This window comes from Chryseobacterium sp. SIMBA_029 (assembly GCF_046535275.1).
GTDB lineage: Bacteria > Bacteroidota > Bacteroidia > Flavobacteriales > Weeksellaceae > Chryseobacterium.
The window spans coordinates 288,358-460,392 of the sequence record NZ_JAWRXA010000004.1 but is presented as its reverse complement, the minus strand read 5'-3'; the positions used below and the strand labels follow the sequence as shown (position 1 = coordinate 460,392).

Sequence of the window (172,035 nt, the reverse complement as noted above, 5' to 3'; positions counted from 1 at the left end):
CAGGTCTTTTCAAATAGCCACGAGATAAGCCAGCTCCAGATACATATAATTTGCCACTAACCCCAACTGGTACTACCCTCAAATCCTCATCCAGAATATAAACCCGAGTATTAGATATAGGACGCCCGATAGGGATCGTTAAGTAATCATCACGATCTTTCAGTTTGAAAATACTTGTACATACAGAATATTCTGTCGGCCCATAAGCATTGTAATAGTTTATTCCAAGTCCAACTATTTCTTTCGCTTTGACAGGATTTGCAGATTCTCCCGCTGTAATAATTGTCTTTAGATTCTTAAAATCTCCACCTGATAATAATTCCAGATAACTTGGTGGAAAAGTAACAATAGTAGATTGTGTTTTTTCCAAAAATAAAATAAACTGATCTTTATCTTTTTGCTCTTCTTCTCTAGGAATGCATAAGGTTGCGCCAGAGTACAAACTCATCATGATTTCAGAAATGGAAGCATCAAATGCAACAGAAGCAAACCACACGATATTGTCTTCCGAAGTAACTCCAAATGCCCTTATTTGGTCTAAAGACATATTGATATTACTATGATGTTCAACCAAAACGCCTTTTGGTTGACCTGTAGATCCAGATGTATAAATCAAATAAGCAATATCATTGGGATGTATTGTTATATTAAGATTATATATTTGCTCTAATTGAACTTCGTCAGATTCTAAAGAAACATACGGCTGATGAATAGCTAATGCTTGAATACTATTTTTTTTGCTTAACAATAATTTCGCATCACTATCTTCTAAGATATAATCAATTCTATCTTTAGGGTAATTAATATCAATTGGTAAATAAATGCACCCTAATTTTTTAATTGCTAACAAAGAAATCAATAGGTCTTCTGATTTAGGCAATAGAGTTGCAATAACATGCCCATGCCCTATCAAATGATTATTCTTTATATAATGAGCAACTTGATTTACTTTCTCATTAAGTTGTTTATAAGTTAGTTTTCTATTTTCAAAAACAACTGCTATGTTATTAGGTGTATTTTCTACCTGTTCTTCAAATAGTTGAACTATAGTTTTTTCTTTTGGATACTCAAAAGAAGTATTATTAAACTCTAAAAGTAATTGATGACGCTCTTTATTATCAATAAGAGAATACTCTTTACTATGCTTATTGAGGAGGTCTTTATAATTCAAAAGTATATCTATGAAATTTTTTAATAGACTTTCAATAACATAATTATGATAATTTTCATTATAAAAAACCGTGAAAATTATATTGTCTTCTAACTCTTCATATAATAAAGACAGGTCATCTATTAAAGTTTCTGTTTTTTGACAAAATTGAATTGAAAATTCAGAAAAAGATTCTAAATTAAATTTTGAAGAATTGTGATCTTTATGAGAAAAAACTTCCTTAACTTCAGAAGCAGTGTTCTCTAAAAGCTCTTTAAACATTGTTGTACCTATCTCAATCTCCAACAACAAAAAATCTTCCAAGCCAATTAAATGGGATGGATATATTTTAATTACATTGTGATAATTTTCAAAATATTTATTAAGTAGGAAAGAAAAAACTGAAGAAACTATTGAAAATTTTGATAAAGGATTATTTCTTGAAATATTTATAAAATTTTCTAATCTTTCTTTTGAAATTTCTTTTTTGATACTTTTAATATCTCCCTTTGAAAAAACAGCTTTTTCCTTGTGTTTAATCTTGTTTTGCCAAAAAATATTGGATAAAATTTGAATATCAGTCATTATATTAAATGATAAGAATGTATTTCAGCTAAAAGACTCTGTTGTAATGAATCTATTCTTACACAGATCTTCTGCTTATTATCTACTTTTATAATTTCACAATCATAGTTCTCGAAAGGCCCAGAGGTTATTTTCCTTTTCTCTCCTATCTTTAAATCTTGAGTATTTTTAATTTCAACTTCTGAGAACTCATTAAGAAATATCTTAACTCTATTAATTTCTTCATCAGGAACCCTGACTAACCCACCATTAAACTTAATAAATAAAACAACACCTTCTATTGTTAGGGCTTTTAAATAATCTTTTATTGTGTTCAAATAAACAAAAATATAAGAGGTGAAAAGTGGTTTTTCTATGTTCTTTTTACGATCACTCCATTGTGAGAATATTTTATTAAGTGGCAGATAAACTTTAAAGTTTTGTTCTGCTAATTTTTGTGAGGTTTTTTTCTCGTAACGAGATTTGGTATAAATTACATACCATCCTTTAATGAAACTCCTATACATAATTCGTTTATTATACGGCTTCGCCCCTTCAGTCACATTTAATCGTGCTAAATCTACATTAAAAAAGGAATATTTAAACCAATGAAATCTTATATAGAAAGTGACATAAGTATAAATGTCTAATAAGAAATAATTTGTTTTTTACCCTGGTGTTTGTTGCTAAGGTAATACAAAAAAATATATCTAATCAAATTCGTTTGAATAAATTTATATTAATATTTCATAAAGTATTGATTTATAAAAAGAAAAAAATCACATATTAATAAGTGATTTGTTCAATAACACCTTATAATGATAAAAATCACACATTTTTAGGGCAAAACATTTAAGTATTTTTGCATTTTAAACCATCAAATATAATAGTGAAATGCATTTTAAAAATATAAATATTATAAAATACAAGATCAATACGTAAGAAAAAACTTTTCATAATGCTTTCTTAGAAAAGATATATTGAAATTTAAATTATGTGCCATAATCCTTTTATTTAAAATCCTTCTGGGTTAGTGGCATAATTTTATGCTTATATTAGTCCAGAACTGTGCCAGTTTTTGACGGAAAAACAAGATTATACAAAATCAGTAAATCTTCAAAAAATTAAGTACATATAACTGATTCTGCTCTAACTATCAAAAATAATGAAGAATGTTACTGTTTACTCCTAAATACAAAATTGATATGCTTCACGAAAAACAATCAGTATATTTGTATAAGACACTTTCTTAAAATGCTGACAGACAAATTCGGAAGAACAATAAATTACCTAAGACTGGCTGTTGTAGACCGGTGTAATCTCCGCTGTACCTACTGTATGCCGGAAAACGGTCTTACGTGGATTAAACAGAAAGAATTAATGACTGATGAAGAAATGCTCAGAATATGTTCTGTTTTTGCAGAATTGGGGGTCGATAAAATCAGAATAACGGGCGGAGAACCTTTTGTAAGAAAAAATATCATTGATCTTATCGGCAACTTATCCCGTTTGGAAGGGATTACTGACCTCAGTTTAACGACCAACGGGCTTCTTACTGAGCAGTATATTCCACAACTCAAAGAGTTTGGCGTAAAATCTGTCAATCTCAGCCTTGATACTTTGGATGAAGAACGCTTTTTTAAAATTACCCGCAGAAAAAGCTTTAATACCGTAATGAAAACACTGGAAGCATTATTGGAACATGACATCAAAGTAAAAGTCAACACTGTGGTAATGGAACATCAAAATATTGAAGATATCATTCCGCTGATATTTCTCACTAAACAACTTCCGATTGATGTACGCTTCATCGAAGAAATGCCTTTTAATGGAAATGACGGTGATATTTCACTAAAATGGAGCTACCCTCAAATCTATAAACACATCAGTGAACATTTTCCTCAAATAGAAAAAACAGCAGATCCTAAAAGTTCCACGTCATATAACTATAGAATTCATGGATTTATGGGTAATATAGGGATTATTGCAGCGTACACCCGTTCATTTTGCGGAGACTGCAACAGGATACGGATTACTCCTTCAGGCGTACTCAGAAGTTGTCTGTATGAAGGCACAGGAATTAATTTGAAAGATGAAATGCGTTCCGGGAAAACAGATGAAGAACTCAAAAACAGTATTATCAACTGTATACAAAACAAATCCAAAGACGGATGGGAAGCTCAAAAACTGAGTTTAACCGAGTCACAAATTCATCAATCAATGGCTACAATAGGAGGATAAAATGGAAATGATCACCGTACAACAGGCAGAAGATATCATCATGTCTCAATATCAGGATTTTGGTAATGAACCAATTTCTTATGAGGCTGCATTGGGAAGAGTGCTGGCAGAAGACCTTTTTGCAGACCGGGATTTACCACCTTTTGACAGGCCTACTGTAGATGGTATTGCGATCAGATATGCTGCTTATGAGAAAGGGATTTGTTCTTTTGCTATTAAAGCCGTCCAATCTGCTGGTGAACCCTCCTTATCTATAGATTCAGAAAATGAATGTATCGAAATCATGACCGGAGCGGCATTGGACCCTTCGGTAGATGCGGTTATCCGGTATGAAGACATCTCAATAGAAAACGGCATCGCCAGCGTCAATATTGATATTAAAAAAGGCCAGAACATTCATCTGAAGGCAAGAGATAAAAAAATGGGAGACATTCTGATCAAAGCTAACCAGATCATTACTCCTGCCATTATCGGTATTGCTTCATCTATTGGAAAAACCGTTTTATCCGTAAAAAAACTTCCAAAAATTGTCATTATTTCTACAGGAGACGAAATGGTAAGCGCAGAATCTGTTCCTACTCCATTTCAGCTAAGACGTTCTAACGGAATCACCATTCAGGCTGTATTGGAAAAATATAAAATTCATGCAGATATTCTTCACCTGAACGATGATTATGAAGACATAAAAAAAGAAATTTCCCGTTGTATAAATGAATACGACGTACTTCTTATGAGTGGCGGAGTTTCTATGGGAAAATTTGATTATTTACCCAAAGTATGTGAAGAACTGGGAATTAAGAAACTTTTTCATAAGATAAAACAAAGGCCGGGAAAACCTTTCTGGTTTGGTAAAAGCCAGCATCAGAAACTTGTTTTTGCCTTTCCCGGAAATCCAGTCTCTGTATTTATGTGTTTACACCGGTATTTTATTCCCTGGCTGGAAAAATCACTGGAAATTCCTGAATCCGGATTCCGGTTTGCTGTTTTACAGAATGATATTGATTTTCCTTTTCCGCTTCAGTATTTTGCACAGGTAAAACTCAGTGTAAATTCATCCGGGCAGCTAACTGCAGAATCAGTTGACACTAACGGGTCCGGTGATTTTTCACATCTTGCTGACACCCATGCTTTTATAGAACTGCCTATGGAACAGGCTCGTTTCAGAAAAGGAGAAGTGTATACCATATGGAAATATAATTTTTAAAGAATTTATGAAAGATTTTTCTCATCTCAATAAAAAACTGGAACCTACCATTGTTAATGTAAGCGGAAAAGCTGTTACCCATCGTAAAGCTATCGCTAAAGCAACCGTAGAACTTCCCGAAAATATTTTACAAAAGCTAAAAGAAGGTGATTTTAAAACCCCAAAAGGATCTGTTTTTCAAACCGCTATTATTGCGGGAATAATGGCTGCAAAAAAAACGGGCGAACTCATTCCGCTTTGTCATCCGATAGGTCTTGAAAACTGTGAAATAGATATTGAACTGACCGACAGCCATGAAATTGAAATTTACTGCACGGCAGAAGTGGAGGCTAAAACAGGAATTGAAATGGAAGCGCTTACTGGCGCTTCTATAGCAGCATTAACTATTTATGACATGTGTAAAGCCATGAGCCATGACATTATCATTAAAGAAATTAAATTAATCGAAAAATCCGGTGGAAAAAATGATTTCAGAAGAGCATAACAGCATTCCTTCCATTAACGGTTTGGTACTGGCGGGCGGGAAAAGCAGAAGAATGGGAACGGCAAAAGACCTGCTTCATTGGCATGGAAAAGAACAGCGCTATTTTGCAGCAGATCTGCTCGCTTCATTTTGTGATGAAGTTTTTATTTCTTGCCGACAGGATCAGCTGGAAGACTTCGATGAAGAATACAATGCACTTACTGACACCTTTCTGAATATGGGCCCTTTTGGAGGGATTCTTTCCGCGCTGCGCTCTCAGAGGAATAAAGCATGGCTGGTTGTTGCCTGTGATATGCCTTTACTGGATGAAAAATCATTGCAGATTTTATTAGAATCACGAGATCCTGAAAAAGTGGCGACTACCTACAAAAGCCCTTTTGATGGTCTACCTGAACCTTTAATTACGATCTGGGAACCCAAAAGCTATCCTCTTCTGCTGAATTTTTTAGGAATAGGAAATACCTGCCCCAGAAAGGTTTTAATCAATAGTGACACCCTTATTTTAGAACCGCATAATCCTGATGCTTTAATGAATGTGAATACTCCTGAAGAGGCTGAAAAAGCTCATAAATTTTTGAAAAAACAATAAAAAATGCCATTAATGCACGAATTCATTTACTGAAGACTTTCGTGAGCCCGTGGCAATAAAAAGAAACAAGTATGAGTGACCCGTTTGAACGCTATCAATGCCAGATGGTTTTACCGGAGTTTGGTATTTCTTCCCAGGAATTACTTCAAAATGCCAGAGTTCTGATTGTTGGTATGGGAGGTCTCGGCTGCCCTTCAGCGCAGTATCTTGCCTCTTCCGGCATAGGTACGATTGGTATTGCCGATGATGATATTGTTTCTCTAAGCAATCTGCACCGGCAGATTTTGTATACTCCGGATGACGTTGGATTGTTTAAAGTAGATGTTGCTGCTAAAAAATTAGAGCAACAAAATCCTTCTGTTTCGGTTCAGCCTTATCGTTTGAGGCTTTCTTCTTCTAATGTAATGGATTTGATTTCAGAATTTGATCTGATTATTGAAGGAACGGATAATTTTGAAACGAAATGTTTACTGAATGATGCCTGTGTTTTGGCTGGAAAACCTTTAATCTACGGGGCTATTTATCAGTATGAAGGTCAGGTAAGTGTTTGGAATATGTTACAGAAAGATGGTTCGTATTCAACGAATTACCGTGATGTATTTCCTAATGTTGAAGAATCACAGGTTCCCAACTGCAGAGAAGGTGGAGTGATCCCTACCCTTGCCGGAATCGTCGGTTGTATGCAGGCCAATGAAGCCATCAAATATGTAACCGGTTCTGAAGATATTTTAGCCGGAAAATTATGGATGATGAATGTGATGAGCGGCAGAACTCAAATTATCAAGCTAAGAAAAACCTCAGCTCCAATTACAGAGCTGCAACAAACTATTCCTTTAATAACCTTTGAATATTTTAAAGAAAATCGGGAAAATTTTAAAATTATAGATGTACGAACAGCACAGGAACATCAGGACTTTAATATAGGCGGGGACAATATCCCCGTGGAAAATCTACATGATCATTTTCAGATTATTTCTGCTGTATCCCAACCTATTGTAGTCTATTGCCAGTCCGGAAAACGCAGTGCAGAAGCTGCCAGAAAAATTAAAAAAACCTTTCCGGAAAAAGAAGTATTTTCCCTGAAAGGCGGTATCGGAAAACTCCATCCATAATCAGTCTATAATATTTTGAATAGGTTTTTGTGAAGTAGTAATCTGCTCTCCGGCCAGTTCATGGATGGTTTCATCAATCATATGACACATACTGTTCAATGCCAAATCATTCGCTTCTGTACCAAACGGATCTTCAATTTCATCTGCGATGGCTTCAAAGGCCACGAATGTATAGGCTACAAATATCACAATAAACGGCATGAACCAATCCAGCGTATCAACTAATCCAAAAGGCAGCAGCGCACAGTAAATATAAACTGTACGATGTAATAAAACCCGGTAACTGTAAGGAATGGGAGTAGAAACAATTCTTTCACATCCGCCTACTATATCTGCAAGTTTATCTAAATTTTCATCAAAACGGGCCTGCTGTATGGTGTCAATTTCACCTTCGTCTTTTGCTTTCTGAACCCATTCTGCCATCAATCGCATAAGGACAATAGGTTTATATTTTGCTTTCATGACCAGTTCCAACTTCTCTTCATCCAGTCTTTGCTTTAAATCATCATAAGGATCTGTTTTCCTAAGCTGATGTTTCAGGGCAAATATAAAAGAGCTAAGCATCTGAATAAATTCAGGAACGGAAGAGTCATTTTTTATACTTTTCAAAGTCAGTGCCTGACGTGTCAGTGATCTTGCAACGTTCAGTAATGCACCCCATAATTTTCGTCCTTCCCAGAATCTGTCATAACTTACATTATTACGGAATCCTAAAAATAAAGCCAGCACAAAACCAAACAACGTTAATGGTGCCGGATTAAGCGGAATTTTAAACGAAAAAATAATCCCATGAAGATAGGCTACTCCCAAAGATAATACAAAAAGTAATATAAGGCGTGGTAACAGCCGTGGTAATACAGATCCATGCCAGACAAAAAGCATTTTGAACCAGTGTTCTTTTTTTCTTATAATCATATGATTTCTATAATCGTGTCTGGAAATTAATCTTTAACGTGTCCTATTATTAGTGATTCTACCTGGTAAGAGCTGCGGGCAGGCTTTTTCTCGCCCTCCGCAATAATACGAAGCGGACCTTTTTTCTCCAATAATGGTTTGCCGTCTACCGTATCTGCGATAATGACATTTTTATCTGCAACAGAAGCGTCAAGCTCTGCCAATGAAAATAAAACCCGGTATCCGTCTGTACACTTTACAAGCAGATATTTTGAAAAATTTTCTCCATGAAGTTCTTTCCCTGAAGGTACTCCGGCTTTTGCAAGAATATCTGAAACAGCTACCCCCATATACGTATGCACATTTCCTTCTTTATCTTTTAATGATGCTTCTTTTCTGGGCATTTTTGAAAGATCTGATAAAGAAAGTTCCAATGGTTGCTGCACTTCACCACCGACCTTTAATTTATATGAAGACTGGGCAAAAGCAATCCCTGAAGCTAAAAATAAGGTTAATAAAAATATTTTTTTCATGTATTGTTTTCTAAATTATAGACGTTGAACAGCTCCTTTATAGAGCATTTCGTCCACTTTTTTGTACACTTCCGGATCATGTTTTTTTATTTTGATCTTCACATATTTGGAAGCCGGCATATTGCTGTCTTTCACTACATTATTCACTGATACCAATACATTGGTTTCCGGGAAATAAGTGACTGTATTTTTTTCCGGGATCTTATAGGAAACAATAATAAACAGAGGGGCTACTCTTTCTATCCCGTCATCATAATTATAAAGATCTACTTTATCTCCGGCTTTAAATCCAGCTTTATCAATATCTTTTTGGTTCATAAAGACTACACGGCGCTCATTCTTAACACCCCGATACCGGTCATCTAATCCGTAAATCGTGGTATTAAACTGGTCATGGGTACGGGTGGTAGCCATCATATATTCATCATCGGCCAGCTTATTATCCGGTATTTCTGTTAATGTAAATGGAGCACGCCCTCCCAGTTCCTTAGAGAAATATTGTTTATCCCGTGCAGCATTGGGAAGATAGAAACCTCCTTTTTGACGAACACGAACATTATAATTTTCAAACCCCGGAATACATTGCTCAATGTCATCCCGTACTGCATCATAACTATCATGGTAACGCTGCCAGTTGATCACAGATCTTTCACCTAAAGTAGCCATTGCCATGCGGCAAACGATTTGGGTTTCATTCACCAGATTATCTGATAAGGCATCCAGCATTCCTTTTGAATCCTGCACCACTCCCATGGAGTTTTCTGTGGTTACAATTTGTATTTCACCATTCACGATATCTTTATCGCTTCGTCCGTAGGTTGGCAGGATAAGTGCTTCCTTTCCATGGACAAGGTGTCCTCTATTCAATTTGGTGGAAACTGATACCAATAAATTCAGTTTTCGTAATGCGTGTGCTGTATAGGTCGTATCCGGCGTTGCTGACACGAAGTTACCTCCCATACAAAACATCACTTTTATTTTTTCTTCATGAATCGCTTTGATAGCTCTTACGACATCATAACCATGTTTTCTTGGCACTTTAAACCCATAGAATTTTTCGAGACGGTCAAGCTGTTCGTCTGTGGGTTTTTCATCAATCATCATAGTTCTGTTTCCTTGTACATTGCTATGACCACGGACTGGGCAAACGCCTGATCCGGGTTTTCCTATACTTCCCTTTAGTAAGAGTATATTGAGAATTTCACGGATCATATCTACACCATTCGGTTGTTGGGTAAGTCCCATTCCCCAGCTCACAATGATTCTTTTTCTGGAAGCTATCATTTCTGCTGCCTTATAAAGATCTTCTTTAGCAACTCCTGAAAGCGTGGCCAATTCGTCCAGGTTATAATGATCAAACTGTTTCAGGAAATCAGTATATCCTACCGTTTTTTCTTTAATAAACTGATCATCGAATACTGTACCCGGGTTTTTCCTTTCTAATTCAATTAATATGAGTTCAAGGGCTTTCAGCAATGCCATATCACCATTAATCTTTACGGGCAGATAAAGGTCTGCAAGCTGGACGCCTCGTTTAAGGATATCTTTAACACTTTGTGGATTAACAAAACCCATCAAACCGGCTTCCGGCAGCGGATTAACAGCAATTATTTTAGCTCCGTTTGCTTTTCCTTTGGCCAGGGCGCTCATCATTCTCGGAGCATTGGTCCCGGGGTTTTGTCCTATGATTATAATAAGCTCGGCTTCGTAAAAGTCTTCCAGGGTTACCGTTCCTTTACCAATCCCAATCGTTGGACGCAATGCAGATCCTGAGGTCTCATGGCACATATTGGAACAATCGGGCATATTATTGGTTCCAAACTCTTTTGCAAATAACTGATACACGAATGATGCTTCGTTACTCGTTCGTCCGGAGGTATAAAAAGCTGCTTCGTCCGGAGATTCCAGAGCATTGAGATGTTCTGCTATTTTTTTGAAGGCATGATCCCAGCTGATCGGCTGATAATGGGTGGCTCCTTCCGGTAAATACATTGGATCTGTAAGCCTTCCCATTTTACCAATCTGATAATCATCTAATTTAGCAAGATCATAGACCGAGTTTTGTTTAAAAAATTCAGGGGTAACTTTTTTAGTGGTTGCTTCTTCTGCCAGTGCCTTTGCTCCATTTTCGCAATATTCACCCAGTACTGAACGTTCATCATCAGGATCCGGCCATGCACAGCTGGGACAATCGAAACCTCCCATCTGATTCATTTTAAATAAAGCCCGTATTCCCCTGACAGGCGTTTTTTCTTCTAATAAATCACTAAAAGCAGCCATCACAGCAGGAATTCCTGCAGCTGATGTTTCAACATGGGTAAGCTTCAGATCAAGTAATTCATAAGGGTTTTCGGCACTGGGTTCGTTATTTATTTCTTCTTCTATTTTATTTTTATCAATTTCTTCCATGATCCTGATATTTTGAGATGATTAACATTTAAGACTGGGATTCGGGTAGTTGTCACTTTGATCCTCCAGCGTATTATCAATACACACAAAATCCTTTTCTACAAGCAGTTTTACCTCCCCCGTTTGTCCGTCAAAGCCTACTCTGTCTGTTGACACAAACTCATCAACCATTCGCTTAGGCATTTTCATCACCATTCTATTTTCAATAAATTCGGCAGACAATACTTCATCATCCGTTCTTTCTATTACGTAAATAAACGGTCTCTCCACAAACTGGGTAAAGCTGGAAACTATTCCATTTTCTCCTAATTCTGCAACTTCTGACTGCGTCAGACGAAATCTTATTGAGTTATCTTTTATTCTTATTTTCATCTGTTTATTCTTTTGACATGTATGCAGATTACTCTTGGATAATCTCAAGGCTACTGCTTTTATGATATATATTAAAACGGTTATCTCTTAAAAAACCTAATAAGGTAATATCAAACTCTTTTGCTAAATCTATCGCAAGACTGGATGGAGCTCCGATTGCTGCAACTATAGAAATGCCGGTCATTGCTGCCTTCTGAATCAGTTCAAAACTGGCTCTGCCGCTTAAGACCAGGATTTTATGCTGAAGTGGAAGCATATGGGTGAACAAAGCATGTCCAATAAGTTTGTCCAATGCATTATGCCTTCCGACATCTTCCCGTAAAGCAAGCAGATTCCCTTCTAAATCAAAAATACCCGAGGCATGTATTCCCCCTGTTGCACTGAAGTTATTTTGAAAAGACTGTAGTTTTTCGGGCAATTGATACAAGGTGTCAAGCGTTATTTTCTGATGATCTTTTTTAAGATTTTGAAAAGAACTCACCGTTCGTATTGATTCAATAGAGCCTTTTCCACACACGCCACAACTGGAAGTCGTATAAAAATTTCTGTCGGCTTTCATTAATTGAGGAATGCAACCGTCTGCAAGTTCAACAATCACAATATTTTCGCGGTTCCTGGAACATTCTGCCTGAGAATGACTTACATTTTTGATTTGTTCACCGCTGGTAATAATACCTTCCGTAAATAGAAAACCCACGGCAAGTTCACTATCATTACCTGGTGTTCGCATCGTCACAGATATATTTTTGCTTTCTTTCCGGTCTTCAGCATGATAGGAAACCCTTATTTCCAAAGGCTCTTCTACAGAAATATCATCAGCATAGGGAAAACTGTTGTTGTCCTTAACTTTGATAATCTCAATCTTCTGTACTGATTTATTTTCCGATGTATTGGCTTTTATCTCCATAAAGGACTTGTAGAGTAAATATACGAAATTTTATTTTTCAAAATTATGGATGGGCAGAAACCCATTCATCCCCATCTTCAAAAACTTCTTTTTTCCAGATGGGAACTTTCTGTTTTACGGTATCAATAATATAACGGCAGGCATCAAAAACAGCATCTCTATGTCCGTCACTTACAATAATGATCACTGCAGCATCACCAGGGTATAACATTCCGGTACGGTGATGAACCACTACATTCCGCACGGAAAATAAAGAAATAGCTTTTTCCACTATTTTTTGTATTTCTTTTATTGCCATAGATTGGTAGCATTCGTATTCAAGACGGATAACAGGTTTATCTTTGGTCTTGTTACGAACCGTTCCTATAAATGTTGCAATACCTCCGCTGCCCAGATCCTGGGCTATTTCAAGACAGTGAACAATAGAAAGCGGATCTTCTGTTATTTTTATATCAATCATACCTTTATCCTCCACTTACAGGAGGAATTATTGCTATTTCGTTTGTACTGGTTATCACCTGATCTTCTTCTGCATATTCTTCATCAATGGCAATAAAATAAGAATTCAGCTTTTTAAGCCCCGGAAAATCTTCTTCCAGGATATTCTTTAATTGTCTTACATTCAATCCTTCATCTACCTCGATTTCTTTTTCTGGGGTTCCGAAAATATCTTTCGTTATTCCGAAAGCTAATATTTTTAGTTTCATTGTTAATTTTTTCACCTGGATTTACCAGTATTTTATTAGAATATTTATCCCCGCCACCAAAACAAGAACTGCTGTCACTCTTTTGATGATTAAAGGATTCCATTTCAGAGACATTCTGGAGCCTATCTGCCCACCCATAAATACAGCCAAGCATAAACTCAGGATTCTGAAATAATCTATATCCACAGATAATTTCGACACCTGTCCAAAAATGCCTGATATTGAATTCACCAGTATAAATACACTGGAAGTTGCTGCAATTTTCCGGGGTGTATCCCATTTAAGCAGATTAAGTAATGGGGAGAGAAAAATTCCGCCGCCAATTCCTACCAATCCGGATAAAAATCCTATCCCTCCACCCAGAAAACTATTTCTAAGGATTGCAGGTTTGGAAGCTTCTACCGAATTTTCTTCTTTCTTCACGTCTGTTTTTACCCATAATAGTACAGCAGCGATCACTAAAGTGATTCCTAAAATCAAAAAGAAAGTTTCCTGACTGATTTTTAATATGGCTCCTAAATATGCCATAGGTACGCTGACAAGGGTAATGGGGAGTATTTTTTTCCAGTCAACCTGTTTGTTTTTAATATAAATATAAACACCACCTACTACCACGATAACGTTACAGATTAATGCTGTTATACGTATCTCCTGATATGGAAGACTGTACATCGCCAAAACAGCCAGATAGCTGGACCCGCCGCCAAATCCTACAGAGGAATACACGAAAGCGATGATCAAAAAAAATAAAAAAATTTCCCAGTGCCCCATAACATTTCACCAATTATTTCTACTACAATAATACTGATTTTAGTATTTATTCTATGTAAATCCCCCAAAAGTAAATGCAGTAATTTTTGAAAAAATGTCGAAAAACAAAGATCGGCAAGATCAAATTTAAAATTTCTGACTTCAATCATCTGTTATACCAGCAGTATCAATATTCTAAGGTCTATTTTCAGGAAATGGTAAATATCCCGAATAAACATTTTTAAGATAATTTCACTTCAATTGACGAAAATTTATTAATTTCGGATAGAACTAAACCTAAATATTATGAAAAATTTAAAAAAAATCGAAAGACAGGAAATGAAAGCAATTAGCGGTGGTATTAACTGTCCGGGTGGTCAACTCTGTTTAATCAGCGGGAAATGGCAATGCATGCCGTATGACGGATGTGGTGGTGGAAATCAGCCTTAATTTTTAAGTTTACCTAAATTATTTGATTATGAAAAATTGTAAGAAAATTTCAAGAGATCAGTTGAAAAATATCAATGGCGGAGCATTAACCTGCTCTGAAACATGCTGCCCGCCTCCAGGGAAAAAAAGATGCCCCTGGGTGGTTTGTGTAGCACCTTGTGATATATTAAGTTAGGAACTAAAAGTTATCAATTCTGATATCTATAGTGAAGATATTCATTACTTAATAAGTGAATTAGTTGATGAAAACTTTCATAACTAATTAGTTCGTGTATGTACAAAATAATACACATCATTCAGGAATAAAAAAGCCTTAGAATCTTTGATTCTAAGGCTTTTTTATTCATAATCAGTAGTAATTATTCTACGAGTATTTGTCATATCGACCATATTACTATTTGATATTATTTTAACGTTAGTAACATCAGTAAACAATATTTTTTAATTTACGACTGTAGAATTTAGCAGTAATTTATTAGACATTTTGTCTGCCTAGCATTCTGCCCATGCTCCCATCTTTGTTTAGCGTGTAAGCTACGCTATATTGCTCTCCCAAAACTATCATTTCTAAACGGGCACATCTAAAAAGCCTACCTCCTAAGCTCACACAATAACGCCTGGAAATTAAATCGTTGGTTTTGTATCCGGTATCAATTTTAAATATTTCGGTTACAATGCCCGAAACAACAACTTTTTCCCTGCTTACTAAAGATTTAGAAATAAGATACAAATTGGGTGTAAAAGGAAGCGCATTAAAGATAATAACCAGCATAAAGACACTAAAACTCCCTGCTATGAAGTAAAACACAGCAAGAATAATCAAATCGAACAAGACTATTCCAAGAGTAGGTTTTAGCAATTTAAATGTATTTTTTCTCAGATAAGTTATATCGCTGGCCTCTAAAGGCAAGTGTATCTCTTTGTTGTGCTCTAATTTTGGATAGTCGATCGTAAACAGCAATTGAATTTCTGGCAGGCAGTTAATAACCACTTCTTGATCGGGATAAAATTCAAGTGCATTGGTATCATACTTCTGTATATAAAGACCTACACCTAAAAATGCTTTGAGCGCATAACTTTCTGCATCAACCTGATACACAAGGATCCTGCTTTCGGACCGTACATTGATCAATTTTCCGACTACGACCAACTTCTGATTGTCTTTAATGATTTTAAAAGCCTTCTGCATGATAACTAATTTTTCTCTGGCATATAAAAAAGGAAGTGCTAATGTGGTTAAAACCAGAAAAGAAGTCATAAGCAGAAATACCGTTTCTTTATACTCAACTGCCCGTACCGAGCAAAGAAAAAATAGTATAGATAAAAATGGGGTCAGTAAAAGAACCAGTCCAACCAGATTAATTGTAAAAATCTTTCTTACAACTGTTTTTTCTTCCGTAGTTAATATGACCTTTTTAATTTCCATCCATTGTCAATTTATTGTTGTTCTTATTTACTGAATTAGTGGTTAGTTGTCTTTTCTTTTTTTAAATGAGTTATTGTATTAACTCTCATAGGATTATAGAGATAATCTACAACAGTTCCTTCAATGGGTTTGTCAGCCTCCTCTAAATAATCCAGCACATTTCCATTAGGATCAGCCTTGTTTAATTTAGCTGTACCGATCAGTTTACCTTCAGCATCATAACTTTTCACGATTTTATCCTTAAAATAAGTTTCCTTTCTAATCCCTTTAATATCTCCGTCAAAAATAATTTCAACCGTTAGCTTTTCTCTTACAGTCTTTAAAGCGGTATCATAATCTGGTGATCCTTCAGTATCCCCTTTATAATAAAACATAAGAGCATGAACCTCCTTATTATTAAGATAAACGGCTTTCCCTTTTACTTTTCCATTTTCGTCAAAAGAATTAACCTCTCCATTGATGATTCCATTTTTGAGTACTGCCGATTCTATCAGCTGTCCATTTTCAGCATAGAACTTAGCCACACCATCAAATTTCTTTTCAGTCTTAGAAGTAGATAGAGCCTCAAAATAGAGTTTTCCGGATTTATAATAATCTTTAAATAAATACTTGCTTCCGCTAGGCTCGGGTGGCAGTGTATAGTACACCATCTCTTTTTTGGAAACAGGCTGCCAGTTTTTATCAAAATAAATAATATCAGTCTGATTATTAGGAAAGCTCCCTACATAAAAAAGCTTAAAAATGATTAAAAAAGGAATTACAGGCATAATGATATATATTAAAATTAAGGGCTGGATTTCACTCAAAAACCAGTTCTGATCAAATGAAAATTACGGATTCGTTGACTGGTTTATATTCCGGTTTTTTAAAAAATTTGCCCGGGACCTTAATAAGAAAATAATTAGGCTTCCCAGCCAAAAAGCATAGCCAATGCCAGGAAACATTCTTATTATATCCAATGAACCTCCCCCACCTCCTACAACTCCCATGTTTGCCTGAAAAGCGTGTGCGTTCACCATAAAAATCAAAGCTAGAAATACGGCGATAGAAATAAATATCAAAGACAATGTAAGATTTCTTCTCTTAAACCATGATAATAAAAGAAAAACATTTGCCCACCAACTAATACCGTCCCAGCTAAAAGCCTCACTCCAACCCAATAAAAGGTACCAAATTCCAGCATCATTAAAACTGATACTCCCTTCATTGTATACAGGAATAGGAACAGGCAGCAACAAGCTGATAATAAAACAAGCTATTCCGATATACTTCAAATCTTTATCCTTTGTTTGAAGATTCATGTTGCTATTTATATTCCAGTACATCTTCAATTAAAAAAGCATTTCCGGAAGGAACTACTCTAATCTCTCTCTTATAATCAATCTTAGCATCTGTATCTGTAATTATTGTTTCAAACAGATAAGAATTTCCAATTTTTTTCTTGAAAATACAACGGGTCACTTCTATAAACCCGTACTCACCGTTCGAGACCAGATAACCTGTACCAATACCTGCATATTCACAGTTAAAATCTTTAGCCCATTTCTTCTTAAACTCTTTCAAGGTCATTCTCCAATCCATTCCCACCTCTATGGCATCATTCTTATAGGCCATATATTTGTCAGTATAAATTTCTTTATGCTTACCCTCGGCTTCTTCATTGGTATTTTCTGCAAGGCCATTGGCCTTATTGAGTGTACTGGCAACAACATGAATGATCCAGTTTTTCGCTTTTTCAATATCTTTAGATTCTTTTACGGCATTTTGCTCAACGGCCGACTTATTACCTGTGTTCTTTTTCTGTGCATGAGCCTCAGTAACTGTTCCCAGTGTCATAATCACAGCTGTTATTAAAAATCTATTCATCTTTTTAAATTTAGTAGTATTTCTATTGTAATTCAATTACCAATTCTCACGTAGGTTCCGTGTAAAGTTATATCAGAACCATTAAATCCGCAGTTACTTAAATAATCCTTAAACATTTTAATCCTTTTAAAGCCTACCAATAAAGGTATTTTTTATCTCTAAGACGTGTTGTCTGGGGAGCTATCTGATTTAATATTTATTTAGATTAAAAAAAGTACTCTTATCACCAAACTTAACTTGAAGTATCTGATATTCTCTTTTTTGGACTTTATAGATTCCTGTTAGCCAAACATATTTTAAAATGTCAGTACTTTCCGGACTGGTGCTTCTGGTGGATGATAAAGAAAGATGAAGAGTATCATTGGTCGTTTTATATTCTGAAACAATATCATAATAAGAATAATTTGACGGCGGCTGAGTAACTATTAAGATCAGGTCACGCCTGAAATCAGTAGCCGCAATACTATCTTTATTACGCTTTTTATCATATGAAATATTATCTATTTTGTCCAACTCAGCTTTATCATGTACAAGGAAAAAACTTGTATTATCATAAACGGGCGGCAATTTATTGACTGCTAATGAATCTGAATTTAAGAGTACTTCTGCACTGTCCGCATGATTTTCCTGAGCTGAGTTGATACTTGAATTATTATAAGATTTCATGAAAGTTGAACCCAGACTTTCTGTATATGGTGGAATATCACTGATCATTGTAAAAAATAACGGAACCGTTTTTTCTTCCACCTTACTTTCCATTTTTTTATTACAACCCATCAATAATAGTATAGTAGTTAAGATCTTATAATACTTGTTTATTTTCATATTTATTCCAATTTGTGTTTATGAATTTGTGTTGCGAATAAGCCTACTGCTGTTATAAGAAAACCGATAGAAATCAGGAAAAAAATCAACAATAAAAAGAATTTATTAGGTACTTTCAATGAATTCTTTCTTTTAAACAACTGAGGATTTGTGAAGCCTGTTAAGCCTAAAAAAAAGAATGCTGTACTCAATAGTAAAGTAATCATTATACAAGGTCCGGTGAAGTCCAAATTCATTTGTCTTTTATTATTTATTCTTTTAAAAAGCTGATCGGGAAAGATCTATTCTTCTATTGCCAAACCTGCTAATATTGCTTTAATAGCATACTTATCTGCCAGGAGCTTATCTCTGAAGTCTTCGTGATTCTTATAGATTTTATGTAGGTTTAGAAAAGCTTCGCTATAATTCAGGTGAGCAGCTTCCTCGAAACGCTTAATAGCAAGTGGTATATTAATTTCCATTTCTGTTCCGGATTCTGCGTAGACGCCTAATTGCCAGACGGCATAACCCTGATCATCATCAATGGCTGCTTTTAACAGATAAGGTAATGCTTTATCTGTATAATCAAATAATAGTAACCCAGTTAGTTCTTGATTTGAATAAATATAGGTTTGCAAATCTGCCTTATTGGCTTCCTCGATACTATTTCCATTAAAAGTATAAACCATATCATCTTTTAAACAATAAGCATCGTTTCCTCTTAAGATCATTCTATCGGAACTTTTAATTCGCTCATAGTCTCGTACCGCTGCTTTTTGTTACCCCAATACCGCTGATTGACTTTGGAATTAACTGGCTGAGTGGTTTGTTTTGGGCAGACCTAAAATTTCTTTTTTATAAATTCATTAAAATAAGGCAGACAGATTTCATTTTTTCATTCGTTTCTCATTTTGCTTCTGAAGCAGTAGCTACTTCTGAAAGGCCAGTAGGTCGGTACATATAATTTACCGGAGTACTATTTCCTTCTTCAGAATAGAATCCCGGTTCTCCTATACCCTTTATGATTCCGTCTTTTATACTTTTAAAATCAATCCGCCTTTCCGCGAGACCACCCCCTCTATTAAATGAATATTTATATTCAAGAATACCACCATTATTGATAAAAATAGCATAGTATGCATTCCAACCACCCTGTCGTCCTTCTATAGAAAAGGGCCTAATAGCATCATCCAAATGATCATCATTCAAATCACCAATCAGAATCGGATTTTCCCAATCAAAAATAGTCCCGTCTAGCTTATCCTGGTAATTAAAATTCAATTCTTTACTGAACTTGGCCGTTTTTATTGTTTTATTAAAAGCAACCAATACTAGCTTATAATCAATAATAGGCACTTCCTTATTTTCTAAAAGAGTATCCTTCTGTTTTTTTATAACAGTGCGATTGGTATGAACGGTATCGGTGATTTTCTTATTTTGCTGACTTGTCTTTTCATTGGGACTGCAGCTTAAAATAGTTACAGCCAATAGTAATGAAAAGTATACTTTTTTTAAGTGCATATACTAAAGGTTTAATAAAGCGTTTTGTTTAGTACCCTATTCTATAATTATTTTTTTTGATCTTCCTGATTCAGTTCTTCCTGAATTTCCACCATAGCTTTGGTCCGGGCAGATTTTAAGCTTCCTTTTTTTTCGCCTTCATCCCAGGTTTTAAAAGCTTTTTCTTTTAATCCCAATACATAATAATAGCTTCCTAGTACCGTGTATCCTTCAGGTTCTCCAAGCTCTATTATTCTCTCAGATAATAAGATTAATTCCGGATGTGCTTTTAATTTTTTTGAAGGAATTTTTCCGGGATCGCTCAGAAGGTCTGGTGTATATTCCATCATCTTCAACCCAAAAAGGTTCATGCAGGCTTTAGCTAAGCCTTTTTGACACAGTTTCTCATTAATTTCATTGGTTTTGCCAGACACCAAAGCATCAAAATCAAGACCGGATTTAGATGACTTTTTTGTCTTGTCATAATATTCTGCTAAAAGTTCAGCCTTCTTCTTCGCATCTATGGGATTGAGCCTGTTATTAATAGATGTACTATCTTTTCTAGGACTCCATACTCCTTTCTCTACCCAATTTGAAATACCGATGAGTTTGTCTTTTTTAATTTTGAAAATAAATATGCTTTTATCCGGATAAATAATCAGGCTGTCATTTCTTGTGAAAAAATCACCATAATCCATATCCGCTATTAAAACTTTTCCATTCCCATCAAAGCTAAAGCTAAAGCTGCTATAAAGGGTTTTGTCATTATCTGCTCCGTAATATCCATGAAGAGCATTGTCTGCCCCTTGTGCTGATAAAACACAACCGTATACCATTAATAACAATCGAAATAATTTGTTTTTCTTCATCGGTAAAATATCATATTTTGCATTTTTTGATAGCAGTACAAAGAACTGTTTTAATTAGGGGTTTCGGCTTGACAAAAATCAAGAACTTACAATATGCTTGTTTCTTAATTTCAATGGTATTTTTCTTTTTCAGAAGAAACATGAAGTTTTAGTTATTTTAATAAATTAAATACTGCTAATCAATACTTAATACAAAAGTATGTAAAACTACTATTTCAGAAAATCCCTGCTTCCAGCTAATTTATGTAATTATAATTCCCAGATAAAGATGGACTGTGATCGAAATAAATCAGCATTGAAATATGCCTACATCAAATACATTTTTGAAAATTTTAATAATTTCTTGGATAAAAGAAAAGACATTGATTTTCAAATGTTTGTTAAAGTTAAGTTTGGTGCTTAGTTTTTTTATAAGTTTACTCTACCAAATTTCAACAGATCTGTAACCGATAATATTATGTCCATGAACAAAACCAATAAAAAATTAATTTTAAGATTAGCTTTTCTTGTTGTTCCTTTTGGCATCTTGACTATGGTACTGCATGATGGGCAGTCTGGCGGACAGACTGGTGGCGGAGCCTATGATTTGTCAGGCCTTGTTTACGGTTTAGTACTTTTTGCCTGTATTGCCGTATGGATGCTGTGGATGCTTATCGCTTGTTTGCTCAGCAAAACACCGCTCGACCGAAAGATGTATCTTAAACTGCTTCTAATCGGAATTGTGGCGCTTGTTGCCGCTTATTTTGTTACCCCGCAAATGTTTTAGAAATTATTACCACATCAGGCAATTGTCCCCTATTAATTGGAGAAAGCGATAACCGAGTTAAGATTTATTAACTTTAATTATTTAATTATAATTACTATTATGAGAAAAACATCAATCACACTACTCTTACTGTCCATATTATTTTTTTCCTGCCAACAGCAAAAAAAGGATGAGGATGTTGCTGTAAAAGATGAGGATATAAAAAGTCCCGAAGAAATGGTAAAACCATTTTTCGCTGATAACTATCCCCTTACAGACAATATGTTTGGAAAAGCAACTTCGAACAGACCAGTCATCACAGCCCACTTACGTTCTGAAAATACTGCATGGTTTACCAATGACAGCATCAAGCAGTCATTAATGTTTATTTTGTTTTCTGATAATTCAAGAATCCTTACAGCGTGTTTTGACAATGACAATATTCCTGGTGAAGTATTCTCAAAAATGGATTTCAACGACAATAATAATTACACCGCAAGTGAAGAAAACCGCCTGCTTTACTACAAGGAGTTTTTTAAAAGTGCGAAAAAAATCGACAAAAAATATTTTACCTCAAACATGGGATTTCAAATAGGTGATGCAAAAGAGAAAGCTATTAACAAGTATGGTAAGCCGGACAGCATAAAAATAGTAGAAGGTTTTGAGAAATATTACTGGAATCCCGCAGGTGCACAAATTACCCGGCAAAATGTCCCTGAAAAGAATTTATTACTGATCGATGAAAAGAAGCAATTCATTACCATGTATTTTAAAAACAATAAGTTAGCAACGATGATTCTCGATAATACGCCAAGGTCTGAACAATAATTTTTATAATCTACGCTTTAAGGATCGTCGTCATCATTTTAAAAAGTTTTTATCTGAACCTTAACCACAATATTATACTCCCATCTCAAACAAACTTACAGTCGCATTATTATAATGTGCCGGAAGCCCTGCGGTATCTTTGAGTTTTGATAATCCCAAAAAATCAAAACCACATTTTGTATAATAAGAGATTAGTCCTGGATTATCTCCAACCGTATCAAGACGAATAAACTTTTTGCCGTTGGTTAATGCATATTGTTTACCCCATTCCACTATTTTTTGAACGAGATTCTGTCCTCTGAAATCAGGATTTGTTGCTATACGGTGAATGTAAACTGCGGGATCACTGTTTCGTTCCCCCCAAATTTTTGGGTCGCTAAATGTGGTTGCCCAAACGCAGGCAATCTGATCATTGATAACAATTTTCCACTGACGGCTTTCTGCTATTTCCGTTTCAACAAGTCTTCTTTCAAATTCAGGCCAATGAACAGTAAATCTTGTTTTCTGAAAATCAGTCGCAATTTTATATAACCTGAATATTTCTTCTATATCGTTAAGTGTGCTATTTTGTATTTCCATCATTTTAGTATTTAATTATAGCTAAGTAGTCTCAAATTATAACATCAGTATTATTATTCTGTAAAGATGCGTTCTCATTCCGTGCCTCTGTTCGCTAAAACAGCATCTATCTCTACTGCTGAGATTCCGTATTTCGCCATTTTCGAGCGGTGGCCTTCTGAACCTAAATATTTAAGAAGTTGCTCATTTACCTTTTGCTTAAGTTGTTGATTATCCTTGCTAAATGAAAAGGCGCCAACAGAAACGTCATTCTCACCTTTGCTCTTAAGAGGAACTGCGTGCAATCCTGGGTTCACTTCGACGATAGCATTATTTCCAACTGCTGTAGCTGCGAATGCATCAATTTTTCCTGATAGCAATGCGGTTATTAACTCATCTTGATTTTTAAACATTGTGATTTGGTTGTCGATAACACCTGCTGATTTTGCCTTATCAAATTGAACTTGGCCGGGAATAAGCCCTAATTTGGCATCAATTCTCATTGCGACAGCTTCATAACTTACCAGTTTTTTAGGGTTTCCATGCTTTACAACCAGCCCATCGCCCAATGCCCATACAGGAACGCTAAAATCAACTTCTTTCGCCCGTTCAGCAGTTATAAAAATTGGTACATTGATATCCCATCTCCCTGTCTGCACACCAGGTATTAGCGCTTCAAAAGTTGTAAGATGATATTCGATAGATGATATACCAATTTCCCAAGTACTGTATCAAGCAACTCAATATCTGCGCCTTTTACTGTCCCATCTTTTTCTCTCCAGTAAAAAGGTGGTTCATTTATATAGGCGACATATATTTTTTTGTTCTTGTCTAAAATGTGGGATTGGAAATCTTTTGCATCCATAACTTTAAAGTTTGTAAGTTAAATGAGATTACAAAATTATGGATTGAATTAATACTGCAACAGATACAGATTACATATATTTTAAGGTAACAGATAGATTAATCATAAATTAACTTTGAAATTTAAAAAGTTTGCATAAAGTAATAAGCTCGTTGTCTGCTGCTCTTCCCAAAGCCCTGAATAGCTGCTATGGACATAATTTGTATAATTTCCTTTTGATGGATTTTATTTTAAAATGAAAAGTTTAAAAATGGGGAAAGGTCTGTTACTGCAGCTCGCTTCCGGCAGCCCGCCGTTACGCTAAATTTCCGTTTGAAGAAATCGGAAGATACCGCTTCAAGACGGTTTATCAACAAGGGACCGTTTACACAATAACCTGATTATTAACCTGTTATTCTCGGTCAATCCAGTCGGTAATCTGATCGCGAAATACAATTTCAATGATTTCTTATTTTTTTTAAAATTAAGTCTATTTATCCTTTGTACTTCATTATCCACTTATATAGTGTGCTTTTAGGTATTCCATATTCATCGATAATCTGTTTTCTAGTTTTTTCACCAGATTCTACCAATTCTACGATAAACATTATGATACCTATATTGTAAATGTTTTTTCTAAATACCGGAATTGCGGACGATTTTTTTTTATCCTTTACATATTCGGTACATGCAATAGAAGCATATAATATCAAATGCTCCGAATAAATTCTAAAAAAATCATATTCCAGGAGTTTACTCAATTGGAGGAGGATTTCCGAATTCAAAATCTTGGATTGATAAATCTCATCAACTTGTGCTTCAGAACGATTGAGAAAATTACACATTTGAGATTTATTTATTTTTTGTTCTAATACTCTTTGATATATTAATGATCCTATATGGATATCCTTTAGATCAATCGAAGCCATTATTTAATACTTTTCTTTTTTGAATATTACTTTGAACACTATATTGATAATTCATCCAGTGGGTACATTTTAAATGCCTAAAAATATAATCGAACTAGCTCAGAGAAATTAAAATCCAGAAGGTTTAGGAATACTTTGAGAACTTCCATTTGCCCCGTTAAGATCAATATTTATATCAGTAATATTTTGTTTTGTAATTAATCTTTTATAGACCATAATATAAAACATCAGAGTGAAGTTATTGTATGTTGTTGAAGGGTTAGTGTTGTTTGTGTAATCAATCAAAGTACTATTTGCGAAGATGGCTTTAATATGCCAAGTACCATTATTTTTATACATCCTTATATCCGGTGACCCCTGCTTCGAATCATTTGCTCCCTGAGTACCTACATAGTCTAATGTTACATAATTATCTCCATTAGCAAGACTGAATGAGTAATTATGGATAACAGCAAGAAAATTATTGGCGTCTATCTTTGTATCATAATCTGTAATTCCTGACTTTGGAACTCCTGTCAGTATCAATTTCATATAATTAAAAAGAGCGCTATTGCCTATGCTAGGATCATAAAGTTGCAAAGACGTATTAGACACATTGTCGGAAGTAACCAAAAAATGGCCTCCCGTAGTTGTGGGCTCTCCCGGATTTCTTAGATACAAAGAATTAGTGTATGTTTTTCCATTTACATCCAGTTTCTCCACTGGATTACTGGTATTAATACCTACATTTCCGCTTTGAGCAACAAATACTGTAAGGAATGAAAAGGAAAGAAATATTGTAAAAAATTTAGTTTTCATCAGTTTATATTTTATTTATTGAAGTCCCGCAGGTGTAGTAGTAGAAACACCTTTATAAGAAGATGCAGAAGATACAGATCCTGCATAATTTCCCCAATCTTTCACTAATACCTTTTCATAAACTACTAACGACAGATTCCATGTTCCGTTTTGGGAAGAAGTCGTTCCTCCACCTTTAAAATCAAGATTTATTGCATGATAAGTATTTGAACCTACTGTAACTTTGGTAACTTCATTATAGTAAGCACCATATGACCCATCTGAATTTCGATTTAAAGCAGCTCCACTGAACACAGCACCTACAATAGCCACGACATATTTACTAACTTCCAAATTTGTATTGAGATTAACTACTTCATCCTGCTGTACATTTTGAATTGTTATATTATACATATTTACAGGAGCTACATTTCGTAATGAAACATCAAGTTTTTTAACTTTCCCTACTGGTGTCGTATCTGTAGATCTGGTCAAAAGGTAATAATTGTCAGTTGAAATGGAATTTACACCATCTATTAGATAAGAATCACCAAGGGTTCTTCCGTTTACATCTAATGTTCCCTGCGGATTTGAGGTGTTAATTCCTACTTGTGCTTTAAAGTTTATCACAAGAAAAGTTAAGACAGCTACTAATATTTTTATTTTCATTCGTGTAAGTTTAAAATTGAATTAATGCTGAAGTTGCAGCTCCTGTTGCAGAACCTCCCAGATTTTGGGAGACATTAAATTCTTTGGCGTATGCTTTGTCGAAAACCAATAAATTGATAGTCCAAACACCTGCAGCTGATGTAGAAGGGGGATGAAATCCTTGAAAGTCTGCTTTCAGTTTCCATGTATTATTTGAGTTATAAGCATAAATCTGCGGAAGCGGAGTAACCCAGTCCGGCAAATTACCTTGTAGTATAGGCTGAGTGAATCCAAATGAGGAGATCACTACAAGAAATTTATTCGAATTGATTTTAGTATCATATTCATTGATCCAGTCTTTGTCATCTACATCACATGTAATTTGAAATTGGATCTGGTTTATGGGAGCAGGATTTACAGGCAAAAAACTGTTATTATATGTTGTGATTTTATTTTCAGGACTTGGTGATTTTATAAGATATGTATAATTTTCTGTTGCTCCTAGACTTTCTATCTCATCCTTTAGTATGATTCCCAACGTTTTCACACTCCCATTGATATGAAGTTCGGTTTCTGGATTAGTCGTATTTATCCCAACTGATTTATTTTGAGCATATACTATATGGGCGGAAAAGGCAAGAACAATTAAGATGTAATTTTTTTTCATCATTCGCGTTTTAATTTCTGAGTGTTTATTCTGATATGAAAAATGTTTTTAGGGGCTAGTAATTTTTTAATTGAAAAAATTAATTTAAGCTCAACCTTGAGTAAATAGATGAATCAAAATCATCTACAAATTATTTCTTAATATGAGGGATCCAAAGAAATAATAATTCTCTTTTATTTACAAAAAAGAACATACTACATAGATACTCAATCATACAAACAGCTGATAATCAAACTATTTAATATTAACTAAATCTAATAACAGCAAAAACACTTTGGAGGTTTAATTAAAAAGAGTTGTTAAAAAAACTAGTTTACCAAATCAAATTTATATGTTTTGAGAATGAGAAATATATTCGACACATAATATTTAACTTAAAAAAAATTAAGTGTAATGGAAATTAAGAATATCATTGTATCATTGTATCATTGTATCATTGTATCATTTAACTATAATGAAATTCTGCTATCTCCTATTTGTAACTTTTTCTTTACATTTTTCATCTCAAACATTTAGTGAAATTGAAAAGAAAATTAAAGACGCTCCACATCTGATTTCAGAAGGTAAGAAAGATGAGTTTATTCATGTTATGAATGAAGTCATTCTAAGCTCTGTAAAGGTAGGATATCCATATGGAGTGGCCAGTGGCTATTACGGCAAAGCATATATTGCTCATGTAAACAGAGATTATAGTAACAGTATAAACTTTGCTAAGCTTTCAGAATCGGAAAATCTTAAAACGGAGTATTCAAAATTAAAAACCGATAACTACCATTTATTAGCACAAGAATATGCAGAACTAGAATTAAATGAAGAAGCAATAAGATATTACAGAAAAATGATCATCTCATCCAAAGCAATTCCTGACAAAATTAAATCAATTTATAATGAAAATATTGCTTACAATGATCTCGCGTCTATTTATCACTTCAATAAAAACGAAGATTCCGCTTATTATTATACACAGAAAATATACAATAATTTGCATGATCATCATGACCTGGATGAAAAGCTCAATATTCTTTTAGCAAAGGCAACCGCTGCTTTATCACTGATCAATAAATCGAAAGGGGAAAAAGATTCGGCGGATTATTACATGAATAAGTCTATCACACAGCTACCTAAAAAATTCACTAATAACTCTAAAACATCTAACCTATTTGGCCATTTAGCATCAGTTTATGGCAGTCAGGCGGAATTCGCCAAGGCAAAAAAATATGTTGATTTATACACTGAAAATTCAGAAAAAAACAAAATTTTATACGACATAAAAATTGCGTATAAATTAAATTCTGAAATATCAGATGAGACTGGTTCAAGCAGACAGGCGTATAAATATCTAAAAAAATACGTTGAAGTAAGCGATAGTATCAATAAAATTGATAAAAATAATATCAACAAAATATTTGATAAGGATATTCAGGAAAAGAAAAAACGGATAAAAGAGGAAATTACCTATTCAAGATATTTATTAATTATTATTATTTTAATCGTTTTGACATTGAGCTGTGGAGCCTATTTTATAAAAGGGTATCTTAAAAAGAAAGACAATAAAAAGAAGAATATTATTGTTGAAAAGGAAGTTGAAATTAAAAATTTAGAATCTAAAGTTAATGCTGCTTTTGAAGAAATTATTTCTTTGGCAAAAAGTAACTCTCCTAATTTTTTAATACGTTTTAGAGAAGTTCACCCTAGTTTTTGCGATAAAATCATTGAAATCTATCCTGAAATCCAAAATTCTGAACTTATATTTTGTGCTTATATCCGATTAAATTTTACAACAAAAGAGATTGCAAATTCTATTTTTGTCACACCTAAAACCGTACAAATGAGAAAATATAGACTAAGAAAAAAACTAAATATACCATCTGATATAGATATATATATGTGGATGAATAGTTTTTAATAAAAGACAGAAGAATCTGTCTTTTCGGTTAGTGTGGTTTTAACACAAGCGCAAAAGCTTCTCGGTTTGACGATACTTAGACTGTAATTTATCCTTCTTGATTTGCTAAAAAATTCTTATGCGCTTACATCCTGAATGTCCATTGAACCCCGAAATTTATTTGGAACACCGATAATTAAATCTTTTACCTCAAAATATGGTTTTGCAAATGTTTTGGACTCCCGTAGATATCCCATCAGATAACCAAACTGTTCAAGACTGTCAGTTTCAACAATCATAAAATCAGAAACAGATGCATTCGTAAAATCGCTATCAAATAATTTTACATTACATGTTCGTTTGAATTTTTTAAAGATCCCGTTTAATTCTTTGTCAACAAAAGTATCACGCTCAGTTCTCGATAAAGAAAGCCATTGACTGGTTGCATTCACCAAAATGATTATTGCATAGTTCATAACTCTATAGTTTGAAAATTGTTTTATTTTGTAAAACTACAGCCCTGCTATTTAGAAAGCATTTACATATGTAAAGAAATTAACTGCTTGTCATTTTTTTTCTGATTCGGCTTAGCTGTGTTGGTGTAATACCCAAATAAGAAGCAATATGATACTGGGGAATTAATTGCTCTAATGTGGCAAACTGTTTTTGAAAGATCTGGTATCTTTTATCTGCATCCAATAAAACAATTTCAATCTCCCTCTCCTCTTTATTAACGAAGTGGGTTTCTGCTAATTTTCTCTCTAGTCTTTCAAGATCCTGGCAAGTATCATAGAGTTTCGAAAATGAAGCATAATCCGCAACAAGGATATCGCAATCGGTCAAAGCCTGCTGCAAAATATGATTTGATTTTCCCGATATAAGAGATGAATAACCCCCAATAAAGCATGGCGAGGTAAAAAAATGTTTATTGTATTCTATCCCATTCTCATTTCTGTAGAAGGCTCTTATAACACCTTTTTCTAAAAACCCGATTGTAGTGGCTACCTGCCGATCTTCCAAAAAATAACCGCCCTTTTTAAGTTTTATTTCAGTAAACAAAGGGCACAACCTTTCCCAAGTACTTTCTTTAATCGTGTGTAGCGTGTTTAAAAAGTTTTGAAGTTCTATCATTTATGGGCATTTTTTTAAATTCTTTTTCACCTTCAACTTGTGTGTTGTGTATTATGTGGTTCTTCATGTTGCACTATTACTAAGCCGATGCTACGCAAAATTATTTTTTCATCAGTTTTTCCCTTTCAACTTATCCAATTTTCTTCGTGTCTCTGTATCATTGCCCAAAGTAAGTGCTTTTGTAAAGTTTTCAATTGCTTTTTTAATGTCACCTCTTGCTTCATAAAAATCTCCCATACTATCAAAACTGTTGGCGTCTTGTGGATAATTATCAGTATTCATTTTAAAAAAAGTCTCTGCTTTGTCCCACTTTTTAAGGCCCATACAGGTATAACCTAAATTATTGACTAAGTCTTGTGATGGCAACACAGTATACCCTAATTTTTGCGATATATTTTTGAAGTGAGCAGTTAATACAGAATCAATATTCAAATTGGGATTCAATTCAAACATACTTGTCCTGAATTGGTAATAATCAAACAGAAATTTCAACGCATCATATTGCCCATTCAATTGAACCGTCCCGTGTGTTTCTTTAGGGTAAAATTTTGAAGTCCACCGCAATTCATTTTTATCTGTTTTTTTTAAATCATTCACAAATTGTGTAACTGAGCGATATAAAGCAGTATATTGAGTAGTATCCTTTAATGCCGTAAGTGTATCCATTTTTGGAGGCATATTATTCGACCTGCCAATAAACAGAGAAAGTTTTGTATATTTTTTATGAAAAAAATCTTGTTTAGCCTGCTGCACAAGTTTCTTGTTATTCCACCATAAACTTGGGTCTATAGCGATATAGGCGTTAAAAAGACGGGTATTATTCAATAATGTATTTACAACAGTAAGTCCACCCAGGGAGTGCCCGCTAAAAATACGATATGGAGCAGTGGGATAGGTAGAATCAATATGAGGTATCAATTCCTTTTCTACAAAATTCATGAAGTTTTCACCACCGCCTGAATTGTTTGCTGTGGGGGTCAGGTCTCGGTTACGGTTTGTATTTGTAATACCAACAACTATCATTTCGGGCCACACCCCTTTCATTTGTTTGATCATGCCAACTGTAGCATAAAAATGTTCTTCGGCATCAAGCAAATATAAAACCGGATAGCGTTGAATATTTTTCTTATTATTTTCAGCAGGGTTATATATCCATATCTTGCGGTCTTCTTTTAATATATTCGAATGGATTTTGTCAATCGTGCCAATAGTTATGCTTTCAATGTTTTGGCTTTTTGAAATAGTAAAAACAAAAAGGAAAATAATGCTTATAATTAATCTCATTTTTTTCAAAATTTAGTGTTTAGTTATTATTAAGGTTGGCATATATTATTACACCACTTAAAAGTAAGACATTCATCTTCAGGTAAATGTTACATCTTATTGGAATCTGGGGCGGATGGTCCCTCATTCCGCTTTCAAACTGACTTCTAATTATATATCAAAGTGTCCATTTTGATTATCTTAGCATCTTCTCACATGCTATTCATTGAATTTAAGCGAAATTGTAGCCTGGGGGCTATCTGGAACCTTTTTAATTTAAATGCCGATATTCCGTAGGTGATTTGCCTGTCTTGGTTTTAAAAATCTTGGTAAAATGTGATGGGTATTCAAAACCAAGTTCAAATGCGATTTCACTGATTGATTTGTCAGAACCCCATAAAAGTGTTTTTGCTTTATCTGTCAATTGAAGATGAATATGTTCCTGCGTTGATTTCCCTGTATATCTTTTCAAAAGGTCGGATAAATAATTGGACGACAAGTTCAAGGCTGATGAAAAATACTTTACATCCGGCAAGCCTAAGTCAATAAGTGTTTCATTGTTAAAATAGTCTTTAAGCATACGATCAAATTGCTGCACAATGTCGTTACTAACTTTTGACCTTGTTATAAATTGCCTGTCGTAAAACCTATCGCAATAGTTAAGCAACAATTCAATATTATTTTGAATGAGCGTTTGTGTATGCTTATCAATATTTTGGACATATTCCTTCCTGATTTTTTCTATCCCGTCTTTCAAAATTAGTTTTTCATCTTCAGAAATATGCAATGCCTCATTTGCGTCGTAATGGAAAAAAGAATATGAATTGATTTTGTTTCCCAAAGGCGAATTGTTTAATAGGTCCGGATGAAATATTAAGCCCCAACCTTCCTCTACTTGAAGGTCGGGGCTTAAAGAAATAACTTGATTAGGTTCTGTAAACATCAACGTGCCTTCAGTAAAATCATAATAAGACATACCATACTTTACAACACCGCTAAATTTTTTAAAAAGGATGCTATAAAAGCCCATCCTATAAAAGGCATTTTTTTCGATATTGCTTCTGTTAATTTCAGTTAGATCAATAAGCGATACAAGAGGATGCTTTGGTTTTGCCCAACCATAAAGCGTATGTAAATCACTTATTGATTGAATATCTACATATTTGGTTTGCATATTTTTCCATTAAAAACTTAATTTACAAAATAATCACGCATCCGTTTTACAAAATCGTTATCATTGTTTTTCATTTTGCAATCAATATAAAATTGGGCATCTTCGCCCACAACATAACGCAATTGTATTTTTTTATCTGTAGCAGCCTCGTAAATTGTATTTGCCACATCTTCTGATGTTGCTTTTGGTAAATTTGCGGTAGTCTGTGCAAATCGTCCAAAAAACGAACCCATAATTGGATTGTATGAAGGTATCTCATTTTTTACCATTTCTAGCCCGTTTCTAAAATTTGTATCAATTGAACCGGGTTCTATCATTTTAACCACAATATTTAGCGGTGCTAATTCATGCGACAATGCTTCGGAAAAACCTTCCACCGCAAATTTTGTACTGTTGTACAAACTTCCAAAAGGCAAACCAACAACACCTCCAAATGAAGAAATATTGATGATTGTGCCACTTCCATTTGCTCGCAAATAAGACAAAACGGTTTGCGTTACATCCATTAATCCGAATACATTTACGGCATATTGCTTTTGGATTTGCGCTCTGCTTGCCGATTCAAAAACACCCATCAATCCGTAACCGGCATTGTTTACCAAAACATCAATTGTTCCAAATCTGTCTACACCTGCTTTGACCGTTTTTTGAATCGATTCGATGTTCTCAACATCCAATTCCGTTACAAATACATTGTCGAATTGAGTTAATTCGGTCTCTTTTTCTGGTGAACGCATAGTTGCAATTACGTTCCATCCGTTTTTTTGAAATAGTTTTGCTGTTTCTTTTCCGAAGCCTGATGAAGCTCCTGTAATTAATATTGTCTTTGCCATTTTTTTAATTTTTTGTTTGTAAGACAAAGATCTGCAATCGGTCAACGATTGGCTTATACATTAGTGGGTTCGTCTTATACTTTTGACGGATTTTAGTTTAAAAATTAGGAAAGATATGTTACTGCATCTCGCTTCCTGTAGCCCGGCCTTTACGCTAAATTTCCGATTGAAGGAATCGGAAGATACCACTGCAAGGCGGTTTAGTAACAGAGAACTGTTTGCATAATAATCTGATGTGCGTCCTAATTTACATCCACTTTTGAATACTACTCTGTTAGGGTAGTTTTATTCATTCTGTTTGGAAGGTAGCATTTCAATTAATGTTTTTTCATCATTGATAAGATAATAAGGAATAAACACAAGCGATTTTGTTTTTGATGCATTATCAAATCTAACTATTGTTTTGTCAGCAGGTTCAAATGCAACATCTCCAGCTTTTAAGGTTTGTAGCGTATCCCCTTCTATTTGAAAAAAAACAGTCCCAGAAACAATATAGCTTATGACTGGGCACGGGTGTTTGTGAAGTCCTGTTTTTTGTCCGGGGCTAAATTTTATTTCCTTAACATCTACTTTTTTAATTACCCGACTGCCAATATCAGCAGTGAAAATTTCTTTTCGAATTATTTTTTCTTGTGCATCACAGTTTATTGAAATCAAGAAGAATATACTGAGGATAGTCAATTTGAAAAGAGCATTGTAGTTTGGTTTAATTTGATTAGTCATAAGATCTTAATTTAAAATATCAAAGTTATTTAAAATTGGGTTGTCCAATAATTACAGTTAACAGTTTGGGACTTTGTGTTCGAGCCGGAAATTAAAGCACAAAGTCTATATTATTACTAAAGTTCGATTTAAAATTGGATTTTCTTCACCCTGTGGTTGTTCTTGAACGGCGTTTGGTCTGTTGTCTTCTTGTATAATTTCAAGTTTCGTTTTGTAGGCTTCTGCTGTCAAAACATAATTCATTATGAAATAATTTTCCGGTTTGTCTTAAAGGTCGGGCCTTGGTGCATACAAACTGTATCTTATAAGTTCATTTGGCTTTATTTCCAAAACCTTACCCCATTGTTTGAAAATTTATCCTTCCCATTCTGTTATGAATTCTATCCTACTGCCAAATTGCCAGAGTTTCACTTTCTCTAGTTTTGTCAATGTGTTCCAAACTTTGTCAAGAGAAGCATTTAGTTTTATTGTCGAAATGCTTGTTGCCATATTTATCGTTTTCCAATTTCTTGTTGTTGCGTACTCTTATTTTGAATTTTTGTAAGGTGTCAGTTTGCAATTACTGCCTGATGCAAACTCTTGTTCATTGTTCCGATCGTTTAAGGTATTTTTATTTTTCTCATTATTTCCATCTTCCAAAATTATGGCATTTATTTTCCAGCCTTTTGTAGTTTTAATCTAACTGAAAAAATTTAGTCCTTTTTCCCGAAAAATATTCACCATTAAGATATCCCTTGTTTTGATATCTACAAAAACGCTGCGGCTTATAAATATCAGCTGTATTCCAATCCCTAATTGAATACATTAAATCAGTAAATTTTCCTTTCATCCAACTTCTCAGTGTATTTAATAGTTCAAATCCAAGTAAATGCATATTAAACCTATCTCAAATAAAAGAAATATACTAAAAGTAAATTACGCTTCTTTGGAATAGATTCTTCCGGAGCATCATAACGAGGAAATAGGTCTCACCGTTTCTAATTATTTCTTATTTTGACAACCTCCAAAAGCAATTATTTTTTGTTTGACTTTCCAAAGTAAAATTATTCTTTTCAAGTACTCGTATAGATGCAATATTATTTAGATCTGTTTCTGCTAAAATTGTGTTTATGTTTTCTTCTTGAAATGCCCAATTAACTAATCCGCTAATAGCTTCTGTCATAAATCCATTAAGTTGAAAATCGGGATAAGTCGCATAACCAATTTCCAATTCTCCCCTTTCATTTGGTTCACCTTTGAAGCACATTTCGGCAACCAACTTATTTTGTTCTTTACTTATGACCACCCAAAACGTATAATATAGGTTATTTTTGGATTGATCAGTTAAATTAGGAAGTACTTTTGTTTCAATTGCCTTTTTGACCCGGTCGGGAACAACTCGTGAATGGTTCTCAAGCTTCAAAGAGGATTCCAATACAAAATCATTAAGAATATAATTCCGCATTTCATTTTCATCCAAAGGTTTAATTAGGAGTCTTTTGGTTTCAATTTTCATTTAAATTTATCTATCGGATGCTATCCTCATATTTGTTAAAGCATGAATCTTGCTCATAAAAGATTATTTATACGTTTCTTTAACAAGCTCTCATTTTTAAAAAAAACCTTCTTCGCACTTTTTCCTTTAGAAAAAATAGTATTACAGCAGATTCCAATCAAGTCATATGAAAAGTCATTCAATCGAATACCGCTTTTAGGCGGTAGGTTCATCTGTTGGGAATTTACTCATATCCATGAAGAAAACTTCCCAGGTATGCCCGTCAAAGTCTTCAATCGTACGTTGTACCATGAAGCCATAATCCCGGATCTCATTAGGTTCTATTCCACCCGCCTTTAATCCGGACGACATAATATGATTGACTTCGTCAACACTTTCAGCCGATAATGAAAAAAGCCCTGCAATTTTTGATTTTGTATCTGCAATAGGTTTTTTTGTAAAACTCGCGAATTTTTCATGCGTCAAAATCATTACAAAAATATTCTCGCTCCACACCATACATTTTCCTGCATCATCTGAAAATTGAGGGTTAATTTTAAAGCCCAATGCAGTATAAAAATCCGTAGATTTTTGTAGGTCTTTTACTGCGAGATTGATAAAGATTTGTTTTGTCATTTTTATAGATTTTATTTTTTTATTTTCTTCAATGCATCAAGATATTTTTTCTTCACTCCGTTGTCTTCCTCTTTTTCACAAAGCGACTCAATTTTCAACAATAGTTCTTTATGATCGTCTGACTTCAGCTTCAATATTTCAGCTAATGCATAAGCAGTTGCCCAACGAACAACCGTTCCTGTATTTTCCGCATTAAGTAAAAGGTTGCTAATGGCTTTATCAAGTTGAGTCGGGAAAAGTTTGGCAATGTTTCCGATCACCTTTGCACTTTCCCATTTCACTCTTGGTTCATTGTTCTGGAGTGCTTTTGTAACATATTCTAATACACTTTCGCCAGCAATAGCTGGTATTTTTTTTGTGGCATATTCCAAAGCCTCAATACAAGTTGCTTTATCAGTTGCTTTTTGTTTATCCGCAAAAGCCAGCAATTCCTCGCTCGACAATTCATCATTGATGAGCCATTCTCCAATTGCTGAAACCTTAGCTTTTGCTTTTACTGTTTTATCCTGAAATACTTGCTCTATTGTCATTTTGTGTTTATTTAAACAAGCTAGCTGATAATGACACCATTAAAATCAATATATATAATAATCCGTTATTCAATCGAGCTTGTATTTAATTATTTTACAAGTATAATATTAATAAATTTTAAACACCTGGCAAAACCGGCTTTCACTCATAAAAGTCTTTAGAGCTAAAGTTTAGACTTTTCCTTTTCTACTATACCAACTCTTTACTCAATACACTTTTCTTGATCAAATTAACTTTGCAAAGTTTAAAAATAGATAATTAAAAGTTCTTAAATTGATAGTAAAGAACTGTCACAAAGACTTACGCATAATCAATATCAACATATAATTCAAAATTTTAAAGGTTAATAAATGTAGAACTAAAGAAAGTTACATAGTTTTTCGTGGCACTTTTTTTAAATCAAAAAGTGCCACGATTATTCCACGAACATTATGTGCATTTTTGAAAATTCCAGCAGTTTCTTGGATAAAAGAAAAGCCTGCAATTTTTAAAAATTGCAGGCTTTATCAGCTTGTTTACGCTTGAAGAGATTCTTCTTTCGTATTGTTGCGGAATGGGCGGGAGGCCTGTCGAACTCCTTATACCATTTCTATTATTTATAAATGGAATTAAATAGCTAAAAAACTAGTTGCAATTAAATATATAAATTTCAAAGATACTAAAAACTATATTTTTATCAGTATCAGTACTTGATGCTTTCTTCAGTTCAAAGATGTTTAGATACCCCCTATACTCCACCTTAAATAATCATTTTTACAATCTTTTTGATCTTACTTCAAATAAAATAATGCTCTTAAAACGTTGATACTACATAAACCATACATTTTATGAAATCAGCGTATTTATATGTCAGAGTGAGTACTGATGAACAGATAAAGAATATAATCAAAAAATTGATCAGAGGATTAAACTAATTTCCGTTTAATATCTCCATTCTTTATTATTATTGAAGCCATAGAAAGAGTATCTAATTGTTTAGATACTCTTTCTATATTATACTGTATTTTTATTTACAGGTTAATCCAAGGTTTATATTCTGTTACTACTTGTCAAACATTTTTTCCCATCTCGCAATTGAATTTCTGCTTAATTTGAATTTATGTGCTAGCGCTATATTAGTATATTTATTTTTCTTTTGATATTCTAAAATGTACAGGATCGTAGCTTTATCATATGCTCTTAGTTTCTGATTGAATAATGAGATTTCTAAATTTTCTGTGGTAAAAACAATTTGATTAAGCTTAATGACATCAAATATACATAAAACTTCTTTTTGCAAAATAGAATAGCACCATTTATATTTCTCTGGATGCTTTTTCATAATGAGATCTGTATATATTTTTTTATAATTAGGTGTTAATCTTTCCATACATTTTTCTGATTTCTATTTTTGAGACTTTTTCATTTTCAAAAAATATAAACAGTACTGTTTTTCTATTAAAATAATTCTTTTTCAGAACAAATGTCCAAATATCGAATGGATAAAAATTAAATTCGTGTCCAAATACTTCTAAAATTTGCTTTTTAGTCTGATTCAAAAAACTATTATAATGATCAAGGGTCTTCATTCCTTCTGATTATATTTACTGATCCACTTATAAAGTGTGGTTTTAGGAATTCTATACTCTTCTATAATTTGAAGTTTTGTCTTCTGCCCCGTATTGATTAACTCTAAAATAAAATCTACAACCTGTTTAGTATAAATATTTTTTTTAAATTGTGGAAGAGAGGTTTGAATATTTGATATTGTATTCTCAGATTTATTTTTAGGAGCAAACAGAATTAAATGCTGGCAATAAATTCTGAAAAAATCATATTCCAAAAGTTTGCACCACTTAAGAAGAACTTCTGTATCAAGACTTTTCTGATTATACATTTTAAGTATATCATCTTCTGAAACCTTATGGAAGTTACAGATTCTATGAATTAAGATTTCTTTCTCATTTACCATTCTTTTTATACAATCTCCTATATGAATGTTTTTTAATTCAAATTTCATTTCCTATATATTTTTACTGTAAATAGCACAACGCATCTGAACTTTTGAAAGAATTGCAATTTAATCCCAATTAATAATCCTTTTCTATTAATACAAACTAGTTAATATAGCCTTTGGATAGACAAATATACTTCTCTTGTATAACCTGCTGGAGCTGTTTGATTTTTATTGTCTATCACTAAAAAGTAATAGCATCTAAACCATTTGCTGTTTACTATGATGTCTAATGCTACAACTTCATTACTGTTATTATAGGGTGTGCCACCTGTCAGCCCGTAAGGTACACTTGCTGTGGTCATATTATCGCCGTAGTTCAGATAAATACCATTATCAATATTGATCCAGCCTCCATTTGATCCTAAAATGACATTTGCAAAATTAAAACGGTCTACACTAGAAATTTCTGCAACCCAAATTTTCTGATTATTTCCAGAAACATTTACTAACCTAGGATTAAAAGAAGCACTTCCTGAACCATTTACTGAGCTACCTAGAAAAATACCATCCAATCTCACAATTCCATCCAATACAGGTAAATCTGATAAGTAAGAATTCATCCAATTATTTGTAGAAGTAGCATTGGTAATGGTTCCATGATAATAAACAAGCTGGCCGGGAGCAATTGTTCCGGTATTGCTTCCACCAAATGTATATCCCCATTTTGTACCATCAAACATATAATAACCTGCTTGTGTGACATTAGCTGTTTTAACCGTAGGTACAGTTACCGCTGCTGTAGCATATACTAGAGTACCTATCTGTTCAATACCGTACGCGGCATCTTTTGCTGCAAGTTGGTTACCTGTAAGTCTTGGAGCAATAACTCCATCAGGTAAAGTAGCTATACCTGGCATTCCTGTGACATCAAGTGTTGCTTTTGGGGATGCTGTATTTATTCCCACCTGAGAATATGCAATGCCGGATATAAGCGACATAGCTAATAATATAATTTTTTTCATGTTGAAATGTTTTTGTAAATAATTAAAGAATTAGAAAAAATATCATCATTTGTGTTTTTTATATAGATATTTGTGTTTTAGGTTTTATTTCGAATAAAATATAAAAGATTATGCAGGAGATTATTAAAAAATAATCTAAAATTACCCCTCTTTTTTTGTAGAATAATTTTAAAGTATGTTTAAAAAAGAAATAATATTGTGCAATTCATATTTCTACTTAATTTTACTGCTTTACAATCTTTTATCTCATGATTTTATTCAGTTATTAACATAGAATATTTTTTGATCTCGTTTGTTTTGCAAAGTTATCTACATTAATAAATCAAAAAAAAAAGAGTAAAGGCGAATATTATAAATGATTTAAATTTTATATCTAATTATTAATCAATACAATACCATAATGAATTATTAAATTTCATTAAAAACAAAATTCAAATGCCTGAAATCAATTCAAAATATCTCACTGTAGATATATTAAAACAAGAACTAATGGATAAATACATATTTTTTATGGTATTTGCCATGGGTATGTATGCTATCACTTTCAGATTCCTCATTAATAGTCGAACAATGTCATTGTATCTAATAAGCGGATTATTATTTTTAGCTTACAGTTATTTTCTGGTTAGAAAAAAATATCCGTTGAGTCTCATCGTTCACTTATATCTGATTATTGCACCTTTATATAATTTTTACATTATGGTAACTTTTTGGAACTACACAATTGCTAGTTTTTTCTGGCTGTTGGCAGTTCCTTTAGGAGCTTATATATTTTTTTCAAAAAAAGAGGCTTTACTATATGCAGGCTATGTTCTGGTAATTATTATTACAGCTACTATCGTAGCCAATAATTTACATTTTAGCTTTGTAAAGTATTCCCAGAAGATGATTATATTTTCTGACACAATTCTATTTATCTCAAATATTATAGTTTTTTCATTGTTAATATATTATAAAGACAAAATTGAAAAATTGAAAATTGTGTCAGAACTTGAAAATATAATTACACAAAAAGAAGATGTAAAGGAAGGGATAATTATAGAAGAAAATATTGATATAGATTCTATAGAAAACCTTTTTGAAAAGATAGAAAATCTCATGATAGAACAGGCTCTTTTTAAAGATATAAAACTTAACCTTTCAAAGCTAAATGTCCTATTAAATACCAATACTATTTATATTTCTAGAGCAATTCGACATAAAGGATATTCTAATTTCAATACATATCTGAATACACACAGAATTATGTATGTGAAAAAGCTCTTTTCTGAAGCTAATTTTCAAAAAAACACATTAATGTATATTTATACAGAAGCTGGATTTTCGAACCAATCTACTTTCAACAGGGCCTTTAAGCAGATAGAAGGAATAACACCTTCAGAATATCTGCAAAAAATCTAAAAGATCATACCTACCATAATGGCATATAGTCTATCAATTTGAAATCCTAACAGATCAATATCACGCAAAAATAGATTCTGGAACAGATTCCTGCTGAGTTGCGTAAATGTAGATGCAGATACATGATTCAATTTGAATTGTTTCATAGTCAAAGCATATAATTCATTTGGCTCTAAAACCTTATAATCAAGCTAAGGACGACATCGTTTCTTGATTTTCTTTGTACACTTCCTTTATTCAGAAAAAAAACCATCCTATATCAATCCTATTTTAATTCATACAGCCCACGGCTCCTATAAGAGCTTATTTACAAACGTCTAACTTCTTTTCCAAATAATCAAATTTTCACTTTTCTGAACTGATGACTTTATCGTGATCCTAGGTTCCTCTTTTTGTTTTGTCGCCTGCCATAATCTAATATTTAGGGACTTGATTTGTATTGATAATTAAGAGGATTATAATACTACACGCTATAAGACACTCGGAAATAAAGAAAGTTTTAATTACCTCTGATATTTTCACTTTGATCAATACTAAATTAGACAGGTAAAAAAAAGTAATCTGCTGAATAACACTTGTGTCTCCAATAGTAGATCTTTCCCGCCACAATCTTAATGATCTTATTTTTTCCATTTTCTTTACAGTGCGAATCACAATTTCCACACGCATACCTAATAAATTAGCCATGTGTTGCTTCGCTAGGGGCATACAATAGGAAAATTGTTCTTGATTTGTCCTACTCTATAATATTCCAGCAGAGACCGGACCTTATGAAGGGAGTCATTCGAAGAATTGTTAAACAGCATAACATATTCATGTGACAATCTCTCCGATAAGCAGCGAAAGATATTAAAAACAACTTCATTATTTTGTCTTAACAACCTCATAAAATTCCACTTAGCCAACTTGATTATCTTGCAATCTGTTCTCGCAACAGCATTCATAAGATATTTATTTCCGCTAAATAATAATTGTTTCACCAATGGTCTGATCATCTGTAAGAATATTCAAGGTAGCCTCTTTACCATCCTCGTGGCAATTGTTTAACTCCACTATACCAGCAACGATCTGAATGTAATAACTAGGAAGATCTCCTATTTTAAAAATCGTATCCTTCATTAGATAATTTTCATAGCTAGCTCAATTTTCTTGCAAAATATTTTCATCAATTATCATAATATGTCACAATTATGGTTATTTAGAAAATTTTTGTAGTAAAAATTTTATTTTTTTTCAACAGCAATAAGCAGACTATTACGGCCTGATAAAAAGAATTTATATACCACATTTTAAAGCATTTAAGGAAGCATTATCAAATTAACAGATAAATAAATTAAGAGCTTCAAAAAAATATTGTCTTGAAAGTTATATCATCTTAAATAGAACGCTATCACAGTGATGAGTGATGAGTGATGAGTGATGAGTTACAAGATTAAATGGTTAAACGAATATCGAACACATAATGATGATGAATAGGGGGATTTTAAGGTAGATGTTTTTCTATTAAGGTAAATACTGAAAACTCGAACACCTATTTATATAATCTTATTCAAATATAACACACTGTAAATCATAATATAGAACCTATAAAAAAAGGAGACGTTTAAATATAAACGTCTCCTTAAGCGGAGAGAGAGGGATTCGAACCCCCGGACCTGTTACAGTCAATAGTTTTCAAGACTATCGCAATCGACCACTCTGCCATCTCTCCTGAATAACGGCTATACCGTTGTTTTCAGTGGTGCAAATATAAAAAGTTTTTTGTTATCTGCAAAATATTTTCGGCATCTTCATTAAAAAAAATCATAGTTTTCAACGTTGATTTCTGACAATCAGACTTATATTTCAGACGCGAAGAACCATATTTTTTAATAAAAAAATCATCAAGCAAGCCCTTCATACAAAAATTTTATAAAATTGCGATAAGGGTCATCCGTACTACTGCTTACCTTACTGTTCTTTCCAGGATTTTTTCATCATATTTATCATAGAAAACGCCTACTCTATCAGGATTCACTGTTCCCTCCGGAGTCAACACTTTTTCTTTGAAAAGCCAGGCCATCAGCTTCTCCATACTTTTCTTTGAATTCATTCCCAATCCACTTACTACCCGGCTGAAATCGGTACACTGAACTTTAATTCTTTGCTCAATAAAGTTGATTACATAATAATCATCAGCCTGATATTGCGGAGTTTCGTTGTCAAACATTCTAAACATTACAATTTCATTGTCATCCAATGTATAAAATGAATATTGGAACACATTGATTTTCTCTGATTTGAGGATTGCTTTACCATCCAGCAAAACCTTGTCATCTTTTATTTCAATTTTCTGGGCATTCAGAAAGGCAGCTCCTGCGATAAGAAGCATCATCATGGTTTTTTTCATACAAATATCAATCGTTTATAATCTTTTTTATAAGAGTTCAAATTATAATAGGACGGTAAAAATCATGTTTCAAAATGATGTATGAACCATTGTTACCGACTTTTTACAGACGTCCAAAATACAAAAAAGATCGATACTTTTAGAGAAGATTGTAAAAGGAAAAAATGTTCGGTAAAATCAGTTGCTGAGTTTACAACTAACAATCAAATTAACAAAACTTATCCATCAGTTTTTCAGCCAAGTTAAAAATTCCGTGACCTGTCTTTTACTGATGAATACATCTGAATTAATTTCAGGGGTCGGAGAAAGCTTCACCTCTATTTTCTGGCTCGAATGCTTAATAATTTCAATAATCGCATTTTTATTGATGATGAACTTCCGGTTAATTTTAAAAAAACGGTCCGGGTTTAATTTATGGATGATATCTTTAATCGTATCGTCATAAATATAGGTCTGGTTATCGTTTGTGGTCAGAAAAAGGTATTTTCCGGAGGCAAAAAAATAAGCGGTATCGTGCTCATCTACAGACTTTAGTTTATTTCCTTCCCGAACCATAAAACGTTTCATTTTTTCAGGATTATTGGTCTGGTATAACGTGGAAATAGATTTCAGTACAGATTCGGGATCAAAATTCCCTTTTATAGAAATGAATTTCTGCAATGCCTGATATAGCTCCTCTCTTTCAAAAGGTTTCAGGAGATAATCTATGGTGAAATGCCTGAAAACCCTCATCGCATATTCATCAAAAGCCGTGATAAAAATAACCGGCGTAAAAAGTTCCACATGCTCAAAAATATCCAGGCTCATCCCGTCACCCAAGTGAATATCCATAAAAATAAGGTCTGCGGAATGGATTTCGAAAAAATCTATGGCCTGTTTCTTTGAACGGAGAATCACCGTTTCGGTAATAGGAACGATACTTTGCTGATCCAAAAGATCTTTCAGATAATTAACAGCCAGCAGTTCGTCTTCTATAATCGCAATTCTCATAACCCTGCAAAAGTACGAAAAAACCGCTAAAACGATTAAGTTCAAGCGGTTTCAGGGGTTGTTAATATGAAATGTTATAAAAAGGGATTATTCTTCTTGGCACTTCGTGGAAACTCTATGGTGTATCTCACGTCATTCTGTTGAAGAATATAGTCTATCCCATTGATGGTATGGGTAATTTTTTTCTGATTTGCACGTCTTAAATCAGACCAGCGCTGTCCTTCCAATGCAAATTCCCGGAATCTTTCATCCATTATAAAATTCGTGAAATCAGAAGTATTCATTGGATTGATGCTGTTTTGAACGGCCAGATATCCATCTGTACTGTATCTGTTTTTCAATACCGTCAGCAGGGTTTCTTTAGCTTCATTAAGCCTGTTCAGTTTTACCAATGCTTCAGATTTTATAAAATACATCTCTGCCGTTCTGAAAGACACTTTAAAATCTGAACTTCCACCTTTAATCACTTTATACTGACTGCCATTTTTCTCAAAATACAGGGCAAATCTTTTATCTGTAGCCGTATTATATTTTGAAAGCAGTTCCGGAGTGGCGAAAGATACATTCTGCACATTGGTATTCAGTGCATTGTCCAGAGCCATAATAGATTCTACTGAAGCATAATGATTAGGCGCTGTGGTAGCTGTATTTAAATTGCTTAGCTGTCCTTTTACCGCCAGCACCTGGTTTGAAAAGTTTAATGCTGCATTCCAGTCGCTCTGATACAAGGCCGCTCTTGCCTGGAGTGCCTTTAATGCTATTTTTGAAAACCGGTAATGGATACCTGAAGGCTGCTGCTCCTCTATCATCAGTTCTTCTGCCTGTTCCATATCGGCATGTATCCGGTTATAGACTTCCTGTACGGAAGATGGTTTTAATACCTGTTCAAGATCAATTTCCAGAGTGATTGGGACTCCACGGTCTGTAGAGGCGGTAGCGCTGTTGTACGGTTTCCCGTATAAATTCACCATATCAAAATAGGAATAGGCACGAAGGGCATACGCTTCTGCGAGGATCTGCTGCTTTTCAGGAGAATCTTTCATCGTTTTGCTTCCTTCATTGATGATTTGGTTCAGATAAAAAATCACCGAATAAAAACCTACCCACGGAAACTCAGTCGTTGCCTGGTCGGTATTGGAATCTTTCCACATCGCAATTTCACGGTAAGCGATAAAATCACTTACATTTTCATCCAGGCTTACCTCATCGGTACGAAGGGCTGTTAAAGATTTATGAATCGGATATTTTGCATATGCCGAGGTAAGTACTTTACGGTAATCTTCCACACTGGTAGGAATGATTTTTCCCTCAGGCTGTATATCTAAAAAACGATCACACCCGATACTGGAAAAGCTGAGTACGGCGAGCGCAATGAATGTTGTAATTTTTCTCATGTTTCTCTAAGTTTTAAAAAGAAATATTAAATCCTACGGTAACTGACTTCGCGATAGGCTGTGCATAAATATTACCATAGGTTTCCGGATCAAAATATCCTTTATATCCATTACTGAATACAAATAAGTTACGCCCTTCAACACTCAGTCTAAGGCTGCTGATTCCCATCGGACTTGTAAATTCTTTAGGAAGCGTATATCCAAGACGAATACTGCTGATTCTCACGTAGCTGATTTCTTTTGCCCATACATCAAGTAAGCTGTAGGCATTGGAACGGTTATCGGCAAACCATTTGTTAGCCATCCAGCCTGGGTTGCTGTCCATTTCAGAGCTGGTAATTCCTGGAAGTGAAGTTCCGGCTTCGTAGATATCTTTGGTATAATTTCTACCTCTGTCTAAGTCCATTCCACGGTAAGAAGGTGTTCTCATGACAGTCTGCTTTAAATTGACGGTAGCAGAAACGGTAAGATCGAAATTGCGTACTTTAAAGGTATTGATAATCCCTCCTGTAAATTTCGGATCTCTGTCACCTACATACGTGAAAAGGTTTCTAAGCTCCGCATTGGAAAGTTTTGTGTCTACAAGCTGTCCGGGAAGAAAATCTGCATATACATCAAATAATTTGAAGAAATCTTCCGCTTTTATTTTTTCATTTCCTTTCCAGAACATTGGATTTCCGTTTTCATCCATTCCTGCAGTTTTCAATGCAAAAACAGCATTTACAGGTAGTCCTTCACGGGAAGGAAGCAATGCATTATCACGGGGCTGCTCGCTAAGTACGTTACTCTTGTTGTGGGCAAAATTTATCGTGGTAGTCCATTTGAAATTATCATTATTAATATTTCTTGTAGACACCGCCAGTTCAAATCCTTTATTGGTTAAGCTTCCCCAGTTCATCATGGTATATTCAAACCCCGTTTCTAGCGGTGTTTCTTTCATACTGATCATGTCTGTTCCTTTTCTGCTGTACACATCCGCCGTAAGATTAATACGGTTTTGGAATAATCCTAAATCAAGACCCAGGTTGACATTGGTGGTTTTTTCCCAACGAAGCTTATCATTTGGAGGACTGACTACGTTAATAATATTTTCTTTTGTCCCGGGAAGAATCGTCGTATCAAAGTATTCTCCGATAAAAAACGGTGATGTATTACGGTCGATATTTCCCTGAAGACCATAAGAAGCTCGTAATCTAAGGTTGGAAATCGCAGTAAGATCCTTCATGAAATTTTCTTTCGTCACGAGCCATGAACCTGATACCGCCCAGATTGGAAGGTATTTATATTTTTTATTAACTCCGAATAAATTCGTTCCGTCATATCGTACACTTCCGAAAAATGTATATTTCTGAGCAAAAGTATATGATGCAGTAGCAAACATGGACGCATACGCATTCACAACAGGAGGCATTTCACGGTACGTTTCATACTTTCTTTCTGCTGCAAAATTAGAACTTGGGAACACCATCGCCGTGGATCTTCTGGAAATCTCGTCATACCCGAAAGCTCTGGTAAGTGTTGTATTATCCTCTGTTTTACGGATTTCTGTTCCAGCCATTACATCAATTTCATGCACGGAATTAATCTTTGTGCTGTATGCCGCCTGCAACTTCCAGTTGTATTGGAAAAAGCTGTTGTCCCAGTTTTGTTTTACCCCACCATCCGGTAAAAAGTAACGGTACGCGCCATCTTTGTAGTAGCGTGTCCCTTCTCTCATTTTTCTGGTAAAATAGGTTTCCTGACCTGCGTACTTTTCAGTCTTGTTGCTGTCGTATTGCATTCCCAGCTGGGAAGTCAGCTTCAGGTCTTTCGCTACTTTATATTCTAAATCCATAATCGCTTTCAGGGACTGGTTTTTCAGGGTATAACTTGTGTTGTTCCTTTCTTCCAGGAAGTTGAAAGGAATATAACGGTTTTCAAAACCATCTATATCCTGATCATAGCGGTAGCTTCCATCTGCATTGTAAGGCGTAAGGTAAGGATTCGCATTTCTTGAATAATTGATAGGGCTGATAGACGCATCAGCATCTGTCACAAACGATTCACGTTCACTTTGTGTTCCGAAAATTGATATTCCGGCAGTCAGCTTATCGCTTATTTTATAATTGTTCTTTAACGTCAGGTTATATCTTTTAAAACCGGTTCCTATCGTTGTTCCTTCTTCATCATAATATCCTAAAGAGAAGTAATAATCTGAACGGTCGCTTCCTCCGGAAAGACTTAGTCCATACTGTTTATTGATGGCTGTTCTGTACAAAAGTTTTCCCCAGTCTGTATTGTTATTTCTTAATCCGTCGATCTGCTGGCGCGTCAGTGAATTCAGTCCGTCCAATCCTCCGCTTCTGAAAGCGTCCAACTGTCCGTTTTTCATTAAAATCCTCATCACCTCTCCTTTATCTGCACGATAAGTCAAGTCGCTGCGCTGGGCAAGCATAAGCTCTAAATCTACTTTTTCAGTGGCATTGAGCAGATTCAGTTTATCAAAATCCGGGCGGGATGTTACGAAGGTATCTGCTGAGAAATTCACTCTCATATTTCCTTTCTTCCCTTTTTTGGTGGTAATAGAAATCACCCCATTCGCAGCTCTGGCTCCATAAATAGCTGTCGCCGCCGCATCTTTTAAAATGGTGATATCCTCGATATCATTAGGGTTCAGTCCTGCGATAGAAAAATTCTGAAGCTGGTCTATATTATCTTTATCTGTAAAATTGGGAACATCATTTCCTTCCAGTGGCAAACCGTCAATCACCCATAAAGGATCCTGTGGTCCGGAAAGGGAAGCCGTTCCTCTGATTCTGATTTTTGCAGGGCCTCCGGGAGATCCTGTTTGAGGTGTTACGGCTACTCCGGCAATCTGTCCCGCCAACATCTGGTCTACACTCGCAACCCCAGCCTGGTTGATGTTATCCATCTTCACCGTTGAAACCGCAGAAGTCTGCTTGCGTTTTTCAATTTTCTGATATCCGGTAATGATAACTTCCTGTATTTTATTTTTATCAGAAACCTCAGAACTGATAGGCGTTAGGGTTACATTATAGTGCGTTTGATCTTCATTGATCAGAATTATTCTGGATTCATAGCCCAGATAGCTCACCATAACAGATTTTGTATCTGCGGGAATTTCCAGGATGAATTTCCCGTTCTTATCGGTTACGGTACCTATTGAAACACTTTCAATAATTCCTTCCTGATTGGTTTTGGTAGAAACAGACTGTGTTTCTATTTTGATAGATGCTCCGGCCATAACGTGAAACGTATTGCCGTCTTCGATCTTTCCTGTAATGGTTTTCTTCTCCTGGGCCAACGCAACCTGAGCCGCTAAAAGAGGTAAAAGTATTAGAGTTTTTTTCATAGCTGATTATTGTTTAAAGCCTCTTTAATACGGATGATTAAGTCTGTGTAATGAGCCCTGGAGGCATCATCTCCTTTGTATTGTCTTGCATTCAGTAGTTGTAATACTTTCTGAAGTTCTGCTCTTTTGTAGGTAGTGACTTCAGATACTCTTTTCATGGATGAATAGTTAATATTCCTCAAATCATGATCTTCTCCGTGAAAATTGCATATCATTGGCATGTTCAGGGTGTTGTCTACTTTTAAAGCTTTGACTGATGTTTTCTCAAATAATTTATTCACAGAAACAATGAGCGCATCCACATAGTTTTTCTGCGTCATTTTTTCAAGAATCGTCAGGCTTCCTTTTTTACTGAAAATAGCAGTTCTTAATTGATCAAATAAATTATTTACGGTGTAGATTTCTTCTTTTGAACCCGAAACTTCATGTTTCAATTCATTTTCAAGCAACCTCAATAACCTGTCATCCATCAGCAGGGAATAGATGGTTCCATACTGCATTCCTCTTGCTAGGGTGTATGGAGTCTGTTCAAACGGTCCCATCGGTGAATTTTTCACAGAATAGGTTTTCTCGGTAATCGGATTAAACAACAGCCATTCCGGAAGCTGTATTGCATTGTTAATCAAATAATCAACCGCTCTTTTCTGTGTTTCCGCAGGAACTGCTTCATACGCTTTCTTTTTGCTGCCAAAAACCGTATTATCCAAATAAACCCCTCCTACATTGGCCATTACATGCCCTGTATACAGATCCCATTGTCCGATCGCTCCCAAATAGAGTTTACCTGCCTCGGTATAGCTCTTTCCATCTTCATACGTCCATTTCAGAAGATTGTCTACAACAATTTTCAAGTTTTTAATTCCATATTCGCTAGCCTTCATTGCATCATCTCCTAAATCTTCAGATTGGGAGCGCGGATCAATGGTTTCCAGGTAGCTTTGCTGCTCACCATAGAAATACATCGGGTCATCCTGATTTTTTTCTATTAAGTTTCTCAGGGCCTTTTTTTCGGATATTTCATCAGGGTACCAACGGTAGCCCCATTCAATAGCATATTTATCATATACTCCTATTTTTGGAGTTATTGCAGTAACACCATCCCCAGGCTGAGCGACATAATTGTAACGTGCATAATCCATAATAGAAGGGGCTGTTCCGCCCATTTTATCGGTAAATTCCTTGGAACGCAGTGATTCCACAGGAAAGGCAAAGGAAGCTCCCATATTATGTTTCAGTCCGAAGGTATGTCCTACTTCATGAGACGAAACAAAGCGGATTGCTTCACCCATATGCTCATCACTGAATACATTTCCTCTTGCTTTAGGGTCTATCGCTCCGGTCTGAATTCTCATCCATTCCTGAAGGGAAGTCATCACATTATGCCACCAGATAATATCCGATTCAATAATTTCTCCGCTTCGCGGATCCACCACAGAAGGTCCCATCGCATTGGATTTCGGAGATGCCACATAGGTAATCACGGAATATCTTACATCATCAATGTCAAAATCCTTATCATTTTCATCCGGCATTTTAGCGATTACCGCATTTTTAAAACCCGCTTTTTCAAAAGCAGTCTGCCAGTCGTATACTCCTGCAATAATTTTTTCACGCCACTGGATCGGCGTTGCTGGATCAATATAGTAGACGATAGGTTTCTTTGGTTCTACCAACTCCCCTCTCAGGTACTTTTCTTTATCTTCATCTTTGGGTTCCAGGCGCCATCTGGTAATGAACTGCTTTTCATCCATTTTTTGCTGGCGGTCATTGAAAGCCCAATGTTTTTCACTGAAAAATCCTACTCTCGAATCAGCGGTTCTCGGTGCCATCGGAACCTGAGAAAGCAATACAATATTGCTGGTAACCCCAAGGGTTACTGGTAAATCTACTCCTCCTTCATTCACGGATGTAGTGAGCTGGGATTTCACTACAAGGTTCTGAGGAAATGTTTTTACTCCTTCTATGTAAGAAAGGCTTGACTTTACCGATCCACCAAGGCCTACATTGGCCAGTACATCATTAAAGCTTTTCTGATTTCCATCAAAAACTTTGTTTACTTTAATGGCTACCGACGTAGAATCACTGTTTTGAGCTTCAATATCAAAAACCTCGATCACAGATTCTGAAAAATTATCTTTTACAGATTTTGTAATCACATCATTTTTTGGAGATGACACCTGCGGAACCACCGTTTTTACCCAAACTTTTTTGGCTACTGCATCTTTATGAAAAGAAATTACTTTATTTTCATAGTTCATCCCTTTATTTAGGCCCGCCTCATTCACCTGCATCGGCACCTGAGACAGTTTATTGACCACCAAAAACTGACGTCCCATCAAACTGTCGGGAATCTCAAAATACACATCGGTCTTTACCTGAATCGTATTAAAAATCCCCTTTTTATAGGTTCCTTTTTTAATAAGATCTTCAATTTTCTTTGCTTTTTTTGACGAAACCTCTGTTTTGTCAGATTTTTCTTTAGCCGTTTTTATGGTATCTTTTTTCTGTGCAAGTGCTGCTGGTGATGCCAGAGCGAGTCCTAAGTACAGTGCCAGTCTGTAGTTCTTCATTACAATAGTCCGATTCATTCCAAATTATTAGATATCTCAGTTTCAGCTCGCAAAACTATAGGTAAAGAAATAATCTCAACAGTATTAGGGAGTGAGAGGTGGTATTTCGGGAGTGAGTGGATTTCATTTTTTATTCCAATAATGGTAAAAAACATATGAAATATTCACCATCTACGGATATATTAACAGAATTCTTTTTAAAATAATCATAAACCTGATTCAAATAATCAATCCCGAATTTGGCTCCCTGTACGGATTCATCTGTTTTGGGCTGCCAGGTATTTTTTACAGTGATTCCTTCCTCTTGAATCGTTATCATAATGTTCAACGGATGGTCTATCGTAGCAATATTATGTTTTATGGCATTTTCCACCACCATCTGAAGGGATAAGTAGGGAATCTTCTTTTCCAAACTTTTAGGGTTAACAATGACCATATCAAACACCAGCTCTTCATCAAACCTGCTTTTTAGGAGCTCCATATACTGCTGGATAAACTTAATTTCCTGCGCAACAGGAACAATATTTTCTTTAGGAGGAACAATAAGGTACCTGTATATCTTGGAGAGATTCATGGTAAAACGCTGTGCATTTTCTTTGTTGATGCCGATCAGCAGATAAAGGGAGTTCAGCGAATTGAACAGGAAATGGGGGTTGATGTTGTTTTTAAGCTGCTGCAACTGGTTCAGGGCTTCTTCCCTGTGCATTTTTTCATTCTCAACAAGCAATACGTTTTTTTCGGTCTGTATCTTTTCTTTTTCAAGATAGGCTAGCTGGGTAGACCTGTGAAAGAGGATAAAAACGGTAACAATAAGAAACAACGCCGCCAGGAAAATATAGACGGTATAGGTCTTGGTTTTATTCACACTTTCATCAATAAGGAAGTTTACGTGGTTTACAACGGCGTACCCTTCAAAATTATCTGTTTTCAGAGGTTTTATGAAACGGGTAACTTCCAGATTTAGATATTCTGAAATGGTAGTCCCTTCGGTGTATCCTGATTTTGTAGTACTGGTTATGGTATCTCTTGGGGTGATATCAGTAAAGTCAAAAATGTTCTTTCCTAAATATTTCTGGTCCGGATGAGTGATGCAAACCCCTTCTTTGGTGAAAACATAAGCGTAATTGTTGGGCGTCTTATCAATATTGATGAAATACTGATGGAGATCGTCCAGGCTTACTGCGGAACCATAATAGAGTCTGTTTTTATTAGGAAGAGTCAGGGAATCGTAACTTACCCAATAGATGCTGTCTTTCCGGGTAATTAAAAAATCGCTGAAATGTCCGGGACCGCTGTTTTTTATTTTGATATAATTCTCCCCTTTCTCCCTTTTCCTGAATACTTCCGATAATGGGCTGTTGCTTTCAGATTCTCCGGAGACAGGATTATCATACGAGTACCAGCTGTAAGGAAGTAAATTTCGTTTCCGGTTCATTTCGTTTAAAACGGAAGAATATTCCTTGTAGTTTTTCAGTCCGTCTTTCTGGATAAGCGCACGCAACAGGTATTGATAGTCTTCTATACTTCGAAACTCATTTTCTACAGTTTCATATTTCCGAACAAAGGTTTTGCGGGCAAATTCTTCGTTATTTTTCCGGCTGTCGTGGGTAATGAGAACACTCAGCACCGCGAATGCAACAACAGCGATCAGGCAAGCTGATAAAATCGCTATGTACATGGATTTCTGCGATACGATATGCTTAAAATTATTATTCATTTTTTCTACCAGTCATTTTTTCTTTACCATTATATTCAATGATCAATCTGTAAGAATCTGTCATGGGATCTTTTCTTACACCTTCTCAGATGCATTTTTTTACCGTGTGATTTTTTAACGCAAGAGCGTAAGGCGCTTACAATATCGTTGCCCTTGCGATACCAAAACATTATTTGTTAGCGCAAAGACGTAATATTTTTTTCAAGATTTATGTTTTTAAGGCGCAAAGGTATTTCACTTAAGTAAAGACGATTACATTGTATTTACCTTCGAAATACATTTCTCTTTCTGGCCATCTAATCGCATTTTTTAACGCAAAAATTTTGATAATGCCGTTTCATAAGGAAAGCAAAGAATTAATCAATTTCAGTGATTCTAAAAAGCTTGCATTGTTGATATGAAATCTTAAAGTTCCCCGATATGGTACGTTACCCCATATGATTCCCCAAAAGACATCCTCTATCCGTGACTTTTATGCATAAACTAGTTCCATTAGAATTCTAATGGAACTAGTTTTTGTAGCGGAGAGAGAGGGATTCTCACCTACCCTTTCCATATACGATAGACATTGATTTTTCCATTTTTAGAATTAAAAGTGCCACGATATTGCCACAATCTTTTCTTTTGCTTTCAAAAATCAATTTTGAAGTCTCTATTTAGCTGGTGCGGAAAGCGAGGGACTCTCACCCACCCTTTATACACGCTGTATCACTGCAATTTTTATATTTAAATTTATAGTGCCATGAACATGCCACGACTTTTTTAAACATTTTAAAAAGTATGAACAATGCTCTACTTATCACTTAGATGTAGCACAATATAACCTACAAATTTTTACGACTTGAATCAAAGAACACTTTAGTTCACCATTACAAATATACAAAATATCCCACTTATGAAACGCATAGCAACCTTCAATATCTTTAATACTACAAAAAAACATAGAGCTTTTCCTATTTAATTTAAGGTAATTCTAGCGATGATCTCCATTCTAGCTGCGAACACTACAAAGCATTAACCCCATCTCACCAAAAACATGTAATTAGCAATCAACTGGTTTGCAGTTAATTTCTATATGCTTTAAAATAGCATATTGGGGCCAATCAAATTGGTCTATACAATCATGTGATAGACCTACATTATTAGATCCTCTTGATCTCTCTTTTTTTGTCGCACAATTTCTAATTCTAGATAGTCATGATACTTTGTAGCCCATTCACTCACTTTAGCATTGGGGTGAAAAATAAGGCTATCCATAAGGTCTAACTGTTGTTTTAAATACGGTACTATTGACCCCGTCCAAAAATAGGTATTAATATTTGCACTTAGTGACGACAATACTGCTTCATATTCTCCAAATCCATCAATGAGTCTCTTTGCATATGGATGCCAAGAAAATTTATCCCCTTCCGTACGAGTTGCGAACACAGGTACAAGCTCTGCGAGCCGTGCAGGTGCAATCGTGGGATTTTCCTCACACCATTTAAATATTTGATCGATATCCCCATCAAAGAGAACTCCCTCTGGTCTTTTTACCGGACTGATTCCTGATCCAAGAATATGCTTTAAACCATAGAATTTAATGTAATTTTCATTTTGCAGAATAAGACTTTGGGATAGCTTTGGCCATATCTTGTTAAAGTGTCTAGTAATTAACGTTTCGTAAATTCTCTGCATAGAATTATCCAAGTGGTAAGAATTTTTCAGTGATATCGAATCAATAATTGCCTCATTTACAAGAGATGCAAAATTACTTTCTTTTTCCTGTTTAAGTATTAACCGAATGGTTTCCCACCATTGATGATAATCTTGGACATTAAGGGATTGGTTTAATATCCCCAGATTGAGAACGCATTCTTTCAAAATCTGTATTAATTCCGTACTTTTATCTTCATTCAGGTAGGTCATCCCAAAAACGATCTGATAAGCTACTTTGTAACCTTCATGTCCATAATTAAAAAGCTTGTGACAAAATTTAATCACTATACCTTCATCAACTTTTAAGGGTCCATTTGCCCTGAATTGAATAAATTCGCTAAGTTCAAATTCACCAGAATCAATCAATTTAAACAGTTCGTCAGTATTAGCATAAGAATCATTTTCTAAAGATGTCAGATAGAATAGCAAATAACTCAATTTAGGATAGCTCTTAACTTCGCGCTTAATATACTGTTGAATATCTCCATCAGAAAACCGGAAGATAGCACCCAACACATTACCGTCCTGATCCGCTCTGTCAATATCGTCTAAAGCTGCTAGGGAAATATCAATAAATCTCCGCAATTCAGCACTTCTTTCCCTCAGTTCATCTGCAATTCCTTTTCCGAAATAAAAAACATGATATTGCTTTCCATGATAAAACATTGGTATGGTTTCTTTCCAATTTAATCCAGAATTTAGGAAGTCACGAGCTAGATCTTCTGTGTATTTTTGGAATTTTTCGTAAGAAAAAACTTCATCCGCAAGTATCTCTATTTTATAGTCAAGAGCCCGAATATACTTAGACTTAAAATCCTTTTTATTTAATCTTCTAATGACATCACTTAAGTCCTTATGAAGATCTTCTGGTATGTTGCTTTCAAAACGCAAGGTTAGTACTAAATTGTCTAACGCATGGTTCCAGTCATTGCCCCTAAAATCAGCAATTTCGTTTAAATGAGATATGAGCAATCTTCCATTTCCAACATATACAATTTCACGGATCGAGTTACTGAAAATCTCGGTTGCTGCTGATTCTAATTCTGGTTGCGTTAAAATGATATTCTTTAATAATTCCAATAAGATATCCCAATACTCCTGTATCTCTTCATGACTGGGTACATAATCCTTTCGTGTAATCATACCCTGATTTTCTGCTCCAAGTACTCGGTGCGAATGAATGAACGTTAAGCCACGCCCAATTGCTTTTACGGCAAGCTCTCTATATCTTTTTTCCGGATGAGAAAGGCCCCATTTTATGATATCGACCCTTGTACAAAGATTTACTTCTGTACCCGCCAAATGCGCACTAAAGAGTTGCATCAGCTGTCCTGTAGCATTATTTCCCCAAGTCTCATTCTCGGCCACTGCAAAGGCAAATAACACTCTTACACTTTTGTTAAATGTTTCTTTGCCAAAACAAAGATTTTCTAAAACCCATATAAGATTTCTACGACCTTGAACAACTTTTTCCAATTCCGAAATGGTTTTGAAAGCAAAATTACGGTATAGATTGTCGGAAACACTAACTGGAACCACTTCGACAAACGAGCGGAAGAAGCGTGAACCCAGTTCGGTATTTAAAACTTCCGCATTATCGAAAGGGCTTCCTGGCCCTGTAATTTGATTAAGTATTTTGACAGCTTTTTCATTATAACCCAAGTATTTCATTTGATCTGAAAATGCAGTCGCCAGACGAGTACGGTGAGGGTTTTCCAACTTTGCTATGGCTGTGATTACGCGTAATAGTCGGTCGGATGTACAGTTCTCCAACCATTCTACAGCGAGTGATAAAGCCAAAGGAAAAGGTCTCATACCAATATAACGTCCTTTCTGCTCATAAATCTCTCTCTTCAGGTAATGGTTTACGAGTTGTCTAAAAATATCTTCTGATTTTTGAGGAGAATGATCGGTTACAGTCAATTCTCTATTACCAGCCAAAAATCTAAATTCGGCATTCACTTCATCATCAAACCCGAAGTAATTGAAAAGAGCACTAGTTTGCAAAAGTCTCCTATTTTCTCCATCTATTGCGTGTTCGCCTAACAGTTTATTCAATAATTCCTTATCACCTAATTTGCCTATAAATTCCTCACCATCCACTGCACTTTCACCTAGCAATACTGCCATCATAGGAATACCCTGGGCGAATTCTTTTATCTTCGCAATATTTTCTGGTGGTAAATTGCCAAAGTCACGCTCCAATATTTGATCAACAACGGAAACCAAGTCGTCCTTTTTAAGTAAATGGTAGCTGATACCACTGATTTTATTGTTAACATATTCCTCTGGATCAGGTGAGATTGTGATCAAGGAATTTCTGCTGTTAGTGCTATTTGTAAGTAAAACCGCCTCCCTAAAAAGTGTTAATCTACAATTATCAAGGATAATGATATATTCTGACCCCTCATTAACAATATCTTCAATACGGGCTAATATTTTATCACTATCATTCCTGTTAGCGTCTACATATAGAACCCTACTGGACAATAATTCGCTATCGGCATCTCCAGCAATGGGTCTAAATATTTCATGAGTGATCCTAGTTTTACCTAAACCTGGTAATCCCAAAAAGCGAATATTTGTTTTATCCTTCAGGAGAGCATTTTTTATTTCCGTAGTAATTAAATGTAATTTTTCATTGGAAGCATATGGTTGAGCCTGTGGAAGAACCTCTGTCCATTTCGACCATCTCAAAAACGGGCGGTATTTAAGTTGCTTATTTTGTACACTGTACAACGCAGTTTCTTTAACTGCGCCAGCTAAACTAGCAATCAATGATTTTTTCACCTTTGCCGCAACAGAAGCATCATTATATTTAAATTCAATTGGCCATCGATAAGACCGAATATCAAAAGGTATTATTTCCACATTATCCTTAGGAGAACCATATTCGTTATTCATAACAAAAATAATTTTCTTTTTCCCTAACCATTTATGAGCTATACCAAATTCAATCATAACATTAGTGTTTGGTACCAAACGATGAATATGCCCCTGCTCTTTCATGATATCCACGATGCTTTCTGGGAGCTTGTTTACAATGGATAAATCAGCTATGAAAATATCACAATTAGGTATTCTATCCTCCATAATTACCTCAGCGGGTGGAGTAACCCCTGGCTCCATATTTGTTCCCTCTAGTATAGTAATATCTAAATCCTTCGTTTCAGGATCCGTTTTTAAATCTTTCACCGCCTGTTTTATACATTCCAATATAAAATATCGATTAAATTTTTCTCGCGTTTGGGCCTGCCAACTATAAAATAATTTAAGTTTCATCTACAAAATTTAATATTTTCAAAATACAACTTTAATAACCTCTATCTGGTATAAATTGACCATATCCTATACATCCTTTGTTTTGAAAATTTAAAGCGACTCCACCCGCAATTTATTTGCCGAAGGTATTGTACAAAAAATAAAGATTCAGATCTTACTTAGATAGTATAATTAGGATATAAATTAACAAATGCGTACTTGATCAAATTATTGTTATAACTGCCAATTCAATACCTCATCTAATGGATGCTTCATATTATTGTTAGAAAATATTCGCCTTTCATTAACGAGTGATTTCTCTAAGATATTGGTTATTTTTGAGAGATATGTATTCAAACTTTTAGTTCCCCTTATCAAATAGCCAACTTGTAAATAGTCTGGTAAGCTTTTCTGAGAAATATCTTTCAAAGTTAATACAGACAGTTTTACCGTTTTTTCATCTTCTCTTAAGTCATCTTGATCTACCATAGATGCATGTCCATATCCAATTTCGAAAGGGACCCAGTGTGATTTATATGTTTTCTCTGAAACAACCACAAGCATATGTGTACTAGCTCGGATTCCTTTTTTTATACTTTCTGTAATTTTTATGGGATCATTAATGAAAGAAGCACGTTGTAACTCGTTATCTTCTACATCAAGATAATAATCAATACCCGCATTTTTCAAATACATTGCAATAATTTTGCAGGCATCTTTATCCTCTTTTTTATGGCTCAAGAATACACAAGGTCTATTCCTTGTTTCATCTGTATCTTCCAGAATCCAACTAAGATGCTCAATTAATTTCGCTTTATTAAAACCCTTTGTCAACATAGAATTAAAATCTTTTTTGAGCTAACCACATTGTATGTTCGCGAGACATGGCATTCTCTGAATCTAAAACATATTCAGAAAACTTATCTTCCGGCAAATTTTTGTTTCCTTCAGCTTTGATTAATATTAATTCTGATGTTGCCGTGGTGTAAGCTTCTTTGTTTTCTTGGTATTTTTTCACTTGCAGCCAGCTAAATCCACTTGCTGACACAGTTGAGAATAATCCTACTAAATTGAAATTTGACATTGGCACTTTGATTAGGTAAACTATCGATGCCACAGCCAAAAATTGGAAAACGATAACCCCTAAAAACCATCTTTCATACTTCGATTTATTATTATCCGCCTTTGATGAATACCAATCAATTTGACTTTGAATTCTTTCATCTAAATAGTACTTTTTCCTTTTATCCAAAGAGAGTTTACGTATTTTCTCCATCTCGCTAGTAATAACTGGTAAATTAAGTTTTTTTGCACTCAAGATTTTATTCAGATCAACAAATTGATTGTTTATTTCCCTAATCCTTGCGACAAATCTGTGTTTCGCTTCTTCATCAGTAATAGTACTTTCAAAATATTCCGAACGCATGATGAATCTCCAGGTGAGTGTTTTACATGACTCTGCCAGAGCTCTACCTCTATACCAGATATCCTCATACTTTTTAAGTTTCAGGAATACTGATATTAACATTGCCATGAATAACATGCCGCCAGAAATCCAATAAACTATAGTCTTAGATTCTTCTGTTTGGTAATTATAAATTGATAACAGTGCGGACACAACCATTAACAGTAAATCGATAGCCACTAAACGGATATACCATGTCTGTGCTTTTTTAGAGGCTATATCCCCTGCTATAAAATAGTTAGGATAATTATTATCATTCATTATGGTCTAACTTTAGTTTTTGATGAAATAGGCTCATTTCTCTTATCGAAAGCTTTATCAATAAAAGTATTAGGGTTTTCACAGAAATCAACCCACTTAACAAGTACGCAGTATCTATCATCCTCATTCCATGCACATTTGTTATTGGGGATATAATAATTATAAGCAAATTCTGAAATTACAGTATTATGGTTAATACTTATGTAAGAATGAGTATTACCGCACGTAGCGCATATCCCGCTACCTGCAAATATTCTCTCATACATGCTTGGCAAAACAATACCTAGAATACCATTTTTTGTATTACCAATACCATGAAATAATGAAGCTTGTAGTTCTCTTTTAAGATAATTTTGATTCTCAAATGGAAGATTTTCAGCTGACTTTTCACCGATCAAAAAAATTGTTACAGTCGAATCCGCTAAGTAATTTTCACGAATTTTCCTCATGATATAATCCTCATTTTCAGATTCAATTGGTTCATGTAAAGATTTGTCTATCATATCAACTTCCAGATGATCATGGATAAAAGTTTTATAATCCATATCCTCTGTTTTAAACGAAATAAAGCATTTATGGGCCATCTTAGATTATTTAGCGTAGTTTCTAATTGCATTAACTATACTCTCGGTGTTCCAATTTACGTCAATAATGGAACGGGAATACACTTCGGATGATATTCTTTGCTGGCCTCTCGGAATAATACCTATGATTGGTACATTATTGTTTTTTGCAGTTTCCATTTCCCATATCATCCAATCACTATGACTTGCATAAATACCTGCAATCGCAAGAACGATATTAGATGAAACTATTTTGGTTCTCAAGACTGATTTAATATAAGGAGCACTAACCGAATTAATCGGAACTTCCTTGGTTGCCTCTGTAAATTCCACGTTGAAATAACCCCTTGCATTGAGGAGATTTTGCAATGCTTTTAAGTCTTCAGAATAAGTCCATGAATGACTGATGAATATCTTGTAGTTGTTTGCCATTTAATTGTTTTTTAAAGCTAAAATTTTTTCTTTCGAAGTTTGATAAGTTTCTATCTCCCATGTGATGGTTGTATTTTCCAAGAATAGTGCTTCATGTTCTTCAAATTTATCCTGAATTCCTAATGCCAAATAGCAGTTAGCTAATGTCGCATATATCCACTTTAGATCGCTTCTTAATAAAAAATCGTCGTCTTCTTTTAATTGATTAATAATTTCTATTATTTTTTCACGAGTTTTTCGTGCTTGAACTTTACAATATATTTTTTCATCGGTATCAGTCGTAAATTGAATCTTTAATTCTAAACATAGTGCATAATTTTCTCCTGTATAGTAGTCCGAATTAATAGTGAACCCTCTTTCATAATATCTAATTGCTCTTTCTAAAAATTCAAGTTCACTATTGTCCAACAACCACAATCTTTTATAAATCGCTCCGGTTATCCCTAAGGTTTCGGGATCATTTGTTGATCGTCCGTCTGGTTCTAAAGTTTTGATAATTGACAGCGCATCGGTTAATGCTATTTTCTCTGATACATTTTTATTTTTATAGGTACATAAAGCCAATTGTTGAATGAAATATGAGTCATTCTCGACTTTTTCACTTGCTCTTTTCCAATGCTTTATAGCTTCTTCAAAATTTCCTTCTGACATTTCGTGCTTTGCCTGTTCGACTTGGGCAAAAATAATTTTTTCTTTTTCTGCAAGTTCCTTAATTAAATGCATGTATTCTTCCTGTGGAAGGATATATGGCTGAACTGTTTGAATGTGCTGAAACAAGGGGCTATCAACTTCACAGGATTTTTCGACAATCAATATTAATTTAGTTAACTCACTTTGGCAACGAGTAGCTTCTGTCGCTGAAATATCCTCACCCATGTGTGAATAAGTGAATGTTTTGTTATGATTTATATCAAAAGGTATATTTCCATCTTTTTCTTTCATGATGATCGTAGAAAAAGGTTTTGCTGCGTGCCTAATACCTAATTCATAAATTGCATTAGGATTGAAAGTTGTAATATCAGCAATTACTAGATCTGAATGAATTAATAAGCCATACATACTTCGGTCAATCAACCCAGATTCTTGGACTTCATCACCGCGAACACATTCATAACCTGCAGCTGAAACTGCGGGTTTAATAATGTTATGATAGGTTTTGTCTAGATCGAATGTTTTACCTAATGTGGGGTCAGTTTTTTTTCCATACCCCATAATTACGAAGCATATTTTCTTCATTATTTAAATGTTTAGTTTTATGGTTACATTCTTGTTGTCAAAAAGTTATCCATGAATTTGATACTGCCATAAAGTCTCAACGATCTCAATTAATTCTGCCATTTCTAATAAAAATTAATAAGAGTATTTTAAAAAAAAATTCTTTATGTCAAAAGAGCACATTAGAAATAGAGAGTGTAATATATAATCTTATTCTGTCCTAAAACTCGTCATTTCGCCAGTGGAGACTGAGTAAGCATAAATTAATTTCTTACAATCATCTTTAATAAAATAATAATTTGAAGTTTTATAGATGAAATATCGACATTTATCGTCTTCGGTAAGTATTGGAGTATCTGTGTGATTTTTAAGAACAATGTTAAATCTAGGTTTTAAAATGGTATTATGTTTAGCATCCTTTTTTGCTGCAGTGATCATGTACATGAAACCCAGTAAAATAGCCACACCAAATCCAAGGTTCTTATGTACGAACAGATATAAATAACAAGATAATGCAGCAAAAGTCAAAAATATAAAAGTAAGTAGTTTCTGAAACTCGTAGGTCTGCAGCAAAACGTAAAATCCAATAAGGACAATAATAATAATTAGTATAACGGCAAGTTTCGAAAGCCCTTTTCTCTGCCCTGCAATAGCTTCAGCAGAACTCTCCTCTCTAACATTCTCACTAGATTTCTTGCTTAGCATGTCAGGTATAAGAATGGTAATGGTTAGAGAAAATATAACACTAATATATATTATCGGCATCAGGTTTTCATACAGAACTGCAATTGCATCCTTTAGGTCAAAATAGATGAAATAATGAATTCCGTACTGGCTGAAAAATTGCCATAAGTAAAAAAGTCCCAGCGCGGGTAAAATCAATGTTAATTCAGCAATCTTAACCAGTGGTTTCTCATCTGTAGGCTTATAGGATTCGTTTAGTTTGCCAACCAATCTATTAATTCTTTCTTTGTTAATTCTATAATTCATGTACGCTCTTGTTTGTTTAATTAGATAATTTTAAAAAGCAAAGTTATCTTCAGTCTACGCAACCTATTAACGCAGTTCTTAATAAAAAAAATAAATTACATCTCTAGGGAAGTCATAAGAAATTCAGGAAATAGATGATATATATACTATAAGCCAATTTTCTGACCATAGTACTCCGCCATGAGTTGAAAGATCAAAAAAACGCCTACTACCCCATTATTCCAAGTATCTAAATCGTGGCGGACTTCCCATTTTTGGAAGCAGGGGCTAAAGAGCCCACGTTTGTAAGTTAGTCCTTTGGTTTATGAATGTGAGGTTTCAGATCAGGATGTTTTGGTTTAGTATCGGGGAGAACCCTTCTTCTTTTATCGTCGCTTCCTTTTTCTGTTTTAGGCTTTGGTCCAGGTTTGATTGCTTCCATAATAGTGTAAAAAATTTTAATTAGTCGTTTTCTATAAGACTAATTAAAGTTAGCTAAAAATAAAAGCTACATTTTACGGATTTCCGTATCACAGCAGGATTTCTTCTCTGAATATTGCTCTTAAGGAAACAAGTGCAAATAATGAAGTCAAACAGATAGGTTACCTTTTTATCCTACTTGTAATGATCATTATTTAGTATAAAAAACTCACCCTCACTAAAAGGAAATGAAAGATGTTACTGCAGGAAATGTCAATAAAGTACCTTCATCAACTTCAAATGCAAAGCTAATTCGTTTTTGGTATAGCTGAGTCCAAATCTTCAGCCCCATAACGCCAGCGCCTGTATGTCCTTCGCTCTTTTCTATCAATTTTCAATATAATCTTTCTGCAAATTCATCAGCGATAAATGCTTCATAGTTCTTTCTGAACACCATTACGACCTAAATGGGACGATCCCAACGGTATAAAGTCTTGCAACCGAGGTAACGGTTTATATTTTTCAAGACTGACCTTTTTCGGTGTATTTTTAATTTCCCCATAAGGTTCGTGCCAGACAGTCTTAAGACCTGTTGATAAGTTAATTTCGGTATTATCAATATACTCATTGCCCGCATTCCGATTTATATAACCGATTAATTCAAAATTTCCGTTCTGATACCTAAATTTATGGGTCATGTTTCCGCGGATGCGCTGGTTGGTAAAGATAAGTACCCCCTTTACAATTTGAAGCTTTTCCAGGATCAGCTCAGTTCTTTCATCACCATCAGAAAATTTCGGCATAACGGTTTTTAGAGAACTAAATACCGATTCGTACCCTCCCCCATTTTTGGCAAACAGGATTTCCAACGAATAGGGATGATGCTTATCATTCGTATTCGCTTTTACAATAACCAAATCAGCCAATCCATCCTTGTTCAGATCACCTTTTATATTAAAAATGGTTTTATTGTAATCCTCCTGACCCATTGCTTTAACTGCCAGAACCAAAATCAAACAAATGCTATAAAATTTTCTCATATTTCTTTCTTTCGCATTCTTTAAAATTCATATCGTTTCTAAACGGCAACTTCTATGGTCGACGCGCCTACTATTTCTTCATTATTCTTAGCCCTTTAATTGCTGGTGAACCTTCGGCAGAAAAGGTATTTGTATGAATAAAAACAGATAAGTCTTTTTTTTCGAGGAAGCTGATTTCAACTTTATCTGTAATGACTTCCTGTGGAACATATTCTTCGACGCCCTCTCTTATGACAATTTGTATTCTTACAATTGCTTTTTTCCTGATTAGGGTTTCTCCTTTAAGTGGCTTCACCATTAGGGTGAGATTTTGCACCCCCTTTTTTAGAATTAATAAATTCAAATCCCAATCAACAGATACGGTACCTTCCTCAGAGCTGATAAATGTAGCTATGCCATTTACGGATACTTCCACTGAACATCCGCTAGCCATCAGTTCGGCGGTATAGATTGGATTTTTTATCATACTTTATTTAAATTCCTTTATCTCTATAATAAATATCTGCAACGGTCCTATTGTACCTGTCGTACACCATTTCCCACTTGAAATCTGTAGTTCTTTCTGGTTTCCATTGTTCTGTTATTACGGTATTGCCGTTTTGATTATTTTCAGTTCTTTTGATCAGGGTTCCCTTTCTTTTGTCACTATACATATCCACCTCATGTACATTTTTAAGGTGCAATTTTGCATTGCTTATCATCTTTGAAAAATCTCTGTTCCACTCATCAGAGATCCTTATTTTTGTCCTACTTTTATTTTTCATCCAAAATGTCATTTTATTTAGCCACCATGGATCCTGCTTCAATGTAACAACAGGCGGTTGATTTAAATAAATAATAAATTCAGAATGATCACGATAAATGATTTCGGGGCCGAAAATAATGCTATCTATTGACCTCCAGGAAATAAAGTGGGTTTCATCCAAAATCGGAATGTCTAAGGTAAAGCCTTCATTACTAAAAGAAATTGTTCTTAATCGGTCATTGTTCATTACTTCACTTATATGGTAATTAATATATTCCTTATCTCTTTTCAGCCTGGATCATCAGATTGCAATGACGCGTACTCCTCTTAATTATTATGTAACTCAGAACATCATTTCTTTCTTAACTTCAACCGCTCAAGGTCATTTCTGAATTTACTAGTTTATAGGCTTAGCTATACCTTTCAGATAGTAGTTCACCTATCTCTTATTGCAATAATTACATATACTTCTACAACCACTACGAATATCTGTAATTAATACGTAAAAATTAAATCATATTACTGAGATTTAATTTTTATATCTACTTTTAGAATTATAAAGTAGAATCTACCTGCTCTGCCTTTGAAAAACAATTTGATAAAATTTAAATGCTTGTACTAACATGTGCTATTTTTCTATGTGCCCTATCATTCTGGCTTTTTAGAAAGTTAAAATTTAAGCGTCCCTGGCTCTTTGGAATTATTGGCGCCTTGATCCCGGTTGTATTTTTTATTCTATCGCCTTCAAAAAATCCAAATGGATATGAAGGAGATTTAGTGCCGATAAAAAGTGAAATTGACAATATTTCCGGTTATGAGGAAGCAGTAAAATTGATTAGTGACAATAGCAAAAAGTTACGGGCAGAAGAAGAAAGAAATACTAAATTAGCTAAAGAGAGGCTGCCCACTGCTACGAACGTACAAGACAGCTTATATAAAATACTAAAAGATAGAAAGCTGCGTTTTCCAGGATTCACCCTTGAAATTGAGGGCAAAGACACGACCATTACCTTTGAAGGAAGCAGGGGGGATTATTACATGCGAGGAAATCATAAGGATAAGCAGGCTAGTTTCACAATCTTTAAACATTCTATATTCTATACGACCGAGGCTGTAAAAGAAATTCAAATTAAGGAGGACGAAGATGATACACCAGGCGCGATAATAAAAATCAAACCAAAATACTATTATACCATTGCCTCCGCCTTAGAGTATTAGTATATGTTGCCGTATAAGGTTAAAATAATCAAACCATATATATTCTATGAATGTGCACAATCCTGCTTATTTAACAACCGTAACCTTCGGAAAAATGTTATGAAAAAATTAATCTTACATTCATACTTTTGCTTACTACTATTCTCATTAAGCTGCACCATAGGAAACAGGCCCAAATACTGTTCACCAATTAAAGCAGTTGAATTATTAATAAACAATCCGCGATATACCCCTTCTAAAACTGAAACGGGGTATTATCAGATTTCAAACGAGGATGAAAATTTCATGTATTTCGGTTATCAAACAATAGACCTAAAATTAAAAAAAGAAATGAATCCCTTCTATAAAACGGACAAGAGAGAGTTCCATGCAATCTTTCAGAGAACATCTAATTTGGATTTATTGAAAGCTGAATCTATTATCAATTCCTGGTTTATAGAAAAATTTCCCGAATTGAAAGCTGATTCCACACAAGTTGCTCAAACTATGAAAATAAAGTTTGTGTACGATAAAATAGCAGATAAATATGATGCGAATTGCAGTGGGTGGATCGAGTTTTATTTTTCAAGAATGGAAAAATCTGCTACACCAGATGTGGATAGTGTAATGACAAATCATACTATTAAAAAGTTTGGCTACAATACTTTAATAAAAAATGGCAAAAGTATTGAGTGGATGAAAAGTTATGTCTACAAGGAGGATAAAGCTAAATGAAATTAAAAAATTATGGATTGATTTAACGATGCACACTATAAAGATTTTAACATGCTTTTTAGCAATTTCCAGGGAGAAATCTTGCAGCGATAAAGTAACCTCCCCCAATTACTATTAATGGAAGCGCTATCGATAGCAACACTAAGGTCCAGATAAACACTCGGAAATAACTGTACAAGGATACCCTTGATGGATCGGAAGGCTCATAGATGACAGTAGTTGTTTCGCCTATCTTCCAGGCTGGAGGGTCGTTGCCCTCAGCCAATTCGTAGGTGATCAGTCGGTTATCTTTGGTCCGAAAAGTGAAAATTGGCGCGAACACTTCACCGTCCGATTCATACTTGTGAAAATCGATTACCGTTGCAGTAGCTTTATATCCATTCTTTAAAAATGCCATCGTATGTCGAAAGCTGTAGATTGCCAATACAAGGAAGAGCAACCCCAACCCTAGGATTATATAATATTGCCACATAGCTTTATTTTTTATTTTTTCCAATCCAAATTCTTTACATATAAGTGATAAATAACAAGACAATTACGAATATAAAACAATTTTCAGAAAGGAATCCAGACAAATTATTTTGCTCTTATAATACATAAAATTGAATCTTGGAGATTGAAGAGCTCGCGACGTTCTTTAAATGCGCGATATGCAAACAGTTACCTTAAATTGCTTCAATTAGAATAATGCCAATTGTAGTCTCTTTTCTTATCATACCAGAATGTTTTAAAAATCAGAAACGATGCATTTTTGCAAGCATTCTCAATTAATTTTCATCGCTACCTCGTAAAGGAAGTATTTAATTTGTGTTTACTTAAATGAGCACTCTTAAAATCAGCTTATACCCAAGATACTCTCCAATTGAATTGACCTGTTATTTCTAAGAAGATATATCGTTTTCAATGAGATTGCTTTATCACGAAGCTCTGTGTCTCATTCATAAGTCTTATCGTTTGCTGCAGGTGCCTAAACTATTTTTTTTTATTTTTGTTACACTAACAACGGAAAACTTAAAAATAGATAATTAACATCTTAAGGATATCCGTAGTGATTTGTACGATCCAGAATCATATTTAACAACAAAAAACTATGAAAAAAACGCTAAGTATCGCTGTCCTTTTACTTCTCGCACAATTGAGCTTCGCTCAATATTTTAAACTTACGCCCAAGGGTTTTGTCTCAAATGACAATAGTGATTTTGCGGTAGTCAACGTACCGAACGCGAAACAAAAAGATTTATACAAGAATGTATTGAATGCCATTAACTCTATGTACAGCAATCCACAGAAAGGACTTAGTGTCGTTGAAGGTGAAAGTATTAGTATAACGGCGTATGAAAAGGAAGTCCTGCCTATAAAGCTTTCTAATGGGCTCGGAAAATCAATTCGTAAATATGATTTATCCTATAAACTAACCTTTCTTTTTAAAGATGGTAAGATTCGCATCAACAGTCCTGATTTTGAGGCTAGACGACATGTTGAAAGTACTTACAGGGGGGCAAGTGGCTGGACTGGGGATGAATGGGTTACGCTAAAACTGGTAAAAGTGGGAAAATCTAAATTATATCTTTTTGAAGATGATGGAAAAGTAAGATTCGAAGATGCCTATAATGGATTAAACAATCATTTTAATACACTTTTAAAACAAATCATGGAGAAATCTCAAAATATAAATAATTGGTAAAAAGATTGGACGTCCAATCTATGTAACCCTGTTAATATGGTTAGAGGTGATGCAACCCGTAGTAGAAATTTTAATTTAATTAAATTGCAACATGGATAAGCAGGAAAAACCACAAAGAATTGACTCCATCTCGCAAAAAACAATGGATCAGCAATCAACTGGTAGTTTCTCTGGAATCCTTGCTTCTAGTGTTTTCTTTGTCAACAGGTCTAAATTCTACTAGAAATACCCGTCAGATGTGAAGCTTTATGTTGATGCCTGATTTAAACCTGATCTCAAAAGTGTTCCCTACATCATCCTTTAGATTGTTTTTAAGCCAGGCAAGGGTGGTCCTCAATAAGTCGCCAAGAACTGAGCAATAGTGTTTACAATTTACGTTTTAAAACTTGTCCTGACAATATGTGATATTGGAAGCTATCATTATTTCATTCTCTTCACCAAACTGAAAATTAAAATTCAGGAAAGGAATTCTACTGCATCTCGCTTACTGCAGTCCGCCTTTACGCTAAATTTCCGATTGAAGAAATCGGAAGATACCGCTGCAAGACGGTTTATAAACAAAGGATTGATTTTTAAGAGACCAAACTCTTTACGAAAATATCATTCAATTAATCTTAAGAGTTTTGTCTTGTCTCAGATTTCTTTCTCTTTTTTCATTGAACTCCATTTATCTTACTCCCTGAATATAATTTAATATTTATCTGATAACTACTGTATCTGTTGATCTGAATATTTGCTCAGTTTCTACAGATGAACAATCTGATAAAGGCTATTCTCAAAGAGATCAGCATGAAAGACTTGAAAGATATTGCGTTCAAAATCAAAAAACCTTAGGACAAGTGATATTCGAAGATCATTGGTAATATTGCCCACATAGTTCTTTTATTAATTATTTCCTCTTTCACCAATAACAAGATATTGCGAATGTAAGATCGGCTGCAATTTTGTAAATTTGATCAATATTTATTGAACTACTCGAAGAAGCCAATGGAGTACAAAAAAGTAAAACCTTGTAAAGAATTAGAGCCTTTTATTCATTTCTATTGGGAACTGAAGCTCAACGAGATTGAAAAACAATGGGAACGAGTATTTCCTGATGGCTGTGCTGGTATTGTGGTGAATTTGGGAAATAAATGTCTTACGGATAACGGCTCGCTTTCAATGGAATTTGGAAAAACTTATATTGTCGGCGCAATGAATTCTTTTAAAGATAGCTTAATTGAAACCGATACACATTTATTAGGTGTGTGCCTAAAACCTGCAACTTTTGCTAATTTCTATACCCATGCTTCACAAAATGAATTGACAAATAACACTATCGCATTAGAGAAAGCCAATTCTTTTAATGTCGATAAAACACTTGAAAATCCATTCCCCTATTTTAACCATTTCTATTCAGAGCGGATCAAAAGCAAAAATTATCTGCTACAATCCGAACTCAATGATATACATTCAACAAAGGGAACAGTCAGCATTTATGATCTGGCAAAAAAGAATTTTACAACCGTAAGACAACTGGAGCGGAATTTTAAAAAACTAATCGGCTTATCGCCAAAAGAATATTCGAATATTATTCGCTTTCGGAATGCTATGAACTTAATCAAAAATTCGAAGCTAAATCGCAGTTTATTAGATATTGCATTTGAATGTGGCTACTACGATCATTCACATCTTAGCAATGAGTTCAAACGCAATACGGGGCTTTCACCATCATCATTTTAATTTTGTCGCATTTTTCCAAAGTGTAGTTCGCAACCTAAAAGTAAATTTGCTCAAACATTAAAATTCAAAATAAATGCGAAAAATATCACTTTTTATTGCAATGAGTTTAGACGGTTACATTGCAAAATCAAACGATGATCTAAGTTTCTTGAAACTTGTAGAAAAAGAAGGAGAAGATTATGGCTATGCGGAATTTACCTCCCAAATTGACACCATAATTATCGGTAGGAAAACATATGATTACGTGGCTAGCGAAATTGGGGCATCTCACTACGACAACGGACAGCGAGATGTTTATGTCATAACAAGAACCGAGAGGCCGCAAGAAGGTAGAACGATTTTCTATACAGGTAGTTTAACTGAATTAATTGACCGTTTAAAATCAGAAAATGGCAAAAACATCTATTGTGACGGTGGCGCAGAAGTTATCAACGAACTATTGAAGCATTGCTTAATAGACGAATTTACAATCTCAGTAATTCCAGTTTTGTTAGGTGACGGAACAAGGCTTTTTAAAAATGGAAGACCTGAGCAGGTGCTTAATTTCGTTACCGCAAAAACATTTGAAACCGGTTTGACGCAACTACATTACAAGCTCAAAAAATAAACAATAAGCCATAAATAAACGAATCATATATCAATCAGTATTCAATTTACTACAAAACCCATTATTCAATCATCCAACGCGGAGCGCGTATAACTCCATCTTCAATTATTTCCAGTAAAATAATAAGACGAGTGATTTCTGACCGATTTTACTCCAATCATTGCCATCTTCTTACGGCCAACGGCTCGTGGAAAACATTGCTAGGCATTTTGTTAACTTTACGAAAAATACCGTCACAATTCATGACTGCCATAAATAAAATAATCACGCAGAGTAAGTGTAATTTCGAAAACTGGGAACGTCAGCTGGGCGAACATCTTTTGCTACAAAATGAGCCAGAGACTAACGTGGATGAAGCCGATCGGGAACGCATATTTTTTCAAACCAATGACTTATTGTTTAGTATCGCTGAAACTTTTTTTTCATACGCCAAGTTTAAGGATAGCTGGGATACTTCTAAATGTTCCATGTTTCCTTTTGGTCAGTATATCTTATTAAAATCTGAAAAGATGGATATCAGTTTTAACTGGGGAGTTGAATTGAATGATTTCTATCTGGAAACATACGTTAATCATTCAGAAAACCTTCGGTTCATGTCTGATGATTTTTGGGCAATCTTGCTGGAGTTAAAGGGTTTAGGTAATTTTGAATATTCAGGTGGCGGAGGCTTAAATAGTCAACAAAGGCCGTATTTTGAAAACAAGACGAGCGCCATTTTTCAAATCATACGCACATTCATGCTAAATCAAACTGACCGCATGCATGATGGAAATACTCAATGGGAATTTGGATCTTTGGTTCTGAAATGGAAAATGGATAACAATTGGTCATCTCTGTTGGAACGCGCTTGCAAAGCTTTTCGATTGATGTATCAATTAAATTATCAATTATGGAAAGTGCACGATCTTAACAAAAAGAAGTGATAATACCCTCATTCTTGTTGAAATGTTCGCTATAGAGTAATCAACTGCCTTACAGTTAATTTCCCTATGCTTTAAAATTAGTAAAATGGGATAAATCAAATTGATTTATGCAATAATTCTAATCGCTCAAGCCTATAAGAACAACTCCTGAGCTTTCGTATAATATGTTTTTCTTCCAGCTATTTTTTCCGACAAAATTTCTTCTCCCTTGGGACCTTTTTTGATCTTGGCGCCATGGATCTTCATAAAGTCTATGAGTTCTCCCTTGAGTTCACTGCCATTTTCTTTCCCGATCTTTTCTATTGCAGTATTGAGCACACCACTCATGCTGTTGAAAAGTTTCTTACCTGATTTTTCCGGGATTGCTTTCGCTACGGAAAATGGCGAAATACCGGAATGATAAAGGATTTCATCAGAATAAGAATTACCGATACCCCTGATTAATTTTTGATCCATCAGCACAGTTTTAATCAAGCTTCTTTTTTTGGATAGTAACAATAGAAAATCTTTTTCACTTATTTCCAGTGCGTCTGGAACCGATACAGGCTCCGGGTTCAGAGTAGGCGTAGCTTGTTTTTGCATGTCAATAAGCGCAAATCCCTCTCCCCCTTCAAAATGAAAGCCCATAATCTGGAAACGAGGCGGCTCATCCTGATCTATTTCAATCAGTTCTCCGCGAAGCATCAAATGCAAGCCTAAAACCTCATTACCGGAAAAATGCAGCTGCAAGGTCTTTCCTTCCCTTTTTACATGCAACAGCACCTTTCCTTCAACCGCTGCCTTCAGCGCCTTTGCAGGTACATTAATTTTTTTTGCAACGCTTACATCAAGCGTTTCCAGTGTTTTGCCTTTGTACCTTCGTTCGAGGATCTTGGCAAACACAGTTAGGTCTGGAAGTTCTGCCATAATAAAATGTTTAAATATTTTCTACTGTGACTTTGTTCATGCTCAGGATAGTTCCAATCCTTGCCTCATTTAGAATGATAACAAATATACAGCTGGCAGCACTGACCATGACGATCTGATATCACTATTATCTTTGCACAGCTTTTGCGACTACTTTTTCAAGATCAATACCTTTGCCAAGGACTGCTTTAAATATATCGCCATTACTTTGTAGTCTCTCCAGGGCATTATCTATATTGAAATCTGACATTTTAAGGCCTTTTTTGACTTCATCCCATTCTAGCGGCATTGATACCGTTGCACCCGGCTTTGGTCGTACGGAATAGGCGCACGCGATAGTGGCATGGGGCCTGTTTTGAAGAAAGTCAAGGTACATTTTTCCCTTTCTATTGGAAATTTGCCGCTCAAGCGTAGTGTACTTTGGTAATTCACGGTTAATTAGTGTCACGACAATTCTGGCAAACTCCTTACTTTGCTCATACGAGTATTTATTCCCAAAAGGGATATAGATATGAAGTCCGGTGGAACCGCTGGTTTTACAATAGCTAGGGACGCCCATATCATCTAAAATCTGTTTGGTTACCTGTGCCGCTTCGATCACCTGGTCAAATGAATTCTTGTCAGGATCCAAATCAATAATACAAAAAGTGGGATGATCCGGCTTTTTAACCGTGCTATTCCATGGGTTCATTTCTATACAGCCGAGATTTGCCATGTACAACAGTGTTGCCTCATCTTTTCCTACAAGATATTTTCTTTCCCGATCGTCCGAATCGCTGGTATATAAATAAGTTTCCACCCACCCGGGTGCTTTACCACTTACATCTTTATAATAAAAGCCTTCGCCCTCGATTCCATCGGGAAAGCGGTTCATGCTCTGCGGACGATCTTTTAGATATGGCAAGATGAAAGGTGCCACCTGATAATAATAATTAATCAGATCGCGTTTCGTGATTCCATCCTTCGGCCAGAAAATTTTATCTAAATTGGTGAACTTGAGTTCTTGTTTATTGATTTTTCGAACTTGAGTTTTATCCGTGGGATTAAGTAAGCTCTTGCGGGATGCCTTGGTTCTTGCCGCTACAAGTGGTTTGCCGTTGGCTGTGACCACTTCGGAAATATGCTGCTCTTTTTCCATGATTACATTTTTTGCATTCTTATCATTCCTCATCCCCTTAAAAGATGGGTGCCGCATCACGCCATCGGAAGTGAGTTCGGTAAAACTAACCTCACCAATAAGCTGGGGCTTAAGCCACGTTACGCTAGCATGGGGAGGATTTGGACGAAATCTTGAGGGTTTATTCACGTCTAGTTTTTCACTAAAAGAAGGCTTATCCGTAATCAGAGGCCTAAACTGCTCCATCATCTCATGCTGCATTTTCTCATTAAACCCCGTACCTACTTTGCCTGTATAAACTAACCTTTTTCCCTCATAAACCCCAACCAGTAAGCTGCTGAAAAGTTTACCAGAATCCTCATTTAAAGTAAACCCACCAATGACAACCTCCTGTCGTTTGTTTGCTTTAATTTTTAACCAGTCCCGGGTACGGTCATGTACATGGTACAAACTTTCTTTACGTTTGGCCATGATACCTTCCAGACCCATTTTCTTCGCTGCTTCCAGGAAATCAATTCCGGAAGTCTCAAAATCCTGCGAAAGCAATACCAGATTGTTTTTGGGTAAAATCTCCTGAAGTATTGATTTGCGCTCCCTTAAAGGTAAATCTTTCAAATCATGCCCCTTGTACCACAGCAGGTCAAATACATAATAGAGCAAATCCCCATCCGCCTCGCTCCTCCAATTCTGAAGCGCACCAAAATTGGCTTGTCCGTTTTGCCCAACCACAACGATTTCGCCATCTAATATTGCATCAAGTTTCATGCTTTTCAACGCATCATAAATCGGATAGAATTTTTCATCAAAACTTTTATCATTCCTTGATTTTATATTTACTTTCCCCTTGTGCAGAAACGACACGGCACGGTAGCCATCCCATTTTATTTCATAAAGCCATTCATCACTATCAAAAGGCTCATCTACCAGGGTTGCCAGCATCGGTTCAACAGTTTCGTAAAAAGCCTGCTTCGGAGCACTCTTGAGCATCGTCGTAAGATTAACTTTAGTCTCCTTTTTAGATGACTCCGCTTTAAGCTGTTCATCAATTACCTTTTTTGCCTTGGCAATATTGCTTTTGCTGTCTTTTACGGTACTGTCTTTTTTGATCATGTTACGGCCGTAGACATGGTCTGGTGACTTTTCCATTTGTGCAATTGTTTTACTGGATATTACCGACTTATCCTTTGTGGTAATATCTTTTGTGCTTGCATATTTGTCATCAAGCTTCATCAGCAACCATGCGTTCTCCTGCCTGCCATATGCTTTCACCAGCGCAAATTCTCCTTTTAACTTTTTCCCGTTTAGTTTAAATTTTAACTTGCCTGAATATAATTGATGTAAGAGATTTTTCTCCTGTTTTTTCAGATCCCCTTCTACTGGTTCAGCCGCCTCATAAGTACCCTCATCCCATACAATCACCGTACCGCCACCGTACTGCCCTTTGGGAATAATACCTTCGAAGTCGCGGTAATCATAAGGGTGATCTTCCACCATCATAGCAAGCCGCTTGACATCAGGATCCAGGGAAGGGCCTTTCGGAACAGCCCAGCTTTTTAAAACGCCATCCATCTCCAGCCGGAAGTCGTAATGAAGATGGGAAGCATTGTGTTTTTGAACCACAAATCTGAGTTCTTTTCCAGAAGGACTGCCTCCGAACGGTTCCGGTGTAATCTCTTCAGATCGTTTTGAACGGTATTTAGATAAGCCCATGGTAGTAATTTTAGTTGAATTAATTGCAACGAGGATAAGCTGGAGCGCAGGAAGTTATATGAATACTTCCTGCGGCCGCCACCTTATTTTTTTTTCTCCTGTTTACCCTTTAAGTAGGTTTCCAGGGTTTTCCTGTCGTTGGAACCGGTTGCCCGGATAGCTCCGGTAACTGCCTGCGAGGTCACATTCATCTTGTCTTTGAAATATTTAATTTCGTAATTTTCTGAACCACTGACTTTATTGCGGTCCTGCTTTCCTTTTTTTGATTTGTCGTCTGCCATAATTTAATATTTATGTGATTAATTTGGTTTTAATATTTTCCATATTAGTAGGATCCTAACCCTCCGTTTAGTAAATACAAGACTTATAAAAAAAGGTTTTCACTTTTGTTGTTAAACCTACTTTTCCAAAAGAAAAACCTTCAATTTAATAACAGATTGAGTTCTCTAAATTGCTAGCTTAATAGTAAATTTTACCGGACCGTATTTTAATGACATCCCGATCTTCCAGTTTTTTTACTGTGCGGATAACGGTTTCAACACGCATGCCCAGCAGGTTAGCGATCTGTTGCCGGGTTAGTGGAACGGGATAAGAATATTTCTCATGGCTATGTTCACTCCTTTTATAATAATCAAGCAGGGACTGAACCTTGTGAAGTGTATTGTTTGAGGAATTGTTAAACAGCATTACATAGTCGCGGCACAGCCTGTCTGATAAACAGCGGAATAAATTAAATACTACATCGTTATTTTTTTGAAGCAATTGCATAAAACTAAACTTGGTCAATTTTAAAATCTTGCATTCCGTTCTGGCAATGGCATTCATTAGATAATTATGATCGCTAAAAAGTAAGGACTCACCTATCGCCTGGCCACTTATAAGAATATTTAACGTCACTTCTTTTCCGTCTTCATGGTAGTTGTTTAGCTCAACAATACCATCTACGATCTGCATATAATAATTTGGAAGATCACCTATTTTAAAGATGGTATCCTTCGCTGCAAAATATTCATAACTGGCGCCATTTTCTTTTAATAAATTTTCGTCAATTATCATAATATGTTATTTGTAAGGTTATTTAGAAAGATTTTGTAGTAAAAATTTTGTTTCTTTTTTACAGCAATTAATAGACCATCAACAAATTATAAAAAGACTTTACATACCACATTTAGTCAATCGTATAATTACTACATGTTACCGCTGTTTCAGCATGATCGTGATATAGATTCGATTAAGTTAAAGGTTAAAGATCCATCATCAGCAGACTCCTGAAAAAATCGATGAAGAAATTCTTACACGTTTTTACATGCTTTATAATGCTAAGAACCCAAGGATTTCAGGCACTATGATTTTATATAAATAGCGTCATTGGCATGAAATAAAAAAAAATGATATTATGCTGTTGCTTCTCTTGGTTCCAGGTAAAGATTTAACATGGCTTATACTGCGCCATGTTATAGAGAAAATCCTAACTTTACCTGCAAAAGAAAACACATGCATACCATAATTATACAAGAAACAGATCCTGGTGTTCTGGATGTGCTGACAGAGGCTTTAACAATAGAAGGATTCGATGTTTTGCCTATCCTAAATGTGGAAGAAGATTTTCTTCAGTTAATAGATCTCCATCGCCCTCATGTAGTAGTGTTGGATTACAGGCTTGATGGCAGTATGAGTAAGCAAATCTGCTTTCTAATAAAAGAACAATACCCTCATCTGCCCGTTATTGCACTGAGCTGCAATTACAATATTGACAGACTTTATGGTGAGGGTGGATTTGACGATTATATCCGTAAACCCTTTGATCTTGATAAATTATATTCGGTAATTAAAAAATATATTCCAGAAAATAAAGCATAAGCGTTTCCGCTCCACTATACTCTATTTATCAATCAGTAGCTTTTCTTATAATTCAGAATATAATTCAATTAAATTATTTTCTGAATCCCTAAAGTGCACGGCTCTTATTCCCCAATCCGACATCGATTTTGGTTCTGCTAAAAAATTCACTACCGCCCCTACATTAAACACAAGCTACATTTATCTATCTTATAATTTCAAAATTTGTTTTCTCTTTTGGAATATGAAGATAAAGACTAATGAAATTGGCAATAACATTGCCATCCTTATCTTTATATTTTGACCATAGTGCTGACTCACCTCTTAACCTTTTGTCAGCAGACGTTTGCTCCAAGCGGACCAAACGTCCTCCCCCATACAATACCATTTTATAATTTTCCAGCGGCTGCATCTTAGAGTCTTTTGCAGATCGAGGTTCCAGATAATTCGCCAATGATTCTTCCAAATCAGTTTTAGTACTGTACTCACACTGTGCATTTTCTTTTTCTTTGTTAAATAGCAGTGCAAAAAAATCATCAACTTTTTCTTGATTTTTCATTTGCCAAACCTGCTTGTAGGCATTTTCTGTTTTAGCCAGTAATTCTTTCTGATCCATTTTACTCAGGTCAATACTATTTTCCCAGCCCGTATTTTCATAGGGCAAGGCTGCATCAAACGTAAAACTGTACTCGTAATAATCTTTCCCTTTCCCCACAAAGGTTCTGCCATCTGCTTCCGTTAAGCTGGTATGTGTTATTACTGGTTTCTCGTTTGCAAAGGCATTTTTACCGGTATCCGCCTTGTTACGCTGAAAAACTTCTATTTTTATATTGGTAAAATCCACTAATGTTTTAACACCTTCTCCTTCCTTGCTTTCCGTTTGAGGGTATAATTTATAGGTAATGGTTTGCTTACCTGTTTTATTGATTGCAGAATAAATATCAATAGGCGTTACAACTTGTCCCAGCTCAAAATTATGATATACGGGTAAATCATTCACCAGGATTTCGAAATAACAAGCTTCATGGCTTACAAACAAATAATAAAAGGGTTCATTGGAAGAATGTTTTACCGAACTCAAAAGGGTGCTTACGTAGTTTGAGCTCGTAAGTTTAGGATTCACTTCATCTATTTCCGCTTTGATTTTTTTATTGGAATCAGCGCAACTTGATACTGAAAAGATCAGGGCTAAAACTACAATTGCGTTTTTAAAAATATTCATAGTTAAAGGTTTTTGTGCTAAACATGCAATAATTATACCTTCCTGATTTTCAAACCTTTGTTAAAGTTAAGCGTGGTAATTAGTTTTTTTATAAATTTAAACAATCAAATATTCACTAGATCTGTAACCAAGAATACTTATGTCTATGAGCAAAACCAGTAAAAAATTAATTTTAAGATTAGCTTTTCTAGTTGTTCCCTTTATCATCCTGACTTTGGTAGTGCTCGATAGTCAATCTGGCGGACAGACCGGTGGCGGCGCATATGATTTGACTGGTCTTATATACGGTCTGGTGCTTTTTGCGTGGATTGCCGTGTGGATGCTCTGGATGCTCGTCGCTTGTCTTATCAGCAAAACACCTCCTGACCGAAACATGTACCTTAAACTGTTTCTAATGGGTATAGTGGCACTTGTGGCCGCTTATTTTGTTACCCCCCAAATGTTTTAGATTTCGTATTCCTATATCCAGGCAAACCTAAAAATTTTAAAATTGGGAAAGGAATGTTACTGCACCTCGCTTCCAGTAGTCTGCCTTTACGCTAAATTTCCGATTGAAAAAATCGGAAGATACCGCTGCAAGACGGTTTATTAGCAGAGGTTTGCAAGTATAAAAAATATAATGTGGGGTCTAATTAACATCTACCTCAAAGCTTTCTTCGCTGATTCTTTTAGTAACCTGAAACTTCAACTGCCATTGCTGGTCGACCCAGTCGGTAATCTGATCTCGAAATTCAATTTCAAATTTCGCCAAATCAATTTCATCTTCAATGATGATCAGGTACGCTGCATCCGATATCATTTCAACAGCAACGACTTCCTTTGGCCAAAGTGCTTTGATCTCATTAGATAGCTCCGCAATATTTGCTTGTTCCTGAATAAACATGCCCATATTCTCGATGATATCATCCAAAATTTCATCTCCGCTTGTTTGCGCCCAATGTCCATCTACTTTTTGGATATTACCAATCAGTATGTCTTGAACATAAATAAAATATGGGCCATTCTGGTGTTCCTGGATTATCGTGTAAATGACTTTACGGTTAGCAATGCTCCAGGGGAAATCTAATCTGATCATCTATCGTTGTTGTTTAGACTATCTCCAAACCCAATTTTCATCATTAATGTATTCAATTTGATATCTGGTGCAAACCTCTTGAAAATAGTGCTTTAGTTCATTTATCTTTTCAATTTGGGATTTGGGAAACATTATAAAAACCTGAGTTTTAAGTTTTATAAAAAAATTTTCTTTGGTCTCCGATATGTACTCAAAATTGCTATAAAAAAATTTCGATTCTCCATAAATATTATTACTTTCAAGATAGTCCTCACTTAATGTCGTTCTGTATTCAAGTCCAATAAGTTTTTTATTCTCTTGAGATTTGGAAAGTTTAGTAAAATATTTTTTATAATAAATTTTTAAATATTGTGGAAATAAAATAAAAGTAATAGCTGCAACCACAAAAACTACACCTGCAATAAATTTATTCAGAAACAAAAAAATCAAGGTCAGTAATAGAAAAATTACTCCAAAAAGAATCCTTCCCATTTTTCGCGATTTCTTTAACGGATCTGATTTTGATGCAGAATATAGTAAACTATCCAGAATATTTTTCTCAGTTAAAGTTAGAATGATTTCGTTCATTTTCGAGTTAGTTATCTAGTGGTTGCTAGCAAATCCACAAGGTTCGACCCTTTGCGTTATGAGGAAAATCAAGGGATCTCCGCCCTATTTACTCCTCTTTAAAGGTAACAATTACTGGGACGTGGTCGCTATATTTGGTCCAAAAATCGTAATCGCCAATTTCCACAGACTTAATTTTTTCCAGCAGATCTGCTGAGACAAAGCAATAGTCGATATGATACGGCTTGTCCCTGTGCCGATACATGTAAAGTGTCGGATGCTCTTCTGTTCCCTGCGCTTGCTTATGATGTAAATGATAAGTACTAAAAATCCCTTTATCTTCTAAAAGTTGTACAACACTTGAATGCGTTTTTTCTCTGTGCTGTCTGTCCCAAATTTTGTTACTGTTGAAATCGCCAACAAGAACGGTCTTTGTGCTCGTCAGTAAGGAGTCGTAATAGTGAATAGCTTTCCAAACCTGTTCAATATATTGTCCTTCTCGGTCTGCTGGATTATTAGCCCAAACTGCAAATAAGTTAAAGTCAAATTGTCCACAGGTAACCGCAATTGGAATAATCATTTTCAAATCCTGGTTATGGCCGTCAAGAACCTTGAATCGATAATCACTGTAGGAAAATATTGCAAGTCCTTTATTTTGATTTTTTCCGAACCACAGAACGTCTGTTGGCTTTGGTGTGTCAACCGAAAATAAGAGCTTGCCCGGATGCTCGCATTCGGGAACGATTAAAATGTCCGGCTTATGGGTCAGAATGAAGTCGGCTTTTTTCCTGTAAGCCATATTGCAGTTCCAGGTTATTATTTTCATACGGTATGATGTTATTACATTGATTATTTCTACCTGTCACCAAATATATCGACAATGTTTAATTTCGTTTTATAACTGTTTTAATCTGCCTATTTTCATCATTGCAATAGTTAATATAGAAAAAATATCACACCAGTGAGATATTTTTTTTACAATCATTTAAAGAAAAAACAAATGCGTTAACTACCTAAAGATCAATGGTCAAAAAATTTGCCCTAAACTTTAAATTCTCTATCTTTAATCAAAACAAAATCATAAAATCAACATTTCATATTTCATCTTAAAAATCCGAAAACCAATTTTAAACTATATAATAAACTATTAATCTAAGAAAAATGAAAAAACAACAGCTAAATGCGCTCCTCTCAATAAAGAATGAAGTACTTTCTCGCGCGCAAATGAAAAACATTATTGGTGGAAAACTGCCAGGAGAGGGAGGGCCTGGCGGAAATAATGGTAACCCATGCCCGGAACTTTGCGAACCAGTAGGAGGTTATATTTTTTGTCTCAATCAGGTAACGAATACAATCTCGCCCGGGAATTGTGCCGGCCTGCCTAACTATGACCCAAATAATCATAATTTGTGCATGAACGAAGCAACGGGGAATTTTTGGTGCTAATTAAATTTATAATCAAAAATCCAAGCAGTTAATGCTTAAAAACCTTCCGATTTACTGAATCGGGAGGTTTTTAGTATCTAAGACCCTAACCAATTATGAAACTACGCATCATCCTATTAATTCTAATCCTTCCATTACCTGCCCTTGCTCAAAGAACTGCTAAGGTGGTAATCACCTTTGAAAATTCTAAGTACAGGGTTATTGAAAAACCGTTGTTTATTAAATTTAATAAACAATTCGATCTGACTAAATCGGACCTTGAATTTATGAAAGAATATCTAAGAGATAAATCATCCGAGCAAACTCAGAATTCCGATAGGTTCACCTTAGAAAAAATAGATAATTCTCATTATATTATAAATTATATTTATGATAAGCCTAGTATGGTTTATATTAATCAACGACCAGTTCTGATTACCCCTGGCGATGATGTTAATCTTACCTACAGGGTGATCGTATGGAATGACCAGGAATTCAAAGATACTGTCCAAGCCGCAGGAAATAATGCAATCAACTACACCTTTTCTAATTTTTTTACCCCTAGACGTATAAAGGGTGATCGGTTTCCAGATTTAAGAACGGTAAAATATCAAAACGATCCCCTTGCGTTATATAATGATTTAGTTACTGCTTATGCATTCAGAATGGAATATTACAATTCATTTCTCCAAAAATATCATTATAATAAAGAAATGTTCGCCTACCTGACACGAGCGAATAATATACAGTTTTTGCTCCAGGGATTACAACTTGAAAAAGAAATCGCAAAAGGTTATAAAAACCACTTGCCAGTATTCCGTGACATGTTACACAAAGCTTTTGTAATGACTAAATTTAATCCGGCGGATAAAGATTATAGTGATCGCATGGAGCAAACAATCTATTCTTTTTTTACGAATGTCGCTCAACTGCAGTATAAAAATGTTCAATCAAAGCAATCCTTCGATTCCATATACGAATTCATTGCTAAATACCCTGATTCGTTTGCAAAGGAATATTTTTTATTCTTTCTAGTTTCAGAATATAACGGATCATGGAAAAAATTCAGGACAAAAAGCATGATTACCGAGATAAAACACATTAAGAACCCAGAAATAATTAAGGCCATTGCCAAATATAATTTTTAACTCCTGCAATAGTAATTTTGATTTCTGAATATAAAAATTCGCAATTGCTTGAAACAGCTGTTAACGGTTCGGACGTTTATTTTTTGTGATTAAAATCCTGATGTCTACAAACAAGTAAACACAGCCAGCCACAATTTCTCCACTTCCACGCAGTTTATCTTTCGTAGTCGTCGGGGAACTTGTCAATGTATAAAATCCAAGCCAAATGAGAAATACACAAAATAAATAAGCAAAAACTCGCATAATGCTCATTTTTAAGGTCTGTTCGCTGTTTTCTTTTTCTGAATTTTGCATTTATTTATATTTTGGTCGTTAACTTATTTGTATAATACAGCAGGTTTTTAGCCTGACCGCTAGCCCTTTTGAGTTTTATGATGGTAGAGCAATCGAAGCACAATATTCAGTCTTGGACAAAATTATATAGAAGTCCAGCTGTTCAACTTTGCACTTCCCCCTGGATCGAAAATCTTGTTAGCTACAGTATATTTAATTCTTTTGCGATTTCTAATCTCCAATTGTCCATATCTTCTGATTTTGAGTTATAGTCGTCTATTGGCAAATTTCTTAAGTGAAATAAATCTTCTGATTTGTTAAAGCCAATTCTTGAACCCACAGAAATATATTTTTCCAGATCAATTTCATCATCAATATGGTCGTCATAATAGTCAATCATTAGGTCCATTAACATCAAATCTACGTTGGTTCCATAATCTTTATAAACCTGATCATTTTCAAGTTCAAATTCTATTATTTTTTCGCCTTCTTTGTCAGTAATAAGAACAGTAAAACTTTCTCCACAATCGAAAATAGGAACGATCCGTTTTCCATTTAGTATTTTATAATTCAATATAGTTGGCAAATAAAAGTATGCGCCCTCTACATCTTCAATTCGATATTTTAATTCCGGAATATTTCCAATATTTCTCACAAATACTTCTGATATTCCGAAATTCAATAATTCCTTAACTCTATTTTCTTTAGGTATAATGCTGGTCATAATAGTGTAGCTACTCTGAAATATACAGAATAAAAAAAATATTTCTTTTGGTAAAAATACATGACTCCAAAGAAGCTCAGTGATCTGTTAGTTTTCTTCATAGTTCCAGTTATGTTGTGATATCTCCTTATATATTTTACAAAATTTTACCCCGCTTAACATCCTTTGATATTAATGATTAGCTAAAAATTAGCGGATGATATATTTTCAAACGAAACGGACAAAAAGGCAGCCAAGGTAATGCGGTCAGCCTACCCTTATACCCACCAAAAGACTACGGCATAAACGGTTTCCTCCCCATAAATGGGTCCCCTCCAATTATTCCGTTTCCTTCTGGTTTTTCGCTATTGACCGCAGTAGTTGTCTGCTTTCTTTTTTTCCGTTTTTTCTTTTGAAAAAATTATTTGGAAGGCGGAACGGCAAAACAGAGAAAGACACAGCCAACAGTATTGTATAACATTTAAAATCTAAAGACATGAACATCATCGGAAGACTAACAGCAGATGCAAAAGCAAGCATCCTGAAAGACGAAAGATCAGTCGTAAACTTTTCCATTGCCGTAAACGACAGCTACAAAAACAAACAGGGTGAGTGGATAAACTTAACCGAATACGTAGACTGCTCATTTTGGCAATCGCCAAAGGTAATACCCGTACTCACGCAGGGTACATTGGTAGAACTCACAGGATGGGCAACTGCAAGGGCATGGACAACACAAAGCGGGGAACCTAAAGCAAGAATCAATTTTCACACCTCGCAATTCAAAATTCTAAAAAGGGGTGAAAAAAAAGTGGTGGAAAATGTAACTCAAGAGGATAATCATAGCGGTAGCAACCCCGAAAATGATGACCTCCCTTTTTAATCCACATCAATCAATCAATCAATTCAACACTAACAATTTAAAATTCAATATCATGGCACACAACTTAAATTTCAACGATCAGACAGGTAAATATTCATTTTTCTCTGTACAGCAAAAAGCATGGCACGGTTTAGGGCAAATCGTCGAAAATCACCCCACAAGTGAACAGGCAATTAAACACGCAGGATTGGACTACGAAGTCATCAAAGCCCCCCTATTTACAAAAGGCGGTACAATGTCTATTGACAACGATGGAGAAATCAAAGAACCTTCCGATATCTTACTGCCTAACCATTTTGCGACCTTGCGCACCGACAACAATACCACACTCGGTGTCGTGGGTAAAGACTACCATATTGTACAAAACAAAGAAGCCTTTTCATTCTTTGATGCCATTGTAGGCGGTGGGGACGGAATCCTGTACGAGACTGCAGGAGCATTAGGCAACGGGGAACGTATTTTTATCACCGCCAAACTCCCCGACTATATCCGTGTGGGCAGCGGCGATGATGTAACCGAAAAGTATATTTTCTTAACCACCTCCCACGATGGTAGCGGAAGTATTACTGCCGCCTTTACCCCTATTCGCATTGTTTGCCAGAATACCCTTAACGCTTCATTGCGCAGTATGTCCAATGTCGTACGCATCAAACATACCGCAGGGGCTAAACAACGACTAGAGGATGCCCACAAAGTAATGGGACTGGCAAGCAAAATGAGTACAGAAATGGAAGGGATTTTTAACCAATGGGCAAAAGTGCGTGTAAATGACAAGGAAGTTAAACGCCTTATTCAATTGGCACTATGCCCAAATAAGGAAACATTGGAACATTTGTATAAAGGAAATGAAGATGAAATTTCAACCGTATTCAAAAATACCGTTGAAGATGCCTTTGCTTACGCTATGATATCCGGCAGTCAGCAAATGGACACGACAAAAGGAACTTTGTTCGGGGCATATAATGCCGTGACAGGCTACTATCAGAATGTACGCAGTTTCAAAGATGGCGAAGCCAAATTGCAATCCATTGTCATGGGCGGTACTGCACAAATGAAAGCACAAAAAGCATTTGATTTATGTACCTCTTTTGAAAAAATCGGTACGGATGCACTTTGCTTCAATTAATCTCTAACCAATGGCAACCACCCCACCTGAGTGGTTGCCTTAAAAAACCACAATAATGACAATCGAAATCTATAGAGCCACCCTCAAACACGATAACGGAAATCTAAACCTCTATGTCGTTTCCCTAAGTGGAGAGCAGGGTGCAAAAGAACAGGTTATGACAGCCGAGAAATGCCCCGAATCTGCCATTGTCAAGATAAAAAAAATATCAAAATAACGATAAAACAGCAACGACATGAAATCACTAGAGCGAATGAACAATGTAGAAAAGGGGAAAATGCTTGCAGATCTGCTACCCGAAGAACTACCCAACATAACTTTGTTTATTTCAAAAGAAATAGAGCGTTTCCTGAAAAATGAAGAACAGAACAAAAGTGCTTGGAAGGGAACTTTAATCACTGCTAATTTTTGGTACAGTCTTGTGCGTAATGTAGAGAACGCCATACAAAAATGCGGTAGCAGATTGCACACAAACCACCGATGGTTTGCCGATCAACTATTTGATGGCTATAATGCTTTATTTACCATTCACTGCCTTATTGAATATACGGCAACAACCCAATGTAACCCCAAATTAAAGTTAGGAATCCATTTCCTTTTTGACGGAGCAGAACCCATTCATACAACCAAAGGCGATAAATAGGCAGTCCAATCGCCAATGAATACAATTTAATATATAAAAATAACAATATGAAAATCGGAATTATAACCTACGAAAAATTTGCGGAGCGGGTCACATTAGATACCATGTTCAACATGGATGATCTATTTAATATCATGCTGACCGACAACGATTACGTGAAATTTCAAATTATTGACGAAAACGAAAATTTGGTACTATCCACCCATTACCCCGAGACAGGAGACAAGATCATATATATTGAAATTTTATGCGTTAAGCGTGAGGTTGAAATACTTGGAACGACCTACGATGCCTAGAAAACCCCCTCATTGGTGCATAAAACAAAAGTAACGTGGAATACAGCCCACGGGGGTTTCAAATTCCAAAAGGAAGCCCAGGAATATGCCGATAAAATGAACCTTAAAGCAAGGGCTTCTATTGAAAAATTTATCGGGCAAAATGGGGATAAGAAAACGATAGTCATTAGAACAGCACCTATAACGATCGTAGATATACACGGTCAAAAAATGACAGTGACCGACCTTGAAAAAGCAATAGAACAGGCACAGGACTTCAAAGACTTGACACATGACCCTCCAATTCCAACCGATGCTGATCAACAGGCGTATTGGCAGGATATATACGAAAAACTATTAATGCTGAAAGCACAAACACATCAATTTTAAAATTATGAATACTAATTTTTTCAGTCAGATCGCCCAAATGAACATTACAGGTAATTTACAGATCACCATCACACAGGGCGCAGAAAGCAATTGGATTGTATCTGCATTGCTTCAAAACGAAAACTGTGGCGACAACGCCAAACAACTGATTGTCCCCTGCACCCTACGGGGAACAGTACAGGAACTGGACGAGGACTTTTTTGGAACCATTACCTCACCGATTGAAAGAGCTTCGGGGTTAATGGTCAATATGGAATCCTTTATGAAACAGTTAGAGGAAGCTAAAAGACAGTCGGCAATGGAAAAGGAAAAAGGCGAAAAAGAGAAAAAAGAAAAAGAAGCAAAAGACAAAAAATTTCAGGATGCCCTATCAAAATCTGCTGATCTTGAAAAAGAACGCAGGTATAAGGAATCGTGGACGGCTTTACCAAAAATTGCAGATTTTCCAGAACACAGCGAAGCCATCCGCAAAAGAATGTCAGAACTCGAAAAATTTCTTGCCCCAAGCTTATTTGGCGAATAGAATCATTATTTAACTCTAAAATCAATGAGCATGTTATTAGCTACCCAACTCGAAAGAGTATTTATACTCAAAGAAAAAGAACAGGAAATTACCCTGACCGATCCCGAACCAAAATGGAGCGTTGAAAACGTCCTTAATTTCTACGCCAACACCTATCCCATTTTAACAACCGCTAAAATATCAGCACCTAAAATTAAGGATGATAAAGTACAATATCAGTTTGAAAGCGTGATTGGCACTAAAGGTTAAATTAAAAATTTAAATAAATGAACCATGCAACCACATATCATATCGGGAACCATAAAAACACCCGAAGAAAAACGGCAAAAACAGTTGAACAGGCAACTCTGCGAGTTCTCAAAATGGATGGAACGGACACGGGATGCACAGGAAATCCGAAAAGACAAACGCCAGTCTGTACCGATAGCCATGCTCCCAATGGTTTTCTAAAAACTACTTTCCTGCCAAAACTGAAAACAGCGCAATCCCTACAGGCTCCTAAGAGATTAAGTAAAGTGGAAAGGGATTATTACCTGTCCCTTTCCAAACTTGTAAAACACTACGGTATTAATCCAATCGAAACAGCACAGTTTCCATATCCCTACAATATAGCGCTTTCCCTGTGGGATACCGAAAACAAGTTAAAAAGCACTGTTTATAATCTGGAAAATATTCGGGTGGTACAGGAAAAAAAGAAGGTTTTCATTGTGACAGAGGAATGTTGCAGTGTGGGATTAACTTTATATTATATCCCTGTAATACCGCTTTTTTTAATGCTGAAAAATAAAGCAAGAAGGAAAACCGCCCAACTACTGCTTTCGGTTTGCAGTTACTTATACCATATCGCAGATGTCCCGTATTACAGGCAGGAAGATGCTTATCTCTTTTGGCAGTATGACATGATGGAAAATTGGATTGCGCAGGATGATGAAGAGGTAGATAATCAACACTGTAAGGACGAACTGAAACAGGCAGAACACATTGGCGATTTGGTGGAACAAAAGATATACAACCGCAAAACATTGTCTGCCTTTGAAAATCGTTTAAAGCAATTTAAAGCCCGTGACAGTTTTGATGCAGAATGCCTGAAAATGGCAAAGGAAGTCTTTAGTCTTTACCAGAGCTACCCTACTGCATCCATTTTCAGAAATGCGCCAGAGATCAATGAAAATGAGGATGATTATTACGAACACGAAACTGTCGCGATGGAAAAATATATTTCCTTTTGGGCAGATAGCACAGGTTGGCTTTCTGAAAGTCTTTCGGAGTGCATCAACAATGAATTTAATGAATATGGCGATGTACAGGAGCCAAAGATTTCCAAACGTTTTGACGATAACCCCATAACAGCCAACAACCTCAATTTTGAAAACCGCCTGTTTGATCTGTTGGATGAATTAATATATCTGCTTAACACCTATAAAAAACAAAATAATGGACACTTTAACTGACCTTAGAGAAGATTTTGGAACACTCTACTACCCCAAATCAGCTTTGATATTTTATCAGACACAGCGATCAAATCCAGACTGTTATGTTGAATCGTTCGACATGGACAAAAACGGGTGCTTAATTAATGCCCACCCATTGACTATAAGGGAAGCGAGCCAACTTGCCAAATCCTTAAAAATAGAAAGTGATAATCAGAAGCCGTTTTTAAAATCCAATGGTATTATCGGCAGTCATATATTGCAGGTTGACCCCCAATATGATGGAACAGTCATCTGGTACACTAAAACCCAATTACGAAACCTGTTTTTCATAGAAAAATTAGGTATTCCAGGCGGTAAAGCATTGATGCCTCCTATGCTCTGGATAGCGAACCGGCACAGGATTTCTGTCTACGCCCTGAAAACAAGTGGCAGACCCACAGAAAAAACGCCACTCTATCATGCCCCCTTCTTTAATGTAAATTCTGATGGTGCAGTATGTATGGGAACCGTTGAGGTAAGGATTAAAAAGACGGTATCATTAGAAGAATTTACCACCACTTGGGAAAACTATTTTTTTAACTCTTATTTCAGCCACCTTATGGCTAGTCACAACCCGATCAAAGGAAACCTTGTCAGCCTTTGGAAAAAATTGATTAAAACAGCGCAAGCCTTCCCTACAGAATCATTAACAAAAACCAACAGAACCTTTAAAAATATACTGCGATGATACCAAAAACCAGAATCCATTTTACCGATCACGATTTGTTAAATCCCACCAACCCAATCGAGCTTAACCTGATTGGTGCAGGGGGTACAGGTTCAAAGGTATTGACCGCTTTGCTTGAAATGAACCACAGTTTGGTTGAACTAGGGCATACAGGATTGTTTGTTAGATTGTGGGATGATGACATCATTACCGATGCTAATTTACACAGGCAACGCTTCGCAAAGTCCGAGGTTGGATTATATAAATCAGTTGCCCTCATTAACAGGGCGAACCGATGGTCAGGAACAAACTGGAAAGCAGAAACGATCAAATTCGAAAAGAATCAAGCAGGGAAATCACCTGAACATGCAAAAGCAAATATTTACATTTCCTGTGTAGACAGTGTATGCGCCCGTTTTCAAATTGCTGAAATTTTAAATTCAACTTTCGATAGATGGGCATATCGCAACACACCAAAGTATTGGATGGATTTTGGCAATGGCAAACACACAGGACAAGTTATACTATCCACTATTGGAAAATTGGAACAGCCCAAATCGGAGAAATATGAAACTGTAGCTCATCTGCCTTTCCTGACAGAGGAGTTTAGGGATTTATTAAAACGATCGGAATCTGAAGACGACACCCCAAGTTGTTCTGTGGCAGAAGCACTTGAAAAGCAGGATTTATACATCAATTCCGCTCTTGCTCAATTGGGTTGCGCTTTACTTTGGAATCTGTTTAGAAATGGAATGACCGAAAACAGGGGCTTTTTCTTAAACCTTAAAGACCTTCGGACTCAGCCCATTAAAATCTAAAATAAACAGCCAAAAGTATCGGGCGGCCCCAAAAACATCACGATAGATTTCGTGAAAATTTTGGGGCGTTAAATCGGCGCAGCTCCTTTCGTACCCCTTCCAATTCCCGCCATTCCCAAAAACAGCTGCATATTTTTTCTTCGGGATATCTCGGATATCCCAATTTAAGAAACGACTTGCACACTTATATAACATTCTTAAAATGAGCCACTAAACTCAACACTATCATCAACTGCATTCTTGAATTCATTATATTTACCATTACCAAAACATATCATTATGAAAAATATTATTCTTATTCTTTTTATCTGCACACAATCTTTACTCGCACAAAGTAAAAGATTTACATACGAGTATAGATTTGTACCGGACTCTACCAATAAGCAGAATGTACTTAAAGAGCCTATGTTTTTAGATATAGGTAATAAAATATCTATATTTTCCAGCCAGCGAAAATACATTTCGGATTCTACCATCATAGCAGATTCCAAACAAGGAAAATTTGGTATGCCCCCCAGTGATTTAATTATTTTATACAGAATAGAAAAAATAGATGGGAAGGTATTTTATAAGACGAATGACTACGGCTTGGATAGAATTAAAGTTGATGATGATCGGAAAATAGAATGGAAAGTCTTACCGGATAAACAAAAAATAGGTGAATTTAACACCCAAAAAGCAGTAACAAATTTTGGCGGAAGAAGGTGGACTGCGTGGTTTACAACGGAGATTCCACTTCAGGACGGACCCTATAAATTTCAGGGGTTACCTGGGCTCATTATTAAGATAGAAGATAGTACCAACAGCCATAGCTTTGAACTGGCTGAAATTTCAAATCTGAAGGAGATTGGATATCCGGAACGCGGTAAGGAAACAAAAGAAACATCTTTTAATTTGGCTGATTTTAAAAAATATTATTTGCAATATAGGAATGATCCCGGTGCTAATGTTAAGAAATTATACACAGAGGGCAGATTACCCGATTTCACAGATACTTCGGGAAATTTTCATACAGGCGCAGAGACCGTTAGAAATGTAGAAAAACTGGCGATAGAAAGATTAAAAAAAGATAATAATATCATTGAACTTGAACTGTTAAAAAAATGACTCTAAAACCATCACGATCGATTTCGTGAAAATTTTGGGGCGTTAAATCGGCGCAGCTCCTTTCGTACCCCTTCCCTTCTTTGCCGAAAACAGCTGCATATTTTTGCGGGGATATCTCGGATATCCCATATACAACTTGAATCACCTAAAGATTTTTAAAGGTCTGGATAAGTTCATCAAGCGCTATCTCGCCCCTGTTTTCAATATTTTCAAGCTGACCATGCGAAACAAGGTTTCTCATTTTTGACACTTCCATAAGCTTAACGGCCTCTCGCCAATTGATTACCTTCAATTGGGAAAGTTGTCTTATCACCTCTGAAAAGGGTAAAAATCGGTGGCCATGCGCCCCATCAGATTGTTCATATGCTCTGCTTTCGAGGGTTTTTCGAGCCAATTGTTCTAGTTCAATAAATTTTTCGAGAAACTCACCCTTGGTAATTGTTTTAGTGGGCGATCCACCAGAAACTTCACCTGTACTTTCTACAATGAGCTTATCAGCAGTTTTTTCAACTTGACCCGGATCTACCATAGCGATTACCAATAATACTGCTTTGGTGATCGTATATATATTAAGTGCGGCGACCAACAAAGCAAAACCGCTCATTACGCAACCTGTATCAAATCCATTAAGGAAAACCACTACCAAACTGAAAACAATAGATGCCCCTGTGAACCATAACAAGTTCCGGAGATTTTTGAAATGCTGATCTTTGATTTCTTTATAGATTTCCAGCAAAGTTTCATCACGCTCAACGGCACGATCCATCCTGTCGTGGCTAAAAAAGAAACCCGCAGAAATAAAGCCAATAAACGCAGCGACTGCCTGCGCAGATGAGCTGAACGCCCAGTAAATATTCTCAGCAGCTTGATATCCTTCCATATATAGTTTGATTTTGATCTTTCATAGTTACCAAGCAAATTTACAACAAAATAGAATGCTTACTTTTTAAAAATACCTGCCATTTTTCATGACTATTTCGTTAATAGATGTACATTTACATATCGCTATTTTTTTTCACTCAATGTCTTTGGCCGGATTGCCAGTGTAGAAAGTCTGGAATGTTTTAACGTGTCTAATCTGAGAAACCTTAAATCATCATCCTAAACTTTAATTTGAAAAATGGCAAATGAAAATCAAATTCTACAAACCAAAAAATAGTATCCTTAAAAAATATATTAAAGGATACTACTTCATCCTGCAAGATGAAACCGGACAATCTCTAAAGTACTGGACTTTTCCCAATAATTACTGCATTATATCTGTTAGCCTTAATACCGATGTATTATTGGAAGAAAATAAAATGACCATTATCCCTTCTGATCAGACAAATGTTTCTGCTGATCTGGTCTGGCGCTACGCTTCACCCGTCGAAATATTTTATGAAAAACCTGTCACAGAAATTACCATTTACTTTAAGCCCTTAGGATTAAACCATTTCATCAGGGATTTTAGTACTATACTTCGGCAAAAGAATATTATAGAATTTGATGCTTTTCATGATTTTAAAACAGAGATGGAGAAAATTCTAAATTATAAAAAAAGAAAAATACAAATTCGCGAACTTGAAAACTATTGGCTATCCAAATTATTGGACAAGAATCTCAGTTTAATGGACGAAATTATGCGTGATGTAGAATCAGATCATATGATTTCTGATATTGCAGAAAAGCATCATATTTCCAGAGGTTACCTCAATAAACTTTTCCTCAAATACCTCGGAAAATCGCCTTCAGAGTACCGCAAAATACACCGTTTCAGAAATTCCGTGGCGACTAAGAAACATGCAAAGAATTTAACGGAACTTTCCTATGACAATATGTTCTACGATCAATCCCACTTTATCAAAAACTTCAAAAATCTCACAACGCTAAACCCTAATGCATTCTTTAAACAGGTAAATACCCATAAAAATAATATTTGGCTTTTTATCTAGGTTATAAGCGTGGAAGAAAAAGGTTAAGCCCTTGTCACTCCTTCGTGCATTTTAAAATTATATATTTAACAAATGCTTTATAAAATGAAATACCTTACGCTCGCTCCTATCCTGCTGTTACTTCTTTGCGGTGGATGTAACAAAACGCCACGTACTCCTGATGAAAAAGCAAAAGCTTTGATTGCAAAATTGTTTGAAGCAAGAGAAAATCACACCTACGGTTATGAAGCAGGAACATTTGGTAAACTTGACAGTGCATTCACAACGTATCAGGATGATTCTACTTACAGGGCCTATGCAGATACAGTTTCTCACTATCTCGATAAGAGTACTGCCGCCTTTACCGAATTGGCAGCAGCAGGTTACACTGCAGATACAATTAAAAACGAGACTAAAAAAAAGCAAGCTTGGAAAGTAATGCTTAAAGCTTCGGCAAAACAAACCATGTACAATGATAGCGCTTCTTTTTACAGCAAAAAGGCCGAGACGATAAAAACCAACTACCGACCATTTTTTAAAGGCTGGAAAATTGCACATGATTATAAGGCCAATAATGCTTTTGGTATTCCGGTATCACAAAAAACCACCTTCTATTTCAATATCCCATTAACCGAAATTACCGGACCAGAAGAAATTGTAAAATTTAAAAGGAACAAACTGTAATATGGTGCAGGTATAATAGAAATTAATAATTTTAGAACAGTAAAACGATATTAGCTTATTTCATATTACTGCCCGCTATTTTCTTCCCCAGCAACATCTTCCATTCGTTTTTTGATAAAATCTGTGGGCCGTATCCCGTTTAAGTCCTGAAAAAGATTTGAGAAATTGGTTCTGGAGGCAATCCCACATTCCTCAGCCAGCGTTTCTATTTTGTAACGGAGATATTTTCTTTCTTTATAGAGCTTATCGGTAATATACTTAATCCGTAACACACTCAGGTATCGGTTAAAGTTCATGCCTTTGTACTCATTAATCACCTGCGAAAGATAGGTGTTATTAGTACCAAACCTCAGCGCTAGTTTATTTATTGTGAGGCCGTTTTCAACAAATTCGTTCTTCTGTTCAAACCCGCGAAGTTTGGCCAGCAGATCCTCAACAATCTTCTGTTCTATATCGAGTTTAGCGTTATTTCTTGCCTTTGCAAGCTCACTTAAATCAAGATCATTTCCCTTAAGGATCTTCTGCTCTAACAATTTATATTTAGTACGGACTTTCTTTTCCATTGCATACCGATACAGTAGTATGATCGCCAAAAGTGAAGTGATAATACCTAAAGACCAATTAATCCAGGTACTACGATTAGATTTACGTTCAAGTCTTGATTTTTCTTCCCGTAGTGACTGCGTATCATATTCCCTATGGATTTTAGACGATAAATACGCGAAATCTTGCCCAATAATGCTGTCAGCTTTAATAAGTTGCGTGGTATAGTAAAGCTCTTGTTGTGGATTCTTTTCTTTCTTATATTCAGCAATGAACTGCTCATAATTATTTCTAAGTTCGGGTAATATAAAATTATGTTTCTGAAATACCGAATCTACTTTCTGGAAATAAATTTTCGCATCACGGAGATCGCCAAGTGCCTGATATGACTTTCCAATATAGGAGTAGCACACGGTTGCCCAGGCAAAATCATCTACACTGGCTATAGAAATCAGCGAGCCATTTAAGGACTTGATGGAATTTTGATAGTCTTTCTCTCGAAATTGCTGGATGCCTTTTTCCTTCAGGAAATATCCATACTCTTGTCTGAATTCATTATTTCCACTGGTCAGCGCCAATCCAATATTCGTCAGGGAATCTGCTGATTTTGAATTACCCAGATAACGGTAACAAACAGCCATTTGATGCAAGCTATTGTAATATCCTCTTATGTTTCCATAAATCAGATTGCGATTTACATTTTTCCGGGATTCTGTCTCAAAAAACTTTTTAGTTTGCTTGAACAATTCCAATGCTTCATCATAATGTCCAACATAACTCTTAACTACGCCTATTAGATAGGCCAACCTATTTTTATGGTATTCATCATTCGTCTTTTTTGAATATTCATAGGCTACCATGTATTCACCCAAGGCCAGTTTATATTTCTTAAAATTAAAATAGTAAACTATTCCTTTATGCAAATATGCCCTACTCATCACACTATCGTTTTTTGTTAAGCGTGATGCCCATATTGCGCTATCCGCATACCTTAATTTATCGCGTGGTTGGGCAGAATACTGAATACCGTCAAGATATCCCTCCACTAACCTAAAATACTGTTTTTCGCTTTTTGCTTTATGGATATATTGCCTAATCAATGGCAACGCACGGGCGTCATTATCGGCGCGGTTTTCATATTGTCTTTTGATCAGATAAAAACCACTATACTCCTCTTTTTGTCCAAAAAGAGGTTTAACTAAGAAAATCAATAAGACAAGAACGTAAAGTTTAAAACGATTAAGCATTAATTTGATAGAGTTTTCCTCATAAATTTATGAAAAATCAGTCGATTAAAGCCACCGGCGGCCATTTTTACAAAATCAACACTACATCGTTTAAACATCGGCTTTTCCTGATTTTTTGATCGGTGCTAATTGATAAATAAGTACGTACTAATTTATCAATTGGCCCGGATAACAGTTTTATGGCAGGTAAAACTCATATACCTTCGACTACAGAATTCTACTAAGCAAACCGGCCGGGATAATTTTCAAAATCAATCACCATGAAAAAAATTATCTCATCAATTTTAATAATAGCGGGAATTGTTGCGCTGCATTCATGCAGGCAAACGGATGAAGATCAAGTTGAAGATATACAAATCCAAACCTATCAATCATCAATGAAAGGAACAGCCAAAGATTCAGATAGCACTAACACGACCATGCTAACGGAACCTTCAAACCATGAAGTTACGATAGATACTGATCCTCCGCCTAAAGATGGTGGTCAGTGGAAAATGACTAAGTAAAGTATGATCTGTTATAAAGAAAGTTTACAGATTAACACGAATCAAACAGCACCAAATTCATAATCAAGATAACTCTATCGGCCATGAAAACAAAGAATCTTATTTTGGAAATTATTATTTTACTTCTTCTATTGCTATGGGTTTATGCGGCACTAAGCAAATGGATAAACCATCAGGCATTTTACAGGCAATTAAGCTGGAATCCAACAACAGGTGGATATCAGGATTTCTTGTTCTACTTTTTACCGGGGATTGAGTTATTAGCAGTTTTACTATTACTCATAAGACCAGTCCGCTTATACGGCCTTTGGCTTTCTGCCGGACTACTATTTGTTTTTACCGCCTATGTTTTTTATGTAGTCTTTATTGATCCTACAAAAGCGACTTGTACCTGTGGCGGGGTTTTATCTGCAATGACCTGGAAGCAACACCTTATTTTTAATATCAGCTTTCTGCTGATGTGCGTAGCAGGGATTTATTTGCATAAAAGTGACTTACAGAACCACCAAGGCAATATAGCAATGAATTAATAACCAGAAATAGGGCCAAGCCGAAAACCCATAACAGAGTAGGCAAAACTAAACAACATTTTATATCATGAAAAAATTAACAAGTATGTTAGGACTGCTAGCTGTAGCAGCAGGTCTAACCGCAGCAGTTGCTATGGCACCTGCTCCAGAGAAAAAAACAGTAAAATCAGCTGATACTGATTTACAATGGTTCGATCTATCCGGAAACTATATAGGTCCTGATAATCTACCTAATAAGAGGTCTGAATGCGGACAGGAAAAAATGGAATGCGCTGTATACTATCAATCAGTTAATCCAGATACTCAACAGCCAGTGGGACAACCGACAATTATTCAAGGAGATCACCAGCTCTAAAAGATTACCAATAAAAAATAGGCCCACATTTTTTTTTTGTGGGCCTATTTTTATGAAGAAGAAACATTATGCGTCTTCCAAAATGATTACTTTTCTTTTCCTTTTTGTTTTTTGAATTTTAAGATCATATTTTCCCAGTTCTTTATTCATCTGCTTTAAATTATCTAAATTCCACTTTACTTCAAAATTTATTTGTTTTTCTTTCCCCATTTCAAAAAGGATAAGTTCCTTTTCATATTGATTTAGATTTCGCTCTAACCACCAGGGCCATTGTTTATTTGCTATTAAAACTACATCTTTCTTCATACTTACATTCTTAACCTGTTTTGAACCATCTTCGACAATTGGCTTACGAAATGTTACTCCTTTACCATTGGCACTGATTACGTAGCAAGGAATATTTCTGAGCTCTTCATGGCTCTTCACTTTAAAAGATCTATCAAGATCTGCAATCATATATTTGCAAAATCCCCTTGTTGATGTCCCCTTATAGATTAGGTCGTAACAAAAAAGCCTGGTTGAGTCGAATTTAACACCCAACCCACTCTCAACAGGATTATGATCTCGCCTAATAATACGTGTTGGATAATGATGGGTTTCACCTGAGTTATTAGTATACGCAAAATCATAGAGATTAACCAGTGTCAAATTATTCGCAATTATTCTTACTTTTTTATTTATAGTATCTACTTGAGAGCTTGACATTCCAGTTAACTCATCTCGAAAAGTACTGAAATAAGAATAGAATAGTACTTTATTTTTATTCTGCTCATATCGTATTGTAATGTCAGGATTTAATGCATATCTAACAGAGGCATCCATTTCATCCTTTTTCTCAACAAGACCAATTGCCTTACCCCCAATCAACTTCTTAATATTTTCACGAGAAGCATTTTTCCCATCGGTTATCGCTGCCACAGTACCACTTCTATCTATCCAGATTTGATGAGGAAACGAACTGGCAGGGAATAGCTTACGAACTATTGTATCCTCAACCGCCAGACTAAGTTGCAATCCGCTAACATCAAAATTGGTTTTCCAGAATTTTTCAATATCTGTTTTTGGCTGCCAAGTAACGGGTAAAACTTGCAAATCATTTGCAAATTCATTTTGTAGGCTATCAAGATGCTTCATACTGCTTACGCAGGGCACACATTCTTTAAACCACAAATCAATAATGATAGCCTTTCCCTTAAAATCACTTAGTTGGCCATCAGGCTTCGAATAGTTTAGCATTTTAGCGAAGTATACATCTGGCACCTTATCGCCAATCTTTAATGGTTTGATGGTTTGTGCACGTAATAAAGCGCACGAAAATACAAGCACTATAAATAGGGCTGTTCTAAATATCTTTCTCATAATAATTTTAGTTATATCCTGGATTCTGTGTTAAGTTTGGTGCTGCGAGTATCTCACTAGTTGGAATGGGGAACAAACTTGCAGTTGAAGTCCATGTATTTTTTAATGGACCGATCACCTGATCAAGCTGACCCGTTCGCTTGAGATCAAGCCAGCGTAAACCCCACTCCGCAAACAGCTCTAAACGGCGTTCTTTTAAAATGGCATCAATAAGCGCCTGCCCGGTAAGCCCTGATAAACTGATTAATCCTGCACGGTTGCGTATCTTGTTCAGATCATCAATGGCTGTAGGATCACCCAAATGTGCTTTAGCTTCTGCACGGTTTAAATATATCTCACCTAGGCGAACCATCATCTGACATTCGGTTTTTGGAGTGGTTGTGCTGGCATTAAGCCTGATCTTATACTTATAAGGATATTGATAGGTTACGCCAGCTATGGTTTTAACCGCAATCCAATTGATTTTACGTTTGTCTGTACTGGAAAATGCATTATATAAACTGGCCTGAAGTGGGTAAACAGGGCGAATAGTGGCAGAAGTGGCAGGCACAAATGCGAAACCTTCGTAGCTACCATAAGTTGGGTTACCCGAACCTGTTTGCCAAATGGCTTCAGTGCTACCTATTAAAAAAACTTTATTTAAATCACTCTCTAACGAATATGAACTTTGCGAAATGACCTCATTACTTGAAGCAAGTACTTCAGTCCAATTGCCAATATAGGTTTGCACGCGTGAGATCATGGCCATTACCGTATAATAATTGACTCTAAAACGGCCGGTAGTGGGATATTCAGGCTTTAACATAATTTTTGCTTGTGCTAAATCAGTTAAAACTTGTGCTCTAACCTCCGCAATAGGTGAACGCTTCATTTGTACGACCGAAGCATAATCATCTGCAGTCAGCACTAAAGGAATGTCACCAAATAAATTAACCAATTGCCAATAGCAGTATGCCCTAACAAAATATGCTTCCCCTAATAATTGTTGTTTAAAATCAGGAGCAAGCGGAGATTTTTCTAAGCCCGCAATGCAGCTATTTGACTGATAAATTACCTGATATGCGTAGCGCCAAAAGTTGTTATAGACGATGCTGTTGCTGCTGGATAGTTTACCATCAACAAATTCTAAAACATTAGCAGTTGTAGAGGTTGTATAGATCTCATCAGCGTATAAACCCAAATATACAGTCTGCCCTCCCCCAGCAAAGGATAGGCTGGTATTCGACATTGTATTGTAAAGTCCATTTATAGCAGCGGTTGCTGTTCCTTCTGAAAGAAAAATTGTCTCACTTGCTATCTGGTTGGAAGGCGGGCCAACCTCCACAAATTTTTTACACCCCCCCATTAATAAAATGGATGTGAGTAATGCAATATGTAAAATTTTCAGTTTCATGGTTAATATGAAATTTGTAACCCAACTGTATATGCCTGAAGTATCGGCATTAATGCTGGGTTTTGGGTTTCCGGATCGTACCCTTTGGTACGGTTAATAGTCAATAAGTTTTGCCCCTGCAAATATATACGGGCTGACTTCGCTCCAATCTTTGCCAGCGTTTTAACATTGAAAGTGTAACTTAGTGATACATTGCGCAAGCGTATAAAAGATTGGTTGCTATATGCAAAACTGCTGCTAACAGTATTGCTGGCTATGGTACCTGTACCGCTTGGCATCACCTTTGGTAAATCAGATAGGTCTCCCGTATTTTTCCAGCGATCAGCTAGAAGATCCGGTTGATTTCTCATTGTCCCAGCAGGCAAGGAAATTCCGTATAAGTAGTAGTAAATATTTTTTCCTGTCTGCTTCTTGAAATCAAAAAACCATTGTAACTCTAAGCCTTTATATGACAAAGTATTTTGCCAGCCCCCGTAAAATTTAGGATCAATTGTGCCATTAATCTGATAATCACCTATATCAACTACACCATTTCCATTGGCATCATAAAAATTCAGTAAACCTGTAGTTGGGTTAACGCCCAATGATTTATAGTTATAAATACTATTGAGGGAATTCCCTACAACATATAAGCTTTGATAAGTAGAGCTTTCTATTCCCGGAAATGATAATAAAGTATTTTTGGGGAATGTGATATTAAAACTGCTATTCCAGCGGAACTGTTTTGTTTGTACAGGCGTGGCCGTGATACTCAGTTCCCATCCTTCATTTTCTACCGTGGCCGGAAAATTGGCAATTACACTAGAGAACCCCGTTAAATAGGGTAAACGGTAATTAATTAATTGGTTGCTACTGCGATTTTGATAATAACCAGCAGAAAATAAGATTCGATCTTTCAAAAACCCTAAGTCGATTGCACCTTCTAATTTTTTGTTACGTTCCCACGCATAGTCAGCATTAAAAAGGTTGTTTGGTATTAGAGATGCATCACCAAAATAGGTATAACTTGGTGATTTCCATGTTTCCACAAATTGATAGTCTCCAATCTGATCATTCCCGGTTACGCCATAACTACCCCGTAACTTGCCGAAACTGACAACAGATAAATTTTTCTCAAACCATTTTTCACTTGAAAAAATCCAGGCCGCACCAACTGCTCCAAAATTAGCAAACTGTTTACCTGGTCCAAAACGGCTGCTTCCATCCCTTCGCCCTGTGAGGTTCATAAGATATTTATCTGCGATGTTATAGTTCAAACGGCCAAATAAAGCCTGATAACGATATTTAGAGTTCATACTACTGGCGTCAATTGTTGTAGCAGCATCTAAACTCTCCAATAATGCCTCACTACTATAACCACTCCCCTCTACGGTCAGGCTATTGTTACTACGCGATAGAAAAGTAGTTCCCACCAGCGCGGTTAAGCTACCTATCCAAAGCTTCGATTTGTATTCCAACTGCGGTTCTATGTTCCAACTGCTGTATTGATTTTTCCCAAAAATGGCCGTGTTCCCTTGTACACTACTACTATTCGGATTTTTGGCTTCCGAAGGAGATAGTTTTTGCTCGTTCGTAAACTGCTGGTTATAGCCCATCAGTATTTTTGCGGTGAGCCCTTCCCATAAACGGTAACTTGCATTTAAACTGCCCACTAAATTATTCGTTCTTAATTGGTATTTTTCTCTTAAATAAGCGTACGGATTTTCAATTGAAACTCCATTGTAAGCCCATTGCAGTTTGCCATCTTTATCAAAAAATGCTGGTGTATTTGGACTTAAATAGGTATAAAAAGTAAGGTCAGATGTAGGGGCACGATTTTCAGAAGATGTAAAATTTCCAGAGAAATTTAGGCTAAAACGATTATCGCTCGACTTGTGGTTAATGTTAGCAAGCACACTGCCTCGCTGGTTTGGTAAACTTTCCGGAAAAATATTAGTTTCCCTGTAATATGTACCACTTAATAGAAACTGCGTTGCTTCATTTCCTCCAGATAGTGAGAGGTTGGCATTTGTAGTATTACCCGTGCCGCCCAAAAATTCTTTTTGATAGTCAGTATAACGAGTTTGGTTGTAAATGGTGAGATCTGGTGCATTTATGGTGGTTGGCGTTGTACCTGCATTTGCAAATGCTTCTTTACGTAACGCAATGTACTGTTCGGTATTGAGCAAGGGAAGTAGTTTTACTACCTGAGTAAACCCCCGATTAATATTAGCATTGATTTGTGTTTTGCCAGCCTGCCCTTTTTTAGTTGTAATAAGAATAACTCCATTAGCGCCTCTGGAACCATAGATTGCTGTTGCATCTGCATCTTTTAATATTTCAATACTCTCAATATCTGCTGGATTAATAGCCGCGAATGGACTTACACCACTTTGTTGACCGGCATTACTGATTGCTGAACCTATCAATTGAATATTTTCATTGCCAGCGGCAAAGGGAATTCCATCAATCAATATCAGGGGCTGTGATCCCTGCGCAATAGAGTTTCTTCCGCGAATCTGTACTGTGAAAGATGAGCCTGGCATTCCGGACTGTTGGGTTACAACAAGGCCGGGAACCTTTCCAACCAAAGTGGCAAGAGCATTGGAAACAGGCTGCTGGGAAATGTCCTTTGCCGAAACGGTTGCCACCGAACCCGTGTTGAGTCTTCTTGTAGTAGTTCCATACGCGATTACCTGTACCTGATCTAACTGGCCAACGCTTTCAGCCAATTTGATATTCATGATACTTCGATTGCCAACTGCTATTTCTTTCGTCATGAAGCCCAAAAAGGAAAATACGAGTATGTCATTTTCGTTTGCTTCAATACTATACCTTCCATCTTTATCTGTTATTGTTGCAACAGTCCCCCCTTTTATAGTTACGCTTGCACCCCCTAAAGGTTCATCTTTTTCATCGGTTACAAGCCCAGTAATCTTTTGCTGTCTGGGGCTAGCACTCACTCTAGGTTTTACAAAAGCTTTTGCTTTTACAACAATGGTTTTCTTAACCATTTCGTAGGTAAAAGGTTGCCCTTCAAAAAGCAAATCCAATGTTTCTGTAAGGTTTTTTTCTTTTACATTTAAGGTTACCGCATTGGCCTCCTTAATCATATTTTCATCATAAAAAAAGATGTATCCACTCTGTTTCTGTATCTGGCTAAATACCTTCTCAATAGGCTGCTGTTTTACTGCCAATGATATCTTTTGAGCATATACGCTTGCCATTACCTGAAAATAAGAGATCAATATGAGGATTGCGCTTAGCTTCATAACCAGAAGTGGTTTTGTAGGGTGACTTCGGGCACGCATAAGTGCATGCCGAAAGCATGTAAAAAATTTCATATTTTTGTTTGTGGTTAGTTGAATAATTGCTTTACGGTGTTATCATGACTACTCCTATTGCCGGATAATGCTCTCGACAGCATTACCGGCTTTTTTATGGGGCATCATTAACTAATACTAAAAATTTGATTTAACTTCTACTGCATAGGCACTGATTTAAGGTTTAACAATTAGTGTGTTATTTATTAATTCGAAATGGAGATCATTTAGCATCAGGATTTTCAGTAAATCATTCAGGTTATCTGTACGGTATATACCACCTGTAAATTTTCTATTGGGGATTTTTCCTTTATACTCTACCTCAATATTATACCAGCGCGAAACCTGTCGCATGATGGTTTGAATACTGGCTTGCTTAAAATAAATTTGATTGTTTTTCCAGGCCAATGCAGCATCTAAATCCGCTGTCCCTACCGTGATATTATCTTTCGTTGTGGAAGTTTGTTGCCCAGGAACGATAGTCATAGCGTGGCTATAATCATTACTACTACTGCCAAGGTTTACGCGCACTGAACCTTCGGCCAGAGTGGTCACCGTAGCAGGTTCATCACTGTAGCTGTTTACATTAAAGTGCGTCCCCAGTACCTCAACTGTCTGGTCTGCTGTCTTCACCCTAAAAGGTTTATTTTTATTTTTTGAAACCTCAAAATAGGCTTCGCCGGTAATGGTCACCTCACGGCTATTGCCAAGAAAAGCTATTGGGAATTTAATGGATGATGCTGCGTTTAACCATACATGGGTATTATCTGGCAGAATAACCTGAAACTGTCCACCTCTTGGTATTTTGATGGTGTTATAAACTAATTGGGAAGACGGATTGCTTGTCGCGTTGTATGCTAACTGTCCCTTACCTACTTTAGCAACATCTACACCTGCCTGTGTTGGCAGATAACCAGATGAAACCGTATCTAATAAAATCGTTCTGCCATCATCCAGTGTGAGTGTAGCTTTGTCAGTACCGGGATTTACTTTTATTTGCTTGTCGCTTAATAATGCAGGTGTATGATTTTCACTTTTACTTATATAAAGATAGAGACCGAAAGACAACCCTAAAAGAAGTAAAGCAGCAACCGCTATTAAACCATACCGCACCCACAAATTATTTTTAAGAGCTAGGATTGGCTGTACATTTTCAGTACGCATTTTAATCTTTTGGAAAATACGCTGCACGTCCTTCTCTAAATACTCCAAATTTGAGGGTATTTGATAATCGCTTTCAAATGATGTAGTGATGATTTTATTTAAATCCTCATCAGAAGCCTGGTCAAAAAAATTGTATAGAAATTCCTTCTCCTGATTATCAATAGTATCATTGAGATATTTGCTATAAAGGCTTTTTATATAGTCTAACTTTTCCAATTTACGGTGCTTTTAAAACTAATACGCTTGGGAAAAGCAAAGTGACTACTCTGATCTAAAAAAAAATAAATATTTTTCAATAAACTTATTTCGGTGCCGTTTGTCCAATACAATATTTTTGTAAATTGGTCACGTTAAGTTCCAAACATTAACAATAAAAAACATAAAATGAATATTATTATTACCATTCTGCTCGTATTGGGGGGAATTATTTCTTTAGTTCTAATCATTGCACTTTTTATGAGAAAGAAGCATTTTGTAAGTAGAGATATTATAATAAAAGCACCTCGGCAAAAGGTTTTTGACTATATCAAACTTCTTAAAAATCAAGACGAATTCAACATTGGAGCAATGGAAGATCCAGACAGGAAAAGAGAGTTCAAGGGAACGGATGGCACAGTTGGCTATATTTATTCGTGGAGCGGAAATAAAAATGCAGGCCAAGGTGAAAAAGAAATTATGGATATCATAGAAGGAGAGAAAATGGAATCAGAAATCCGTTTTGTAAAACCAATGTCGGCAACAGCCAGAATTATAATGAAAACCGAATCTTTATCCCATAATCACACTAAAGTTTACTGGAGTAATGCTGGCACTTTGAGGTATCCAATAAATATTATGATTCCAATGATGGAAAAATCCGTTGCAAAAGGTATGGATGCAAGCTTGGCTACTCTAAAATGCATTCTTGAGAAATAGCTACACAAGCGAATCTCAGTGACAATAGAGTTCCCAGGGTATTACAGAAAGAGCAAGAACTAATACGCCTGGGTTTAAAGTCAAATTTTCAACTGCAAGTGACCCTTTTAAGGATTGCGTTGCCTTTACCAGATGGTTGTGTACAGTATTAGGACTTATGCCCATAATCGCAGCAGCTTCATTATGACTTTTTCCTTCTATCTTACAAAGAATAAAAGCCCTTTGGCGCTGAACTGGTAATTGGGCGATCGCATTTTCCAATAATTTGCTTGTTTCATTAGAAAGTATTGTTTCTTCTGTTACAGCAGTATATTCGGTATGGCTTAATTTCAATTCTTTTTCTGCTTCTCCCAAGCGAACCAATCTTCGATAGTAATCAGCCACCATACTTTTTGCTACACTGTATAAATAAGCCCCAAAGGATCGATCCAAATCAATCTGCTCACGACGGTTCCAGACTTTTATAAACAACTCCTGCAGAATTTCTTCCGCTTCTGTTTTATCTTTAACCATTTGCAGTAATTTCCAATAAATCTTTTTAGAATAACGATTATATAGCTGCTCGAACGCACGATGATCACCAAGCTGTAGAGCCTGTAGCAGATTTTTTTCTTCTGTAATACTTGCGGTCATGGCGGAGACAATGGTTAGATATAAATTACAGTCCCTCAGTAAATTATTCAAAGGTACATTTTAGCAACAAATTTTCAAATGTATATAGAATTCCGAACTTTAATATAAGCCATAATCATTGTAAAGTGACTGGAAAAGCATTTTTTTTGCAGAAATAAATTATTAACATTAAAATGATTTTGGAGTGTTCTAATGAAAGAAAATAAAAATCCGCTCTCTTCATATCCCAATGTCATATTTTGACTTAGTACACCATTCAGTAACAAAAGATTTAGCTCAGGGGTATTCAGAAAACTCTGCAATAAATACCTAATGCAAATTATCTTTAAAATGCACTAAACTTGACCGTAATTGAATTCTGTATTATATCAATTTTGCATCTTAGAAGAAACGGAAGAGATTACAAATTCATCAATTTCTTCATTCTCGCTAAATATTTTAAGTGAAAAATTGGAAAATTTTAAATAACCCGTATTTACATCATAAATAGATTTGATGTCAGAAACAATAGAAAAATCTTTACTGTAATGATATGGTTTTGCATGTTTCTGAAATTTTTTATCTGCAAGCAATCTAATCAAATTTTCGTCATCAAGATAAATGATACCGTATAAGTTAATTTCAGTTTCAGAAATACTCTCAACAACATAATCAATTTTAAAGGGCAAACTTAAAGGAGTATGAACCCACGACATACCCGAAATTATATCACCTATTTCAAAGTGCTTTTTATAAGTATTTGCAAAAAAAGGAAAGTATGCCCCATTAGAAAGGAGATCATATTCTAAACCTAAAGGAATTCTAAAATAAAGTTGTTCATATAAATACAACATTGTGTTGCTTTTATTACTTCGATTTGCTTCTTTAAATTTGTTCCAATGGATTTTTAAAAAATCTCTATTCTTTATTAAAAAAACATTGGAGTCAAAATCATACTTGAATTTAATTGGAGAAAATACTAGTTTTCGTTTTGCATCAGACACATATTTTTTACTATGAAATGTCATGTAAAAATCTTCTTCAAAATCTAATTTGAGTAAAAAAGTTCCTTCACTTTTTACTGCAGTTGTTTTCTTACTTTTGTATACTGATGTTTTTTGATATTTAAATTCATATTCTTGCGAATGTTCGCGAGTAATATTTAGTTCCATACAAAGGTTATTTGTTATCTAAAATATCTTGGTAAAAATCTATTTTTTCCTGATTTTTTGTTTTTTGATATAATCGAATGATTTTTTGATAGGCGGTGTCTAATGAAGGTGAGGTAGGATTAATTAATATCCAGTTTTCTAATACATTTATTGATTCTAATGTGTCTTTTTCCTCCAAGTAATTGGCTTTAAAGACCACAAGTAGAAAATCATCCGGTTCCAACTCATATGCAATATTCAATATTTCATTTTCCTTTTCTTTGTTTCCCTGCAAGCGATAAAGTGCCATTATCCTTTTTAAAGCATCTACATTTTTTGGATATTTTTGTAAGGTTGCACTTATTAGATTTTGTACTTCTTGTTTATGCTCTATATACCATTTAAAATCAGAATCCGTCATTGTAACATATAATTCCAATTTCTTTAAATAAAAATACTCCGCTTCTTCTTGATTTAAATATTGTATTGCTATATCACAGCAAACAATACTTTCTTCATAAGCACTCCACAATAATTCAGCAATTACGATTTCATTTTCAAGAAAATCCAAATAATTGATATAATAGATTTTGTCTTGAGGAAAAAGAGTGAGCAATTCTCTGTAAGATTTTAATGCCAATCGAATCTCATTATCATCAAAATACTTTTGGGTAAGTTTCTCTATTTTTTTTATTGTGTTTTCTTTTGTATCCATAATTAAGCGATTCTACAAAATAGCCGTTGTTGTTTTACTTTTTGGCTTCTGATAATTGTTGTTTTACTTCTTATGCTTCCATAGTTAAGTCAATCCTAAATAAGCCATGTTTTCAGGTCTTTGTCTGAACAATATAATATTCTGTCTTGCTTCTTCTTCCAGTTTGGTTATTTCTTCATTTGTAAGCTGATATTCTTCTTTCATTTTTTTTCTATATTCTCCTATTTTAGCTGTATTTTTTAATTGATAATACATTTTAAATAAGGCTTCATCATCGTCTTTATATTGATTAAAATATGAAGGATATTTAATTTGCATATTGAGTTCTTTTCTTCTTTTGATCTCATTAATTGCTTCTTCATATCTTTTCAAATAAACTAATGCCCAGCCTTTATATAGAACACAACCTAAATAAACAGAAGTCAATGCTCTTGATTTTGCAGTGGAAACATCTACATGGATATAATTCATCATATTATTACAAACCCTTAAAACGCCTTCATAATTCTTCGTTTTTAGATACAACTGAATTAATTTTTCATCTACAGTCATGTAGTGGATATCTAAGTCACTTGCTTTTTCATAATTTTCCTGTGCTTTTCCCAAATTGTTTTCCTTCGTATAAACATCTCCCAAAAGTTCGTACGCCTGTTTGTATTGGGAATCTATTTTCAATGTTTCTTCGGCGTATTTTTTTCCGGCATCGGTATTCATGCTTTCATAATAAGTTGCGGCTAATAAATACCGATAATCGGGATTATTCGGAAATTCATTATTAATTTGATGAAGAATTTCCAATGCTTCCGCAAAATAGCCGTTGTTTTTGTGTTTTTTGGCTTCTGATAATTGCTGTTTTACTTCTTTTGAATCCATAATTATTTTTTCTAATTTAATACAAACCTGTATTTCCCGGAGGATATTTTCCTCTAATTGCTTCATATGCCGATATAAGACCCGTTTCAACAAAAATTGCTAACGCAAGATTTACCCGAAATGCATACCATTCCACAGCTCCGAATTTTCCATTTTTTAAGTTTTCCAATATCATAGCTTCTTTAAAGCTTGTCCAAGGAAAAGCTTCATATCTTCTTAAAACAGAAGAATACGTTGTTCTTCCATACTTATAGATTTCTCCGGTTACTAAATATACAGAAGTAGGGTTTGGAATCCCTCTTTGATAATCGCCATAATCTCCTGGAATAATCACATGTACATCGTACACATTCCAAGGGCCTCTATTTCGTGGTATGGTTTCATCTTTTGGTATCGGAACGGTTATAGGTATTGGCACGGGAACAGGAATTGGAGCAGGTTTTGTTTCCGGCACTGTTACCGGCGGAGCTTCAGGTACGGGAACGGTAATTGGCGGAGTACTCACAAATTTGTCCCAAATTGCTTCTGCCGTTTCACAAATCCATGGGATTGCCACATCTCCTATCCACTTGACGAGAGCAACCAAAGCTTCTACTAAAGCTTTAAGTACAAAATATAATAACACAACCACTACTACTAGGATGAGTAGAAGGATTTCGAAAGGTAGGTCTATTCCAAAAGCCATAACATTAAATTTGTCCGGAGTTCATACAAGAAATTATCCCCCCAAGAGGGCAAATACACTTTGAACCTTCATACAAAGGTTTATTGTCCGATATTTTTACTTTAGGGACTGTGTTAATCCAATTAAGGGGCTGTCCGCTCAAGTTTAAATTCAATCTGCAGATTCCTGCTACTGCACACAATGTGAAATGAGTAATGTTCACTCCTGCAATATTATCTTTATCTGTAGCAAATAATCCGTCTCTATTTTTAATTTTCTTGTTGCTCGTTATATTCAACATAGAAGGAATTAATCCTTTATTGCATTGTAATATGGCATTATTCTTTAGATACTCCATGTTTTTTATTTTTTTATGTCATTTTTACTTCTTGTCCGCCGGTTACGATTACGTTTTGGTCGCTATTGATTTTAAAGTTGGCTCCCTTCGCAGTTTGGCTTACCCGTTTTGCATTAAGGTCAAAATTATTTTCTGCTTCTTGTTTCAGGTTTTTGCCGTTTAACTTAATTAGTCCTTCTTTATCAATTGATAACAGATTATTTCCTACTTTTAATGTAATTGAAGAAGTTGCATCAATTACGACATTTCCGTCAGAATCCATTTTTAGCATGGCTTGTGGAGAAGCACCTTCTTTTCCGCCTACATTGATAACAGTACTGCTACCCGCATTGATCGTATTATTGTTTCCTGTATTGGTCGTATGGTCTGTATCTGCATTAACAATAGCATTTCCCTTTCCATCAAAGAACATATTGGCACCGCCCTGATCCATGAGATTCATGGAACCAGCACCATTATCGTATTTCAATTCTGCACCACTTCTACCACTGAAGCTCATAATATTGTTTCCTGTTCCACCGCCAGCACCAATTCCTCCATGATACATTCCTCCCATAACAAAGGGCCTGTCAGGGTGAAGGTGGACAAAGTTAACAATGACTTGATCTCCTACTTCTGGAATAGACATAAATCCACGATTTTTACCAACCTTTTCACTGCTCCCGGCATCAGGAGACATCACACGGATAAATTCAGTGGTATTGTTCCCGTTTTGCCAGTCAAACTTTACTTGTACTCTCCCCTGGTTTTGTGGGTCGGTATTAGATATAACTTTTGCAAATTGCGGTTCTGCATTAGGCACATGAAACTCTGGACGGGGAATAAAACCTGTATCTGATGCAATCGCTTCAAATGTTCCGGTATAGTATCCTCTCGCATCCACTTCATGATTAACATCAATAATCATAAGTTTTGTAAAGTAGCTAGTTTCGTTGCTATCCAATTTACGCATTTCGATATCAGTAATACATCCAGGATAGAGAAATGGAATGGTAGAAGTTCCTGAGGTGATAAAAACTTCTGAGGCTTTACTACCTGCTGTTCCTTTCTGAGAAGCATCAATATCCATAAATGAAGATGCTTTTATAGGCGCTACTCGTAAAGAAGGTGTCGAAAACGTCTTTTCTGATATTTCATAAGCACGTTTTGCGATATCTGATGTATGGCTAATTTTTGAACTTCCTGTTTCTAATTTTTCATTTTTACTGCTGTTATATCCATAGAAGGTAGGATTTACATGTTGCACGTTCATCATTATGTTCACATCATTTACGGTGCTGCCATAAGTAAGCTTAACAGGCTTTTCCTGTGGTGGAAGTTTCCCGAAATGCAGAACTTCACCATCATAGAAGAACTGCTCGCCATAAGCTTCGGCTATTCTTGCTAAATAATTATAATGTGTTTCTTCATACTGGGAGCTGTAAGAAATATTTCCATGCTGGGCATTTACTCTGAAGTCAAATTTACTTGCTCCCAATCCTTCCTTGATTACGTGCTCTGCAAGACTGTTGAGACTGATTTCCTGTTTGCCTCCAAAACTCTGGATATGAGGCGCAGCATCCAGCAATACGGTTGGGCTAAAGCCATGAAGAAGAATATTACCTAAACTGCCTTTTTCCTGACTGAAACCGACTTGTGTAATCACGCCGACAAAATTTCTTTCTGGGCCATCTTCTACATCTTTATATTTAAAAACTACGGTAATTCGCTTCCCCAGAAAATTTTGGGCTTCTTCCAGATTGTGATTTTCAGCACTCCCTAAACTATCATGAGCCAGCATCAAATTAAATTCATGGTGCTTTACAGCACTTTGCTTTAATTTAAAATGTTTGAAATGTGTTATAATTTTACCTTCAATAACGATTTCCAGTTTTACGATACGATTAATGCCTGAAATTTGATTTTCGGCAATCGCCTTGGCATTGTGTATTTTAGAAACCGGTTGGTTATTCCAAACTTTATCCTGTGTAATGGATGGAGCATTATGTTGAACAACCTGATTCATAAACATATTGGAATATGTTTGTGCCTGGTCTTTGGTTTGTTCCGTTTTTTGAACTTTATCGGCTAGTTTAGGATCTATTTTATTTAAGGTTTCCTTTCCAACATTTTCAGTTACCTGTTTGATTGAATCAGGACTTTCTTCAAGTTTAGAAACTTGATCTTTTGATGATTTACTGTTTTGAAACATCGCATAATTTTTTCTAATTGTGTTTGTGTTTGGAAATGCATTATTGCAGGGCGAATTTCAACACTGATTAATGCATGATTATTTCTGAATTAGCATTATTTTTCAAATCACAGGAAAAGAATACAGGAACAAACTCATGATGAGCAAATCAATTATTTTACTTTTTCTTTGATGATTAATTAGCTATAACTTTCCAGGCAGGCGCCTTTATAAGCCGAATATTACAAGAATTGCTTCCGGCATTAACTATTAAAACTGATGAGCTTATTTACTCTTCTTTATATCTAAAATTCCTGTTTAGTTTGTTTCATAAGGTTACGATTTTCAAGTTGTTAGTATTTCTTTATCTGGTGATTTTATTTAATAAAGATAACCTACAATTTAAAGCAGTAACAATTTTCAGCGAGTATTTAAAATTTTGTAGTAGTTCTACGACTAACAAACGATAGTTTAAAAACCATATAATCAACATTTTATATATCTCAATATTTAACCTGTTTAATCGATAATCACTTTAAAAATTAATCACATCACTTTTTTTAAAGAATTAATTATTCATAAATATGAAAACTTATTAAAATTTATTAATTCATTTTTACCCTCGGCAGTCCGATTTCATGTTCTTGAGGATAAGGCAACCTGTGGGTCATACTTACATCTTCTCTAATTCGCTGATGTGCTTCGTATTGTTTGTCATTATCATAGGCATATCTTGGATCAGGAATGAACGGCATTTTTGCCATTTTAGTAATGGTAATGGTTGGAAAGTGAAAATCAACTTCTACCGTACCCAATAGAAGATAACAACCGCCACCTTGAAATGGATATTTCTGCAAACAGTCTGGAAAATGGGCAGTGTCAAAATAGTTTCCTTCAACATCAATCCAGGTTCCAAAGAACATGGCTCCCCTTTTGGTAGGAACGTGCTTACGTGAAATAAGGTACGCAAGCATCTTAATCTGTTTCTTGTGATATTGTACAAGATTCTTAGCCATTATCGATCCCCTGTATTTTGTCACTAACAGATCAAAAGGGCTGCAGGAAACAGGAAAATCCAGAAGTTCAATTTCATCAAAGGCATCCTCAAAAACCGCTCTTTTCAGTTCAGGAAATTTATACTCTTTTACCGTTTCTTCAAACAATGCAGCCATCCTTCTTTCAGGTTTAAAATCATTCAACAGCATTCTTGCTTCGAGCAGGAGTTCGTTTTTTTGCTTTCCAGTAAACCGGAAAGCACCAATAAATATAAGGATCTGCATTCCTGCAATTCCAATAGGTATTCTTTTAATAAAATTTTCCAAAGATCTAAAGTCCCCATTTTGGTTTCGTTCATCAACTATATACTGAGAAGTTTTTGTTTCCAATGACTGCAAATGCATAAATCCTAAATAGACATTCCTATCGTAAAGTGTCGTTTGCCACTCGCTTTTGTTTACACAAGGAGGCAATATAATTGCACCTGACATTCTAGCTTCATGGACATAAACTTCAGTACGGTAAAACCCACCTCCATTGTTGATCGCTGCAACCATAAATTCTATCGGATAGTAAACTTTGAGGTAAAGGCTTTGGTAACTCTCAACCGCATAGGATGCAGAATGTGCTTTACAAAAAGAGTAACCCGCAAAAGACTCAATCTGCCGATAAACCTCCGTACTTAAATTTTCTGGATGTCCAAGCTTCTTGCAGGATTCAAAAAAATGATCTTTTACTTTTTGTAGTGCGGCAAGCGACCTGCCCTTGCCACTCATGGCCCTTCGTAAAACATCGCCATCTGCTGCCGGCAGCCCACCGTAATGCAGGGCAATCTTAATCACATCTTCCTGATACACCATAATGCCATAAGTATCCCCCAACTGCTCCTCAAACACCGGATGGAAATATTCAAACTGATCAGGATTGTTGTGGCGAAAAATGTATTCCTTCATCATTCCACTCTGCGCAACGCCAGGCCGGATAATGGAAGATGCCGCAACCAGCACTTTATAATTATCACATTTCAAACGTCGCAGAAGTCCTCGCATAGCAGGGCTCTCAATATAAAAACACCCAATGGTCTTACCCTGGCTTAAAAATGTATTGCAAGCCTTTTCGTCTTTAGAAAGGTGGTTATCTCTTATGTCTACATCGATCCCTTTATTCGCGTTAATGAGTTTCACAGCATCGTTGATCGTCCCAATACCCCTTTGCGATAAAATATCAAATTTTTCTAGCCCGATATCCTCTGCAACATGCATATCAAACTGAACAATAGGAAAACCCTTTGGAGGCATCTCTAGTGCAGAGTAATTAGTAATCGGCTCTTCCGATATCAATATCCCACAAGCATGCATGCTCCTTTGATTAGGGAATTTCTCCATCATCTTTCCATACTTATAAACTTGCTTGACCACAGAATTTTTGTCATGGTTTTCTTCAGGCTGAGTAGCAAGTATATCCAATTCTTCTTTCGGTAAACCGAATACTTTTCCAACCTCTCTAAAAATAGATTTGTATTTAAACTCAACATTTGTTCCGCAAAAGGCCACGTGGTTCTTGCCATATTTTTTGAAAATATATTCCAAAATAGTATCACGTTCCTGCCAGCTCCAGTCAATATCAAAATCGGGCGGCGTTTTTCGGTTCAGGTTCAGGAACCTTTCAAAATAAAGGTCAAGTTCTATCGGACAGATATTGGTAATGCCCAGGCAATAACTAATAATACTGTTGGCACCGCTACCCCTTCCAATATGCATAAAACCCATTGAATTGCTGTATTGTACGATATCCCAAGTGATTAGAAAATAACTGCAAAAATTAAGTTCATCTATAACTTTCAATTCTTTTTCCACTCGTCTGTTGGCTACTTCATCATTTAGTCCATATCTTTCCGCCAGCCCTTCATAGGCTAAGCGGGTAATGAGCTTCAAATCCTCTTCCTTGCTCCCGGTATAATATTTTTTATTTCTTGGAGTGGAAAACTCAAACTCAAAACTACATTTATCAAGAATATTTTTAGTATTTCTGGTAATCTGTGGATAATGTTTATATTGCTCCAAGAGCTCATGTGGAGGTTTTAAAAATTCATCTTTTTTACAACATTGATGATCTTTAAGTTTAGTGCCTAAAGTATTGAGTGCAATACCTCTTAATACACGGTGAAGGTTATATTCCTGTTTAGTTTGAAAAGTAACAGGTTGCAAAACCACCATTTTATGAAGTAAACTTTTCCATTCAGCGCGGTATAAAAGATTCAGTTGCTCCGGCCGGATTCCAATGTACTCGTTTTCTAAAAAAATTTCGGGTATATTTTCAACCGGATAAATGGTAATTACGTTTTTAAAAATAGGATTAGTTTTCGGTAATGCAATGTTTTCGCAATTTCTGGCAGTCATCATTTCATTAATTTCGGCTATACCTTCTGCACTTTTCGCCAGTGTAACATACAACAGTTCATCATCCTGTCTGATTTCCATCCCCACAACAGGTTTTATACTGGCTTGTTTACATAGTTTATAAAATTCATAAATAGCAGTGACCGTATTAATATCGGTCAGGCATAGTGTTTCCAGCCCCAATTCCGATGCAGACTGTACTAGCAATTCTACAGAAATTGTTCCATAGCGCAGGCTGTGGTAAGTATGGCAATTGAGATACATAATGATGGTTATTTTACAGCGCTTTGAAAATTAAACCCAGAGGCACGACCCACTGCGTTTTTCCCAAACCGATTTTTAATGTTGTCCATTGACTGATAAAGGCTCATTATCTCTTGTGTGTCCTCAAAAAGATTCATTTGGTATTCGCCATGCACAAGCCCAGTCAGTTTTAACCCAATTAAACGAATACGCATTCTGCGGCTATAAATCTTATCAAATAACTCCAAAGCATATTTACTGATCGTATGGTCGGCTGAAGTATAACTTACCTTGCATTGTTTTGTTTCAGTATCGAAATTGGAATAACGGATTTTAACGACAATGGTTGAGGTCAACCATTTTTCCGCCCGCAGCTGATTGGCCAGTTGTTCTGCCATTCCTATTATCAATGACTTAATTCCAATAATGTCAATGGAGTCCTGAGAAAAGGTATGTTCTGAGGAGATGGATTTTCTCTCCGAATATGGGATAATCGGAGTGTTATCAATTCCATTGGCTTTTTTCCAAAGTTCCAGTCCGTTCTTTCCCAGGATTTTTTGCAGCACATCCGTAGGCATTTCTGAAAGTGTGTGAATGGTTCTGATACCGATACGGGAAAGTAATTTATAGGTTTCCGCACCGACCATTGGAATTTTCCTTACTGAAAGTGGATTTAAGAAAGGTCTGATCATGGCTTCCTTTATTTCCATATGACCATCAGGCTTAGCTTCCCCTGTGCCAATTTTTGAAACCGTTTTATTGCTGGAAAGTGCAAAACTGATCGGAAGCCCTGTCTCTTTGGTTACTGATGAAGCAATTTCCTGTGACCACTGATAACATCCAAAAAACTTATCCATTCCAGACAAGTCGAGATAAAATTCGTCTATACTTGCCTTTTCCATTAATGGGACTTTTTCTTCAATAATTTCAGTGACCTCATGAGACATCCTTGAATAAAGATCCATATCTCCCCTAATGACTTTCGCATCAGGACATAATTTTAATGCCATTTTAATTGGCATTGCTGAGCGTACACCATAATATCGGCTTTCATAAGAGCAGGAAGCTACTACACCTCGATCTCCCCCGCCTATAATGATCGGCAGGCCGACTAGGCTGGAATTATTTTTCCGTTCACAAGACACAAAAAACGTGTCCAAATCCATATGTACAATTGCCCTTTCCATCTCACGTTTATATTTTTAATATTATCCGACAAAATTGCTAATATATTTAGCAAAAACATTTAACTTTGTTGCTCATATTTATAGCAATGTCAATTTTATCAGAAAACTTAAAGTATCTCCGGGCACAGACTAAACTTTCCCAACAGAAAGTTGCAGACGCTCTTTTGGTCTCACGAGGTGCTTATGAAAAATATGAAAGTGCCCACGCACAGCCACCAAATGATGCCCTTGTCAGGATATCCCGGTATTTTAAGGTGAGCATAGACCTTTTGCTGACATTGGAATTAAGAAAGTATCCATTAGAGAGCCTGATGAAACTTTCGGACAACCGCATCTTACTTCCCATTACCGTTGACAGTACAGGGGAAAATAAAATTCAAATAGTGCCCTATAAAGCACAAATGGGCTATGTTAATGGGTTTAGCGATCCTGAATACATTGGTGGACTTCAGCACATTTCACTCCCATTCCTTCGAAACGGTATATATCGTGCATTCCCCGCCGAAGGTGATTCGATGCCACCATTCAAGGATGGCACCTATATCATTGGCAGGTATGTTGAACAAATCAATGAAATGAAAGTAGGGAAAAACTACCTGCTTATAACCCGGGGCGGTTATGTTTATAAGAAATTGACAAGTATTGAAGAAAATTCTATCTGGGTCAAATCCGATAACGCATTTTTTGAACCTTACGAAATTTCTTCCTACGATCTTCTTCAAGTCTGGGAATATCAGTATAGTTTACTTAAAGATTATGATATCATGGATTTCACTGATAACAGCACAAAAGAAATGTTTCTTTCCATTAAACAGGATATAAATAGAATTGAAAAACAGCTAATGCGATAAATTATTATATCTCTTGTATCCATATGCCGAAAATATCAGGAAAACAATGTACAGTCCATAGGATCTCGGGCACTATTAAATCCTTTTTTGGAGTGTTTTGTATAATTGATCTAACAATACTTTCACTGCTTATTCTGTTCAAAAGGTGCAATTTTTCAGCAGTTCTTTTCCAGAGCGTAGCTAACAATACTGACTTAAAAAATAAACAACCAGTATTTACTTGTTTACCAAACCCAGCATGCCGTAAAATTTTATAGCATTTTGTTTTAAAGGGTTTAGACTCCACTCAGTCCACTCACCTGTATATGGATCATAGCCACATTTTAAAGGCTTTGAATACTCATCTTCAGGATGCTCAATATAAGCTCGACAATCACTACATACATAACGGTATTCACAATCACTACAAACTTTTATTAGATCTTTGTTTATCATCCATTTTTCTTGTAACAAAGCATTTCGTGAAGATTTAACCAAAGAATCACTATCAATATTACCATAGATCTGTTTCATCGATGGACAATTTTTTATGTTGCCCTCGACATCTATGGATATTTTTCTATTTATACATGAATTAAATAATTTATTTTCCATGAAAGAACCAACATCCTTTGGGTGTAACAAAGTAGTAGAATTTATTATCCCACAAGACATACAACTAGAAATAGGTTGGGAAATGTAATTTACATATCCCACGGAAGGTAGTACATTATTTAATTCACTTTCGTAAAATTTATTTATAGGAGAATTGTAAATTGTAAAAGAACAATTCAAAAACTTTTTATGAATGTCAGATAAAGCATCCCGTGAAAAACTAGTATCATACTTTATAATAAAGTGAATATTTCTAAAATCTTTTTCCTTTAAACAAGATAGTATATATTCTATTTTATTAAGGGATATATCGGAATAAAATCGCAATTCAATATATTGGCAACCTAACAAATAAAGTTCGTTAGATATTTTTTGCATATCATGAAATTTGGCATCGAAGTCTATTATAGAATTTGTGATTTCGTATGGACTAATCCATGTTTCCTCTATTTCTGGAAAAAGAGAAAGATCATCAACATATGTTGCGTAATCATGCTCAAGTAAAAACATGATGAAAGACGAAAATTCATCTCTGCTACTAGGGTCAATTGTATCTGCAACCTCCTTTATAGAAGACTTTTTTAATGAATTTACGATATCCGTGTAATCATTATCTAAATAAATCCAACTTTTTTTTGATAAGTCGAGAACTAATGTTTGAGTGTACCCTTTTACAAAAAATATATTAGGGTAAACAAGAAGAAACTCTTTTTCTGAAATCATTATTAATCAATTTTGGAATAATCAACTATTTTAGAAACAAAGAAATGCGGAGCATTAATATTTGTATAATTCATATATTTTTTAGAATATGGTAATTCAAAGCTGTAATTGGATGAATCAAGTTTTCTAAATTTTACATAGTTGTAATACAGTGGCAAAATTTTTTTTTTTTCGTCACTTAATTTTAATTTTTTCATAGGAGATCTGCTATTTGTTTTTCTAAGTAAAAATTACACATATCTGAATAATAAGAGAATTGTCCTCCTGGATTAACTTCTAAAAAAATATAATTATCCTCGATATCTACAATCATATCAATGGCACCAATATCATGATCCAAATTCGACATGAGGGTTATTATTTTTTCCTGTATCTCTACAGGCAAATTATAGGGAAGATATCTCACTGAATGCCCTTCTTTTCTAAAATCAACAGACGCGTTTTTGTTCTGTTGAGAAAAAATGACAGAAGTATATATTTTACCTTTTAAATAAAATATTCTCAATTCATATTTTTTTTTAATTTCCTCCTGAAATAAAGATGGTAAAAACTGCGGAGGAATATCAGTATCAGATTGAGAAACACGTTCAGTATAAGAATAATAATCATAATCTTTCCCTCTGTAATAGACGCCGTCCATTAAAGCTTTTGTTACTAAATTTTGATGATTTTCAAGTTCACGACTAGTATTAAAAATATAAGATTCGGGAACTTTTAAACCTACTTGTTGTGCTTGAAAAAGCGTAACAAGCTTATTTATATCTTTCTTAAAATAGTTTCCAAGACTTTTGGAAATGTGTGTGTGTATCAAGAAATGTACATATTCGAATACTACCTTAAACTCATTTTTTATTTGATTATAAATATAAAATTGATCAACTTCTTTTTTGAAAATTTCTTTCAAAAGTTCCTTTGACAATGAATAATCGAAAGATGATTGCCCAACGCCAGATCTTCTATACCAAATACTTTCTGCCTCTAAAATATTAATGGTCATATCATTAATCGAAACTAGTATTTCGTTAGGTTTTATACTTACTATTTCATAATTGGCCTTGTTACCATTAAGCCGAACATATTTTTTCTTTTGAAAAAAAATCCAATCGATTATTCTATTTGTAGATCCATCATCTGATCTAGAAAGAATTAAGATCATAGGCAGTAATATTTTTGATAATAGTTATTAGTTATTAATAGAATGGAAAAAAAGGGGAAGTTAGTGAATAGATGTAGCTTAAGATGAATTTCTTCAGCGTATTCGAATAAAAAAAGGGCTACCCGACTTTTATGGGCAGCCTTTTGCTATTATTCATTGTCAAATTTTAATCTGCGTCTGAATCAGAATCAGAGTCAGAGTCAGAATCCGTAAGACTACTTGAGGATGACGATGAAGAAGAGGAAGATGAAGAAGATGAAGAACCATCATCTGCAACTGGATTTAAAAGTCCTCCTCTAACTTTTGTTAATTCATCCTCTTTCAATTGAAATTTTTTTAACTTTTTCATAGTAATGGTATTTGTTTGTTGGTTTCACTAATTTACAAATATTATGAGTTCACAAATATTATTACATCACTTTAACAAGAAATTAACACTGTGTTAATTTCTTTATTGTGTTAAATTAATAGTGGATGGAGGACAATTAAACAGTTTTTCGAGATTAACTTTTTTTGTAAAAGATTTCGACCATGAAATTATTTTCATAAAAAGTCTTAAATCTATTGATATAGGAAAAATGTTGGAACGATTAGGATTAGGCTTAGGATTACCATAGATTTAAATGATAATAAAAAGGCCGCATTAGAAGACAGCCTTTTTAGCGGAAATCCATTAAGAATCATTCAGATTCAGTTTCTACCTCTGAATCAGAGTCAGTAGTGCTAGTAATGGAAATGGAAAAAGATGCCGTGGATGATGAGGACGAAGATGAGCCATCATCAGCGGTTTGAGCTAAAATTCCTCCCTTAATTTTCTTTAATTCAATCATCTTTAATTGAAATTTTCTTAAATCTTTCATAATATATGGTTAAAAAATTTATTCCTTCAATTTACAAATATTAGATGCATTAAAATACCTTATTCTGTTTTTTTTAAGAACTTAGCTTGCAAGACAGGTAATTCTTTCTTATAAACGGTGGGATCCCAGCCAATATTAAATGATGATTTTAAATAAGAAGACAAAGATTCTAACCCTACAGAAGCTCTGTAATAATCAACAGAATCAACATTTTTAAGAGGAAATAGTATGAATTTTTTAGTAGCTACATCAGGGTAGACCTGGGAACCGTACTGTTGAGGTTTTTCCTCTCTCATATTTATTCTATCTTCCAGATATGCAATATCTTTTGGAAGAATTTTACCATTTTTTTTTGCTTTTTTAAAAAGAGGCATGTATTTTTTCTGAGTGATAAGGTCTGCGTGCTGAACTATTAGAAATAAGTATTGATTATTTTTATATCCTATATCTTTGGGCCCAAGCCAGCCAAATTCTTTTATAATATTATCTAATTCAATCAAGTTTATGGAGTCTTGTCTATTTATTATCGCAAGCAATTCCTTTTCTCCAGAAAAGCCTAATCCTTTAACCTTTCTTAGAGAATCTAATTGAAGCCTTTTTTCTTGATCACTCTTACCTAAAATCTTTATCCTTTCCGCTAGATCTTTTCTAATATTTTTTTGAAAGGACTCTTGATTTCTTTTAGCACCGTTTGTTAATATTTTCCATCTTGGATCGGTTTTAATATTATTAAAGTCCGAGTCCTTATTTAACAGTTGATAAAATTCTATAGGATCATTCCAGCCATCTATCATATCACCATCAATAATTTTTTGTAGATATAAAAATGTCTTATCATTATTTCCTGCTAGGCTCCATGAACAAGCGCTATTATAAAGATTATTTTGCGTGCTCTTTCCATGCAATGAGCCAAATGCCAATTCAAATGTTTTGCCCGCTTCCTGGTAGTTTTTTTCATGATAAAATTTCAATGCTTTATCAATGTAATCAAAATATTTAAATTGTTGTGCAGACATATGATAAGTAGATATTATTATGAAAAAGAAGGTTAGAAATAGATTTTTCATGTAGAGTATTCTTAGTTAAATTAGTTAAAACATATTTATAATCACGCTTTTTTCACTGTCAATATAATTGAACTCTTTTATTCTTTGAATTGCTATTCCATGAGATGGCACTTAATTCTTTGAATTCAAAATTTTTCATAAGAAGGGTTTATTATATTATTTGCTAATGTAAATATAAAAAAACAACTCTCATTATCGTGATTTAATACGTATTTATTTTTAATAGGACCTGATAATACAATTTTAAAGCTTACCAGATTTTTCTTTTTCACTCACTCTTCCCAAAGATATTTAATTGCAAAAAAAATACCATTATATATAATGTTTTTGCAATTAATATATCGTAGAAAACGGTCATGGATTATACATATTAGCCATATCATATAGGTTTAAGATTAATATACCCTATTTGATGAGGTAAATCTTTCGAGTCCTATAGTTATTTTTAGTAGGTCAGGTAAGTGATTACTGAATGTAAGATACACGACTAGTCTCAATTAATTTGAATTAAACAGGAATACCTTAAATCATCTTTATATTTTATATTTAAAATAATATAAATTTGTAATACTAAAACCACTACGTGAAACTGCCCGGCAAATTTAACAACGCCGAAGAAAATGCTTACCAAAAGTTTTTTCACCAATACAACCATCATGTCTCTTCCTATATTTCAAGAAAGATTAAGAAAAGAGAGGACGTGAAGGATGTGGTTCAGAATGTCTTCACTCACCTATGGGAATACCGTCAGGCTATCTACTCAGGAAACGCAGAAAACATTATTTTTAAAACCGCCAATCAGAAAATCTCTGAATTCTATAAACAGCACGAAAGGCAACATTTTTACGAAGAATCTACTATTGATTACGCCGATAATTCCCCATTAGATTTAAGTTCTGTAAAAGATAAAGAGCTCCTTCTTACCCAGCTCGAAGCCAGTATACTTCTAATTATCCCCCCGCTTCGCAGGAGGATATTTAAAATGAATAAATTAGAGGGAATTACACAAAAACAAATCTCAATTCAATTAAATATTCCCCAACGAACTGTTGAGCATCACATTTCCCAAGCCATGATGTTTCTTAAAAACTATCATAAAAATTCTTAAAAAGAGTTAAAGTATACTAAAAGATGTTAAATTTTTAAAAATCATTGTGGTTTTTTCCCCATTCGTGGTAATACATAATATAGACCTATATTATGGAAGAACAAAACGATCATTCGTCATCTGGCGCGCTGGAAGATAAACAACTCTGGGAAGATATTCTTGGAGGAAAGGCAAATGACGTAGTTGCACCATTTTCCTCCGGGGAAGAAAATGAAATGTGGGTAAATATCCTAAATGGTATTAGAGCAAATAAACGAAAAAAGAAATTAAAAAGAATAAGGATATACAGTTCCATTGCTGCTACGATCATGTTTGCCATGCTTAGTCTAATTGGCTATAATACCCTTGTCAAACCAGACGTTTACCTTGCCAAACTACAAAATTCAGAAATTAAGCTTTCTGATGGTTCTGTGGTAATCCTTTCGCAAGGCGGTAAACTAACCGTCGAAAAATCTTTTCCTGCTGATACCAGGGAGGTTTTCCTTGAAGGTAATGCTGTATTTTATGTCGCAAAATCCAAGGAACACCCCTTTATTGTTCATGGAAAAGGTTATGAAACAAAGGTATTGGGAACTGTTTTTAAGGTGACTCAAGAGGGCAAGACTTTCAATGTTGATCTGTATGAGGGGAAAGTACTGGTCTACCGACAAGGGTATTCCAAAGAACCTATTATATTAACCCCCCTGCAGACCTTTAGCAATTTGGGAATTCCCGAAGTCACTTCTGTTAGCCAAACAGTAGATAATATCAAGTCTGCTCCAATAAAGGATAAATCCGCAGCCTTTACATTTAACGAATGCCCCATAAGGGATGCAGTACTGGTAATCGAAAAAACGTATGGGATAAAAATACACTATCCAGCTGAACTGGAAAACACTAAAATCACCATTAGCCTTGCAAACGCTACAGCTGAAGGCTTTGTACGATCGCTTGCAATACAGCTTAATTTAAATATAAAACAAAATAATGATTCAATTTTTGAATTGGAAAAATAGGTTGTGGTGCCTTATGACCCCAGCCATGATTCCTGATAGATAATATAAGTGAAGTACAAAAAGACCGACGGGTGCGACCGTCGGTCACGTACTAAACTAATAACAAAATCTTCACTGAGCTACTAATTTTAATACTATGCAAAAATATGAAAAATATTTGCACGGCTGTCCTTTTCCTTGTATTGGGGATAAACTTCACCAATGGACAGCAACAAGATCTTTCTAAAATGAAGGTCAGTTATTTGGCGGGGAAAATTCCTGCCGCAGAGGCAATTGAAAGTTTTCTGGCAGAAAACAAAATCAAATCGTATGCTTATTCTAAAGATTATCTGAAAAACTATAAGATTCAGGGAGTAAAATGTACGGATGAAAGTGTGCTAGACTGCGCCAATAAGATACTAAAAGGTTTACCCTTTGAGGTCATTATTCATAACAACACTATTATTATCAGGCAGAAAATCCGAAAAACTGCTGTTGTTACAGATGTAAAAGACGATATCCCGGTATTGAGCACCTTGCAGAAACAAAAGGATACGCTTTTTACTGAAAAGGAAACCAAAATCGATGAAATTACGATTAATGCCGGATACTATGCGGTTAAGGATAAGGAACGTACAGGAAGTATTTCAAAAGTAACGGCCAAAGATATCGAGAACCAACCCGTCAACAATGTTTTTTCAGCACTTCAGGGCAGAATGTCAGGCGTAAGCATTACACAAAATTCAGGTATGCCAGGCGGTGGATTTGATATTCAAATCAGGGGTAGAAATAGTCTGCGCACTAAGTACAATAGTGACACTGACGGAAATCAACCATTGTACATAATCGATGGCGTTCCAATTGGAGGAGAAACTACTTCACTTTTCTCTTCCCTAGTCCTTCCTGCTCACGATATCAATCCCCTAAATGCCATTAACCCTAATGATATTGAAAGCATTGAAATACTCAAAGATGCTGACGCTACTGCGATTTATGGTTCAAGAGGAGCTAATGGTGTTGTGCTGGTCACAACAAAAAAAGGAAAAAAGGGGGCAGTAAAACTTACCCTAAATACTTTTTATGCGATTAGTAATACAGCATCCAAACTTAAAATGATGAATACTCCGCAATACCTTCAAATGCGAAGGCAAGCTTATCAGAATGATGGCGTTTCATTTGCTGACAATGATTATGATGTGAATGGTACTTGGAGCTCTACCCGCTCCACCGACTGGCAAAAACAGCTTATAGGCAAGTACGCTTCTAATTCTATGATCCAGGCTTCAGTAAGCGGAGGTAATGAAGAAACTTCATTTTTACTCAGCACCAGTCATACCGAACAGACCACTGTTCTTCCGGCAGATTTTAAATATACAACCAACAGTCTCAATGGAACCTTGACGCACCGTTCTAAAGACAAACGTTTTGAACTGACTACTTCCAACTTATTTTCTCACCAGAAAAACAACGTTATCAATGAAGATTTGACTGCAAAGGCATTAATACTAAGTCCTAATGCCCCAGCCCTATATCTACAAAATGGAGGCTTAAATTGGGAAAACAATACGTTTACAAACCCTGTCGCCTCATTCGTAAGCGCATATTCTTATACCCTGTTTCAATTCAATAACAATATAAATGCCCGATATGAGCTTTTCCCAAATATATCTCTCAAAATAAATGGAGGGCTGAGCTACTCTTCATTTGAAGAACTATCTCTACGTCCAAATACGATGTATAATCCTTCTTATGGGTTGACCAGTGCCTACTCAAGTGCTATGAAAAATAACCAAACACGTTTTTCATATCTGATAGAACCTCAACTCAACTGGCAATACAAAAAAGAAAATCATCAGTTGGATGTCTTGATCGGGGGTACCCTTCAAAAAACAAGTACAGATCAATCCTCACTGCAAGGTTACGGTTTTACCAGCAACGCATTGATTGAAAACCTTGGTGCAGCAAACATTAAAATCGTCTCAGATGAGGTCAAGACTGATTACAATTATGTCGCCGCATTTGGCCGGATTAATTACCAGTACATGAAAAAATATATTTTGAATGTTACTGGAAGAAGGGATGGGTCAAGCAGGTTTGGCCCAAATAACCGTTTTGCTAACTTTGGCGCTCTTGGAACAGCATGGCTGTTTTCCAAAGAAAACTGGTTTGGTGAAAATTCCATTCTGAGTTTTGGGAAACTAAGGGCAAGTTATGGAATAACCGGAAGTGACCTTATCGGGGACTATCAGTATCTCAATACCTATAGCTCCTCTGGCACAGGCTATGACGGAACTGTAGGATTTTACCCATCAAGACTCTATAACCCTAATTTTAGCTGGGAAAAGACCACTAAGACTGAGGCCGCTTTTGAGTTGGGATTTTTTAAGGACCGTTTAAACATTAATGCCGCCTGGTACCGCAACCGTTCATCAAATCAATTAGTGGGCATTCCCTTACCCGGTACAACAGGTTTCAATTCCATTCAGTCCAATCTTCCCGCAACAGTAGAAAACAAGGGTCTCGAATTTGAAATCTCCGCAAGGCCATTAAACCGGACGCTGAAATGGCAGAGCAGCTTCAATATCAGTATCCCTACTAACAAACTCATTGCTTTTCCCAATCTGGAAGGTTCTACATATGCCAACCAATATATTATTGGATACCCCACCTCTATCGTAAAACTTTATCAGTACGAAGGTATTGATCCTGCAACCGGATTATATAAGTTTAAAGATTTCAACGGAGACGGAAAAATCACTACACCTGATGATAGTCAAGCTGTAGAAAGACTGGGTATAAAGTATTTTGGAGGTTGGCAAAATCAGCTAAGTTACAAGCAGTGGAGTCTATCTTTCTTATTGCAGTTCGTGCACCAGACCAATTGGAATTATAACAGACAAATGCCTATTGCGGGAAGCATGAATAATCAGCCCCGTGAAGTGCTGAATGTTTGGTCCGCTGAAAACCAAACCGGAACCTATATGCCCTACAGTACAGGGCTTAATCCACAAAAGAATGAGCTTCAAAGCTTCTTTCAGAATAGCACTGCAGCTATAGGAGACGCTTCTTTTATACGCTTGAAAAATATACAGTTAAATTATAGACTTAATCTCAACAAGGCCGGAATAGATCAGGTGATGATCTACATTCAGGGGCAAAATTTGATTACATGGACGAAATACTTTGGTTTAGATCCGGAGTTTAGCCTCACAGGTTTCCTTCCCCCTCTTAAAACATATTCTTTCGGCCTACAGCTTAATTTTTAAAATTCTAAAAATGAAAAAATCATATTTTATAATATCCCTCTTATTAATCGTACAGAGCTTTTTGGTTTCATGTGAACAATTAATAGAGACAGATTCGCCGAACAATCAAATCAGTACCCAACAGGTATTTGAAGATCCCCAAATGGCAAATGCAGCATTAGCAGGGCTATATTCCGCATTATGGAGCAACTCCCTGATTTCTGGTGGCAGCAATGGAATGGGTGTTCTCCTCGGAAGTTATGCAGACGAACTTGACTGTTACTATACCGGAGTTAACAATGGTGCAAAAGATATATATCTAAACCAGCAACTGCCAAGCAATACTTTGATAGAATCGAGCTGGAATAATTCATATAAATATATCTATTATGCAAATTCCATTATTTACGGTGTGGAAAATTCTCATTCCCTCCAACAAGAAGACAGAAATAGGATAAAAGGCGAAGCGCTTCTCATGAGGTCACTCTTGTACTTTTACCTTCAGTGCATATTTAATGAAGTTCCCTATACCAACACTACGGACTATCAGATAAATGCCCAGCTACATAAGCTTACTAAAGACGAAATGTTGCAAAAATTAGAGTCGGATCTAACAGATGCTTCAAATCTTTTAACCGATGATTACAGGAGTCCCGAGCGTACTTACCCAAACCGTAAAGTTGCACAGATTATGCTGACCAAGGTTTATTTATTAAACCATCAATGGATAAAAGCAGAAATACTGGCAAAAGAAATTATACAAAGTCCGCTTTACCAATTCGAAAACGATATCACTAAAGTGTTTAATAACAATGGGCTCCATATTTTATGGCAGCTAAAACCACAAAACTCTTCAGATGGCACCCAGGAAGCAGAAATTTTTTACTTTGCAAATGCTGCGCCCAATGCGTATGCCTTAAGTCCCAACTTAGTAAGTGCCTTTTCAGATTCAGACCTGCGGAAATCCAATTGGATGACTACTGTAACGGATAATCAACATATTTGGTACCGTCCGGTAAAGTATAAAAATATGGATGGGACGAATTCAAATGAGTACTCTATTATATTCCGGTTGGAAGAAGTTTATTTTATTTTAGCTGAGGCATTAGCAAATCAAAATAAAATTACCGAAGCACTACCCTACCTGAATGCGACCAGACTCAGAGCCGGACTTAACAGCCTTCCTTCGACTATTCAAAAGAATGAATTTTTAGATGAATTATTACAGGAAAAAAGGCGTGAGCTATTCACAGAATTTGGGAGCCGATTTTTTGACCTAAAAAGACAAGGTCTTTTAAACGACCTCACAACGGTGAAACCAAACTGGAAAATATATCATAATGCATGGCCCCTGCCTCAGCAAGAACTATTATTAAACCCCAACCTTAACCCTCAAAATCCAGGTTACTAATGAGAACAGTCACTAAATTAGTCGCGTTCTTGGGTTGTATGGTCATGACAAACTTTTATGCGCAAAATCAAGAATCCGAAATACAAAAGCTCACTTCTCGGTACTGTCAAATTAGTGATCCTAAGCTATCAGACGACGGAAAATGGTTGAGCTTTCGGAAATTTTATGATGAAAATGTGGATACTTTAATGGTCTTTAACAGCTTAATTCCAGAGCGTCCGGTAGGCATCAGAGTAAAAATTAACAATATTTTATTTCTTCCTAATGACTATTTGTTGTTAGGCGGAAATGAAAAAGCAGAATTATGGAACCTAAAAACTCAGGAAAGTACTGCATATTCCCATGTGCAAAAAATCGAACACATCAAATCTAAAAACCTTTTCATCATCCATTATAACGATGCACTTGATAATATGATTAATCTATTCGACGGAAGAGGCAAACTACTTAATCAAATCAAAAATGTTGAGCATTTTGTCACCGATTTAAGCGGCAGAATATATGCTGTTGTAAAGCAAGGTACCACCTACTCCGTAGTCAGAATCGATCAAGCTTCAACAGAAAAACTCTACAGTAGTTCCCGCAGGATTTATTATATCACACCAGAACCTAAAGAGAATGGCTTTATCAGTACAGAATACCTGCCAGATGGAAAAACACAAGAGCTGATATATGTTGATTTGCTCAATAAAAAAGAATATCCACTTAAGAATGATCTGCCGCTGCAATTTGGATATGCAACAGTTGAAACATTTGAAACAGACCATAATTCGTTTTATTTAAAACTATTGCTACACCCCAAACCTCAAGAAACCCCATTAGTTGATATATGGTATGGCAATGATAAGCAAATGGAGAAGAAGGTATATCCGGATGCCCGGGAAGTCTATTATCTATGGACCCCGCAAAAAGCGGAAATAAAACAAATCGGAAACAGCAAATTAGTAAGATCAGTCAATATCAATAATAGCCGATATTTTTTGGCTTTTGATATTCACAAATACAATAACTATTTAAGATATGAAATACAGGCGGAGATCAATATTTACGACAAAACGCTTGCAAAATATACCGTCATGGACAAAGTTTGGGAATCACTTTATGTATCTCCAAATGGGAATTATGTAATCTACAAGGGAGACAAGAAGTGGAAGCTTTACGAAGTTTCTACGCAAAACAATTTTGTATTTTTTGGCCCAGAAGATGCTAAGCCTTACTTCACCACTGATGGAAAAGCGATCCTTTTTGAGGGAAAAAATGGATTATGGTGCTTTAATATTCGTAAAAAAACGCTTGTGCAGCTCCAGTCTTATCCCGGCAGCACTATAACGCTTTATAATGCAAAAAATAATGTTTTGTTCTCTGACATTGGCTTTAGCGTTTACAGTTATGAAATTGATGACCGCGTTCCATTGCTGTGTAAATTGTATAACGATCAGGATAATACTACTGCTTTCATGCTTATTGATCTGAATAAAAAGATAGTGCTGATTCCACCGACAGAAAAACGCATCAATAATCTTATCTACAACCCCTCATTTACAAGGTATGTTTATACAGATGAGAACTATAATCTGCCTACCAGAATCATGAGTATGAATAAAAATGCAAGGCCAATACCACTATATCAAAGTAACCAAGGAGATAAAAAGATATTAGGGTTAAAGCAGGAGATTATTCACTACACAAATGCTGAAGGAATACCCCTAAAAGGCATATTGTATTATCCCATAAGCTATGATAAAAATAAAAAGTACCCTATGATCGTCCGCTTATATGAAATACAGAATAAGACTTCCAATGAATATCTTGTCTCGGCATTTACTCAAAATAGAGATGGGTTTGATATCAGATTGCTGTTAGAGAAAGGATACTTCGTCTATAAGCCAGATATCGTTTTTGCGCAAAATGGTACTGGCCTGTCCGCCTTGGACTGTGTAACCCATTCACTTGACGCTTTACCTGTGAACGCATCAATTGATAAAACAAAAATTGGTCTGATAGGACACTCTCATGGAGGTTATGAAACCAATTTCATAGCAACGCATTCAGACCGTTTTGCAGCCTATGTTTCAGGTGCGGGAAACAGTGATATTGTCCGCTCATATTTCTCATTTAACTATAATTTTCACAGTCCATTTTACTGGCAGTATGAAACCGGGCAGTATAAAATGAAAAAGTCTTTTAAAGATGATAGAGCGTTGTATTTTCAGAATAACCCTATTTATCATGTGGATCAGGTTAATGCACCTATCCTCTTATGGGCGGGAAAAAAGGATGAAAATATTGCTTGGGATCAGGTAATGGAATTCTATGTTGGCCTAAAACGCAATAACAAAAGTGTTGTAGCATTGTTTTATCCTAATGAAGGCCATAGCCTGGAACAGTTTAGCGCTAGAAAAGATTTAGTGCTAAGAACTTTGGATTGGTTCGATTACTTTCTCAAAGATGAAAGAGACATTGATTGGATTAATTCCGAAATGAAGAAGAATGCTGAATAGCATTCTTCTTTCTTTTTAATTAAGGTTTGAATAATTGTACGCCACACATGGTATCATTTACTTTTCTGGAAAGATTATGATTAGTGGTTCCATCATTCCACGTACAAACAGCAACGCCACTTGGCTGGCAGGTTTGTGGAGTGGCAATACATTTAATTGCAGCAGATGGGTCAAATCTGTATCCAGTTTCAACCAGTCTTGCGCTTTTAGATGAATTAGTAGCAAGTGCAGCTCCGGCGCCCATCAATAAGACTACAGCCGGTAAAATGAACTTTTTCATAATTTATGTTTTGATTGTTTTGCCTACTCTGTTTAAGGTTTTCGGCTTCCCCTGAAAGATTTTTGAAATAATTTTGAAAACTCATACCTAACAATTCCATTTCCACAAAGTATATAGAGATATCGGTCAGTGACCATCATATCTGACATTTTACCATCCTTGCGGTTAGATATGTAAAAGCTGCCCACATATTCTTGTTGCCCAGTCTTGTAAACATCTATAATAGAAGCCTCTTTCCAAATTTCAGCCGTCTCATATTTTCCCTTAAGATTTGATTGATTGAATAGTAAGCCACTATGCGCAACCATACCCTTATTGACCATCAGAGGTGGCGCATTCATTTTATGCTGCCCATTTTTAAGCAATGCCACTTGAACCTGTGCCCTACTCACAGTATCAATTGTTCTCAGCTTTCGAAGAAGATGGAGTGAGGAATCCAGTATCAGGAATTGGTTTCTGTAGAAATAAGTATAAATGAATTGATCTTGATTCAGATCTTGCATTAGTAATCCATCAGAATCGAATACCCCATCTTTCTGTTTCTCAATAATGTTATCAAGTAGCGTAACTTTAGGATTTACGTTTAAGTTTAATATTCCCAGTGTAAAGTTTTCTGTCTTGCCATTTAGGGTTCTTATCGCAAATTTGGCCGAATCTAAGATCTTCAGCTGATCAAAATATGCATCACGAAAGCTGATGGTTTTAGCATTTATACCACCCAGTTTTCCCCTGTAGAGAATGGGCACACTCCCATCATAGATATAATAATATGGCGGCTTCACTTGTGCCTTCACCGATCTAAAAGTGAAATCTGTTTGATCTACATTAACTTTTAGTTCTACTTTATGATTTAATGTAGAATCAATAGAAGTTATTATTAAAGGCGCTGTTGAATTTCCCAGATAAATCTTTTCACCATCGGCACCGGCGAAATAATATGAATTAGCCCCAAGGTCAAAAACTTTATCCTCTTCAATGGGATGCTGAAGGTATCTCCTGGTAAAATTGTTCTGTTTCTTTATAATATGCTCAGAACTCAGGAATATTAATACTACAATGCCACAGCTTAAAACAATCATCAATCCCGAATATGTTACTGGCTTTACTAAAGATCTAAATTGCTGAATTTCCAGCATGAGTATGCTGACAACGGCCAAAACCACGAAAAAAATATTAAAAATAAAATGTTCAGTCCATCCTAAATTTTCGAGAATCCCACCGCATGAGCAGGGCACAAAGTCACTGTAATTTAGGATGAGATAGATATACATGGTAAATGCTGACATTAAACCAAGAAAACAGTATAAGCCCCACAATCTGGTTTGCTTAAAACACAATAAACTAGCTATAATCAATTCTACAACGATGACAGCATAAGAAATAAAACCTGCATATGCACTCAACAGCGGCGACTGCGCCAACTGTACTTGAAAGTTCTCAAAATCAAGAGCTTTGCTGATGCTCGCATAACAGAAAAGTAGCGCAAATGTAAATGCAGCAGTAACGGGTAAAACGGCAACAATTTTTCTCATCAGGAGTGTGATTTAATTTCCTGATGTAAAGCTGGCAACAAAAAAATCGAATAAAATTGTAAAAAGTATCTAAAACACAGCAATTAGTAGTAAAAATACTTCGAATAATACTGGAAACATGCGAAATCGTACTAACATGGGGAAATCGAACAATAGCGCTTAAATTTCGAACATTAGTCTAGGGATAGAATGAAGGGGAAAACCGTATTTTTTCCGGAACAGCGTATACATACTATTATAATCTGAAAAATTATTTTTATAAGCGATTTCTTTTAAGCTGTAATTACTCAACATTACATCTTCTAAAGCTTCCATCATTTTAATTTTGTTGTGAAACTGATGAAAGGTGTCTCTAAAGTATTCCCTGCAATCTTGCTGGAACTTATTGTAATTCTTACCGACGCTATTCGCCAATTCCCGTATCGATTTATACTTTGAAAGATCAACTTCAAATAAAATTTCTTCCAGATACCTGAGGGATGTAGGAGTATATCGTATCAGGTCATCAGAGATAGATAACTCATACAGAAAAAACACAATTGTATTATTCATGCTTTCAAAAACGCCAATGCCAGTATATAGAAAAATCCTGCCGGATTGATGTATATGAAGATTGATTGGAATAATAGGTGTTTTGATTGGAAAAGTAATTAGACTAAGAAGTTTTTTGTCAAGTTCATTAAGTGGGATGTCTTTTATTGCTGTGACTTCAAATCTTTTTTTAATTCTGTTGGGATTATACTGGTATTGAACAGGAGCCATATTAATGCATTTGAAGAAACTACAATAAGTATCCACAATCTTTTTGACCAAATTACCAAGCATTTCGAGATGAGTATTACTCATCAGAGCGGATTTTATAGGAGTCTGCGAGAACCTGATCATCGCTCCTTCAATACTTTTGTCAACTAAAGAAAGTAAGAAAATATTCATGATCTGATATCTTAGTTTGAAAAAAACTAACCAATAAAAATTCAATTTATACTTTTTCTCATACAATAACAAAAATAAATCATACAACTGAGAATTAAACCATAGACATTATTAAAACTTTAGAGAATAATATGATCAAGCGTAACTGATCTTTATAATTTTATAACAGGTATAATAACAAAAGAACACCATTCCTCTATTTTCGCTATGTCACAAATAGACCTGCACGAATAGTTTGCACGAATAAATAATATAATATTCAATTGTATTACCGTAAAAACACGGATGTAAATATCGGGTAAATCCCATGTTGTACAATTTCAGTATAGAATAATTTTATCATCTCAAAATAACTCAGATGCCTATGAAAAAAACTTACACCAGTATACTTATGGTATGCTGTATTATCTCAATAAATGCCCAGGAGATTTTGTGGCAAAAGGATATTAAATCCCCAACGCAGAATTTTTTGAGCCAGGTTAGCACAACACTAGATCAGCAGTATCTAATTACAGGAAGTACTATTCAAATACCCAAAGTACAAACAACCGAGAATAAGCAAAGCAACGGTTACGATTTCCATGTAGTCAAACTCAATCAGCAGGGTGAACAAGTTTGGGAAAAGTACTTCTCTGGTGAGAATCATGATTACTTATCCTCTTCTATAGCTACGCAAGAAGGAGGATTTTTAGTTTCTGGTACTTCATACTCCTCTAAAGGGTTGGATAAAAAAGAAGATTCCAAGGGCGGTTCTGACATTTGGTTAATCAGACTCAATGAATTTGGTGACGAAATGTGGCAGAAAACCCTTGGAAGCAACTCTAATGAAGAAGCCCGGGCTGTTGTTCAAACCACAAACCTTGGATTCTTCATTGCTGGAAATGTCCAAAATTCTATTAAAGGTTATGGTTCAAAAGATGTTCTGATTATAAAACTCGACAAAAACGGAAAAGAACTCTCACAATTGATTTTGGGAGGAAAAGGACTTGATGAAGTTGAGAAAATGATTCCTACCAAAGATGGCGGAGCATTGTTAGGGATATATTCCAGAAGCAATATTGGAGGTTCAAAGAAGACCGAAAACTTTGGTGAAGGTGATTACTGGATCATCAAACTCAATAAAGATGGGAAAGTAGAATGGGAAAAGAATTATGGAGGAAAAGGAGATGACCATTTAAGAACGCTGGCATTGACTTCAAATGGATATCTCATCGGTGGTGAATCCAGATCCGAACGATCAGGCAATAAAACCGTTGGTATTGAAGAAGGAACCGATCTGTGGCTGATTTCACTCAATGAAAGAGGTGATGAGATCTGGCAGAAATCTTTCAATTTCAAAAATCGAGATGTATTGATGGGAATGAGTGTCCTGCATTCAGCTGATGATAAATCTTCAAAAGGAATTCTACTCGGTGGATATACTCAGGCAGAAGGCCGAATAGAAAGTGATGATGAGACCTTCTGGATGCTATACTTAAATCAGGATGGCAATGAGCAGTGGAGAAAATATGTAAAAGGAGAATCCAGAAAGAAAGAAGAAAGATTATCTGATATAAAGCTTAACAGGGACGGTTCTATGATACTGGCCGGAACCAGTGCCGAAGAACTTGGAAAAGAGAACTGGAAGATTGTAAAACTTGGTGACAACCAGATCGAAAAATTGATCGAAAAACAAGAAATCAAAATCTACCCGAATCCGGTAACGGATTATGTGTATGTAGAAACTGGCTTTGAATTTAAAGAAGCGGATATTACTTTGTACGATATGGGTGGCAGGCAGCTGCAAAACTTTAAGACCAAGAACAAAGTCACCAAGATCAATACCCAGAATCTCATTCAGGGGGTTTACCTGATAGTGATTAAAACCGACTCTAATAAAACAGCTAATGCTAAATTAATTAAAAAATAAAATGATGAAACAATTACTTTCAATACTGTGTGTTTCTATCAGCCTAAGCTTTTCAGCACAAACCGTTACTGATGCTGTATACGATGCACAACCCGATAGCAATCCTTTCCATTCTAATGTCATCGCCTCTGGTTCAGTGAATACTTATGTGGGAAAAGCCGACATCTCAATTCCTTTGTATACGATCAGTTTTGGCGGGTTGGAAATTCCCATCAAGTTAATGTATAATGCAGATGGGATTCAGGTAGACCAATATGCCAGCGAAGTAGGATTAGGATGGACATTATCTTCTGTGGGGGAAATCATCAAGGAGGTGAATGGAAACTATGAAGATAATGAAGGGAGAGATAATTGGAAAGCATACTTAAGGATGCTAGATCAGGTTCCTCTCGTCACAGACTTTCCCGATTATTATACAGTCAATTCCCCAACTCTTTCAGGCAAATTTTTTATTGACAGGGATTTTAATGTTAGAGAATTGGAGGGGTATAATACTGCTAATATTACTTTTACCAGAGCACAACCCGCAGAACAAGAAGCATTAAAATATGGTTTGGTAGTTGATAGAAAAAGGATGCAAGACTGCCCCCAGCCTCCAGCTGGTCCTTTTGTCTATTACCATTTATTCACCACGACAGGGCTCTGCGATCAGGTTACACCAGGCAATAATTTCGATACCCAACAGGTGAAAATAAATAAAGATAAGTTTACCTATACCTTTTCCGAACTGGAACGAATTCAAATTGCTACGGGTACACAGGATGTAGCTTTTAGAGGTCTTGCAGGAGGCAAAAGCGCTACAACAATGAGTTATAACACGGGACTAAAGCTAACAGAAATAAAGGACAACACCACAAAGAATGTCTTGCAAGTTAATTATCAGCCTTTGGTTAGATACAACGAAAATGTAAAATATGATAAAGCATGGGATAAGTTGGTCCACCGGGTAGACAATGGTTCAGTCACCAATTATACCAGAGCCATTAAGCAATATGATGTCACTACAAAAGAAGTCTATATAAAAAAACTTCCTTCTAAAATCAAAACAGATGATGCTGAGATCATATTTATCTACGAAAATGCGAGGGAAGATAAAATTACCAGAAATATGGTATTGAGTGAAATACCACTGGCACCTGCTGTAGAATATGTGGGCGAAATATGGGGGCAGTCTATAGTTAACCCCTTTGTCAAAGAACCCCTTTTGAAATCAATCTTAATAAAAAATAATTTAGGACAAGTTGTAATGCAGTACGGTTTCGTATATGGCTATTTTAGTTCGGGATGTACAGACGCCGATGTATGCAAAAGACTGAAACTACTTGCAGTCGAAAAAGGTTTTGGGGAAAATAACCAGAACAAAGAAACTTATAATTTTGCTTATTATGAAGATAAGACGCTTCCAAAAATAGCATCTCTAAATAAAGACGTATTCGGGTTTAAAAATGACATTGTTGAATCTTCAATTAAAGATTCCTATGGTTTTCCAATACAACCATTTCTCTACCAATATAAAGAAACAAGAAACAACATCAACCTTTCATATTATTCACCGTTAAAAGTTCCGGCTCTTAACCCAGTGATGACATCTGGTCAATTTGAGCAGGGAGTTTCCGGCTTGGACAATTTACAGGCGTGGACATTAAAAAGCATTACTTATCCAACACAGGGCGTTCAAAAATATATATACGAACCTCATGAATTTAACTGGAAAGGATCCATAATTAAAGGAGGTGGACTGAGAATCAAAGAAGTGCAAATGATGGACCCAATAACCAATAAAACCTTAACAACAAAATACAGTTACGGAAGTGGTCAGGCCTCTTCCCTTCCAATGGTAACTTCGGACGAAGACATCGCATTAAGCGCACCAAATCAAGTTAAATCAAGCATTTCACGCTCATACAGCACATTTGTAAACAAATCTCATGGCAGCTATGTAGTTTACCCGGAATCAAGAAAGATCGATCCAGATGGAGGATATACAGACTTTAAATTCAGCAGTTATACGGAACACCCTGAGGTTCAAAACTACAACTGGCAGATTTCAGGAGTGAATGTAAACATGGCTATGGATAGCTATCTATTTTCTAAATCGAGTCTTGCCTCTAAAATGTTTAACTATGACTATTTAAGAGGAAATATTTTAAACACGAAAATAAGTGACAAATTGGGCAATCTTCTTAAAGAATCACAGTATATCTACTCAGCAACAGAATATCCCGGGCCTACTTTAGTAGAACCTACCGTATTTCCAAAAACGAGAATACTTTATTATCCTATCGCATCAACTTATGATGCCAACTTCCAGGGATTATCAGCCCAATATACATCTTCATTGATCAAACGCAACAACTTAATAACTGTAAATGAAAAGGATTATTTAGCAGGCAGTACAGTCAGCAGACAGAGAAGCATTACTTATACGAACCGTTTCAATCTCGTAAAGACTATTACATCATCTGGACCATTAAATAATGATACCAGAATTAATGATTATGCTTTTGAAGGGAATGATGCCCTGTTAAGTGGTGATGTGAACTTTGAGCAGTTAAATACCGGAAGTGTCAGAAAAAATGAAAATGAAGAGGTTGCAAAAACTAAATTAACATATGCAGCTACCAATGGTCTAGTAGCTCCAAATGCCCAGTTTACATATGATTATGGTACTAATGACTGGGTCAAAAATATTTCTTTTGACATCTATGACAGTAAGGGAAATATTATTCAGATCACTGGACCTCAGGGATCTGCAGTGGTTATCTGGGGATATAAGCAAACACAACCTATTGCCAGAATTGAAGGTGCTACCTACGCGCAGGTCATGCAGGCATTCGGGCTGGATCCCTCGAGCAATACATCCTACCTCCAGCTTGAAATCGTCAATAAATCAAATCTAGATTTAGATGAAAATTCTGAAAACCAGCTTTTGTCTGAATTAGCCACATTTAAAAACAATCCTAATCTAAAAGATTTTCAGATCAGCACATATTCATATGATCCCATGATCGGATTGAAAAACAATACCGCGGTTTCCGGATTGAAAACAAAATATGTTTACGATGGAAGCAATAGGTTAGAGAGAGTCCTTGACATTGATGGAAAAACATTGAATGAGTATAAATATAATTATTCTTCTACCAGATTTTTCAATTCTGAAAAAAAGGGAACCTTTGCCAAAGATTGTGGTGGCAGCGGGATTGGGAGCTTTTCAGTTTACGTAGTTCCTGAAAATACTTATTCTTCGTTGTCCAGTCAAGATGATGCGGACAATAAAGCACAAAATGATGTTAATACTAACGGACAGAATTACGCGAATAACAACGGTACCTGTAGTACATTTTCCTGTAATATTATCCCAGGTCCAACCGTCACTAACTGGCACTATGCGAGTATCAACATTAATAGTGCTATGCCTACGACTTATAAAGTCAAAATGGAGTATGTCTACCAATCGGGTCTTGATTGGCAAAACGGTGTTCTTGTAGGTAAGATCACTGGAACTTGCTTAAGTCCGAATGTAAGAACTGCTTCTACGTACTCGAGTGGTGTTTGGGGCATAACAGTAAATCCTAACGGAGATATTTATGTGAAATTCCTCCCGGGAGCTACTTCTGGCCCTCCTGCTAATAACACAGTAATTCTTTTGGACTTCACTCTTCCAATTAACTAAACATTTAACTGATGAAAACATATATTATTAACATACTCTGCTTATTCATTGCAGTAGCAACACAGGCACAAACAGGACTATCTGGTACTGAAAATTATATGTATACCAAAAACTGCCTGGATTCAACCTGTACAAAAAAATCTGAAGCCGTCAAGTATTTTGATGGTTTAGGAAGACTCCGGCAGGTCATAGATGTAAAAGGGTCACCATTAGGAAATGACCTTGTACAACCTGTTTTATATGATGCCTTCGGCAAAAAAACAAGAAATTATTATCCCATTCCACAGTCAGGGTCTTCCAATGGTGCTTTGTATGGACAGACATCTGGAATGACAGCTTATCCAGTTACTGATGCAACCAATTTTTACATCGGAGAAAAGATTTTCACTGAAAAAACAATCGAGAGTTCTCCACTCAACAGAGTACAACAACAAGTCCAGGTTGGAAATGACTGGAACAATAAACCTGTTCTTCTAGGGTATTATGCAAATTCAGCCTCAGATCAGGTCAGATATTTTAAAACCACATCTGCATGGATAGATGGATCATCAAAGGCTACACTTACAGATGCCGGTTTCTATGGAGCATCCCAATTGTTTAAAAATTCAATTAAGGACGAGGATGGGAACGAAAAACTGGTATTTAAAAATACAAAGGGTCAAACTCTTTTAGAAAGAAGAGGGAATTCAGGAAATTTTGCAGACACTTATTTTATCTATGATAAATACGACCATCTGGTTTTTATTCTGCCTCCATTAGCTGCTAAAGAAACAGATATTGCGACAAATGAAACGAAGCGTAGTGCGTTATGCTATGAAAATAGATATGATGGCCGCAATCGTGTTGTAGAAAGGAAATTCCCCGGAAAAGGCTGGGAATATATGGTTTATGACAAGCAAGATAGGCCAATAGCAACACGTGATGCCATACTAAAAACAAAGGGGCAATGGCTATTTACCAAGTATGATTCTTATGGTAGAGTCGCATTTACAGGTATTGCTTCAGGAGGAGAAAGAAGTATGGAGCAGACAAATGCAAGCGCTTTTGGAATCAATAACGTAAAAAGGACTCAAAATATTTCTTTTAATCGAGAAGGAATGGATGTGTATTACGACCAGAACAATACATATCCTTCCGCTGGTTTGCTAAAAATTTTATCTGTCAATTATTATGACAGCTATCCAGCATATAGTTTTAACCCTCCCTTTCCGTCTTCAATTTTAGGACAGCCTGTTTTAACCAATACACAAACCGTAAACACGCAGGGGAGCCCTACTATTAGTCTTGTGAAAAATATCGAGAATGATGACTGGACTAAAAACTATATGTATTATGATACTAAAAATAGAGTAATTGGATCCTATTCCATCAATCATCTGGGTGGATATACCAAAAACGAAATGCTGTTGAATTTTGCGGGGGTAGCACAAAAAATAAACACATACCATCTTAGAAAAGCCGGAGAAGTTGCTGTTACCTTAAGTGAGCGTTTTGTCTACGATAGCCAGAACAGGCTGAAACGTCACTATCATACGGTGGACAGCAGGCCCGAAGAGCTCCTTTCTGAGAATACCTATAATGAACTCTCTCAACTTGTGAACAAGAAAGTTGGATACAACTTACAGAGTATTGATTATAACTATAATATAAGAGGATGGCTGACAGATATTAACAAAGATCAAATGGCAATTGCTGATATGGGAGGCAAATTGTTTTCATATAAAATTAAGTACAATCAGAAAGATGGTATCACCAATCCTGATTCGGGATTATTTTCAGGGAAGGATGTTGTACCAAGATATAACGGTAACATTACAGAAGTAGACTGGAGAGCCATTGAATCCATAGGTGACAATCCATCACTAACTCCAAAAAGATATGGTTATGCCTACGATGGGATGAACAGGCTTACTGCTGGTTATTATCAGAATCCCCAAAATCCATATAGCAGAGAGCATACTGAATCACTGGGATATGACGTTAACGGAAACATAACAGATCTTTACAGAACATCAGTCACTGAGAATCTGGCCACAACCGCTACTGTTATTGATAAGCTTAATTATATATATACTAGCGGAAATCAAGTCTCTAATATTATCGATAATACAGGCAATCCTTCAGGTTATGAAGGTGGAGGAAGCGAGATCAAGTATGATCTAAACGGCAATATGACACAAATGGTGGATAAAAATTTATCCAATATCATCTACAATTACCTGGATCTCCCTAGTAAAATAGAGTATCAAAACCTTGTACTTCCTGCAACGTTAAGCTACCTGTATAATGCAGATGGCACTAAGCTGCAAAAGTCTAGCCCGAGATTAGAATGTAATCCTTTCCAATGTTATATGGTTACAGATATATCAGATTATCTTGATGGTTTTCAGTATCAAATCGGAGGCAGTGGTAACGGAGAAGTTCTCCCTGAACTTCGTAGTGTTCTGGAAAAAACACAATATGCTTATGAACAGCAGGCGTTCAGTTCTACAGACTTAAATGAAATACAGAATCCGCAATTAGGAACGGGGCTATACAACGAACTTAAAAATCCCGATCTTAAATTTTTCCCAACTGCTGAAGGATTTTATGATTATCAAAATGATCAGTATATTTACCAATACAAAGATCATCTGGGTAATGCCAGAATAAGTTTTGCGAGAAACAGCAAGGGCGCTCTTTCAATTATTGATGCCAACGATTATTATCCCTTTGGGATGAATCACCTGAATACTGGAAATGCTTTTGTAGGGCAGGCCAGTTTTACAAACTATAAGTTTTTAGGAAAAGAGCTACAGGAAACAGGTTTTTATGATTTGGGAGCTCGTTTCTATATGCCAGATATAGGAAGATTCAATACGCATGATCCATTAAGTGATTCTACATTAGACCCATATGGTTATGCCTATAATAATCCATTGTTCTTTACGGATGTAACAGGACTTAGAAGTGATCCTATTAATGGCGGACAGGAAATAGGCGGACCTAATGGCTTAAATGGTCCTGGTGAAGATCCGAAGCCAAATGAACTCGGCGGATCTGCTAATCCTTACAATATTCCAGAAATTGTAATAAATGCACCTATTAGAGCTATAGCTTCCAATCCTGGATCCATTATGCCCTCCTACTGCTCAGTATGTTACAGCGGTAATGGAACGTCTTCAGGTATTACTCTTACTCCTCATCAAGTACAGCCATTGCCACTCAACTGGAATTGTGGACATTGTAATGACAAGGGTGGAGTGATCATGATGGATAGCATGATCTGGGATTTAATTGGAATCGTCGCTGCCGAGAACATGGATAGTGAAAGCCAAACGCAGGCAGTAGCGGTCGGAGCTTTAGCTATTATTCTCACTAGAGGAAAAGCTGCCCCAAAAATTCTGCAAGCTGAGGCTGGGATAGCAAAAGCTGAATTAGCAGCCGAAAAAGGAATTCTTAATGCAGAAGCGAAGGCAATTTCAAAAGAAGCTGTTGCAACCAACGGAACTTTAAATAATGGACCTTATGCAGGTGAAGGACTACTAGCAAAAAATGGGAAAAGTAGAAATTTTACAACTGAAGAAAGAACTATAATTAATCAACAGGGATATACACTTGGATGTCATACATGTGGTCAAGTAAATCCAGGAACAAAATCTGGAAATTTTATTTTAGACCACCAACCAGCAAATGCTTTAGTTCCAGATGGGTGGCCTCAAACTTTTTATCCTCACTGTAAATATTGTAGTGCAAGCCAAGGAGGGATAATTGGAGGAATGAAAAGACAGGGAATACTTCCTAAATTCAGTAAATAACTAATTAAAAATATGATTACATACAAAGGAATTGAAATAAATGTAAATACAAATACCTATGTTGAGACTAAAGGACTAAACTCCTACATAGATAAAGAGCTTAAAGTCCTAATTGGTAATCAACATCGAGAGGATTATGTAAGCGTTGTTAAGTACATGATCGACTATATTACTATAAATAAGCCTACTATTTTGGAAAACCAAAATATATCCTATTATTCTTGGCTTTTACAATTTAGATTAGACGAGAATGACTGCTATGATCTATACGAAATAAACTCCGATGGTTCTAAGTTTAATAAAGGCTGTGATACTGCAATTTCACTTATTAGAAATCAATCAGAAATATGTTCACATTACGGATTAGCTACCCAATTTCCAAATTTCAATCAAATGATTGTCATTTCCCAGGGAGTTTATGAGGGAAAAGATATAGAGGGAATCAGATATGAATCACCAGAACATATGTCGGGATGGTGGCTTATTACCGATGACTATGATGATAACATAAAATCCTTAATGACAGTTCATTTTCATCATTTGGCATTTGCGCGTCCTGATATTTTGAAATATTTGGCTTTACCATTTGGATATAGATTTTTAATGGAAAATGGAAAGATATCAGTATCCAAAGATTAATAGTAATACACTTCCAGGCTATCGTAAACATCTTCAATTTATAGTCCAATTAAAATAATGCAATATGTATAAATTTATAGAACCCGAAGTAGCGGGTGGACTTGGCGAAAAAACAGAAATGGATAATTCTTTTTTTCCACCGTTAATTAAAAATCTTCATTACGAATTTGATGGATGGCTAGGAGACGATATTATCGAATCTTTTCCTTGTTATCTAATGACAGAAGCATTAAGAAAAGGAATAGAAAAAGAAAATCTTACAGGAATTCACTTCAGTGAGGTTTTGATTTCTAAATCAGACACTTTTTTGGATATCTATCCCGACAAAGACCTGCCAAACTTCTTATGGGCAAAAATTAACGGGGAACCTTATAAAGATGATTTTTTTATTTCTGAGAAAAACATTTTAGCTATTTCAGAAAATGCATATTCCGTATTAAAAAAATTTAATATGGAGCAAGCTGATATAGAGGATTAAAAAGTTTCAATACTAATAAAAAATATAAATTTAATACAATTAGTAAAGTACTTTAACCCATTGAATTAGACAACTTCCTAGAAAAATGGATTCCAGGAATGACGAATGACAAAACCTAGATTAATATCTTCCTTACTCCAAATGCTAACGGGACTGTAATTCCTCCCGCTGATTTACATTCAGATTTACAAGATGAATTAGAACTATATGAATAATCAAGAAAAGGAATATCAAATCAGAAGAATTAGTGAAAATTCTCAGTATAGATATCATTGAAGGTAACTTAGAGTTCTATAAAAAATTACTAGACACAACGAATCAAGCAACGGATCTGGTATGGAAAGGAATTCTATCGATGTATATCGATTTTTCAAGAGAGGAAAAAGAAGTATTTTTAAAATTCTTACGAGTTATAGAGATTAATACATTGTCACATGTCTTGGGGATTTTAGATGGAAGTACATTTGTAGAGGGGATAAAAGATGATTTTGTTTTAACTACAGAGGAAAACAATGAAAAAATAAACGAGAATTTACAGTAGTTATTTTTAGAATTAATTGAAAATAAATAGTGTTCTGCTTTAAATATATTGATAATAAAAAAGGGTGTTGATTCATTACCCTTTATTTTAAAACCAATTCTGAGGTTCTGATTAATATATTTTCAGCGAGTGCCAGTAGACTTTTATCATAAAATGAGTTCATCATTGATTGAAGTGAAAATATCTGATAATGCAACAGTATAATACCCTTTGTCTAAAAGACTGATTCAAAAGTCAATTTGAATGTTTTTTCTTTTTTAGGGTGGATTCATTTAATGAAATCCACCCTAATTTTCTAAAGATCCAATATTATTAATAAAATATAAGCAGAAGTGCAGCTATAAAAATCCAAAAAGCATGGAAAAACTTATTGAAGCGATAAAAGAACGGGCAGGTTTTTTCTTGCTTGAAATGGGCAATTTTAAACCTTTTCGAGTAATCTTGCAGGCTGATAGTCAAGTTATAGATACTATAAACGAAGCGGAATGTAGCTCAATTGAAACAGACTACAAATTACTTCTCAATCAGATACTACAAGATTTGGAAGATGAAAACATCAAAGCCTCAGCGATAGTTCTTACCGGCAAAGCGGACGGTTACGATACAGTCGTCATAGAAATTTTTTCTAACCGCAGAAAGAAGTATCAGGCGGTATTCCCATATACAATAAACGGTGATAGGGTAAACTTCGGAGCAGATTTAAATAAAGACTACCACACAATCACTTGAAGTAAAACTAAGTAGGGATCTCCCCTATCTTATTATCAAATTCCATATAAGAATTGTGAACGAAACCGGACTGAAATCAGTATTGAGGAAGTTTCCAAAGTATTGAATAAGTCTAACTTTGAATTTAGTGAAATGAAGAAGTCGGATATCCAATGTAGATATCCGACTTTGTATTATACAGAATGTTAGATTGCACTACAGCCTATTGCTGCGTATTATTAAACTGAAAGCTTATCTTTTTTTCATGCCCAGTGTTATCAAAGACCCAAATATCAAAAGCCTGCGTGACATCAGATTCTGAAATATAATATAGCCTGAATTCTTGCTTAAGTAAATAATAAGAATCATTCGGACTTAGTGTAAGCTTATTCTGGTTTCCCAGTATCAACTTCCCGGCTCCATCGAACTGAAAATATCTGATGTAATACTTGGTCCCGTCATAATTACCTTCTGTTTTAATGTTGCACCTTATGGTGACCATTTCTCCTTTGCCAATAGTTTTTGGTACTGGCATGACCTCAACATCAAATGGGAAATCTGTCTGGATATCCAATTCTTTATCGCACGAGATTATAGTGCATGAGAACATCAATACAACAGTCATGGACAGTATAGACTTTAGGCGTCCTGCTGAAAATATATTTTTTATAATAAGATATTTCATTATTGTAAGGTTTAACATTAAAAAATATAACGAATTCCAACTCCTGCAGATGGTCTGAACTGTTCGACCGAGGTTCCCCAAATCCCTTTCGCTTTCCCCTGCAGTAAAAGCACAAAATTATTGGTGAGATAAGTTTCTAAAGAAACACGTAAGCCAACTCCATACACGAAACTGTCCTTATTTTGTATAACAGCTCCACTGGGTAATGTAGTTTCACTCCGATTAATAATTTCATATCCAACAACTCCTGTTAAACCAAGATTCAAGGAAATATTTTTTGCCCAATCTCCCAGCAAACGAAAGCTATACCCTCCTTCTGCATAATAGGTTTCAACAGGTATATTAAAACTTTCAAATTCGTGTTTCTTATAACTGTACTCGACAGACCATAATTGATAATTCCCGTTTTTTGCGTTAACAGTCATTCCAGCCTGCAGATAAAAATACTCATGAAAGGGGTTTTGATCAGAGATTATTCCGGCACCAATTTCAAAACCCTTCTGTCCTTTAATCAACCTTTGCGCTTGCATGCACTTTGTGCTCAGTAAACCTATCATTACGGTAATTATATATTTATACATTTCGATATGCTTTAAAGGTTAATAAATTAATTTCAGTTCGGTAACAGGTTTAGCCCGGATCAGATCTGCATTTTCAACTTCTAAAGTCTGATGTCTTCCCCCGTTTTTCTCAAAAATTTCGATGCGTAGAATTTTATCATCATCAAGGGTAAACTGTTCCAACAAAAGCACGTTCCTTTCAACTTTTCCAGCAATGATGCTTTCCATGGAAACATATGTCCTTAGTGGAACCAGGTCATTTTCCTGTACTGCTGTACGTCTGGCGGTCTTCTTATCGACAATTTTAAACGTCAAAAAATCTACATTAAAAGGGACATTGGAACTGTTCTTTAGCTCGATGTGGAAATAATATTGGCCATTGTATATGTAAATTCCTTTTAACATGAAATTGATTCCAAAACTGTATGAACCGATGTGTTTAATCAGTTTTTTGTTCTTGCTATAGATCGTCTTCATTGCGGCCTCGGTCATCGAAGGCTGGGTGCTACCCAAATCTTCGAAAAGCACATCATTAACTTTTTCTTTATTCTCCGTCTGAAGCATTTTAAGCACATCATAATTTATAGTCGTTGGGTAACGGCTGTAGAAAACATCAAAGTTGTAAAAACGGCCGTCTTCAGTAACCACCGAAAAATTGGTTTCCGGTTCAAAATCACGTATAGCTGCTTTGATCCGCAGCACGTTATCTGCTCCATCAGCTTTTCCCGCAATAAGATATTCGCTTCCCAGATCAACGTATTTTATTTTCGAAGGAAAAATAATATGGGTAGTCTTATCATAGGTTACTGTAAGCCAATAAGGCTCTACTTTCCCTGCCTTTAGTCTGGAGTCGGCTGACACCGTATCAATGGGAGCAATACTATCCTGCTCCTGAGCTTGTAGTTTTATAGCGCATACCACAAGGCATAACACCAGCATGATAAATTTAAATTGTAGCATATTTTTTATCTTTTTGAATTAATGATTATTTTTTGGCCATAAGAAACAGTTGATATCCTGCTTTCAGGGTAATTTTTGGGGTCCTTACTTTTTTTGCAAAGTATCCCGAAACGCCCTGAACCAAACTTTTACTCAAATCTGAAGTGATCTGCTGACCGGCTGTGGAACTCAATGAAACACTCGTTCCCGATGTATTGCCCATGTTGGCGGCCACTTCGGTGAGTGCATTTCTTTCCGGCGAATAAGGAACCGATAGCCCTGGTTGACCGTCCAGATCGTATACCATAATGTCAACAGGAAGAATATTACCTGAAAATTCTATAGAACTGATCTGGAGTTGAAGCCTTGTAGCTTGAAACTTCGCAATAGCGGTCACTACTGTTCCCTTAGGAATCACCATTTTCGCAACCCGTATTGGATCTAAAAGCCTTATTCGCACGCTATTATCAGCAGTAACAATTTGAGTCTCCTGAATGCAGGCACGAATACTATTTGCCTGCAGAACCTCATCATTTACTCTTCCCGCAGTAAAAAAGTTTCTGCCGTCCATACGGATTAAACCAGCCAACAATGCGCTGTCTGAAGGTTCACGATACAACGCGGAAACAATGCCTTTTTGTGCAGGATAAACATTTGCTGACGCCTTGGATTCAATCTTGTCCATTGTATCGTTTGGGCTTTTACCAATTTTCTCCTCTGTTTTCGAAGCTGTATTGGGGAAATATTTAGCTGCCATTTGGTAACTCTTCTCCATCAACGCCAGTTGACTTTCCACAGGATTCGTTTGTGGAATTTCCCGTTGGGCTAGTTGGGCTTTTAAAGACTTTACCTCATTTTGCAACTGAGTAGTTTCTCCCCTGTCCTGATAAAATGAGCCTAACGTACCCTGTATATTGCGGTAGCTGTTGATCGCATCATTTTGATGATCAGGAGTGGAAACCACAGGATTAGTTTGCACGTTATTTGCGCTCGGTTGTGATTTAATGCTATCCGCATTCCAGTAGTCAGATAATGTTGAAAGTGATTTCTTTTTATCCAACTCTTTTTGTTCGAGCAATTCACTTTCATAGGCTTTTCCTTTATCCGCCTGCATTCCTGCATCGGTAGCCTGAGGTACCGCTTCATTCAATCCTGCCTGCTCCAGATCTTTTTTATCTGTAGATGGCACAAAGATCAAATACATACAGCCGGCAAAAACAATTGCCATCAAGAAGAAAATAATCGGCTTCTTTAATTTCTGTAGTTTATCTTTTGAGGTATTTTCGGTTTCAAATCCTGGCTTTTCCCCTACTTCGGTTATCCTAACCTCTCCTTTACTATTATCATTCTCTTTCATATAGATTATTTTTTAAAATGATTGATGAAGAATCTTTCAATGGTGTATCTGCTTTTAATGTAGGATTCCTGATATGATCGATCCTAGCTTTCTGCATGTTGCTCTCGGATTTGGCATCATACCAAACCGTCACAATCACAAACCCTGTAACCATCAGATAGCCTGTAAAAAATAGAATCAAAAACTTTCGTTGATCCCTGGCAGATAATTTCTGCCAGCGTTTTTCTAACCTGTTTGCACAGCTATCAATAAATAATTTTAGCTTTTTCATGTTATGCTTATTTTAGCGGTCAACGACTTGCAGATCTTTATTTTCCAGGACGCTGAATTTTTCGATGTTAAAGCCCTGCGGATTGTTATCGGATCGAACGGAGTTAACCAGATAACAAGATGTTACAAGGCTTCTTTCCGTTAGGTTGCTTGACCGGATGATGAATTGCCTAGCATAGGTGCGTACCGCATATGGATAAGTATCAAAGTTGCATTGAACGCTATCGATCTCGATGCGCTGCTGGATATTACCTGAAATGATCCTGTTGTAGTAGCCTTTCTCTGAAAGATCTTTATAATAATTGAAGGCACTTTTATCTGCCATATTAAAAGCTCGTTTCATGTTACTTTCAATAGCATTTTTATCAGGAGCCAACGTAAAAAAGAGTTCATGGAAACGCCTTACATGTTCCCGTGCTTCCACAGGCCTGTTGATTGTCACATCCTGGGCTAAGGCAAGCATCAAAGATTTACCATTATCTAGTACATAGATTTTTTGTCTCTGCTGCTCAGCAAAATGATAGGATTGCCAGACAGCATAACCCACCACCAAAATACACAGCACAGCGAATATCATGGCATATAGCCTGATCTGCCTGAAACTGTTTTCAATGTTTCTAAGTGTTTTAAATTCCATGTTGGTTAATTTTTGTGTATTTAATTATTTCAAAAGTTGGCCACCAACATTTCCTGCTGCTGCACCCGCGCCCGCACTTGCCACATTTCCAGCTTTCTGCGCAGTCTGCGTAACATTACGCATGAAATTACCAGCTCCTCCTGCCTGAATTATCCAGCCTGTTACCGTAGGAATAGTGAAATAACCCACAATACCGATAATCATAAAAATCAGGTAGATGGTGTCAGATCCATCCGGTATAAAGTTGGGATCAGATAGGCTATTAATATCTTTTTCAAGCATTAGCGATTGAAGCTTAGCCAGCATAGCACTAAAAATATCTGCCACCGGCAGCCACAGGTATACACTCACATATCGGGAAATCCACTGGCTTAATGTCGACTGGAAACCATCCCAAACCGAGATAGCAAAGGCTATGGGACCCAGAATGGATAAAATGATTAGAAAGAATGTCCGTATCGTATCAATAACCAGCGCCGCTGCCTGAAAGAGAATTTCAAGCAAGTCTCTAAACCAGTTTTTAATCTTTTGTTCTAACTGATAACTTCCCCTTTCCATATACATTCCTGCCATTGTCCCAAGATCTGATGGTGACCACCCCAGCTCCTCCAGTTTTTTATCAAACTCTTCATCAGAAATGAGATAAGCCTGTTCGGGATTTCTCAGCATCGCTTCGCGTTCGAGCTGGTCTTTCTGTTGCTGCAGTTTATTGAGGTCCAAAACCTGGTTTTCAAGCATACTATGGGTACCCTTGACAACAGGACTGAGTACCGCGTTGATTGTTCCCAATACAATCGTGGGAAAAAACATAATACAAAGTCCCAAAGCAAATGGTCTTAAAAGTGGGAACACATCGATTGGTTCGGCACGGCTTAATGCCTGCCAAACTTTAAGGGCGACATAAAATAATGCCCCTAAACCTGCAACACCTTTAGCAACTGCCGCCATCGTGGCGGACATTGGAAGCATCTCGTCGTATAACGATCGAAGGACTTCATGAAGGTTTTCAAATTCCATAATTTACTGTATTAAAAAAGAGTTTACCAATATTTTTGATTCGACGAACCGTATAACTGTAGCACACGCTGCGCATCGTTTTTCTTTTTAGCCCGCAAATAGCTCACGGAAATATTCTTATTGGTATAGTAGCGCACAAGCTTCTGATACTCACTCACCTCTTTGTATACCTTATCGACAATTTCCATTCTTTCTTTATCATTCATAGAAAGGCTTGATTCATTGATGATCTGCTTTAAGTCTTTGAGCAGATCTCCGCTTTCATTTAATAGCTTGGAATAACCAAAGGCTATTGCTGTTAATTCCTGGGGTGAGAAGTTGGGATCATTGATCATTTTCCCGAAATTGTTCACATACAATTCCGAAATATTCCCGACCATTAGTACCGTCTGCTGGACTTTTCGCGCATCCTTAACCAGATTGGTGACAGCTTTAAGTTTATCGTAATATTCTTTTCCTTGCGTGTAGACCTTTTGCACTTCCTGAAAACTCTTAAGTGTGTTGGTAACGGTGCTGGAAGTTTGTACAATCTGCTGGGCACTGTTTACAATACCCTGGGCTAGATTGGTTGGATCTGTAACCACAAATTGAGCTTTGGCCGGCATTATCCCTAATAACAGCGCAGCAAATGCCATTAACATAAATTGTTTCATTGTTTTGGATTTTAAAATGTTATTAAATTTTATTATTGATCTTTTTTGTAAGTGGCAATCCTTTTAATTGCCAGCTCAACATTTCCTTCGAGTTCTTTTGCCAGCTGCATCACTTCAAACTTTTCGGTTTCTTCCGTAGTGTAGGCCAAATATTCCTCAGCCGAGACTTCAGTCGCATATACAGCCGAATGCGTTCCCCCCAGTCCTATCCAAACTTCTTTGTAAAACCGCGATGAATCGTTGTTCATATTGATGGATAAAACCTGCGCTTTTTCCTTATCGGTCAGTCCGAGCATTGCCTGTATTTCATCGAACTTGTTCATGTACTTTCGCTGGTCAAGTAGTATCTTACAGTCTGAATTATTGATGATACTTTCCCTTACAATGGGCGAATGGATAATATCATCGACTTCCTGTGTAACCACAATGGCTTCGCCGAAGAACTTTCTGACCGTTTTGAAGAGATATTTTAGATATTCAGCCATCCCTTCCTTTGCAATGGCTTTCCAGGCTTCTTCAATCAAGATGAGTTTCCGGATACCTTTGAGCCTTCTCATCTTATTAATGAAGACTTCCATAATGATGATGGTAACGATTGGAAAAAGGATCTTATGGTCCTTGATCGCATCAATTTCAAACACAATAAAGCGCTTGGAAAGCAAATCCAGTTGCTTATCGGAATTAAGAAGATAATCATATTCCCCACCCTTATAATAAGGCTCCAGTACGTTTAAAAAATTGGCGACATCAAAGTCTTTTTCCCTAACTTCTTTGTCATGAAGGATCTTACGGTAATCCCCTTTTACAAATTCATAGAATCCGTTAAAAGAAGGGGAAGAGTTATCTTTCTTAATTTTTTCGATATATCCGCTGACCGCATTGGAAAGCGCAACTTCTTCGGCTCGTGTTGGCGGTTCATCATCACGTTTCCAAAGTGTGAGAACCAGCGTTTTAATACTTTCTCTTTTTTCAATATCAAACACTCCATCATCGGTATAGAATGGATTAAAGGCAATCGGATTGTCTTCTGTGTAGGTAAAGTATACGCCATCCTCCCCTTTGGTCTTACCCTTAATCAGTTCACATAATCCCTGATAAGAATTTCCTGTATCAACTAGTAGAACGTGAGCTCCCTGTTCATAATACTGCCTTACCATGTGATTGGTGAAAAATGATTTTCCGCTTCCTGAAGGGCCTAAAATAAACTTATTACGATTGGTGATGATCCCTTTTTTCATCGGGAGATCAGAGATATCCAAATGAATGGGTTTACCGGTAAGGCGGTCAGCCATCTTGATTCCGAACGGTGAAGGAGAGTCCTGATAATTGGTCTCTTCGGTGAAAAAGCACAAGGCCGGTTCTATGAACGTATAAAAGCTTTCCTCACTCGGGAAATCACCTGCATTTCCAGGAATGCCTGCCCAATAGAGAGTGGCCGTATCAGTGGTATTGTGGTGGGGTTTACACTCCATTAGTGCTAGCGCACTGCCAGTATCGTTTTTCAACTGTTTAAGTTCAGCAGGATTATCAGACCAGGCCATCACATTAAAATGTGCCCGAATTGAAGAAAGACCATAGGAATGCGCTTCGTTCAGGTAACGTTCAATCCACTCTTTATTAATCTGGTTACTTCTGCTATACCTTCCTAACGACTGCATGTTCCTGGCGGATTTTTCAAATTTTCTTAAATTATCATCACTGTTATCCAGAAAAAGATATTGGTTGTAAATGTGATTGCAGTTTAAGAGTAGCCCCACAGGCGCTGCAAAAGATAAACGGCAATCACTCCGATCGGTCGAAAGCTTTTCAAAACGGGTATCAGTAGAAACCTTACCGGGCAAATCATCCGTATCGGATAAGGTATGCAGACAAAGTCTATTATTTCCAATCCTCATTTCTTCAGCGCCGATTGCAATATCCTGCAAAGCGGCCCCAACTTGTCTTGATAAGGTAAAGTACTGATCGAGTAATCCCTGATTACCATTACTACCTGTAATCTCTTCTTCACTTAAACGCTCCAATTTCACCAGCCCACAATCATTAACAATTCTTTCAAACTGGCTTACACTTTCCATGAACCTGGAAATCGCTTCCTTATCCCTGATTTCTTTAGGTACAAGCACCCCTTTACAGAGTGAAGAGAAATTGCTTTGCATTCTCATTCTGTCTTTTGAAGTCTTGGTAATGAACACATAGCAATCGTGATTCAAAAACGGCCGCTCGTTAAAATGCTGCTGGTAGGATTTTGCCAGAAAACTCAGATCATTTTTTGCAAAGTCTGGTGAATAGTTTTCGTCGATGTACCAGTCCTGTTTATGAATCACCGTATAATCGGGCAGTGTTTTTATCGCTTTATGCCATGCAGAATGAATCGCTTCGTATTCGGGAGCAGCCACTGTAAACAGTTCTGGAAGAAATACCCTAAAACAGGCAGTGATATCAGCTTCCTTAGAAATGATGCAGTGGTTTTCTACTGCCAGCAATGGAAATTTACTTTCCAGCGTAGTTGCTTTACTTACATTTCTCATGCTGCAGGAGTTTTCGGTTGAACTTTCAAACAGCGGTAAATAGACCTGCGGCAGATAATATACTTAGGATGGCTTTTTTTAGCACCCAGCTTCATCAGGCCATGTTGCCCATATTTCTTGTTAAGCGCAAAGGTTTGCCAGATGATCAGAGAAGCTCCACTTACGCCTGTAAAAAGACACGCATAGGAATTAACGCCGGCCATATACAAAACCATCACCAGAATAAGGACACCCAGTAACCCACCTGCAAAAATGAAAAGGTATTGCGCTTTGAGTCCTTTAAATTCTACCGTCCTTCCGATTCCTTTATTGATATTGTAATTATTCATAAGGCAAAGGATTAAAGGAAGAATGAACGTAAAATCGTAGCCGCTACAATCAGAAAGATGCATGCTCCAAACCAGCTTGCTGCTGTTTTGCTCGTATCCGGGTCACCCGAACTGAACTTGTTATAAACCTTAACCCCACCGATTAAACCAACGACCGCACCAATAGCATAAATTAGCTTGGTGGCCGGATCAAAATAAGAGGTTACCATTTGGGTGGCTTCCGTGATTCCAGCGGAGCCATTACCTTGCGCAAATACGCCCGAAACTGATAGCACAATCAAGCCAGCCAGTATCAGCTTTTTTCTTTGTTTCTCCATTTTTAATTGAATTATTTGTTACAGATTTTTCCACGCCTTGTGGGATCTCGAACAAATGTATTCTGAGGGCAACACCAACCTATCACACTGGAATCCAATGGAATAACTTGGCTCTAAATGGCTTTTAAAGTAATTTTACACAATAAAAAAAGGCGTCAAAATTGAAAAATTTTGACGCCTGATAAATGGTAGAAATGATATTAATTAAATGGTCTAAATATGAAAATGGTTTTGTACTGCCATGTTAATAATGCTAAAATTTGCGATTCCAACCGAAGCAATCTAGCTGAGAATTATCTGGATGAATAGTTTAATTAGTAGGAAATGTGTTAATTTGAATTTCGGAGTCGAAAGTCCTAATAACAGATATTTTTTATTTCGTCCATAAATCAAAAACTATGTTAGTAATAAATAATTTTGAAGAGTATAAATCACATTTAGGAAAAGAATTAGGGGTTTCTAACTGGCATACCATAGACCAGAACCAGATTAACAGCTTTGCTAATGCAACTTTAGACCATCAATGGATTCACGTAGATAGAGAAAAAGCTGAGAGAGAGGGACCGTTCAAAAGTACCATAGCACACGGCTTTTTAACACTAGCATTAATCCCCTATCTATGGAAACAGATTGCAGATGTTCGAAACATCAAAATGGAAATAAACTACGGCATCGAGAATTTTAAGTTTGGCCAACCCGTTCTGGTAGACAGTGAGGTGCAATTAAAAGCCAAGCTCAAATCTATTACAAACTTAAGGGGAATAACTAAAGTTAATATTGAAGCAATACTTGTCATTAAAGATCAGCTGAAACCGGCGTATGTTGGCGACGTGGTATTTCTCTATCATTTTATTTAAAATAAAAATCCCTATACTTACCATCACTAGAGTTAACTCTGTGCTTTCAATTTGACAATGAGTAATTTACCTTCAAAAAAAGGCATTAGTTTCACTAATGCCTAAAGTGTAAGTTTCTCACAATTTAAAGTTTTCGACCCTTTCTAATATTTTTTTCATTGTTTTTCACTGCTTCTTTCGACACCTGTTTGGCATACTGTTGTTCTGACAATCCCGCCTCTCTGAATACTTTTTCTGGCACATTGGTATTTAAGATTATTTTCCCCTCCTTGAGGGTAGGAATTATTTGTTTTATAAGCGCACTTTTAATAAACTCCAATCCACTTGCGTTCTTGAGATAATTTGGTAGAGGCATCTTAAAGCGCCATACGGAATAGAATGTATCAGGAATTCCGACCACGATTCCCCTTTCCATTTCTTTTTCGATTCTCTTGTTAAATCGTTTAATGTCCCGATCCAGCAAATACTTACCGATAAGCTCATCAAGATAGTTTTCAAGGTTCATTTTAATACTGTAAGTTTTATCACCAGACTTGAATTCCTCTGACGGAAGTGATTTGCAAAAGCTTTCTGCTTTCTCAATGAGAAGTTTCCCGTTTTCATCATCGGCCCAGTAGTCAGTTGGGCCACCATGCCCGTGATTAGATGCAACTCCAGCTTTTTTTCCTTCAATGTATAGGTTGGCTGCGAATGCAGGAGTCTCCTCGCTAAGTGCCTCACTATATTGAATATTTTTTAATTCAATCTTCATAAGTCTATTATAGTTTAGATCCTTTTTTCTTATTCTTATCTCTGGGTATTTCGTTTTTTAAGGAATTTGCTTTATTCTCTCGAATGACCTCTGGTATCCCAGTCTCTTTCCATGAAACAGCACCAGCTTTGAAATGAGATTGGAGGTTTCTTTCCTTTAAGTTGGCCATTTCGCCAAGTCCATATTTTCTATTGTATCCGATAGGATCCAGGACATTTTCATGTGGAAAGCTAACCACTATAATGTCTTTAGGAATTTCTGTTATCGAGCTAAGATCAATCTGCTGAAATTCATGAGTTTTAGGGTTATACGGAATAGCATATTCGCTCTTCTCTTCAATATAAAAATCTTCTATCTTGGAAAACACAATTCCTTGTGATAAGAAATCATCTTTAGGACGAAGCATGTCCATACGCAAGTCAACATAAAATGGATGTCCGGCAATTTCAACAATGGGCAGATGTCCGGCAAGCCGCTTTTCTAATGCCCCCTGATTAACCATTAGATGAAAATCATTCGTGGTATTCAGCATCTCTATTGGAACTCCGTATTTCTCTGACATACCTATTGGGTCGAGGATAACCAATTCCGGAATTTTCACCATCACGGTTTCGGAACGCATGAACATACTGGGAATATTCTTTTCATTTAAACTATATTCAAACACATACCCATCATGCCTTCCAAGATCCCTCATATCAAAAAGAGAAATTGCATTAGAAGGATTGTTCTTTTCCCTTAATTCAAACCTATTAACATCAACCTCAAATTCTGTTTTCTCAATATTTATCGTTGGCAGTTCTCTTTCCATGCTACACCTTTATTTAAGATTTTTATAAAAACGGGGACTTGTCTTTTAGACAAAATCCCCGATATTAAATCCGCCCAGATTATCTTTCTGAATAAAGGAAGAGCCAGCATCTTCTTCGGCTGAAAGGCTTCGGTCCAAAAGCGCTGCTATTTTTCTCGATGCACCCTCGATAGAGTTTTCTAATAAGCTGAAAAGTTCGGTTCCCTGTATTTTGTGAACAATATCAACCGCTGTTTTTTCTAAAGATGGCTCCGGCTTTTCTTGCTGCAGCAACATCCCCACGGTACTCAGTTCTTCAAAGGTCACCCCTGTGGCGAAACCGTCTTCACCATCAGATACTCTATATTGCCCCCACTCCTTTTCCTCCTCTTCAAAATCAGGCAATTGCCCAAAAACTTCTTCCGGCTCTTCCTGCGGAATTTCTATGTCGAAATCTTCTTCATTGATTTCTATCGCTAAATTATTTGATTTATTTTCCGCTTGATTATTTTGGCCCGCAGAGGCATTCTTTGGCACCGAAAGTCTTGTTGCAAGCTTGGGTAAACCCATTATTTCTGGTAAAATTATCTCAGTTTTCTTTTGGCTCTCTTTTCTAGCTGGTCTTTTTTTGATGACGAATTTATCCTCAACCAATAATACAATGATTACGAGTAGGCATATTACAATGATTATTTCCATGACTATATAATAGATTTAGGTATGATATGGAATAATGTCTATTTTCTTATAGGATAGGCTTATTCCTTGCATTAAAAAACTCAGTAATATCAGCTCCGAATTCTTTAAAATGATGTTCAAAAATATTATCGATGTACGAGTAAAGTGTCGTCTTTTCTTCCCTGGTTAATTGAACGATGCGAAGAAGCCGCTCATGATATTCAGGTCTTATGTATACTACTTTTCCATTACGTCCAGAGGGATAGCGGTTAGTAAGAAATACCTCTTCATAAATTATTTTCTTTTGGAAAGTATCTTTCTTTTTATCCCTCGCTTTACTTTCTTTAGTTTCAACTTCCATTTTCGGCATTTGATTGGTAGAAGTTGGCTCGTTACCACTCATTATATCCATTATCAAAGCCTCATTAACAAGTGGCTTATCAAAACTTTTTTTTTCTATATCATCAGATTCCATAGCTCACATTTTTAACGTTTTACAATTTTTAGAAATTCCTGAATAAACAGATCAAGTCTGGTCATCCTCATTAGCTTCTCTTCTGGCGGCAGTAAACTTGACCTGAATATGTAATTACCGCTCTCTTCTGTTTCTCTGCGAAAACGTTTACTATCCATGATCCTGGTATGCATAACATTCAATTCCAATTCTTCCGTGACGACCTGGTAAGCATCATAAAGAGTGCTTCTTTCCCTCCCATCGACCTGGTTCCAGAATAACCACATTGATTGTTCTTTATTTTCTTTAGTTATTTCAGGAAACTGGAGAAATGCTTTTACAAAAGTTAGCGTGCTTTCGACCACTAGACGGTCAGCCGTTATTGGTGCAAAAATAAAATCCATAGCTGTTAAGGTTGTCAGAACACCCTTAGTATTAGCGGTACCTGGAAGATCAAAAAAAATAAAATCAAAATGCAGTATTGAATCGTCGACATATTCAGCAGACTTTTGCAATGCTTCTTCTGCTTTGCATTGAATAATAGAATATGCTTTTTTATTGATCTGCTGATATAGCTTGATAGCCGCTTTTTTATGGTAGGTGTTTTGCATTACCGTTTTGAGATCCCTATCCCTCATTTTAACTAGACTATTTTGAGGAAAATCACAGTCAAGAATAAGTACATTATAACCTAGTCGAAAATGCAAAACACTTGCTACAAGCGTAGTTAACGTTGTTTTTCCTACGCCCCCCTTTGGGGTGGAAAAACTTATTTTTAATGTTTTCTTTAATGTCATGATTTTAAATATTTATAATTATTTATCTTAAAAATTGGACGGTAATGCGGATATACAGGTGTTCGTATTACGGTATCCGTGCTTTCCCTTTTCATAAGCCTGCAGTATTACATTATTTCAATCTGCATTTCTATGAATTTTGCAAGTCGTACATGAACTCATTTCACAAACTTTAAGCTTTACCTTATTCACTCCTAACTGCTTTTATAATTTCACATATTCACATTTTAGCAGTTGCTTGTACATATATTAATCTTACAAACTGCTTTCTCTCTTGCCCGCATACTTAATTGTCTATATTTCCTTTAATCTATACAGCAAAGAAAGAGTACAATCATCTTGTGCACTTCTAAATGGCAGCCTTTGGCAACTACCGGCTTTATTTGGCACCACCCTACATACCAACACTTTAGACATTCAACCCTTACTTTGTGAAAAGATTTTATATATGGATTTTATGTTCAGAGATTATAATAAATACTGCAGGGTAACATACAGCTCAAAGCCATTTTTCCCTGCTATATTTAATTCATCCCGCAGGGTGAATTCTCTGTTCACCCGAACAGAGCAAGTTGTGTTTTGAGGCACTCGAAACCGAGTTAGTGCCTCAAAACAACTTGCCCTTGCAGGGAGCTTAAAAAACGTCTTCCGAAGTCAGCGTTTTTGTGTGAATTTAAAATGGATTAGTGATGAACGAGAACAATAACAAAAAACAGAATAAGGGCGGACGGAGAGCTAAGACTGACCCAAGCATCCACCGCCACGTTTTCCGTCTTACAGACGAAGAAAATGCCAAACTTTTATCGCTTTTTGAAGCATCGGGAATGCCCAATAAAGCAAAGTTTATCATTTCTCTGCTGTTCAGTAAGGAAATGAAATCGGTTAAAATTGATAAAGGAACGGTTGATTTTTATATGCGATTGACTTCGTTTCACAGCCAGTTTCGTTCCGTAGGTGTAAACTATAACCAGATTGTAAAACTGCTGTACAAGAATTTTTCGGAGAAAAAAGCCGCAGCATTCCTGTACAAATTGGAAAAACAGACGGCTGAAATGGCGATGCTATGTCAAAAAATCATTCAGCTAACCGAAGAATTTGAAGCGAAGAACCTGAAAAAATAGCGTTAGACCTGGATGAGCTATCCATTAAAAGATAAAAATTAATAGCTCATCCACGCTTCATTACCATTAAGAAAATAAAAAAATCAATGAAAAATGATAGCAAAAATCGGAAGGAGCGAAAATTTGTATGGAGCATTGGCATATAACAATCTGAAAGTAGAGAATGAAAACGGACAAATTTTGTTTGCCAATAAGATGATTGAAACCGCTAACGGGCATTATTCCGTAGCACAATTAGCCCAGTCTTTTGCGCCTTACCTGATAGCTAACCGCAATACAGAAAAACATACGTTGCATATTTCGCTCAATCCCGACCCGAATGATAAGGTAAGCGATGAAAAATATCGGGAAATGGCAGAACAGTATATGCGGGAAATGGGTTACGGCGAACAGCCTTTTGTAGTCTTCAAACATACCGATATTGACCGTAGCCATATTCATATCGTATCGGTTTGCGTGGACGAAGAGGGCAAAAAGATTTCGGACAAGTTCGAGAAAATGCGGTCTATGAATGTGTGCCGTGAGTTGGAAAGAAAACACGGATTGATACCCGCAACTGATAAGGAGCATCGGCAGAACGACAAGGTTTTCCGTCCGGTAAATTATAAAGCTGGAGATGTAAAAAGTCAAATCGCTTCGGTAGTTCGGCACTTGCCGAATTATTACAAGTTTCAGACTTTGGGAGAATACAATGCCTTGCTTTCCCTGTTCAATATTACCACCGAAAAAGTAGAGGGCGAATTACAGGGGCAGCTACGGCAGGGTTTATTATACATTCCTTTAAACGAGAAAGGCGAAAGAGCCGGGCATCCGTTCAAGGCTTCGCTGTTTGGTAAAGATGCAGGGCTTCCGGCTTTGGAGCTGCATTTTGCGAAATGCAAAACGGATTTAAAAGATAGTCCAACCAAGCAGACCTTACAATCAGCCGTTACCATTGCCTTGAAATCAACAACTGATGAATTGGGCTTTAAGAAACAGTTAGCAGAGCAGGGAATTAACGTAGTGGTGCGGAGGAATGATACATTGCGTATTTATGGAATGACATTTATAGACCACAATTCTAACGCGGTTTGGAACGGTTCACGTTTGAGCAAGGAACTTTCTGCCAATGCCTTTAATGATTATTGGAACAATAACATCAAACCGGAGATTAAAGAGCCAGTAGAATTACAACCGAAAATATCTACATCAAATGATGCAGATCTTCCTGCGGAAGAACCTCATCATTTGTTCGACTTCCTGAATACTAATGAAAAACACGAAGACGGTTTGATTGAAGCATTAGGAGGTTTATTGCCCGAAGCCCAGGGCGAAGATTACGAGGAACAGGACTTTGCCAATAAGATGAAAAAGAAGCGTAAACGCAGAAAGAACCAATAATAATATCAATTCAAACTTCGATACTCAACAGGTGTTACACCCGTCTTTTGTTTGAAAAGGCGGGTAAAATGTTGCGGATATTTAAAGCCCAATTCATAAGCAATCTCGCTAATGGATTTATCAACATCAAAAATCCTTGCTTTGGCAACTTCAATAACTTTTGACTGTATATATTCCTGTGCTGTTTTGCCCGTTTCTTTCTTGATTAAATCGCCAAAATAATTGGCAGACAAATTTAATTCATCAGCACAATAGGCAACGGCAGGTAAACCAACATTAATAGGCTTGTCCGACGAAAAATAATCGTTTAGCAATTCCTCGAACCGCTCTAAAATTCCTTTATTGACGTTTTCCCTTGTAATAAACTGGCGGTCGTAAAATCGGGTACAGTAATTTAAGAACAATTCAATATTCGATACAATCAGTTGCTTGCTATGCTTGTCAATGGCGTGTTGCAACTCGTATTCTATTTTAGTGAAACAGTCCAGTATGATTTTTCTTTCCTGCTCCGATAAATGCAGGGCTTCGTTTACCGCATAAGAGAAAAAATGGTAATCATCCATATTTTTTCCAAGTGAAGTACCCAATAACAAATCGGGATGAAATACCAAAGCAATACCTTGTGGCTGATAGTAATCTTCTCCGTTTTCACCAATTACCTGACCCGGGGCGAGAAATATTAATGAGCCTTCCTCATAGTCGTAATTATGCAATCCGTAACGCAGGTCGCCGCAATGTATCTTTTTCAGGAAGATAGTATAAAAATCATAACGCATACGACTTAGCTTTCTTGGGTCAGCTTTGTCTAAATGAACCACGCTAACCAAAGGGTGCAAGGTTTCATTATTATTAAAGGCATTATACTCCTTTATATTTCCGAAGTTGATAATATCATCCATTCTTCAATTTTTTTTAATCCGTTAGACAAATTTACAAAATCATTCCCCTTGTTTTACGCCATCAGACCCCAATCAGTAATATTGGTAGGTAATACCGTAATTGGTATAAGTAGGAAAAATTTATTATCGAGAATTTTGTATAGATAAATGTTATAAGATGAAATTACTGACAACATACTATTTATGGCTGAATGCTATTGTATTACTCCTGTCGTCTTGTGCGAAAGCGGAAGACCTGTCGGAAAAAGGCGAATTATTGGGAGGTAAAAAAGTACTCATCGTTTACCTTTCACGCACACAAAACACAAAGGCAGTAGCCGAGATTATCCATAAAAATGTAGGCGGTACATTGGTTGCTTTGGAATTGAAAACCCCATATCCCGAACACTATCAGACAACGGTAAATCAGGTTGCCGAAGAAAACAGGACAGGCTTTTTGCCACCCCTCAAAACAAAGATTGACAACATAGAGCAATACGATGTAGTATTTATCGGGTTCCCGACTTGGGGAATGCAGTTACCGCCACCGATGAAAAGTTTTCTGAACGAATATAATTTAAGCGGTAAAACCATTGTGCCATTTAATACCAACGGCGGTTATGGTATCGGCAGCAGTTTTGAAACAGTAAAACAGCTATGCCCGAACAGCACCGTATTAGATATTTTTTCGACAAGAGGTGGTTCAGAAAGGGACGGGATTTTATATGTTATGGAGGGCGATAAAGAAGTACAGGTACAATCCGAAGTAAAGAAACGGCTTCAGAAAATAGGTTTGGTTAAATAATGTCTGACTTAAAAGAAATAAGAATGATAGGTTACAACATCATACTGTGTTTTGCCCTTTTCGCAGGAAGCTGTTCATCTTCCACTACATCAGGTCACACTGAAACAGGTAATAAGAATAACACAGATACCACCATTACAATGACCCCCCATCTTACTACGAACAATCTTGTTCAGGATATTGTCAAACATCCTGCATTCAGTGGCTTTGGCGAATTGTTGTTACCCAATGACGATAATACACGTTACTATAATACGGCAATATCAAACATTGGTACATTGATGCCCTACCATAATGCCGTTAACCCTGATGAGATAGTACAATCGCTCAATCATTTAATTGATGATACCAATAACGGGAAAACCGTTTTTTACAGTTTTTATACCGAAGAACAGAAGAAACAAGACCCCAATAAAAACAACACAGGACTATTCTTTTATCGTGGCGACCCCGATGCACCGTTTGCCATAGTCTGCCCAGGTGGTGCATTTGCTTACGTCGGTTCCTTGCACGAGGGTTTGCCGTTGGCATCCGAAATCAGCAAAAAGAAATTGAATGCCTTTGTAATCCGTTATCGGATTGGCAGTGAACAATGGGCAACGGAAGATTTGGCAAATACGATAAGTTTCATTTTTCAGAATGCAAAGACCCTGCAAGTAGATACAAAGAACTATTCTCTATGGGGTTTTTCCGCAGGGGCGAGAATGGTAGGCAATATTTCGGATTATGGTGTGAATGCCTTTACCACAGGGAACCATCCGAAACCTGTTACCGCAGTAATTGCTTACACAGGTCAATCCACATACAATAAAGGCTTTCCCGCTACATTCATTACCAACAGTGAAAATGACAGGATAGCTAACATTCAGACCGTAGATAGGCGTGTACAGAATTTGAAAAACGCAGGCGTTGCCGTTGCTTACGAACGGTATAAGACCGCAGGTCACGGGTTCGCTTTGGGAACAGGAACAGATGCCGCAGGTTGGCTTCCCAAAGCCGTAGATTTTTGGAAAAGCCAAATGATAAAGTAACCACTTCAATTAAAATACACTATTGCAAAAACTTAAACAGTAATCATTATGAAAAAATTTATTCTTGGGCTATTCATCATCATTATGGGAACAGCATCGGCGTTTTCACAAAGCACCCCGCAGGAGCAGGAAGTTATCAAGCTATCCAAGGACAAATGGCAGTGGATGGCAGATAAAAATGCAGATACGCTGAAAACATTATTTCACGAAAAGTCTGTGTTTGTTCATATGGGCGGCTCTTGGGGAAAAGAGCAGGAACTCAACACAATTAAAACTGGTGGCATTTGGTACAAAAAAGCGGAAGTGTATAGTGTAACAGTTAATATAATCGGCAATACTGCCATTCTCTTAAACGATATTGATTTGGAAGCCGTTGTCGGCGGAAATATAGTTACTAACCCTTTTATGGTAACCGAAGTATATGTAAAGGAAAACGGTCAGTGGAAAATGGGGTCGCTCACATTTTCTCGCTTGCTCCGCCCGGTTAAAATGAATAGCAATGACAAAAAATAATGAATAGAATTATTATAGAGATTTTGGGTATCAGTGATTTTGGTAGGTAAAACAGTAATAGGTATAAGTCAATTATTTTTTATGTTCCGAAATTTGTATAGTAAATAGAAGTGAAATGAAGCAATTAAAAATAATAGGTCTTATAACGATGATAATTTCTATTTCATTGTTTACAAACCCCATAAAAGCACAGCAAATGGCAACAGCAAATAAAAGTTTAAGCCCGCAAGAGCAGAGCATTATTTCCATTTCTGCATTGACCGCAAAAGGCGATTTGGATAAACTAAAGACAGCCTTAAATGCAGGGCTTGAAAATGGGCTTACCGTTAATGAAATAAAAGAAGCATTGGTACACACGTATGCTTATTGCGGATTTCCACGCAGCATCAGAGGCTTGCAAACCTTTATGGAAGTATTGGACGAACGTAAAGCGACAGGCATCAATGATAAAGTTGGCAAAGAGGCTTCAAAGATTGATAAAACGGACAGCAAGTATGAGCGTGGGAAAAAGATTTTGGGCGAACTAACCAAAACACCACAGCCCGACACACTTAAAGGTTATTCGGCATTTGCACCGACAATAGATACCTTTTTAAAAGAACATTTGTTCGCGGATATTTTTGAAAGGGATGTATTGAGCTATGCTCAAAGAGAACTGGTTACAGTTTCCGTAATAGCTGCCATCGGCGATGCAGAACCAATGCTTAAAAGCCATTTAACCATCTGCCTGAATGTAGGCTTAACGCCGGAGCAGTTACAAGAGTATGTTGACGTGCTGAAAACAACGTTAGGAAAAAAGGAAGCGAAATCAGCACAAAAAGTCTTGGACGAAGTGCTTAAAGGCTATAAATCAAAATAAGAAAAAATGGAAAAAATAATATTAAATAACGGAGTAGAAATGCCCATTTTGGGCTTTGGCGTTTTTCAGGTAACAGACCTTGACGAATGCGAACAAAGTGTTTTAAACGCAATAGAAACAGGCTACCGCCTTATTGATACTGCCGCCTCCTACGGGAACGAAACGGCAGTCGGCAATGCCATCAAAAAAAGTGGTGTGGCAAGAGAAGAACTGTTTATTACAACCAAACTTTGGGTAGAAGACACAGGCTACGAAAAAACAAAAAAGGCATTTGAAAAATCCCTGAACAAGCTGCAATTGGATTATTTGGACTTGTATTTAATTCATCAGCCTTATGGCGACATTCACGGTTCTTGGAGAGCAATGGAAGAACTGTACAAAGCAGGTAAAATAAAAGCAATCGGCATTAGCAATTTCCACCCCGACAGGGTTGTGGATTTAATGGCGTTCAATGAAATTGCACCTGCCGTTAATCAGATTGAAACACATCCTTTCAATCAGCAGATTGAAACGCAAAAATTCTTACAGGAAAACAACATACAAATTCAGTCTTGGGCTTCATTTGCAGAGGGCAAAAATGACCTATTCAAAAACGAGTTATTGGCTTCCATTGGCAAGAAATATAACAAATCCATAGCGCAGGTTGTACTGCGTTGGCTTACTCAAAGAGGCGTTGCAGTTATTCCAAAATCAGTGAAGAAAGAAAGAATGATTGAAAACAAAAACGTTTTTGATTTTGAATTGAGCGCAGAAGACATAAATGCCATTCAAACGTTAGACACCAAAGAAAGTTTGTTTTTCAGCCACCGTGACCCCGAAATGGTAAAATGGCTGACAAGCCGTAAACTTCCCGAATAAAATAAATAAAAGATGATGCAAAAGAGAACATTAGGAAATAACGGATTAGAAGTATCTGCATTAGGTTTAGGCTGTATGGGTTTAAGTTTCGGCTATGGGCAACTTACCGAAAAGAACGAAGCTGTAAAACTATTGCGCTCCGCTTACGAGCAGGGCATTACTTTTTTTGATACGGCAGAAGCCTACGGACCAGACGCCAACGAAGAACTGTTGGGCGAAGCCCTTGCGCCGTTCCGTAATGAGGTAGTGATTGCAACTAAATTCGGTTTTAAAGACGGTAAGCCCGATTTGGGAATGGACAGCCGACCCGAAACCATCAAAGCCGTTGCCGAAGCAGCATTGAAAAGGTTAAAGACCGATTATATTGATTTGTTCTACCAACACAGGGTTGACCCAAATGTACCCATTGAAGATGTTGCAGGAGCAGTAAAAGAATTAATAAAAGAGGGAAAAGTAAAACATTTCGGTTTGTCTGAAGCAGGAACGGAAACCATACGCAAGGCGCACGCTGTACAAGCAGTTACCGCTTTGCAAAGCGAATACTCAATGTTTTATCGTGAACCCGAAAAAGAAATCATACCCACATTAGAAGAATTAGGCATTGGCTTTGTTCCGTTCAGTCCGTTGGGCAAAGGATTTTTGACAGGTGCGATAACCAAAGATACAACGTTTGGCAAAGATGATTTTAGAAGTACTGTTCCACGTTTTCAACCGGAACATATTGCAGCCAATCAGGAATTAGTTGATTTGGTAGGTGCAATAGCAAAGGAACATAATGCTACACCTGCACAGGTAGCATTGTCCTGGCTTTTGGCTCAAAAGCCTTTCATTGTTCCGATACCGGGTACAACTAAATTAAATCGTTTACAGGAAAATATCGGCGGGGCAAACCTTGCCTTATCTTCCGATGAACTGAACAGGATAAATATAACGTTAGATACCATCAAAATTTCGGGCGAACGTTATCCTGCGCACTTAAAGGCAAGAGTTGGAAAATAAATAATAAAAGTTATGAAACGGATAACACTTATATTAATAACAATGGCTATGGCAGTAGGTGTAAATGCACAGAACAAGAAAACCAAAAGCAAACAAAAACCATTGGTTATTGAAACACAGGGCAGTTTTGCGGTAGGTGGCACAATGTTTACTCAACCGGGAAACTTCGAGGTAGCCAATGCGCTGAAGCCCGATGGACAAACCTTGCACGGCGACCACGCATATATTTTCTATCAGCTTCCGCCAAAAGCACATAAATACCCGTTAGTGTTCTTACACGGCGCAGGTCAGTCCAAAAAAACGTGGGAAACCACGCCCGACGGTCGTGAGGGCTTCCAAAATATCTTTCTAAGAAGAGGTTTCGGAGTATATCTGCTTGACCAGCCAAGACGTGGCGAAGCGGGCAAAAGTACCGTTGAGGCAACGATTAAGGCTACTGCTGACGAACAGTTTTGGTTTACACAATTCAGGATAGGGAATTACCCTGATTACTTCCCCAATGTACAGTTCCCAAAAGACAAAGCATCATTAGAACAGTTTTACAGGCAAATGACCCCCAATGTAGGTGCTTTTGATGCCAACGTTGTCACAGATGCCGTTTCACAGCTATTCGACAAAATTGGCGAGGGCATTTTGATTACGCACTCACAGGGTTGTGGTGCAGGTTGGCTCACAGCTATAAAAAACGATAAGGTTAAAGCAGTAGTAGCTTATGAACCTTATAGCGGTTTCGTATTTCCAAAGGGGGAACTGCCACAGCCTATAAATTCAACAGGGCTTTTCGGTGCGTTAAGCGGCGTGGAAATACCACTGGCAGATTTTGAGAAGCTGACCAAAAAGCCTATCGTTATTTACTATGGCGACAACATTGCCAAAGAACCAACTTCCGTATGGAATAAAGACCATTGGCGTTCAGGGCTTGAAATGGCAAGGCTTTGGGCAACAGCTATCAACAAACACGGAGGCGATGCTACCGTGGTGCATCTACCTGAAATTGGCATCAATGGCAATACGCACTTTATAATGTCCGATTTGAACAATGTACAAATAGCCGACTATATGGCTGATTGGCTGAAAGAGAAAGGACTGGACAAATAATGGTAAAACAGAAAATAGTTAGAGAAATGAAAAAGTTAACATCAATAATCGCAGTAGCTATGTCAACATTTGCGACCGATACAGTAAATGCCCAATACCATCAAAAGGCTGAACAAAACCCTTTTACGTTGGTATATGACGGAGCCATTACCAAAAATGAAAAAGGCAAAGTAAATATCCATCCTGTTACCTACAAACTGAACGGGATTGATATAAAAGCCAACGTTTATACCCCTGCGGGCTACGATGCTTCAAAAAAATATCCGGCAGTAGTGGTAGCACACCCTAACGGTGGTATCAAAGAGCAGACAGCCGGGCTATATGCGCAGCATTTGGCAGAGGCAGGTTATATCACTATTGCTGCCGATGCAGCCTATCAGGGAGCAAGCGGCGGCGAGCCTCGTCATACCGATAAACCTCAATACCGCACTGAAGACATACACGGTGCAGCAGATTTCATTACGCAATATCCGGGCGTTGATGCCAACCGTTTAGGCGTATTGGGTATTTGTGGCGGTGGTGGCTACACCTTAAAAGCTGCCCAGTCTGACAAGCGTTTTAAAGCAGTGGCTACTTTAAGTATGTTCAATTCAGGAGAGGTAAGACGTAACGGCTTTCAAAATTCCCAGTTGAATAACATTCAGGAGCGTATAAAACAAGCATCTGATGCCCGTGCGCAGGAAGCCGCAGGCGGTAAAATTCAATTTTCAGGTGTGGCAAGCATAACTGATGAAGAAATAGCTAAAACGTCAACAGATTTATATCGTGAGGGATATGAATATTATTACAGAACCCACGCACATCCAAACTCTACTTTTCTGTACACTACAAGCAGCCTGATGGATTTAATGACCTGGGATGCTACCAACCAGATTGAACTCATCAATCAGCCTTTGCTGATGATAGCAGGAAGCAAAGCCGATACAAAATATATGACCGATGAAGCCTTTGCCAAAGCCACCAATGCTAAAAACAAGGAATTGTTTTTGATTGACGGAGCAACGCATATACAGACCTATTGGAAACCGGAATATGTATCACAGATAGTAAACAAATTATTGAGCTTTTATCAGACCAATCTTTAAAATAGAGAATGATGAAGCATAATTTAATGTATATCCTGCCACTTGTAGCGATGCTACTTACAGCGTGCAACAATAATCAGAAAATGGAAGAAACAAAACAGCAAAGTGAGCCAGTTTTCGCAAAAGGCGAAAAGGTTGCCAACGATAATTTTACCGGAACGGTTTGGCTTAACTATTTGGTGGAAACCGATAGTACCCACAATGTAAATATAGGTTCTGTAACCTTTGAACCGGGAGCAAGAACAAACTGGCACTATCACAAAGGCGGTCAGATACTTTTGGTAACAGAGGGAACAGGTTTGTATCAGGAAAAAGGTAAGCCAATAGAAACGATTAAAAAGGGAGAGGTAGTAAAATGCCCGCCTAATATAGAGCATTGGCACGGGGCAACGCCCACCGAAGCAATGACACATATTGCCATAGGAACGAATACCAATATTGGTGGGGCTGTTTGGTTGCAACCTGTGACAGATGAGGAATATAATAAATGATAAAATATCATAATAAGTTAAATCAGTTATAACAGAGTTATAGAGGCTGTATCATAAGTCAAAATCAAAATTTACAAACAGAATTTAATTTTGAACACCTTCAGTCAAGAATCAAAAGATAATAAAAAACGGCAATTTTCAAATCGAAAATTGCCGTTTTTTATTTAATTGCAGACTGCTTTAAAATTTAATTTGGCAGCTTAACGCCAAAAATGACTTATGATACAGCCTCTTTTTGTTTTTATCAAAGCAGGCTTTTTTATTCTTAAATGAATAAATCAAGCCAAACACCGCCACTCAAAGCCAATGACTGCCACATTCTTATAGCCACTCTTTAGAGCCTATAAATTCACGCCCGAACATTAAAACTAAAAATAATGCAGGGAGAAGACGATTTAAGAGGTTTAGCCAAAATAATGGCTTTTATGAGGGCAGTAAGTATTCTTTTGGTACTGATGAACCTTTATTGGTTCTGCTACGGTTTCTTTTTAGAACGTGGCTGGACATTGGAAGTAATCAACAAAATATTAGGCAACTTCGATAGAACAGCAGGTTTATTCTCGCATACCTTATATACTAAAGCCTTTGCGTTGGTATTGCTTGCTTTAAGTTGTTTAGGAACGAAAGGCGTAAAGAATGAGAAGATAACCTGGTCTAAAATTTACGTGGCTTTAGGAGTTGGTTTTGTGCTTTTCTTTCTGAACACACCGTTGTTAAAGCTATCTCCGGTAATAAGCACATTTCTGTATATCCTTACTATCTCTTTAGGTTATATCGCCTTGCTAATGGCAGGTGTATGGATGAGCCGATTGCTCCGTACCAACCTGATGGATGATGTTTTCAATAATGAGAACGAGAGTTTTCAGCAGGAAACAAAGCTGATGGAAAACGAGTATTCTGTCAACCTGCCCACCAAATTTTACTACAAAGGCAAATGGAACAACGGTTGGATAAACATTGTAAATCCTTTCAGGGCATCAATCGTG

172 protein-coding genes and 1 tRNA gene (1 of these 173 only partly in view) are annotated in these 172,035 nt (G+C 36.1%); 65 read left to right on the top strand and 108 right to left on the bottom strand.

Features of this window, described 5'->3' with window-relative positions:
• A partial coding sequence (locus tag SB679_RS09945) for an AMP-binding protein (protein ID WP_410702093.1) occupies positions 1–1,735 on the bottom strand: 1,735 nt, incomplete at its 3' end.
• Positions 1,735–2,241 (bottom strand): UpxY family transcription antiterminator, encoded by a 507-nt coding sequence (locus SB679_RS09940; RefSeq protein WP_410702092.1) that lies wholly within the window; start codon positions 2,239–2,241, stop codon positions 1,735–1,737. The genes SB679_RS09945 and SB679_RS09940, both read right to left, overlap by 1 nt.
• A gap of 727 nt (positions 2,242–2,968) precedes the next feature.
• On the opposite strand from SB679_RS09940, the gene moaA reads away from it, so the two are divergent.
• The 5 genes from moaA to SB679_RS09915 all read left to right on the top strand — a co-directional run bounded on the left by moaA (position 2,969) and on the right by SB679_RS09915 (position 7,344).
• Positions 2,969–3,955: a GTP 3',8-cyclase MoaA gene (moaA, locus tag SB679_RS09935; protein ID WP_410702091.1), complete on the top strand. Its 987-nt coding sequence runs from the start codon at positions 2,969–2,971 to the stop codon at positions 3,953–3,955.
• Between the two features lie 7 nt (positions 3,956–3,962).
• The gene (locus SB679_RS09930) at positions 3,963–5,159 is read left to right on the top strand and encodes a molybdopterin molybdotransferase MoeA (RefSeq protein ID WP_410702090.1); all 1,197 of its coding nucleotides are present in this window, start codon (positions 3,963–3,965) and stop codon (positions 5,157–5,159) included.
• Positions 5,160–5,166: 7 nt separating this feature from the next.
• Positions 5,167–5,643, top strand: coding sequence for a cyclic pyranopterin monophosphate synthase MoaC (moaC, locus tag SB679_RS09925; protein WP_410702089.1), 477 nt, complete (start codon positions 5,167–5,169; stop codon positions 5,641–5,643).
• Positions 5,624–6,232, top strand: a complete 609-nt coding sequence (locus SB679_RS09920) for an NTP transferase domain-containing protein (protein ID WP_410702088.1) — start codon at positions 5,624–5,626, stop codon at positions 6,230–6,232. The genes moaC and SB679_RS09920 overlap by 20 nt, the downstream gene beginning before the upstream one ends.
• 71 nt (positions 6,233–6,303) lie before the next feature.
• Positions 6,304–7,344, top strand: a complete 1,041-nt coding sequence (locus SB679_RS09915) for a ThiF family adenylyltransferase (RefSeq protein ID WP_410702087.1) — start codon at positions 6,304–6,306, stop codon at positions 7,342–7,344.
• On the opposite strand, the gene SB679_RS09910 is transcribed toward SB679_RS09915, so the two are convergent.
• The 8 genes from SB679_RS09910 to SB679_RS09875 are packed head-to-tail and all read right to left on the bottom strand — an operon-like array spanning position 7,345 to position 13,937.
• Entirely contained in the window at positions 7,345–8,259 is a 915-nt protein-coding gene (locus SB679_RS09910; protein WP_410702086.1) for a bestrophin family protein, read from the bottom strand.
• 26 nt (positions 8,260–8,285) lie between these two features.
• Entirely contained in the window at positions 8,286–8,771 is a 486-nt protein-coding gene (locus SB679_RS09905; RefSeq protein ID WP_410702085.1) for a molybdopterin-dependent oxidoreductase, read from the bottom strand.
• Between the two features lie 15 nt (positions 8,772–8,786).
• Positions 8,787–11,180, bottom strand: a complete 2,394-nt coding sequence (locus tag SB679_RS09900) for an FdhF/YdeP family oxidoreductase (protein WP_410702084.1) — start codon at positions 11,178–11,180, stop codon at positions 8,787–8,789.
• A 21-nt stretch (positions 11,181–11,201) separates the two neighbouring features.
• Positions 11,202–11,552 carry a DUF7009 family protein gene (locus tag SB679_RS09895; RefSeq protein WP_410702083.1) on the bottom strand — a complete coding sequence of 117 codons (351 nt, stop codon included), beginning with the start codon at positions 11,550–11,552 and terminating at the stop codon, positions 11,202–11,204.
• A gap of 28 nt (positions 11,553–11,580) precedes the next feature.
• Entirely contained in the window at positions 11,581–12,459 is an 879-nt protein-coding gene (gene fdhD / locus SB679_RS09890) for a formate dehydrogenase accessory sulfurtransferase FdhD (protein WP_410702082.1), read from the bottom strand.
• Between the two features lie 43 nt (positions 12,460–12,502).
• Positions 12,503–12,919 carry a molybdenum cofactor biosynthesis protein MoaE gene (locus tag SB679_RS09885; RefSeq protein ID WP_410702081.1) on the bottom strand — a complete coding sequence of 139 codons (417 nt, stop codon included), beginning with the start codon at positions 12,917–12,919 and terminating at the stop codon, positions 12,503–12,505.
• A 4-nt stretch (positions 12,920–12,923) separates the two neighbouring features.
• Positions 12,924–13,166, bottom strand: a complete 243-nt coding sequence (locus SB679_RS09880; protein ID WP_410702080.1) for a MoaD/ThiS family protein — start codon at positions 13,164–13,166, stop codon at positions 12,924–12,926.
• Between the two features lie 21 nt (positions 13,167–13,187).
• Positions 13,188–13,937, bottom strand: coding sequence for a sulfite exporter TauE/SafE family protein (locus SB679_RS09875; RefSeq protein ID WP_410702079.1), 750 nt, complete (start codon positions 13,935–13,937; stop codon positions 13,188–13,190).
• 285 nt (positions 13,938–14,222) lie between these two features.
• Here SB679_RS09875 and SB679_RS09870 point away from each other — a divergent pair, with 285 nt between their 5' ends.
• Positions 14,223–14,366 carry a bacteriocin-like protein gene (locus SB679_RS09870; protein WP_165585210.1) on the top strand — a complete coding sequence of 48 codons (144 nt, stop codon included), beginning with the start codon at positions 14,223–14,225 and terminating at the stop codon, positions 14,364–14,366.
• Between the two features lie 28 nt (positions 14,367–14,394).
• Positions 14,395–14,541, top strand: a complete 147-nt coding sequence (locus SB679_RS09865; RefSeq protein ID WP_410702078.1) for a bacteriocin-like protein — start codon at positions 14,395–14,397, stop codon at positions 14,539–14,541.
• Positions 14,542–14,841: 300 nt separating this feature from the next.
• Here the strand turns inward: SB679_RS09865 and SB679_RS09860 are convergent, their stop codons facing one another.
• The 8 genes from SB679_RS09860 to SB679_RS09825 form a co-directional block, all read right to left on the bottom strand.
• Complete coding sequence (locus SB679_RS09860; protein WP_410702077.1) at positions 14,842–15,792, bottom strand: hypothetical protein; 951 nt, start codon at positions 15,790–15,792, stop codon at positions 14,842–14,844.
• 35 nt (positions 15,793–15,827) lie between these two features.
• Positions 15,828–16,559 carry a toxin-antitoxin system YwqK family antitoxin gene (locus SB679_RS09855; RefSeq protein WP_410702076.1) on the bottom strand — a complete coding sequence of 244 codons (732 nt, stop codon included), beginning with the start codon at positions 16,557–16,559 and terminating at the stop codon, positions 15,828–15,830.
• Between the two features lie 63 nt (positions 16,560–16,622).
• Positions 16,623–17,117 (bottom strand): hypothetical protein, encoded by a 495-nt coding sequence (locus SB679_RS09850; protein ID WP_410702075.1) that lies wholly within the window; start codon positions 17,115–17,117, stop codon positions 16,623–16,625.
• A complete protein-coding gene (locus SB679_RS09845) occupies positions 17,098–17,658 on the bottom strand; it encodes a hypothetical protein (protein ID WP_410702074.1) in 561 nt (186 codons plus the stop codon). Before SB679_RS09845 ends, SB679_RS09850 begins: the two co-directional genes overlap by 20 nt.
• A gap of 189 nt (positions 17,659–17,847) precedes the next feature.
• A complete protein-coding gene (locus SB679_RS09840; RefSeq protein ID WP_410702073.1) occupies positions 17,848–18,483 on the bottom strand; it encodes a hypothetical protein in 636 nt (211 codons plus the stop codon).
• A gap of 281 nt (positions 18,484–18,764) precedes the next feature.
• Positions 18,765–19,193: a hypothetical protein gene (locus SB679_RS09835; RefSeq protein WP_410702072.1), complete on the bottom strand. Its 429-nt coding sequence runs from the start codon at positions 19,191–19,193 to the stop codon at positions 18,765–18,767.
• A gap of 175 nt (positions 19,194–19,368) precedes the next feature.
• A complete protein-coding gene (locus SB679_RS09830) occupies positions 19,369–19,983 on the bottom strand; it encodes a hypothetical protein (protein WP_410702071.1) in 615 nt (204 codons plus the stop codon).
• A 47-nt stretch (positions 19,984–20,030) separates the two neighbouring features.
• Complete coding sequence (locus SB679_RS09825; RefSeq protein ID WP_410702070.1) at positions 20,031–20,831, bottom strand: hypothetical protein; 801 nt, start codon at positions 20,829–20,831, stop codon at positions 20,031–20,033.
• Positions 20,832–21,294: 463 nt separating this feature from the next.
• Between SB679_RS09825 and SB679_RS09820 the strand changes: the two genes are divergently transcribed.
• Both SB679_RS09820 and SB679_RS09815 read left to right on the top strand, forming a co-directional pair.
• Positions 21,295–21,597, top strand: a complete 303-nt coding sequence (locus SB679_RS09820) for a hypothetical protein (RefSeq protein ID WP_410702069.1) — start codon at positions 21,295–21,297, stop codon at positions 21,595–21,597.
• Between the two features lie 99 nt (positions 21,598–21,696).
• The gene (locus SB679_RS09815; protein WP_410702068.1) at positions 21,697–22,404 is read left to right on the top strand and encodes a hypothetical protein; all 708 of its coding nucleotides are present in this window, start codon (positions 21,697–21,699) and stop codon (positions 22,402–22,404) included.
• Positions 22,405–22,476: 72 nt separating this feature from the next.
• On the opposite strand, the gene SB679_RS09810 is transcribed toward SB679_RS09815, so the two are convergent.
• The 7 genes from SB679_RS09810 to SB679_RS09780 form a co-directional block, all read right to left on the bottom strand.
• A complete protein-coding gene (locus SB679_RS09810; protein ID WP_410702103.1) occupies positions 22,477–22,983 on the bottom strand; it encodes a GNAT family N-acetyltransferase in 507 nt (168 codons plus the stop codon).
• Positions 22,984–23,057: 74 nt separating this feature from the next.
• Positions 23,058–23,621 carry a transporter substrate-binding domain-containing protein gene (locus SB679_RS09805; protein ID WP_410702067.1) on the bottom strand — a complete coding sequence of 188 codons (564 nt, stop codon included), beginning with the start codon at positions 23,619–23,621 and terminating at the stop codon, positions 23,058–23,060.
• An 8-nt stretch (positions 23,622–23,629) separates the two neighbouring features.
• Positions 23,630–23,827, bottom strand: coding sequence for a hypothetical protein (locus SB679_RS09800; RefSeq protein WP_410702066.1), 198 nt, complete (start codon positions 23,825–23,827; stop codon positions 23,630–23,632).
• A gap of 473 nt (positions 23,828–24,300) precedes the next feature.
• Positions 24,301–24,735 (bottom strand): helix-turn-helix domain-containing protein, encoded by a 435-nt coding sequence (locus SB679_RS09795; protein ID WP_410702065.1) that lies wholly within the window; start codon positions 24,733–24,735, stop codon positions 24,301–24,303.
• Positions 24,736–24,843: 108 nt separating this feature from the next.
• The gene (locus SB679_RS09790) at positions 24,844–25,533 is read right to left on the bottom strand and encodes a hypothetical protein (protein WP_410702064.1); all 690 of its coding nucleotides are present in this window, start codon (positions 25,531–25,533) and stop codon (positions 24,844–24,846) included.
• 15 nt (positions 25,534–25,548) lie between these two features.
• Positions 25,549–26,142 (bottom strand): hypothetical protein, encoded by a 594-nt coding sequence (locus SB679_RS09785; RefSeq protein WP_410702063.1) that lies wholly within the window; start codon positions 26,140–26,142, stop codon positions 25,549–25,551.
• A 49-nt stretch (positions 26,143–26,191) separates the two neighbouring features.
• Positions 26,192–26,827 (bottom strand): hypothetical protein, encoded by a 636-nt coding sequence (locus tag SB679_RS09780; RefSeq protein ID WP_410702062.1) that lies wholly within the window; start codon positions 26,825–26,827, stop codon positions 26,192–26,194.
• 454 nt (positions 26,828–27,281) lie between these two features.
• Here SB679_RS09780 and SB679_RS09775 point away from each other — a divergent pair, with 454 nt between their 5' ends.
• A complete protein-coding gene (locus tag SB679_RS09775) occupies positions 27,282–28,733 on the top strand; it encodes a tetratricopeptide repeat protein (RefSeq protein ID WP_410702061.1) in 1,452 nt (483 codons plus the stop codon).
• 116 nt (positions 28,734–28,849) lie between these two features.
• Here SB679_RS09775 and SB679_RS09770 read toward each other — a convergent pair whose 3' ends face one another.
• From SB679_RS09770 to SB679_RS09715, 12 genes are all read right to left on the bottom strand, one after another.
• Positions 28,850–29,188 carry a darcynin family protein gene (locus SB679_RS09770; RefSeq protein ID WP_410702060.1) on the bottom strand — a complete coding sequence of 113 codons (339 nt, stop codon included), beginning with the start codon at positions 29,186–29,188 and terminating at the stop codon, positions 28,850–28,852.
• A gap of 79 nt (positions 29,189–29,267) precedes the next feature.
• Entirely contained in the window at positions 29,268–29,843 is a 576-nt protein-coding gene (locus SB679_RS09765) for a Crp/Fnr family transcriptional regulator (RefSeq protein ID WP_410702059.1), read from the bottom strand.
• Positions 29,844–29,954: 111 nt separating this feature from the next.
• Entirely contained in the window at positions 29,955–31,127 is a 1,173-nt protein-coding gene (locus tag SB679_RS09760; RefSeq protein ID WP_410702058.1) for an alpha/beta hydrolase-fold protein, read from the bottom strand.
• Between the two features lie 250 nt (positions 31,128–31,377).
• Positions 31,378–32,280, bottom strand: a complete 903-nt coding sequence (locus SB679_RS09755; protein WP_410702057.1) for a helix-turn-helix domain-containing protein — start codon at positions 32,278–32,280, stop codon at positions 31,378–31,380.
• 17 nt (positions 32,281–32,297) lie between these two features.
• The gene (locus SB679_RS09750) at positions 32,298–33,113 is read right to left on the bottom strand and encodes an SDR family oxidoreductase (RefSeq protein WP_410702056.1); all 816 of its coding nucleotides are present in this window, start codon (positions 33,111–33,113) and stop codon (positions 32,298–32,300) included.
• Between the two features lie 285 nt (positions 33,114–33,398).
• Positions 33,399–33,836, bottom strand: a complete 438-nt coding sequence (locus SB679_RS09745) for a cupin domain-containing protein (RefSeq protein WP_410702055.1) — start codon at positions 33,834–33,836, stop codon at positions 33,399–33,401.
• A 988-nt stretch (positions 33,837–34,824) separates the two neighbouring features.
• Entirely contained in the window at positions 34,825–35,331 is a 507-nt protein-coding gene (locus tag SB679_RS09740; RefSeq protein ID WP_410702054.1) for a GNAT family N-acetyltransferase, read from the bottom strand.
• A gap of 195 nt (positions 35,332–35,526) precedes the next feature.
• Positions 35,527–35,946, bottom strand: a complete 420-nt coding sequence (locus tag SB679_RS09735; protein WP_410702053.1) for a VOC family protein — start codon at positions 35,944–35,946, stop codon at positions 35,527–35,529.
• Between the two features lie 11 nt (positions 35,947–35,957).
• Positions 35,958–36,476: a HEAT repeat domain-containing protein gene (locus SB679_RS09730; RefSeq protein WP_410702052.1), complete on the bottom strand. Its 519-nt coding sequence runs from the start codon at positions 36,474–36,476 to the stop codon at positions 35,958–35,960.
• Positions 36,477–37,519: 1,043 nt separating this feature from the next.
• Entirely contained in the window at positions 37,520–37,846 is a 327-nt protein-coding gene (locus SB679_RS09725; protein WP_410702051.1) for a helix-turn-helix domain-containing protein, read from the bottom strand.
• Between the two features lie 195 nt (positions 37,847–38,041).
• Entirely contained in the window at positions 38,042–38,476 is a 435-nt protein-coding gene (locus SB679_RS09720) for a transposase (protein WP_410702050.1), read from the bottom strand.
• Positions 38,477–38,577: 101 nt separating this feature from the next.
• On the bottom strand, positions 38,578–39,435 hold the full coding sequence (locus SB679_RS09715; RefSeq protein WP_410702049.1) for a hypothetical protein: 858 nt from the start codon (positions 39,433–39,435) through the stop codon (positions 38,578–38,580).
• A gap of 435 nt (positions 39,436–39,870) precedes the next feature.
• Between SB679_RS09715 and SB679_RS09710 the strand changes: the two genes are divergently transcribed.
• On the top strand, positions 39,871–40,836 hold the full coding sequence (locus SB679_RS09710; protein ID WP_410702048.1) for a helix-turn-helix domain-containing protein: 966 nt from the start codon (positions 39,871–39,873) through the stop codon (positions 40,834–40,836).
• A 960-nt stretch (positions 40,837–41,796) separates the two neighbouring features.
• Here SB679_RS09710 and SB679_RS09705 read toward each other — a convergent pair.
• The 19 genes from SB679_RS09705 to SB679_RS09615 form a co-directional block, all read right to left on the bottom strand.
• Positions 41,797–41,955 carry a cyclic nucleotide-binding domain-containing protein gene (locus SB679_RS09705; protein WP_410702047.1) on the bottom strand — a complete coding sequence of 53 codons (159 nt, stop codon included), beginning with the start codon at positions 41,953–41,955 and terminating at the stop codon, positions 41,797–41,799.
• Positions 41,956–42,462: 507 nt separating this feature from the next.
• A tRNA-Ser gene (locus tag SB679_RS09700) sits at positions 42,463–42,547 on the bottom strand.
• Between the two features lie 234 nt (positions 42,548–42,781).
• Positions 42,782–43,225 carry a hypothetical protein gene (locus SB679_RS09695; protein ID WP_410702046.1) on the bottom strand — a complete coding sequence of 148 codons (444 nt, stop codon included), beginning with the start codon at positions 43,223–43,225 and terminating at the stop codon, positions 42,782–42,784.
• Positions 43,226–43,450: 225 nt separating this feature from the next.
• Positions 43,451–44,215 carry a LytR/AlgR family response regulator transcription factor gene (locus SB679_RS09690; RefSeq protein ID WP_410702045.1) on the bottom strand — a complete coding sequence of 255 codons (765 nt, stop codon included), beginning with the start codon at positions 44,213–44,215 and terminating at the stop codon, positions 43,451–43,453.
• A 74-nt stretch (positions 44,216–44,289) separates the two neighbouring features.
• Positions 44,290–45,609, bottom strand: a complete 1,320-nt coding sequence (locus SB679_RS09685; protein WP_410702044.1) for a RagB/SusD family nutrient uptake outer membrane protein — start codon at positions 45,607–45,609, stop codon at positions 44,290–44,292.
• Positions 45,610–45,622: 13 nt separating this feature from the next.
• Positions 45,623–48,961, bottom strand: a complete 3,339-nt coding sequence (locus SB679_RS09680) for a SusC/RagA family TonB-linked outer membrane protein (protein WP_410702043.1) — start codon at positions 48,959–48,961, stop codon at positions 45,623–45,625.
• Positions 48,958–51,549: a zinc-dependent metalloprotease gene (locus SB679_RS09675; protein WP_410702042.1), complete on the bottom strand. Its 2,592-nt coding sequence runs from the start codon at positions 51,547–51,549 to the stop codon at positions 48,958–48,960. Before SB679_RS09675 ends, SB679_RS09680 begins: the two co-directional genes overlap by 4 nt.
• A 112-nt stretch (positions 51,550–51,661) precedes the next feature.
• Positions 51,662–53,248 (bottom strand): histidine kinase, encoded by a 1,587-nt coding sequence (locus SB679_RS09670; protein ID WP_410702041.1) that lies wholly within the window; start codon positions 53,246–53,248, stop codon positions 51,662–51,664.
• A gap of 1,134 nt (positions 53,249–54,382) precedes the next feature.
• Positions 54,383–58,228 (bottom strand): hypothetical protein, encoded by a 3,846-nt coding sequence (locus SB679_RS09665; RefSeq protein ID WP_410702040.1) that lies wholly within the window; start codon positions 58,226–58,228, stop codon positions 54,383–54,385.
• Between the two features lie 213 nt (positions 58,229–58,441).
• Positions 58,442–59,044: a toll/interleukin-1 receptor domain-containing protein gene (locus SB679_RS09660; protein ID WP_410702039.1), complete on the bottom strand. Its 603-nt coding sequence runs from the start codon at positions 59,042–59,044 to the stop codon at positions 58,442–58,444.
• A gap of 4 nt (positions 59,045–59,048) precedes the next feature.
• Positions 59,049–59,933 (bottom strand): DUF4231 domain-containing protein, encoded by an 885-nt coding sequence (locus SB679_RS09655; protein WP_410702038.1) that lies wholly within the window; start codon positions 59,931–59,933, stop codon positions 59,049–59,051.
• Positions 59,933–60,517, bottom strand: a complete 585-nt coding sequence (locus tag SB679_RS09650) for a TIR domain-containing protein (protein ID WP_410702037.1) — start codon at positions 60,515–60,517, stop codon at positions 59,933–59,935. Before SB679_RS09650 ends, SB679_RS09655 begins: the two co-directional genes overlap by 1 nt.
• A 6-nt stretch (positions 60,518–60,523) precedes the next feature.
• Entirely contained in the window at positions 60,524–60,928 is a 405-nt protein-coding gene (locus SB679_RS09645; protein ID WP_410702036.1) for a TIR domain-containing protein, read from the bottom strand.
• Positions 60,929–62,164: a tetratricopeptide repeat-containing protein gene (locus SB679_RS09640; protein WP_410702035.1), complete on the bottom strand. Its 1,236-nt coding sequence runs from the start codon at positions 62,162–62,164 to the stop codon at positions 60,929–60,931.
• A 189-nt stretch (positions 62,165–62,353) separates the two neighbouring features.
• Positions 62,354–63,133 carry a hypothetical protein gene (locus SB679_RS09635; RefSeq protein WP_410702034.1) on the bottom strand — a complete coding sequence of 260 codons (780 nt, stop codon included), beginning with the start codon at positions 63,131–63,133 and terminating at the stop codon, positions 62,354–62,356.
• A 289-nt stretch (positions 63,134–63,422) separates the two neighbouring features.
• Positions 63,423–63,554 (bottom strand): hypothetical protein, encoded by a 132-nt coding sequence (locus tag SB679_RS09630; protein WP_410702033.1) that lies wholly within the window; start codon positions 63,552–63,554, stop codon positions 63,423–63,425.
• A 412-nt stretch (positions 63,555–63,966) separates the two neighbouring features.
• On the bottom strand, positions 63,967–64,572 hold the full coding sequence (locus tag SB679_RS09625) for a hypothetical protein (protein ID WP_410702032.1): 606 nt from the start codon (positions 64,570–64,572) through the stop codon (positions 63,967–63,969).
• 70 nt (positions 64,573–64,642) lie between these two features.
• On the bottom strand, positions 64,643–65,038 hold the full coding sequence (locus SB679_RS09620) for a hypothetical protein (protein WP_410702031.1): 396 nt from the start codon (positions 65,036–65,038) through the stop codon (positions 64,643–64,645).
• A 7-nt stretch (positions 65,039–65,045) separates the two neighbouring features.
• Positions 65,046–65,336 (bottom strand): hypothetical protein, encoded by a 291-nt coding sequence (locus tag SB679_RS09615; protein WP_410702030.1) that lies wholly within the window; start codon positions 65,334–65,336, stop codon positions 65,046–65,048.
• 590 nt (positions 65,337–65,926) lie between these two features.
• On the opposite strand from SB679_RS09615, the gene SB679_RS09610 reads away from it, so the two are divergent.
• Both SB679_RS09610 and SB679_RS09605 read left to right on the top strand, forming a co-directional pair.
• The gene (locus tag SB679_RS09610) at positions 65,927–66,535 is read left to right on the top strand and encodes a hypothetical protein (protein ID WP_410702029.1); all 609 of its coding nucleotides are present in this window, start codon (positions 65,927–65,929) and stop codon (positions 66,533–66,535) included.
• Between the two features lie 99 nt (positions 66,536–66,634).
• Complete coding sequence (locus SB679_RS09605) at positions 66,635–67,249, top strand: hypothetical protein (RefSeq protein ID WP_410702028.1); 615 nt, start codon at positions 66,635–66,637, stop codon at positions 67,247–67,249.
• A 58-nt stretch (positions 67,250–67,307) separates the two neighbouring features.
• Here SB679_RS09605 and SB679_RS09600 read toward each other — a convergent pair whose 3' ends face one another.
• Positions 67,308–67,721 carry a DUF3592 domain-containing protein gene (locus tag SB679_RS09600; RefSeq protein ID WP_410702102.1) on the bottom strand — a complete coding sequence of 138 codons (414 nt, stop codon included), beginning with the start codon at positions 67,719–67,721 and terminating at the stop codon, positions 67,308–67,310.
• Between the two features lie 618 nt (positions 67,722–68,339).
• Between SB679_RS09600 and SB679_RS09595 the strand changes: the two genes are divergently transcribed.
• The 4 genes from SB679_RS09595 (at position 68,340) to SB679_RS09580 (ending at position 72,185) form a co-directional block, all read left to right on the top strand.
• Positions 68,340–68,933 carry a DUF4468 domain-containing protein gene (locus tag SB679_RS09595; RefSeq protein ID WP_410702027.1) on the top strand — a complete coding sequence of 198 codons (594 nt, stop codon included), beginning with the start codon at positions 68,340–68,342 and terminating at the stop codon, positions 68,931–68,933.
• A gap of 987 nt (positions 68,934–69,920) precedes the next feature.
• The gene (locus SB679_RS09590; protein WP_410702026.1) at positions 69,921–70,655 is read left to right on the top strand and encodes a DUF6597 domain-containing transcriptional factor; all 735 of its coding nucleotides are present in this window, start codon (positions 69,921–69,923) and stop codon (positions 70,653–70,655) included.
• A gap of 73 nt (positions 70,656–70,728) precedes the next feature.
• Positions 70,729–71,262, top strand: a complete 534-nt coding sequence (locus SB679_RS09585) for a dihydrofolate reductase family protein (protein WP_410702025.1) — start codon at positions 70,729–70,731, stop codon at positions 71,260–71,262.
• A gap of 242 nt (positions 71,263–71,504) precedes the next feature.
• Positions 71,505–72,185, top strand: coding sequence for a hypothetical protein (locus tag SB679_RS09580; protein WP_410702024.1), 681 nt, complete (start codon positions 71,505–71,507; stop codon positions 72,183–72,185).
• Positions 72,186–72,317: 132 nt separating this feature from the next.
• Here SB679_RS09580 and SB679_RS09575 read toward each other — a convergent pair whose 3' ends face one another.
• From SB679_RS09575 to SB679_RS09560, 4 genes are all read right to left on the bottom strand, one after another.
• Positions 72,318–73,091, bottom strand: a complete 774-nt coding sequence (locus tag SB679_RS09575) for a DNA-formamidopyrimidine glycosylase family protein (RefSeq protein ID WP_410702023.1) — start codon at positions 73,089–73,091, stop codon at positions 72,318–72,320.
• A 127-nt stretch (positions 73,092–73,218) separates the two neighbouring features.
• A complete protein-coding gene (gene ligD, locus SB679_RS09570; protein WP_410702022.1) occupies positions 73,219–75,918 on the bottom strand; it encodes a DNA ligase D in 2,700 nt (899 codons plus the stop codon).
• A gap of 83 nt (positions 75,919–76,001) precedes the next feature.
• On the bottom strand, positions 76,002–76,199 hold the full coding sequence (locus tag SB679_RS09565) for a DUF3606 domain-containing protein (RefSeq protein WP_410702021.1): 198 nt from the start codon (positions 76,197–76,199) through the stop codon (positions 76,002–76,004).
• Between the two features lie 178 nt (positions 76,200–76,377).
• Complete coding sequence (locus SB679_RS09560; protein ID WP_410702020.1) at positions 76,378–76,974, bottom strand: Crp/Fnr family transcriptional regulator; 597 nt, start codon at positions 76,972–76,974, stop codon at positions 76,378–76,380.
• Between the two features lie 438 nt (positions 76,975–77,412).
• Between SB679_RS09560 and SB679_RS09555 the strand changes: the two genes are divergently transcribed.
• The gene (locus tag SB679_RS09555) at positions 77,413–77,778 is read left to right on the top strand and encodes a response regulator (RefSeq protein WP_410702019.1); all 366 of its coding nucleotides are present in this window, start codon (positions 77,413–77,415) and stop codon (positions 77,776–77,778) included.
• Between the two features lie 184 nt (positions 77,779–77,962).
• On the opposite strand, the gene SB679_RS09550 is transcribed toward SB679_RS09555, so the two are convergent.
• Positions 77,963–78,979, bottom strand: coding sequence for a hypothetical protein (locus tag SB679_RS09550; RefSeq protein ID WP_410702018.1), 1,017 nt, complete (start codon positions 78,977–78,979; stop codon positions 77,963–77,965).
• Positions 78,980–79,124: 145 nt separating this feature from the next.
• Here SB679_RS09550 and SB679_RS09545 point away from each other — a divergent pair, with 145 nt between their 5' ends.
• On the top strand, positions 79,125–79,427 hold the full coding sequence (locus tag SB679_RS09545; RefSeq protein ID WP_410702017.1) for a hypothetical protein: 303 nt from the start codon (positions 79,125–79,127) through the stop codon (positions 79,425–79,427).
• Positions 79,428–79,607: 180 nt separating this feature from the next.
• Here the strand turns inward: SB679_RS09545 and SB679_RS09540 are convergent, their stop codons facing one another.
• The 3 genes from SB679_RS09540 to SB679_RS09530 all read right to left on the bottom strand — a co-directional run bounded on the left by SB679_RS09540 (position 79,608) and on the right by SB679_RS09530 (position 81,426).
• Positions 79,608–80,054 (bottom strand): hypothetical protein, encoded by a 447-nt coding sequence (locus tag SB679_RS09540; RefSeq protein ID WP_410702016.1) that lies wholly within the window; start codon positions 80,052–80,054, stop codon positions 79,608–79,610.
• Positions 80,055–80,072: 18 nt separating this feature from the next.
• Positions 80,073–80,621 carry a YcxB family protein gene (locus SB679_RS09535; protein WP_410702015.1) on the bottom strand — a complete coding sequence of 183 codons (549 nt, stop codon included), beginning with the start codon at positions 80,619–80,621 and terminating at the stop codon, positions 80,073–80,075.
• 88 nt (positions 80,622–80,709) lie between these two features.
• Positions 80,710–81,426, bottom strand: a complete 717-nt coding sequence (locus SB679_RS09530) for an endonuclease/exonuclease/phosphatase family protein (RefSeq protein ID WP_410702014.1) — start codon at positions 81,424–81,426, stop codon at positions 80,710–80,712.
• A 335-nt stretch (positions 81,427–81,761) separates the two neighbouring features.
• Between SB679_RS09530 and SB679_RS09525 the strand changes: the two genes are divergently transcribed.
• Both SB679_RS09525 and SB679_RS09520 read left to right on the top strand, forming a co-directional pair.
• Complete coding sequence (locus SB679_RS09525) at positions 81,762–82,046, top strand: hypothetical protein (protein ID WP_410702013.1); 285 nt, start codon at positions 81,762–81,764, stop codon at positions 82,044–82,046.
• Between the two features lie 95 nt (positions 82,047–82,141).
• Entirely contained in the window at positions 82,142–83,173 is a 1,032-nt protein-coding gene (locus tag SB679_RS09520; RefSeq protein WP_410702012.1) for a hypothetical protein, read from the top strand.
• 60 nt (positions 83,174–83,233) lie between these two features.
• On the opposite strand, the gene SB679_RS09515 is transcribed toward SB679_RS09520, so the two are convergent.
• Positions 83,234–83,467: a hypothetical protein gene (locus SB679_RS09515; RefSeq protein ID WP_410702011.1), complete on the bottom strand. Its 234-nt coding sequence runs from the start codon at positions 83,465–83,467 to the stop codon at positions 83,234–83,236.
• Between the two features lie 181 nt (positions 83,468–83,648).
• Positions 83,649–84,170 carry a hypothetical protein gene (locus SB679_RS09510; RefSeq protein ID WP_410702010.1) on the bottom strand — a complete coding sequence of 174 codons (522 nt, stop codon included), beginning with the start codon at positions 84,168–84,170 and terminating at the stop codon, positions 83,649–83,651.
• A 475-nt stretch (positions 84,171–84,645) separates the two neighbouring features.
• On the opposite strand from SB679_RS09510, the gene SB679_RS09505 reads away from it, so the two are divergent.
• The 12 genes from SB679_RS09505 (at position 84,646) to SB679_RS09450 (ending at position 92,053) form a co-directional block, all read left to right on the top strand.
• Positions 84,646–85,032, top strand: coding sequence for a single-stranded DNA-binding protein (locus tag SB679_RS09505; RefSeq protein WP_410702009.1), 387 nt, complete (start codon positions 84,646–84,648; stop codon positions 85,030–85,032).
• Positions 85,033–85,084: 52 nt separating this feature from the next.
• Positions 85,085–86,158, top strand: coding sequence for a DUF932 domain-containing protein (locus tag SB679_RS09500; protein ID WP_410702008.1), 1,074 nt, complete (start codon positions 85,085–85,087; stop codon positions 86,156–86,158).
• A 55-nt stretch (positions 86,159–86,213) separates the two neighbouring features.
• Complete coding sequence (locus SB679_RS09495) at positions 86,214–86,375, top strand: hypothetical protein (RefSeq protein ID WP_410702007.1); 162 nt, start codon at positions 86,214–86,216, stop codon at positions 86,373–86,375.
• A gap of 18 nt (positions 86,376–86,393) precedes the next feature.
• On the top strand, positions 86,394–86,801 hold the full coding sequence (locus SB679_RS09490) for a hypothetical protein (protein WP_410702006.1): 408 nt from the start codon (positions 86,394–86,396) through the stop codon (positions 86,799–86,801).
• Between the two features lie 47 nt (positions 86,802–86,848).
• Positions 86,849–87,097 carry a hypothetical protein gene (locus tag SB679_RS09485; protein WP_410702005.1) on the top strand — a complete coding sequence of 83 codons (249 nt, stop codon included), beginning with the start codon at positions 86,849–86,851 and terminating at the stop codon, positions 87,095–87,097.
• Between the two features lie 12 nt (positions 87,098–87,109).
• Positions 87,110–87,466: a hypothetical protein gene (locus SB679_RS09480; RefSeq protein ID WP_410702004.1), complete on the top strand. Its 357-nt coding sequence runs from the start codon at positions 87,110–87,112 to the stop codon at positions 87,464–87,466.
• 4 nt (positions 87,467–87,470) lie between these two features.
• Complete coding sequence (locus tag SB679_RS09475; RefSeq protein WP_410702003.1) at positions 87,471–87,989, top strand: PRTRC system protein E; 519 nt, start codon at positions 87,471–87,473, stop codon at positions 87,987–87,989.
• Between the two features lie 30 nt (positions 87,990–88,019).
• Positions 88,020–88,238: a PRTRC system protein C gene (locus SB679_RS09470; protein ID WP_410702101.1), complete on the top strand. Its 219-nt coding sequence runs from the start codon at positions 88,020–88,022 to the stop codon at positions 88,236–88,238.
• Positions 88,239–88,255: 17 nt separating this feature from the next.
• The gene (locus tag SB679_RS09465; protein WP_410702002.1) at positions 88,256–89,440 is read left to right on the top strand and encodes a hypothetical protein; all 1,185 of its coding nucleotides are present in this window, start codon (positions 88,256–88,258) and stop codon (positions 89,438–89,440) included.
• Complete coding sequence (locus SB679_RS09460) at positions 89,424–90,149, top strand: PRTRC system protein B (protein WP_410702001.1); 726 nt, start codon at positions 89,424–89,426, stop codon at positions 90,147–90,149. The genes SB679_RS09465 and SB679_RS09460 overlap by 17 nt, the downstream gene beginning before the upstream one ends.
• Positions 90,146–90,946, top strand: coding sequence for a PRTRC system ThiF family protein (locus tag SB679_RS09455; protein WP_410702000.1), 801 nt, complete (start codon positions 90,146–90,148; stop codon positions 90,944–90,946). The genes SB679_RS09460 and SB679_RS09455 overlap by 4 nt, the downstream gene beginning before the upstream one ends.
• 279 nt (positions 90,947–91,225) lie before the next feature.
• A complete protein-coding gene (locus SB679_RS09450; protein WP_410701999.1) occupies positions 91,226–92,053 on the top strand; it encodes a GLPGLI family protein in 828 nt (275 codons plus the stop codon).
• 145 nt (positions 92,054–92,198) lie between these two features.
• On the opposite strand, the gene SB679_RS09445 is transcribed toward SB679_RS09450, so the two are convergent.
• Positions 92,199–92,933, bottom strand: a complete 735-nt coding sequence (locus SB679_RS09445) for a hypothetical protein (protein WP_410701998.1) — start codon at positions 92,931–92,933, stop codon at positions 92,199–92,201.
• A 247-nt stretch (positions 92,934–93,180) separates the two neighbouring features.
• On the opposite strand from SB679_RS09445, the gene SB679_RS09440 reads away from it, so the two are divergent.
• The gene (locus SB679_RS09440) at positions 93,181–93,987 is read left to right on the top strand and encodes a helix-turn-helix domain-containing protein (protein ID WP_410701997.1); all 807 of its coding nucleotides are present in this window, start codon (positions 93,181–93,183) and stop codon (positions 93,985–93,987) included.
• 84 nt (positions 93,988–94,071) lie between these two features.
• Positions 94,072–94,650, top strand: coding sequence for a hypothetical protein (locus SB679_RS09435; protein ID WP_410701996.1), 579 nt, complete (start codon positions 94,072–94,074; stop codon positions 94,648–94,650).
• Positions 94,651–94,715: 65 nt separating this feature from the next.
• Here SB679_RS09435 and SB679_RS09430 read toward each other — a convergent pair whose 3' ends face one another.
• Complete coding sequence (locus tag SB679_RS09430) at positions 94,716–96,440, bottom strand: helix-turn-helix domain-containing protein (RefSeq protein WP_410701995.1); 1,725 nt, start codon at positions 96,438–96,440, stop codon at positions 94,716–94,718.
• A 260-nt stretch (positions 96,441–96,700) separates the two neighbouring features.
• On the opposite strand from SB679_RS09430, the gene SB679_RS09425 reads away from it, so the two are divergent.
• The 3 genes from SB679_RS09425 to SB679_RS09415 all read left to right on the top strand — a co-directional run bounded on the left by SB679_RS09425 (position 96,701) and on the right by SB679_RS09415 (position 97,831).
• The gene (locus SB679_RS09425; RefSeq protein WP_410701994.1) at positions 96,701–96,946 is read left to right on the top strand and encodes a hypothetical protein; all 246 of its coding nucleotides are present in this window, start codon (positions 96,701–96,703) and stop codon (positions 96,944–96,946) included.
• An 83-nt stretch (positions 96,947–97,029) separates the two neighbouring features.
• Entirely contained in the window at positions 97,030–97,476 is a 447-nt protein-coding gene (locus SB679_RS09420; protein WP_410701993.1) for a MauE/DoxX family redox-associated membrane protein, read from the top strand.
• Positions 97,477–97,543: 67 nt separating this feature from the next.
• Positions 97,544–97,831, top strand: coding sequence for a hypothetical protein (locus SB679_RS09415; protein WP_410701992.1), 288 nt, complete (start codon positions 97,544–97,546; stop codon positions 97,829–97,831).
• 66 nt (positions 97,832–97,897) lie between these two features.
• Here SB679_RS09415 and SB679_RS09410 read toward each other — a convergent pair whose 3' ends face one another.
• The 4 genes from SB679_RS09410 to SB679_RS09395 all read right to left on the bottom strand — a co-directional run bounded on the left by SB679_RS09410 (position 97,898) and on the right by SB679_RS09395 (position 105,265).
• A complete protein-coding gene (locus SB679_RS09410; RefSeq protein WP_410701991.1) occupies positions 97,898–99,190 on the bottom strand; it encodes a TlpA family protein disulfide reductase in 1,293 nt (430 codons plus the stop codon).
• A 7-nt stretch (positions 99,191–99,197) separates the two neighbouring features.
• Positions 99,198–100,583 (bottom strand): RagB/SusD family nutrient uptake outer membrane protein, encoded by a 1,386-nt coding sequence (locus SB679_RS09405; protein WP_410701990.1) that lies wholly within the window; start codon positions 100,581–100,583, stop codon positions 99,198–99,200.
• 2 nt (positions 100,584–100,585) lie between these two features.
• Entirely contained in the window at positions 100,586–103,834 is a 3,249-nt protein-coding gene (locus tag SB679_RS09400) for a TonB-dependent receptor (protein ID WP_410701989.1), read from the bottom strand.
• A 228-nt stretch (positions 103,835–104,062) separates the two neighbouring features.
• Positions 104,063–105,265, bottom strand: coding sequence for a FecR family protein (locus SB679_RS09395; protein ID WP_410701988.1), 1,203 nt, complete (start codon positions 105,263–105,265; stop codon positions 104,063–104,065).
• Between the two features lie 168 nt (positions 105,266–105,433).
• Here SB679_RS09395 and SB679_RS09390 point away from each other — a divergent pair, with 168 nt between their 5' ends.
• The gene (locus SB679_RS09390; protein WP_410701987.1) at positions 105,434–105,964 is read left to right on the top strand and encodes an SRPBCC family protein; all 531 of its coding nucleotides are present in this window, start codon (positions 105,434–105,436) and stop codon (positions 105,962–105,964) included.
• A gap of 15 nt (positions 105,965–105,979) precedes the next feature.
• On the opposite strand, the gene SB679_RS09385 is transcribed toward SB679_RS09390, so the two are convergent.
• The 9 genes from SB679_RS09385 to dinB form a co-directional block, all read right to left on the bottom strand.
• A complete protein-coding gene (locus SB679_RS09385) occupies positions 105,980–106,648 on the bottom strand; it encodes an RNA polymerase sigma factor (protein ID WP_410701986.1) in 669 nt (222 codons plus the stop codon).
• Between the two features lie 317 nt (positions 106,649–106,965).
• A complete protein-coding gene (locus SB679_RS09380) occupies positions 106,966–107,748 on the bottom strand; it encodes a hypothetical protein (protein ID WP_410701985.1) in 783 nt (260 codons plus the stop codon).
• A gap of 7 nt (positions 107,749–107,755) precedes the next feature.
• Positions 107,756–108,442, bottom strand: coding sequence for a hypothetical protein (locus tag SB679_RS09375; RefSeq protein ID WP_410701984.1), 687 nt, complete (start codon positions 108,440–108,442; stop codon positions 107,756–107,758).
• An 84-nt stretch (positions 108,443–108,526) separates the two neighbouring features.
• Positions 108,527–109,315 (bottom strand): tetratricopeptide repeat protein, encoded by a 789-nt coding sequence (locus tag SB679_RS09370; RefSeq protein ID WP_410701983.1) that lies wholly within the window; start codon positions 109,313–109,315, stop codon positions 108,527–108,529.
• A 16-nt stretch (positions 109,316–109,331) separates the two neighbouring features.
• On the bottom strand, positions 109,332–110,000 hold the full coding sequence (locus tag SB679_RS09365) for a hypothetical protein (protein ID WP_410701982.1): 669 nt from the start codon (positions 109,998–110,000) through the stop codon (positions 109,332–109,334).
• A 4-nt stretch (positions 110,001–110,004) separates the two neighbouring features.
• Entirely contained in the window at positions 110,005–110,337 is a 333-nt protein-coding gene (locus tag SB679_RS09360) for a DUF4280 domain-containing protein (protein WP_410701981.1), read from the bottom strand.
• Between the two features lie 13 nt (positions 110,338–110,350).
• Complete coding sequence (locus tag SB679_RS09355) at positions 110,351–112,528, bottom strand: type VI secretion system Vgr family protein (protein WP_410701980.1); 2,178 nt, start codon at positions 112,526–112,528, stop codon at positions 110,351–110,353.
• A 584-nt stretch (positions 112,529–113,112) separates the two neighbouring features.
• The gene (locus SB679_RS09350) at positions 113,113–116,166 is read right to left on the bottom strand and encodes a DNA polymerase III subunit alpha (protein WP_410701979.1); all 3,054 of its coding nucleotides are present in this window, start codon (positions 116,164–116,166) and stop codon (positions 113,113–113,115) included.
• 8 nt (positions 116,167–116,174) lie between these two features.
• Positions 116,175–117,332 (bottom strand): DNA polymerase IV, encoded by a 1,158-nt coding sequence (dinB, locus tag SB679_RS09345; RefSeq protein WP_410701978.1) that lies wholly within the window; start codon positions 117,330–117,332, stop codon positions 116,175–116,177.
• A gap of 86 nt (positions 117,333–117,418) precedes the next feature.
• On the opposite strand from dinB, the gene SB679_RS09340 reads away from it, so the two are divergent.
• Entirely contained in the window at positions 117,419–118,183 is a 765-nt protein-coding gene (locus tag SB679_RS09340; protein ID WP_410701977.1) for an XRE family transcriptional regulator, read from the top strand.
• Between the two features lie 216 nt (positions 118,184–118,399).
• Here the strand turns inward: SB679_RS09340 and gwsS are convergent, their stop codons facing one another.
• The 6 genes from gwsS to SB679_RS09310 all read right to left on the bottom strand — a co-directional run bounded on the left by gwsS (position 118,400) and on the right by SB679_RS09310 (position 122,583).
• Positions 118,400–119,500 carry a grasp-with-spasm system SPASM domain peptide maturase gene (gene gwsS, locus SB679_RS09335; RefSeq protein WP_410701976.1) on the bottom strand — a complete coding sequence of 367 codons (1,101 nt, stop codon included), beginning with the start codon at positions 119,498–119,500 and terminating at the stop codon, positions 118,400–118,402.
• Positions 119,501–119,502: 2 nt separating this feature from the next.
• Entirely contained in the window at positions 119,503–119,697 is a 195-nt protein-coding gene (locus tag SB679_RS09330; RefSeq protein WP_410701975.1) for a hypothetical protein, read from the bottom strand.
• Complete coding sequence (gene gwsG, locus SB679_RS09325; protein ID WP_410701974.1) at positions 119,694–120,656, bottom strand: grasp-with-spasm system ATP-grasp peptide maturase; 963 nt, start codon at positions 120,654–120,656, stop codon at positions 119,694–119,696. Before gwsG ends, SB679_RS09330 begins: the two co-directional genes overlap by 4 nt.
• Before the next feature lie 166 nt (positions 120,657–120,822).
• Positions 120,823–121,005: a hypothetical protein gene (locus SB679_RS09320; protein ID WP_410701973.1), complete on the bottom strand. Its 183-nt coding sequence runs from the start codon at positions 121,003–121,005 to the stop codon at positions 120,823–120,825.
• A 331-nt stretch (positions 121,006–121,336) separates the two neighbouring features.
• Positions 121,337–121,516 (bottom strand): hypothetical protein, encoded by a 180-nt coding sequence (locus tag SB679_RS09315; RefSeq protein ID WP_410701972.1) that lies wholly within the window; start codon positions 121,514–121,516, stop codon positions 121,337–121,339.
• 59 nt (positions 121,517–121,575) lie between these two features.
• A complete protein-coding gene (locus SB679_RS09310) occupies positions 121,576–122,583 on the bottom strand; it encodes a DUF6624 domain-containing protein (RefSeq protein WP_410701971.1) in 1,008 nt (335 codons plus the stop codon).
• 583 nt (positions 122,584–123,166) lie between these two features.
• On the opposite strand from SB679_RS09310, the gene SB679_RS09305 reads away from it, so the two are divergent.
• From SB679_RS09305 to SB679_RS09285, 5 genes are all read left to right on the top strand, one after another.
• The gene (locus tag SB679_RS09305) at positions 123,167–123,691 is read left to right on the top strand and encodes a sigma-70 family RNA polymerase sigma factor (protein ID WP_410701970.1); all 525 of its coding nucleotides are present in this window, start codon (positions 123,167–123,169) and stop codon (positions 123,689–123,691) included.
• A 92-nt stretch (positions 123,692–123,783) separates the two neighbouring features.
• A complete protein-coding gene (locus SB679_RS09300) occupies positions 123,784–124,686 on the top strand; it encodes a FecR family protein (RefSeq protein WP_410701969.1) in 903 nt (300 codons plus the stop codon).
• Positions 124,687–124,832: 146 nt separating this feature from the next.
• A complete protein-coding gene (locus SB679_RS09295; RefSeq protein WP_410701968.1) occupies positions 124,833–127,931 on the top strand; it encodes a SusC/RagA family TonB-linked outer membrane protein in 3,099 nt (1,032 codons plus the stop codon).
• Positions 127,932–127,941: 10 nt separating this feature from the next.
• Entirely contained in the window at positions 127,942–129,321 is a 1,380-nt protein-coding gene (locus tag SB679_RS09290; RefSeq protein ID WP_410701967.1) for a RagB/SusD family nutrient uptake outer membrane protein, read from the top strand.
• A 146-nt stretch (positions 129,322–129,467) separates the two neighbouring features.
• On the top strand, positions 129,468–131,822 hold the full coding sequence (locus SB679_RS09285) for an alpha/beta hydrolase family protein (protein WP_410701966.1): 2,355 nt from the start codon (positions 129,468–129,470) through the stop codon (positions 131,820–131,822).
• A gap of 19 nt (positions 131,823–131,841) precedes the next feature.
• On the opposite strand, the gene SB679_RS09280 is transcribed toward SB679_RS09285, so the two are convergent.
• The 3 genes from SB679_RS09280 to SB679_RS09270 form a co-directional block, all read right to left on the bottom strand.
• A complete protein-coding gene (locus SB679_RS09280) occupies positions 131,842–132,102 on the bottom strand; it encodes a DUF6520 family protein (protein ID WP_410701965.1) in 261 nt (86 codons plus the stop codon).
• A 32-nt stretch (positions 132,103–132,134) separates the two neighbouring features.
• Positions 132,135–133,634, bottom strand: a complete 1,500-nt coding sequence (locus SB679_RS09275) for a MauE/DoxX family redox-associated membrane protein (protein ID WP_410701964.1) — start codon at positions 133,632–133,634, stop codon at positions 132,135–132,137.
• Between the two features lie 159 nt (positions 133,635–133,793).
• Complete coding sequence (locus SB679_RS09270; RefSeq protein ID WP_410701963.1) at positions 133,794–134,567, bottom strand: helix-turn-helix domain-containing protein; 774 nt, start codon at positions 134,565–134,567, stop codon at positions 133,794–133,796.
• 364 nt (positions 134,568–134,931) lie between these two features.
• On the opposite strand from SB679_RS09270, the gene SB679_RS09265 reads away from it, so the two are divergent.
• From SB679_RS09265 to SB679_RS09235, 7 genes are all read left to right on the top strand, one after another.
• The gene (locus SB679_RS09265) at positions 134,932–136,476 is read left to right on the top strand and encodes a T9SS type A sorting domain-containing protein (RefSeq protein WP_410701962.1); all 1,545 of its coding nucleotides are present in this window, start codon (positions 134,932–134,934) and stop codon (positions 136,474–136,476) included.
• A 1-nt stretch (position 136,477) separates the two neighbouring features.
• Positions 136,478–140,149 carry a DUF5977 domain-containing protein gene (locus tag SB679_RS09260; RefSeq protein WP_410701961.1) on the top strand — a complete coding sequence of 1,224 codons (3,672 nt, stop codon included), beginning with the start codon at positions 136,478–136,480 and terminating at the stop codon, positions 140,147–140,149.
• A gap of 11 nt (positions 140,150–140,160) precedes the next feature.
• Entirely contained in the window at positions 140,161–143,946 is a 3,786-nt protein-coding gene (locus tag SB679_RS09255; RefSeq protein ID WP_410701960.1) for a DUF6443 domain-containing protein, read from the top strand.
• 12 nt (positions 143,947–143,958) lie between these two features.
• Complete coding sequence (locus SB679_RS09250; protein WP_410701959.1) at positions 143,959–144,585, top strand: hypothetical protein; 627 nt, start codon at positions 143,959–143,961, stop codon at positions 144,583–144,585.
• A gap of 64 nt (positions 144,586–144,649) precedes the next feature.
• A complete protein-coding gene (locus tag SB679_RS09245) occupies positions 144,650–145,063 on the top strand; it encodes a hypothetical protein (protein ID WP_410701958.1) in 414 nt (137 codons plus the stop codon).
• A 247-nt stretch (positions 145,064–145,310) separates the two neighbouring features.
• The gene (locus SB679_RS09240) at positions 145,311–145,604 is read left to right on the top strand and encodes a hypothetical protein (protein ID WP_410701957.1); all 294 of its coding nucleotides are present in this window, start codon (positions 145,311–145,313) and stop codon (positions 145,602–145,604) included.
• Between the two features lie 357 nt (positions 145,605–145,961).
• A complete protein-coding gene (locus tag SB679_RS09235) occupies positions 145,962–146,333 on the top strand; it encodes a hypothetical protein (RefSeq protein ID WP_410701956.1) in 372 nt (123 codons plus the stop codon).
• A gap of 202 nt (positions 146,334–146,535) precedes the next feature.
• Here the strand turns inward: SB679_RS09235 and SB679_RS09230 are convergent, their stop codons facing one another.
• Genes SB679_RS09230 through SB679_RS09180 form a run of 11 tightly spaced genes read right to left on the bottom strand, consistent with a single transcriptional unit; the run spans position 146,536 to position 155,604 of the window.
• Positions 146,536–146,997 (bottom strand): DUF3872 domain-containing protein, encoded by a 462-nt coding sequence (locus SB679_RS09230; protein ID WP_410701955.1) that lies wholly within the window; start codon positions 146,995–146,997, stop codon positions 146,536–146,538.
• A gap of 17 nt (positions 146,998–147,014) precedes the next feature.
• Entirely contained in the window at positions 147,015–147,578 is a 564-nt protein-coding gene (locus tag SB679_RS09225) for a conjugal transfer protein TraO (RefSeq protein WP_410701954.1), read from the bottom strand.
• An 18-nt stretch (positions 147,579–147,596) separates the two neighbouring features.
• Positions 147,597–148,526, bottom strand: a complete 930-nt coding sequence (gene traN, locus SB679_RS09220; RefSeq protein ID WP_410702100.1) for a conjugative transposon protein TraN — start codon at positions 148,524–148,526, stop codon at positions 147,597–147,599.
• A 16-nt stretch (positions 148,527–148,542) separates the two neighbouring features.
• Positions 148,543–149,853 (bottom strand): conjugative transposon protein TraM, encoded by a 1,311-nt coding sequence (gene traM, locus SB679_RS09215; protein ID WP_410701953.1) that lies wholly within the window; start codon positions 149,851–149,853, stop codon positions 148,543–148,545.
• On the bottom strand, positions 149,840–150,124 hold the full coding sequence (locus SB679_RS09210) for a nitrogen regulatory IIA protein (protein WP_410701952.1): 285 nt from the start codon (positions 150,122–150,124) through the stop codon (positions 149,840–149,842). The genes traM and SB679_RS09210 overlap by 14 nt, the downstream gene beginning before the upstream one ends.
• Positions 150,125–150,136: 12 nt before the next feature.
• Positions 150,137–150,760: a conjugative transposon protein TraK gene (traK, locus tag SB679_RS09205; RefSeq protein WP_410701951.1), complete on the bottom strand. Its 624-nt coding sequence runs from the start codon at positions 150,758–150,760 to the stop codon at positions 150,137–150,139.
• A 24-nt stretch (positions 150,761–150,784) separates the two neighbouring features.
• On the bottom strand, positions 150,785–151,777 hold the full coding sequence (gene traJ, locus SB679_RS09200; protein WP_410701950.1) for a conjugative transposon protein TraJ: 993 nt from the start codon (positions 151,775–151,777) through the stop codon (positions 150,785–150,787).
• Between the two features lie 23 nt (positions 151,778–151,800).
• Positions 151,801–152,430, bottom strand: a complete 630-nt coding sequence (locus SB679_RS09195; protein ID WP_410701949.1) for a DUF4141 domain-containing protein — start codon at positions 152,428–152,430, stop codon at positions 151,801–151,803.
• Between the two features lie 32 nt (positions 152,431–152,462).
• Positions 152,463–154,958 carry a TraG family conjugative transposon ATPase gene (locus SB679_RS09190; RefSeq protein WP_410701948.1) on the bottom strand — a complete coding sequence of 832 codons (2,496 nt, stop codon included), beginning with the start codon at positions 154,956–154,958 and terminating at the stop codon, positions 152,463–152,465.
• Complete coding sequence (locus SB679_RS09185) at positions 154,955–155,287, bottom strand: DUF4133 domain-containing protein (protein ID WP_199156152.1); 333 nt, start codon at positions 155,285–155,287, stop codon at positions 154,955–154,957. Before SB679_RS09185 ends, SB679_RS09190 begins: the two co-directional genes overlap by 4 nt.
• A gap of 11 nt (positions 155,288–155,298) precedes the next feature.
• Positions 155,299–155,604: a DUF4134 domain-containing protein gene (locus tag SB679_RS09180; RefSeq protein ID WP_199156151.1), complete on the bottom strand. Its 306-nt coding sequence runs from the start codon at positions 155,602–155,604 to the stop codon at positions 155,299–155,301.
• A 398-nt stretch (positions 155,605–156,002) separates the two neighbouring features.
• Here SB679_RS09180 and SB679_RS09175 point away from each other — a divergent pair, with 398 nt between their 5' ends.
• Positions 156,003–156,461 carry a MaoC family dehydratase gene (locus SB679_RS09175; protein ID WP_410701947.1) on the top strand — a complete coding sequence of 153 codons (459 nt, stop codon included), beginning with the start codon at positions 156,003–156,005 and terminating at the stop codon, positions 156,459–156,461.
• 124 nt (positions 156,462–156,585) lie between these two features.
• Here SB679_RS09175 and SB679_RS09170 read toward each other — a convergent pair whose 3' ends face one another.
• From SB679_RS09170 to SB679_RS09150, 5 genes are read right to left on the bottom strand one after another with little or no spacing between them, the layout of a single operon-like run.
• Positions 156,586–157,212: a hypothetical protein gene (locus SB679_RS09170; RefSeq protein WP_410701946.1), complete on the bottom strand. Its 627-nt coding sequence runs from the start codon at positions 157,210–157,212 to the stop codon at positions 156,586–156,588.
• A gap of 7 nt (positions 157,213–157,219) precedes the next feature.
• Positions 157,220–158,023: a hypothetical protein gene (locus tag SB679_RS09165; RefSeq protein ID WP_410701945.1), complete on the bottom strand. Its 804-nt coding sequence runs from the start codon at positions 158,021–158,023 to the stop codon at positions 157,220–157,222.
• A 45-nt stretch (positions 158,024–158,068) separates the two neighbouring features.
• Complete coding sequence (locus SB679_RS09160) at positions 158,069–158,701, bottom strand: conjugal transfer protein TraD (protein WP_410701944.1); 633 nt, start codon at positions 158,699–158,701, stop codon at positions 158,069–158,071.
• Positions 158,702–158,747: 46 nt separating this feature from the next.
• A complete protein-coding gene (locus SB679_RS09155) occupies positions 158,748–159,155 on the bottom strand; it encodes a DUF3408 domain-containing protein (RefSeq protein WP_410701943.1) in 408 nt (135 codons plus the stop codon).
• A gap of 11 nt (positions 159,156–159,166) precedes the next feature.
• On the bottom strand, positions 159,167–159,931 hold the full coding sequence (locus SB679_RS09150) for a ParA family protein (protein ID WP_410701942.1): 765 nt from the start codon (positions 159,929–159,931) through the stop codon (positions 159,167–159,169).
• Positions 159,932–160,620: 689 nt separating this feature from the next.
• Here SB679_RS09150 and mobA point away from each other — a divergent pair.
• The gene (mobA, locus tag SB679_RS09145) at positions 160,621–161,052 is read left to right on the top strand and encodes a conjugal transfer protein MobA (RefSeq protein ID WP_410701941.1); all 432 of its coding nucleotides are present in this window, start codon (positions 160,621–160,623) and stop codon (positions 161,050–161,052) included.
• Positions 161,053–161,145: 93 nt separating this feature from the next.
• Entirely contained in the window at positions 161,146–162,432 is a 1,287-nt protein-coding gene (mobB, locus tag SB679_RS09140) for a conjugal transfer protein MobB (RefSeq protein ID WP_410701940.1), read from the top strand.
• Between the two features lie 5 nt (positions 162,433–162,437).
• Here mobB and SB679_RS09135 read toward each other — a convergent pair whose 3' ends face one another.
• Positions 162,438–163,331, bottom strand: coding sequence for a helix-turn-helix domain-containing protein (locus SB679_RS09135; RefSeq protein ID WP_410701939.1), 894 nt, complete (start codon positions 163,329–163,331; stop codon positions 162,438–162,440).
• Between the two features lie 157 nt (positions 163,332–163,488).
• On the opposite strand from SB679_RS09135, the gene SB679_RS09130 reads away from it, so the two are divergent.
• The 10 genes from SB679_RS09130 to mobC all read left to right on the top strand — a co-directional run.
• On the top strand, positions 163,489–164,115 hold the full coding sequence (locus SB679_RS09130; RefSeq protein ID WP_410701938.1) for a flavodoxin: 627 nt from the start codon (positions 163,489–163,491) through the stop codon (positions 164,113–164,115).
• Between the two features lie 23 nt (positions 164,116–164,138).
• A complete protein-coding gene (locus tag SB679_RS09125) occupies positions 164,139–165,146 on the top strand; it encodes an alpha/beta hydrolase (RefSeq protein WP_410701937.1) in 1,008 nt (335 codons plus the stop codon).
• Between the two features lie 48 nt (positions 165,147–165,194).
• Positions 165,195–165,659, top strand: coding sequence for a nuclear transport factor 2 family protein (locus SB679_RS09120; protein ID WP_410701936.1), 465 nt, complete (start codon positions 165,195–165,197; stop codon positions 165,657–165,659).
• A gap of 115 nt (positions 165,660–165,774) precedes the next feature.
• On the top strand, positions 165,775–166,518 hold the full coding sequence (locus SB679_RS09115; RefSeq protein ID WP_410701935.1) for a carboxymuconolactone decarboxylase family protein: 744 nt from the start codon (positions 165,775–165,777) through the stop codon (positions 166,516–166,518).
• Between the two features lie 6 nt (positions 166,519–166,524).
• The gene (locus tag SB679_RS09110; protein ID WP_410701934.1) at positions 166,525–167,376 is read left to right on the top strand and encodes an aldo/keto reductase; all 852 of its coding nucleotides are present in this window, start codon (positions 166,525–166,527) and stop codon (positions 167,374–167,376) included.
• A 15-nt stretch (positions 167,377–167,391) separates the two neighbouring features.
• The gene (locus SB679_RS09105; RefSeq protein ID WP_410702099.1) at positions 167,392–168,375 is read left to right on the top strand and encodes an aldo/keto reductase; all 984 of its coding nucleotides are present in this window, start codon (positions 167,392–167,394) and stop codon (positions 168,373–168,375) included.
• 48 nt (positions 168,376–168,423) lie between these two features.
• Positions 168,424–169,473, top strand: a complete 1,050-nt coding sequence (locus SB679_RS09100; protein ID WP_410701933.1) for an alpha/beta hydrolase — start codon at positions 168,424–168,426, stop codon at positions 169,471–169,473.
• Between the two features lie 26 nt (positions 169,474–169,499).
• Entirely contained in the window at positions 169,500–170,558 is a 1,059-nt protein-coding gene (locus SB679_RS09095; RefSeq protein WP_410701932.1) for an alpha/beta hydrolase, read from the top strand.
• A gap of 11 nt (positions 170,559–170,569) precedes the next feature.
• A complete protein-coding gene (locus tag SB679_RS09090; protein ID WP_410701931.1) occupies positions 170,570–171,049 on the top strand; it encodes a cupin domain-containing protein in 480 nt (159 codons plus the stop codon).
• Between the two features lie 377 nt (positions 171,050–171,426).
• On the top strand, positions 171,427–172,035 hold the beginning of the coding sequence (gene mobC / locus SB679_RS09085; protein WP_410701930.1) for a conjugal transfer protein MobC. Its footprint extends 1,392 nt past the window's final position; the window shows 609 of its 2,001 coding nt (coding positions 1–609); its start codon is at positions 171,427–171,429; its stop codon lies beyond the right edge, outside the window.

Bases quoted from the DNA above. Each gene is read 5' to 3' on its own strand.
- SB679_RS09850 (WP_410702075.1), bottom strand. From the start codon at position 17,117: ATGTACTGGAATATAAATAGCAACATGAATCTTCAAACAAAGGATAAA.
- SB679_RS09940 (WP_410702092.1), bottom strand. From the start codon at position 2,241: ATGTATAGGAGTTTCATTAAAGGATGGTATGTAATTTATACCAAATCT.
- SB679_RS09330 (WP_410701975.1), bottom strand. From the start codon at position 119,697: ATGAAAAAATTAAAATTAAGTGACGAAAAAAAAAAAATTTTGCCACTG.
- moaC (WP_410702089.1), top strand. From the start codon at position 5,167: ATGAAAGATTTTTCTCATCTCAATAAAAAACTGGAACCTACCATTGTT.
- SB679_RS09635 (WP_410702034.1), bottom strand. From the start codon at position 63,133: ATGAATTATAGAATTAACAAAGAAAGAATTAATAGATTGGTTGGCAAA.
- SB679_RS09210 (WP_410701952.1), bottom strand. From the start codon at position 150,124: ATGAAAAAGCTAAAATTATTTATTGATAGCTGTGCAAACAGGTTAGAA.
- SB679_RS09400 (WP_410701989.1), bottom strand. From the start codon at position 103,834: ATGAAGCTAAGCGCAATCCTCATATTGATCTCTTATTTTCAGGTAATG.
- SB679_RS09455 (WP_410702000.1), top strand. From the start codon at position 90,146: ATGATACCAAAAACCAGAATCCATTTTACCGATCACGATTTGTTAAAT.
- SB679_RS09660 (WP_410702039.1), bottom strand. From the start codon at position 59,044: ATGTTGACAAAGGGTTTTAATAAAGCGAAATTAATTGAGCATCTTAGT.
- SB679_RS09170 (WP_410701946.1), bottom strand. From the start codon at position 157,212: ATGAAGATTGAATTAAAAAATATTCAATATAGTGAGGCACTTAGCGAG.
- SB679_RS09355 (WP_410701980.1), bottom strand. From the start codon at position 112,528: ATGTTTCAAAACAGTAAATCATCAAAAGATCAAGTTTCTAAACTTGAA.
- SB679_RS09195 (WP_410701949.1), bottom strand. From the start codon at position 152,430: ATGAAACAATTTATGTTAATGGCATTTGCTGCGCTGTTATTAGGGATA.
- SB679_RS09730 (WP_410702052.1), bottom strand. From the start codon at position 36,476: ATGACAATAGAGCAAGTATTTCAGGATAAAACAGTAAAAGCAAAAGCT.
- SB679_RS09525 (WP_410702013.1), top strand. From the start codon at position 81,762: ATGAAAAAACAACAGCTAAATGCGCTCCTCTCAATAAAGAATGAAGTA.
- SB679_RS09260 (WP_410701961.1), top strand. From the start codon at position 136,478: ATGATGAAACAATTACTTTCAATACTGTGTGTTTCTATCAGCCTAAGC.
- SB679_RS09390 (WP_410701987.1), top strand. From the start codon at position 105,434: ATGAATATTATTATTACCATTCTGCTCGTATTGGGGGGAATTATTTCT.
- SB679_RS09165 (WP_410701945.1), bottom strand. From the start codon at position 158,023: ATGGAAAGAGAACTGCCAACGATAAATATTGAGAAAACAGAATTTGAG.
- SB679_RS09665 (WP_410702040.1), bottom strand. From the start codon at position 58,228: ATGAAACTTAAATTATTTTATAGTTGGCAGGCCCAAACGCGAGAAAAA.
- SB679_RS09125 (WP_410701937.1), top strand. From the start codon at position 164,139: ATGATAGGTTACAACATCATACTGTGTTTTGCCCTTTTCGCAGGAAGC.
- dinB (WP_410701978.1), bottom strand. From the start codon at position 117,332: ATGGAAAGGGCAATTGTACATATGGATTTGGACACGTTTTTTGTGTCT.
- SB679_RS09150 (WP_410701942.1), bottom strand. From the start codon at position 159,931: ATGACATTAAAGAAAACATTAAAAATAAGTTTTTCCACCCCAAAGGGG.
- SB679_RS09370 (WP_410701983.1), bottom strand. From the start codon at position 109,315: ATGGATTCAAAAGAAGTAAAACAGCAATTATCAGAAGCCAAAAAACAC.
- SB679_RS09495 (WP_410702007.1), top strand. From the start codon at position 86,214: ATGACAATCGAAATCTATAGAGCCACCCTCAAACACGATAACGGAAAT.
- SB679_RS09180 (WP_199156151.1), bottom strand. From the start codon at position 155,604: ATGGAGAAACAAAGAAAAAAGCTGATACTGGCTGGCTTGATTGTGCTA.
- SB679_RS09905 (WP_410702085.1), bottom strand. From the start codon at position 8,771: ATGAAAAAAATATTTTTATTAACCTTATTTTTAGCTTCAGGGATTGCT.
- SB679_RS09650 (WP_410702037.1), bottom strand. From the start codon at position 60,517: ATGGCCCATAAATGCTTTATTTCGTTTAAAACAGAGGATATGGATTAT.
- SB679_RS09535 (WP_410702015.1), bottom strand. From the start codon at position 80,621: ATGAACGAAATCATTCTAACTTTAACTGAGAAAAATATTCTGGATAGT.
- SB679_RS09490 (WP_410702006.1), top strand. From the start codon at position 86,394: ATGAAATCACTAGAGCGAATGAACAATGTAGAAAAGGGGAAAATGCTT.
- SB679_RS09880 (WP_410702080.1), bottom strand. From the start codon at position 13,166: ATGAAACTAAAAATATTAGCTTTCGGAATAACGAAAGATATTTTCGGA.
- SB679_RS09630 (WP_410702033.1), bottom strand. From the start codon at position 63,554: ATGGAAGCAATCAAACCTGGACCAAAGCCTAAAACAGAAAAAGGAAGC.
- SB679_RS09350 (WP_410701979.1), bottom strand. From the start codon at position 116,166: ATGTATCTCAATTGCCATACTTACCACAGCCTGCGCTATGGAACAATT.
- SB679_RS09600 (WP_410702102.1), bottom strand. From the start codon at position 67,721: ATGTGGCAATATTATATAATCCTAGGGTTGGGGTTGCTCTTCCTTGTA.
- SB679_RS09875 (WP_410702079.1), bottom strand. From the start codon at position 13,937: ATGGGGCACTGGGAAATTTTTTTATTTTTTTTGATCATCGCTTTCGTG.
- SB679_RS09895 (WP_410702083.1), bottom strand. From the start codon at position 11,552: ATGAAAATAAGAATAAAAGATAACTCAATAAGATTTCGTCTGACGCAG.
- SB679_RS09820 (WP_410702069.1), top strand. From the start codon at position 21,295: ATGAACAAAACCAATAAAAAATTAATTTTAAGATTAGCTTTTCTTGTT.
- SB679_RS09870 (WP_165585210.1), top strand. From the start codon at position 14,223: ATGAAAAATTTAAAAAAAATCGAAAGACAGGAAATGAAAGCAATTAGC.
- SB679_RS09835 (WP_410702072.1), bottom strand. From the start codon at position 19,193: ATGATCTTAAGAGGAAACGATGCTTATTGTTTAAAAGATGATATGGTT.
- SB679_RS09295 (WP_410701968.1), top strand. From the start codon at position 124,833: ATGAAAAATATTTGCACGGCTGTCCTTTTCCTTGTATTGGGGATAAAC.
- SB679_RS09105 (WP_410702099.1), top strand. From the start codon at position 167,392: ATGCAAAAGAGAACATTAGGAAATAACGGATTAGAAGTATCTGCATTA.
- SB679_RS09190 (WP_410701948.1), bottom strand. From the start codon at position 154,958: ATGAGAAATGTAAGTAAAGCAACTACGCTGGAAAGTAAATTTCCATTG.
- SB679_RS09780 (WP_410702062.1), bottom strand. From the start codon at position 26,827: ATGAAAAAAAATTACATCTTAATTGTTCTTGCCTTTTCCGCCCATATA.
- SB679_RS09750 (WP_410702056.1), bottom strand. From the start codon at position 33,113: ATGGCAAAGACAATATTAATTACAGGAGCTTCATCAGGCTTCGGAAAA.
- SB679_RS09855 (WP_410702076.1), bottom strand. From the start codon at position 16,559: ATGCCTGTAATTCCTTTTTTAATCATTTTTAAGCTTTTTTATGTAGGG.
- SB679_RS09775 (WP_410702061.1), top strand. From the start codon at position 27,282: ATGAAATTCTGCTATCTCCTATTTGTAACTTTTTCTTTACATTTTTCA.
- SB679_RS09575 (WP_410702023.1), bottom strand. From the start codon at position 73,091: ATGGCAGAACTTCCAGACCTAACTGTGTTTGCCAAGATCCTCGAACGA.
- SB679_RS09540 (WP_410702016.1), bottom strand. From the start codon at position 80,054: ATGATCAGATTAGATTTCCCCTGGAGCATTGCTAACCGTAAAGTCATT.
- gwsG (WP_410701974.1), bottom strand. From the start codon at position 120,656: ATGATCTTAATTCTTTCTAGATCAGATGATGGATCTACAAATAGAATA.
- SB679_RS09555 (WP_410702019.1), top strand. From the start codon at position 77,413: ATGCATACCATAATTATACAAGAAACAGATCCTGGTGTTCTGGATGTG.
- SB679_RS09720 (WP_410702050.1), bottom strand. From the start codon at position 38,476: ATGAAATTTGAATTAAAAAACATTCATATAGGAGATTGTATAAAAAGA.
- SB679_RS09515 (WP_410702011.1), bottom strand. From the start codon at position 83,467: ATGCAAAATTCAGAAAAAGAAAACAGCGAACAGACCTTAAAAATGAGC.
- SB679_RS09420 (WP_410701993.1), top strand. From the start codon at position 97,030: ATGAAAACAAAGAATCTTATTTTGGAAATTATTATTTTACTTCTTCTA.
- SB679_RS09095 (WP_410701932.1), top strand. From the start codon at position 169,500: ATGAAAAAGTTAACATCAATAATCGCAGTAGCTATGTCAACATTTGCG.
- SB679_RS09520 (WP_410702012.1), top strand. From the start codon at position 82,142: ATGAAACTACGCATCATCCTATTAATTCTAATCCTTCCATTACCTGCC.
- SB679_RS09610 (WP_410702029.1), top strand. From the start codon at position 65,927: ATGCTTGTACTAACATGTGCTATTTTTCTATGTGCCCTATCATTCTGG.
- SB679_RS09360 (WP_410701981.1), bottom strand. From the start codon at position 110,337: ATGGAGTATCTAAAGAATAATGCCATATTACAATGCAATAAAGGATTA.
- SB679_RS09585 (WP_410702025.1), top strand. From the start codon at position 70,729: ATGCGAAAAATATCACTTTTTATTGCAATGAGTTTAGACGGTTACATT.
- SB679_RS09930 (WP_410702090.1), top strand. From the start codon at position 3,963: ATGATCACCGTACAACAGGCAGAAGATATCATCATGTCTCAATATCAG.
- traJ (WP_410701950.1), bottom strand. From the start codon at position 151,777: ATGGAATTTGAAAACCTTCATGAAGTCCTTCGATCGTTATACGACGAG.
- SB679_RS09320 (WP_410701973.1), bottom strand. From the start codon at position 121,005: ATGAAAAAGTTAAAAAAATTTCAATTGAAAGAGGATGAATTAACAAAA.
- SB679_RS09695 (WP_410702046.1), bottom strand. From the start codon at position 43,225: ATGAAAAAAACCATGATGATGCTTCTTATCGCAGGAGCTGCCTTTCTG.
- SB679_RS09900 (WP_410702084.1), bottom strand. From the start codon at position 11,180: ATGGAAGAAATTGATAAAAATAAAATAGAAGAAGAAATAAATAACGAA.
- SB679_RS09440 (WP_410701997.1), top strand. From the start codon at position 93,181: ATGAAAATCAAATTCTACAAACCAAAAAATAGTATCCTTAAAAAATAT.
- SB679_RS09615 (WP_410702030.1), bottom strand. From the start codon at position 65,336: ATGAAAAATAAAAGTAGGACAAAAATAAGGATCTCTGATGAGTGGAAC.
- SB679_RS09790 (WP_410702064.1), bottom strand. From the start codon at position 25,533: ATGAAAACTAAATTTTTTACAATATTTCTTTCCTTTTCATTCCTTACA.
- SB679_RS09340 (WP_410701977.1), top strand. From the start codon at position 117,419: ATGTCAATTTTATCAGAAAACTTAAAGTATCTCCGGGCACAGACTAAA.
- SB679_RS09425 (WP_410701994.1), top strand. From the start codon at position 96,701: ATGAAAAAAATTATCTCATCAATTTTAATAATAGCGGGAATTGTTGCG.
- SB679_RS09280 (WP_410701965.1), bottom strand. From the start codon at position 132,102: ATGAAAAAGTTCATTTTACCGGCTGTAGTCTTATTGATGGGCGCCGGA.
- SB679_RS09915 (WP_410702087.1), top strand. From the start codon at position 6,304: ATGAGTGACCCGTTTGAACGCTATCAATGCCAGATGGTTTTACCGGAG.
- SB679_RS09845 (WP_410702074.1), bottom strand. From the start codon at position 17,658: ATGAATAGATTTTTAATAACAGCTGTGATTATGACACTGGGAACAGTT.
- SB679_RS09550 (WP_410702018.1), bottom strand. From the start codon at position 78,979: ATGAATATTTTTAAAAACGCAATTGTAGTTTTAGCCCTGATCTTTTCA.
- SB679_RS09705 (WP_410702047.1), bottom strand. From the start codon at position 41,955: ATGAAGGATACGATTTTTAAAATAGGAGATCTTCCTAGTTATTACATT.
- SB679_RS09800 (WP_410702066.1), bottom strand. From the start codon at position 23,827: ATGGATGCAAAAGATTTCCAATCCCACATTTTAGACAAGAACAAAAAA.
- SB679_RS09860 (WP_410702077.1), bottom strand. From the start codon at position 15,792: ATGGAAATTAAAAAGGTCATATTAACTACGGAAGAAAAAACAGTTGTA.
- SB679_RS09605 (WP_410702028.1), top strand. From the start codon at position 66,635: ATGAAAAAATTAATCTTACATTCATACTTTTGCTTACTACTATTCTCA.
- SB679_RS09375 (WP_410701984.1), bottom strand. From the start codon at position 108,442: ATGGATACAAAAGAAAACACAATAAAAAAAATAGAGAAACTTACCCAA.
- SB679_RS09825 (WP_410702070.1), bottom strand. From the start codon at position 20,831: ATGAAGAAAAACAAATTATTTCGATTGTTATTAATGGTATACGGTTGT.
- SB679_RS09580 (WP_410702024.1), top strand. From the start codon at position 71,505: ATGACTGCCATAAATAAAATAATCACGCAGAGTAAGTGTAATTTCGAA.
- SB679_RS09310 (WP_410701971.1), bottom strand. From the start codon at position 122,583: ATGAAAAATCTATTTCTAACCTTCTTTTTCATAATAATATCTACTTAT.
- SB679_RS09450 (WP_410701999.1), top strand. From the start codon at position 91,226: ATGAAAAATATTATTCTTATTCTTTTTATCTGCACACAATCTTTACTC.
- SB679_RS09715 (WP_410702049.1), bottom strand. From the start codon at position 39,435: ATGAAAAAAATTATATTATTAGCTATGTCGCTTATATCCGGCATTGCA.
- SB679_RS09740 (WP_410702054.1), bottom strand. From the start codon at position 35,331: ATGAAAATTGAAACCAAAAGACTCCTAATTAAACCTTTGGATGAAAAT.
- SB679_RS09625 (WP_410702032.1), bottom strand. From the start codon at position 64,572: ATGAGAAAATTTTATAGCATTTGTTTGATTTTGGTTCTGGCAGTTAAA.
- SB679_RS09755 (WP_410702057.1), bottom strand. From the start codon at position 32,280: ATGCAAACCAAATATGTAGATATTCAATCAATAAGTGATTTACATACG.
- SB679_RS09885 (WP_410702081.1), bottom strand. From the start codon at position 12,919: ATGATTGATATAAAAATAACAGAAGATCCGCTTTCTATTGTTCACTGT.
- SB679_RS09130 (WP_410701938.1), top strand. From the start codon at position 163,489: ATGAAATTACTGACAACATACTATTTATGGCTGAATGCTATTGTATTA.
- SB679_RS09435 (WP_410701996.1), top strand. From the start codon at position 94,072: ATGAAATACCTTACGCTCGCTCCTATCCTGCTGTTACTTCTTTGCGGT.
- SB679_RS09690 (WP_410702045.1), bottom strand. From the start codon at position 44,215: ATGAGAATTGCGATTATAGAAGACGAACTGCTGGCTGTTAATTATCTG.
- SB679_RS09120 (WP_410701936.1), top strand. From the start codon at position 165,195: ATGAAAAAATTTATTCTTGGGCTATTCATCATCATTATGGGAACAGCA.
- SB679_RS09565 (WP_410702021.1), bottom strand. From the start codon at position 76,199: ATGGCAGACGACAAATCAAAAAAAGGAAAGCAGGACCGCAATAAAGTC.
- SB679_RS09725 (WP_410702051.1), bottom strand. From the start codon at position 37,846: ATGGAAAGATTAACACCTAATTATAAAAAAATATATACAGATCTCATT.
- SB679_RS09810 (WP_410702103.1), bottom strand. From the start codon at position 22,983: ATGGAAATACAAAATAGCACACTTAACGATATAGAAGAAATATTCAGG.
- SB679_RS09505 (WP_410702009.1), top strand. From the start codon at position 84,646: ATGAACATCATCGGAAGACTAACAGCAGATGCAAAAGCAAGCATCCTG.
- ligD (WP_410702022.1), bottom strand. From the start codon at position 75,918: ATGGGCTTATCTAAATACCGTTCAAAACGATCTGAAGAGATTACACCG.
- SB679_RS09770 (WP_410702060.1), bottom strand. From the start codon at position 29,188: ATGAACTATGCAATAATCATTTTGGTGAATGCAACCAGTCAATGGCTT.
- SB679_RS09830 (WP_410702071.1), bottom strand. From the start codon at position 19,983: ATGCACTTAAAAAAAGTATACTTTTCATTACTATTGGCTGTAACTATT.
- SB679_RS09445 (WP_410701998.1), bottom strand. From the start codon at position 92,933: ATGGAAGGATATCAAGCTGCTGAGAATATTTACTGGGCGTTCAGCTCA.
- SB679_RS09735 (WP_410702053.1), bottom strand. From the start codon at position 35,946: ATGACAAAACAAATCTTTATCAATCTCGCAGTAAAAGACCTACAAAAA.
- SB679_RS09245 (WP_410701958.1), top strand. From the start codon at position 144,650: ATGTATAAATTTATAGAACCCGAAGTAGCGGGTGGACTTGGCGAAAAA.
- SB679_RS09230 (WP_410701955.1), bottom strand. From the start codon at position 146,997: ATGAAATATCTTATTATAAAAAATATATTTTCAGCAGGACGCCTAAAG.
- SB679_RS09430 (WP_410701995.1), bottom strand. From the start codon at position 96,440: ATGCTTAATCGTTTTAAACTTTACGTTCTTGTCTTATTGATTTTCTTA.
- SB679_RS09590 (WP_410702026.1), top strand. From the start codon at position 69,921: ATGGAGTACAAAAAAGTAAAACCTTGTAAAGAATTAGAGCCTTTTATT.
- mobA (WP_410701941.1), top strand. From the start codon at position 160,621: ATGAACGAGAACAATAACAAAAAACAGAATAAGGGCGGACGGAGAGCT.
- SB679_RS09815 (WP_410702068.1), top strand. From the start codon at position 21,697: ATGAGAAAAACATCAATCACACTACTCTTACTGTCCATATTATTTTTT.
- SB679_RS09620 (WP_410702031.1), bottom strand. From the start codon at position 65,038: ATGATAAAAAATCCAATCTATACCGCCGAACTGATGGCTAGCGGATGT.
- SB679_RS09465 (WP_410702002.1), top strand. From the start codon at position 88,256: ATGAACCATGCAACCACATATCATATCGGGAACCATAAAAACACCCGA.
- SB679_RS09670 (WP_410702041.1), bottom strand. From the start codon at position 53,248: ATGAATAATAATTTTAAGCATATCGTATCGCAGAAATCCATGTACATA.
- SB679_RS09460 (WP_410702001.1), top strand. From the start codon at position 89,424: ATGGACACTTTAACTGACCTTAGAGAAGATTTTGGAACACTCTACTAC.
- SB679_RS09270 (WP_410701963.1), bottom strand. From the start codon at position 134,567: ATGAATATTTTCTTACTTTCTTTAGTTGACAAAAGTATTGAAGGAGCG.
- SB679_RS09135 (WP_410701939.1), bottom strand. From the start codon at position 163,331: ATGGATGATATTATCAACTTCGGAAATATAAAGGAGTATAATGCCTTT.
- SB679_RS09100 (WP_410701933.1), top strand. From the start codon at position 168,424: ATGGCAGTAGGTGTAAATGCACAGAACAAGAAAACCAAAAGCAAACAA.
- SB679_RS09275 (WP_410701964.1), bottom strand. From the start codon at position 133,634: ATGAGAAAAATTGTTGCCGTTTTACCCGTTACTGCTGCATTTACATTT.
- SB679_RS09760 (WP_410702058.1), bottom strand. From the start codon at position 31,127: ATGAGATTAATTATAAGCATTATTTTCCTTTTTGTTTTTACTATTTCA.
- SB679_RS09255 (WP_410701960.1), top strand. From the start codon at position 140,161: ATGAAAACATATATTATTAACATACTCTGCTTATTCATTGCAGTAGCA.
- SB679_RS09155 (WP_410701943.1), bottom strand. From the start codon at position 159,155: ATGGAATCTGATGATATAGAAAAAAAAAGTTTTGATAAGCCACTTGTT.
- SB679_RS09745 (WP_410702055.1), bottom strand. From the start codon at position 33,836: ATGACTAATCAAATTAAACCAAACTACAATGCTCTTTTCAAATTGACT.
- traK (WP_410701951.1), bottom strand. From the start codon at position 150,760: ATGGAATTTAAAACACTTAGAAACATTGAAAACAGTTTCAGGCAGATC.
- SB679_RS09645 (WP_410702036.1), bottom strand. From the start codon at position 60,928: ATGGCAAACAACTACAAGATATTCATCAGTCATTCATGGACTTATTCT.
- SB679_RS09680 (WP_410702043.1), bottom strand. From the start codon at position 48,961: ATGAAAAAAACTCTAATACTTTTACCTCTTTTAGCGGCTCAGGTTGCG.
- SB679_RS09510 (WP_410702010.1), bottom strand. From the start codon at position 84,170: ATGACCAGCATTATACCTAAAGAAAATAGAGTTAAGGAATTATTGAAT.
- SB679_RS09675 (WP_410702042.1), bottom strand. From the start codon at position 51,549: ATGAATCGGACTATTGTAATGAAGAACTACAGACTGGCACTGTACTTA.
- SB679_RS09765 (WP_410702059.1), bottom strand. From the start codon at position 29,843: ATGATAGAACTTCAAAACTTTTTAAACACGCTACACACGATTAAAGAA.
- SB679_RS09685 (WP_410702044.1), bottom strand. From the start codon at position 45,609: ATGAGAAAAATTACAACATTCATTGCGCTCGCCGTACTCAGCTTTTCC.
- SB679_RS09300 (WP_410701969.1), top strand. From the start codon at position 123,784: ATGGAAGAACAAAACGATCATTCGTCATCTGGCGCGCTGGAAGATAAA.
- SB679_RS09290 (WP_410701967.1), top strand. From the start codon at position 127,942: ATGAAAAAATCATATTTTATAATATCCCTCTTATTAATCGTACAGAGC.
- SB679_RS09640 (WP_410702035.1), bottom strand. From the start codon at position 62,164: ATGAAGAAAATATGCTTCGTAATTATGGGGTATGGAAAAAAAACTGAC.
- SB679_RS09315 (WP_410701972.1), bottom strand. From the start codon at position 121,516: ATGAAAGATTTAAGAAAATTTCAATTAAAGATGATTGAATTAAAGAAA.
- SB679_RS09530 (WP_410702014.1), bottom strand. From the start codon at position 81,426: ATGAAAATAATAACCTGGAACTGCAATATGGCTTACAGGAAAAAAGCC.
- SB679_RS09485 (WP_410702005.1), top strand. From the start codon at position 86,849: ATGAAAATCGGAATTATAACCTACGAAAAATTTGCGGAGCGGGTCACA.
- SB679_RS09655 (WP_410702038.1), bottom strand. From the start codon at position 59,933: ATGAATGATAATAATTATCCTAACTATTTTATAGCAGGGGATATAGCC.
- SB679_RS09910 (WP_410702086.1), bottom strand. From the start codon at position 8,259: ATGATTATAAGAAAAAAAGAACACTGGTTCAAAATGCTTTTTGTCTGG.
- SB679_RS09545 (WP_410702017.1), top strand. From the start codon at position 79,125: ATGAGCAAAACCAGTAAAAAATTAATTTTAAGATTAGCTTTTCTAGTT.
- SB679_RS09595 (WP_410702027.1), top strand. From the start codon at position 68,340: ATGAAAAAAACGCTAAGTATCGCTGTCCTTTTACTTCTCGCACAATTG.
- moaA (WP_410702091.1), top strand. From the start codon at position 2,969: ATGCTGACAGACAAATTCGGAAGAACAATAAATTACCTAAGACTGGCT.
- SB679_RS09475 (WP_410702003.1), top strand. From the start codon at position 87,471: ATGAATACTAATTTTTTCAGTCAGATCGCCCAAATGAACATTACAGGT.
- SB679_RS09560 (WP_410702020.1), bottom strand. From the start codon at position 76,974: ATGATAATTGACGAAAATTTATTAAAAGAAAATGGCGCCAGTTATGAA.
- SB679_RS09115 (WP_410701935.1), top strand. From the start codon at position 165,775: ATGAAGCAATTAAAAATAATAGGTCTTATAACGATGATAATTTCTATT.
- SB679_RS09235 (WP_410701956.1), top strand. From the start codon at position 145,962: ATGGAAAAACTTATTGAAGCGATAAAAGAACGGGCAGGTTTTTTCTTG.
- SB679_RS09795 (WP_410702065.1), bottom strand. From the start codon at position 24,735: ATGGCTTCGATTGATCTAAAGGATATCCATATAGGATCATTAATATAT.
- SB679_RS09380 (WP_410701985.1), bottom strand. From the start codon at position 107,748: ATGGAACTAAATATTACTCGCGAACATTCGCAAGAATATGAATTTAAA.
- mobB (WP_410701940.1), top strand. From the start codon at position 161,146: ATGATAGCAAAAATCGGAAGGAGCGAAAATTTGTATGGAGCATTGGCA.
- SB679_RS09410 (WP_410701991.1), bottom strand. From the start codon at position 99,190: ATGAGAAAGATATTTAGAACAGCCCTATTTATAGTGCTTGTATTTTCG.
- SB679_RS09185 (WP_199156152.1), bottom strand. From the start codon at position 155,287: ATGAATAATTACAATATCAATAAAGGAATCGGAAGGACGGTAGAATTT.
- SB679_RS09160 (WP_410701944.1), bottom strand. From the start codon at position 158,701: ATGGAAATAATCATTGTAATATGCCTACTCGTAATCATTGTATTATTG.
- SB679_RS09415 (WP_410701992.1), top strand. From the start codon at position 97,544: ATGAAAAAATTAACAAGTATGTTAGGACTGCTAGCTGTAGCAGCAGGT.
- SB679_RS09090 (WP_410701931.1), top strand. From the start codon at position 170,570: ATGAAGCATAATTTAATGTATATCCTGCCACTTGTAGCGATGCTACTT.
- gwsS (WP_410701976.1), bottom strand. From the start codon at position 119,500: ATGATTTCAGAAAAAGAGTTTCTTCTTGTTTACCCTAATATATTTTTT.
- SB679_RS09175 (WP_410701947.1), top strand. From the start codon at position 156,003: ATGTTAGTAATAAATAATTTTGAAGAGTATAAATCACATTTAGGAAAA.
- SB679_RS09470 (WP_410702101.1), top strand. From the start codon at position 88,020: ATGTTATTAGCTACCCAACTCGAAAGAGTATTTATACTCAAAGAAAAA.
- SB679_RS09500 (WP_410702008.1), top strand. From the start codon at position 85,085: ATGGCACACAACTTAAATTTCAACGATCAGACAGGTAAATATTCATTT.
- SB679_RS09225 (WP_410701954.1), bottom strand. From the start codon at position 147,578: ATGTATAAATATATAATTACCGTAATGATAGGTTTACTGAGCACAAAG.
- SB679_RS09110 (WP_410701934.1), top strand. From the start codon at position 166,525: ATGGAAAAAATAATATTAAATAACGGAGTAGAAATGCCCATTTTGGGC.
- SB679_RS09920 (WP_410702088.1), top strand. From the start codon at position 5,624: ATGATTTCAGAAGAGCATAACAGCATTCCTTCCATTAACGGTTTGGTA.
- SB679_RS09250 (WP_410701959.1), top strand. From the start codon at position 143,959: ATGATTACATACAAAGGAATTGAAATAAATGTAAATACAAATACCTAT.
- traM (WP_410701953.1), bottom strand. From the start codon at position 149,853: ATGAAAGAGAATGATAATAGTAAAGGAGAGGTTAGGATAACCGAAGTA.
- SB679_RS09710 (WP_410702048.1), top strand. From the start codon at position 39,871: ATGCCTGAAATCAATTCAAAATATCTCACTGTAGATATATTAAAACAA.
- SB679_RS09365 (WP_410701982.1), bottom strand. From the start codon at position 110,000: ATGGCTTTTGGAATAGACCTACCTTTCGAAATCCTTCTACTCATCCTA.
- fdhD (WP_410702082.1), bottom strand. From the start codon at position 12,459: ATGGAGATAAAAGCCAATACATCGGAAAATAAATCAGTACAGAAGATT.
- SB679_RS09865 (WP_410702078.1), top strand. From the start codon at position 14,395: ATGAAAAATTGTAAGAAAATTTCAAGAGATCAGTTGAAAAATATCAAT.
- SB679_RS09265 (WP_410701962.1), top strand. From the start codon at position 134,932: ATGAAAAAAACTTACACCAGTATACTTATGGTATGCTGTATTATCTCA.
- SB679_RS09840 (WP_410702073.1), bottom strand. From the start codon at position 18,483: ATGAAAATAAACAAGTATTATAAGATCTTAACTACTATACTATTATTG.
- SB679_RS09405 (WP_410701990.1), bottom strand. From the start codon at position 100,583: ATGAAACTGAAAATTTTACATATTGCATTACTCACATCCATTTTATTA.